Below are 224,676 nucleotides of genomic sequence, written 5' to 3'. Positions count from 1 at the left end.
GCCCCCCGGCTGCTGGACTGCCAGTCCGCCTGACTGAGGTCCAGGTCCGGCTTGCCCCAGCCGGAGGTCGGCTGCGAAGTGATGGTGTCGGTCACGTGCGTGCTCCTCCCGGTACGTCGTCCGGGGCCAGGGTAGCCATCGCGGCGCGTGTCGCACAGACCACGGTGTGTCACACCCGACCGTCCCGTCGCCCGGCCGCGGTGCGCGGTCCCGACCGGCCCGGGTCGGACCGCGGTCCCCTGCCGGTCAGGAGGCGGGGGGCTCGGATCCGACGAGCCACATCGCGAAGAACTGCGCGCCGCCGCCGTACGCGTGTCCCAGTGCCCGCCGGGCTCCGGGCACCTGGTGCTCCCCGGCCCGGCCGCGGACCTGGAGGGCCGCCTCGGCGAAGCGGATCATGCCGGAGGCGCCGATCGGGTTGGTGGACAGGACGCCTCCGGAGGGGTTCACCGGGAGGTCCCCGTCGAGTTCGGTCACCCCCGCCTCGGTGAGCTTCCAGCCCTCGCCCTCCTGTGCGAAGCCCAGGTTCTCCAGCCACATGGGCTCGTACCAGGAGAACGGCACGTACATCTCCACGGCGTCGATCTCGCGCCGCGGGTCGGTGATGCCCGCCTGCCGGTACACGTCGGCCGCGCAGTCCTTGCCGGCCTGCGGCGACACGAAGTCCTTCCCGGCGAAGAGGGTCGGCTCGCTGCGCATCGCGCCGCCGTGCAGCCAGGCGGCCGTCCCCGGGGAACGGGCCGCGCCCGCCCGGTCGGTGAGGACCATGGCGCAGGCCCCGTCCGAGGAGGGGCAGGTCTCGGAGTAGCGGATCGGGTCCCACAGCATGGGCGAGGCCTGGACCTTCTCCAGGGTGATGCCGTGCTCGTGGAGGTGTGCGTACGGGTTCTTCAGCGCGTTGCGGCGGTCCTTGTAGGCGACGAGCGAGCCCACGGTGTCGGGCGCGCCGGTGCGCCGCATGTACGCGCGCACGTGCGGGGCGAAGAAGCCGCCCGCGCCCGCAAGCAGGGGCTGTTGGAAGGGGACGGGCAGCGACAGCCCCCACATGGCGTTGGATTCGGACTGCTTCTCGAAGGCCAGGGTGAGTACGGTGCGGTGGACGCGGGCGGCGACGAGGTTGGCGGCGACCAGCGCCGTGGACCCGCCGACCGAGCCGGCGGTGTGCACGCGCAGCATGGGCTTGCCGGCGGCGCCGAGGGCGTCCGCGAGGTACAGCTCGGGCATCATCACGCCCTCGAAGAAGTCGGGGGCCTTGCCGATGACGACGGCGTCGACGTCCGCCCAGGCCAGTTCGGCGTCGGCGAGGGCGCGGACCGCGGCCTCGCGGACGAGGCCGGCGATCGACACGTCGTGGCGGGCGGCGACGTGCTTCGTCTGGCCGATGCCGACGACGGCCACGGGCTCCTTGCTCATGTGCGGTCCCCTTCCAGGACGGCGACCAGGTTCTGCTGCAGGCAGGGGCCGGACGTGGCGTGGGCGACGGCCCGGTCGGACTCGCCGCGGTGGATCCGGGCGGCGGCCTCGCCGATCCTGATCAGGCCGGCGGCCATGAGCGGGTTGGCGGCGAGGGCCCCGCCGGAGGGGTTGACGGCCACCGCGCCGTCGTCCCCGATGCGCAGGGCCTTGCGCAGCACGACCTCCTGCGAGGAGAACGGGGCGTGCAGTTCGGCGGTGTCCACGGGTCGGTCGAAGAAGCCGGCGTGCCGGGCGGCGGTCCGGGTGGACGGGGAGTCGGTGAGGTCGCGCAGGCCCAGGCCGTGGGCCTCGATGCGGTGGTCGATGCCGGTGATCCAGGCCGGGCGGGCGCACAGCCGCCGTGCGGCGTCCGCGGCGGCCAGCACGACCGCGGCCGCGCCGTCGCCGATGGGCGGGCAGTCGCCCGTACGCAGCGGCCGCACCTGGTAGTCGCCCTGCGGGACGGGGCCGCGGAGCTGGGCGTGCGGGTTGGCCCCGGCGGCGGCACGGCTGCGGGCGCCGATGGCGGCGAGGGCGGGCTCGTCGGTCTCTCCGGCGTCGATCAGGGCCTGGGCCTGGAGGGCGGCCAGGGCCACCGAGTCGGGCCACAGGGGCGCCAGGTAGTACGGGTCGAGCTGCCGGGTCAGGACGTCGCGCACCGGTCCCGGGGAGGACTTGCCGTACGCGTAGACGAGCGCGGTGTCGGCCTCGCCGGTCTGGATCTTGACCCAGGCCTCGTAGAGGGCCCAGGCGCCGTCCATCTCGACGTGGGATTCGGAGATCGGCGGCCAGGCGCCGACGCCGTCGAGGGTCATGGTGAACGAGAAGGCCCGGCCGGCGAGGTAGTCGGAGGAGCCGGAGCAGGTGAAGCCGATCTCCCCCGCCTTCAGTCCGGTCTGCCGGAGGACGTCGTGCAGGACCGGCATGACCATCTCGACTTCGCTCAGCTCGTCCGTGCGGCGCAGGTGGTCGCTCTGCGCGAAGGCGACGACCGCGACATCGCGCGCGTACCGGGTCCCGTCGGTCACAGCAGCTCCTTGTACGCCTCGTAGTCCGCGTCCGGCTCGCCGGTGGGACGGTAGTGGTCGGGGTAGCGGCCGCCTTCGGTCCACACGGGCTCGACGCGCAGGCCCATGCGGACCTGGTCGTAGGGGATGCCGCCGATGCGGCCGTGCAGGGCGAGGTCGGCGCCGTCGAGGGCGATGTGCGCGTAGACGTACGGCACTTCGACGGCGTCGTTCATGGCGTTCCTGGCCTTGATGTTGACGATGCAGAAGGTCGTGACCGTGCCGCGCGGACCGACCTCGACCCGGTCGGTGGTGGCGACCCCGCAGGTGGGGCAGGCGCCGCGGGGCGGGACGTACACCTTGTGGCAGGAGGGGCAGCGTTCGCCGACGGTGCGGTGTTCGGCGAGGGCGCCCAGGTACGCGGTCTGGGCGCGGCCGGGGCTGTAGGTGTAGTCGAGGCGGGCGGGGGCGACGATGCCGGTGACGGGCTCGGGGAAGACCCCGTCGTGCGGGGCGGGGGGCGCGGCCGCGGGCTCGCCGGGGTCGTGGGGTGCGTACGGCTCGAAGCAGGCGATGTCGGTGATGGCGCCGGTGCGTTCGGCGGCCCAGCGGACACGGACCCGCATGCCGGTGCGGACGGCGTCCGGGCCGGGCGCGTCGAGGGCGTGCAGCAGGGCGGTGTCGGCCCCGTCGAGGCGGACCAGCACCCAGGCGAAGGGGGTGCCGAGGGGCTGGTTCGGGCGGGGGTGGCCGTTCCAGGCGAAGGTGGTGACGGTGCCGGTGGGGGCGACCTCGACGAGCTCGCGGAGTTCCTCGGCGGTGACGGGGTCGTACTCGACGGGCGGGACCATCACCCGGCCGTCGGAGGTCTTCACGCCGAGGACGACGCGCTCGCGCAGCCCGGTGAGGAAGGCGCTCTGCACCGGTCCGAGGGACCGGGTGAAGGGGAACTCGACGACGAGGGGCGCGCGCAGCACCTCGGGCGGGGACGCGGCGGTCATGGCGGTTCTCCCAGTTCTCCGGGTCGGGCGGGTGAGGAGGGTGCTGCGGCGGCGCGGGCGGACACGAGCGGCGGGGCGGCGGCGTCGCAGCACTAGGCGCGGCGGTACACCGGGGGGCGTTTCTCTGCGAAGGCCCGGGCGCCCTCCTTGGCGTCGGCCGTGTCGAAGACCGGCCCACCCCGGGCGAGTTCGGCGGCCAGTGCCGCGGTTTCGTCGAGTCCGGCGGTCTCGTAGACCGAGGCCTTGACGGCCTCGACGGCGAGGGGGCCGCAGGCGTTGACCTGTTCGGCGATCTCCAGGGCCTTGTCCAGGGCCGTGCCGGTGGGGACGACGTGGCCGACGAGCCCGATGCGTGCGGCCTCCTCCGCGGAGTACGGCCGGCCGGTCAGGAGCATTTCCAGGGCGTGCGTGCGCGGTATCTGGCGCGGCAGCCGTACGGTCGAGCCGCCGATGGGGAACAGGCCCCGCCTGACCTCGAAGAGCCCGAAGGTGGCGCCGGCGGCCGCGACGCGGATGTCGGTGCCCTGGAGGATCTCGGTGCCGCCGGCCACGCAGTACCCCTCGACGGCGGCGATGACGGGCTTGCGCGGCCGGTGGTGGCGCAGCATCGCCTTCCAGTGCAGGTCGGGGTCGGCCTTCAGGCGGTCGCGGTACCCGTCCCCGGCCATGCCCTTCCCGGCGAGCGCCTTGAGGTCCATCCCGGCGCAGAAGTCGCCTCCGGCCCCGGTCAGCACGATCGAGCGGACGCTGTCATCCGCATCGGCCTCCAGCCAGCCGTCGTGGAGGCCGACCAGCAGGGGCAGCGAGAGCGCGTTCTTCGCTTCGGGCCGGTTCATGGTGAGCACGAGCGTGGCGCCGTGCCGTTCGACGGTGAGGTGTTCGGTGCCGCCCATTGCCGTCCTCCCTCTCAAGACCTAGAACAGGTTGCAGGAGCGTGGTGTGCAGTTCAAGGGTTTTCTGACACCTAGTCAGTTTTGTTGTTCCGCGGCCTTCCCAGTTGGTCCGGGCGGCGCTGTAATGGCCGCCGGGCGGCCCGGCCGGCCGGCCGCCAAGGGAGCTTCGGGGGTGAGGAGGAACGGTGGAGTACAACCTTGCCGACCTGTTCGAATCGGTCGTGGACGTGGTCCCGGACCGCGAGGCCCTGGTGTACGTGGACCACCCGGGGACCGGTGCCGAGCGCCGCCTCACGTACGCGCAGCTGGACGCGGCGGCCAACCGCATCGCCCACCACCTGCGGGACAGCGGGCTGAAGGCCGGCGAGCACGTGGGTCTGCACCTCTACAACGGGGTCGAGTACCTCCAGACCGTGCTGGCCTGCCTGAAGGCCCGGCTGGTGCCGGTGAACGTCAACTACCGGTACGTGGAGGAGGAGCTGGTCCACCTCTACGGCGACGCCGACCTCGCCGCGCTCGTCTTCGAGGGCGAGTTCACGGCGCGGGTGGCGGCCGCCCTGCCCCGTACGCCGAAGCTGCGCCACCTGATCCGGGTCGGGCGGGCCCCCGGGGGGGCGCCCGAGCCGGCCGTCGCCCCGGTGGCGTTCGCGGAGGCGGAGGCGGCCGGCTCACCGGACCGCGGCTTCGGGCCCCGCTCCCCCGACGACCTGTTCATCATCTACACCGGCGGCACGACCGGCATGCCCAAGGGCGTCATGTGGCGGGCGGAGGACCTGTTCTTCGCGGGACTGTTCGGCGGGGAGCCGTCGGGTGAGCCGGTCAAGCGGCCGGAGGAGCTGGCGGAGCGGGCCGCGGCGCGCGGCCCCGGGCTCACCTTCTTCCCCGCCCCGCCGCTGATGCACGGCACCTCGACGCTGACCTCGTTCATCGCCTTCAACTACGGCCAGCGGGTGGTCATCCACCGCAAGTACGTCCCCGAGGAGGTGTTGCGGACGATCGAGAAGGAGAAGGTGTCGAGCGTGTCCCTGGTGGGCGACGCGATGCTGCGGCCGCTCATCGACGCGCTGAAGGGCCCGCTGCGGGGGACCGACCTGTCCTCGCTGTTCAGCGTGTCCTCGTCCGGGGCGATCATGTCGGACTCGGTCCGCGCCGAGTTCCTCCGGCTCGTCCCGAACGTGCTGCTGCTGAACAACTTCGGCTCCTCGGAGTCCGGTTCCAACGGCCGGGCGGCCGACGACGCCGGCCCGGAGCGGGGGTTCCGGCTCGTCGTCAACGACCGTACGCAGGTGGTGGACCCGGCGACGCACGAGCCGGTGCCGCCGGGGGTGCCCGGGCGGCTCGCGCAGCGCGGCCACGTACCGCTCGGCTACTACAACGACCCCGCGAAGACCGCCGAGACCTTCTTCCGCAAGGGCGAGGAGCGGTGGGTGCTGCTCGGGGACATGGCCACCGTGGACGCCGAGGGCATCGTCACCGTGCTGGGGCGCGGCTCGCAGTGCATCAACACGGGCGGCGAGAAGGTGTACCCGGAGGAGGTCGAGCAGGCGCTGAAGGCGCATCCGGACGTGTACGACGCCCTCGTCGCCGGGGTGCCGGACGCGCGGTGGGGCAGTCATGTCGCGGCGGTGGTCCAACTGCGCGAGGGCGCGCCGGAGCCTTCGCTGGACGAGATCCAGGGCCACTGCCGGACCAGGCTGGCGGGCTACAAGATCCCGCGCCAGCTGGTCATCGCGCCGGCCGTGCAGCGGTCGCCGAGCGGCAAGGCGGACTACCGGTGGGCGAAGGCGGTGGCGGTGGAGGCCGACGCGGCGGCCGCCCGCCGGAAACCGCCGACGGCCGGCTGAAGGGGGCCCGGCCCCCGACCAGGACCCTTCCCGTCCCGTGCCGTCGTACGTGGTGGCGGGAGGCGCGGGCGCAGCCCGTCGTGCGATCACTCGTTCGAGTCATTGCTTTCGGCCGCCCCGGTCGGGCAATGTACCGAATGATCGGTCGGCTGTTCGGCTCGCGACGGGGTGAGGGCACATGACGCAGTACGAGGACCTACGGGACGCGGGCGAGCGGCTCGGCCGCGAGGAGCTGGCCGCACTCCAGCTGACCCGGCTGCGGGACACCCTGGCCCGTGCCTACGAGCGGGTTCCCTTCTACCGGCAGGCCTTCGACAAGGTCGGGGTGCATCCGGACGACTGCCGCTCCCTCGCCGATCTGGCCCGCTTCCCGTTCACCACGAAGGCGGACCTGCGCGACCAGTACCCGTTCGGCATGTTCGCCGTGCCCCGCACGGAGGTGCGCCGCCTGCACGCCTCCAGCGGCACCACCGGCCGCCCCACGGTGGTCGGCTACACCGAGCGGGACCTGGACACCTGGGCCGCGGTCGTCGCCCGCTCGATCCGGGCGGCGGGCGGACGCCCGGGCCAGATCGTGCACATCGCCTACGGCTACGGCCTGTTCACCGGAGGCCTGGGCGCGCACTACGGGGCGGAGCGGCTGGGCTGTACGGTCGTGCCCGCCTCCGGCGGCATGACGGAACGCCAGGTGCGGCTGATCCAGGACTTCCGGCCCGAGGTCATCATGGTGACGCCCTCGTACATGCTGACCCTGCTCGACGAGATGGAGCGGCAGGGCGTCGACCCGCGCAGCACCTCCCTGCGGACGGGGATGTTCGGCGCGGAGCCGTGGACCGAGGGGATGCGCCGGGAGATCGAGGATCGGCTCGGCATCGACGCGGTGGACATCTACGGCCTGTCCGAGGTCATCGGCCCCGGCGTGGCGCAGGAGTTCGCCACCCACAAGGACGGCCTGCACGTGTGGGAGGACCACTTCTACCCGGAGGTGGTGGACCCGCTGACCGGCGAGGTACTGCCGGACGGCGAGCCCGGTGAGCTGGTGTTCACCACCCTCACCAAGGAGGCCATGCCGGTGGTGCGCTACCGCACCCGGGACCTGACGCGGCTGCTGCCGGGCACCGCCCGGCCCGCGTTCCGGCGCATGGAGAAGATCACCGGGCGCAGCGACGACATGCTCATCCTGCGCGGGGTGAACCTGTACCCGACCCAGATCGAGGAGATCCTGCTCGGCACGCCCGGCCTGGCCCCGCACTTCCAGCTGCGGCTGACCCGCGAGGGCCGGATGGACGCGCTGACGGTACGGGTGGAGGCGCGCCCGGACACGGACGCCGCCCGGCGGGAGTCCGCGGCCGCCACCGTGGTGCGGGCGGTCAAGGAGGGAATCGGCGTCACCGTCGCGGTCGAGGTCGTCGACCCGGAGACGTTGGAGCGTTCCGTGGGGAAGCTCAAGCGGCTGGTCGACCTGCGCCGCGCCGGGGAGGGCGGGGACACGCGTCCGGGCGGCTGAAAACCCCCGATCGGCCGTACTTCGGGGCGGCCGCCGAGAGCCGTCGGGCCCGTGCGGGTAGTGCATGAGGCGTGACCGCCAAGCTCCGACAGCTCCACGACCGGCTCCAGGCATCCCCGGTCGGGCTCGCCTGGAGCCGGGGACGCGAGATGGAGCTGATGCACCGGGCCATGGGCTTCGCCGCCCTCGGGTTCCTGACCCTGGTGCCGCTGCTGGTCGTGGTGGCGGCCGCCGCGCCCGGCAGCGGCTCGAACTTCGGCCGCTGGCTCGGCCAGGCGCTCGGGGTCGCGGCGTCCTCCCGGGCCCGGATCGAGATGCTGTTCGCGTCGGCCGACCTGGCGCTGGAGCGGACCACCGCCTTCGGCCTCGCGGCCCTGGCGGTGTTCGGCCTGACGTTCGGGTCGGCCGTGCAGACCGGGTACGAGAAGGTGTGGGACCTGCCCACGGCCCGGTGGCACACCATGTGGCGGCACGTCGTCTGGTTGGCCCTGCTGGTGTGCTACCTGGCGCTGCTCGTGGGGGTCCCCGCCCCGTCGGACGACACCCTGGGCACCCTCTCCGTCGGCACCGGGGACGTCGTCGGCACCTGCGTCTTCTTCTGGGGGTCCCAGCGCCTGCTGCTGGGCGGCCGGGTCCGCTGGCGGGCCCTGCTGCCCGGGGCGGTGGCGACCGGCCTGGGCCTGCTCGGCCTGCGGGTCTTCTCCCAGCTGGTGTTCTCACCGCTGATCGCCTCCAACGCCGTGACGTACGGGCCGTTCGGCACGCTGCTGGTCGTCCAGTCCTGGCTCGTCGGCGTCGGCTTCGTCGTCTACGGGGGCGCGCTCGTGGGCCGACTGGTCCACGAACACCTGACCCTGCGCCGACTGCGGCACGACGGCCTGCTCCCCGACTGAACCGCCCCCGTCCGGCTCCCCGCCCGACCGAGCCGCGGGGCGACGCCGCCGTACGGGATGCCGGCGCCTGGCAGCGGGGAGCGGTCCGGGACCACCTCGGCGGACCCCCGTGTCAGCGGTCGGCCGGCCGGCCGAAACGGTCGCGCAGCTCCCGCTTGAGGATCTTGCCGCTGGCGTTGCGCGGCAGGGCGTCGACGAACAGCACCCGCTTCGGGGCCTTGAAGTGGGCCAGCCGCTCCCGCGCGTACGCCAGCAGCTCCGCCTCCGCCAGGTCCCCGCGCGGCACCACCACGGCCGTGACCGCCTCGATCCACCGCTCGTCGGGCAGTCCCACGACCGCCGCCTCGGCCACCGCGGGGTGCGTGTAGAGCACGTCCTCCACCTGCCGGGAGGCGACCAGCACCCCGCCCGAGTTGATGACGTCCTTCACCCGGTCGACGACCGTGAAGTACCCCTGCGCATCGCGCACCGCCAGGTCACCGGAGCGGAACCAGCCGTCCCGGAAGGCCTCCTGCGTGGCCCCGGGGTCGTTCCAGTAGCCCAGGCAGAGCTGCGGCGAGCGGTACACCACCTCGCCCGCGGTGCCGTCGGGCACGTCCGCGCCGTCCTCGTCGACGACCTTCGCCTCGACGTGCCGGACCGGCCGCCCGCAGGACTCCAGCCTCCCGTCGTGCTCCGCGGGCCCGAGCACGGTGGCCAGCGGCCCGATCTCGCTCTGCCCGAAGCAGTTGTAGAAGCCGAGCCGGGGCAGCCGTGCCCGCAGCCGCTCCAGGACCGGCACCGGCATCACGGACGCCCCGTAGTACGCCTTGCGCAGCGCGCCCAGCTCGCGCCGCTCGAACTCGGGGTGGCCGGCGAGGGCGATCCAGACCGTGGGCGGCGCGAAGAAGCTGTCCGCCCGCCCTGCCTCCACCAGCCCGAACAGTTCTTCGGCCACGGGTGCGTCGAGGATCGTGTTCCGTGCGCCGACGGCGAGGTAGGGCAGCAGGAAGACGTGCATCTGCGCCGAGTGGTACAGCGGCAGGGCGTGCGCCGGCAGGTCCTCCGGTTGCAGGTCCAACGCCTCGACGGCGCTCTCGTACGCGTGGGCCAGCGCCCGGTGCGTCATCATCGCGCCCTTGGGCAGGGCGGTGGTGCCGGAGGTGTAGAGCAGCTGGACCACGGCGCCCGGGTCGCCGGCCGCCTCGAACGGCAGTGGTTCGGCGAGATCGTCGAGGAAGGAGCCGGGCGCGTCGCGCAGCGGCCGCACCGGGTACCCGTCGGGGATCCGCGGGGTCAGGTCCGGGTCGGCGAGGACGAGCGCGCCCGCGCAGTCGTCCAGGATGTGCGCGAGGTCGTCGCCGGTGAGGTTCTGGTTGACGGGGACGTGCGTGAGGCCGGCCCGGGCACAGGCGAGGAAGGCGAGCAGGTAGGCGTCGGAGTTGTGGGCGAAGGCCACGACGCGGTCGCCGGCGCCCAGCCCGTACCGCCCGCGCAGGACGGCGGCTCCGGTGGAGACCGCCGCGTCGAGCTCGGCGTACGTCCACGCCCGGTCCCGGTACCGCAGGGCCTCCCGCCCGGGGAACCGCCGCGCGCTGTCCCGCAGGAGACCGTCGACCGTGTTGTCCCGCACTGCCGTCATACCGCGATCCTCGTGCCCCCGCCCACGACGGGTCAACCGCCGGGGACCGAACGGGCCGCCGGAGCCCTCCGGGGGCCTTCGCCCGGATGTCTGCGGGCCGTCCCCCTGCCGTAGCGGCGACGCCCGAACAGCTCCGGCGCGCGAACCGCGTGCTGCACGGCGCTCGGTGGGCGATCAGGTGGGGGGTGCGGGTGTTGCCGCACCGGCTCCCGCGCGTGGCCTCGACGGCCTCGACGGCCTCCAGCCGCGCGGGGAGTTGGCGACCGGGATGCCCGGCCCGGCGCCCGCGGTGCGGTGGGGACGCCGCTCACGGGCTCACGGGCTCACCGCCAGGAAGAGGTAGGCGGCCAGGACGACCAGGTGGACGCCGCCTTGCAGCAGGGTGGCGCGGCCGAGTACGACGGTGAGGGTGCCCACCGAGACCGTGAGGGCGAGCAGCACCATGTGGACCGGCCCGAGACCGAGCACCAGCGGGCCCGACAGCCACAGGGAGGCGAGGGCGATGGCCGGGATGGTGAGGCCGATGCTGGCGAGGGCGGAGCCGTACGCGAGGTTGAGGCTGGTCTGGACGCGGTCGCGGCTCGCGGCGCGGGCGGCGGCAAGCGTCTCGGGCAGCAGGACGAGCAGGGCGATGACGACGCCGACGACGGCCTGCGGCAGCCCGGCCTCCGCCACGCCTGATTCGATGGCCGGCGAGACGGCCTTGGCGTTGCCGACGACGGCGACGAGGGCGACGAGCAGCAGCCCGAGGCTGATCGCTGCGGCGCGGGCGGTCGGCGGCGCGGCGTGGTCGTCGTCGCGGGTGTCCGTGCCGGTGCCGACGGGCAGGAAGTAGTCCCGGTGCCGGATGGTCTGCACGGAGACGAACAGCCCGTAGAGGGCGAGCGATGCGCAGGCGGCGAAGGTGAGCTGGGCCCCGGAGAATTCGGGACCGGGTTTGCTGGTGGTGAACGTCGGCAGGACCAGGCTGAGGGTGGCGAGGGTGGCAACGCTGGCGAGGGCGGCGCCGGAGCCCTCGGCGTTGAAAACGGCGACGCGGTTGCGCAGGGCGCCGACGAGCAGGGACAGGCCGACGATGCCGTTACAGGTGATCATGACTGCGGCGAAGACGGTGTCCCGGGCCAGCGAGGCGGTTTTGGCGCCGCCGTCGACCATCAGGGTGACGATGAGGGCCACTTCGATGACGGTCACGGCCACCGCGAGGACGAGGGAGCCGAACGGCTCGCCCACCCGGTGGGCGACGACCTCGGCGTGGTGCACGGCCGCGAGCACCGCGCCGGCGAGGCACAGCGCGACGATCGCCACCGCGTATCCCGGCAGGTCCCGCCCCCAGCTGAACACGAGCGCGAGGAGCGAGACGAGCGGGACCAGGACGGTCCAGTGGGTGGCGGGGAACCTGCGTGCTCCGGTACTCATGCCTCCAACCTGCCATGTCGCGCGCTTCCGGGGCGAACCGGGTGAACAGCTGGAAACGGGGTGTACGGGGCGACGGGGCGTCACCCGCCGGGGCGGGCCGGGCCGGCCGGGCCCCGTGAGGGGTCCGGCCGGCCCGGCCCGTGCGGGCTACCAGAAGATGACGACGTAGCCGTCTCCGCCCGCGTCTCCGGGGTTACCCGGCGCGCCCGCGGTGGTGCCGCCCAGGCCGCCGTCACCGCCCGCACCGCTGCCGTTCGGGACGGCGACGATGCCGTCCACCGCCGCGCCCCCTTCGATTCCGACGCCGCTCTGCCCGGTCCGGGTCAGACCGCCCGTACGGCAGGTGGCGCTGCCGCCGGCCCCCGGCTGTCCGTCGGCGCCGGCGGTGGCGCCACCGCCCTGACCGCCGCCACCGCCCTCGCCACCGTTCGCCGCGACCACGATGTCACCCTTGGACGAGGCCAGGGTGGTGGCCGAGCCGTCGGTGCCGTTGTCCCCGGCGGTGCCGGCGGGGCCGCCGTCACCGCCGCCACCGCCCTCGCCGAGGACGACCGCGTAGCTCTTCAGGGGCTTCACCGGCACGGTGCACCAGGCGAAGCCGCCACCCCCGCCGCCACCGCCGTCACCGCCGTCAGCGTCGTCGGTGGTGCCGGCGCCGCCACCGCCGCCGCCCCCACCGCCGGCGCCCCAGGCCTGGACGAACACGGAGGTGACACCGGGCGGCGGGACGAAGGTCCCGTTGTTCGTGAACTCCTGCAGGCCGTGCGGGGACTTCTTCGCCTCGGACTTCGGCTCGTCCTTGGGCTTGGGCTTGGGCTTGGGCTTGGGCTTGGGCTTGGGCTTCGACTCCTCGTCACCCGCAGGCCCGGGGCCGTCGTCCTGGCGGGGGTCCTTCCGGGGAAGGTCCTCGCCGTCCGGCGGCGGCTCCAGAAGGTTGGCGCCCGCGGCGGGCAGCCGGCCCGCACGCTCGGCGTCGGCCTGGGCGGGCGACATGACGAGCAGTTGGCCGGTGACGGCGGCCGCGGTGAGGACCGCTGCGGCCAGCGTCCGCCGGCGCCTGCGGCGGGAGGTGGTACTCGCGTTCATGACTTCCTTACCTCCCTCGGCCGCGCAGGCCGGAGGGAGTACGTGAGACGGCGTGCGATCGGCGGACCGAATGGTCCGCCGCCCATCTCATCGACGCCCGCGGGCACCCTGCCACAGGCGCGGCCGTCCGTTAGCCCGGGCGGCCCGCAAGGTTGCGCTGCTGAGCGTACGACCGGGGCATGGCGCCATCGGAAGGCCGCGCCCGGTCACGCTGTCCGCCCGCCTGCCGCCGGCCCCGGTCACACCGCCCGGTCGCGGCCCTCCCAGAACGGGTCGCGCAGGCGCCGCTTGTACAGCTTGCCGTTGGGGTCGCGGGGCATCTCCGCGATGAAGTCGACCGTCCTGGGCCGTTTGTAGCCGGCCAGCAGGCCCGCGCAGTGCGCCAGGATCCCGGCGGCCAGCTCGTCCCCCGGTTCGTGGCCGTCGGCCGGCTCGACGACCGCCTTGACCTCCTCGCCCCAGTCGGCGTGCGGGATGCCGAAGACGGCGGCGTCGGCGACCGCCGGATGGGTGAGCAGCGCGGCCTCGACCTCGGCGGGGTAGATGTTGACCCCGCCCGAGATGATCATGTCGATCTTGCGGTCGCGGAGGAAGAGGTAGCCCTCCTCGTCCAGCAGTCCGAGGTCGCCGACGGTGAAGAAGTCGCCGATGCGGTTCTTCCGCGTCTTGCCCTCGTCCTTGTGGTAGCTGAAGCCGCCCGTGTTCATCTTCATGTAGACGGTGCCGACTTCCCCGGCGGGCAGCCGGTTGCCGTCGTCGTCGAAGACCGCGAGCTCGCTGATCGGCCAGGCCCGGCCGACCGTGCCCGGCTTCTTCAGCCAGTCCTCGGCGGTGGCGAAGGCGCCGCCGCCCTCACTGGCCGCGTAGTACTCCTCCACGCACTGGCCCCACCAGGCGATCATCGCCCGTTTCACGTGCTCGGGGCACGGGGCGGCGCCGTGGATGGCGTGCCGCATGGAGCCGACGTCGTACGCCGACCGGGTCGCCTCCGGGAGGGCGAGCAGCCGGTGGAACTGGGTGGGGACCATGTGGGTGTGGGTGCAGCGGTGGGCTTCGATCAGCCGCAGCATCTCCTGGGGCGCCCACTTGTCCATCAGCACCAGCGGGTGGCCCAGGTGCAGCGAGGCCCCGGCGAACTGCAGGACCGCCGTGTGGTAGAGCGGCGAGCAGACCAGGTGGACGTTGTCGTCGAAGGGGCGGATGCCGAAGATGCCGAGGAAGCCGCCGAGGTGCGTCTCCTCGGGGGTCTTGCCGGGCAGCGGGCGGCGGATGCCGCGGGGGCGGCCGGTGGTGCCGGAGGTGTAGTTCATGACCCAGCCGAGGGTGCGGTCCGCGGGGGGCGTGCCGGGCCGGCCGTCGAGGAGTCCGGCGTACGGGCGGAAGCCGGGGACGGCGCCGACGGCGTAGCGGTGGGTCGCGGGCAGGGCGGCCTCGTCGGCCGCGGCGGTGGCGGCGTCGGCGAAGCGCTCGTGGGCAATGAGCACCTTGGCCCCGGAGTCGGAGACGATCCAGGCGATCTCGGGGCCGACGAGGTGGTGGTTGACGGGGACGAGGTAGAAGCCGGCCTGGGTGGCGGCGAGGTAGGCGGTGAGGAACTCGACGCCGTTGGGGAGGACCACGGCGAACGCGTCTCCCCGTTCGAGTCCGGCGGCGCGCAGGCCGTGGACGAGGCGGTTGGCGTCGGCGTGCAGCCGGCCGGCCGTCCACTCCTCGCCCTGCGGGGTGACCAGGACGACCCTGTGCGGGTCGGCGGCGGCCTGGGCCCAGAACCCGCCCGCGGAGTGCGGCACGTTGCCGTTGCCGTTGCCCCTGCCGTTCGTGCCCGTCACACTGCTCACTCGGGTCACCCCTTTCACGCCGTCCGGCCGGCGATGCGGTTGATGCGGTCGACGGCCTTCTCGAAGCCGCGGGTGAGGTCGTCGAAGACGGCCCGGACGCTGCGCTCGCTGTTCATGCGGCCGACGATCTGGCCGACGGGGGTGCCGAGCAGCGGCTGGACCTCGTACCTCTGGATCCGGGAGAGCGCCTCGGCGACCAGCAGTCCCTGCAGGGGCATGGGCAGGGCGCCGGGGCCGTCCGGGCCGTCCCAGGCGTCGGTCCACTCGGTGCGCAGTTGTCGGGCGGGTTTGCCGGTGAGGGCGCGGGAGCGGACGGTGTCGCCGGAGCCGGCGGCGAGGAGCTTCTCGGTGAGGGCCCGGGAGTGGAGTTCGGCCTCGGTGGTGGTCAGCCAGAGGGAGCCGAGCCAGACGCCCTGCGCGCCGAGGGCGAGCCCGGCGGCGATCTGCTCGCCACTGCCGATGCCGCCGGCGGCGAGGACGGGGAGCGGGGCGACCGCTTCGGCGATCTCGGGGACGAGGACCATGGTGGCGATCTCGCCGGTGTGGCCGCCGGCCTCGTACCCCTGGGCGACGACGATGTCGATGCCGGCTTCGGCGTGCCGGCGGGCGTGCTTGGCGCTGCCGGCGAGGGCGGCGACGAGGACGCCGCGGTCGTGGGCGCGGGCGATGACGTCGGCGGGCGGGGAACCGAGGGCGTTCGCGAGGAGTTTGACGGGGTAGTCGAAGGCCACAGCGAGCTGGGCGCGGGCGACCTGCTCCATCCAGCCGGTGATCCGCCAGCCGGAGGACTCGCCCTCGGGGAGCTCCGGGACGTGGTGCTTGGCGAGGGTGTCGCGGACGAAGTCGCGGTGCCCGGCCGGGATCATCGCCTCGATCTCGGCCTCGCCGATGCCGTCGACGGCCTTCTTGGCGGGCATGACGACGTCGAGGCCGTAGGGCTTGCCGTCCGTGTGCGCCTGCATCCAGTCGAGGTCGCGCCGCAGGTCGTCGGGGGCGGTGTAGCGGACCGCGCCGAGCACGCCGAAGCCGCCGGCGCGGGTGATCGCGGCCGCGACCGCGGGGAAGGGCGTGAAGCCGAAGAGGGCGTGCTCGACTCCCAGTCTCTTGCTCAGCTCCGTCTGCATGGGCGGCAGCATGCCGCAGCCCGGCGGTCGAGGGAAGGGGTTTTCTGATGCAGCGTCAGATTCTTTGGGGGGTGATCCGTGCGGGGCGCGCGCCGTGGGCGGGCAGATACTCCGAGACGCCGATAGGGCGGACAGGAGGCCCACCATGGAGGCACGCACGGGGGACGGCACGGCGCACCGCGCCCAGGACGCGGATGCGCCCCCCGACCACGACACCAAGCCCTCGCACCCCCTCGGGGCGCAGGACGCGGCGGATCCCGCCCGGCCCGGGTACGACGCGCAGGAGCCGAGCCGGAGGCCCGCCGACGGCCTGCCAGCGCGAGCCCCGCACCTCGCCACGGCCGACGCGGCCGACGGGGCCGACGCGGCCGACGGGGCCGACACCAGCGGCAACAGCAACGGCCCGGCAGCCGAACCGGCCGGCACGCCCGACGGCGCCGCACCCTCGCGCCCCGGCAGCAGCGGGAACAGCGGAACCCCCTGCGGCGACGCCGATGGCGCGGACGCCGAGGGGCCGCCCGCCCCGCTCAGCGGCAGGGGCGGAAACCACCCGCGCGACGGACTCCCACCCCGCAGCACCGCGCCCGACGGCAAGGACGGCACACCCGAGACGGTCCACCCGGCAGCCCTCGCAGTCGACGGGCGCGGGAGTGCACTCCGCGACGGGAGCGGGAGGTGCGGCGAGCGCAGCCACGGCGACACCGGTGTGCCGCGCGACACGGACGACGAGGCGCGCAGGCAGCCCGGAGCGGACGGCAACGCCCACCCGCGGCGCAGCAGGAACGGGAACGCCGACAGGCAGCGCGCCGCCAGCGGGAACACCGGCGCGCAGTGCAGCGGCAGCGGGGGCTCAGCTGCGCCCTACCGCGGCTCCGCGCCCGCGGGGCGAACCGGCACCGGCGAGGACCGCGGCGGTTCGGAAGCCGGCGCCGGCGGTCGCGACGGCGGTGACGGCGCAGACCGCGGGACCCACGAGACCCGCGGCAGCGGCAGCAGCGGCGGGCGGCCTCCCGGCGGCGGGCTGACGCGGCGGGGGCTGGGGGGCCGGTTGCTGGCGTTGAGCGGGGTGTTGCTGTTGCAGGGGGTGCTGCCCGGGGCCGCCGGGGCCGCGGGCAACCCGGCCGAGCGGCGGGCGCTCCAGGGACTGCGGCTGCGGTACGGGTCCGCGCGCCAGGCCGGTCTGCTGGAGCGGCACTTGGAGCAGGTGGCGGAGGAGGCCCGGCGGTTCCTCGGCCCCTCCCCCCTGCACCCCTACTACGCCGGGGCCGTGGTCCTCGCGGGCCGCGGCCGGACCATCGCCCTGCACCGTGCGATGGGCGACGCCGTACGGTACGCGGACTACGACGGCCGGACCGACCTCGCCCGGGAGTTCCCGGCGGCGCAGCGCATCGCGATGGCGGAGGACACCGTCTTCGACCTGGCGTCGCTGACCAAGCTGTTCACCTCACTGCTGGCGGTCCAGCAGATCGAACGGAGATGTCTGGAGTTGGAGGCTCCGGTGGACCGGTACCTGCCCGAGTTCACCGGCGGCGGCAAGGAGTTGATCACGGTCCGGCAGCTCCTCACCCACACCTCGGGGCTGCGCTCCTGGGCACCGTTCTACCAGGAGCCCACCCGGGCGGGGCAGTTGCGGCTGCTGTGGTCCGTGCGTCCCCAGGAGCCCCCCGGGACGGTGTACCGCTACTCGGACCTCAACCTCATCACGCTGCAACTGCTCCTGGAACGGATCACCGGTCACACTCTGGATCTCCTGCTCCAGGACGAGATCACCGCTCCGCTCGGGATGCACCGCACGCGCTACAACCCGCCGCTCTCCTGGCGCCGCGTCACGGCCGCCACCGAGGTCCAGCGCCCGCCCTGGTCCGGCCTGGACCGCGGGCTGGTGTGGGGCAGGGTCCACGACGAGAACGCGTACGCCCTCGGCGGCGTCGCCGGCCACGCCGGGATCTTCAGCACGGCCTGGGACCTCGCCGTCCTCGCCCGCACCCTCCTCGACGGCGGGATCTACGCCGGCCGGCGCATCCTGCGCCCCGCCTCCGTCGAACTGCTCTTCACCGACTTCAACACCGCCTTCCCCAACGACGACCACGGTCTCGGCTTCGAGCTCTACCAGCACTGGTACATGGGGGCGATGGCCACCCCGCAGTCCGCCGGCCACACCGGCTTCACCGGCACCTCCCTCGTCCTGGACCCCTCCACCGACTCGTTCCTCATCCTGCTCGGCAACTCCGTGCACCCCGTACGCACCTGGCGGGCGGGCAGTGCCCCGCGGGTCGCGGTCGGCAACCGCTTCGCCCGCGCCGTCCCGGTCCGGACCCGGCACGGCGGCCCGGCCTGGTTCTCCGGCATGGAGCCCGGCGGCTCCGGCACCCTGACGCTGCCCCCGCTCACCCCGGCCACCGCCGAGGCCCGGCTTCGCTGTGCCGTGTGGTGGGACACCGTGCCCGGCGAGGGCGCCTTCCACCTGGAGGCGTCGGCGGACGGCACGGTGTGGCAGCCGCTGCCGTTCCACACGGTCCGCACCACCGGTGGCACCGCAGAGCAGTGGCCGCAAGGCCGCGCCGACGGCTGGTCGGGCCGCATCTGGCACCGTCTCGAGGCCCCCCTCACGGCCTGGGCGGGCCGCCCGGTGCACCTGCGCTTCCGGCACACCGCGACCGGCCGCTACGTCGGGCGCGGGGTGTACGTGGACGTCGTACGGGTCTCGGAGCGGGCCCGGCTGCTGTTCTCGGAGGACCGCCCGACCGACGCCGCCGCCCTCCGCGCGGACGGCTGGACCCGCTCGTCCGACTAGGTCTTCGCCGCCGCGGCCGGTCCTGCTCGCCCCGGCCACCGCCGGCCGCATCGTCATCAGGCTGAACGGTTGACGGCGCCCGGGAACGCCGACGCCGCGCCCTGGCCACCTTGCTCGCGTTCCTGAGCACCCATCGGTCACTGTTCCACCAGGGCCGGCGTGCCGGGAGTCCCCCGGACCGGGGGCGCCGGACGCGGCCTGCTCAGAGCTCCTCGCCCAGCGGCAGGCGACGGATGCCCGGCAGGTACTCGTCGAGTTCTCCCGGGGTGAACCGGGACATCCCGACCACGTGCCAGAACTCGCCGGCGACGTCGCCCTCGTACTTGTACCCGCCGGACGGGGTCAGCGTCGCCCAACCGCCGGCCAGCCCCATCAGGGTCGCCCGCAGCGTCGGCGCTCCCCCGCCCGTGGGCGCCGGCAGGGTCCACAGCCGGACCGTGCCGTCCTCGGCGCCGCTCGCGAGGGTGGTGCCGTCCGGGGAGAAGGCGAGGGACAGGACCCGGCCGGTGTGGCCGACGAGGTCGGCGACGTGTTCGCCCGTCCGGGCGTGCCACAGGCAGACGCTGCGGTCGTCGCCCGAGGCGGCGAGCAGGGGCCGGGACGGGTGGGCGGCCACGGCCCACAGCCGGCCGCCGCGTCCGCGCAGGCGCAGGGCGGCCCGCCCGTCCCTCCAGACGATGACGGTGCCGTCCCAGCTCGCGCTGGCCAGCCAGCCGCCGCTCTCCGGCCCGTACGCGACGCCGTACACGCGGTCCGCGTGCCCCAGGCCGTTGCCCCCGAGCTCCGCCGCGAGCCGGCCGCTGCGGGCGTCCCACACCCGGACGTAGCTGTCGTCGCAGCCGGTGGCCAGGACGTCGGCGTCCGAGCGGAAGGCGATCGAGCGGACCCGGCCCCGGTGGGCGTCCAGCGTGGACACGGGCGAGCCGGTGGGGCGGAACCAGACCCGGACGGAGTCGTCGTCGTTGGCGGTGGCGAGCAGGGTGCCGTCGGCGTTGAAGGCCTCCGCCCACACGTGCTCGGTCTCGGCGTCGAGCTCGCGCATGTACTCGCCGCCCGCCGGGTCCCACAGGTACATGTCGCCGTCGTTGCTGGCCGTGGCGAGGAGGGGTTCGACGGGGCTGAAGGCCGCCGACACCAGGCGGTCGCCGCGCCCGAGGAGCTCCTGCGTGCGCCGCCCGGTGCGGGTCTCCCACAGCCGTACGACGCCGTCGTTGCCGGCGGTCGCCAGCTGTGTGCCGTCCGCGCTGAAGGCGACCCCGCTGATCCGGCGGCCGTGGCCGCGCAGGATGCGCTTGCCCTGGCCGGTGGCGGCGTCCCAGATCTGCGCGCCGCCGTCGTTGCCGACGGTGAGCAGCTGGCTGTCGCCGGGCCGGAAGGCACAGGCCCAGGCGGTGCCCCGGTGCTCGGTCGGCTGCTGGGGGTGGAGGGCGACCGTGTAGCCGTGCGGGCGGGCGGTGACGGTCCACAGCCGGACCGTGCCGTTGCTGTCGCAGGCGGCGAGGAGCCTGCCGCCGTCACCGAACAGCACCTGGTAGACGGCGCCGGTGCTGCGTTCGAGGGTGCCGGCGGGGGTGCCGACGACGGGGTCCCACAGCCGGACCTGGCCGTCGGTGTCCCCGCTGGCGAGGAGGTTCCCCTCGGGGTGGAAGTCGAGGACGTACACGCGGCCGGTGTGCCCGGTGAACTCGTGCAGCAGCCGGCAGTCGGCCGTGCGCCAGACCCTGACCGTCCCGCCCTGCCCGGCCGCGCCGCGGTCGGCGGTGGCGAAGAGGGTGCCGTCGGGGCTGAACCGGGCGCGGTAGACGGCCCCTCGGTGGCCGTCGATCTCGCGGACGCACCGGCCGGTGGCAAGGTCCCAGAGGCGTAGCTGGGCGTTGGCGTCGCCGGTGAGCAGGGTGCCGCCGGGGCCGTACACGGCGGTGTAGACGGGGGCGGTGTGGCCGGGCAGCCGGTGCAGGGGCGCGCCGTCGGCCACGTCCCAGACGGTGACCAGGCCCTCGCTGTCGCCGGTGGCGAGGAGGGTGCCGTCGGGGTCGAGGGAGAGCGGCCACACACCGTCGGGGTGGATCTCCAGGCGGTGCCGGCAGGCTCCGGTCACCGGGTCCCAGAGTCGTACGACGCCGTCGGATCCGCCGGTGGCGATGGTGTTCGTGCGGAACTTCACGGCGTACACCCGGCCCTCGTGGCCCTGGAGGGTGCGCACGGCGCGGCCGTCGTCGCCGCCGCAGACCAGGATGGAGCCGTCCTCGCTGCCGACGGCGAGGAGTTCGCCGTCGGCGCTGTACGCGATGGGTTCGGGGAGGCGGCTGGTGCGGATGCCGAAGCCGTACGGGACGCCGACCGCCGACGGGCGCAGGCCCGCGTCGACGGGCATGCCGGGGGCGATGGCGGCGGTGGCGAGTTCGGGGGCGGCCCGAACGTCGTCGTCCATCGTCACGTCGATGAGCGCGGCCCGGTGCCAGCGGCTGCCGGTCAGCCGGGCGCCGCGCAGGTCGGCCCGGGTCAGCCGGGCCCGGCTGAGGTTGGCTCCGGTCAGGTCGGCCCGGCTCAGGTCGGCCCGGTCGAGGCGGGCGCCGGCCAGCAGGGTGCCGCGCAGCAGCGCGCCGGAGAGGCTGGCGCCGATCAGTCGGGCGTCGGTGAGGTCGGCGTCGGTCAGGTCGACGCCGGAGAAGTCGCGGTGCGAGAGGTCCTCGCCGGCCAGCCGGGCGCCGCGCAGGTCGGCGTTGGCGGGGACCCGGAGGCGGTCGCTGATGCGGACGGCGTTGGCCCGGGCGGCGTCGCTGACCCCGCGTCCGGGGGAGTCGAGGACCTCGCGCACCCAGCGGGCGCAGCGCTCGTGGTCGGCGAGGTCGCAGAAGAACTCGACGGCGAGCTGGCTGAGCGGGCGGGCGTAGAGCAGGGCGTGCTGCCCGCGGTCGAGTTGGCGGGCGGCTTCCCGCGCGACCAGCCACTCGACGACGGATCCGTGGATGAACTGGAAGACTCCGTCGTCGCTGCGCACGAGCAGGCTGCCCGCGCCGACGGCCTGGGCGCGCTCGGCCGCGGTGAGCGGGGACTCGGTGAGTTCGTTGAGGGTGGCGGCCACCGTCTCGGTGAGCTCGTCGAGCCGCAGGGCGCTGCGGCCGGTCTCCCACAGCCGCCAGGCCAGTGCGGTGACCGCGGCCCACAGCTCGTGGAGGGCGAGTCCGGGCGGGGCGCCGGGCCCGCCCTGGCCGCGCTGTTCCTCGTACTGCAGCCAGGCGGTGAAGACGTCCTCGTAGAGGCGGGCCGGGCTGAGTGCGCGGCCGGCTCCGGCGACGGCCCTGAGCTGGTCCTGGCTCAGGCCGGCGACGAAGGACAGCAGCCGGGGGTTGCGGCAGAGCATCAGCAGGTCGGGGATGTTCCGCAGGAGCTGGTAGCGGCGGTCGGCGGAGGCCTCGTCGCCGTAGCTGCGGACCAGGTAGGAGCGGATCTGTGCCGGGGTGAAGCCCTCGACGGACAGGATCCGGCGCTGCGGCAGCAGTCCGACGCGCTCGCCGAGGGCGGTGAGGACCTGGGCGTGCGACTTGAAGTGCTGGGTGCGGCTGCTGACGACGATCTTCGCGCTGTCGACGGCGGCGTCGAGGAGGACCTGGAGGTGGTCGGCGGCGCGGTCGTAGCTGACGCGGTGGACGAGTTCGTCGAAGCCGTCGAAGAGGAGGACGACCCGGCCCTGGGCGAGCATGTAGCGCAGGGCCCGCAGGTCGATGGTGTCGACGTCGTGGCCGGCGAGGTGGGCGGCGACGAGGCCTTCGAGGCTGTGGGCCCGGTCGAGGGTGTTGAGCGGGATGAGCAGCGGGGTCAGGTGCGGGAGCTGTCCGGCGATGCGGCGGGCCAGTTCCCGCAGGGCGAAGGTCTTGCCGTGGCCGAAGTCGCCGAGGAGCAGGACGAAGCGGCCGTGGTCGGATTCGAGGAGTTCGAGCAGTTCCTCGACGAGGCCGTCGCGTTCCTGGCCGTCGGGGCGGTCGGCGTCGCGGTAGCGCTGGGGGAGGTAGAGGGAGGGCGGGTACTGCTCGCTGGCGACGAGCCGGGCGGTCTGGCCGGTGACGTAGCCGCGCAGGTCGAGCAGGCCCTGGAACTCGATGAAGCTGCGCACCCGGACCCGTACGCCGTGGCTGGCGGCCCGCTGCCGCAGGGCGCCGGGCGGTGCCTCGCCGCCGTAGACGAGGACGGCTTCGGAGCCGGGGTCGGTGGCGTGGACCTGAGAGATGAACCGGTCGAGTTCGTCCTCGGCGGGGGTGCCCGGGTGGACGGCTATGCGCTGCTGGCGGACGACGCCGTCGTCGGGCTCCCGCCAGGTGGCCATGATCTGCGCCATGTCGCCCGGTTCGCGGCGCGGCACGTCGCGCAGCCGCACGCCCTCCCTGCGGACCCGGCAGACCTCCTTGACCCGCTCGGCGAGAGAAGCGGCCGGGTCGTCGAGCGGGGCCCTGCCCTGCCGGGGCAGGGCCTGGACTACGGCGGGGAGTTCGGGGACGGGGAAGACCCGGCGGGTCTGCCGCCACTCGGCGGGGAAGCGCTCGCCGGAGCCGGTGATGCGGTCGTCCCAGCGGGTGACCCCGTCGGCGGTGACCTGGAGCAGCTGGAAGCGGGCGGGGGCGGCGGAGCCGAACACCGGCAGGCCGCCGGCGGCGCCGGTGAGCTGGGAGCGGCTGGGGTCGGCGGTGGTGGTGCGGGGGCCGCCGGTCGGACCGTGCAGCAGCAGGTGCAGGCGGGGCGCGGCCAGCCGGGCGAGGGTGTCGGCGTCCCTGAGCCCGCCGGGGCCGCCGGCCGCGTCACCGGGGCGGCGGCCGTCGGTGAGCGGGTGCCGGAGGGCTCCGATGCGGAGCCAGCCCTCCTCCTCGTACGTGCGCATGGCCTCGGCGAACCAGGCGGCCTGGTCGCGGCCGATGAACCCGTACTGCTCCTCCGGGCGGTGGCTGTAGGCGATGGTGGAGTTGAAGCCGGCGACGACCGTGCTCAGTTCGGGGACGGGGAAGAGGGTCCAGGGCTGGTCGCTGTCGAAGACGGTGTCCAGGCCCTGGTAGAGGCCGCGGAAGAGCCGGGTGTAGTGGCGCCACTTGGGCCAGTACGGTGGCTGGGGGGCGACCTCGTCGGCTTCGCAGGTGTGGAAGTAGGCCTGGGAGGCGGCCTGGTTCACGTCCTGCGCGCCGGGCACCACCATCACCCGCTGGGGGGACAGGTCGAGCTGGGAGCGCAGGGCGGTGAGGAAGCTGAGGGCCTGGTCGCACTCGCGGGGGCTGCCGGAGGCGGTGAGGTCCCCGGTGACGACCATCAGGTCGGGGGCGGGGGCTCCGGCGTCCCTGAGCATGATGAGGTCGCCGCGGACCTGCCGGCTGAGCGCGTCGGGCTCGCGGCCGCGCCCGAAGTCGGGTCCGGCCAGGTGCAGGACGGTGACCGCGTCCCGGGCGCTGCCGCCGGCCGGGGAGGCCTGGGGGTAGAGGGGTGCCCGGGCCGGCCGGCGGCGCCCGGGCCAGCCGGGGCCGGCGAGGGCGCTGGGCTGCGGGCGGGCCGGATCGGGCTGCTCGGGGCGGCGGGCGGGGGCCGGTCCGCTGCCCGGGTAGCCGGGCCGGCGACCGGGGCGGGCGTGCCCGTCGACGGCCTGCTCGACCCGGGTGAGCAGCAGGGAGCGGGCGGTGTCGGAGTCGGGCACGCCCACGAGGTCGACGTAGGTGATGGTGGCGAGGAGCCCCTCGATGGGCATTTCGTCCACCCGTACGGTCAGCAGGCGGCGCTCGGGGGACTCGGGCGAGGCGCGCAGGGCGGCCTGCCATTCCATGCGGCCGTAGGTGGAGCGCTCGTAGTGGCGGGACAGGACGGCGATCACCGCGACGGACTCGCTGACCCCGCGGTCCATGAAGTCGATGAAGTTGGTTCCCGGCACGAAGTCCCAGGCCTGGACGACCGTGCGGTAGCCGGCTTCCTCCAGGGTCCAGGCGATCCATGCGGCCCATGGTTCGTCTGCCGGCGAGTAGCTGATGAAGAAGTCGAACTCTCTTGCGGGTGCGCCGAATTGCCCGTCCGTCATCATGGATTCATGGTAGGCCCGGGGGTCCGGGAGCGACCTTGTTCCGGCGAGGAAGGCCGGGTTCCCCGCCGGCGGTCGGGCCGGGCTCGCGCCGGCGAGCCGCCGTCCGGTCCGTCATGTTCGCCCGACCGGATCCAACTCGGTTCACTTTGCCCCGTATACCCTGTTCTGCACTTCGCCGTCTGATGTCCGGGCGCGCGCGTGTGCGACTCTGTTCGCCGTGTCTCTCCTCAGGCGTCTCCACGTACTCGACTGGCTGGCCGGCGGGCTGCTCGTGCTCGGCGTGCTCTGCGTGGCCACGGGCCTCCTCCCCACCGGTCCCGCCGGCAACGTGATCGAGCGCATCGGCCCGCTGCTGGTGTTCCTCGCCACGGTCATCGTCCTCGCCGAACTGACCGGCAAGGCCCAGGTCTTCGACGTGGTCGCCACCTGGGTGGCCCGCGCGGGCCGGGGGAACTACCCCCTCCTGTTCGGTCTGTGCGTGGCCTTCGCCTCCCTCACCACCATCACCCTCAACCTGGACACCACGGCGGTGCTGCTGACCCCGGTGATGCTGGCGCTGGCGACCCGGGTGGGCATCGCGTCCGTACCGCTGGCGATGACCACGGTCTGGCTGGCGAACACGGCGAGCCTGCTGCTCCCGGTGTCGAACCTGACGAACCTGCTCGCCGCGGACCGGGTGGCGCTGGCCCCCTCGGAGATGGCCGCCGCCATGTGGGCGCCGCAGCTGGCCGCCATAACGGTCACGATGGCCTGCCTGTGGGGCTTCTACTGGCGTCTGGGCCGCCGCGGCGAGCTCCGCTACGAGCCGCCGTCGCCGCCGAGCCCGGCGGACCGGGTGCTGTTCCGGGTGTGCGCGGTGGCCTGCGCCGGGTTCCTGCTGGCCATCCTCGCCGACGTGCCGCTGTGGGCGGCGTCACTGTCGGCCGCACTGGTGGTGGTGGCGGCCTTCGCGGTCCGCAGCCGGGAGACGCTCCGGCTGTCCCTGGTGCCCTGGCGGCTCCTCGTCCTGGTGCCCGGGATGTTCCTGGTCGTGGAGACGGCCAGCGCCAACGGGCTGCAGGAGATACTGGCGGCGGCCATCGGCTCCGACAACGGGCCCATGGGAATGCTGAGGTCGGCCGCGGTCGGGGCCGGCTTCTCGAACATACTGAACAACCTGCCGGCGTACATGGCGGGCGAGTCGGCGATCCCCGACGGCAACCACCACCAGCTGCTCGCCCAGCTGATCGGCGTCAACGTGGGCCCGGTCGTCACGCCGTGGGCCTCGCTCGCCACCCTGCTGTGGTTCGAGCGGTGCCGCTGGCACGGCACCCGGATCGACCTCGGCCGCTTCCTGGGCACGGGACTGGTGCTGGCGGTGGCGGGCACGCTGGCGGCGACGGTGGCCCTGGCGGCCACCGCGTAGCCCGCCCCGCCCGGCTCAGCCGGCCGCCCGCTCGACCGCGGCCCCCACCTCCCGCAGCAGGTACGCGAGGGTCCCGCCGCGCCCGGCCACGAAGCTGCGCCCGGTGTCGTCCCCGGCGAAGCCGGGCCGGAACTGCGTCCCGGACAGCGTGCGCAGCTCCGCCCCCGCCTCGGCCGCGAGCAGTGCCCCGGTCGGCAGGTCGACGCCCTCGGCGCGGTAGCCGACGAACGCGTCGATGGTGCCGCGGGCCAGCAGGCTCCAGCCGAGCAGCGGTGCCCACAGCTGCAGGACGCGCCGGCAGCCGAGTTCGAGCGCCCCGCGCAGCGCCGTCGCGGTGGCGTCGCCGCGGGCCACCGCGTACCCCTGGGTCCAGGCCACGACAGGCCCGGGGCGCGGCAGGATGGGGCGGGGGCCGGGCAGTGCCCCGGCCGGCCCGTGCGCCCCGCCCCCCTTGACCGCGTGCCAGGTCTCCCCGGTGACCGGTTCGTGCACGACGCCCATGACCGGGGTGCCGCCGAGGCACAGGCCGATGCCCACCACGAACGCGGGCAGGCCGATCGCGACGTTGTTGCTGCCGTCCAGCGGGTCGACGAGCCAGGTGCGTTCCCCGGCGGCGCCGAGGAGGCCCGCCTCCTCGGACAGGATCCGGTCGGCCGGGAAGTGGTGCCGGATCCGGCCGAGGACGAGTTCCTCGGCGGCGAGGTCGAGGTCCATCAGGACGTCGCCGGAGTCGCCCTTGGTCCGCAGGCGGCGCGCCGTACCGAAACGGCTGCGCAGCAGGCCGCCCGCCTCCTCGGCCGCGGCGACGGCGACCTGCCGCTCGTGGTCGAAGTCAGGCAGCCCGCTGCTCGGCATGGATCCTCCTGAGGACGGCGTGGACGCTGCGCACGGTCAGTTCGGTGTCGCACAGCCGGCGGGTGGTGCGGCGCGGACGGCCGTCGACCGGCCCGAGCGACAGGTCGGCCCGCCCGGGCACGGACATCCCGTGGACCAGGGTGGCGGCGGGTTCCGGACCCTCCAGGGCGGTGGCGTGGAACTCGCCCGCGGTGAGGGTGTAGGTCCCGCCCCGGGCGGTGACGTGGGCGGGGCCGAGTTCGCTGCGGACGAGGAGCGGAGTGGGCCGGATCTCGTCGACTCCGTCGCTGCCGCTGTGCACCTCGAACACGCGGTGGGTGGCGCCCTCCTCGCCGTCGCCCACCTCCCTCACGCGTACGGGCAGGTTGGCCACCCGCCCGTACAGCACGCGGCTGCGCAGTTCCCAGCTGTGGGCGTGCAGCGGGGACGCGCCCGGCTCGGCGCGGTCGCCGGCCTCGAAGAGGTGCACGCAGATGCCGCGGGGGTCCTCTCTCAGCAGGGGGAGGCAGAGGAATCCGAGGGGGTGCCGCACCGCCCGTAACGTCCTTTCCCCGGAGGCGATCTCCTCCAGGGTGGCGAGTGTCCTTTCGAGCTCGTGGTCCATGGGGGCGCGCCGGAGCGCCTCACCTCCTGTAGGGGTCCTCCGCATGCAGGGCCTTCTCGATGATCTTGCCGATGTCGCTGTCGGTGAAGACGCGCGGGAGCGGGAGCCGCAGCTCGTCGAAGAGGGTGCGCACCTCGTCGACGGTGGGCTCCTGGCCGAGGGGGGCGGTGACGCGCAGGTCGAGCGCCGCGGCCTGTTCCCGGCTCTGGTGCAACTCGGTGACGTAGTAGTCGTAGAGCGGTTGTCCGCGTTCCACGAGCAGGTTGACCCGGGACTGGTCGTCCTGGGTGATGACGAGGCAGGTCTCGGACAGGTCGAAGCGCAGGGTGGGCACGGCGGACGAGAGGTGCACGCTGATCTCCAGCGTGGTCAGCTGCCGCTGGTACCAGCAGGCGGCGAGGACGGTCGCGTACGACTCCCGGCGGACCCGGTCGGTGGTCCACGGCTCGTCGCCGCGGCGCTGGCCGCCGAACATCTGCCGGAACCGGGCGTAGGCGGCGCAGGCCCGCTCGTCGGACGGGTTGACGATGTCGATCTTCACGTTGAGCTGGGAGCGCTGCTCCTTGGCCGCGGCCACGCACTGGGGCAGGGTGACGGCCCGGAGGTAGGTCCCGGTGCCGCCCTTGAAGTACCAGAGGTTGGTGTGCTGGCGGGCCTTGCGCAGCGCCTCGCCGACCTCGTTGCCCGACAGCGAGCGCACCATGGCGAGGTCCTCCAGGGCCCGCCTGGTGCCGTTCATCGCCTCCTGGATGGCGGCGGGCCGGCGTACGCGCTCCACGATCGAGCCGGTGGCGAGCAGGCCGAGGACGACCAGGGTGGCTCCGGAGGAGACGTCGTCGCTGACGACGTCTCCGAAGATGTCCAGGAAGCCGACGCCCATGGCGACGCACAGGGCGACCACGACGTCCGCGTTGCGCAGCACCCAGGCCACGAAGCGTTCCAGCCGCCCCACTCGTGCCGCCATGCAGGCTCCCCTCCCCCGTCGCCGTTCTGATGGTAGGAGATGCCGCGGCGGCCCCACCAGAGCACGTCCGCGTCGCACGGGGGCGCACCCGGCGCCCCGGGCGGGTCAGGGGCGGACCAGGCAGAACGGGTGGCCCGCCGGGTCCGCGTACACGCGCCAGTCGTCGGTGCCGGGTCGGGCGTCGAGGAGGGCGGCTCCGGCGGCCAGCACCTGCTCCTGGGCCCGGTCGAGGTCGGGGACCCCGAAGTCCAGGTGGAACTGCTGGGGGTGTGCGGGGTCGGGCCAGCGGGGCGGCCGGTGGTCGGCGACCCGCTGGAAGGCGAGGACGGTCCCGGACGGGGTGTGGAGCGTGGCCCAGTCCTCGTCGACCGACCACCGGTGGTCGGGCCGGTTGACGGTGCCGCCCAGCACGGACCGGTAGAACCCGGCGAGGGCGAGCGGATCGGGGCAGTCCAGCACGACGCACTGAAGTTCGGCGATCATGCCCTGATCGTAGGGTGCCGGGGCGTCAGTCGAGGGCCGCGTCGAGCATCCGGCGTACGACGGCGGCCAGTTCGGCCGGGTCGGGGTCCGGGCGGGTGCGGGCGAGGGCGCCGACGAGCCGGTCGTGGAGGAGTCCGTCGGTCCAGGCGACGAGGAGTTCGGCGGCCTCCCGGGGCTGCCGCGCGCCCAGCTCGCCGAGGATCGCGGCGGCCCTGGCGCGGACGACCCGGCCGGCGCGCTCGAACGCGGGCCGGAGTTCGGGGGTGCGGGCGGCCTCCAGGCTGAGTTCGAAGCGGGCCAGCTGCCGCGCCCGGTCGGTGGTCAGCCAGCGGTGCAGCAGTGCGGCGGTCGCTGCGGCGACCTCGTCCCGGCCGGCCGGCGCGGCGGGGGCCGCGGGGCGGTCCGCCCGCGCGTAGTCGGCCACGTCAAGTTCGGCGAGCCGCTGGTAGCAGGCGCCGATCAGCGCGGTCCGGGTGCGGAAGTAGTACGAGGTGCTGCCCGGCGGCAGCTGCGCGGCGCCGTCGACGGCCCGGTGGGTCAGGCCGCGCAGGCCGGCGGCGGCCACCAGCCCGATCGCGGTGTCGGCGATCAGGGTGCGGCGGTCGGCGGCAGCGGTGCGCGGCCCGGGGCCCGCCGCGGAGCGGCCGGGGGCGGGGTCCGGATCGGGGGTGGACATGGCCTCACTCTACAGCTGTAGAGTGAGGTCGATCCCTCTACGGATGTAGAGGATGAGTGGCGTCCAAGGAGGACGGGACATGTCTCAGCGTCATGCGGTCGTGGCGGGTGCGGGGATCGGCGGGCTCACGGCGGCGCTCGCGCTGCACCGCCGCGGCTGGCGGGTCACCGTGTGCGAGCGGGCCTCCGGGCCGTCCGCCGCCGGGGCGGGGATCGTCCTCGCGCCCAACGCCCTGCGCGCCTTCGACGGCATCGGCTTCGACGCCGGGCGCGCCGCCGGCCGGGCCGTCCCGGCCGCGATGGGAGTGCGCCACCGGGGCGGGCGCTGGCTCAGCCGCGCCGACACCGCCGCACTGGAGGCCCGCTACGGCCGGCCCCCGCTCGCCGTGTACCGGCCGGCCCTCGCCGCCGGGTTGGCCGCCGGACTCCCCGCGGCCGCGATCCGGTACGGGGCCGCCGTCACCGGGGTCGACGGCCCCGACGGCAGCCCGCTCGTCCGCACCACCGCCGGGGAGCTCCGCGCGGACCTCGTCGTCGCCGCCGACGGCATCCACAGCACGCTGCGCCGCCGCTGCTTCCCCGACCACCCCGGGCTGCGGTACAGCGGGGAGACCGCCTGGCGCACCGTACTGCCGACCCGCGAGGTCCCGGCCGAAGCGCGGGAGGCCGGACGGCCGTCCCTACCCGCCACCGCCGAGACCTGGGGCCGCGGCGAGCGCTTCGGCCTCGTCCCGCTCGGCGACGGCGGCCTCTACCTGTACGCCACCGCCGTGGTCCCCGAGGGGTACCGGCCCGCCGACGTCCGGGCCGAACTCGTGCGCCGCTTCGGCACCTGGCACGACCCGATCCCGGCGCTGCTCGCGCGGATCGACCCGGCGGCCGTGCTCCAGCACGACCTGTACGACCTGGCCGCCCCGCTCCCCCGCTTCCACCACGGGCGGATCGCCTGGCTCGGCGACGCCGCGCACGCCATGACGCCCAACCTCGGGCAGGGCGGTTGCCAGGCCGTCGAGGACGCCGTCGTCCTGGCGCACCTCCTCGACGACGCGGCGGACGGGGCGGACGGCGTCGGCATTCCCGACGCCCTCGCCGCCTACAGCGCGGCCCGCTGCGCCCGCACGGACGCGATCCGGGTCCGGGCCCGGCGCGCGGGCCGGATGGTCGCGCAGGCCCACCCCCTCGCCGCGGCCGCCCGCGACCTCGCCGTCCGGGCCGTCCCGGCGCGCGTCCGACTGCGGGCGCTGGACGACCTGTTCGACGGATTCACCCTTCCGGACGTGCCCGTCCCGGCATAAGACCGCACGCCTCCCCGTTGACAGGGGTGTTGATCCATCGCCACCCCTCAGCGAAGGCAGGCAGGACCGCATGACGACGCACATCGACTGGGACAACCCGAAGGACCCCCGGCCGGGCTGGCAGCTCGACCACGTCAGGCAGTACGTCGAGTCGAAGGGGGCCGAGGGCCAGTTCTGGCAGGGCACCCAGACCCTTCTCCTCACCACCGTCGGCCGGGTCTCCGGCGACCCGGTGCGCACCCCGCTCATCTACGGCGAGGCCGACGGCAACTACCTCGTCGTCGCGTCCCGGGGCGGCTCCGACGAGCACCCGCTCTGGTACCGGAACCTGGTCGCGCACCCCGAGGTCCGCATCCAGGTCGGCCCGAAGATCATGCAGGGCAGGGCCCGTACGGCCACGCCCGAGGAACGCGCCGCGTACTGGCCGGTCATGGTCGGGCACTGGCCCGCGTACGACGAATACCAGGCGGGCACCGAGCGCGAGATCCCGATCGTCGTCATCGAACCGGAACCGGCGGACACTCCCGCCGCTCCCACCCGGTAGGAGCCGCGTACCCGCGCGCCCTGTCTCAGCGGCCCAACGCTGCCATCGCGGCGTTGTGGCCGGGGACCCCGCTGACGCCGCCGCCGCGCACGGCGCCGGCCCCGCACAGCAGGACGCCCGGATACGGGGTCCCCACGCCCCACCGGCCCGAGCCGAAGCCGGCACCGGCCGCGTCGTCGTCACCGGTGGCCGCGTCGTCGGCCCGGTGGGGCCAGGAGAGGTCCCGGTGGAAGATGTGTCCGCCGGGCAGGCGCAGTTCGCGTTCCAGGTCGAGCGGGGTCTTCGCCTCGATGCACGGCCGGCCGTCGGCGTCGAAGGCGAGGCAGTCGGTGATCGGCTCGGCGAGGTGCGCGTCGAGCTGGGCGAGGGTGGCGGTCAGCAGCACCTCCCGCGTGCCCTGGTTGTCCTTCTCGAACAGCCGCGCGGGCGTGTGCAGGCCGAACAGCGTCAGCGTCTGGTAGCCCTGCGCGACCAGCTCCGGTCCGAGGATCGTCGGGTCGGTCAGCGAATGGCAGTAGATCTCCGAGGGCGGTACGGAGGGCAGCTCCCCGGCGGCGGCCTCGGCGTGGGCCCGCGCCAGTTCGGCGTACCCCTCGGCGATGTGGAAGGTGCCGCCGAAGGCCTCGCGCGGGTCCACGGAGGTGTCCCGCAGCCGGGGCAGCCGCCGCAGCAGCATGTTCACCTTCAGCTGGGCGCCCTCGGCGGGAGGCGACGGCGGCTCCTGGCCGCAGAGTTCGGCCAGCGCCCGCGGGGAGGCGTTGACCAGGACGGTGCGCGCGGCGACCCGCCCCTCGCCGGTCGCCGTGCGGAAGACCACCTCGGCGGGTTCGGCCCCGGTGCCGTCCGTGTCGATGCGCAGCACCTCGTGCCCGGTCGCGAGGTGCGCCCCGGCAGCCCGTGCCGCGCCGGCCAGCGCACGGGTGAGGGAGCCCATGCCGCCGACGGGGACGTCCCAGTCGCCCGTGCCGCCGCCGATGACGTGGTACAGGAAGCAGCGGTTCTGGGCGAGGAAGGGGTCGTGGGCGTCCGCGAAGGTGCCGATGAGGCCGTCGGTGAGGACCACGCCCCGGACCAGGTCGTCGGCGAAGTACTTCTCGACGGCCTGCCCGAGGGGCTCCTCGAACAGCATCCGCCAGGCCGCGTCGTCGCCGATGCGGGCCCGCAGCTCCGCCCGGGTGGGCAGCGGCTCGGTCAGGGTGGGGAAGACCCTTTCGGCGACCTGCCGGGTCGTCCCGTAGAAGGCCCGCCAGTTGTCGTACTCCCGGTCCGAGCCGGTCAGCCTGGCGAAGGACTCCCGGGTGCGGGCCTCGTCGGCGCCGACGAGCAGCCCGCCGTGGCGGCCGCCGCGCTCGACGGGGGTGTACGAGGACACCGCGCGCCGGCGGAGTGCGAAGTCCAGCCCCAGATCGCGGACGATCTTCGACGGGAGCAGTGAGACGAGGTAGGAGTAGCGCGACAGTCGGGCGTCGACGCCGGCGAAGGGGCGGGTGGAGACCGCGGCCCCGCCGGTGTGGCCGAGCCGCTCCAGGACCAGCACCGAGCGGCCGGCCCTGGCCAGGTACGCGGCGGCCACCAGGCCGTTGTGCCCGCCGCCGACGATCACGTCGTCGTACACGTCCCGGCTGAAACCGCCTCCGCCTCCGCCGTCGTTGCCACTGCCGCCGTCGCCGTGTGCGTCCCGCCCGAAGGTCGTCATGGCTCTTGGTAGCACACCTGGGCGAGCCGCTCCAGACAGTGCGCCTCGTCGGCGTGGGCCGCGACCGTGTCCGGGTGGGTGTCGCCGAGGGAGCGCTCGCGGACGCCGGCGATCTCCCGGTAGAGCGGCAGCGCCTCGTCCCAGCGGCCCAGTCGGCCCAGACCGCCGGCGAGTTCCCGGAGGCTGACGAGGGTGTCGGGGTGTTCGGCGCCGAGCGCCCGCGCCCGGGCCGCGGCCACCTGCCGGGCCTCGTCCACCGCTTCCTCCCAGCGGTCGAGCCGGCCCAGGTTGACGCCGAGGACGTGCCGGGCGCGCAGCGTCTCCGGGTCGACGGCGCCGTACGCCCGGGTGCGGTCGCGGACCAGGCCCCGGAACAGGTCCAGGGCCTGGGCGGCGCGGCCGGTGCGGCCGAGCGCGATGCCGACCTCGTAGCGGGCGGCGAGGGTGTCGGGATGGTCGCGTCCGATCACCCGTTCCCGGGCGGCGGCCACCTGGCGGAAGCCTTCGAGGGCCTCCTCCCAGCGTTCGAGGCGGCCCAGCGCGTACGCCGCCTCGTACCGGGTCAGCAGGGTGTCCGGGTGCTCGGCGCCCAGGACGACCGCCCGGTCGGCGGCGGTCTCGGCGGCGGCGTGGTGGGCCTCGGCGTGCCGGCCCAGCGCCCCGAGGGCGCAGGCCAGGTTGTGGCGGCAGTGCAGGGTGTCGCGGTGGAGCGGCCCCATGCTGCGCTCGCGGCCGACGAGCACCGCGCGGTACACGTCGTACGCCTCCTGGTGGCGGCCGAGCCGGCCCAGTTCGTACGCGGCCTCCTGGCGCGCGGCGAGGGTGTCGGGGTGGTCGGCGCCGAGGAGCCGGGTACGGCCGTGGGCGACGGCCTCGTAGGTGGCGAGCGCCTCCTCGGGGCGGCCGGCCCGGCTGAGGGCGAAGGCGCGGGCGTGGCCGGCGGCGAGCGCGGCGGCGGAGCCGGTGTCGGCGTCGAAGCCGTCGGCGCCGAGCGCGTCGAGGCCCGTGCCGATGCCGATGCCGGCCGTGACCGTACCCGCGGCCGTGGCGGGGCCGGCGACGTCGAAGCCCGTGGCTCGGGGCACCCCGTACGGGGCGGTGAGCCGGGGGTCCTCCGACGCGGCGGGCCGCAGGATCCGGTGCGCGCCGCTCGTGCGCGCCGCCGTCCAGGAGCCGGTGAGCACGGCCCATTCGCCGCTCGCCGGGCGGGCCTCGGTGCCGGCCTTGCGGCCCGCGGTCATGCCCTGCGCCCAGGCGGGCAGCGGCGGGGCCTGGCCGACCGGGGGCAGCCCGGCGCGCAGCCGGTCCTCCACGAGCCGGCGGTGCAGGTCCCGGGCGTCGCCGGGGCGGTCGTCGGGGCACTTGGCCAGCAGCTCCAGCACGACCCGGTCGAAGTACTCGGGCAGCTCCGGGCGGTGCCGGCGCGGCGGCACGGGCACGTTGTCGCGGTGCCCGACCAGCACCGACCAGGAGTCGCCGAGGTCGAAGGGCGGGGCCCCGGTGGCGATCTCGTACAGGACGCAGCCGAGGGAGTACAGGTCGCTGCGGTGGTCGAGCTCGCCGCCGGCGATCTGCTCGGGCGACATGTAGTGCGGGGTGCCCATGGCCATGCCGCCGCCGGTGAGCTTGGCGGTGAAGCCGATGTCGTGTGCGAGGCGGGCGATGCCGAAGTCGCAGATCTTCACCGTGCCGTCGGTGAGCCGCATGATGTTGGCGGGCTTGAGGTCGCGGTGGACGACGCCCTGGGCGTGGGTGTACCCGAGGGCGGCGGCGAGCTGCTCGGCGATGTCGACGACCACGTCGACGGGGAGCGGGCTCGCCTGGTTCTCCTCCATCAGCTGGCTGAGGTTGCGGCCGTCGAGGAGCTCCATGACCAGGTAGAGCGGTCCCCCGGCGGCGCTGTCGTCGCCGAAGTCGTGGATGACGGTGACCCCCCGGTGCTGGAGGGAGGCGGCGACGCGGGCCTCGCGGCGGAAGCGCTCGCGCAGGACCTGGGTGAAGTGGTTGTCCCGTTCGGCACCGAGCGGTTTGAGACATTTGACGGCGACGTGCCGGCCGAGGGACTCGTCCCGGGCGCGCCACACTTCGCCCATGCCGCCGCGCCCGATCAGATCGAGCGACCGGTACCGGCCCTGGATCAGTCTGGACTCCGCCATGTCTTAAAGCCGCCCCCGTTGTCGTGCTACGTCCTACGCCCTCCCCGGCCGGTCAAGTATGGCCGCTGATGTGCGCAGTGTGTACGCAGAGGGACGACTCCCGGGGCCCATGCGCCGCATCGCGTTCAAGATGTGACCTGGAGGCAGCTGCCAGCGCAGACCTGCGGGAATGCTGCGCAGCAGGGTACCGGTGAGGCGCAGGCGCCGGGTGACGGTCCGCGGGGGCGGCGCGGGCCGGCCGTACAGCCGGTGCGCGTGGCCGGGGAGGGTTCCGTAGGCGAGCGCGGCGACCGGACCCCACAGCAGTTTTCGGCCAGGTAGGAGCAGGGCGGGGACGGGCGGGCCGCGCAGGAAGTCGTCCACGGCGCGGGCGTCGGCGCCGACGGCGAGCACCGGCCGCACCCGTTCGAAGTACGCGGCGAGGGCGCGCGTGTCGGCGGGGACGGTGTCGGGGTCGAGGCCGACGAGGCGTGCGCTCACCCGGTTCTCGTCGACGTAGCGGTCGGCCTGGGCGGCCGTCAGGGGCACGCCGGAGCGGCGCAGGACGTGCAGGAAGCTGTCGATCTGCGCACAGTGCACCCACATCAGCAGGTCGGGGTCGTCGACGGGGAACCGCTCGCCGGTGACGGGGTCGGTGGCGGACAGCGCCCGGTGGATCCGGCGGACCCGGGCCCCGGCGGCTTCGGCGGCCTCGGTGGTGCCGTAGGTGACGGTTCCGACGAAGTCGGCGGTGCGCAGCAGTCGCCCCCAGGCGTCGTTGCGGAAGTCCGAATTGGCCATGACGGCGCGGACGGCGCGCGGGTGCAGGGCCTGGAGGTAGAGCGCCCGGACTCCGGCGATCCACATGACCGGATCGCCGTGGCACTGCCAGGTGACGGACTCGGGCCCGTAGAGCCCGGGATCGGCGGCGCCGCTCATCCCCTGCCTCCCTGTCGGCCGGCCCCGCACGGTGTGCGCGGGCGACGGACCCGCCGGTGACGAGCCTGCCACTGCGGGGGTCCCGGGCGCCATGGGGCGTCCCTCCGCCGCAGGGACCGCGGGCTGCGACAATTCACCCATAACGGGGACGGAGCGGGAACCAGCCGGAAGAAGGCGGTGCGAGGACATGTCCGAGGTATCCGAGGGACCCGTCAGGGTGTTCGTCGTCGACGACCACGAGCTGGTGCGGCGCGGGCTGTACGACCTCCTCGACGCCGAGCCGGACATCACCGTCGTGGGCGACGCCGCCACCGCCGCGCAGGCGCTGGCCCGCGGCCCGGCGCTGCGACCCGACGTCGCCGTGCTCGACGTACGGCTTCCGGACGGGGACGGCGTCACGGTCTGCCGGGAGCTGCGCTCGCGCGTGCCGGGCCTCGCCTGCCTGATGCTGACCTCCTTCGACGACGAGGAGGCACTGCTGGACGCGGTCATGGCCGGGGCCGCCGGGTACGTCCTGAAGCAGATCAACGGCTCCGACCTGCTCTCCGCTGTGCGGGCGGTGGCCGGCGGACGGTCCATGCTGGATCCGGCGACCACCGCACGCCTGATGAGCGCGCTGCGCGGCCCGGAGCCGCAGGAGCAGCCCGCCGACCCGCGGCTGGCGGGCCTGTCGGAGCGGGAACGGGCCGTGCTGGACCTGATCGGCGAGGGCCTCACCAACCGGCAGATCGCCAAGCGGCTGTACCTGTCGGAGAAGACGGTGAAGAACCACATCTCCCGCCTGCTGGGCAAGCTGGGTGTCGAGCGCCGCGTCCAGGCGGCCGTGATCGCCGCCGAGGTCCGGGAGCACGAGGCCGGCCCTCCGGCCCACTGACGGGGCCGGGATCGGGGCCGGGCCGGGGCCGGATCGGGGCCGGGCCGGGGCCGGATCGGGGCCGGGGTCGAGGTCAGGGCCGGGCGACGCAGGCTCGCGGCGGCACGGAGGTCAGGGCGGGGTGACGGGGACCTGCCAGTGCAGACGGGTACCGCGCCGCCCGTCGGGGCGCGCGCCGGCGGTCATGTGGCCGCCGAGCCGCTCGGCGCGTTCCGCGAGGTTGCGCAGCCCGCTGCGGCGGCCCTGCCCGGCCGCGTCCGGCAGGCCGACGCCGTCGTCGGTCACCGTGACGGTGAGGACCCCTCCGGCCAGGGCGACCGCGACCTGCGCCGCCGTGGCGCGGGCGTGCCGGGCGACGTTGGCGAGGGCCTCCCCGACCACCGCGAGGACGTCCCGGGCCACGTCCGCCGGCACGTCGGTGTCGATGAGCCCCTCCATGAGCAGCGCCGGGGCGAAGCCGAGGACCCGCGCGGCCTCGTCCACGGCCGTGAGCAGTCCCTGCCGCAGCCTCCGCGGGTCGCCCGGGCCGGCCGGGGGGCCGGACCCCGCGCCCCCGGCGGTGCGGGGCTCGCCCTCCCGCAGGCCGAAGATCGTCGACCGGATGATCTTGATGGTGGTGTCGAGGTCGTCCACGGCCCGCGCCAGCCGCTCGGCGGCCTGCGGGTGGTCGACGAACCGCTGGACGCTCTGCAGGGTCATGCCGGTGGCGAAGAGCCGCTGGATCGCCAGGTCGTGCAGGTCACGGGCGATCCGGTCGTGGTCCTCCAGCAGGCTCAGCTGCTCGGCGTCCCGGCGCCTCCCGGCGAGCTCCAGGGCGAGGGCCGCCTGCCCGGCGAACCCCGGGAGCGCGGCGACCTCGACGGCCGCGAAGCCCGGGCGCCCGCGCGACCGGGCCAGGACGAGGACGCCGCTGCGCTTCTCCTCCGTACCGACGGTGACGGCGACGGCCGGGCCGATGCCCGCCCAGTGCTCCGGCCGCACGGTGATCCGCCCGTCCGTCCCGGCGTCCGCGACGCCGACGAGGCCCTCGCCGGCCAGCGCGGCCGCCGCGAGGGTTCCGCCGGTGCCCGGCAGGACGGTCCCGCGGTGCGCCTCTGCGCCCTCCCCGAGGGCGAGCGAGCCGCGCAGCTCCCCCGCGGGGCCGAGGAGGTAGAACACGCCGAGGTCGGCGCCGGTGATGTCCTTGGCCCGGGCCAGCAGGCCTTCGAGGACCTCGTCCTCGGGGGCTCCGGACAGCAGGCCGCTGGTGATGTCGGTGCCGGCCTCCAGCCAGCGCTCGCGCAGCCGGACCTCCTCGAAGAGGCGGGCGTTCTCGATGGCGATGCCGGCCGCCACGGCGAGCGTGGACAGCACGGCCTCGTCCTCCGCGTCGAACTCGGCCCCGCCGTGCTTCTCGGTGAGGTACAGGTTCCCGAAGACCTCGTCGCGGACCCGGATCGGGACCCCGAGGAACGAGTGCATCGGCGGATGGTGGGGCGGGAAGCCGTACGAGGCGGGGTGCTCGGACAGCTCGGACAGGCGCAGCGGCTGCGGGTGGCGGATGAGCTCGCCGAGGATGCCGTGGCCGGACGGCAGGGCGCCGATGCGGGTCCGCAGTTCGTCGCTGACGCCGACGGGGAGGAACTCGGCGAGCCGCTTGTCGCCGCCGATCACGCCCAGGGCCCCGTACTCCGCGTCGACGAGGACGACGGCGGCTTCGACGATGCCGCGCAGGACCTGCGGCAGGTCCAGCCCCCGGCCCACCGCCATCACGGCCTCCAGGAGCCCGTGCAGCCGGTCCCTGGTCCCCCTGGCCTCGTCGATGCGGGACTGGAGCTCGTCGAGCAGTTCGTCCAGCCTCAGTCCCGGAACCCTGCTCCGGGGGGCGCCGGCCCGGTCGTCCGCCTCGCCCATGGCCCACCTCCAGCCGCCGGCTCCGGCGGGAAGGGCACCGCCTCCTTCACCGTAGCCCGGCCCGGCCCGCGGGCGGCGGCAGCGGCGCCGGAGGGGTCCGTTCGGCCCCTCGATCGTGCCCTCCGCCGCCCCCGCGGTGACGGTCCGCGCGGACGAGCCGGCGGCCCACGCGGCCCGGCTGATGGCCCGCCGCGGGGTGCAGCGGTTGCCCGTCGTGGACGTGGAGGACCGCCTCGTCGGCATCCTCACCCGCCGGGACCTGCTGCGCCTGTTCCTCCGGCCGGATGCCGAGATCCGCGGCCGCGTCGTCAGGGAGGTGCTGGACGAGGCCCTGGGCCTGCCGTCCGCGGCCGTCGACGTCCACGTCGTCCACGGGGTCGTCGCCCTGGAGGGCAGGGTGGAGCGGCAGAGCCAGCTCCGGTTGCTACGGGGCCTGGTCGAACGGCTCGACGGGGTCGTGGCGGTCGTCTCACACGTCACCGCGCACCACGACGACACGGCCGGCCGCCACGCCCTGGCCTGGTGACCCGTACCGGCAGGGAGAGACGCGGGAGGGGAAGGAAAACGAGAGGGGGTGGAGAGAGCCCGCCCGCTTCTCGCGGAACCCGATTGTGTGGTGCGCGGCACGGGGGCCGCTTCTCCGCATCCTCAGTATGTGGGCTCTCTCCGCACTTTCATGGAAGCACTCCGGGGCCCGGCGCGCCAGGGCCGACCGGTCCCCGGAGGGGCCGCTCGGCCCCTCCCGCGGCCGCGGGCGCGCGACGCAGCCTGGCTACAGCGCAGTACCCGACACGACAGGAGCAGTCCCGTGACCGCACCACTGATCGGCTCCGCAGAAGCCGCCCTGTTCGTCGGCGACGCCGTCACCGCGCCCTCGATGCACAACGCCCAGCCCTGGCGGTTCGTCCTCCGCCGGGCCACCGGCACCATCGAGCTGTACGGGGACCCCCGCCGGGCCATGCACCGGGCGGACCCGGACCACCGCGCCCTCCACCTCGGCTGCGCCGCAGCCCTGTTCAACCTGCGCGTCTCCGCAGCCCACCACGGCCGGCCGGCCGTCGTACGGCTGCTGCCGGACGCTTCCGACCCCTGGCTGCTGGCCGAGGCCGCCTTCACCGGGACCGCCGGCGACGACGAGGACCTGGCCGCGCTGTACCCCGCGCTGCGCAGGCGCCGGACGTGCCGCTTCCCGTTCGACGACGAGCCGGTCCCGGACGCGCTGGTGGACGGGCTGCGGGCGGCCGCCCTGCTGGAGGGCTGCCGCCTGGACGTACCGGACCCGTGGCACGTCGACACCCTGCTCGGGCTGGTCCGCGACGCGGAGCAGCGCGAGGAGATCGATCCCGGGGTGCGGGCCGAGACGGCCGCCTGGACCTACGACACCGACGAACCCGCAACCGCGGGCGCGGGCGCGGGCACAGGTACAGGTACGCGTAGGGGCGCCGCCGGCGGACGGCCGCGCCGCGACGGCATCCCGGCCGCCGCCTTCGGCCCGCGCAGCACGGGCGGGACCGCGACCGTACGGGACTTCGGCCGGGCCAGGCCGGTGGCCGGCCGCGGCCGGGCCGCCTTCGAGGAGCGCCCGCAGCTGGTCCTGCTGTCCACGCCGGGGGACGCGCCCGCCGACTGGCTGCGCGCGGGACAGGCCCTGGAACGCGTCCTGTTGCAGGCGACCGCCGACGGCCTGGCCACGTCCATGACCTCCCAGCCGCTGGAATGGCCCGAACTGCGCTGGCCGGCCCGCAACCCGGTCGCCGGTACCGGCCACGTCCAGATGGTCGTCCGGCTGGGCTACGGCCCGCAGGGCCCGGGCACGCCCCGCCGCGCGGTCGCGGAGGTCCTGCACGTCCTGTGACGCAGACACCCCTCGACTCCGCCCCGTGACGGGAGTTCGGCCTTCCGTATCCGTGTGCTCCCGATAGGCTTTTCGCCGGTCGAGTACAAGGAGAGCCGGTTCATGGTGGGGGATTCGTTGTCCCAGATGCCGAAGATGCGTCTGGACGAGCTGCTCGACGAGCTCCAGGCGCGGATCGACGCCGCCCGTGGCACGCGCGACCGCGTGCACAGCCTCCTGGAAGCGGTCGTGTCGGTGGGGCGGGAGTTGGAGCTCTCCCAGGTCCTGCGCCGCATCGTGGAGGCCGGCGCCCTGCTCGTGGACGCCGAGTACGGTGCCCTCGGCGTCATCGGCCCGGACGGCAGGACGCTCTCGCAGTTCCTGACGGTCGGCCTGTCCGACGCGGAGATCGCCCGGATCGGGCCGCTGCCGGCCGGCCACGGCCTGCTCGGCGAGGTGATCCGGCATCCGGAGCCTCTGCGGCTGGCCGATCTCGGCGGGCACCCGTCCTCGCACGGTTTCCCCGCCCACCACCCGCCGATGCGCACCTTCCTGGGGGTGCCGATCCGGGTGCGGGAGGAGGTGTTCGGGAACCTCTACCTCACCGACAAGCGGGGCGGCCAGGAGTTCGACACGGAGGACGAGTCGGTCATCACCACGCTGTCGGTGGCCGCCGGTGTCGCCATCGACAACGCCCGCCTCTACGAGGGCTCCCAGCGCCAGCAGCACTGGCTGCGGGCCAATGCCGAGATCACCGGGAGCCTGCTGTCCGGGAGTTCGCGCACCGAGGTGCTCCAGCTCATCGCGCGCCGGGCGCAGGACATCACCGGTGCGCAGGCCGCGGAGATCGCCACCGCGCTGCCCGGGACCGACGGGCTGCTGGTGGAGGTGGCCACGGGGGCCGGGGCCGAGGCCCGCCAGGGACTGGTCCTGCCCTTGGCGGGGACGATGGTGGGGGCCGCGCACACCGAGGGCGCCCCGGTGTCGAGCCCGCGGACCGCCACCGACCGGAGGTTCGAGGCGGATTCGGCGCAGGCCCGCACCGAGGGTCCGGCGGTGGCGGTGCCCCTGGGGACGGGCGGCGCGCCCGCGCGGGGCGTGCTGTTCCTCGCCCGGGCGGCGGGGGAGCCGGTGTTCAGCGACGGCGAGCTGGAGCCGCTGCTGGCGTTCGCCGGGCAGGCGGCGCTCGGCCTGGAGCTGGCGGACCGGCGGCGGGACGCCGAGCAGATCGCCCTGCTGGAGGAGCGCGACCGCATCGCCCGGGACCTCCATGACCTGGCCATCCAGCGGCTGTTCGCCACCGGAATGACCTTGCAGAGCGCGGCCCGCCTGGTGGAGCACGGCGGGGCGGCGCAGCGGCTCGGCCGGGCCGTGGACGACCTCGACGAAACCATCAAGATCATCCGGTCGACCATCTTCGGGCTGCGCACCAAGGACCGGGACGGTGCGGGCGGTGCGGGCCTGCGCGCCCGTGCGGCGCGGGCCGTCGGCGAGGCCGCGACCGTGCTCGGGCACCCGCCGCGGCTGAGCATGGAGGGCCTGCTGGACACCGACGTACCCCACGACGTGGCCGACCACGTCGTGGCCGTGCTCGGGGAGCTGCTCAGCAACGCGGCCCGGCACGCGCACGCCAGCCGGGTCGGGGTGTCGCTCAGGGCCGGCGGGGGCGAGGTCGTGCTGTCCGTGTCGGACAACGGCGTGGGCATCCCGGAGCAGGGCCGCCGCAGCGGTCTGGCCAACCTGGACGAGCGGGCCCGCAGCGTCGGCGGTGCGTTCCTGATCGAATCGCCGTCCGAGGGCGGCAGCCGGCTCGTGTGGCGGGCCCCGCTGCACCGGGACCCGGCGTCGGCGGGGCTCGCCTGATCAGCCGGACCCGGCGCACGGCGCCGCGCCCGGCTCCACCAGGGCCGCGTACGGCGATCCGGCCGCGCCCGGCGGCGGGGCCGCGGCGTGTTCCAGCCGGAAGCCGGTGACCAGGTCCGGCCGGATGCGTACGACGCGGCAGGGCTCCGGGCCGAGCACCCAGGGCCGCAGCCGGTCCTCGTACGCGGCCGCCTGCGCGGGGTCGGTCACCGGGCGGGCGTAGCCGGTGACCACGACGCTCCAGCCGAGGCGGGTGCGGGCGTCGATGTCGTCGGTCTCGTAGGCGACGACGACGCCCGCGCCGTCGCAGGGCGCCGCCAGCGCGGCGAGCGCACCGCCGTCGTGCACCCGGAGGACGATGTCCTCGCCGTCCAGGAGGTGGTTCACGGGGCGCACCGCGGGGAGCGCGTGCCGGGTGAAGACGACCCGTCCCAGGGGCACCGTCCCGAGCAGGCTCAGGGCCTCGCCGCGGTCCAGGGGCCGCATGCGCCGCGCGCCCTCCCCGCCCACTTCGTGTTCCATCATGCGCACCTGCGGTCCGAAGGAGATCGATCTGCTGCGTACTGTGCTCATACGTGAACCAGCAGCGTCGCCCGGACCGTGGGCGCCGCACCAGGGCCGAACGGTCCACTCCGGGCTCGTCACCAGCCGCAGTACAGCACCCGGTCCGCGCCGACCACCCGCAGCGACTTGGCCAGCAGCGGCGGCACGCCCTGGAGCAGGAGCCGCGCCCCGGTGCGCGCGCACCGCCGGTGCAGGCGCAGGAACATGTCGATGCCCGAGGTGTCGCAGAACGCGAGCCCGGACAGGTCCAGGACCACTTCCCCGCCCCCGTCGGCGACCCGCGCGAGTCTCGGTTCGACGGCCGCGACCGTGTGGACGTCCAGCTCGCCCACGACGGCGACGCCCGCCCCGTACTCGTCCCGTACGACCGTCCTGAGCGCGATCATCGTCCTGCCCATGCGTCCTCTCCCCTCCTGCGTCACCGCGGCCGGCCGCGCCCCTTCGGGGTGGCGGTCCGGTCGCCTCCACCCCATCAGTCGCGCAGGCGGGGGCGTAAGGTCCGCATGCCCCGCACCAAGGGCCGAAGGTCCCGAAGTCCGGGATTCGGGTCGCATTGCGGTCGGTACCGCGCTAACGGAAGGGGCCGATCGGCCCTGTCGGACGACCCACCGCCGGTGCAGGATGCGAGGGCGCGGGTACGCCCGGTACACGCCCGACCGAGGAGCAGCAGATGACCGACAGTGGTGTCACCCACCCGGCGGAGGAGCCGATCAGCGTCTTCCTCCTCGACGACCACGAGGTCGTCCGCCGGGGCGTGCACGACCTGCTGGAGGCGGAGCCTGACATCCGTGTGGTGGGCGAGGCGTCCACGGCGGAGCAGGCACTGGTCCGGGTGCCGGCGCTGCGCCCGCGGGTGGCGGTGCTCGACGTACGGCTCCAGGACGGCGACGGCGTCTCCGTCTGCCGCGAACTGCGCTCCCGGATGCCGGAGCTGGCCTGCCTGATGCTGACGTCGTTCGACGACGAGGAGGCGCTGCTCGACGCCATCATGGCCGGCGCCTCCGGCTACGTCCTCAAGCAGATCAGCGGCACCGACCTGGTGACCGCCGTCCGCACGGTGGCCTCGGGCAAGTCGATGCTCGACCCCGGCGCCACCGCCCGGGTCATGGCCCGGATGCGGGGCGAGGTCCCGCAGGAGGAGCAGGTGCCGGGCCTGCCCGGGTTCACGGACCGGGAGAAGGAGATCCTGGTGCTGGTCAGCGAGGGCCTGACGAACCGTGAGATCGGCAAGCGGCTCTACCTCGCCGAGAAGACGGTCAAGAACATCGTCTCGCGCCTGTTCATCAAGCTCGGCGTCGACCGGCGCGTCCAGGCCGCCGTGATCGCCAGCCACACCCTCGTCCCGTCCAGCCGCCAGCCGGGCCGCCCCGCCTGACGGCGCGGGCCGCGCGGCCCGCGCCGGCGCCCGGAGGCTCAGGACTCCGGGACCACGGCCACGGGACACCGCGCGTGGTGCAGGACCGCATGGGCCGCAGAACCGATCCTGCTACCGAGGGGCCCCTTGCGCGTGCGCCGGCCGACGACCAGCAGCGACGCGGACCCCTCCGCCGCGGACAGCAGGACCTGCCCGGCACTGCCCAGCTCGACGTGCTCGACCACGGGTACCTCGGGGTACTTCGCCCGCCACGGCTCCAGCGCCCGGCGCAGCGCCGCCTGCTCGTACTGCACGAGCCCGCCGTCCTGCTCGGAGATCCACATCGTGCCGGGGCTGTACGCGTATATCGACGGCAGGTCCCAGGCGCGTACCGCCCGTACGGCCGCCCCGCGCACGGCGGCCGCCTCGAACGCGAAGCCCAGTACGTCGTGGCTGTCCTCGGGATAGCCGGACTGGCCGACCACGACCTCGCCCGCCCCACCGTCCGGCCGCTCCTCGCCGCCGTCCGGGCGGTCGCCGTCGGCCGCGCGCACGGACACCACCGGGCAGGCCGCCTCGCCGACGACCTGCTGCCCGTACGAACCCAGCAGGAAGCCGAGCAGCGGGCCGCGGCCCCGGGTGCCCACCGCCAGCAGCTCCGCCCGCTGCGCCTCCCGCAGCAGCGCCGGAACCGGCGCGTCCTGGACGACCTCGGTGACGATGCCCAGCTCCGGGTGGTGCGCGGCCACCTCGTCGGCCGCGGCGTGCAGCAGGGCTTCGGCCCGGCGGGCCTCCTCGTCCCGGTCCCGGGCCATCGGCAGCGGAACGGGCTGCCACAGCCAGGCGTGGACCAGGCGCAGGCCCCGCCCCCGCCGGACCGCCTCGGCCGCCGCCCAGCGCGCGGCGGCCAGGCTCTCCGGGGTTCCGTCCACTCCGACGGCGATGACAGGTGACACGGCTCTGCCCTCCAAGTTGCTCGGCTGCGGTTCGGGATGCGGCACCGGGGGCCGCCCCCGCTCCCACCCTGCCGGGCCGTCCCCCGCCCGCCGAGGGGCCGACCGGCCCTCACCCGGGGCCGGTCGGCTGCGGCGGCCCGTACCCGGCCCCGGCGGCGTCACGCGGGCGCGGGGCCGGGGCTCAGGCGACGGGGGTGGTCGGCCAGGGGGTGAAGGGAACGGCGCCGCCGCTGCGCACGGCCTCGACCGCGCGCTGGTGCACCGCCCGGCTGGCCTCGGAGCTGGGGCAGGCCACGGGGCTGCCGGCCAGGACGTGCCACTCGGACGCGCCCGAGTACTGCACGGCGATGTGCGCCCGCTCCTGCTCCCATGTGGTGTGCACCGTCAGTTCACCGGTGAGGGTGCCGGCTGTGTCGGTGAGCACGCCGCCGGGGCCGGCGTACACCCCGGGAGTGGTCCATTCTGCGGATGCCATGTCAGATCACCTCGGAAACGGGGCTGGACTGGTCTGGTTGCTGGGGACGGGAAGGTGGATGGGGGTGTCGGTAGGGTTCCCCGGGTTCCATGCTGCGGCAGCACGGGGCGGGCGGCACAGGGCCGGGCGGCCCCCGGGCGGGAACCCGCACGGCCCTGCTCCGGCCCGGGCCGCACCGCCCGCGGTGGGTTTCCGCGGGGGCCGCCGCCCGGAAGGATCGGGACCATGAGGGTCTCCGCATCGAAGGTGTCCGCATCACGAGTGTCCGCGGCGAAGGTGTCCGCGTCCATGTCGGCGCCTGCGGTCGCCGTTCCCGCCGGCACCCCGGTCGACGAGGTCGCCCGGCGCATGGACGTCGACGGCGTCGGATGCGTCGTGGTGACGGAGGGCGGCGAGGTGTGCGGCATCGTCATTGACCGGGACCTCGCCGTCCGCGTCGTGGCCGCGGGCGCCGACCCGCGCGCGGCGGTGCGGACGGTGGTGTCCTCCCCCGTGGTCACCGTGGAGGCCGCGGACGACGTCCACACGGCGTACCGGGTCTTCCGGAACACCGGCGTGCGGCGGCTTCCCGTGCTGGACGGGAGGCGGCTGGTGGGCGTGCTGACGGTGGACGACCTGCTGATGGACGTCTTCCAGCGGGTGGCGGACCTGGTCGGGCCGGTCGCCTGGAGCGTCCTCGCGGAGCCCCCGGCACCGCCGGACCCGCCGGACCCGCCGGACGCCCGGACCGCACCGGAGGGCGCGTAGCCGGCCCGTGCGGCCCGGTGGCCCCGGTGCCGTGCCCGGTGCCCTCAGTCGTCGTCCGCGCCCTGTTCCGGGCGGGCGCGTCCGGACCAGTGGGGTTCGACGCGCTCCCACTCCCGCTCCCACTGCCGCAGGCTGCGCGCCTCGATCCGGCGCAGGCGGACGGTGATCAGGGCTCCGGTGCACAGGACGACCGCCGCGAGGGCGCCGGAGGCCGCGGCGATCGCGTCGAGGGTGATGGCGTCCGCGGTGCGCGGCGGAGAGAGGGACACGTCGCCCGCGTCGTCCACCCATATGGTGACCGCCTTGCCGGGCGGCGTGCGGGGCGGGACGGGAACGGGCCCGGTGTGCACACGGGAGTCCGGGTACCGCCAGGTGGCGTGCGCCGATGCCGCGGGCGCGCCGGCGGCCCGGGCCCCCTCGGGCCCCACCGGCTGGGCCACCGTGGTGGCCTTCACCCGGTGCAGGAGGCGGGCCCGGGCCTCGGCGGCGCGTTCGCCGGCGGCCTGCACGGCGAGGCCGGTGACGACGGCGCAGACCACCGCGAGCACACAGGCCAGTGCGAAGACGGCGTGCCAGCGGGTGCGGGCACGGTCGGCTCCCCGCCGCAGCGGGTTGGCCCCCGTACCGGCGCCCCGGCCGGGTGTCCGGCAGGACATCGTGCACCTCCGGGGTCTCCCCCCTCCCCCCACTGTCCTCCGCCGCCGCCGTCCGGGCCACGCAGCGGCGGCGGCACGCCGTGGCGGCCCTGCGCCGCGCGCCCCGGGCGGGCACGGTCGGCGCGCGTCCGGTGACCGAGCGCGAGACCGCGGCCCCGTCATTCCGGCGGCGGGGGCTCACGACTCCGCGCCCGGCTCGCCGCGCCAGGTCCGGTAGGCGGCGACGGCGGTGGGGAGGGTGGCGAAGATGCGGTCCTCGCCGACCGACGCGGTGAGGCCGTAGGCGTCGAGCGGGTCGCGGAGGTCCTGCTTGACCCGGGCGAGGGCGAACACGATGCCGCGGTCGGTGAGTTCGGCACGCAGGGCCTCGACCGCGTCGAGGGCGGTGATGTCGACCTCGACGTTCGCCTCGGTGTTCAGGACGAACCACCGCACGGGGGCGTCCTGGGCCTCGACGGCGGCCAGGGCCCGGCGCCGGAAGTCGTCCGCGTTGGCGAAGAAGAGCGGTGAGTCGTAACGGTAGACGACCAGGCCGGGGATGGTGCGGGCGGTCGGGTAGTCGTCGACGTCGTGCATGCCGGCCAGGCCCGGGACGACGCCCTGGACGGCGTCGTGCGGGCGGGCGACCCGGGTGAGGAGCTCGGCCACGGACAGGGCGACGGCGACGAGGACGCCGTAGAGGATGCCGAGGGCGAGGACCCCGAGCGTGCAGCCGGCGGCCAGGAGGAGCTCGCGACGGCGGAAGGCGGCGAGCCGACGGAACTCGCCCACCTCCACCAGCCGCAGGGCGGCGTAGACGACGATGGCGCCGAGGGCCGCGGACGGGGTGTGGGCGAACAGGGGGCCGAGGAAGAGCAGGACGGCTGCGACGCAGCCGGCGCCGACGAGCGAGTACGCCTGGGTACGGGCGCCGGCCGAGTCCGCGAGGGCGGTACGGCTGGCGCTGCTGCTGACGGGGAAGCCCTGCAGAACGCCGGCGCCGATGTTGGCGACGCCGAGGCCGAGCAGCTCGCGGTCCGCGTCCAGCGGCCGGGGGTCGTCGCGGCGGGCGAAGGCGCGGGCGGTCAGGACGACGTCCGAGTATCCGACGAGGATCACGCCGAGGGCCGGTAGGAACAGGTCGGCGCAGTCCGCCGGGCGGGGCAGGGCGAAGCCGGGCAGGCCGGTCGGGACGGCGCCGATGACGTCGATGCCGTAGCGGTCGTCGAGGCCGAACCCGGCGACCACGGCCGTGGAGAGGGCGAGGACGACGAGGGGGCCGGGCACGGCCCGTCCGAGCCGCGGCAGGGTGAACAGCAGCACGAGGCATCCGGCGGCCAGCACGGCGGTGGCCCCGTTCACGTCGCCGAGGTGGCCCAGGAACGAGAGCAGCTGGGGGAAGAACCCCGACCCGCTGCTGCTGACCCCGGTGAGCTTGGGCAGCTGGTCCACGATCATGATGCAGGCGACCCCGGCCATGTAGCCGACGAGCACCGGCCGGGACAGCAGGTCGGCGAGGAAGCCGAGCCGGACGGCCCAGGCGACCGTGCAGAGCAGGCCGACGACGACGGCGAGGGCCGCCGCGAGCGCGGCGTACCGCGCGGGGTCGCCGGCCGCCAGCGGGGCGACGGCCACGGCGGTCATCAGGGCGGTGGTCGACTCGGGCCCGACGGACAGCAGCCGGGACGACCCGACCAGGGTGTAGAGGGCCATGGCCGGCAGGACGGCCCACAGGCCGGTGACCGGCGGTAGGCCGGCCACCCCGGCGTAGGCCATGACCTGGGGTACGAGATAGGCGGCGACCGTGACCCCGGCGAGGAGGTCGCCGCTCAGCCACGCCCTGCGGTAGCTGCGGAAGGCCGGCGGAAGCACAGCGATCGGTCCGTGCTCCGGCATGGCACCTCCGGGACTCCCTGCGGGCTCGTGTCGCACCATCCTGCCGTGCGGCCGCAGACGCGGGCGTGAAACGCGCGAGGACGGCGGCGAGCGCGTCGCGGCGTCCCTGGCGGCACCTGCGGCACCTCACGGCGGCATCGCACGGCGCGGTCTCACCTCGGCCCGCTCCCCGCGGCACGGCCGCGGAGGACGGAGAGCCGCCGCGCGTACTCCTCGTCGTCGATCTCGCCCCTGGCGTACCGCTGCGCGAGCAGCGTCTCGGCTCCCGCGGCGGGGGCGGTGGGGCCGGCGGGCGGTGCCGGTGCTGCCCCTCGGGACGCGCCCTCCCGCTGGAAGGCGCGGACCAGGAGGACGGCGGCGACGACGATCAAACCCCAGACGACCAGGGCCGTCAGAGACATCGCGAACCAGCCCCAGGCACCCATGCCATGACCGTTCCAGTACATCTCACACCTGCCGGGTCGACGGGTCGGCGGCCGCATTCCGGTCGTCTCCTGCCAGGATCCACGGGAGCCCCGGCACCGGACGTGGGCCGGTCGGGGTCCGGACGGGACCACAGGGCCCGGGCCCGGAGGGGCCGGTCGGCCGATACTGAAGTCGGACGCGACCACAGGATGCCGTCCCGGCGCTGCCCGCCGAGTGCCGTTCCCGGACCGATGGAGCCGGCCATGCCCGCATCCCGCTACACCGTCAGTGACGTCATGACGCACACCGCCGTCGCCATCGGCCGCGAGGCCTCCTACAAGGAGATCGTCGAGCTCATGCACGAGTGGCAGGTCAGCGCGGTCCCCGTCCTGGAGGGCGAGGGCCGGGTGGTCGGTGTCGTCTCGGAGGCGGACCTCCTGCCGAAGGAGGAGTTCCGGCGTTCGGAGCCCGTGCTCCCCGAGCAGCTGGAGGAGGCGTCCAAGGCCGGCGGGGTCCTCGCCGAGGAACTCATGTCGAGCCCCGCCGTCACCGTCCGCCCCGATGCACCGGTCGCCGAGGCCGCCCGGATCATGGCCCACCGGCGCCTCAAGCGCCTGCCCGTGGTCGACGAGTTCGGCATGCTCGAAGGGGTGGTCAGCCGCAGCGACCTCCTGAAGGTCTTCCTGCGGCCCGACGAGGAGCTCGCCGAAGAGATCCGCCAGCAGGTGCTCACCGCGCTGGTTCCCGGCCTGACCTTGGACTTCGCCGTCGAGGAGGGCGTCGTCACGCTGCGCGGACCGCTGCGGGACCGCGCGCTCGTGCCCCTGCTCGCACGGGCGGTACGCGCCGTGGAAGGGGTCGTGGACGTCCGCATGGAGCTGGACGGTGCCGGTGGCGCCGCCGCCTGACCGCACCGCGAAGAGGGCCCCCCGGGCCACGGACGGGACCGTTCGGCCCTCGAACGGCCCGTCCGCCCGGCGGATGGTGGGAGCCACACCACACACCGGAAATCAGCCACGTCCACGACATGGCATGGCGGAGTAGGAGGGCCTCATGAACCGGATCAAGGTGGCGGACCTGATGACCGACGAGGTCGTCTCCGTGGCCCCCGGCACCGCGTTCAAGGACGTCGCGAAGCTGCTCGCCCAGTACGACATCAGCGGGGTCCCCGTCCTGGACGACGAGGACCGGGTGGTCGGCGTCGTCTCCCAGACCGACGTGCTGGCGCAGGCCGCACCGGACCCGCTCGCCTCCCCGCGGGACGGGGATCCGGCCCGGCCGGTCACGGCGGGGGAGCTCATGTCGGCCCCCGCCGTCACCGTCCCCGCCGACGCGACGGCCGCGGACGCCGCACGGCTGATGACGCGCCGCGGCATCGAGCGGCTGCCCGTCGTGGACGTCGAGGACCGGCTCGTGGGCATCGTCACCCGTCGGGACCTGCTCCGCGTGTTCCTGCGCCCCGACGCCGAGATACGCCGGCGTGTCCAGGACGTCCTCAGCGACGCCCTGGGCGGTTCGGCCGGCGGCGTCGACGTCCACGTGGTGGACGGCATCGTCACGCTGGACGGCGTCGTGCCGCGCCGGAGCCAGCTGCCCGTGCTGCGCAGCCTCGTCGAACGCCTCGACGGAGTCGTGGCCGCCGCGTCACGCGTCACGGCCCGCACCGACGACACGGCGATCACGCCCACGGGCGCCTCCCGCCCGGCGATGCCCTGGTGACGCCCTGTCGACGTACGGAGGAGTCGACACCCACGAGGATCCCGCCCGGCGGGAGTGCGTCCGGCGTTTCGGGGACGGCGGTGGCGGTGGCGGTGGTAGGGCCACGGACGAGCACGACCGGGGTGACGGTCGCGACCACGGTCGACAGCGCCACCGAGCCGACGACGGAGCCGAGCAGTCCGCCCGGGCCCCGCGATCCCAGGACCAGCAGCCCCGCATCGGCGGCCTCCGCCGCGAGGGCGGCCGCCGGTCGGGCGGCGGGACACCACGCAGTGACGTCCAGCTGCGGATGCAGCCGCCGCAGTTCCCGTGCCGTTCCGGTCAGCACGTCCACGAGGGGTGCGACCGGGTCCTCGCCTTCGCCTTCGAGGAGGCGGCCCGGCGCGACTGCCCGCTGCGGGTCGTGCACGGCTGGAAGACGCCCGCCGCCCACGCGTACGTCCCCTTCTTCGATCCGGACGAAGAGCGGGACACCGGCCGGAGCGCCGTACGCACGATGGACGATCTGCTCGCGCCCTGGCGGCGCGGGTTCCCCGAAGTGAACGTCACACCGACGGTGTTCAGAGGCCCGGCGGGCGACCGGCTCGTCCGGGCCGGCCGAGGTGCGGCACTGGTCGTGGTGGGGCGTCACCTGAGCCGTTCGCCCCTCGGCGGTCACCTGGGCCCGGTAGCCCACGCGGTCCTGCACCACTGCGCCGCCCCGGTGGCAGTGATCGCCCACGACTCGTGAAGACGCGGCCGGGCACCGCCGCTGACGTCATGGCGGACACCCGACGTCATGACGCACGCCGCGGCTCACTTGACGTCATGACGCACGCCGCGGCTCACTCGACGGGCACCTCCGGACGGACGATGGTCACCGGGCACGCGGCGTGGAGCGCCGCCTGCTGGCTCACCGAACCGAGCAGGGCCCGGCTGAAGCCGCCGCGGCCGCGGCTGCCCACGACCAGCATGTCGGCGCCCTCGGACGCGTCGACCAGGACGTCGGCCGGGTGCCCGTGCACCAGGCGTTCGGTGACCAGGGAGGATCCGTCCTCACCGAGGACGGTGCGGACCTCGTCGACCAGTTGCCGCTCGGCCTCCTCCTTGTCGAACGTCACGTCCACGGCCGGAGCCGACCACGACGCGCTGCCGGGGACCTCCCACGCCGTGACCGCCTCCACCGTGCCACCGACGAGGCCGGCGTACCGCACTGCCCAGCGCAGCGCGGCCTGGGACGAGGACGATCCGTCGATGCCCACCACGATCCGCGGAGTCTCGTTCTGCGTGTTCATGCCGTTCATCCCTTCCGGCGCTCTGCTTCCAGCGTGTGCGAGACGCGTGCGCACCGCCATGCGAGGGGCTCCCCCGGCAGGTAGGCGGAACCAGCGTTCCCGGCCCGCGGCCACCCGCTCGTGCCGGCCGCCGGGCAGCACGAGGGGCACCGGGCCGAGGGGCGACGGGGGGACGCGGATGCCGATCCGGCCCGGCCGGAACCGGATGCGGACGTCACGGTGCCCGAGGTACGAGAGGGACAGCGTGGATCCGGAGACGTCGGGGAACGCCACCGGGTCGACGTGCAGGCCGTCGGCGGCGGGGCGGAGTCCGACGAGTCCGCGTTCGGCGAGGTCGAGGGTGCCGGCCATGGCGCCCAGGTGGATGCCTTCTCCGGTGGTGCCGCCCTGGACGTCGGTGATGTCGCCGAGCAGGGCTTCCCGGTAGAACTGCCAGGCGTCCGGGCCCTGCTGCCGGGCGAGCACCCAGCCGTGGACGACGCTGCTGAGGGTCGATCCGTGGCAGGTCCGCCGCAGGTAGTACGCCACCGTCCGCGCCCACAGCGCGTCGTCGAACGGGTAGCCGAGCCGGCTGAACAGCCCGGAGAGCTCCGCGGGGCGGAAGAGGTAGCCGAGCATGAGGGTGTCGGCCTGTTTGGAGGCCTGGTAGCGGTTGGGGGTGTCGCCAGGGCACGTACATGCGGTGCGAGAGTTCCGCCCAGGCCCCGGGGCCGTCCGTGTCGAGGTCGAGGTGGGCGCGGAGTTCGGCGCGCCGGGCCGCCGGGAGTTCGGCGTACAGGTCGAGGGCGCGGGCGAGCACCCAGGCCGCGGGTGACGTTGGTGTACGCGTTGTCGTCGATGCCGGGGGCGGCGGCGTCCGGGTAGGCGTCGTGGTACTCGTCCGGGCCGACGACCCCGCGGATGCGGTAGCGGCCGAGGGCGGCGTCCCAGGTCGCGGCGCCGACCCAGAAGTGGGCGACGTCCAGGAGGAGTTCGGCGCCGGGTCCGTGCAGCCCCCGGGCGGGAACGCCGGCGTCGAGCTCGGCGGTGTGCGGGGAGAGGGTCTGCAGCACGTGGAAGGCGTGCAGGCGCAGGATCCTGCCGGTCTCGCCGGCCGTCCGCACCTCCCCGTTGCTCCAGACCCGTTCCCAGGACGCCCGGTGGGACGCCAGCAGCGACGCGAAGTCCGGGGCGTGTCCGGCGTGCTCGATGCCGCGCCGTACGGGGTCGGCGGGAGGACGGTCGAGCGAGGCGTACAGGGCGGCGGTCTTCACGACCACGACCGGCCGCCCCCGGCCGATCTCCGGGGCGGACGTCTGCGTCGTGGTGGTGGCCGTGCACGCCCCGGCCACGGCCGCCAGCGGCCGCACGGTGGTGCGCACGGCGAACCCGATCCGCACGTCCGAGGCGGAGGTGGAGCAGGACAGCCAGGCGGTGCCCTCCGCCTCCACCCCGGCCCCGTGCGGCGTCCGGCCAGGGCTCGGTAGCGGTCCACTCCGGTGTTGGTGACGTCGCCGTCGAGCACGGCGACCTCGATCCGGCCGCTCCAGCCGTACGCGCGGAAGACGGTGCGCTGCGCGGCGAGGTGCGGGTCGCCCATGTGGACGAGGCGGGTGTGGGTGACGGCGAGGCGGCGGCCCTCGGCGTCGTGGAAGAGGGTGTGGCGGGTGAGGGTGCCGGCGCGCAGGTCCAGCGAGACGCGGTGGTGGCGCAGGGTCGGGTGGTCCGGGGTGAGCCAGTCGCCGGGCGGTGCGCCGTCGGGCAGGCAGCGGTAGCGCAGGGCGGTCCAGTCCGGCAGCCGGACCATGTCCTCGTTGGAGACGGTCCGTCCGGCGACGGTGGAGGTGAGGCGCTCGTATCAGCCGGCGAGGTAGGTGGCCGGGTAGTGGACGGCGTCGGCGCTGGTCTCGGGGGCCGACCCGCGGGTGGCGAAGCGGCCGTTGCCGAGGGTGCACAGGGATTCGACCAGCCGCTCGGTCCCGGGGTCGTAGCGCTGGTACTCCCAGTGCCAGGAGGTGTTCACGGCCGGCCGTCTCCGAGGAGGGCCGGCAGCCCGCTCAGATCGGGGAGGACGAGGTCGGCGCCGTGCGCGCGCAGGGCGTCCGCCGTGGACGGGTCGCCGTCGCGGCCGATGCCGACGACCAGGCGGAAGCGGCCCCGGCGGCCCGCCTCGACGCCGACGAGCGCGTCCTCCACCACGGCCGTGTACCCGGGGCCGGTTCCCAGCCGGTCGGCCGCCTCCAGGAACAGGGCGGGTGCGGGCTTGCCCGGGAGGGCCAGCGCGGCCGCGTCGGCGCCGTCGACCAGGGCGTCGAAGAAGCCCACGAGGTCTGCGGATGCGAGGAGGGTGCGGGCGTGCCGCGAGGCCGATACGGCCGCGCACGCGACCTGCATCTGCCGCAGCCGCAGGAGGGCGGGCCGGACGTCGTCGAAGACCGTCACGCCTTCGGTCCGCACCGTCTCGGAGAAGATCCGCTCCTTGCGGGCGGCGACCGCGTGCACGGTGCCGCAACCCGGCGGGTCCTCGGGGGTTCCGCCGGGGAGGTGGACGCCGCGGTCCGCGAGGAAGGCCCGTACGCCGTCGAGCCGGGACCGGCCGTCCACCAGGTCCCGGTAGTCGCGTACGGCGTCGAAGGGGCGCGGTCCGCCACCGGCGACGTGGTGCTGCCACGCGGGGAGGCAGCCGTCGAAGGCCTCCTTCCAGGCGGCCGCGTGGCGGACGGCCGTGGCCAGGAGGACCCCGTCGGTGTCGAAGACGACCGCGCGCACGGCGTCCATCAGTCGTGCACGACGCGGCGGCCGGTGAGCCGTACCGGGGTGAGCTTCATCCAGTGCGTGCGGTCGCCGCCGGCCCAGGGTTGGGAGCGGGCCGTGGCACCGAGGTGCTGGAGTTCGTCGGGGTCGGTGACCGCGGCGAGCTCGCCGACGGCCAGGACGCTCCAGCCGCCTGCCGTCACCTCGTCGATGTGGTCGATCTCGAAGGCGGCCTCGGTGCCCGAGGCGCGGGCGGCAACGGCCTCCTCGGAGGTGCGGAAGGCGATGCCGGTGCCCGCGACCAGGTAGTTGACGGGAAGGACGGCCGGGCCGTCGGAGGTGAAGACGGCGATGCGGCCCACGCCGTGCGTGCCCAGCAGGTGTCGGCATTCGGCCTCGTCCAGTTCCACGAGCGTGGTGTCGCGCCGGGCGGAGGACCGGCCGGGGACCCGTTCGGCGCTCGCGCCGGTCAGGTCGTCGACGGTGACGCCGAGGGCATCGGCGACCCGGACGAGGGTGCCGATCGACGGCGAGGCGGCGTGTTCCTCCAGATAGGCGATGTAGTTGGCGTCCGCCCCGCACTGCAGGCCGAGTTCCTCGCGGCTGAGGCCGAGGGCTTCGCGGTGGGCCGCCAGGCGGCGGCCCAGGTCAGTGCGTCCGGTCCTCCCACCGGACGTCGGGTACGGGGTTCGCGGGCTGCTCATCACGGTGATCACTGCTCCTCGGGCGGCACGGCGACGGTGTCGTGCTGCGGTCCGCCGAGCACGACCTTGAGGGCGCCGGTGTCGCCGGCGCGGGAGAAGACGTCGTACGCCTCCCCCATCCGGTCGAGCTCGAAGCGGTGGGTGACCATCGCCGCCCCGGGCAGCCGGCCCGCGGCCGCCATCCGCAGCAACATGGGGGTCGAGTAGGTGTCCACGAGACCGGTGGTGAGGGTGACGTCCTTGATCCACAGGTCTTCCAGGTGGAGGGTCGCGGGCTTGCCGTGGACGCCGATGTTGGCGACCCGGCCGCCGGGGCGGACCATGCGGGTGCACAGTTCGAACGCCTCGGGCAGGCCGACGGCCTCGATGACGACGTCCGCGCCCAGCCCCTCGGTCAGGTCCTCGACCAGCCGCTCCGGCTCCTCCCGTGCGCTCACGGTGGCATCGGCACCGAGCCCGCGGGCGGCCTCCAGCCGGGACGTGGCGAGATCGACGACGATGATCCGGAACGGGCTGTACAGGCCCGCGGTCGCGATGGCCGCCAGGCCGATGGGGCCGGCGCCGACCACGACGACCGTGTCGCCGGGGCGTACGCCGCCGTTGAGGACGCCCACCTCGTACGCGGTCGGGAAGATGTCCGCGAGCAGCACCGCCTCGTGGCTCGGCAGGGCGCTGGGCAGCGGGTGGACGGAGAGGTCCGCGAAGGGGACGCGCACGTACTCGGCCTGGGTGCCGTCGATGAGGTGGCCCAGGACCCAGCCGCCGCCCCCGCGGCACTGGCCGTAGCGGGCCTCGCGGCAGAACCGGCAACGGCCGCACGCCGAGATGCAGGAGATCAGGACGCGGTCGCCGGGGCGGACGGTGCGGACGTCGCCGCCGGTCTCGACGACGGTGCCGACGGCCTCGTGGCCCAGGATCCGGCCGGGGGTCACGTCGGGCACGTCCCCCTTGACGATGTGCAGGTCGGTGCCGCAGATCGTGACGGCGTCCACCTGGACGACCGCGTCGGCGGCGTCCTTCACGGAGGGGTCGGGGACGTCCTGCCAGGAGGTCTGTCCGGGCCCGTGGAACACGAGTGCCTTCATGGCGCGGCCTCCTCTCTGTCTGCTGTGCGGTTGTGGGAGCGCTTTCCACCGCCAGGCTGTGCCCGCGTCCCGTCGCACCGCTTGGGCCGGTCGGCCCCCGGGCGGGTACCGGTCGGGTCCCTGCCGGCGGTCCCCGCCGGTGCGATGGTGGAAGTCGTCGTCCGTCCGGGAAGGAGGGATGCTGCGATGTCCCGCTCGGCCTCGTCCTCCGCGTCCTCCGGCTCCGCGCGCCGCCCGTCCCCGCCGTCCCTTCCCGGCGGTGTGCGGACGGTGACCGGCAGACGCTCCCCGTCGTCGCGAGCGACCACGCCCGGATCCTCGTCGACTGCGGGCTCTTCCAGGGTGCCGCGGACCCGCGCCTGCGCAACCGGGCCGGGCTGCCGTACGCCGGGGCGGGCTCGCCCCCGCACGTAGAGGAGCCGCCATGACCGCCACCCCGTACACCGTCGCCGACGTCATGACCACCCGGGTCGTCGCCGTCACCCCCGCCACCGGCTTCAGGGACGTCGTCGCCGCGATGGAGCGGTGGAAGGTGACCGCCCTCCCCGTCGTCGAGGGCGAGGGCCGCGTCGTCGGAGTGGTCTCGGAGGCGGACCTCCTGCCCAAGGAGGAGTTCCACGAGCACCGCCCCGGCCTGATCGAGCAGATGCGCCGCCTCGGCGACACCGCAAAGGCCGGCTCCACCAGCGCCGAGGACCTCATGACGTCCCCCGCGGTCACGATCCGCCCCGACGCCACCCTCCCGCGCGCCGCCCGCCTGATGGCCGAGCGCCGCGTCAAGCGGCTCCCGGTCGTCGACGCCGACGGCACCCTGAGGGGCATCGTCAGCCGCGCCGACCTCCTCAAGGTGTTCCTGCGCTCCGACGAGGACCTGACCGCCGAGATCCGCCGGGACGTGGTCGAGCGGGTGTTCCCGCTCTCCCACGAAGCCGTCGAGGTGACCGTGTCCCACGGCATCGCCACCCTCGCCGGCCGGGTGCAGGACCCGGCCCTGATCCCCCTGGCGGAGCGCCTCGCCCGCGCCGTCGAGGGCGTCGTCGACGTCCGCTGCCGGCTGGAGGCGCCCTCCGCCCCCTGACGCCACGTCCTCCGGGCACGGCGCACGGTCGGAGCATCTGCGGCACCACGAGTTGGCGCCAGATGGCGCCGCGCCGCACAGGAATGGCGCCACCCGACGCCAAGTGGCGCCATAACGACTTGCCATGGCGCCATTTTGGCGCCATGATGGTCGGCATGGACCTGACCCCCTACGTCGATCACCTCCGCCGGGAACTCGCGGTCGCCGCGGACGCGGGCGGGGACGAGGCGCGCGCCCTGGCCGACCGACTGACCGCACCCCTGGAGTCCGCCGCCCGGCTGACCCTCCTGAACGCACTGTCCGCGGCCTCGGACGAGATCACCCGCGAGCTCGCGCCCGGCTCGGTGGACGTACGGCTGCGGGGGCTCGACCCCGAGTTCGTGGTGACGGCGCCGCCGGCGCCCGAGCTCCCCGACGCCGGTCCGGCCGACATGGCGCCGATGCCGCCAGTGATGACGCCACCGTTGGCACCATCCGCCACCACGGCCGCCGGCGAAGACGCCGCCACGGCCCGCATCAACTTCCGGCTCCCGGCCCACCTCAAGGCCCGCGTCGAGGACGCGGCCGGCCAGGAGGGGCTGTCCGTCAACGCCTGGCTCGTCCGGGCGGTGGCCACCGCCCTGGAGTCGGCCGCGCCCGCACGGCCACCGGCCCCCACCCCGCGCTCCCAGCGCCCCGCCCGGGGCCAGAGCTACCAGGGCTGGGTCCGCTAGCGGCCACGACCGCCCTCGGCCGCCCCACCCGCCCCACCACCACCTGCGCATTCACCCTTCACAGCCAAGAGGACGGCACAGCCATGCCTTCTTACGAAACGCCCGGCCCCATCACCGCGATCCTCGAGTTCGACCTCGGCAACGTGAGGCTCACCGCCGGCAGGCGCACGGACACGGTGGTCGAGGTGCTGCCGAGCAACGGCGCCGACGACAACGACGTCAAGGCGGCGCAGCAGACCAAGGTCACGTACGCCAACGGCACCCTGACGCTCAAGGGCCCCAAGAAGCGCTCCCTGTTCGGCAAGCTGGGCTCCATCGACGTGGCCCTCGGTCTCCCGGCCGGCTCGCACCTTCAGGCGAGGTCCCCCATGGGCGACTTCCTGGGCGAGGGGCCGCTCGGGGAGTGCCGGGTCAGGACCTCGCTCGGCGACATCCGGCTCGACGAGACGGGCGTCGTCGACCTCCGCTCCGACCACGGTGACGTCCGCGTGGACCGCATCGTCGGCGACGCCGAGATCCACGGTTCGGGCCGGATCGACATCGGCGAGATCGTGGGTGCGGCGACCGTCAAGAACGGCGTCGGCGAGACCGCGATCGGCTCGATCACCGGCGACCTGAGGGCGAACACCTCCGTGGGCCGCGTCACGGTAGGCGTCGCGGAGGCCTCGGTCAACGTCAGGACGTCCCAGGGCTCCGTCCACGTGAACGAGGTGGCCCGCGGCACGGTCGACCTGCAGACCTCGCTCGGCGACGTCGAGATCGGCATCCGCGAGTCCAGTGCGGCCTGGCTCGACGTCAGCTCCCGGGTCGGCGTCGTGCGCAACTCCCTGAGCGCCGCCGAAGGCCCCGGCGCCGGTGAGGACACGGTCGAGATCCACGCCCGTACGACCGCCGGCGACATCGTGATCCGCCGAGCCTGACGGCCGCACCGGACGCCGCACCCGGTCACCGCTCCCGATCACCCCGCCCTACCGCGTGGGGCGGCACGCACGACGACCGGGCGTCACCACGGACGCCCGACCGAATCCACATGTGCCATGTCACACCGCATAGGAGTCCTTCATGGCCACCACATCCACCGCCCCGACCACCTCGTCCACGGCGACCGGCGCCGTCGGCGCCGCCGCCGCGCCGGCGATCTCCGCCCGGGGACTGCGCAAGTCCTACGGCGACAAGATCGTCCTGAACGGCCTCGACCTGACCATCTCCGAAGGCACGGTCTTCGCCCTGCTCGGCCCCAACGGCGCCGGCAAGACCACGACCGTCGAGATCCTGTCCACCCTGATCGAACCCGACGGCGGCCAGGCCCGGATCGCCGGCCACGACCTCGCCGAACGGCCCGGCGACGTACGCGGGGCCATCGGGGTCACCGGCCAGTTCGCCGCCGTCGACGGCCTCCTCACCGCCGAGGAGAACCTTCTCCTCATGGCCGACCTGCGGCACCTGCCCCGCCGCGAAGGCCGCCGCCGCGCCGCCGAGCTGCTGGAACGGCTGGAGCTGACGGAGGCCGCGCGGAAGCCGGTGTCCACGCTGTCCGGCGGCATGCGGCGCAAGCTCGACCTGGCGATGACCCTGGTCGGCGACCCGCGGATCATCTTCCTCGACGAGCCGACCACGGGGCTCGACCCCCGCAGCCGCCGCACCCTCTGGGAGATCATCCGCGACCTGGTCGTCAGCGACGGCGTGACCGTCTTCCTCACCACCCAGTACCTGGAGGAAGCCGACCAGCTAGCCGACCGCATCGCCGTCCTCGACCGCGGCAGGATCGTCGCCGAAGGCACCGCGGAGGAACTCAAGCGCCTCATCCCCGGCGGCCACATCCGCCTGCGCTTCGCCGACCCGGCCGAACTCGACAACGCCGCCCGCCACTTCGGGACCGCCGCGCGCGACGCCGAGGAGCTCGTCCTGCGCATCCCCGGCGACGGGAGCATCCCGACCCTGCGCGCCGTGCTCGACGTCCTGGACGACGCGGCGATCCGAGCCGAGTCCCTGACCGTGCACACCCCCGACCTCGACGACGTCTTCCTCGCCCTGACCGGCAGCGGCACCCCGAACACCTCCGTGGAGACGGCACGATGAGCACCCTCGCGCACGCCGCCAGCGACTCGATGACCATGCTGCGGCGCAACCTCAAACACGCCGTGCGCTACCCGGCGATGACCTTCTCCACCGTCCTCATGCCGGTGATGATGCTCCTGCTGTTCAACTACGCGTTCGGAGGCGCCCTCGGCAGCGGCATCGCCGGCGCACCCACCGGCGGCGGGAAGTACATCGACTACGTCGCCCCCGGCATCATCCTGATGGCCGCGACCTCCGGTGCGGTCGCCACCGCCGTCGGCGTATGCGTCGACATGACCGAGGGCATCGTCAACCGGTTCCGCACGATGTCGATCTCCCGCGCCGCGTTCCTGACCGGGCACGTCGCCGGCAGCGTCCTGCAGACCCTGGCCGCCGTCACCCTCGTGACCGGCGTCGCGCTCGCCATCGGATTCCGCCCCGACGCCTCCGCCGCCGAATGGGCCGCCGCGGCCGGCCTCCTCGCCCTGCTCACCCTCGGGCTGACCTGGCTGGCGGCGGGCATCGGGATGGTGGCCAGGACCCCCGAATCGGCGAGCAACACCCCGCTGCCCCTGACCTTCCTCCCCTTCCTCGGCAGCGCCGTCGTACCGACCGACTCGATGCCGACCGGGCTGCGCTGGTTCGCCGAGTACCAGCCCTTCACCCCCGTCATCGAGACCCTGCGCGGCCTGCTCATGGGCACCGCCATCGGCAACAGCGCCTACCTCGCCCTCGCCTGGTGCACCGGCCTCGGCCTCGTCGGCTACCTGTGGTCCCGCCGCACCTTCGGCCGCACCACCCGGCGCTAGACCCCCGTCGCCGCTGACGACCGGCGCGCCCGCGCACCGGTCGTCAGCGGCGGACGCGGGGCATGCCCAGGCCGATCCAGGAGATGATCTCGCGCTGGATCTCGTTGTTGCCGCCGCCGAAGGTGAAGATGACCGCGCTCCGGTAGCCGCGCTCCAGCTCGCCGTGCAGCACCGCGCCCGCCGAGCCGTCCTTGAGGGGGCCGGCCGCGGCGACCACCTCCATCAGCCAGGCGTACGCGTCCCGGCGCGCCTCGGAGCCGTACACCTTGACCGCGGAGGCGTCCTGCGGGGTGAGGGTGCCGTCCTCGACCGCGCCCACCATCTGCCAGTTCAGCAGCTTCATCGCGTCGAGCCGGGTGTGGGTGCGGGCGAGGCGGCCGCGGACCCAGGAGAGGTCGATGACCCGGCGCCCGTCCGCGAGCTTGGTCGCGGCCGCCCAGCGCTGGACGTCGTGCAGGGCCCGGATCGCCATGGTGCCGTGGGCGGCGAGGGTGACCCGCTCGTGGTTGAGCTGGTTGGTGATCAGCCGCCAGCCCTGGTTCTCCTGCCCGACGCGGCGGGTGGCGGGGACGCGGATGTTCTCGTAGTAACTGGCCGTGGTGTCGTGCGAGGCGAGGGTGTTGATGAGGGTGCACGAATAGCCGGGGTCGCCGGTCGGCACGAGGAGCATGGTGATGCCCCTGTGCGCGGGGGCGTCCGGGTCGGTGCGCACGGCCAGCCACACCCAGTCGGCGGTGTCCCCGTTGGTGGTCCAGATCTTCTGGCCGTTGACGACGTACGTCCCGGTCTCCACGTCGCCCTCGCGGACGGCCCGGCACTTGAGCGCGGCGAGGTCGGTGCCGGCGTCGGGCTCGCTGTAGCCGATCGCGAAGTCGATCTCGCCGGAGAGGATCCGGGGCAGGAAGTACGCCTTCTGCTCGTCGGTGCCGAACTGCATGAGGGTCGGCCCGACCGTGTTGAGGGCCATCAGCGGCAGCGGCACGACGGCCTGCGCAGCCTCGTCGAAGAAGATGAACTGGTCCATGGCCGACATCCCGCGCCCGCCGTACTCCACGGGCCAGCCCACCCCCAGCCAGCCGTCCGCCCCGAGCCGGCGGATGGTCTCCCGGTAGAACCGCTTCTGGGCCGCCGGGTCCGCGTACCGGGCATGGACGTCCCGCGGTACCAGCTCGGCGAAGTAGGCGCGCAGCTCACTGCGCAACTGCTGCTGCTCAGGCGTGTATTCGAGGTGCACGGCCCCTCCGGGTGCTCTGCTGGCGGATGGTGCGGCACGGCCGGGCCGGGCGGGCGGCGGGCCGGGCGGCGGTGGGCAGAGTAGAACCTGTTCCAAGAATCCGGTAGGGTCCGTGCGTGGTGGGTCTGCACAGCGCGTCCATGGCCGGGCTCGCCGCCGTGAACGCCTGACAGGCCGGGCCGTCCTGGCGGACAATGGCGGGTCGGTCGGGTCGGACGCGCATCCGGAGGGCTCAGGGGCATGGACAGGGACGTCGAGGCGTGGCGGCGCGAGTTCGCCGGACGGGACCGGCTGCCGGAGCCGCGCCGCACTGACGGGGCGGACCGCGCGGACCGTGCGGACCGTGCGGACCGGTTGCCCGGACGGCGGCCGCAGGAGGACCGGAGCGCCGCCCGGCCCGAACGGCCCGAAGGGCTCACGCAGGTCCACGAGCCGGGGCCGCTGCCCGTCGACCCGGACCTGCCCGACCGGGAGGTCTGCTGGGAGCGGCTGCCGGCCGACGTACGGGGCAGGACCCTGGAGAAGGCGGGCACGGTCCTGCTCTGGTGGGCCCACCTCACCGAGGACGGCGCGCCCTTCGCCGTGGTGCTCGGCGACCGGGGGCTCTGCCGGGTCCGGCCGGCGCCGTCCGAGGGGCCGGCCCGGGAGTTCCGGGGCGAGCGGGTGCGGTTGGAGCCCGGGACACTGCGGAGCCGGTCCTTCGGCGGGGGCCGGGACACGGCCGCGGCTGCCGGTGGTCCCGCGGCTGCCGGCGGTCCCGCCGCACCCGGCCGGCCCGGGGCGCCGGTGGAACGGCTCGCCCTCGACCCCGCGGAGGCCCAGAACGTCCTCGGCCACTTCCCGCTGGACGTCCAGGACTTCCTGCAGCGCCCGTTCCTCTCCGGGGGGCGGACCGTCCGCGCCGACTGGTACTACCTCGAAACCGTCGGACCGCAGGACACGACCCTGTTCCTCGTCATGTGCCTCGCCGACGACCGGCACGTCACGGCCGTCGAGGCCCGGCGGACCCTTGCCCGGGGCGCCACCCCGGACCGGGCCCGCTGGCACGCCATCACCTGCCACCGGGCCCGGCTGGTGCGGCCGCGCTGAGCCGGGCGGGCGGCCGGGCCCCGTCAGGCTCCGGCGGGACCGCGGCTCAGCGCGCCGATCATCACCACGGCCGTCGCCGCCATCGCCGTACGGGCCGCCGTCAGGTACGGGCGCGGGTCCGCCGGGGTGAGGTGGGTCCGGATGGCGTCGGTCATCGCCACGTTCAGCGCCGTACCGATGTTGACCTTCCGGATGCCGCCCGCCACCGCGGCGGCCAGCTCCGCGTCCGGCAGCCCTGACGAGCCGTGCAGCACCAGCGGCACGTCCACGGTCTTCGCCAACCGGGCCAGCAGTGCGTGGTCCAGGGACGCGGTACGGCTGGTCATGGCGTGGGTGCTGCCGATCGCCACCGCGAGGGCGTCCACACCGGAGTCGGCGACGAACCGCCGCGCCTCGTCCGGATCGGTACGGGCACCCGGCGCGTGCGGGTCCGGCGCTGCCTCCCCGTTCTTGCCGCCCACCTCCCCCAGCTCGGCCTCCACCCACAGACCGTTGGCGTGCGCCCAGTCGGTGGCCGAGCGGGTCGCCTCCAGGTTCTCCGCGTACGGCAGCTGCGCCGCGTCGTACATCACCGAGCTGAAACCGGCGTCCACCGCCTGCCGGAGCAGGTCGGGGCTCTTGACGTGGTCCAGGTGCAGTCCGACCGGGACCGCCGCCGCCTCCGCGCAGGCGGCGGCGGCCCGTGAGATCGGCAGGAGCGCGCCGCCGCGGAACTTCACGGCGTTCTCGCTCAGTTGGAGGATGACGGGCACGCCCGCCCGCTCCGCGCCGGCGACGACGGCCTCGGCGTGCTCCAGCGTGATGATGTTGAACGCGGCGACGGCCCGCCCGGCGGCGGCCGCCTCCACGACGAGCTCACCGGCGGCGGCCAGGCTCATCGGACCGCCTCCTCGCCCGCGGTGAGGACCACGGAGCGGGTGAGGTTCCTCGGCCGGTCCGGATCCAGCTCCCGGTGGGCGGCGACGGCCAGGGCCAGCCGGTGGACCCGTACCAGCTCGGCCAGCGGGTCGAGCCGCCCGGCCGGCACCCACTCGCCCCCCACGGCCCGGACCTGCTCGGCGAGCCCGTCGGGGGCCTCCCCCAGACACCAGGTGACGGTGTCGGGGCCGGTGATGCTGATGGGGCCGTGCCGGTACTCCATCGCCGGGTAGGACTCGGCCCAGGAGAGGGACGCCTCGCGCATCTTCAGCGCGGCCTCGTGGGCCAGCCCGATGCTCCAGCCGCGACCCAGGAACGTGAACTGGCGGCGGGCGGGCAGCTGTTCGGGCAGTGGTGCGGCGAGGGCGGTCCGGGCGTCGGCGACCACGGCGGGCGTGTGCCGTCCGACGTGGGCGCGCAGGAGGGTCAGGGCGGTGGTGGCGAACCGGGTCTGCACGACCGACTGCTCGTCCGCGAAGTCAAGGACGACCAGGTCGTCGGCGAGCCCCATCACCGGGGTCGCCGGGTCTCCGACCACCGCGGTCGTCGGCACCCCCGCGTCCCGCAGCCCGGCGAGCAGGTCCAGCACCTCGGTGGTGGTGCCGGACCGGGTCAGGGCGACGACGCGGTCGTAGCGGCGGTGCGACGGGAACTCCGAGGCGGGGAACGCGTCCGTCTCCCCCTCGCCGGCCTCCTCGCGCAGCACGGCGGCCGCCTGCGCCATGTAGTACGAGGTTCCGCACCCGACGATCGCGGTGCGCTCCCCCGGCTGCGGGAGCACGGCCCGCCGGGCCGGGGCCAGTTCGGCGGCCCGCTCCCAGCACTCGGGCTGTGTGTCCGACTCGTACGCGATGTGGCTCTGGCTCATGACGGCTCCCTGGCCTTGCATTGCGGATTTCTGCAAGGTAGCGGTCGTTTTCGCGCAACTTCAAGCATATCGGGGGTGAGCGGGTGGGTTAGTGTCATGGCCGATCGGTGCGGTGCGAGCGGAGGGGGCGTACGCCATGGGGGCCATGACCCGCAAGGAGCGCTGGCAGAGACTGCTGGACCTGCTGGTGGAGCGGGGCGAACTGGAGGTGGAGCCGGCGGCGCAGACCCTCGGCGTCTCCGCGGCGACGATCCGCCGCGACCTCGACCAGTTGGCCGAACAGCAGCTGCTGGTCCGGACCCGCGGAGGGGCGGTGGTGCACGGGGTCTCGTACGAACTCCCGCTGCGGTACCGCACCTCCCGCCGGGCCGCCGAGAAACACCGCATCAGCGAGGCGGTGGCCGCCCTGGTCACGCCGGGCGAGGTCATCGGCCTGACCGGCGGCACCACCACCACGGAGGTGGCCCGGGCCCTGGCGGGCCGGCAGGACCTGGCGTCGGTCACGTCGACGCCGGCACTGACGGTGGTGACCAACGCCCTGAACATCGCGGGGGAGCTCGTCATCAGACCGCAGTTCAAGATCGTCCTGACGGGCGGGGTCGCCCGCGCCCAGTCGTACGAGCTGACCGGCCCGCTGGCCCAGCAGGTGCTGGGCCAGCTCACCGTGGACACCGCGATCGTCGGCGTCGACGCCTTCGACCCGGCCGACGGCGCGGCGACCCGGCACGAGGACGAGGCGGCGATGAACCGCCTCCTGTGCGAACGAGCCCGCCGCGTGGTCATCGCGGCTGACTCCAGCAAACTCGGAGCCCGCGCCTTCGCCCGCATCTGCCCCGCGGAATCGGTCCACACCCTGGTCACGGACACGGGCCTCCCGGACCCGGTGGCGAGGTCCTTCGAGGCGGCGGGGGTGGAGGTCCGGCGGGTGTGAGGGGGGTGGGGGCGGTGGGGCGGTGGGGCGGTGGGGGCGGTGAGGGGGCGGGGGCGGAGGACTGGCGGGTCGGAGGCTTCGAACTGCCGGTCGGGGGTGGGGAAGACGGGATGACGCCCGAACAGGGTCGGAGGAGTGTCCGGGGGTTTCCCGGCCGCCCATCGTCCTTCCGGTGCGGGCCGGCCCGTCAAGGGCGCTCCTCCTTCGTCGTCGCGTCGCTGCGCGATGGCCTCCGGCCACCCTTGACAAACCGACCCGCACCGGAATGCCAAAGAGCTGCCGGGAAGCCCCCGAAGGACGGCCAGGGGGCACGACGTCCAGAAACGGCCCCCGCCAGAGCAGCCGCCCCGGTGCGCTGCCCTGCGGCGTCCCAGGCGCTCGGGACCGTCAGGTCCCGACCCCCGCCGGGCACGCGAGTACCAAAAAAGACGCCCCCAAAGCCCGTACCCGAGCCCCGCGGGAGCGGATGAGCGCCCAACCTTCCGGAGATGTCGACGACAAGCCCATCCAGACCCGACAAACGCCCCGGATCGCTACGCGCTTCTCGCGTCTCGGCGTCTGACCGCCGTCTGGGGCTGGTAGGCGCGGCAGATCGCTACGCGCTCCTCGCGTCTCGGCGTCTGACCGCCGTCCGGGGTTGGTGGGCGCCCGGAAAGTTGGTGGGCGCGACGGACCGGTACGTGCTCCCCTTTTCTCGGCGGCTGGAGACCGTCTCAGGTGATGAGACATGTCAGGTCATTACGTCGTCCAGTTCGACGGAAGACTCACGGGGTGTTGGGACTAGGCGCGCTCGGATAATGCGTTGTCAGGCTGAACTGGCTGGGCGAGCATCCGGTGCATGGACGAGCCTGCTGAGGACCTCGGTTTGACCGCCTTCGGGCTGCGCCGGTGGCGGATGAGCGATGTGGACGCCCTGGAAGGCGCGATGTGTGAGTCTCGTGACCACTTGGCGCAGTGGATGCCGTGGGCAGCCAGCGCGGACCGGGCGCACGTGATCGGCTTTCTCACCCGGAACATAGAGGAGTGGGAGAGCAGGCGAACCTTCGGTTATGCGATCACGTCGGACGACGTGGTCATCGGCGCCTGTAGCCTGATGCGCCGCCATACGAACGGTCTGGACATCGGCTACTGGCTTCATCCTCAGTGGACCGGACGGGGGCTCGCCACCATGGCGACTGCCGCTCTCGTCGCCCAGGGCTTCCGACTGACAGGCATCAGCCACATCGAAATCCATCACGACGCCGCCAACTCCGCCAGCGGAGCCATTGCCCGCCGCTTGGGATTCACCGAAATCGGGCGTGTGCGGCTACCCGAAGGGCCGGTTACCCCGGGCGAAGTGGGCATTGACGTCGTCTGGCGGATCACTGCGGATGAGTGGAAGGCCGCACCCAGCCACTCGCCGTGGTGACCGTACCGACGACCACACGCCCCGTTCCGGCCGTCGACCGCCGTGCAGTAGGCGGCAGTCTGTCTCGTCCGCCGAACCTGGAGAACCGCACTCCGAACGGTCGCCCAACGCCGCGGAAAGGGGGACCAGGTGGCGATCTGTTGCGCCCACCAGCCCCAGACGGCGGTCAGACGCCGAGAAATGAGGAGCGCGTAGCGATCTGGGGCGTTCGGGTCGCACCCGCGGGGCTCGGGCACGGCCCTCGGGAGGGTCTTTTGGCACCCGCCTGTCTGGCGGGGGTCGGGACCTGACCGTCCCGAGCGCCTGGGACGCCGCAGGGCAGCGCACGGGGGCGGCTGCTCTGGCGGGGGCCGTTTCTGGACGTCGTGCCCCCTGGCCGTCCTTCGGGGGCTTCCCGGCAGCTCTTTGGCATTCCGGGGTGGGTCGGCTTGTCAAGGGTGGCCGGAGGCCATCGCGCAGCGACGCGACGACGAAGGAGGAGCGCCCTTGACGGGCCGGCCCGCACCGGAAGGACGATGGGCGGCCGGGAAACCCCCGGATGCTGCTCCGACACCGGGTGCGGGCATCCCGGCGTTTCGCAGTCACCGGCCAGCAGCTCAGCGCCGGCCTGGGCAGGCATCCCGTTCACCACAGCGCCCGCCCAGCCGTCCGGCGGGCGCCGGGCGGGGGGGCGTGTGCGTTTCCCCGGCTCTCCTCCGGTCACAGCGCTAGTGCGGCGGCAGCCGCTCCGCCTCCTGTGACAGGGCTGCCAGGACCGGGGCGATCAGGGGGTGGGTTTCCGCTCCGCGGCGGGTGGCGGCGAAGACGCGGCGGGTTGCCGCGGGGCCGGCGACCGGGCGGACCTGGACCTCCTTGAGGTCCATGCCCCGCAGCGCCGAACGCGGGACCAGGGCCACCCCCACCCCTGCGCCCACCAGCGCCGTCACGGCGCGGAAGTCGTCGGACGAGTGCCGGAACCGGGGCTGGAACCCGGCCAGCTCGCACGCCAGCAGGGTCACGTCGTGGCACGGGTTCCCCGGATACTGTCCCACCCAGTCCGAGCCCGACAGGTCCGCCAGCGCCACCTCGGGCAGGTCGGCCAGGGGGTGACCCGACGGGAGCACCGCGTCGAAGGGTTCGGCGTACAGCGGCAGGACGGACAGGCGGCCGTCGTCGGCGCCCGGGGCGCCCCGGTACTCGACGGCCAGCGCGAGGTCGGCTTCGCCGTCGAGCAGCATCGGCAGGCTCTCGTCGCCCTCCGCGTCCCGCACGCGCAGCCGGATGCCGGGGTGCGAGCGGGCGAGGCCGGCGATGGCGGGGGCGAGCACCTCGGCGATGCCCGTGGCGAAGGCGGCCACGGTGACGTCGCCGGCGGTCCCTCCCGCGTAGGCGGCGAGCTCGGCCTCGGCGCGTTCCAGCTGCGCCACGACCTCGTGGGCGTGCCCGAGCAGGATCTCGCCGGCCGCGGTCAGCCGGACGCCCCGCCCGCTGCGGGTCAGGAGGGCGTGCCCGGTTTCCTGTTCCAGCGCCGCGAGCTGCTGGGAGACGGCGGAGGGGGTGAGGTACAGGGCTGCGGCCGCGGCGGTCACCGTACGGTGGTCCGCCACGGCTCGCAGGATGCGCAGCCGGCGGGGGTCGATCACCCCTCCATGATGTCAGCCCTGGTCAGCGGCGAGTGCCGCCCGGGCGTCGACGAATGCTGCGATGGCGCGCTCCACGTCGGCCGTGGAGTGGGCGGCCGACAGCTGGACGCGGATCCGGGCCTGGCCCATGGGCACGACCGGGTACGAGAAGCCGATCACGTACACGCCGCGTTCGAGGAGCAGCTCGGCCATGCGGCCCGCCTCCGCCGCGTCGCCGATCATCACGGGGGCGATGGCGTGGTCGCCGGGCAGGATCTCGAATCCGGCCTCGGTCATCTTCGTGCGGAAGAGGGCGGTGTTGGCGGCGAGGCGCTCGCGCAGGTCGCCCGCCGACTCCAGCAGGTCGAGGACCTTGAGGGAGGCGGCCGCGATGACCGGGGCGAGGGAGTTCGAGAACAGGTACGGGCGGGAGCGCTGGCGCAGCAGCTCGACGATCTCGGTGCGGGCCGCGACGTAGCCGCCGGACGCGCCGCCGAGGGCCTTGCCGAGGGTGCCGGTGATGATGTCGACGCGGTCCATGACGCCGTGCAGCTCGGGGGTGCCGCGGCCGCCGGGGCCGACGAAGCCCACCGCGTGCGAGTCGTCGACCATGACCATGGCGTCGTAGCGGTCGGCGAGGTCGCAGATCTCGGTGAGGGGGGCGACGTAGCCGTCCATGGAGAAGACGCCGTCGGTGACGATCAGCTTGCGGCGGGCGCCGCCCTCCGTGGCCTCCTTCAGGCGCGCTTCGAGCTCGGCCATGTCGCGGTTGGCGTAGCGGAAGCGGCGGGCCTTGGAGAGGCGGATGCCGTCGATGATCGAGGCGTGGTTGAGGGCGTCGGAGATGACCGCGTCCTCGGCGCCGAGGAGGGTCTCGAAGACGCCGCCGTTGGCGTCGAAGCAGGAGGAGTAGAGGATCGTGTCCTCCTGGCCGAGGAACGCGGACAGGCGCGCCTCCAGCTCCTTGTGGACCTCCTGCGTGCCGCAGATGAAGCGGACGGAGGCCATGCCGTAGCCCCAGCGGTCGAGGGCGTCCTTGGCGGCGGCGATGACCTCGGGGTGGTCGGCGAGGCCGAGGTAGTTGTTGGCGCAGAAGTTGAGTACCTCGCCGGGGGTGCCGCCGGCGGTCACGGCGACGGCCGCGCTCTGCGGGGTGCCGATGACGCGCTCGGGCTTGTGCAGGCCGGCGGAGCGGATCTCGTCGAGGGTGGCGCGAAGGTCGTCGCGGACGGTCTCGAACATGCTGCGGTGCTCTCTTTCTCCTCGTGCGGCGGAGGGAGACGAAGACAGGGGCCGGGCCCCGCGGAGGGGGGAGGGTGGGCGGGGCCCGGCCGGAGGAAGATGGTCTACGAAGGAAGGACGACGGTCTACGGGATCCGGCTCGCCCCGGGCCACGGAGTCGGGCGCGCCCGGATCCGAGCCCACCCGGACACCCGTCCGGCCGGTCAGGCCGTCGGGCCAGGCCCGTCAGGGCACGAGGCCCGTAAGGGCATGCGGCCGGTCAGAGCATGAGGCAGTCAGGACCGTCAGGTCCACACGGCCCGTCAGGCCCGTCAGGCCGTCCAGTCCAGGATGATCTTGCCGCTGCGGGCCGTGGCCGCCTCGTCGAACGCGGCTTCGAAGTCGCGGTGCGAGTAGCGGCCGGTGATGACCGGGCTGAGGTCGAGGCCGCCCTCCAGCAGCACCGTCATGGCGTACCAGGTCTCGAACATCTCGCGGCCGTAGATGCCCTTGATCGTGATCATCGAGGTGACGATCTTCGCCCAGTCGACCGGGAACTCCTGCGCGGGCAGACCGAGCATGGCGATCTTGCCGCCGTGCGTCATGTTGTCGATCATGTCGCGCATCGCCTCGGGGCGGCCCGACATCTCCAGGCCGACGTCGAAGCCCTCGCGCAGCCCCAGCTGCGCCTGCGCGTCGGCGATCGTCGCCTTCGAGACGTCCAGCGCGAGAGTGGCGCCCGCCTTGCGGGCGATCTCGAGGCGCTCCGGGCTGACGTCGGTGATGACGACGCTGCGGGCGCCGGCGTGCCGGGCGACGGCCGCCGCCATGATGCCGATCGGGCCCGCGCCCGTGATCAGCACGTCCTCGCCGACCATCGGGAAGGACAGGGCCGTGTGGACGGCGTTGCCGAACGGGTCGAAGATCGCGGCGACGTCCAGGTCGACGGTGGTGCGGTGCACCCACACGTTCTGCGCGGGCAGGACCACGTACTCGGCGAAGGCGCCGTCGCGCCCGACGCCGAGGCCGACGGTGCTGCGGCACAGGTGGCGGCGGCCGGCCAGGCAGTTGCGGCACTTGCCGCAGACGAGGTGGCCCTCGCCGCTGACGAGCGCGCCGATCTCGATGTCGTGGACGTCGGCGCCGACCGCGGCGACCTCGCCCACGAACTCGTGGCCGAGGACGAGCGGGGTCTTGACGGCGCCCTGCGCCCAGCCGTCCCAGGAGCGGATGTGCAGGTCGGTGCCGCAGATGCCGGTGCGCAGCACCTTGATCAGCACGTCGCCGGCCCCGTACTCCGGCTCCGGTACGTCCATCAGCCACAGACCGGGTTCGGCTTTGTGCTTGACGAGCGCCTTCATGGTGTGGCTCCAGGCATGTGCAGGGGGCACCGCAACCACTGTGACTGGTGCGGCGAGTTGATGGGACCAATCTGCCGACCGGGCGGTGATCGGTCCATCGAGGATTTCTTAAGCGGGTCGACAGCCCAGCTTCACGAGCCCGGCTTCCCGCCTATGCTCCTTCCGTACAGGGCTGTGGCCTGGGCATGGGCCATCGGTCGGGGAAGGGAACGGGGAGGTGCCGAGCGTGCCGAGTCTGCGCAGCAGGGCGCTGTCGGTCGCGCTGATCGCGGCGGGGCGGCGAAGACGGTTCGCGAGCGCGGAGGCGGTGCACGCACGGGTGGCCGAGTCGGCCCGCCGGCCGGCGTCGCACCTGCCGCCGCGGTCGCTGGGTCGGGTCGCGGAGGTGGCGCGCACCTTCGTCGGGGCGTGGCCGGTGTACGACGTGTCGCCGCGCGGGGCGGAGCCGGCCGCCCAGGTGCTGTACGTGCACGGCGGCGGCTACATCCACGAGCTGGTACGGCCGCACTGGGCGATGATCCGGACGCTGGTGACGCAGGCGCAGGCCCGGGTCGTCGTGCCGGCGTACATACTCGCTCCGCGGGGTACCGCGGACCGCACGGTTCCGGTGGCCGCGGACCTGCTCAGCGGCCTGATCGAGGGCGGCGGGGACGGCGGCACGGTGCTCATCGGGGATTCCGCCGGGGCCGGGCTGGCGCTGGCTGCCGCGCAGCGGCTGCGCGACCGTACGGGGGCCCAGCCGTCCCGGATCGTGCTGATCTCTCCCTGGCTGGACCTGACCATGAGCCACCCGGACCAGGCGGCCCTGGAGGCCGACGACCCGGTGCTGGCCCGGCCCGGCCTGCTGGAGGCCGGCCGGCTGTACGCGGGCACCCTGGCGGCGGACGACCCGCGGGTGAGCCCGCTGCACGGCTCCTTCGCCGGGCTCGCGCCGATGACGGTGTTCACGGGCACCCGGGACGTCCTGAGCCCGGACAGCCGTGAACTGCTGCGCAGGGCGCGCGCGGCGGGCGCGGAGGTGGAGTTCCACGAGGAGCCCGGCCTTCCGCACGTGTACCCGCTGCTCCCGGTGCCGGAGGGGCGCGCCGCCCGGGACCGGATCGTGGAGCTGATCAGGGCGGCGTCGACGGAGGAGTGACCTGTCGGCGCCCGGTGTGCGGCGGCCCCGTGGTGCCTCCCGGTGGCGCCTCCCGTGGTGTGACGGGCCTCGACGGGTCTTGACGGGCGCGCGGGCGTGACGGGCCTGCGGGCGGCCGTGGCCACGCGTGGCGGTCATGCCGTGCAGGTCATGAGGGAGCTGATGGGCCAGGCCCGGTATCCGGTCCAGTAGGCCTCGTCGCGGGCGACGTCCGCGGGCGGGGTGCGGTTGGGCTGCCAGGCCACGGTGTGGAACCCGGCCTCGACGGCCGCTTCGGCGAAGTCGGAGTGGGCCCATTCCCGGTACTCGAAGTCGACGGCCGGCTCGGTGAGGAGTTGTGCCTTCAGCAGCGGTGCGTCGCCTTCCGGCAGGCGCCCGACGATCCTGACGCCGTACGGCGACCAGTCGACGTGCGGGTACGCGCCCGCGTTGAGGACGATGGCCAGCAGACGGCCGCCTTCGCGCAGGTTGGCGCGGATGGAGCGGAACATCGCGTGCAGGGCCTGCCGGTCGGATGCGTGGTTGAAGAGGTGCACGGCCGTGGCCAGGTCGAAGGGGCCCATCTGCGGCAGTTCCGCGGCGTCGGCGACGACGTACTCGATGGCGGCGGTGTCGTGCGTGCGGGCCAGGCGGATCATCTCCTCGGAGATGTCGACGCCGACGGTGCGGCGGGCTCCGCCGCGGGCCAGTAGCCGGGTGTTGTGCCCGAATCCGCAGGCCAGGTCGAGGGTGTCGAGCCCGCGGACCCCACCGAGCGCGTCGAGCGCGCCGAGCAGGGTGTGGGTGTCGGCCGCCGAGAACGCCGCCGTGGTCTTGGACTCCACGAAGCGCTCGCCGATGGTGTCGTACTGGAACCGCATGGTCTGCCTTCCGGGGCGGGATGGGACGCGTGCGTATCGTGCCCCGGCGCGCGCCGGGCGGCCGCGCGAACGCCCTCCGCTCCCCCGGACGGGTCGGCGTTCGGGTCAGTGCGTACGGCGTCCGGGCTGCGCGGGACGCTCAGGTGCTCGGCGGCGGCGAACCGGCGGGCGGTGACCGGTCCGCGGAGCAGCGGGTGCCCGGCGCGGGCGACGCCGAGCACGGGCTCGTCGGCGAGGTGCTCCGCACGGCCCCCTGCCCCCTTGCCCCCTGCGGCGCCCCCGGCACTCCCCGGCACTCCCCCGCGGTGCCCCCGGGCTCCCCGGGGCCCGCCGGGATGCCGGTCGGGGCTTCGCCGCCGGCCCTCCACGCCCCCCGCCGCCGGGATGCACCTGCGCGCGTGCCGGGGGCATGCTGACTGTGTGACGGCGAGGACGGACAACGGCCCCGCCCGCGACGCCACGACCCGGGTGCTGGTCCGAGCGGCGGGCGAGGCGGTGCAGGCCGTCGGCGGGTTCGCGGGCGGGGTCTACCTGCGCTCGGGAACCTCGGGGCTGCTGTTGCTGGCCGCGCTGACGGGGCTGCCGGGTTCGCTGTACCGGCCGTGGTGGCGGATGCACGTGAACCGGCCGTTCCCGGTCGCCGAGGCCTACCGCAGCGGCAGGTCCGTCCACCTGCCGAACGCGGAATCGGCCATGCGGCGCTTCCCGCAGCTGATGGCCGGGTTGCCGTTCCCGTTCGGGTCGCTGTACGAGCCGGTGGGCGCGGGTACGGAGCGGTTCGGCGTGCTGTTCGTGCTGCGGCCCGCGACGCCGGACACCGGCGTGGGGACCGGCGAGGGGAAGCGGCTGCAGGCGGTCGCGGACGGACTGGCCGCGGAGCTCGCTGAGCTGGAAGCCGCCGGGGAGCCCGTGTCCTGGAACGGCGATCCGGTGCTGGTGCCGGCGCCGGGGCGGGCCCACGGGGCCCGGGAGGCCCTGGAGCGGCTCACGCAGGCGGTGCTGTCGGTGGACCGCGGAGGCAGGATCCGCCACGTCAACGCGGCCGCCGCCCGGCTCGGCGCGGGCGGGCCGGAGCTGCGCGGGCGGGTGCTGTGGGAGGCGCTGCCGTGGCTGGGGCTGCCCGCGTACGAGGACAACTTCCGTGCGGTGTTCATGTCCGGGAGCCCGGTGCGCTTCGTGGCCCGGCGGGGCCGGCAGGCGTCCGAGGAGTGGGTGTCGGTGGACCTGTACCCGGCGGACGACGGGGTGACGGTGGTGATCGGCACGGCCGAGCAGCCCGCGTCCGCGCCCGGATCCGCCGTACGGCCGGGTACGGGGCCGGTTCCCGCCGCCGACCGGGCCCCCGCGCTGTACCGGCCGGTGGCGCTGGCGATCGCGCTGACGGAGGCGGTGACGGCCCGGCAGGTGTCGGCGGTCGTGACGCAGGAACTGCTGCCGGCCTTCGGCGGCCGGCAGCTGGCGATCTACCTGCTGAGCGAGCGGCACCTGTACCTGGCGTGGGAGACGGGCTTCCCGCAGGGTTTCCTCGACCGGTTCGACGGCGTGGGGCTCGATGTCCGGCTGCCCGGCGTGGAGACCCTGACCACGGGCCGGCCGATGTTCTTCGAGTCGATGGAGCACCTGGCCGCCGCCTATCCGGGGATACCGCTCGACGCGCACGTCGGGGCGCGGGCCTTCCTGCCGCTGATCGCCTCGGGCCGGCCGGTGGGCTCGTGCATCCTCGGCTTCGACGCCCCGCGCGGGTTCAGCCCGCAGGAGCGTACGGTGCTGACGGCGCTGGCGGGCCTCATCGCCCAGGCCCTGGAGCGGGCCCAGCGCTACGACTCCGAGGCGGCGCTGGCCCGGGGGCTGCAGTCGGCTCTGCTCCCGCACCGGCTGCCGGTGCGGGAGAACGTGGTGACGGTGGGCCGCTACCTTCCGGGCACGGTCGGCATGGACGTGGGCGGCGACTGGTACGACGTGATCGAGACGGGTACGGGCCTGCTGGCCCTGGTCATCGGGGACGTACAGGGGCACGGGGTGGCGGCCGCGGCCACCATGGGCCAGCTGCGCAGCGCGGTACGGGCCTTCGCTCTCAGCGGGAACGCCCCGCAGGACGTGATGGCCGGGACCAACCGGCTGCTGATCGACCTGGACCCCGGGCAGTTCGCGAGCTGCTGCTACGTGGCCCTCGACCCGGATACGGGCCGGGCGCTGGCGGTGCGGGCGGGGCATCCGCAGCCGCTGCTGCGCCATGCCGGCGGGTGGACCGAGGTGCTGGACCTGCCGGGCGGGGTGGTGCTGGGGGTCGACCCGGACGAGACGTACCCGGTGACGCAGGTGCGGCTGGAGGAGGGGGCGGTGTTCGCCCTGTACACGGACGGGCTGGTGGAGAAGCCGGGTACGGACTTCGACGTCGGTGTGGAACGGCTGCGGTCGGCGTTGGCGGCTGCCCGGCCGTCCCCGCTGACGGAGACGGCGGACCGGCTGGTGGCCGAGGCGCGGGGCAGCGTCGAGCGGCCGGACGACATCGCCCTGCTGCTGGCGGCGCGGACGGCCGGGAACGGGGCGGTGCCCGCCGGGTGACGGCGGCCGTACCGGGGCTGCGCGGTCCGATGCCGGCTCCCCCGCGGGTCGGCGGGGCCCCGAGAGGTGCCCGTCACCGGGGGCCGGCGGGGTGTCCGCCGTCGAAGCCGAGGGTGAGGGCGGTGTTCACCAGGCCGATGTGGCTGAAGGCCTGGGGGAAGTTGCCGAGTTGGCGGCCGGCGGCGGGGTCGTACTCCTCGGCGAGCAGTCCGACGTCGTTGCGGACGGCCAGCAGCCGCTCGAAAAGCTCTCGGGCCTCCTTCTCGCGGCCGGTCATGTGCAGGGCGTCGGCGAGCCAGAACGAGCAGGCGAGGAAGGTCCCCTCACCGCCGGGCAGCCCGTCCACGGGCGGACCTACCGTGCTGTAGCGGCGGACCAGGCCGCTGCTGCCGAGTTCGGAGCGGACGGCGTCGACCGTGCCGACCACCCGCGGGTCGTCGGGCGGCAGGAAGCCGACGCGGGGGATGAGCAGGGTGGCCGCGTCCAGTTCGCGGGAGCCGTAGTACTGGGTGAAGGTGTTGCGCTCCGGGTCGTAGCCCTTCTCGCAGACGTCGGCGTGGACGGCGTCCCGCATGGCCCGGAAGCGCTCCAGGTCGCCGTGTTGCGAGGGGTCGCCCTCCAGGGTGCGCACGGCCCGGTCGGCGGCGACCCACGCCATCACCTTGGAGTGGACGAAGTGGCGGCGCGGGCCGCGCACCTCCCACAGGCCCTCGTCGGGCCGCCGCCAGTTCTGCTCCAGGAAGTCGAGGAGGGCGAGCTGGATCCGCCAGACGTGCCGCTCGGCGGGCAGTCCGGCCGAACGGGCCAGGTACAGGCTGTCGAGGACCTCCCCGTACACGTCGAGTTGGAGCTGGTCGACGGCCGCGTTGCCGACCCGGACGGGCGCGGAGCCGGCGTAGCCGCCCAGCCAGGGCAGCTCGGCCTCGGGGATCCGCCGCTCTCCGCCGATCCCGTACATGATCTGCAGGTCGGCGGGGTCGCCGGCGATCGCGCGCAGCAGCCACTCGCGCCAGGAGCGGGCCTCGTCGAGGAAACCGGTGGCGACGAGGGAGCCGAGGGTGAGGGTGGAGTCGCGCAGCCAGCAGTAGCGGTAGTCCCAGTTGCGGACGCCGCCGATCTCCTCGGGGAGGGAGGTGGTGGCGGCCGCGGCGATGCCGCCGGTGGGGGCGTAGGTGAGGGCCTTGAGGGTGATCAGGGAGCGGGTCACCGCCTCCTGGTAGGGGCCCGCGTAGCGGCACTGTCCGGCCCACTCCCGCCAGCCGGCGAGGGTCTGCTCCAGGGCCTCGTACGGGTCGACGACCTCGGGGCGGGGGTGGTGCGAGGGGTGCCAGGTGAGGACGAAGGCGACGCGTTCGCCGGGGGCGACGGTGAACTCGGAGCGGGTGCTCTTGGCCTGGCCCCAGGTGCGCACGGGCGGCTCGCTGCGGAACCACGCGGAGTCGGGTCCGGCGACGGCGACGCGTTCGCTGCCGCCCCAGCGGCGGACCCACGGGACGACGTGCCCGTAGTCGAAGCGCAGGCGCAGGGTGCTGTGCATGGTGACGTCGCCGGAGACGCCCTCGACGATGCGCATCAGGTCGGGGGCGGCGTCGCGCTGCGGCATGAAGTCGGTGACCTTGACGGACCCGCCGTCGCCGGTGTCCCAGTGGCTCTCCAGGACGAGGGTGCCGTCGACGTAGGAGCGCCGGGTGCACTGGGCGTCCTCGGCGGCGTCGGCCGGGGCGATGCGCCAGTGGCCGTTCTCCCGGTCGCCGAGGAGGGCGGCGAAGCAGGCGGCCGAGTCGAAGCGCGGCAGGCACAGCCAGTCGACGGACCCGTCGCGGCCGACGAGTCCGCAGGTCATCAGGTCGCCGATGAGGGCGTAGTCCTCGATGCGTTGCGTCATTTGTGCGCTTTTCCCGGGGACGCGCCGGCCCAATCAGCGCGGTGGCGGAGAGCCTCCCGTCTGCCGCTGCGGGGCCGCGGGGCGGGCCGCCGGGTGGTCGTCCCGACGGCCCGTTCGGCGCGGCAGGGTGCGCTAGCTGCGGATGAGGAGCGTCACGACCGCGAGGACGATGCCGAGGGCAACGGCGAGGGCGCCGTGGGCCAGGCGGTGGCCGCGCAGCACGGGCAGCGCGCGGTCGACGGCGTACCGGCCGGGGCCGGTGAGGGCGAGGGCTGCGGCGCCTGCGGTCAGGAGGAGTTCGTACTCGATGCCCTCGGGGGCGAAGAACGAGCCGGTGCCGTGCACCACGATCGCGTTGATCATGGTGCCGACGACGGCGGCGCCGGCGAGCGGGGTGAGCAGGCCGACGGCGAGGCCGAGCCCGCCGAGGGTCTCGGTCAGACCGGCGACGACGGCCATGGCGTCGCCGGCCGGGTAACCGCTGGCGGTGAAGAACTTCCCGGTGCCGCTGATGCCGCCGCCGCCGAACCAGCCGAAGAGCTTCTGGCTGCCGTGCGCGGCCATGGTGAGGCCGAGGACGAGGCGCAGCAGCAGGAGGCCGGCGTCGTGCGCGGGGGTGGAGAGGGCGAGCGGGGCGGCGGCCGGGGATGCGGCCTGCGGCTTCGTCGCGGTGGCGGAGGGGCTGGTCATGGGGGGTCCTTCCGGTCGGGCGGCCCTCGACGGAGAGGGGGTAGTTCAAATTCGAACGTGGAACGTGGCCGACAGTAGACCATTGATTCAAATTGGAACAACCCGTGTAGGCTGGACCCATGGCTGAAACGAGATGGCTGGACGATCGCGAAATGCGCGCCTGGAGGGCCTTTCTGGCCGCGTCGGCCCTGGTGAACCGACATCTCGACCAGCAGCTCAAGGACGACTCCGGGCTCTCGCACCCGCAGTACGAGATCCTCGTGCGGCTCGCCGCGGCGCCGGACCGGGAGCTGCGGATGACGGAACTCGCCAATGGCCTGATCAATTCGAAGAGCGGGCTGACCTACCAGGTCACCCAGATGGAGAAGGCCGGACTGGTCCGGCGCCGCAGCTGCCCCTCGGACGTGCGCGGGGTCTTCGCCGTCCTCACGGATGCGGGGGTCGCCCGCCTGGAGGAGGCCGCCCCCGGGCACGTGGCCGCGGTCCGCGAGGCCCTCATCGACGTCCTCACCCCCGAGCAGCTCGACGCGATCGCCGCGGGCCTGGGCGAGGTCGGCAGCCGACTGCGGGCGCAGGGCTGAGTCCGCCCCCGACGGGACAGGGCCGCGGGGACGGGGTATAGAGGGGTCATGGACGGTTCGGTCTGGCTGACGCTCGCCGCGGTGCTGGCCCTCGGGCTGGCCGCCGCGGCCGCCGTGCTGCTCGTGCGGGTCTTCAGGACGCGGCGCCTGCTGCTCGACGCAGGCATTCCACTGCGGGACAAGGCCCTGTTCTGGCTCGCCGTCGTCTACACCGTCTCACCAGTGGACCTGGTCCCGGACCCGGTGTACCTGGACGACATCGGCATCCTCCTCCTCGCCCTGCGCTCCCTCCAGGCCGCGGCGTCCGCGGTGCGGAGCGGCGGCGGGCAGGCGGGGACGAAGGAGGCCTGAGGGGGGAGCCCGCGGACCGGAGCCGCGGACCGGAGCCGCGGACCGGGGACTGTCCGAGGGGGCTGGCACGATGGGCGCATGCCTCATGACGATCTTGACGTGCTGTTCGCCTCCCCCGCCGCGCTCCTGGAGGCCGGTCCCGGCCGCCTGACGGACCTGCCCGCCACCGGCGGAGGCGTGGGCCGCGAGGTGTTCGCCCAGGCCTCCGCGATACTCGGCGACGCGGCGGTGTCGCGGGCCGAGTTCGCCTCGTGGCTCCACTTCGCGGCGAAGGCGCTGGGCCACGAGGCCTACGCCGAGCAGGTCGCCGCGGCCGAGCCGGGCATGCCCTGGCGGACGGTGTGGGCCTGGTGGCGCCCGCTCGGCGCCTACCGGGCCGCACCGAACCTCTGCGGGGACGCCTGCGTCGAGGTGTGGGACGGGCCCGACGGCCGGGTCCTGCTGAAGGTGTGGTCCCTGTGGACCCCGGAACACTGGCTGGACCCGGCCACCGGGGAGCGGTGCCCGGCACCGGCCGACGGGGAGTTCACCGAGCGGCTGGACGAGGCCGAGGAGGACGACCCGTTCCTCGCCGACCCGGACGACGAGGAGAGCTGCCTGTACCGGCCCGCCGCCTGGGAGGAACCGGTACCCCTGGGCGGCGGCCGCTGCCTGCTGTACGAGGACCGCGGGATCGTCGTCCTCGAACGGAACCCCGCCGCGGCGGCCGACTTCCCCGGTGGCGGAGCCGAGCCCGTCCGCCGGGGCACGGGCGAGCCGTGGTTCGCGGGCCCGACGGCCGGCGCGCTGCCACTGGACGCGGCCCGCCTGGCGGACGTGTTCGGCGCGGACCAGGTCCTGCGCACCCCACTGGACCGGCAGCCCGCGGCCCTCACCCACGGGCCCACCCGGGAGTTGCTCGCCACGGCGGGCCTGCCGACGTGGTGGGCCTGCGGGTCGGCGACGTTCCGCCTCGCCTGGACCGGGGAGCCCGAGCCCGATGCCGGCGGTCTGCTGCTGCTGGGCACCTTCGATATCGGGTACGAGTTCGCCGCGGTGCTCGTCGATCCGCGGACGGGCGCGGTCTCGGCGGTCCGCGAGGACGAGGGGCCGTTCCCGTTGGCCCGGGACACCGAGACGTTCGTACGCCTGCTGGAGGCCGTGTACCGGTTCGCGGGCGCGTTCTGGAGCCCGCACCCGGCGGAGGACGCCCGTACCGACTTCGAGCGCGAGGTGGCGGCCCTCGAACCGGGCGCCCTGGACACCGGCACTGCCGGCGGGGAGGCCTGGGAGCACTTCTTCGCCGGTATCACCGAGCTCAGCGTGTGGGGCTACTGAAGCCGTGTCGGGCTACTGAAGCCGTGTGGGGCTGCTGAAGCGCCGCCCGGCCGGTCTCAGCGCACGCCGCGGGGCCGGTACTGGATGCTGATGCGGGGGCCCACCGCGCGGGTGGACTTGGGCACGGCGTGCTCCATCGTCCGCTGGCAGGAACCGCCCATCACCACGAGGTCGCCGTGCCCGAGCGGCAGCCGCAGGAGCGTGGGCCCGCCGCCGCGCGGGCGGAAGGCCAGGTCGCGGGGGTCGCCGACGGAGACGATCGCGACCATGGTGTCCTCGGTGGCGGAGCGGCCGATGCGGTCGCCGTGCCAGGCGACGCTGTCCCGCCCGTCGCGGTACAGGCACAGTCCGGCGGTGGTGAAGGGTTCGCCGAGTTCGGCGGCGTAGTGCCGGGTCAGGACATCGCGGGCCTCGGTGAGCGCCGGGTCCGGGAGGGGCTCGCCCTCGTCGTAGAAGGCGAGCAGGCGCGGCACGTCCACCTCGCGCTCGTACATCTGCCGGCGCTCGGCCCGCCAGGGCACGCACTCGGCGAGCCGCTCGAACAGGGTGTCGGCGCCGGAGAGCCAGCCGGGCAGGTGGTCGACCCACGCCCCGGCCCCGAGCGCGGTGCGCTTCAGGCCCGCGAGGGAGCCCAGGCGGATCTCGTCCCCCTGGTCGAAGAGGGAGCCCTGGAGTGCGGGGAGGCCCTGGATCCTGCTCATGGGTCCAGCGTACCGCGCCATTCGAACATGCACTCGATTGACGGGAGGCGGGTAGACGGACGACGCAGTCACGCGTCGTGTCCGATCGGTGACGATGCGCGCTCCGGGCGCATAGGCTCGCCTCCGGTCCCGACCGTTCCGCCACTCCCACACCGGAGAGACGCCATGACGATGCTGATCAACAGTCCCGAGACCGTCGTCGCCGACGCCCTGCGCGGTATGGCGGCCGCCCATCCCGAGCTGGACGTCGACGTGGAGCGGCGGATCGTCGTACGGCGCGACGCGCGTGCCGGGGGCCGCGTCGGCCTGGTGTCCGGCGGCGGCTCCGGGCACGAGCCACTGCACGGTGGGTTCGTGGGGCACGGGATGCTGTCGGCGGCCTGCCCCGGGGAGGTGTTCACCTCCCCGGTGCCCGACCAGATGCTGCGGGCGGCCACCGCCGTGGACGCCGGGCAGGGCGTGCTGTTCGTCGTGAAGAACTACACCGGAGACGTGCTCAACTTCGAGATGGCCGCCGAGCTCGCCGGGGAGGACGGCCTGCGCATCGAGCGGGTGCTCGTCCACGACGACGTCGCCGTCACCGGGAACCCGGCGGAACGGCGCGGCACCGGGGCCACCCTGTTCGTCGAGAAGATCGCCGGTGCGGCCGCGGAGGAGGGCGCCCCGCTGGAGCGGGTCGCCTCGATCGCCCGGCGGGTGGCCGAGTCCTCGCGGAGCTTCGGGGTGGCGCTCAGCGCGTGCACGACACCGGCGAAGGGCAGTCCGACGTTCGACCTCCCGGACGGGGAGCTGGAGCTGGGGATCGGCATCCACGGCGAGCCGGGCCGTGAGCGGCGGCCGGTGATGCCGGCGCGGGAGATCGCACGGGTCACGGTGGACGCCGTCCTGGCGGAACTGGCGGAGGTGGGGCCGGCCGACGGGCCGGTGCTCGCGCTCGTCAACGGCATGGGGGCCACCCCGCTGCTGGAGCTGTACGGGTTCCATGCGGAGGTGGCCGGGGTGCTGGCGGAGCGGGGGGTGCCGGTGGCTCGTGCGCTGGTCGGGAACTACGTCACCTCCCTGGATATGGCGGGGTGTTCGGTGACGCTGTGCCGGGCGGACGAGGAACTGCTGCGGCTGTGGGACGCACCCGTGCAGACGCCGGCACTGCGCTGGGGCCGCTGAAGATGGAGTGTCGGGAGTTGAGCGCAGGGAGCGCGGGGAGCTTGGGAAGTGTGGGGGGTAGGGATTTGGGTGTGACGTATGCGGCAAGTAGAGGCGAGGAGAACCGGGTTGCGTGACGCAGACTTCTTCCGGCGCTGGATGGTGGCCACTGCGGAGGTGGTGGAACGGGAGGCGGACCGGCTGACCGAGCTCGACTCCCCCATCGGGGACGCCGACCACGGCGCCAACCTGCTGCGCGGTTTCACCGCCGTACGGGAGGCCCTGGAGGCGGAGCAGCCGGGAACACCCGGGGCCGTGCTCCAACTCGCCGGCCGGACCCTGATCTCCTCGGTCGGCGGGGCGTCCGGCCCGCTGTACGGGACGCTGCTGCGGCGGACCGGCAAGGAACTCGGAGAGGCCGCCGAGGTGTCCGACGACGCCCTGCGCGCGGCGCTGGACGCGGGTGTGGGCGCGGTGGCCCAACTGGGCGGTGCGGAGACGGGCGACAAGACGATGCTGGACGCGCTGGTGCCGGGGGTGGCTGCGCTGAGCACCTCCTACCCGGCGGCCGGGGCCGCGGCCGAGGAGGGGGCACGGGCCACCGTGCCGATGCTGGCCCGCAAGGGCCGGGCCCGGTACGTCGGAGAGCGGAGCATCGGCCACCAGGACCCGGGGGCGACCTCGTCGGCGCTGCTGCTGGGGGCGCTGGCGGAGGTGGCGGGATGACGGCGGGGCTGGTGGGGATCGTGCTGGTGTCGCACAGCGCGCAGGTCGCGGAGTCCGTGGCGGAGCTGGCGGCGGGTCTGGCCGCGGGCGGGCCGGTGGCTCCGATCGCCGCGGCGGGCGGCACCCCGGACGGCGGTCTCGGCACGAGCGCGGAGCGGATCACCGCGGCCGCGCGGGAGGTGGACCGGGGGGCGGGTGTCGCGCTGCTCGCCGACCTGGGCAGCGCGGTGCTGACGGTGAAGGCCCTGCTGGCGGACGAGGAACTGCCACCGGGTGCACGGCTGGTGGACGCGCCGTTCGTGGAGGGTGCGGTGGCGGCGGTGGTCGCCGCGTCGGCGGGCGCGCCGATCGACGCCGTGGCGCTGGCCGCGTCGGAGGCGTACACGTACCGCAAGACCTGACCCCGAACCTCCGCACCGCGGTCGCCGGCCCCGCGCCCCTACGCGCTCGGCCGGACCGCCCCGCCCGGCCCCGCCCACGGGCGGCCCGCACGCCCGTGCACCTGCGGGCCCGGGCCGGTGCGAGCGGACCGTTGCCCGGGCCGGTCCGGGGTCGTGGGCCGGGCGTGGGTTCGGTCAGCGGCCTCGGAGGGACTGGAGTTCGCGGCGGTCACGCTTGGTCGGGCGGCCCGTGCCGCGGTCGCGGATGCCGACGGCGGCGGCCTCGACGGCCGTCGGGGCGGGCGGGCTGTTGTCGACGAAGCACTCGGCGGCCACCGGCGCGCCCACCCGCTTCGTCACCGGCCGCTTGACCACGACGACGCGCTCGCGCCCCGCGTGGAACAGCCGCACCTCGTCACCCGCCTTCACCGACTGGGCCGGCTTCGCACGCTCCCCGTTGACCTTCACGTGCCCCGCCCGGCAGGCGGTCGCCGCGATGGAGCGGGTCTTGGTCAGACGGACCGACCAGATCCAGGCGTCCACCCGTGCGGTTCCCGTTTCGGTTGTTTCAGCTGCCATCCCTCGACTCTAGCGAGCCGTCGCCCTGCAAGCGGGTCATATTTCGGCGGAACCGCCAACCCGCGAGGCATCTGCCATGTAGATCATCCCAAGAGAATTGCAAATGCGCGGCGCGTGCCCCTACCTTGTCGCACATGCAGTCCTACACCATCGGCCAGGCGGCGCGTCTGCTGGGCGTCAGCCCGGACACCGCACGCCGCTGGGCCGACGCCGGCCGGGTCGCGACCCATCGCGACGAGGCCGGGCGACGGCTGATCGACGGCCGTGACCTGGCCGCCTTCTCCGTCGAGGTCGGCCAGGGCGCCCACACCGAGGACGGCGAGCCCTGCACCTCGGCCCGCAACGCCTTCCCGGGCATCGTCACCGCCGTGACCCTCGGCGACGTGTCCGCCCAGGTCGAGATCCAGGCGGGCCCGCACCGCCTGGTCTCCCTGCTCACCCGCGAGGCCGTCGAGGAACTCGGGCTGGCCGTCGGCATGCGGGCCACCGCCCGCGTGAAGTCGACCAGCGTGCACATCGACCGCGGTTGACCGGCGCCCCGGTCCCCCTCGCGCCCGTCCCGTTCCGCCCCGCCTGCCCCGCCCGCCCGCCTGCCCTGCCGCGCCCCCTTTCGTCCCTTGCCGTCGCCCGCTCCGCCGTCACCGGCGCGGGTCGCCACGCCGTGCAGCCGGCCCGTCCGGCTGCCCGACCCGACCGAGGAGCACCAGTCATGTCCCTTCCCGTGAACCGCCGCAGCACCCTGGTCGCGGCCCTCGCCGCAGCCCTGCTCGTCCCCGGCCTGGCCGCCTGCGGCAGCAGCGAGCCGAAGGCCGCCGACGGCGGCTCCGGCGCGAGCGCCACCGCCACCGCCTCGTCCGGTGCCGCGCCGAAGGCCGCGAACCTGACCGTCCTCGCCGCTTCCTCGCTGACCGACGTGTTCAAGACCGCGGGTGCCGCGTACGAGAAGGCCCACCCCGGCACGAAGATCACCTTCTCGTTCGCGGGTTCCCAGGAGCTCGCCGCGCAGGTCAAGCAGGGCTCCCCGGCCGACGCGCTCGTGACCGCCGACACCAAGACCATGGACGGCCTGGAGGGCGAGACCGGCGAGCCGTCGATCATCGCGAAGAACCGCCTGGTCATCGCGACCGGCAAGGGCAACCCGTTCAAGATCGCCGCCCTCAAGGACCTCGCGGACACCAAGGTCAAGGTCGTGCTCGCCGCGCCCGAGGTCCCGGTCGGCCGCTACGGCAAGCAGATCCTCGACGCCCAGAAGGTCGAGGTGAAGCCGGTCTCCCAGGAGCCGAACGTCCGCGCCGTCCTGAGCAAGGTCGAACTCGGCGAGGCCGACGCCGGCCTGGTCTACAAGACCGACTCCGCCAAGTCCGCGGACAAGGTCGAGACCGTGGAGATCCCGGACGAGCAGAACGCGGTCGCCTCGTACCCGGCCGCCACCCTCAAGCAGTCCAAGAACGCCGAGGCCGCGGCCGCGTTCGTCGCCTGGCTGAGCAGCCCGGAGGCGCAGAAGATCCTCCAGGACGCGGGCTTCCAGAAGGCCTGAGCCGGTACCCCCGCCGGGCTCCGCACCCGGCCCGTGCCCCGGTCTCGCGCCGCGCGCACGCCGACTCGGGCTCTCCTTCCCGGGCTCACCGGTCCGGCTCCGCCGCCGTGCCGTTCCGGGCGCCGTCGCGCTCCCGTCCCCGTACGCTTCAGCCAGGAAACCGCATGAGCAGACGCCCCTCCGGAGCCCGCGCCGGCACCCGCACCCGTGCCCGTACCCGCACACGGCCGCCCGTCGCCCTCGCGCTGCCCGCGCTCGTCGCCGTCGCCTTCCTGCTGCTCCCCCTCGTCGGCATCCTCGCCCGCACCGAGTGGAGCGAGCTCGGTGCGCACCTCACCAGCCCCGGCGTCGTCGAGGCGCTACGGCTCTCGCTCGTGGTGTCGTTCTGGGCCCTCGGCCTCTCGCTGCTCCTCGGGGTGCCGCTCGCCTGGCTGCTGGCCCGCATCGAGTTCAAGGGCAAGGCGTTCGTCCGCTCGCTGGTCCTGCTGCCGATGGTGCTCCCACCGACCGTCGGCGGTGTCGCGCTGCTGCTGGGCTTCGGGCGGCGCGGCCTGCTCGGGCCGTGGCTGGAGAGCACCTTCGGGATCACCCTCCCCTTCCACACCTCCGGTGCCGTCCTCGCGGCGACCTTCGTGGCGATGCCGTTCCTCGTCATCAGTCTGGAGGGCGCGCTCGGCGGCCTGAAGCGCAGCTACGAGGACACCGCCGCCTCGCTCGGCGCCTCGCCGGTGCGGGTGTTCTTCACCGTGACCATGCCCATGGTCGGCCCCGGTCTGGTCGCCGGTGCCGCCCTGACCTGGGCGCGGGCCCTCGGTGAGTTCGGCGCGACCATCACCTTCGCCGGGAACCTGCCCGGCACCACGCAGACCCTGCCGCTCCAGGTCTACCTGCTGCTCCAGGACAGCCCGGAGGCCGCGACCTCCGTCTCCCTGTTGCTCGTCGCGATCGCCATGGCCGTACTGATCGCCCTGCGCGGGCGCTGGGCCGGCGCCCCGGCCGCCGCCCACACGGCCGGCGCGGCGGGTCTTGCGGAGCCCGGGGCGGCCGGGGAGGTCCCGTCGGTGTCGCCGTCGGGTGCGGCGCCGGCCGGAGCTGCGCGAGCGCAGGCAGACGCAGACGCAGACGCAGAGGCATACGCAGACGAGGGCGCGGCCGCAGGTGCCGGGGATCCGCACGGCGGGGGGCGCTGGCCCCTGCACGCCGCCGTCACCGGCTTCACCGAGCTCACCCTCGACGCCCCGCCCGGCACCACCATCGCCGTCGTCGGCGAGAACGGCGCAGGCAAGACCACCCTGCTGCGCGCCCTGCTCGGCCTGACCCCGCGCGCCGACGCCGAGCTCCGGCTCGGCGACACCGACGTCACCGCGCTGCCCCCGCACCGACGCCAGGTGGCCTGGGTTCCTCAGGACGGCGCCCTGTTCCCGCACCTCAGCGCCCTGGCCAACACGGCGTACGGGCTGCGGGCGCGCCGGGTGCCGCGGGCCGAGGCGCGCCGCGAGGCCCGGCTGTGGCTGGACCGGCTCGGGGTCGGCCACCTCGCCCACCGCAAGCCCGGCCAGCTCTCCGGCGGCCAGGCCCAGCGGGTCGCCCTGGCCCGGGCGCTCGCCGCCCGGCCGCGGCTGCTGCTGCTCGACGAGCCGCTGGCCTCCCTCGACCAGGCCACCCGCGCCCACGTCCGGCACATGCTGCGCACGCACCTGGCCGGCTTCGGCGGGGTCTGCCTGATCGTCACGCACGATCCGGTCGAGGCGGTGTCGCTGGCCGACCGGGTGCTCGTCCTCGCCGACGGGCGCGCCCTGCAGGACGCGCCGCCCGCCGAGGTGACCCGCCATCCGCGGTCCCCGTGGGTGGCCAGGATGCTGGGCCGCAACGCCTGGGTGGGCGCCGCGTCCCCCGAGGGGCTCGCCCTGCCGTCCGGGGGCCGACTGGTGGTGGCCGAGGCGCTGCCCGAGGGCGCCGAGGCCCTCGCGATCATCGGCCCGGAGGCGGTGTCCGTACACCGGGACAGGCCGAGCGGCAGCCCCCGCAACGTGTGGCCGGGCACCGTACGGGAGATCACCTCGGTCGGCAGCCGGCTGCGCGTGCTGGTGGGCTCCACCGAGGTGCCGGACCTGGTCGCGGAGATCACCCCCGAGGCGGCCGCCGAACTGGGCCTGGCCGACGGCTCCGCGGTGTGGACGAGCGTGAAGGCCACCGAGGTGACGCTGGTCCGGCTGTGACGCCGTCAGACGGTGGGGACCGTCACGCGGTGGGGACCTGTGAGGCGGTGACCTTTGCGGTCAGGGCGTCGAGGTTGTCCATGGCCCGCCCGACGCGCTGCTCCAGGGTGAGCGTCTCCTCGGGCCGGCCGCCCCGCAGCTTCGGCTGCCGCTTGCCGCGCAGGTAGAGGGAACAGGCGAGGTCCGCGCACACGTAGAAGCCGACGCTGTTGCCCTCCCGGCCGCGCTGGCCGGCGAGGGGGGCGACGAGGAGGGACACGCCCGAGGCGGCGTGCCCGGTCAGGCATATCTGGCAGACGCTGGACTTCAGGGCACTGGTGCGGTTCGCGCCCGGGACGCGCAGGCTGATGCCGGTGACGGACCCGTCGGCCGCCCGGCGTACGAGGTGGGCGCGCAGCGGAGCGCCCGGGTCGATCCAGCCGAGGAAGTCGAGATCCTCCCAGGGGAGAGCGTCGAAGTCCGGCGGCAGCTTCAGCCGGGCCGCCTCTCCCTTGGTGCAGTTCACGAAGGACGAACGGATCTGCTTCTCGGTCAGTGGTTCCATGGGGCACCACGCTACGTGGCGGTACGCACCGGGTTCATCCGGTTTTCTCCCGGCGAAGGCGTCGCCCCCCACGAGGACCGGCCGACGGCCGGGACCTCGACCGGGGCCACCCCCTCCGAGCGGCCGACGCCGCGGGCGGGGGCCGGGGCCGGGGCGCCGACGGTGACGAGCGCGGCGCGCTTGCCGCTGCCGCGCCGGAACTCGGCGAGCAGCCGCGCCGCCGGCGCCTCCTCCTTCCGGTCGACGTTCTGCGGCGCAGGGCGCCGTACGACGGCCAGCGCGCCGGTGTCCGGCTCCTCGGCGGCTTCGGTGGTTCGGGGGACGGCCTCGACCGCGAACCGCCAGGGCCGGGCCCTGACCGCGGCCTCGCCGGCCGGCATCGGATCCCGGCCGGCGTTCGACACCCGTGCAGCATCGCCCGCCCCACCCCGCCCTCGGCCCAACCCCCTGGCCCCGCCCCGGAGTCCACGCGTCCGGCCGCCGCCCGTCGGCTGCCCGGCGGCGCGTACGACTGCCTGCGACTCGCGGTTCCGCATGCGGACGGGTCACGGCGTCAACCGGTCGCACGGCTGCGGCATCTGACGCATCCCCGGGCCGGTGGGGTCGCGCATGCGGCCACCGACGACGAGCAGCGAGGCCGTGCCGGGAACGGCCGGGGTGGACGCAGGCCGCTCCCCGGACCTGTGGGGTCTTCGGACGTGCGGCTACGGGGTCGGCGGTGGGGGGTTCGGAACGGTGAACTCGCACCAGACGCACTTGCCGCCGCCCCGGGGTTCGACACCCCATTCCCGGGCCAGGCGTTCCACCAGCAGCAGGCCGCGGCCCGACACCGCCCAGTCGCCCGCTTCCCGCCGGTGCGGGAGGGCGCTGCTGGAGTCCTCCACCTCGACGCGGATGCGGCCCTCCGCGGTCATGCGGAGGCTGACGTGGCCGCCGCCCTCCGTGTGCACGAGTGCGTTGGTCATGAGCTCGTCCGCCGCCAGCTCGATCTCGTCCGTCATCTCCTCCGCGCCCCAGGCCGCCACGGCCGCCCGGATCAGGTGCCGGGCCGTCGCCGGTCCGTCGGGGTCGCCGGGGGCGAGCCTCAGCCGCAGGGGGCCGCCACCGCGCGGGGTGGGGGTGCCGCGGCGACGGAGCAGGAGCAGGGCCATGTCGTCCGGGCCGCCCTGGCCGCTGCCGAGGTTGCACAGGGTGTCGGCGAGTTCCTCCACGTCGACCGGCCCGGCGCAGACCGCTTCCATGAGGGCGCGCATGCCGTCCTCGCGGTCCTTGGTGCCGGGCAGTTCCAACAGGCCGTCCGTGCACAGCACGAGCGTGTCGCCGGGGTGCAGTTCGAGGCTGGTGACGGGGTAGCCGGTACCACCGCCCGCACCACCGGCACCGCTCCCGCCGCCCCCGTCGCCCCGCGGCGGTCCGTTCAGCGGGAGTCCGAGCGGTGCCCCTCCGGCCACCGGGACGTGGTGGCAGGTGCCGTCGCCGCGCCGCACCACCGGGTCGTGGTGGCCGGCGCGTACCAGCTGCAGCATGCCCGTGACCAGGTCCATCTCGGCGTAGGTGCACGCGGCGAGGCGGTCCGTTGCCAGGTCCCGGAGGAAGGCGGAGGCGCGGGCCATGGCAGCGTCGGGGGTGTGGCCCTCGGCGGCGTAGGCGCGCAGGACGATCCGCAGCTGGCCCATGATCACGGCCGCATCGGTGTCGTGCCCCTCGACGTCGCCGATCATGACCCCGACGCGTCCGTCGCCGAGCGGGACCACGTCGTACCAGTCGCCGCCGACCTTGCGTCCGGCCCGGGCGGCCCGGTAGCGGACGGCGATCAGCGTCCCGGGCACGTCCGGGATCCGGCGCGGCAGCATGGCCCGCTGGAGGCCCTCCGCGAGGTCGTGTTCCTGCTCGAAGAGGATGGCGCGCTGGAGGCTCTGCGCGATGCCGCTGCCCAGCGCGACGAGCACGTTGTGCTCCTCATCGGTGAAGTCGCCGTCCCGCTCGTACAGCAGCCCGAGTGCACCGATGGCCCGGCCCTGGGCGATCAGCGGCAGGTAGACCCCGCTGTGCACGGCCAGCGGCTCGATGTACTGCCACAGTTCGGGGTAGCGGCCGCGGAACTCCTCGCGTGACGCGATGAAGACCGGCTGGAGGTTCCGGACGGCCTCGCTCATCGGGAACCGCGCGTCGATGCGGGTGTATTCGAGCTCCGGTACGTGGGTGCCCAACCGCCCCTCGGCGACCAGGTGGATGCGGCCGCCGTCGACGATGCCGAGCATCACGCTGACGGCGCCGAGGTGGCTGAGCGCCTCGGGGTCCTTCAGGACGTCCGTCACGTCGTTGACGGTGCGGGCGTGGGCCAGGATGGCGGTGGTGCGGTCGACGACGCCCGTCATCCGGCGCCGCCCCTCGGCCCGCTCCCCGCCGGCGCCGGGGTCGCCCGGGTCGTGGGCGGCGTCGCGGAGGATGCCGATGATCCGGTACGGGCGGCCGGCCTGGTTGCGCAGGATGTGGCCCTGGATGTGGGCCCACGCCCGGGATCCGTCGCGCCGCCGGATGCGCACGTACGCCCCGTAGTGGCTCCGCCCGTCCTTGAGTGCCTGGGCCACGCGGGCGTCGAGCCGGGCCTCCTCGGGCGGGGCCATGCGTCTGCGCAGCCCGGCAGGGGTGCCGCTGAACTCGTCCGGGCGCAGGTCGAGCACTCCGAGGGCGGTGGAGTCCAGGTGCATCCGCCCGCTGTCGAGATCCCAGTCGAAGGTGCCCATGTGGTTGAGCGCGAGGCTCATGTCCGGTTGTGCGGGCCAGTCGACCTCGGGGCTCGTTCCCCTTTCGGCCATGCAGCCAGGGTCTCACCAAACGACGCCGCGCGCGGGTGCGGCCGGGGCGGGAGTGGACGCGGTGGAGGTGCTCACGCCGGGCCCGGTGCGGCTGGGCACGCGCTGGCGGGAGACCCTGCGGATGTTCGGCAAGCAGGCCGCCGAGGAGACGTACGTGACGGTGTCCGACCCGTCGGAGCGGTACGTCGCCGAGGCCGACGCCCCGGGCGTGCACCACGCGTCGGAGTTCCGGCTCGACGGGCGGTCCCCGGGCCGGACGGTGGTACGGATGACGTCCTCGACGGCTCCGGCGGCGAGCGGGAGGCGCCCGGGCCTCTTCATGCGGCTGCCGAACCGGCTGGGGGCGAGGGCCGTGGCCAAGGCCGTGACGAAGGACCTGGCGGACGTGGCGGCCTGGGTCGAGCAGGATGCGGGCCCGGGCGCGGGCCGGGGCCGAGCCGCGCCGGGCTGGCGAGGGCGGGAGTCAGTAGGGGCCGCCGCCCGCGGCGCGCTGGGCGGGGGCGGCGGCGCGCGGCCCGGCGGTCACGGCGGTCACGGCGGTCACGGGGGCGACGCGGCCGACGAGGGGGCTGCCGGCGGCGAGGGGACGACCGGAGCCGGGGTCGGGGCGACCGGGGGCGGAGTGGGGGCCACCGGCGACGGCGGCGGCAGGGTGACCGCCGGTTCCGGCTTGGACGGGGCGGGGGGCGGTTTGCGCGGGGCGGGCGGGGAGGCGGTGTCCGCGGGGCGGCCGGTGTCCTTGGGAGCGGTGGTCCTGGGGGTGTTGCCCTTCGGGGTGGTGATGCCCTTGGGGGTGCCCGTTTCCTCGGGGGTGCCGGGACCGGTGGGCGCACCCGTACGCGTACCCGTGGGGGCGCCGGTCGGGGTGCCCGGGGGCGCGGGGCTCAGGGAGGCCTCCGGCCTGGCGGGGGGCGTCGGGGGCAGCGGCGGGGGCGGGACGGGCCGGTCCCGGTCCTCGGGTCCCTTCGGGACGCCGGGTCCCCGCTCGTACCAGCGTCCGGTGCGCTGGTCGTAGATGGTGACCTCGTTCATGACCTTGCCGGTCGGCTTGACCACGACCACGTCCTGCGGCCGGTACGCCGCCCAGGGCGTCCCCTCCCGCGTCGAGCCCGCCGCCATCGGCACCGGCTCGCCCAGCGGGTTGCCGCAGGCGCAGCGCACCCGGGGCACGCCGCGGCTGTCCACGAGCACGGCGGTGCCGGCCTGGAGCACGGCCTGGTACGGGGTCGGGCGGCCGTCCCGGTAGCCGTGGTTGGTGACCCGGGTGTCGTTGCGCAGGGTCACCGGGGTGAGCGAGCGCAGGTATGCGGGCACGGTCGACGCCTCGATCTGGAGGGCTTCGGCGAAGGCCCGGTTCCTGTCCGGCTGGGCGGACAGCAGCCGGACCTGCTTCTCGATGTCGCAGCTGGCGACGTTCCGGGATCCGCCGTACAGGGTCGGGGACGATCCGGTGACGGCCCGGGCGGTCATCGGCCCCGTGGGGGTGGACCGGGGCGGAGGCGGTGGCGGTGGCGCGGTCGTGGCCGGCGGCGCCGGTTCGGTGACCGTGGACGCGGTGTACGGGTCCTGGCCCTGGGCCGCGGTGGACTCCAGGAAGAGCTCGCCGCCCGCCTGCGGTGAGCCCTGGGGGCGGGTCAGCACGACGGCGAGCGCGACCACGGCCCCCACCGCCACCGCGGCGGTGACCAGCCTGGGCACGGACCGCCACCACGGCCTGGGGGCTTCGCCGCGGCCCTGCGGCGGCGGGGGCGGCTCACTCCCGCCTCCGCCGGAACCGCCCCACGGGCCCCTGCCGCCGCGCCCGCCACCACCGGTCCCGCCCGCTCCGGTACCGCCGGATCCCGCACCGCCGGCCCCCGTTCCCGACGGGGTGTCGATCACGGTCGGCGGACCCTCCCTGCCCCGCGGCTCCGCGAGCGGGCCGGCGGGAGGTCCTGTGGGGCGCTCTGGCGGCGGTGTGCCGGAAGGCTGTGTGGTCACGGGCGTCCCCTGTCCCAGGCGGAGGGGAGGTGGCCCGGTCTCCCCGGGTCCGCGTTCCACGTTCCGCTTCCTCATCAGGAAATAGCCGGATATCAATCACTCCTGCGGACCATTGTGTGCGGCCTCCCGGTGGTGCCCGCAAGCCGGGGCTGCCTACCGTGGCGCTGTGAGCCGTACGTCCCGGGGTCCCCTGCGGACCTGGCGCGACGCCCTCGTCGCGGTCGTGGCGGGGTTCGCGGCGATGGCCGCGGTGTCCGCAGCAGGCCTGGCGTGTGCCGGTGCCGCGGACCTGCCCGGAGGCGCCTTCCCGCACGTGGTGGCGGCCGTGGTGGTGCTGGCGGCGGGCGGCTCCGTCGAGGTGACCGGCGGGGCCGGCTTCCTGGCCGACGCCGACGCGAGCCTGTCCGTGCTCCCCCTCTCGGTGAGCCTGGCCGGAGCGCTCACGGCCGGCTCGCTCTTCCTGCACCCTCTGCACAACCGGGCGGTGGCCCGGCCGCGCGAGCTCCTCGCCCACGCCGTCCCGCTGGTCCTGTTGTGGCTGCTCGCCCTCACCGGTACGGCGCTCCTGGCCCGGCAGACCTTCGCCGTCTCCACCGGGGACTCCCCGATCGGGGACCTCGCCGAGATCTTCGACTCGGCCCCCACGGTCGGTTTCCGGGCCGCCGTGCCCGCGACCCTCTTCTTCGGGCTGCTGTGGATCCTCGGTCTGCTGCTGGTCGCCCTGCTGGTCTCGCGGCGGGCGCCGCTCCCGGCCGGGCTCGTCCGCTTCCACTCGGCGGTGCGGCCCGCCGCCTTCGCCACCGTGGCGCTGCTGCTCGCGTACGTCGCCCTGGGCGTGGTGGTCGGCCTGGTCGTGGCCGCCACGCGCGGCCACCCCGACCGCACGTCCGCCGTGGTGCTGCTCGGCCTGCCGAACCTCGCCTGGCTCGCGCTCACGCTGGGCTTCGGCGGCGCCTGGGACGGCAGGGTCGAGGGGCCGTTCGGCCTGCCCGTGCCGCAGGTGCTGGACGCCGTGCTGCGCGCCTCCGGGTCGGACGCCTCCGTGGACACCTCCACGGTCGACGTGGCCGCGCTCGCCGAGCACCAGGCCTGGGTGTGGTGGCTGGTGCCGGTCGCCGCGGTGATGCTGCTCGCCACGGGGTTCCTGGCCGCGGTGCGCTCCCCCGCGCACGTCCGGCCCTGGCAGCACGCCCTCCACCTGGGCGCCGCCTTCGGGCTCGCCGTCCTGGCGGTGTGCCTGCTGGTGCCGATGCGGGCCCGGTTCGGGATGTCCCTGCTGGGTCTCGGCGAGGTGTCCGGGCTCGGCGGCACCGTGGACCTGCGGGCCGTGCTGTGGCGTACGGTCGGGCTCGCCCTGCTCTGGGGGGCGCTCGCGGGGTTCCTCGGCGGCCTGCTGGCCCGCCCGGTCCACCGCCGCGGCCTCGTCGAACCGCCGCCAACGGCCGCCACGACCCCCTGACCTCCTCCTCGTCCCCCGCCCGCCGCCTCCCGGCCGGTACGCGTGCGGCAGGCACCGGCCGCGCCCGGCGGCTGCCGGTCCCCTGCCGACCCGGGCGGCGTGCGGCCCGTCACCCCCCGTCGTCCGACGGCGGGATGACCCGCGTCGGATCGAGGTCGGGATCCCGGGGGGTCTTCGCCGCGGCCCCTGCCGGTGCGCCGCCGCCCCCGGCCCCGCCTCCGCCCGGGCCGACGCCCGCACCCGCCTGCCTGCCTGCGCCCGCACCCCCTCCCGCGCCCGCGCCCGCGCCCGGGTCGGCGTCCGGGTCCGCTTCGGCGTCCGGGTCGCCGGTGGCCGCGTACGTGGCCAGGCGGCTTCCGTCGCCGTACATCCAGTGCCCGCTGGACCCGTCGTACAGCCAGACGGACTCCCCGTCGACCACCACTCCGGCCCGCAGGCCCTCGGTCCCGCTGCGGAAGCCCTCGCCGTCCAGCCGCCCCGCGGCCAGTTCCTCGACCGCCCGCCGGTAGCGGTCCAGGACGCCCGCGCTGCGCGCGATCAGCGGACGCGGGTCGTCGGTGCGCACCCGCGGCTGCCCGCCGGTCGGCGGCGGCTGCGGTACGGAGACGAGCAGCCGGGCGTCCACCCAGGCCGACCACCCGTTGGCGCAGAGGACCTCTCCCCACTCGCCGCGTCGGGCGAGCAGTTGTACGGGGAGGAAGGCGTCGAGGGAGGCGGTGGGCCGGGACACGTCGGGCGTCTCCCAGGCGGGCAGTCCGTCCCGGGGCACGACGTGGGTGGGCCGGAAGCCGGCGACGGGGGCGTATTCCTCGGGGAAGGAGCTGCTCATGGCACCACCTGCCGCTACTTCCGCATGATGGCGGGCTCGTGGCGGCGCAGCAGCCGCGCGACCAGGACGCCGAACAGCACGGACAGGGCGACCAGCATGCCGAGGTCCAGCAGCCACACGCCGGCGCGGTGCGCGAAGAGCGGGTCGTCGGTGAGGTCGCCGGGGACGAGCGCGCCGAGGTCGATGGTGCCCGCCATGGCTGCCAGGGCCCAGCGGGAGGGGACCAGCCAGGCGAGCTGGCCGATCACCGGGACGCCGTCCAGCCGGAGCAGCGCGCCGCAGAAGACGACCTGGACGATGGCGAGGAGGACCAGCAGCGGCATGGTGACCTCCTCCTTTCGGACCAGGGCGGAGACGAGCAGGCCGAGCATCATCGCGGTGAAGGACAGCAGGGCGACGGCGAGGGTGATCTCGACGAGCGGTGGCATCAGGACGCCTCGGCCGCCGGGCGCGTTGGTGTCCACCCCGTACAGCCCGACGAGCGTGAGGACCACGGCCTGGGCGACGGTGACGGCGCCGAGCACCAGCACCTTGGACATCAGGTACGCGGATCTGGACAGGCCGACGGCCCGTTCGCGCTGGTAGATCACCCGCTCTTTGACGAGTTCGCGCACCGCGTTGGCGGCGCCGGTGAGGACTCCGCCGACGCAGAGGATCAGCAGGGCGTTGATCGCGGTCTCCCCGGTGAGGGAGCTGCCGGCCAGGGCGCGGGCCATGGCGCCCATCACGAACGGCAGCGCGATCATGATGACGAGGAAGGTGCGGTCGGCGCTGAGTGCTGCGGCGTAGCGGCGCATCAGGATGGACAGCTGGGCGCCCCAGCTCTGGGCCTTGGGCGGGGCGGAGGCGAGATCGGCCGGCGGCTCGGCTGTGTGCAGCGCGTCGGCGCCGGGGCGGTGGGCGGGGTTCTGCACGTAGCGCTGGTGATGGGCGGAGGCGCGGTACTCGCCCGCCCAGTCCCGGCCGCGTTGCGTCTCGAACGCCTCGAAGGCTTCGGGCCACTCGCCGAAGCCGAAGAAGGCGAGGGTTTCGCGCGGGGGGCCGTAGTAGGCGATGCGGCCGCCGGGGGCGAGGACGAGGAGCCGGTCGCAGACGTCCAGGCTGAGGACGCTGTGGGTGACGACGATGACGGTGCGGCCGTCGTCGGCGAGGCCGCGCAGCATGTGCATCACGGAGCGGTCCATGCCCGGGTCGAGGCCGGAGGTGGGCTCGTCGAGGAACAGCAGCGAGGGCTTGGTCAGCAGTTCCAGGGCGACGGAGACGCGTTTGCGCTGGCCGCCGGAGAGGCTGTGGATGGGCTGGTCGGCGCGCTGCTGCAGGCCGAGCTCGCCGATGACCTCGTCGACGCGGGCCTGGCGCTCGGACGGGGCGGTGTCCTGCGGGAAGCGCAGTCCGGCGGCGTAGGCGAGGGCGCGGCGGACGGTGAGCTGGGTGTGCAGGATGTCGTCCTGGGGGACGAGGCCGATGCGGCTGCGCAGTTCGGCGTAGTCGCGGTAGAGGTCGCGGCCGTCGTAGAGGACGGTGCCCCGGTCGGCGGGGCGCAGTCCGGTGAGGGCGCCGAGGAGGGTGGACTTGCCGGCGCCGCTGGGTCCGACGACGGCGAGCAGGCAGCGGGCGCCGACGGGGAAGGAGACCTGGTCGAGGAGGGTCTTGCGGCCGCGGTCGACGGCGACGGTGAGGTCCTGGACGTCGAGGGAGACCTCGCCGGTGTCGACGTACTCCTGGAGGCGGTCGCCGACGAGGCAGAGGGCGGTGTGGCCGATGCCGATGATGTCGCCTTCGGCGAGGGGGGCGGCGGTGATGCGGGCGCCGTTGAGGTAGGTGCCGTTGTGGCTGCCGAGGTCGGCGATCTCGTGGGTGCCGTCGGCGTGGGCGCGCAGTTCGGCGTGCCGGCGGGAGACGATCAGGTCCTGGATGACGAGGTCGTTGTCCTGGTCGCGGCCGATGCGCACGACGGCGCGCGGGGGCAGCGGGTGGATGCTGGCGGGTTCGCGGAAGGTGCTGGTGAGGGACGGTTCGGAGACGGAGTCGGGCCGCCGGGTGGTGTCCGCGGGAGCCGGGGACGGGAACGGGGGGACCATGGGCAGGGGTGCCGTGGGCAGGTCGGCCGGCGCGGGTCGGCCGTGGCCGATGATGCGGACGATGCGGACGCTGGGGCCGTCGTGGGGGTTGCCGAAGCGGAGTTCGCTGCCGGCGCCGATCGTCCGCTCGCGGATGCGGTGGCCGTCCGCCCAGGTGCCGTTGGTGCTGTTCTCGTCCTCGACGGTCCAGTGGTCCCCGTCGGTGCGCAGGACCGCGTGGTGCCAGGAGACCCGGGCGTCCTGGAGCCACACGTCGCAGAGGGGGTCGCGGCCCACGTGGTACGTGCGGCCCGGGCGCATCGTGGTGGAGCCCGAGTCGGTCTCCAGGACGAGCTCGGGCGCGGTCGGCACACCGGGGCGCTGGACCATGAGCCGATTGTGGCACGGCCCGAACCTGGCGGCATAACCGCAGGTCAGCGCGGTGTTATGGGTAATGACAACGGTCCCCGTTGCAGCCTTTGCCCATTGCTTCGCAGTGCGCTTCACTTCACGCGTCGGAACCGAACAGACGGGGGACGCCATGGGCGTGCACGACCACGATCACGATCACGGGCCGGGCGGCCCCGACCACAGCCACGGCCACGGCCACGCAGGGCACAGCCACGGCGTGTCCGCGGACGCCGACCGGCGCTGGCTGGCCATCGCGCTCGGTCTGATCGGTGCCTTCATGGCCGTCGAGGTCGTCGTCGGCATCATCGCGCAGTCGCTGGCCCTGATCTCCGACGCCGCCCACATGCTGACGGACGCCGTCTCGATCGTCCTCGCGCTGATCGCGATGCGGCTCGCCGCCCGCCCGGCGCGCGGCGGCTACACCTTCGGCCTCAAGCGCGCGGAGATACTGTCCGCCCAGGCCAACGGGCTCACGCTGCTGCTGCTCGCGCTGTGGCTGGCGTACGAGGCGGTCCAGCGGCTGATCGACCCGCCGCCGGTGGCGGGCGGGCTGGTCCTGGTCACCGCCCTCGCGGGCATCGTCGTGAACGTGGCGGCGGCTTGGTGCATCTCCCGGGCGAACCGCTCCTCGCTCGCCGTCGAGGGGGCCTACCAGCACATCCTGAACGACCTGTTCGCCTTCATCGGTACCGCCGTCGCCGGTCTGATCGTGCTGACCACCGGCTTCGTACAGGCCGACGCGATCGCCACGCTCGTGGTGGTGGTGCTGATGGTGAAGGCGGGCTACGGGCTGGTCCGCGAGTCCGGTCGGATCTTCCTGGAGGCCGCCCCCGCGCACGTGGACCCGGACGCGGTCGGCGACCGGCTGGTCGCGCACCCCCCGGTGACCGAGGTCCACGACCTGCACATCTGGACGATCACCTCGGGCCAGGCGGCGCTCTCGGCGCACGTGCTGGTCGAGCCGGCCGGCGACTGCCACGCCGTGCGCCGGGACCTGGAGCGGCTGCTGGCGAAGGAGTACGCGATCACCCACACCACCCTGCAGGTGGACCACGCCCACGAGGCCCTGCTCACGGTCGGCCGCGCGGGCGAGGTCGCGGCCGACCCGCACTGCGCGGAGTCCCACGGACCGGTGCACCGGGAGGGCCCGCACGACCACTGACACGCCGGCGTACGGACCCGTGACCGGCCGCCCGGCGGGGCATACATCCGGCCATGACGAACAAACGAAGCGCCGGACTGCTCGTCTTCCGCGAGGCGTCCGGACCCGCGGCCCCCGGGGCGGAGACCGGGGTCGAGGTGCTCCTCGGACACATGGGCGGCCCGTACTGGGCGCGCCGGGACGAGGGCGGCTGGGCGATCCCCAAGGGGGAGTACGGGGAGGACGAGGCCCCGCTGGACGCGGCCCGGCGGGAGTTCACCGAGGAGATCGGGCTGCCGCCGCCGGAGGGCCCGTACCTTCCGCTGGGCGAGGCCCGGATGCCCGGTGGGAAGCAGGTGGTGATCTGGGCCGTGCGGGCGGACCTCGACCCGGCGCTGATGGTGCCGGGGACGTTCACCATGGAGTGGCCGCCGCGCTCGGGCCGGGTGGAGGAGTTCCCCGAGCTGGACCAGGTGGCCTGGTTCGACCCGGAGACGGCCCGCGTGAAACTGATCCCCTCCCAAGTCACTTTCCTGGAGCGGCTGTTCACGTTGCTGCAAGGTTGACTTGACCTTGGCTTGCCAACAAACCCCACCCGAGCGGACATTGCACGTATGACGAACGTCGTGCTGGTGGGAACCCTGGACACCAAGGGTGTCGAGTACGGCTGGCTGCGCGAGGGGCTGCGGCGCGCCGGCATCGAAGTGGTCATGGTGGACACGGGCGTCATGGGCGAGCCGCGCGTGCCCGCCGACGTACCGCGCTGCGAGGTGGCCCGGGCGGCGGGGGCGGACCTGGCGGAGTTACGGGCGGCCGCCGACCGGGGCGCGGCCGTGACGACGATGGCCCTCGGTGCGGAGGCGACCCTGTTGCGCCTGCACGCCGAGGGCCGGCTGCACGCGGTGCTCGCCATCGGCGGCAGCGGTGGCACCTCCATCGCCACGCGGGCGATGCGCGCACTGCCGCTGGGCGTGCCGAAGGTGATGGTGTCGTCCATGGCGTCCGGGGACGTCGCCCCGTACGTCGGATCCTCGGACATCACGATGATGTACAGCGTGGTGGACATCGCGGGGCTCAACAGGATCTCCGAGCCGGTCCTGGCGAACGCCGTGGCGGCCGCCGCCGGCATGGCCCGGGCCCACGAGCGGGCCGGCCTGGAGCTGCGCCGACCGGCCCGGCCCGGCTCCGGCTCGCGCCCGCTGGTCGCGGCGAGCATGGCGGGGGTGACCACGACCGGCGTGGACGCGGCCCGGGAGCGGCTGACCGAACTCGGCTACGAGGTCCTGGTCTTCCACGTCAGCGGCACCGGGGGCCGCACCCTGGAGACCCTCGCCGGGCAGGGCGTCTTCGCGGGCGTCCTCGACCTCACGCTCAGCGAGATCGCGGACGACCTGTGCGGCGGCATCCTGACCGCCGGCCCCGACCGGCTCACCGCGGCCGGCCGGGCCGGGGTCCCCCAGGTGGTCGGCCTCGGGGCGCTGGACATGGTCAAGTTCGGGCCGCTGGACTCACTGCCCGAGCGGGCGCGCTACCGGCGGGTCCGGGTGCACAACCCGTCCATCACCGTGATCCGCACGACCGAGGCGGAGTGCGCGGAGCTCGGCCGCCGGATCGCGGCGAAGCTCCGTACGGCCGTCGGGCCGACCGAGGTCTGCGTCCCGCTCCAGGGCCTGTCCACGCTCGGCGCGCCGGGCGGCCCCTACCACGACCCGGCCGCGGACCGGGCCCTGTTCTCGGCGCTGCGGGAGGGGCTGCGGGGCAGCGCGGCCGCCGTCCGCGACTACGACACCCACATCAACGACCCGGCCTTCGGGCGGGCGGCCGCCGACCGGCTGCACGCCGTCATCAGGGCGGAGCGGGCCGCGGCCTGAGTCCCCGGCCGGATTGGGAACCGGCCGCAGCGGAAACCGTGTCCCCGGGGGTGGCCGATCGCGCCGCCGCCGGGCCCCGGGCCCGGCGGAACGGGCGGACAGGGGGCGGACGATGACGAACGGCTGGACGGTGCCCGGGTACGTGCACGTCCGGGAACTCGGATCCGGCGCCAGCGGACGGGTGGTCCTCGCCGTCCACGGAGCGACCGGCACGCCGGTGGCGGTGAAGTACCTCTCCGACGGGCTGCGCCGGGACCCGGCGTTCGTCGCCGAGTTCCGCGGGGAGGCGCGGCTGCTCGGCGGACTGGACTCACCGTACGTGGTCCGGCTGTACGAGTACGTGGAGGCGCCCGGCGGCGCCGCCATCGTGATGGAGCTCGTCGACGGGATCTCGCTGCGCGCCGTGCTCAAGCAGTCCGGGCGGGCCGATCCCGAGGCCGCCCTCGTCGTACTCAAGGGCTCGCTGCTGGGTCTGGCGGCGGCGCACCGGGCGGGCGTCGTCCACCGCGACTACAAGCCGGAGAACGTGCTGGTCGCGGCGGACGGCCTGTCCAATCTGGTGGACTTCGGGATCGCGGTGCGCCGCGACACCACGCCCGGCGTCGCGGGCACCCCGGCGTACATGGCGCCCGAGCAGTGGCAGGGCCGGCCGGCCACGCCCGCGGCCGACGTGTACGCGGCGACGGCCACCTTCTTCGAGTGCCTGACGGGGCGCAAGCCGTTCCCAGGGCAGAACCTCGCGGAGCTCGCCGTCCAGCACGTGGAGGCGCCCGTACCGGAGGACGAGGCCCCCGAGCCGGTCCGCCCGCTGATCCGGCGGGGCATGGCCAAGGCGCCGGAGCAGCGCCCGGAGAACGCGGAGGCGTTCGTCACGGAGCTGGAGCGGGCGGCGCTGGCCGGGTACGGGCCGGACTGGGAGGAGCGCGGCCAGCGCAAGCTGGTGGCGCTGGCGGCCTTGTTACCCCTGCTGTTCCCGTCGGCGGGCGGCGCGGCCTCCGGGACCACGGCGGTGGCGACGACCTCGCTGGGGCGGGGCTCCGGCTGGGCGCCGGGACGGCGGGGCACCATCGCGGCGGGTGCGGCACTGGTGCTGGGGGTGGTGGCCGGGCTGACGGCGAGCGCCTCGGGTGGAGAGCCGGGCGGTGCCCGTGCGGCCGACTCGTTCGCCACGTCGAGCCCCGCCCCCTCCGGCACCGCGAGCCGGAGCCCCTCGCCCTCCCCGTCCCCGTCGCCCTCCCCGTCCCCTTCCCCGTCTCCCTCAGCGTCGGCCTCGGCCTCGGCGTCGGCGTCGGCGTCGGCGTCGGCGTCGGCGTCCGCAGCCGCATCGCCCTCGCCGACGCGTACCACGCGACCCGGGGCGAGTCCGAGCCGCTCGGTGACGGTGCCGCCGCGGACCACTCCCCCGCAGCAGCCGCCGACCACGCCGCCCACCCCGACCCCCGCGCCGGTCGTGTACGCGGTCGGGGTGGACCTGACGCAGACCGGCGACGAGACCGGGGCGGCGGAGATCACGATCAAGGCCGGCGGTTCGGGCACGGTGAAGGTCACCGTGCAGTGGTTCACCGGCGGCGACGACGACCCGTTCTCCGAGCCCGACGGCACCACGCGGTACGACTACACCGTGGGCGCGGGGACACTGACGGCCATGGCGGCCGCGGCACCCGTGACGCACGACTTCAAGGGCGGCGGCTGTGCCTGGGGCGTCCGGGTCACGACGTCCCCCGCGGCCGGCGGGGGCCCGGCGACCGACAGCCTGCTGCTCAGGAGGTGCAATCCCGCGTGAGCGACGACGAGTACAGCGCAACCGTCCTCGGCAGCCACTGGATCAGCGGGCCGCCGCCACCGCAGGACGCCGCCCCGGACCGGGTCGAGGGCTCGGTGATGCGGTTCGGGCCGGGCGTGACCGCGGCCGTGCCCGCCCCCTTCCCGGTGGTGGTCCCGCCGCGGCGGCGCCGCCGCGAATGGCGCCGCTACACCCTCGCCGGCGCCGTGCTGCTCGCCGTGCTGGCGTACCTGGCCTGGCAGCGGTTCGGGCCGGGACTGGAGGTACGGGGGCTGGCGGTGGGCACCTCCACGGGCGAGAACCCGGGCTGCGGTGCCACCGCCGACGTGGTGGCCGTCGTACGGACCAACGGGCGCCCCGGGACGGTCGCGTACCGCTGGGTCCGCAGCGACGGAACCCACTCGGACCAGCTCACCGAACAGGTGCCGAAGGGCCGCGACGAGGCCCGCCTCCACCTGCTGTGGACCTTCCGCGGCCAGGGCACCTACCCGGCCGCGGCCGAGATCCAGCTCCTCTCCCCCACCCGCCGCACGGCCACGACCCACTTCACCTACCACTGCCCCCGCTGAGGCCGTCCGGGGGCAGGTGGATGACGGCGCGGCCTGCGGTCAGGTCGGCAGCAGCGCCAGCCCCGGCAGGGTCATGAAGACGACGAAGCCCATGGCAGGACCGTAGCCGACCCGCTCGCGCCGCCCGAGGGGTGGGCCTGCGGCGGGGGCCCGGCGGTCAGAAGCGGGCGTGGGCGGTGATGTCGGCCTCGAACTCGCCGGTCATGGCCGGGGTGACGGTGGGCCGGCACTGCGCGACCGCCGCCAGGTAGTCCTCGGTGGTGGCGCCCGGCCGGTCCCCCGCCGCACGGTGCGCGCCGACTGCCTCCAGGTCCCGTTCGAAGGAGACCTGCGCCGCGATGCGCGCCGCGTGCTCGATGTCCGCCGGGGTGAACAGCTCGGTGGCGCCCACCAGGGCGGCCACGTCCACGTCCGCGCGCTCCGCCGTGTACCGGGACCAGATCGCGGCGCGCGCGGCGGCGTCCGGGGTGCCGATCGGGATGAGGTAGTCGAAGCGGCCGGGCCGCAGGAACGCCGGGTCCAGCGAGCGGACGGAGTTGGTGGCGCACACCAGCAGCCGCTCGTCGCCCTCCCGGAATCCGGGTATCAGCTTGAGCAGTTCGTTGGTGACCCCGTGGATGCCGCCGGGGTGCGCGGGCTCGGTGCGCACGGGGGCGATCTCCTCGACCTCGTCGATGAAGACGAGGACCCGCTCCAGCTCGGCGATCCGGGCGAAGGCGTCGCGCAGCGCGGCGGCGAGGTTGCCCTCGTCGGCGAGCCGGGAGGGCAGCAGTTCCACGAAGGGCCAGCCGAGGCGGGAGGCGATGGCCCGGGCGAAGGTGGTCTTGCCGGTGCCGGGCGGGCCGAAGAGTGCGATGGCGCGCGGCGGCCGCACGCCGTGCGCGGCGGCCCGCTCGGGCTCGGCGAGCGGGAGGACGACGCGCCGCTCGATGAGGTCCTTCTCCCGTTCCATGCCGGCGACCCCGGCCCACAGGCCGCTGGGCAGGAAGCGGCCGCCGAGGTCGGCGAGGAGACCGGCGGCGGGCCCGTGGAGCGGTTCGCTCTTCTCGAAGTAGGCGACCGCGGGCTGCCGGGTGTAGCCGGCGTTGAGCAGCCCCTCCCCGAGCAGGTCCTCCTCAGGCAGGACGTATGCGATGCGGCCGACCCGGGCCGCGACGAGCCTGCGCTCCAGCTCGACGAGGAGCGCGCTGGCCAGTCCCCGGCCGCGCCAGCCGGCGGCGATCGCGATCCGCATGACCCAGGCCCGTTCGCCGGTGACGCTGGCGAGCGCGGCCCCGATGGGGACGCCCTGGTGGACGGCGACGACGCAGGGCTGCCGGTCGGTCAGGGCGCCGATGCACTCGGCGAGCGAGAAGACGGACTCCTGGCCGAGTTCTGCCGTGCTGTCGATCAGGTGGACGACCGCGGCGAGATCGCTCTCGCGGTAGTCGTGGATGAGCCAGTGCACCCGGTACCGCCCCTCGTTGCCTTGTCGTTGCTGGGGTGAGGCTAGGTGCGGGCGGGGCGCCGGCTCTCGCTCCGCAGTGCACAACAGCGGGTCGGGAAACCGTCCGTGTCGTCCATAGACTGGTGCTTTCCGCCCGAGGTGCCCAGCGAGGATCCGATCCGTTTCATGACTTCCGACATCACCGCAGGCCGACGGCGGACCCTCGTGTGGCTGGTACCGGTCCTGTGGACCCTGGGCCTCGGCCTGTGGGGGTTGTCCCGGCAGGACAGCGTGTGGCGCGACGAGGCGGCGACGTGGCAGGTGGCGGCCGGGCGCTCGGCGGGCGAGATCTGGGCGATGCTCGGCAACGTCGATGCCGTGCACGGCCTGTACTACCTGCTGATGCACGGCCTCTTCGAGGTGTTCGGGGCGGGCACGACGACGCTTCGGCTGCCCTCGGTGCTGGCGATCGCGGGCGCCGCGGCGTGCACGGCGCTGATCGGCCGGCGGCTGGCCGGGTCCTGGGCGGGGCTGGGCGGCGGTCTGGCGCTGCCGCTGCTGCCGGCGGTGCAGTTCTACCTCCAGGAGGGCCGTCCGTACGCGCTGGTCGCTGCGGGAGTGGGGGTGTCGACGCTGCTGCTCGTGTCCCTCGTGCCGGACGGCGGGAGCGTGGCCGGCGGGGCGGGCGGGACGGCCGGCCCGGGCTCTCCCGGGGGGCCCGGGGGGCGGGTCTGGCCGCGCTGGACCGCGTACGGGCTGACCGTGCTGGTGTGCGCGTTGCTGAACTGGCTGTCGCTGCTGGTCCTGCCCGCGCATGCCGCGACGCTCTGGTGGGCGGGCGCGGGCCGTGGTGTGGTGGGGCGCTGGGCGGCCGCCGCGGCCGGTGCGGTGGCGGGGGCGCTGCCGCTGGTCCTGTTCAGCCGGAGCCAGTCCGACCAGGTCTCGTGGATACCGCCGCTGACCTGGCACATGATGATCGGCCCGGCCATCCTGCTGGCCGTCGGCGGCCTGGGGGCGTGGCTGGACCGGCCGCGGGCGGGCCGGCTGTCGCTGGCGGCGGTGGGTCTGCCGCTGCTGGCGGTGCCGCAGCTGGCGCTGATCGGGATCTCGCTGGCCCAGCCGCTGTTCCTGGACCGGTACGTGCTGTTCAGCATGGTCGGCCTCGCGCTGCTGATCGGAGCCGCGCTGGGCGCCGCCGTACGGGCCGCTGCGCCGCGCTTCCCCCGGGCGGCGCGGCTGCTGGTGCCGGCCGTGGTCGGGATCGCGGTGGTGGCGATGCTGCCGGTGGAGCTGGGCAAGCGGGCCCCGGGGAGCCGCGTCGACGACGTGCTGGCGGTGGCCGGCGAGGTGGCCCGGCTGAAGCGGCCGGGGGACGCGGTGCTGTTCGTTCCGGCGGCCCGCCGGGACACGGCGCTGGTCTCCCCGGGCGCCTTCGCGGGGCTGTCGGACCTGGCCCTGGAGCGGGGCCCGGTCGCTTCGGCGACGCTCAAGGGCGAGGAGGCGGAGCCGGCGCGGATCAGGGCGGATCTGCTCCGCCAGCCCCGGGTGCTGCTGGTCACGGACTCGGCGAAGGTGGCCAAGCCGTCGGGGGCGGCGCGGGACGCGGCGAAGGCCGCGGTGCTGAAGGAGCACTTCAGGGTGGTGGAGGACCGGCAGGTCCGGGGCCGCCGGGTGACGGTGTACGAGCGCCGCTAGCGCCGGGCCGCGGGCCCGGCGACGTCGATCCCGGACCGCGGGCCACCGGGATTCACAGCAGATTCATATGGAATAACGGGCTCCGGTCATAGTTTCGACGGGGAGGCTCGGGACATGATCCAGCGCATGCCCCTCCGACCGGCCCGCCGCTCCGCCGCCCGCCGGACCTCCCGGACGCTTGCGGCGCTGGCCGCGATGGCCGTCCTGCTCAGCCTGAACATGCCGGACGCGGGTGCGGTCCCACCGCTGGGCGTGACGGCGGGGGCGATACCCGACGCGACGGCGGACCGGGTCGGCCCGCTGTTCGCCGGCGGCCTCGGCGGGGGCCACTTCTGCACCGCGGCCGTGGTCCGCAGCGACGGCCGCGACGTGATCGCCACGGCCGCGCACTGCGTGGGCGACCCGCAGAACACGTTCTTCGCACCGGGCTACCGCGACGGCAGGGCCCCGCACGGGCTGTGGCGGCTCACCGGCGCGTTCGTGGCACCGGACTGGACGGACGGCCAGGACCCGGACGCCGACCTGGCCTTCGCCACGGTGGTCCCGGTCGAAGGCGGCCAGGGCCCGTACGTCGAGGACGCGGTGGGCGGGTTCCCCGTTGCCGCCGAACAGCCGGGCGACGCGGCGGTGACGATCGTCGGCTACCCGAGCACCGAGGACGCCCCGCTGCGCTGCGCGAACACCACCGCCCTGTACTCCGGGACCCAGCGCCGCATCGACTGCCCCGACCTCAGCAGCGGCACGAGCGGCAGCCCGTGGCTGGTGGCCGGGGCCGTGGCCGGGGTGCTCGGCGGCCACGAGGGCGGGGGCACCGACCCGGACGTCTCGTACAGCGCGGTGATGGGCGACCGGGCGGTGGAGCTGTACCGCGAGGCGGCCGGCGAGGACTGAGCCACGGGCGGCCGACTCGCGGGCGCCCTGACGCCGGGGCTACTCCGGGATGCCCTCCGGTACCCATGCCGGGGCGCCGGCCCGCCGGTCGGCCGGGATCTGCGCGCGGTGCCCGACCGGGACCTCCTCCGGGAGCTCGGCGGCGGGCGCGAACCAGGTCGGCTCGTCGTCCAGGGCCCGACGGACGCGGTCCAGGCCGAACCGGTCCAGCGGGGGCAGGGCGTCGGGCGCGAACCAGGCCACCTCCAGCGACTCGTCGTCGTTGGCCCGCGCCTCACCGCCGATCGCCCGGCAGCGGAAGGTGATGTCCTGGAACTGGCAGACGTCGCCGTTGGGGTAGGTGATCGGCTGCAGCATCTCGACCATCACCACGCGCTCCGGAACGCACCGCACGGCCGTTTCCTCGTAGACCTCGCGCACGACGGTGTCGGCGGGCTGCTCGCCCGGTTCCGCGATCCCGCCGACCACCGCCCACCTGCCGCTGTCGGAGCGCCGCCCGAGCAACACGTGACCGCGGTCGTCGACGACGACCGCGGTCACGGCGGGCAGCAGGAGCAGCCGGTTCCCGGCATGGGCCCGGATTTCGCGGATGAACTCAGGAGTGGTCATGCCCCGACCATACGAGGCCGACCCCGCCGCACCGCTCAGGCGGCGCTGCGGCGGGCACGGATCCGGAGCGCGAGGACCCAGCCGAAACCGCCGGCGGCCAGCGCGAGCAGCACGTACTCGGGCAGCGGGCCGAGGCGGGTGGCGGGGGTCTCGGTGGAGCGCAGCGGGATCCCGGCGACGAGCGCGTCCGCGGTGAACATCTCGGTCTGCTGCACGACCTTGCCGTCGGGGCGGATGACGGCGCTGACGCCGCTGGTGACGGGCACGAGGACGGTGCGGCTGTGCTCGACGGCGCGGACCCGGTCCATGGCGAGCTGCTGGTAGGTCATCTGGGTCCGGCCGAAGGTGGCGTTGTTGCTCGGTACGGCGATCACCTGGGCGCCCGCGCGGACGGTGGAGCGGACGGCGTCGTCGAAGGCCGCCTCGTAGCAGGTGACCATGCCGACGCCGCTGCCCGCCATGTCGAAGACGCCCGGCTCCTTGCCGGGGCCGAAGTCGCGCTGCACCCGGTCCACGTCGGCGCTGAAGAGCCGGACGAAGGACCGCATCGGGATGCGCTCTCCGAAGGGCTGGATCTTGCGCTTGTCGTAGGTGTCCGTGGGGCCCTTGACCGGGTCCCACTGGATCATCGTGTTGCGCAGCGGCCCGGTCTCCGGGGCCAGTACGGAGCCGATGGCGACGGGCACGCCGACGGCCTTGACCGCTTCGTCGATGACCCGGTACGCGTCGGGCTGGGTGAACGGGTCGATGTCGGAGGAGTTCTCCGGCCAGACCACGAAGTCGGGCCGGGGGACGCGGCCGGCCCGGACGTCCTCGGCGAGCTGCACCGTGCGCTTGACGTGGTTGTCGAGGACGGCCCGGCGCTGGGCGTTGAAGTCGAAGCCGGCGCGCGGCACGTTGCCCTGGACGACGGCGGCGACGGCGGTGCCGTCCTCGGCCGCGTCGGAGACCAGCGGACGGGCGGCCAGCGCCGTACCGACGGGGGCGGCAACGGCGAGGGCGGCCAGGGCGGCGACGCTGCGGCGGGGCTGGTGGCGGGCGGCGCGCACGGCCCCGTACAGCCCGAAACCGCACAGGGCGACGCCGAAGGACAGCAGCGGGGTGCCGCCGAGTGCGGCGAGGGGGAGGAAGAACCCGTCGGCCTGCCCGAAGGCGAGCTTGCCCCACGGGAAGCCGCCGAAGGGGGCGCGGGCGCGCAGCGCCTCGCCGGCGGTCCACACGGCGGCGCCCCACAGCGGCCAGGCGGGGAGCCGGGTGACGAGGGAGACACCGAGGGTGGTGAGGCCGATGAGGAGGGCTTCGAGGGTGGCCAGGGCGAGCCACGGGACCGGGCCGACGCCCTCGCTGGTCCACACGAGCAGCGGCAGCAGGAAGCCCAGCCCGTGCAGGACGCCCAGGCCGAAGCCGGCGCGGGCGCGGCGGCCGTGGAGGCAGCCGGCGAGCACGGCGAGGGCGACGGGGGCCAGCCACCACAGGGGGCGGGGCGGGAAGCTGAGGTAGAGCAACACGCCGGAGGCGGCGGCGAGGGCCGCGCGGACGGCAGCGGCGCTCTTCCCCCGGGGCGCCCGGGCGGACGGGGTCGCGGCGGCTTCGGCTCCGGCGGCGGGTTCCGCTCCGGTGGCGCGGGGCTCTTCGGTGACACTGCTGCTCATCTGGCGGAGTGTACGTGGCCGGTCCGGGAGGGCCCGCACGCGCCGGTCCGGCGGCGGGCCCGCGGGGGCGGTCGGCCGGGGCGGCTCAGCCGGCCAGGGCACGCAGATGGGCGCGGATGACACGGACCGCGTTCTCGGCGTCGTCGACGGTGACCGTGAACAGCTTGCCGTCCCCGAGGTGGAGGGCGAGGCCCTCGCCGCGGCGGACGATGATGGCGGTGCCCTTGTCGGGGCGCCAGCGGTGGCCCCAGCCGCCCCACTGGTGCGGGGTGACGTGGGCCACGTACTCGGCGGAGACCACCTCGGCGAGCGGGACCCTGCGGCGGGGCAGCCCGATGTGGCCGCAGCGCACCTCCAGTGCCTCGGCGTCGACGGTGACGGTGACCTCCACGAAGGCGAGGGTGCCGTAGAGGATCAGGACGCCGACGGCCAGGCAGCCGATCACCGACATCAGCAGGGGCACGATGCCGGAGCTCCAGGGGGAGTCGACGGCGAGCTCGATGCCGAGGGCCAGGGCGGCCGCGCCGGCCGCGGCCAGCACCCACTGCACGCGGTTGGTTGCCCGGCCCGTCCACAGCGGACCTGAAGGGTGACCCGTCATGAGTAGCAGCGTACTCACGTTCCGCATGTGCGCCACCGCCTCGCGCCGGCGGCCGGCCCGAGGGGCCCGATCGCCGGGCCGGCCGCTCTGCCCCGCACCTGTCCGCGCGCGGCGCGGGCAAACCCGGACGGGCGGCGGGCCGGCGGCGTTCCGCGCCGTACGCGCGCGGGGCGGCGGGCAGCCCGGCCCGGCCGCGGGCGGCGACCGCACGGGTGAGGGCCTCGGCATCGAGCAGGGCGGTGCGGGCGCCCTGGCCCAGGTTGGGGGTCATGGCGTGGGCGGCGTCGCCGACCAGGACCGGGGTCATGCCGAAGAACCGGCCCGCGCCCCCGGTCTCGCCGTGGACGCCGGTCTCGACGCCGGCGGTGCCGATCCAGGCGACGGTGCCGAGGGGCGCACGGAGCTGCGGGTGCCGAAGCGGGCGGTGCGGACGGCGCTGCGGATGCCGTCGGCGTTCGATGACGAGGTCGGCGAAGGTGCCTGCCGGGTCGGTCAGCCGCCGTCCGTACGCGATCGGGGTGCCGCCGAGCCGGTCGAGCGCGTCGAGAAGGGCGTCGAGCAGGTGCGGGCGGGAGACGAGCGGCTCGGGGCGGCCCGCTCTGCGTTCGATCCGGTCGAGCGGGAGGGCGGCGAACACGGTCCCGTCGGGCCGGCTGATCCGCGCGTCGCGGTACGGGACCGCGCGCCCGCAGGGCCCCGCCGAGGCCGAGCCGGTCGATGGCGCCTGGGCGGTGGGGGGATACCGAAGGCGGTTCCGTGGCGTTCCGGTGCGGTGCGCCGTTCCAGCACGGTCACGGTCCGGCCGGCGCGGCGGAGCCCGATCGCGGTGGCGAGCCCGCCGACACCGGCTCCGACGACGACGGCGGTGCCGGGGGTCCCCGGATTGGCGGTGGCGGAGCGCTGCGCGGAGCGGTACCGGGCCGTGGCGGCCGCCCCGGCCGGCCCGGGCCCGGGCCCGACCGACCGGGCCCGGGCCGGCGGCCCTGCTCGCGGGGCTGCTGCGCGACGCGGCCGGGGCGGGGCGGCCGCGCGTCCCGGCCTGTCTGGAGTTGCAGACGGAGGCGGCGCGGCGGCCGTGGCTGGCCGCACTGCTGGACCCGATCGGTGCGGCGGACTTCGCGGCGCACCGCCGGCTGCTCGGCGCGGCCGGGCTCCCGGACGGGCCCGCGCAGGCCCGCACCCTCACGCTCGCCCGGCACGGTGCGGTCTGGCACCTGCTGACCGGGGCGCCGGACACGTTGGCCGCGGCCCGGCTCGACGACCTGGACGCCTTCGCGGGGGACGTGCTGGCCGGCGTACGACCCGGCCCATCAGGGGAGGAAAGCTGACGTGACCGACCAGTTCAGCCCGAACGACCGCAACGACCAGATCGACCGAAAGGACCCGGACAGTCGAAACCGCCGAAACAACCGTATAGATGGGGTGGACCGGACGGAGCGGACGGACCGGGCCGTCGGTGCCGTACTCGGCTCGGCCGTGGGCGACGCCCTGGGTGCGCCCTACGAGTTCGGGCCCGCGGGGGAACTGAGCGCGCGCGGCGCGGAGATGCGCGGGGGCGGCGGCTGGGAGCCGGGCGAGGCCACGGACGACACGCAGATGGCCGTACTCGTCGGCGAATCGCTGCTGGAGCACGGCGGCCTCGAACTCCCCGACGTCTTCGACCGGTTCCGGCGCTGGGCGGCAGCCGGGCCGAAGGACATCGGGCTCCAGACCGAGGCCGTGCTGACCGGCGGCGACCCGTGGGACCTGGCCGCGGCGCTGCACTTCCAGGTGAACGCGCGGGCAGCCGGCAACGGTTCCCTGATGCGGGCGTCGACGTCCGCGGTGTACTTCGCCGCCGGGGGGCGGGAGGCGACGATGGCCGTGGCCCGGCGGATCGCGGCGCTCACCCACGGCGACCCGGCGGCCTGGGAGGGCACGGCCGTCCTGCACGAGCTCGTACGGGTCGGACTGGCCGGCGGCGATCCGCTGGACGGCGTTCCCGAGGCGCTCGCGGCGGTGGACCCGGAGCAGCGCGAGCGGTACGCGCGCGTCCTCGCCCCGGACTGGCACCCGGGCCTGGCCACCGAGTTCAACGGTGCGGTGTGGCCCTGCCTGGGCTCGGCGGTGTGGGCGGTGCGGACCACCACCGGCTTCACGCAGGCCGTGCGGGCCGCGGTGGACCTGGGCGGGGACACCGACACGGTCGCGGCGGTCACGGGCACGCTGGCCGGCGTCCGCTACGGCCGGGCGGCGATCCCGGTGGAGTGGACGGCCCCTCTGCACGTACCGCTGCCCGGCTTCGGGGACCGCGTCCTGGACGCGGAGGACCTGTGCACCCTGGCCCTCCGACTGGCGGCGGGGCCGGCTGGGCGGTAGCGCCGAAGGGGGCGCGGCGGCCACACCGGCGGCCGGGCGGTGACGCCGGGGGCGGTCAGCGCCCGACGGCGGCGCCCTGCCCGGCCAGCAGCTGGCCCTCGGCGTAGCCGAGCGCGGCGGCGGGCAGGGCGCCCTCGTCGCCGCTGAGCAGCACGGTCAGCCCTCCGGTGGCGGGCAGGGCGGGCTCCGGGGCGGCGCCGATGCGGCGCAGCGCCTGGAGGGCGACGGCTTCGGCGGAACCGTGGTAGGTCGGCTCGACCCCGCCTGTCCGGGCGGCGAGGGCGGCCCGGATGGGCGCCTCGACGAGCTCGTAGTGGGTGCAGCCGAGGACGACGTCGGTGACGTCGGCCGGGGTCAGTTCGGCGGCGGCCGCGACGGCGTCGGCGATGGCCGCCTCGTCCGCCGCCTCGACGGCGTCGGCCAGCCCCGGGCAGGGGACCTCGGTGACGCGCGCCCCGGAGGCGAAGTCGCGGATGAGCCCGCGCTGGTAGGGGCTGCCGGTGGTGGCGGGGGTGGCCCAGATCGCCACCCGACCCCCGGCGGCCGCGGCGGGCTTGATCGCCGGCACGGTGCCGATCACCGGGATGGCGGGCTCCAGCTCCGCCCGGATCGTGGGCAGGGCGTGGACGGTGGCGGTGTTGCAGGCGATGATCAGCGCCTCCGGGCGGAGCGCGGCGGCGGCACGGGCGACACCGAGCGCACGCCCGGTGAGGTCCTCGGGGGTACGCGGACCCCAGGGCATGCCGACGGGGTCGGAGGACAGGACCAGGTCGACGTCGGGCCGCAGCCGCCGCATCGCGGCGGCAGCCGCGAGGAGGCCGATTCCGGAGTCCATGAGCGCGATCATCACCCGGTCACCTTAATCGACCCGCCCCCTCCGCCACCGCCGACGACCCCCGGCTGTGCCCCGACACACACCCCCGTAGGCCGCCGGCCACCGGGCCCCGGCGGCGTCTTCCGCCACCGCCCGGCGCGGCTCCCCGGCCGGCGGTCCGGGCGGTCCGGGCGGTCCGGGCGGTCCGGGCGGTCCGGGCGGTCCGGGCGGTCCGGGCGGTCCGGGCGGTCCGGGACCGTACCCCGCGGCGGCGGGGCGGGACGCGGCTCGTGCGGGTGCGGGACAGGGGGGCTCCGCGTTCGGCAGACTGCCCGCATGGGCCTTCTCGGCGCCGCGTGCGCCTCCCTCGCCGCCTGGATCTGGCTGACGTTCGCCCAGGGCATGTTCTGGCGGACGGACGTCCGGCTCCCCCCTCGCACCGCCCCCGCCCGGTGGCCCTCCGTCGCCGTCGTGGTCCCGGCCCGGGACGAGGCGGAGGTGCTCCCGTGCAGCCTCCCCTCCCTCCTCGCCCAGGACTATCCCGGCCGGGCCGAGGTCATCCTGGTCGACGACGGCAGTACGGACGGCACGGGCGCGCTGGCGCGCCGCCTGGCCGGCGTGCAGCCCGGGCTGCCGCTCACCGTGGTCTCCCCCGGCGAGCCGGATCCGGGCTGGACCGGGAAGCTGTGGGCGCTGCGCCACGGCATCGCGTTCGCCCGCACCGCGCGTGAGGCCGAACCGGAGTACCTCCTCCTCACGGATGCCGACATCGCGCACGAACCGGACAGCCTGCGCGAGCTGGTCGCGGCCGCGACCTCCGCCGACCTCGACCTGGTCTCGCTGATGGCCAGGCTGCGGGTCGCCGGCTTCTGGGAGCGGCTCGTCGTGCCGGCGTTCGTCTACTTCTTCGCCCAGCTCTATCCCTTCCGCCGGATCAACCGCCCCACCGGCCGGACGGCCGCCGCGGCCGGCGGCTGCGTCCTGCTGCGCACGGAGGCGGCGGTGCGGGCCGGCGTGCCGGACTCGATCCGGCAGGCGGTCATCGACGACGTCTGCCTCGCCCGGGCCGTCCGGGACTCCGGGGGGCGGATCTGGCTGGGGCTCGCAGAGCGGGTGGACAGCGTGCGCCCGTACCCGGCCCTCGGGGACCTGTGGCGGATGGTCGCGCGCAGCGCGTACGCCCAACTGCGGCACCAGCCGCTGCTGCTGGCGGGGACGGTGGCCGGGCTGGTCCTGGTCTACCTCGTCCCCCCGGCCGCCCTCTTCGCCGGGCTCGCCGCGGGGCACGCCGGGACGGCTTGGGCGGGCGGCCTCGCCTGGCTGCTGATGACCGGAACGTACCTTCCGATGCTGCGCTACTACCGGCAGCCGGCGGCACTGGCGCCCCTGCTTCCGCTCACGGCACTCCTGTACCTGCTGATGACCGTCGATTCGGCCGTGCAGCACTACCGGGGTCGGGGGGCGGCCTGGAAGGGCCGGACCTATGCCCGTCCGAGTGATGTCTGAAACGGCGAATTGCCGCCGGAACCGATGTCATCCCAGGTCACCGCATTGTGACGCTGCGTCAGCGGCAAGTCGGTGCAACACCCAACGGTCAAGCACGAGTCGGGACAAGCAGGTACGCAAGTGACGTATCGTGCACGTGAACGTGAAGTGAAAGGTGTGGCGCTGACCTGCGAATATGCAGGTCAGCGCGGCCTTCGTCACACCTCGCTATGGACCCGGTGAAGCCGTGGGCTTAACTTAGGTCCCATGACCTCCCCCCGCTCCACTTATGGCGGCGGTTACTACTCCGCGCCCTCTTTCCCGGACACTCCCATCTACGACTCGCTCGTGGCGGAACGCGGCACTCCGCAGATCGCCCCGATCCGTGTTCCGGCCGCCTACGATTCGCCGAGCTCCGGCTACTCGAGCGGTGGGTACCTGCCGGCCCTCGCCTCCGCGCTGCCCGCGCTCCCGGCCGCCCTGCCCCCGGCACCGATGCCTCCACAGCCGCAGCAGACCGGCGGGTACGGGTATCCGTACCAGGGGCAGGGCGCGCCCTCCCCGATGCCGCTGCAGAACGCGCCCGCGCCGTACATCCCGCAGCAGCAGCCGGTGGCAGCCCGCGCCGGGTACATGCAGCAGGCGCAGCCGCAGCCGCCCCGCCCGGTCGCCGCGGGCGCCGGGTACGAGGCGATGCGTCCGGCGGCGCCGCGTCCGATGCAGGTGGCGGCGCCGGCCGCGGGCCCCTCGTACGACGACCCGTACGGCCGCCAGTACCAGGGGCGCGCCTACTGACGCCCGCGCGTACGCGGCACGCGTGCGGGCCCTCCCCCCGGGAGCGGGGCACGCGTGCCGACGGGCAGCCGCGCGGACGCGGCCGGCCCCGGTCCTGACCGACCCGGATCCGGCCGCCGATACCCGCTGGGGCTGCCGAGGGGCGCCTGGCAGGATGCCCCCATGGCGAACTTGTATGTCCGGTCCTTGCACGTCCACCCCGTCAAGTCGGTGGCGGGGGCAGCTCCCGACGAGGTGGCCGTGGAGCCCTGGGGCCTGTCCGCGGACCGGCGCTGGGCGCTGGTCGACTCCGCGGGCAAGGTCATCACGCAACGCGAACAGCCGCGGCTGGCGTTGGCTTCGGCGCGTCCGCTGGAGGGAGGCGGCGTCGCGGTGGCGGCGCCGGGCATGGCCGGCCTGGTCGTGGAGGTCCCGGAGCCGGGGCCGCTGGAGCCGGTGGCGCTGTTCGGCAAGAAGGTCGAGACGGTGGTCGCGGCGCGCGCCGGGGGCGACTGGTTCAGCACCTACCTCGGGATTCCGGTTCGGCTGGTGCACATGGACGACCCGGCCGTACGGCGTCCGGTGGACCCCGACTACGCACTGCCCGGTGAGACCGTGAGCCTCGCCGACGGCTACCCGGTGCTGCTCACCACGCTGGCGTCGCTGGACGCCCTCAACTCGCTGATCGCGCGGGGGGACCATCCCGAGGAGGGTCCGCTGCCGATGGACCGGTTCCGGCCCAATGTGGTGGTCGCCGGGGCCGAGGCCTGGGCGGAGGACGGGTGGCGGCGCGTCGCGATCGGCGACGCCGTCTTCCGCGGGGCGCGGGAGTGCGGGCGGTGCATCGTGACCACGTCCGACCAGCGGACGGCGGAGCGCGGCAAGGAGCCGTTGAAGACGCTGGCCCGGCACCGGCGGATCGGCAAGTCGCTGGCGTTCGGGCGGCTGCTGGTGCCGGTGCGGACGGGCACCGTGCGCGTCGGCGACGAGGTCCGCGTCCTGGAATGACCCGTGGAACACCCCCGGGACGACACCTGGAATGACACCTTCGGGGGGCTCTGGCGGATCCCAGGAACCAACCGCCGAGGGACGGCCGTTGGATCATCCGGAACGTGCCTGAGTCAGACGGAGGCAAGGGGGTGCCGGACCGTGCGGGCAGCAATGGGTGTGTGGCGCTGGCGGCGCAATCCGCTGTGCCGGCCTACGGATCTCTTCGAGGCGTGGGTGGCGTTCGCCGCGCTGGTGTGCGTCCTGCTGGTGGCACCGGCCGTCGGCTGTGTGACGGGCCTGCGGGTGGACGGTGCGCTGCAGCGGGCCGCGCGCGAACAGCGGCAGGAGCGGTACCTCGTCCCGGCGGTGGTGGTCCGACCGGCCGCGGCCGAACCGCCGGAGGGCGCGGGCGGCGAGCCGGAGCCGCAGCGGCAGGCCCCGCAGCGTACGCGGATCGTGGCGGCGTGGACGGCACCGGACGGCAGCAGCCACCAGGGGACGGTCCCGGCGGCCGAGGAACCGCCGAGGGCCGGCGACCGGTTCCGGATATGGACCGATCTGCGCGGCCGGCTCGTGACCCGGCCGCTCGACCCCGACTCCGCCAGCGCACATGCGGCCGTTCTGGGCCTCGCCGTCGCGGTGGGCGCCGCGGCGCTGGCGGAAACCGCCCGCAGGCTCGTCGTACGCCGGCTCGTGCACCGCAGGTACGTGCGGCTGGACCGGGCCTGGGCGGCGGCGGGACCGGACTGGGGCCGGGCGGGTGCAGGCAGCTGACCTGGCCTCCCGACGGCTTTCCGCGCGCTACGGTGGAGCCCCCGGAGCGGTTGCCGTCAGCCGCTGCGGGCGGATCCGGCGGGTTCAGCCGGTTTCGCCGGTTCTGCCGGTTCGGCAGAGCGAGGACGAGAACGAGGGCGGGGGCACGACAGCACCATGGCACAGGGCACGGTCCAGGTGACGCACGGCGGGTCTTCACGGTGGCGGCGCCGCTCCGGTGAGTATCCGACGCTGGCCGCCGCGCTCGCCGCCGCCGGCGACGGGGACGTGCTGACCCTCGCCCCCGGCACCTACCGGGAGAACCTGCTGCTCCAGCACGCCGTGACGCTGCGCGGGCCCGAGGGCGCGCCGGGGTCCGTGCGGATCGCCCCGGCGGACGGGGTCGCGCTCACCGTGCGGGCCTCGGCCGTGGTCCAGGACCTGCACGTGGAGGGCCAGGACCGGGCGGCTCCCGCCGTGCTCGTCGAGGCCGGCGCCCCGGAGCTGGCGGGGCTGCGGGTGAGCACGCGTTCGGCCGCCGGGATCGAGGTGCGCGGCGGCGCCCGGCCGCTGGTGCGGCGGTGCACGGTGGAGAACCCGACGGGCGTCGGGATCGCCGTACTGGACGGCGGCGGCGGGGTGTTCGAGGAGTGCGAGGTCGTCTCCGCCGGTCAGGCGGGGGTCTGCGTCCGCGGCGGTGGGCATCCGCGCCTGGAGCGGTGCCGGATCCACCACGCCTCGGGCGCGGGCGTCGCCGTCACCGGTGAGGGCTCGGGGCTGGAGGCGCTCGGCTGCGAGGTGTACGAGATCAAGGGGACGGGTGTGCAGATCGCCGCCCGTGCGGCGGCCCGCCTCACCGACTGCACGGTGCACCGCACCACGGCCGACGGGGTCACCCTCGACACGGACGCCGTCCTCGACCTCTCCGGGTGCGACATCCACGACGTTCCGGAGAACGCCGTGGACCTGCGGGCCCGTTCGGTCCTCACCCTCGCCCGCACCACCGTGCGCCGCTTCGGCCGCAACGGGCTGTCCGTGTGGGATCCGGGCACCCGGGTCGAGGCCGAGGCCTGCGAGATCCACGACAGCACGGGCGACTACCCCGCTGTGTGGATCAGCGACGGGGCCAGCGTCTCGCTGAACGGGTGCCGGGTGCACGACGTGCCCGACGCGGTGTTCGTCCTGGACCGGGGGTCGCGGGCGGACGTGGTCGACAGCGACCTGTTCCAGATCCGCAACACGGCCGTGTCGGTGAGCGACGGCGCGACCGCGCAGGTCGAGGACTGCCGGATCCGGGAGGCGGGCACCGGTGCCTGGTTCCGCGACCACGGCAGCGGCGGCAGCCTGACCGACTGCACGATCGACACGGCCCAGACCGGGGTGATCGTCACCAAGGGGGCCGACCCAACGGTCCGGGGCTGCACGGTCACCTCGCCGGCCGAGGCCGGGTTCTACGTGTCGGCAGGCGGCCGCGGAAGCTTCGACTCCTGCCGGGTGACCGGCAGCTCGGGCTTCGGCTTCCACGTCCTCGACGGCTGCCGGGCCACCCTGACCCGCTGCCACACCGAGCACTGCGCGCGCGGCGGCTACGAGTTCGCCGAGGACGGCCCGGTCGCCGAGGGCTGCACCTCGGACGAGCCGGCGCCCCGGCACGCCGACCGGCCGGCCCCCGGCGGCGCGCCCGCCGGGGAGCGCCCTGGCGTCCGTACGCTCACCGGGCAGCGGACTGCGGGGTCCGTGCCGGCCGGCCTGGCCGCACCGGCCACGGCAGCAGCGGCGGCGGTGTCCGGGGCCCCGGCGGCGGAGGGGGCGGCCGACCGCTGCGCGCCGGCGCCGCGCGGCTCCGGCCAGGTACTGGAACGACTTGAGGCGCTGGTCGGGTTGGAGAGCGTCAAGCGCGAAGTGCGCGCGCTCACCGACATGATCGAGGTGGGGCGGCGGCGGCAGCAGGCCGGTCTGAAGGCCGCCTCGGTCCGCCGCCACCTGGTCTTCACCGGTTCCCCCGGAACCGGCAAGACCACGGTGGCCCGGCTCTACGGGGAGATCCTCGCCTCGCTCGGGGTCCTGGAGCGCGGCCACCTGGTCGAGGTGTCGCGCGTGGACCTGGTCGGCGAGCACATCGGGTCGACGGCGATCCGTACGCAGGAGGCGTTCGAACGGGCCCGCGGTGGAGTGCTGTTCATCGACGAGGCGTACGCGCTGGCCCCCGAGGACTCGGGCCGGGACTTCGGGCGCGAGGCGATCGACACGCTGGTGAAGCTGATGGAGGACCACCGCGACGCCGTCGTGGTGATCGTCGCCGGGTACACGGAGGAGATGGACCGCTTCCTGACCGTCAACCCGGGCGTGGCCTCCCGCTTCTCACGGACCATCACCTTCGGGGACTACGGGCCCGGGGAGCTGCTGCGGATCGTGGAGCAGCAGGCTGAGGAGCACGAGTACCGTCTGGGCGAGGGCACCGCCGAGGCGCTGCTGGCGTACTTCACGGAGCTGCCGAAGGGCCCGGCGTTCGGCAACGGCCGTACCGCCCGGCAGACGTTCGAGGCGATGGTCGAGCGGCACGCGGGCCGGGTGGCGCAGCTGGCGGACGCGGGAACGGACGAGCTCACGCTGCTGTTTCCGGAGGATCTTCCGGCGCTGCCGGCTCCCTGCTGACCCTCGGCCCCGGCACACCGGACCCCGACCGCTCGGGCGGGACGGCGGGCCGGTCCGGGGCGGTCGCGTCGTCCGGGGAGGCGGTCTGCCCCGGCACGGCCGGCCGGTCGGGGGCGGGGGCCTTCCGCGGGTCCGGGCGGGGTGGGCCGGCCAGGCGGGTGAGGAGGGCGTCGCGTTCGGCCGCGAAGGCGGGGTCGGACGGGTAGTCGTAGTGGCCCAGGACGGGCGCGGGCAGCGGGTGGCGTGCGCTGCGTCCGTAGGCGAGCGGGTCGGCGAGCGGGCCGCGGTCCACGTCCCCGGCGGGGTCCGCGGCGACCGGGCCGCCGATCGGGTCGGTGGCCCGCCACAGGTTGCGCCAGCAGTCGACCTGTCGGTGCAGGGCCGTGAGGGGGCCGGGCCCGAAGTAGGCGGGGAACCAGCGCCCGTAGAGCCGGCGCAGCGGCGACCCGTACGTGAGGAGGGCGATGCGGCGCCGCGCGTGCGGCGGAAGCTGCCAGACGGCGGCCGCCGCGAGCACGCTGCCCTGGGAGTGCCCGGAGATCACCAGCCGGCCGCCCGTGCGGCCGGTCCAGGCCGTCATCCGCCAGGTCAGGTCGGGCACGGCGCGCTCGGCGTAGCAGGGCGGGGCGAACGGGTGGGCGGCCCGCGGCCAGAAGGTGCCGACGTCCCACAGCACGCCGATGGTGCGGCGGGCGGCCTGGTCCCGGTAGGCGCGGCGGCCCCAGGTCACGAAGAGCAGGAAGCCGAAGCCGATCAGCCAGGAGCCGGCGTCCTGTGCGGCGCGGGCGGCGGCTTCGAGGAGCGGGGAGCCTCCGCGGGCGGCTTCGCCGGGGAGCGCCCCGCTCAGCCATGCCCCGGCCAGGGCGGCCGCCCCGAGCAGCAGGGTGACCCCGGAGACGGCGGCGAGGAACCAGGGCGCGGAGTCGGTGAGCGCGGCGGCGGCCCGGGCTCCGGCGATGCGGCGGCTGCGGTCGGCGTCCGGGGTCTCGCCCGGGTACTCGGCGGCGATCCGGGGGGCGAGGCGGCGCCGGTGGAGGGCGCCGCGCACCGCGAACACGGCGGCGAGCAGTGCCAGGACGAGGAGCAGCGGCGGCAGGACGGCGGCCTGCCAGGACAGCAGCACGGGTGGTACGGGCGGGCCGGCGCCGCCGGCGAGGCGGCCGGCGACCCACTGGGCGACCCCGCCGGACATCACGCCGCCGAGCACGCAGCCGAGCGTGGCGACGGCGGGCCCGCCGAGGCCGCGCAGCACGGTCGCCCCGTCGGGGGCGCGCCGGTACAGGCGGGCTGCGACGGCGGCGAGGGCGAGGACCAGCACGCCCTGGGCGAGCGTCAGCAGCCCGAACGCGAAGTCGCCGGGAAGCCGGCCGGAGGAGGTCCAGCCGGGGCGGGACCAGGAGGCGTGGAGCAGCACGGCGGCGAGCAGGGCGAGAGCGGCACCGGGCAGCACGGTGACGGCGGCCCGGTCGAGGCGGTGGTCGGCCCGGACCTCGGTGCGGCCGCGCCGGCAGACGACCCAGACCACCGCGGCCGCCCCGGCGGCGAGCAGCACCTCCAGGGCCCAGCCGAGGGCTTCGAGGGCGGGGGTGCCGGCGCGGCGGTCGTAGCGGGCGGCGGGCGCGGCGACGGCGGCGGCGACGGTGAGCAGCCCGGCGGCGGTGTGCGCGGCCCTCAGCCGGGCCACGATCCGCCGCCCGAACCAGAATCCGGGCCGGCCGAGGGCGGGCGCGTCGCCGGGCCCTTCCACCGCGGTGGCCGCGGCGGGCGAACCGGCAGCGAGGGCGGCGGACCCGGAACCGGACGCGGGGGCGGAGGCGGAACCGGACGCGGGGGCGGCTGCTCCGGCCGCCTCCTGGGGCGCGGTCTGGGGCGGGGTCTGGGATTCGTAGGCGCTCCACGTCCGGTTCGACAGGAGCCACAGCAGCCCGGTGAGCGCGGCCGGGACGAGAGCGCCGAGGGCGAGCCGCCGCCCGGGTTGGCCCCACCAGCCGCCGGGCTCCGCGAACCGCAGCCAGGAACGCGAGGCGGTGCAGGAGGCCGTGCCCGCGCACTGCCAGGCGAGAAGGTCGAGGGCGACCTCGCAGGCAGCCGCGATCAGCAGCAGGGTGAGGCTGAGTGCGAGGAGCCGGACGAGCAGCCCGTACGCGCGGACCGCCCGCGGCGGCGTCCCGTCGGGAGCGGCCGGCGCGGCAGGCCGGGCCCAGTGGGCGAGGTTGACCACCATGAAGGGCAGCAGGAGCAGCCACAGGGCGCGCGAGCTGTTGCCGGAGGTGAGGCGGGACCAGCAGTAGGCCTCGACGACGGGCCGGCCGGCGTACCGCTCGGGGTGCGACTCGGCATCGGCGTCGGCGGCACGGCGGAACACGGCTGCGGTCGCGTCACCGGTGACCCTGACGGTGCGGGGATCGTCGAGCAGCTCCTCGGGAGCGGCGCCGTGTACTCCGTGGACGCGGAGTTCGAGGGCCGGGGGCCGAAGCGGGGTGAGGAGTTCGAGGGCGAGGGGGTGCGGGGGATGTGGGGGATGCGGGGGCTGGGGGACGTCCGGCACGGCGGCCTCCGCTCGCGGGGCGGGATCAGCGCAGGTCCTGCATCCAGCATCCCGCGCACCGGAGCGCACGCATAGCCCCTGTACGGGCGATACGCGCACGGGCGCACCGAAGCCGTTCGCACGGGCCCACGGGCGTACACAGAAATCTGACGGCTTATCAACTACCCTTCGGTCGCACGCACTCTTCCACGCCCGACCGCACCGCACGCCTCACCGCACCGCACGCCTCACCGCACCGCACGCCTCACCGCACCGCACCACCGCCCGGCACCCCAGGAGGTATCCCATGGCTCGCCGACTCCGCCCGGTGGGGCTGGACTTCACCGAGACCGCCCCGGTACGCCTCGCCTTCGAGACCCTGATCGCCGCGGCACCGCCCGAGGCGGTCTACCGGGCGCTGGCCGAGGACGTCGAGGGCTGGCCGGGCTGGTTCGGGGCGGTCACCCTCGCCCGGCCGACGCACGGCGGCGCCGGCCGGGAGGTCCGGTTGCGGGGCGGGGTCCGCCTCCAGGAGACGATCATGGCGGCGGACGTCGGGCGGCTGCGCTACGCCTACCGGGTCGACGAGACCAACGCCCCCGGCGTCCGGGCCCTGTTGGAGGAGTGGCGGCTCGCCCCCGCCGGACCGGGCCCCGGCACCCGGGTCCGGTGGACGTTCGCCGCGGACGGTCCGGCCGTGTTCCGGCTGCTGCTCGCCGGGGCCCGGCCGGGGCTGGGCCGCTCGTTCCGGGGCGCGGTCCGCGCGCTGGACGCCCGCCTGGCGGCGCGGCGCTGGGCGCCCTGACCACCCCGGGCACCCGTACCGCCCCTACCGCCCCTACGGCCCGGCCGCCCTGACCGCCCTGACCGCCCCGGCGCCCTGCACGCGGGGCCTCAGGCGCCGGGCTCGCGCCAGACGCCCGTCGCCAGCATCGTCTCGATGGTCTCCGTGTACGGGGTGAGGTCCAGGCCCTGCCCGGCGACCCATTCGTCCGAGTAGTACTTGTCCAGGTAGCGGTCGCCCGGGTCGCAGAACAGGGTGACGACGCTGCCCGTGCGCCCCTCGGCCACCATCTCCGCGACGATCTTCAGGGCGCTCCACACGCCCGTTCCGGTGGAACCGCCCGCTTTGCGGCCGATGGCCTGCTCCAGGGCGCGGCAGGCGGCGATGCTCGCCGCGTCCGGCACCTTCATCATCCGGTCGACGGCGCCCGGTACGAAGCTCGGCTCCATCCGCGGCCGCCCGATGCCCTCGATGCGCGAGCCGCAATCGCTGCTCGCGTGCGGGTCGTTGGCGGTCCAGCCGTCGAAGAAGCAGGAGTTCTCCGGGTCCGGGACGCAGACGCTGGTGTCGTGCTGCATGTAGCGCACGTAGCGGGCGATGGTGGCCGAGGTGCCGCCGGTGCCGGCGGTCGCCACGATCCACGTGGGCTCCGGGTACCGCTCCAGGCGCAGCTGCTGGTAGATCGACTCCGCGATGTTGTTGTTGCCCCGCCAGTCCGTGGCCCGCTCCGCGTATGTGAACTGGTCCATGTAGTGGCCGCCGGTGCGGGCCGCGAGGTCCGCCGACTCCTCGTACATCTTCATCGGGTCGTCCACGAAGTGGCATTCGCCGCCGTGGAATTCGATCAGCCGGCACTTCTCCCGGCTGGTCGTGCGCGGCATGACCGCGATGAACGGGACGCCGATCAACTTGGCGAAGTACGCCTCGGAGACGGCCGTCGAGCCGGACGAGGCCTCGATGACGGGGCGGCCGGGGCGGATCCAGCCGTTGCAGAGGGCGTACAGGAACAGCGAGCGCGCGAGGCGGTGCTTGAGGGAGCCCGTCGGGTGCGTGGACTCGTCCTTGAGGTAGAGGTCGATGCCCCATTCCTCGGGCAGCGGGAAGCGCAGCAGGTGGGTGTCGGCGGAGCGGTTCGCGTCTGCCTGCACCTTGCGGACGGCTTCTTTCAGCCAGGCGCGGTACTCCGCGTCGCTGCGGTCGACGTCAATCGTCGTAGCCGTCGTACCGGAGGTACGGGTGGTGCTCATGCGCCTTGCTCCTTCGTGCGTTCCTGGCCCCCTGCTTTCGCAATGTACCCCTCTCACCTGCACAAACAGTCACTTTGGGTATCTATATGGATCGCTTTCGATCGCGTTCGGTTGCATCCGCGGGCACCGTGGGTGACCCTGGTGTGGCATTACCGAGGGTGCAGCACCCGTAACACTCATGTCGGGGAGTCGCAGCCGTGATCAGTCATTCACGCAGGCACTGCGTCGTCGAACTGCAGGCCTTGCCGTCCCGGATCGGCCAGATCCGGAGGATCGTTTCAGCGCAATTGCGCCACTGGCAGCTGGATCCGCTCATAGACCGGGCTGCGCTCGGGGTGACGGAGCTTCTCAGCAACGTCCACCGGCACGCGCAGCCGGACAAGAGGTGCACGGTCGAGATCGAGCTGCGGCTGGGGCGGCTCACGGTCTCGGTGTACGACAGCGATCCGCGCCTCCCGGTCCGCCGGCCGGCGTCCGGGGACGCCCCGCCCGTCCCCGGCCCCAGCCCCACGCCCGGCTCCGGCCTGCTGGACTCCCTGGAGACCTGCGGGCGCGGCCTCGCCCTCGTCGAGGCGGTCAGCGAGGCCTGGGGGGCCCGGCCCCAGGAGGACAGCTCGGGCAAGGTGGTGTGGTTCTCGCTCCGCGCCGCCCCCGCGGCGCCGGCCCGCCCGCGCCCCGTGCGCAGCCGTTCCACCCCGGTACGGGAGCCCGCCCCGGCCCTGTCCCTGGCCGCGGACCCCGACCCCGAGCCGGTGGGCGTGTCGGTGGCCGCCAGCACCGCGATCAGGCCCGGCTGAAGCCCCGCTGCCCGACCCCCTGACCCGGCACCCGACAGCGACGACCGGAGCGAACGGCGGCGACGGGCGGCCACGGCCGGCGAAGGGGGCCTGGCGCTCCACCCCTCACTGACCGGACTGGTGGGCTGGGCCGAACCGGCCTGACCGGCTTCGAGCTCTGGCGATTCCACGACAGCCGGAGAGGAGCAAGTGTCCGGCCCCGCTGCCGCGAACCCCACACGTGATCGCCCGGACTGCTCCTAACCGGCGGCCCCCAACGCACCCAGCGGGTCGTCCAGCACCGGCTGCCAGGCCAGCTCCGCCGCCCCCACCAGGCTGTTGTGGTCCAGCGTGCACGGCAGGATCGGCACTCCCCCGCTGCGCCCCCACAGGCTCCGGTCGGCGACCACGGCCCTGAGGCGCTCCGGGTCGGCGTGGAGCAGCTCGCGGTGCAGCCCGCCCAGGATGATCCGGTCCGGGTTCAGGATGTTCACCAGGCCCGCGAGGCCCAGGCCGAGCCGGTCGATGAGCTCCTCCGCGGCCGCCCGCACCGCGGGCTGCGCGTACTCCTCGCGCAGCAGGTCGCGGGCCTGCTGCAACAGGGACACCTCCGGCCCCGGCGTGCGGCCCGCCGCCGTCAGGAACGCCAGCGGGTCCGCCTCCACGTCCAGGCAGCCGCGGCCGCCGCAGTGGCAGGGCCGCCCCTCCGGGTTGACGGTGAGGTGGCCGACTTCCAGCGCCAGCCCCGAGCTCCCGCTGTGCAGACGGCCGTCCAGGACGAGCGCCCCGCCCACGCCGCGGTGCCCGGTCGCCACGCACAGCAGGTGCTGGGCGCTGCGGCCCGCGCCGTGCCGGTGCTCGGCGAGCGCGGCGAGGTTGACGTCGTTCCCGGCCAGGGCCGGGCCGTCGATGCCGGCCGCCTTCACGCACTGCTCGAAGATGGCCCGTACCGGCGAACCGGCGGGCCAGGCCAGGTGCAGCGGGTTGAGCGCCGTACCGTCCGGCTCGGCGACGGCGGACGGGACCGCGAGTCCGGCGCCGATGCAGCGCCGCCCGGTCTCGGCGAGCAGTGCGGCGCCGGCCTCCACGACCGCGCCCAGCACCTGCGCGGGGTCCTCCGAGACCGTGATCTTGCCGGGGGCGGTGGCCACGATCCGGCCGCCGAGACCGACGAGGGCGGCGCGGAAGCCGTCCGGGTGCACCTGTGCGGCCAGGGCCACGGGGCCGCTCTCGTCGATGGCGAGCCGGTGGGAGGGGCGGCCCTGGGCGCCGCCCGCCCGGCCGGGGCTGGAGTCGACGCGGATCAGCCCGAGCGCCTCCAGCTCGGCGGCGACGGCCCCGGCGGTGGCGCGGGTGACGCCGAGCTCGGCCGTCAGGACCGCGCGGGTCGGGGCCCGGCCCGTGTGGACGAGCTCCAGTGCCGGGCCGAGGGCCCCTCGGCCCCGCTCCAGCTTGGTCTTCGCCGATGCCGCGGATGCCGTGGACGCCGTCGTCACATCTCCCACCCGCCGCGGGGCCCCGTTGCCGTTCATGACAGCGATCCTCGCATGATCCGCAGGCTGCGCGGCGCCCGCGGTCGATCACCGCCCGGTCTCGGCCACGGGCCGACCGGCGCCCGTGCGCCGCCCGTCAGTCCGGGGGCGGCTCCAGCCCGCTGACCCGCATCGTGATGTTCAGTCGCCCGGTCAGCCCCAGCCACGACGGGGAGGTCCCGGGCAGCACCTTCGGCACGCCGTGGTAGGCCTGCCTGGCCGGGCCGCCGAAGACGAACAGGTCCCCGCTGCACAGGCGTACGTCCTGGTAGGGCCGGCCCCGCGACTCCGTGGTGCCGAAACGGAAGACGCAGGTGTCGCCGAGGCTGAGGGAGACGACGGGCGCCGGGGACTTCTCCTCGGCGTCGCGGTGCATGCCCATGCGCGCGTCCCCGCCGTAGAAGTTGATCAACGCGATGTCGTAGGCGGCGTCCGGCGGTAGCCCGCCGTACCCGGCGCCGTACGCGTCGGCCACCGCCTCCCGCCCCAGCTCGGCCAGCCAGACGGGCATCGGCTTGACCGGGGCGCCGTCGCCGTCGACGGCGGTGCGGGCGTACCCGTAGGGATACCAGTGCAGGCCCAGGCACACCTGGCGGGCGGTCATCGTCCCGCCACCCGGCGTGCGGACCGTGCGCAGCCCGGCGGGCGGGCGCGCCCACACCCGGCAGGCGGCGAGCAGCTCGCGCTGGCGCTCCGGGTCGAGCCAGTCGGGCACGTGCACCGCGCCGGGGGCGATCTCGGCCCGCTCGCGCGGGAAGAGTTCCCCGTTCATGGCCCCATTGTCCCGGCTCTGCTGGGACACTGCCCGCATGAAGATCACCGAATACGTCGAGGCCCTGGAGCGGGAAGGCGAGTTGCTCGCCGAGACGGCCGAGCGGGCCGGCCTGGACACCGTCATCCCCACCTGCCCCACCTGGCGCGTCACCGATCTGCTGCGGCACACGGGCGCGGTGCACCGGTGGGCGGCCTCGTTCGTCCAGGACGCGGTCGTGGAGCCGACCCCGATCCCGGACGGGCCCGAGCTGGTCGGCGCCGAGCTGCTGGCCTGGTTCCGGGAGGGGCACACGGCGCTGGTCCGGACGCTGACCGGGGCGCCGGACGACGTGCAGTGCTGGACGTTCCTGCCGACGGCCCCGCCGTCGCCGCTCGCGTTCTGGGCGCGGCGGCAGGCGCACGAGACGACCGTGCACCGCATGGACGCCGAGGCGGCGCTCGGCAGGGCCTTCTCCCCGGTCTCGCCGGAGTTCGCGGAGGACGGCGTGCACGAGCTGCTGACCGGCTTCCACGCGCGGCCGCGCAGCCGGGTGCGGACCGACCGGCCGCGGGTCATGCGGGTCCGGTCCGCCGACACGGGCGCGGTGTGGAGCGTGCACCTGTCGCAGGAACCGCCCCGTGCGGTTCTCGGCGACGTGGGCCCGGCGGACTGCGAGGTCGCGGGAGAAGCGGCCTGGCTGTACGCGGCCCTGTGGAACCGCCTCCCGCTGACCGGCCCCGGTGTGACGGGCGACGACTCGCTGGCCCGCCTCTGGATCGAGACGGCCGGCATCTGACCCGCCGCCCGCGGGGCCGGCCGCTTGCGCGGCGACCCAAAGACCCCCTTGTGACGGTGCGCACCCCACACGACACTGCACGTATGGACCAGCACACGGGGCGGCGTACGCAGGCGGACCGCGACGCGATCACCATCGAGATCGGCTACGCCTTCGTCAGCGCCTGCTTCGCCGCCGCCCTGGTGTTCTGCGCGGTGTACGGGCCAGCTCTGGCCTTCGGCCTCTCCCCCGCCGTGGAGGGCGTCCTGGCGGTGGCGGGCGGGCTGCTGGCCGCGGTGGTGTTCGTACTCCGCGTCATCCACCTGCTGTGGCGGTTCGCCCGCCGCCCGGAGAACGACGGCCGCTGACCCGTCCACGGGCCGCCGCGCTCACGCAGCGGGCAAGCCGATCCCCCGGGCGAGTTGGTCGACCGCATGGCCGAAGAAGGCGTCGCGGTCCTCGACGACCCTGTTGAACTGGCCGAACACCTCGAAGGACACCAGCCCGGCCACCTGCGCCCACGCGGCCACCAGGGCGGCGGTGACCTCCGGCGGCAGCCCCTGCGCGAAGTCCGCGGTCATCCGCACGGCCTCCGGCCGCAGCCCGGCGGGCAGCGGCGGGAGAGCGAGCCCGCGGCCCTCGTACGCGGCGCGCGCAATGCCGATGAAGACGTTGCCGACCCGGGCGGCCGGGCCGACGGTGTCCATGGGAGCGCTGTACCCGGGTACCGGCGAGCCGTAGATCAGGGCGTACTCGTGCGGGTGCTGGAGCGCCCACCCGCGGAACGCCCGGCAGGCGGCCAGCCACCGCGCGCGGGGCGGCTCGCCGGCGTCATCGGCGCCTTCGACCGCCGCGCCCACGCTGTCGTACGCGTCGACGATGAGTGCGGTGAGCAGGTCGTCACGGCTGGGGAAGTAGCGGTAGAGGGCCGAGGAGACCATGCCCAGCTCGCGGGCGACGGCCCGCAGGGACAGCTTGGCGGCGCCCTCGGCCGCGAGCATGCGGCGCGCCTCGTCCTTGATGGCCGCGGTGACTTCGATACGGGCCCGCTCCCGGGCCCCGCGCACGGTAGTCATGGCGGCCAGTCTGCCACACAGCGAGATCGCCGCACCAAATCGAGAGCAGTGCTCTTGCTTCAGTGCGGCGATCCGTGCACACTGCTCCTAAGCGAGAGCACCGCTCTCTCACCAGCTCTACCGGAGGCCGCCATGCCCGCCCCGAACACCCCGTACTACGTCCAGGTGGGCCCCGTCGCCGCCCGCTTCAACTCCCTGATGGGCATGCTCGCCCGCGTCGGCGTCAGCCTGGCGGGCACCGCCGAGCTCTCGGTCCGCGGCCGCACCTCCGGCCGGATGCAGCGCATCCCCGTCAACCCGCACGCGTACGAGGGCGAGCAGTACCTGGTGTCGGCGCGCGGCCACTCCCAGTGGGTCCGCAACATGCGGGTGGCGGGCGGCGGTGAGCTGCGCGTGGGCCGCAGGGTCCGCACGTTCACGGCCACGGAACTCACCGACCCGGCGGAGAAGGCCCGCATCCTGCGCGCCTACCTGAAGCGGTGGGGCTGGGAGGTCAACGCGTTCTTCAACGGCGTCACCGCAGGCTCGCCCGAGGCGACCCTGCGAGCGGCCTCGGCCGACCACCCCGTCTTCCGCCTCACCCTGTCCCCCTGACCCACCGACACCGACGAGCCCGTTCGTTGCAGCAGCGCGAACGAGGCCCGCTCCCGCCACTCGGCGCCGTCATGCCCCATGAGGGGAAGCAGCACCGCACCGCCCTGACCGCCGACGACGGTCAGGGGGAACGACACGTGCCGTGTGCAGCCGACAGCGGCCGCCCGAGGCCCCGCCGCGGCAGCGGGTTCAGCGGGACGGCGGTGTCGGGCGGGAGGTGCGGTTGTCGAGGGCGTGGAGGGCCCTGCGGGCCAGCGGGTACGTGCGGACCAGGTCGGGCAGCGTCGTCGCGCCCCGCGTGATCCGGGCGAACGCGCGCCACGCCGGGCGGAAGCCCGTGATCGCCGCGTGCAGCAGCCCCGGCTTCGCCTCGAAGGCGGTCAGCATCCGCTTGCCGACGGCCATCTCCACGCCCAGCCCGGCCTTGATGGCGAAGGCGTAGTTCAGGGCCTGCCGTCGCGCGTCCACCGCGTCCTGCGCCTCGGCGATCTTCACCGCCCATTCCCCGGCGAGCCGGCCGGACCGCAGCGCGTACGAGATGCCCTCGCGGGTCCACGGCTCGAGGAGCCCGGCCGCGTCGCCCGCCACCAGCACCCGGCCCCGCGACAGCGGCGAGTCCGGCGTACGGCAGCGCGTCAGGTGCCCGGAGGACACGGACGGCTCGAAGCCGGCGAGTCCCAGGCGGGCGATGAAGTCCTCCAGATACCGCTTGGTGGCGGCTCCTTCGCCCTTCGCCGAGATGACCCCGACCGTGAGGGTGTCGCCCTTGGGGAAGACCCAGCCGTAACTGCCGGGCAGCGGCCCCCAGTCGATCAGGACGCGCCCCTTCCAGTCCTCGGCCACCGTCGGCGGGACGGGGATCTCCGCCTCCAGACCGAGGTCGACCTGGTCCGTCTCGACCCCGACGTGCGCGCCGATCCGGCTGGCGCTGCCGTCGGCGCCGACGACCGCCCGGGCCAGGACCGTCTCGCCGTCCGCGAGCACCACGGCGACGGTGCGCCGGTCCGGCACCGCCGCTCCGTGCTGCTCGACGCGGGCGACGGCGGTGCCCGTACGCACCGTCGCGCCCGCCTTCTCCGCCTCCGCCACCAGCCCGGCGTCGAACTCCGGCCGGTTGATCAGCCCGAACAGCATGTGCTTGGACCGGCGGGTGCGGGTCAGTCTGCCGTTCATGGAGAAGGTGACGGCGTGGATCCGGTCCTTCAGCGGCAGCTGGAAGCCGGGCGGCAGCGCGTCGCGCGACGGCCCGATGATGCCGCCGCCGCACGTCTTGTACCGGGGCAGCTCCGCCTTCTCCAGCAACAGGACCCGCCGCCCCGCGCTCGCCGCCGCACGGGCCGCCGAAGCGCCGGCCGGGCCGGCGCCGACCACGACCACGTCCCACACCTCGCCGGTCCCCCCGGCCACCATGTCCCCTGCCCCCTCAGCGGCCTGCCCTGCTGCGTCGCGTACGTCGTCGTCGCTGCTCACGATGTGCTGCTGCTCCTGATCATGGTTTGCTCCGATGCCGGGGAAATCCTACGGGGCGTGTCCGGCCCGCCCTGCTGTGCGAGGATCGGACTGACCTGCGCCGCGCCCGTCCGCCGTACCCGGGGGACGGGATCCGGCACACGCCCACCAGGCGGATGCCGGTAGGCGTACACGTGACACAACGTCGCACCCAGGAGGAGCGTGCCCATGTCCCAGAATCCGATCGCCGAGACCATTGCCTCGCTGATGCCCCGCGCCAAGCAGGAGCTGACCGAGCTGGTGGCCTTCCAGTCGGTGGCGGACTGGGCGCAGTTCCCCCGCAGCGAGAGCGAGGGCGCGGCGAACTGGGTGGCCGACGCCCTGCGCGCCGAGGGCTTCCAGGACGTGGCCCTCCTGGACACCCCCGACGGCACCCAGTCGGTGTACGGCTTCCTGCCCGGCCCCGAGGGCGCGCCCACGGTCCTCCTCTACGCGCACTACGACGTGCAGCCCCCGCTGGACGAGGACGCCTGGATCTCCCCGGCCTTCGAGCTGACCGAGCGGGACGGCCGCTGGTACGGCCGCGGCACCGCGGACTGCAAGGGCGGCTTCATCATGCACCTGCTGGCGCTGCGCGCGCTGAAGGCCAACGGCGGCGTGCCCGTCAGCGTGAAGGTGATCGCCGAGGGCTCGGAGGAGCAGGGCACCGGCGGCCTCCAGCAGTACGCGGAGGCGAACCCGGAGCTGTTGGCCGCCGACACCATCGTGATCGGCGATGCGGGCAACTTCCGCCTGGGTCTACCGACGGTGACGGCGACCCTGCGCGGCATGTGCCTGGTGAAGGTGAAGATCGACACTCTGGGCGGCAACCTGCACTCGGGCGTGTTCGGCGGCGTGGCCCCCGACGCCCTGGCCGCCCTGATCCGCCTGCTGGACTCGCTGCGCGCCGCGGACGGTTCCACGACCGTGGACGGCCTGGCGTCGGACGCGGTGTGGGAGGGTCTGCAGTACCCGGAGGCGGACTTCCGGGCCGACGCGAAGGTCCTCGACGGGGTGGAGCTGATCGGCGAGGGCACCATCGCGGACCGCCTGTGGGCCCGCCCGGCCGTCACGGTGCTCGGCATCGACTGCCCGCCGGTGGTGGGTGCCACCCCGTCGGTGCACGCGAGCGCGGCCGCCGTGATCAGCCTGCGCGTGCCGCCGGGCGTGGACACCGCCGAGGCCATCAAGCTCCTGGAGGCCCACCTGAGGGCGCACACCCCGTGGAAGGCCCGCCTGGAGATCGAGGTGGTGGGCCAGGGCGAGCCCTTCCAGGCGGACACGACCAGCCCGGCCTACGCCTCCATGGCCGCCGCGATGGAGATCGCCTACCCGGGTCAGGAAATGCAGGTCAGCGGCATGGGCGGCTCGATCCCCCTGTGCAACACGCTGACCACGCTCTACCCCCAGGCGGAGATGCTGCTGATCGGCCTGAGCGAGCCGGAGGCCCAGATCCACGCGGTCAACGAGAGCGTCTCCCCCGAGGAGCTGGAGCGCCTCTCCATCGCCGAGGCCCACTTCCTGGTCAACTACGCCGCCTCCAGGCGGGCCTGACCCACCCGGGCGGCCCGGCCCCCCGGCCGGGCCGCCCTGCGCCACGAGCGAACTCCGCTGCGGGTGAAAGCCGTTCCACCCCACCCACGACGGCCGTACGTTCGAAGCATGGATCTTGTCGAGATACTGCCCGAACAACTCCACATGCTCCGCTTCCCGATCGGCCAGGCCTACCTCTGGCGGGACGGCGACGGTTCCCTCACCCTCATCGACGCAGGCCACAGGAGCTCAGCGCCGGAGATCGAGCAGGCGATCCGCTCCCTCGGCCACACCCCGAACCAACTGGACCGGATCGTCCTGACCCACTGCCACCGCGACCACGTCGGCGCGGCGGACGAACTCGCCGGCCGCTGGGGCGCACGCGTACTGGCCCACCGCCTGGAGGCACCGGTCATCCGGGGCGAACAGCCCGTACCGGACCCGGTGCTCCTCGACTGGGAGATCCCGCTGTACGAGCACGGTATGACGGTCCCCGAAGCACCACCGACACGGGTCGACATCGAAGTGCAGGACGGCGACGTCCTCCCGTTCGGTGACGGAGCAGTGGTCGTCCACTCCCCCGGCCACACCCCGGGCAGCATCGGCATCCACCTCCCCCGCCACGGCGTGCTGTTCACGGGCGACTGCGTCGCCGGCGTGGGCCAGGTCATGCTCGGCGTCTTCAACGTGGACCGCGAACAGGCCCGGGCATCCTTCCGCCGCCTGGCGGCCCTGGCCCCGTCGGTGGCCTGCTTCGGCCACGGAGACCCCCTGACCGAGGACACGGCGTCCGTCCTCCGGACCGCCGCGACCTCCTCGCCCGCCCTCCCCTGACCACGCGCCGCCCCGGACGGCAGTCGGCCGCCGACGCACGAGAAGCACGTAGCGGTCCGAGGCGCCCCCGAGGGAACCCCGCCGGGGCCCTGATGGTCCCGCCTGCTCAACGCCCCTGCCGGCCACGACAGGCCCCGCATTTCCGACGGCCCCCCACCCGAACGCCACCCCCGGCCCGTTCCTCCGCGGCTTCGGCACCCCGGACCAACGGGATTCCGCCTACCCCACGGCCCGCCCCGCCTCCAGGTACAGGGCCCGGCCCCGCTCCCGGGCCCGCAGCGCCCCCCGCAGCCGCTCGTACCGCACCGGCGGGAGCAGGTCCGCGGCCTCCGCCTCGGTCACGAACCGCCAGGCCCGCAACTCCGGCCCCGGGAGCCGCAGTCGGGCCACGGCCTCCGCATCCAGCCGGCCCCCGTCGAAGAGCAGCCGCAGGCCCCCGTACGCAGGTCGCACCGGCGGCTCCCAGTCCACGACCAGCAACTCGGGCACACCACCCAACTCAAGGCCGAGTTCCTCGGCGACCTCCCGCACACCCGCCCGCGCCGGCGCCTCTCCCGCCTCGACGACCCCGCCCGGGAACTCCCAACCCGCCTTGTACGTCGGGTCGACCAGCAACACCCGGTCGTCCGCGTCGAACAGCAGCACGCCAGCGGCCACCGTCTCCCGCGTCGGCTCCGGAGTCTGCACGATGTCGCAGATCCCGGCCGCCTCCGTCCGTACGGCCTCGGCGATCCGCTCCGCGGTCTCCCGTACGCTCAGCCCGCTGTTGTCGATGACATGCGCATCGGTCGTGAGCCAGCCCAGCGCCTGCCGATAGACCGGTATGTGGTCGTAACACCATTCCTTCACCCGCAGATCGGCTTCAGGTGTTCCCACCTCCCGCCGGTTCGCGATACGCCCCCGCAGGATCGTTTCCGCAGGCGCCAGCAGCACATGCCGCACCGGGATCCGCCGCGCCGCCAGCCCGCCGAAGATCTCGTCCCGGTACTCCTGGCGCAGCAGCGTCATCGGTACGACGAGCACCCCGCCCGTCTCGGCGAGCAGCGCGGCGGCCGTGTCGACCACCAGGCGCCGCCAACTCGGCAGGTCCTGGTAGTCACTCACCTCCGCGAGCCGTTTGCGCGGCAGCAGCCTGCGCAACGCGTCGCCGACGAGCTCCGGGTCGTACAGGGTGCTGTCCGGCAGGATGCCGGTCAGTTCACGGGCCGTGCTGGTCTTCCCGGCGCCGAATGTGCCGTTGATCCAGACAATCACTTCTATCCCTCTCCCCGCGGCTCGTCCGAAGCCCCCTGTGGCTTGCCCCGATCACCTTGCCACGGAAACCCGCGCACCGACGCAGTGCATATCCTCGGCAGGGCACGCACCCACCGGCACCCACCCAACCGGCACGCACCCACCCGACCAACCGGCACCCACCCAACCGGCACCCACCCACCCCGGAGGACCCACCCCGTGCCCCCACCCCACCGCCACCCGTCCGACTCCCGCTACGGCCACCGGCCGACCATGAAGGACGTGGCGGCCCGCGCCGGGGTGGGCCTGAAGACGGTGTCCCGGGTCGTCAACGGGGAGTCGGGAGTCACCCCGGAGACGGTCAGCCGGGTCCAGGAGGCCATCGAGGCGCTCGGATTCCGCCGCAACGACAGCGCGCGCGTGCTCCGCAAGGGCCGTACGGCCACCGTCGGGCTGGTCCTGGAGGACCTCGCCGACCCGTTCTACGGGCCTCTGAACCGGGCCGTGGAGGAAGTGGCCCGATCGCACGGCGCGCTGCTCATCAACGGTTCCAGCGCCGAGGACCCGGACCGGGAAAGGGAGTTGGCGCTCGCGCTGTGCGCACGCCGCGTGGACGGTCTGATCGTGATCCCGGCCGGCGACGACCACCGCTACCTGGAGCCGGAGATCCGGGCCGGTGTGGCCACGGTGTTCGTGGACCGGCCGCCGGGCCGCATCGAGGCGGACGTCGTGCTCTCGGGCAGCTGTGCCGGCGCCCGCGAGGGCGTGGCGCACCTGATAGCGGCCGGCCACCGCCGGATCGGGTTCATCGGCGACCGGCCGCACATCCACACGGCGGCGGAACGCCTGCGCGGCTACCGGGCGGCGATGGCGCACGCCGGCCTGCCGGTCGCACCGTCCTGGGTCTCGCTGGGCCCGACGACCCCGGAGAGCGTCGCGGCGGCGGCCCGGGCGATGTTGACGGGCCCGGAGCCGGCCACGGCGCTCTTCGCCGGGAACAACCGCGTGACGGTGACGGCGGTCCGGGTCCTGGCCGAACGTCCGGACCCGCACCCGGTGGCACTGGTCGGCTTCGACGACTTCGAACTGGCCGACCTGCTGCGCCCCGGGGTGACGGTGGTCGCGCAGGACGCGGCGGCCCTGGGCCGGGTGGCCACGGACCGCCTGTTCCAACGCCTGGCGGGCGCCGAGCTCCCCCCGACCCGCATAGAGCTGCCGACCCGCCTCATCCCGCGCGGCTCGGGCGAACTCCCGCCGCCCGCCTGACGGTCACCGGATCAGGCCGTGCAGTACGGGCACGGCCGCCCCGGCCGCTCCGAGCCCGGCGAGCACGGCGAGGGCGGCGGGCACGCCGCCGAGATGACTGAGCCCGCCGACGACGAGCCCGATGATCAGGGCGGCCAGGAAGACGACGGCCGCGTGCAGCGTCAGAAGGGGCCGGTCGCTGTCGCCGGCCTGGTTCGGTGAAGTGGTCATGGCTCGATTCCACCCCTGCCCGGGCCGCCGCCGGGCAGCGACGGAACGAAGTGTTCCGAACCGGATCGCAGCCGAACTCCCCCAAACGAGCAGGGTGTTCCGCAGAACACCGGGGGTGTTCCGGGACGTTCCGTAAAGTTCGGGACCGTTCCGCGAACCATGCCCTAGCCTGGTCGGCCACGGGCCGAGGGGGGACACGGGGGCGGTGCAGCAACACGACGCGTTCGAGGCGGGACTCGCCGCCCTCGCAGGCGATCTGACACGGTTACGGATCCAGCGCGGCAGGCCCTCGTACCGGGACCTGGTGGCCCGCGCCGATGCCTCCGGCACCGGGATCAGGCTGTCCGTCGCCACCCAGAGCGACGCCTTCAACGGGAGGCGGCTCGTCCGGGCCGACACCTTCATGGGCCTGGTGCGGATGCTGTACGCGTACGACGAGTACGGCCGCGAAACCGCCGTCCCCCCGCACACCGCGCCGGAACTGGCGGCCTGGCGACTCCGCTGGCAGGAACTGGCGGCACTCCAGCCGCGCTCGGCCCCGGCGGGATCCCCCCGGCCCGCCGAGCCGCCCGAACAGCACGACGAGTACGAGCCCGGCCCGCACGGGCCCGCCAGCCGAACGCCGCAGCCGCACCCGGCACCGACCCGAGAGGAGGCCTCCCCGAACCCGGGCCCTCCAGCACAGCAGGACGCGGCCCCGGACCCAGAACCCATCTTCACCCCCAGCCCGCACTCCAGCCCCGAACCCAACCCGGAATCCGCCCCGGCCCCCACCCCCCGACCCAACACGCCCCCGCCCCCGCCCCCAAGTCCCGGCGGACCCACCCCCTACGCCCTCCGCCACCGGTTCGGCAGGGACTCGGCGCCGGCCTCGGCGGTGGTGTTCTCCCCCGACGGGCGGCTCCTGGCCTCGGGAGGACCTGACGCGGTCGGGCTGTGGGACACCGCCACCGGCCGGGCCACGACCGCCCCGCTCGCCGCGCGGCCCCCGCTCGCTTTCACCCCGGACGGCCTGTTGATCGCCGGCAGCCGGAACCCCCAGTCCCTCCACTGGTTCGACCCCGTCACGGGCGGGGTGTCCCGGCCGCCCCTGACCTCCTACGTCACCGGTGTCACGGAAATCAGCTGCGCCCCCACCGGGTGCATGGCCGCCGCGGTGGAACGCAACGGGACGGTCCACCTGTGCAGCCCCGACGCCGGACGCCGCCCGGTCACCCTCGCCCACGGACGGGCGGAAGACCCCATCCGCTCCGTGGCGTTCGTCCATGACGGCCGTGTCCTGGCCGCCACCCTGCACGGACACGTCAAGGACCTGGTAGCCCGGGAGGACCTGCCCGCCGCGGCGCTCTCCCCCGGGTCCGGCGCGCCCGAGGCGTTCTCCTTCTCCCCCGACGGGCGGCTCCTCGCCCTGGGCTACCGCGACGGCCGGGCCACCTTGTGGGAAACGGCGGGCGGCCACGACGGTGCGTCCCTCGCCGGCCATGCCGACGCCGTCTTCGCGCTGGCCTTCTCGCCCGACGGCCGGCTGCTCGCCACCGGCTCCCGGGATGCGACCGTACGGTTGTGGGACACGGCCACGGGCCGGCCCGTCGGGCCCCCGCTCGCCGGCTCCGCCACCGGTATCGAGGACATCGCCTTCTCCCCGGACGGCCGCCTCCTCGCCACCGCGTCCGACGACGGGGTCCTGCTGTACGAACGCACCACCACCCCCGACACCCCACCCCTGACGGCCGCACCCCCAACGACCGCACCCCCGGCGGCCCCACCCCCAACGGCCGGGGCCCCGCCGACCACACCCCTGGCGGCCGGTGCGCTGGCCGCGGCGTTGCGCGAGCGGCGCGCGGTCCGGCTGCCGCCCGTCCAGGTGAGCGGCCGCGGTCTCGTGCGCGTCGCGTTCTCGCCGGACGGCCGGGTCCTCGCCACGACGTCGGGGGACGGCGCGCTGCGCCTGTGGGACCCGGTCACCCGGGCGCCCCGCGGCGGCCCGCCGGCGGCCGAACCGCCGTCCTCGCCCCGCTGCCTGGCGTTCTCGCCGAACGGCGCCCTCCTGGCGACCGAATCCCCTGACGGGGCAGTCTGCCTACGCGATCCCGGGACCGGTGCGGTCCGGCAGCAGTGGCCCGCCGACCCCGCGGGGGCATCGCGGCAGCTGGCGTTCTCCCCGGACGGCCGCCTGCTGGCTGCGGTGGCCGGGGACGGCTCCGTGTCCCTGCGCCGCGTACCCGGCGGGATGCCCGTCGGCGAGCCGCAGCCGGTGCCGTCCGACCCGGCCGACGCGGTCACCGCGATCGCGTTCTCCCCGGACGGGCGGACGCTGGCCGCGGTCGGCGCCGAGGACGGGACCCGCCTCTGGCGTACGGGCACCCGCCGCCTCCTGGGCGGGCCGTACACGGGGCACCGCGCCGTGGCGTTCGCCCCGGACGGGCGGGTCCTCGCCACGGCCTCCGGGGACACCACCGTGCGGCTGTGGGACCTCGCCGGTGGCTCCCGGCACGCCAGGCTGCTGACGAGCCAGGTCTCGCACCCCGGCGACCTGGCGTTCGCGCCGCACGGCGGGCTCCTCGCCACCGCCGGGCACGACGGCGTCGTCCTGCTGTGGGACCCGGCGACCGGGCAGCGGGTGGACTCCGCGCTGACGGGTCATGACGGACCCGTGAGCTGCCTGGCGTTCTCCCCGGACGGCAGCCTGCTCGCCAGCGCCGGCGCGGACGGCGTCCTGCACCTGTGGGCCATCGGCCCCCTCTGAAGGCGAGCCCGGAACGCCCCCGGCCGGGATCCCCCACCACCGGCCGGACCCGCACCGGACGCCCCGCCACACCCCACAACGCTCAGCGCTCAGCGCTCAGCGCTCAACCCGTAGCCCTCAGCCCGTAGCCGTCAGCGTCGCCGAGCGGCGCGGGATCGCGAAGGCGTCCAGCTCGGCCCGTGTCAGCCCGGTCAGGGCGGCGACCTCCTCGGTGCCGACCGCCCCGCAGTCGAGGCCGCGGACCAGGTAGCCGGCCAGCGCCTTCGCGGTGGCGGGCTCGTCCATCACATCGCCCTCGATCTTCGCGACGTACGCCTTGAGCCGCGCGGCCGCCGCTTCGAGGCCCTCGCGGTAGAAGGCGAAGACGGCGGCGTAGCGGGTCGGGAGGTGGCCCGGGTGCATGTCCCAGCCCTGGTAGTAGGCGCGGGCCAGGGCGCGGCGGGTGAGGCCGTAGTGCAGCCGCCAGGCCTCGTGGACCTGTTCGGTGGTGCCGACCGGCTTGACGTTGGTCGAGCCGTCGGAGACCCGTACGCCGGTGCCGGCGGCGGCGACCTGCATGATCGCCTTGGCGTGGTCAGCGGCCGGGTGGTCGCTGGACTGGTAGGCGGCGGAGACGCCGACGCAGGCGCTGTAGTCGAAGGTGCCGTAGTGCAGGCCCGTGGCCCGGCCCCGGGCGGCCTCGATCATGCGGGCCACGGTGGCGGTGCCGTCGGCGGCGAGGATGGCCTGGCTGGTCTCGATCTGGATCTCGAAGCCGATCCGGCCCGGGCGGAGGCCGCGGGTGGTCTCGAAGGCTTCGAGCAGCGTGACGAAGGCGCTGACCTGCTCGGCGTACGTGACCTTCGGGAGGGTGAGGACGAGGCCCTGGGGGAGCCCTCCGTGCTCCAGCAGCCCGGAGAGGAAGACGTCGGTGGTGCGGATGCCGCGGTCGCGGACGTTGGACTCCATGCACTTCATGCGGATGCCCATGTACGGGGCGTTGGTGCCGTTGGCGAAGGCCTCGGAGACGAGCCGGGCGGCGCGGGCGGCGGCCTCGTCCTCCTCCTCGTCGGAGCGGACTCCGAAGCCGTCCTCGAAGTCGACGCGCAGGTCTTCGACGGGCTCGCGCTGCAGCTTGGCGCGGACGCGTTCGTAGACGGGCCCGGCGAGGTCGGCGCCGATGCCGAGGACTTCGGCGAAGGTTGCGGCGTCGGGGGCGTGCTCGTCGAGGGCGGCGAGGGCCTGGTCGCCCCAGGAGCGGATGGTGTCGGCGGTGAACACGTCGCCGGGTACGTAGACGGTGTGGACGGGCTGGCGGGTGCCGGGGTCGCCCGGGTAGTGGCGGGCGAGCTCCGCGTCCACCGGGGCGAGGGAGGCGCTGATGCCCTCGCTGACCGCTCCTGCGAGGCTCGTCGCCACCTTCTCCTGCTGGCCCATTCCCACACTCTCCTCTTTCCGCTTCACGGAATCACAGATCCGCATAGCAGAATTTAGTCCCGGGGTTCCGCTCCGTCAATGGTCCCGCCACCCGACCGCGGGAACGACCCGGCACCTCGCCCGGCTGCCACCCCCCGCCCCACCCCGCCCCGCCCGGAAACGACTCGGGGCCGTGCGGTGAGAACACCACACGGCCCCGTGACGGAGAGGAGCGCTGATCAGCCCTTGCGCGCCTGGATCTCCTGGGTCAGCTGCGGGACGACCTCGAAGAGGTCGCCCACGACGCCGTAGTCGACGAGCTCGAAGATCGGGGCCTCGGCGTCCTTGTTGATGGCCACGATGGTCTTCGAGGTCTGCATGCCGGCCCGGTGCTGGATCGCACCGGAGATACCGGTGGCGATGTACAGCTGCGGGGAGACCGACTTGCCGGTCTGGCCGACCTGGTTGGTGTGCGGGTACCAGCCGGCGTCGACGGCGGCGCGCGAGGCACCGACGGCCGCACCGAGGGAGTCGGCGAGGGCCTCGACGATGCCGAAGTTCTCGGCACCGTTGACGCCACGGCCGCCGGAGACCACGATCGCGGCCTCGGTCAGCTCCGGGCGGCCGGTCGACTCGCGCGGGGTGCGCGAGGTGACCTTGGTGCCGGTGGCCAGGGCGCCGAAGGTGACGGCGAGCGCCTCGACGGCGCCGGCGGCCGGGGCGGCCTCGACCGGCGCCGAGTTCGGCTTGACGGTGATGACCGGGGTGCCCTTGGACACGCGGGACTTGGTGGTGAAGGACGCGGCGAACGCGGACTGCGTCGCGACCGGACCCTCGTCACCGGCCTCCAGGTCCACGGCGTCGGTGATGATGCCGGAGCCGATGCGGACGGCGAGGCGGGCCGCGATCTCCTTGCCCTCGGCGGAGGACGGGACGAGCACGGCGACCGGGGAGACCGCCGCGTGGGCGGCCTGCAGCGCGTCCACCTTCGGTACGACGAGGTACTCGGCGAACTCGGGGGCGTCGGCGGTGAGGACCTTGACCGCACCGTGCTCGGCGAGCACGGCGGCGGTGTTCTCGGCACCGGCGCCGAGGGCGACGGCGACGGGCTCGCCGATGCGGCGGGCCAGGGTCAGCAGCTCGAGGGTGGGCTTGCGGACGGCGCCGTCCACGTGGTCGACGTAGACGAGGACTTCAGCCATGGGGATGCTCCTGCGAATGCGAAGTAGTCAGGGGGCGGTGTGGGAATTGCTGGCTGAAGCTCTTAGATGAACTTCTGGCCGGCCAGGAACTCGGCCAGCTGCTTGCCGCCCTCGCCCTCGTCCTTGACGATCGTGCCGGCGGTGCGCGCCGGACGCTGCGCCGCGGAGTCCACCGCGGTCCAGGCGCCCTCGAGGCCGACCTCGTCCGCCTCGATGTCGAGGTCGGACAGGTCCCAGGACTCCACCGGCTTCTTCTTGGCGGCCATGATGCCCTTGAAGGACGGGTAGCGGGCCTCGCCCGACTGGTCCGTCACGGAGACGACCGCCGGGAGGGAGGCCTCGAGCTGCTCGCTCGCGGTGTCGCCGTCGCGGCGGCCCGTCACGGTGCCGTCCTCGACGCTGACCTCGGAGAGCAGGGTCACCTGCGGGACGCCCAGGCGCTCGGCCAGCAGCGCCGGGAGGACGCCCATGGTGCCGTCGGTCGACGCCATGCCCGTGATGACCAGGTCGTAGCCGGCCTTCTCGATGGCCTTGGCCAGCACCAGGGAGGTGCCGATCACGTCGGTGCCGTGCAGGTCGTCGTCCTCGACGTGGACGGCCTTGTCGGCGCCCATGGACAGCGCCTTGCGCAGGGCGTCCTTGGCGTCCTCCGGACCCACCGTCAGGACGGTGATCTCGGCGTCGTCGGCGTCCTCGGCGATCTGCAGCGCCTGCTCGACGGCGTACTCGTCGAGCTCCGACAGCAGACCGTCGACGTCGTCGCGGTCCACCGTCAGGTCATCGGCGAAGTGCCGGTCGCCAGTGGCGTCGGGCACGTACTTCACACAGACAACGATCCTCAGGCTCACGCCGGCTCTCCTACCGCATCGTCTTGTTTCTGATACCGCCTTATGCAGGCAGCATAGGCGCCTTGTCGGGCGGATCCCGATCGGGGCGGCCCGCGCTCCGATCAGAATGTTACTCGCCAGTACATCGCGGGTCCTCCTCGGAGGCAAGGCCGCTGAACTGTGATCTGTCCAACGCCACCCCAACCCGCCCCAGCAGGGACGATTCAGTCACGCAGCGCGTTGAAGCGCCCCTGGTGGTACAGCAGCGGACGACCCTCTCCCGCCGGGTCCCCGACCACGGCCTCCGCGATGATCACCCGGTGCTCGCCGGCCGGCACCCGCGCCACCACCCGGCACACCAGCCACGCCAGTACGCCGTCCAGCAGCGGAACCCCGTGCGGGCCCCTCGACCAGCCGGTGCCGGGACCGAAACGATCCGCTCCGCTACGGGCGAACAGGCCCGCGAGTTCCCGCTGGTGCTCGCCGAGTATGTGCACGCCGAGGTGGTCGCAGTCGCGCAGGGCGGGCCAGGTGGACGAGCCGGTGCCGGTGGTGAACGACAGCAGCGGCGGATCGGCGGAGACCGAGTTGAGCGAGGTCGCCGTGAAGCCGACCGGCCGGTCCCCGTCGACCGAGGTGATCACGGCGACGCCCGCGGCGTGCTGCCGGAAGACCGAGCGCAGCAGCTCGGGCGAGCCGGGCCGGGCGGAGGCGAACGGGTCGGCGAAGGGTTCCGCGATCGGGTCCGCCGAACCGAGCCGGCCGACCGGACCGACCGGACCCGCGGGCTCCGCGGCCCCGCGCCGGACGGCGCCCTCGACCGGGCCGGGCTGCACCGGCAGACCGGGCTGCGGGGGCGGGCCGGGCCGCGGGGACGCGGCGATCTGGACCGTCGGGGCGGACTGGGCCGTGTAGGCCGTCATCGGGGGCCTTCCTTCTGCTGCACTGCCGCGGGGCGGCGGGCGCGAGCGCGTGGGTCATCGGGTCGGGGCGGGGTCGTTCAGTGAGCCCGACAGCGCGCACTCGCGTGACGGACGAGGTCCACGTGGACGCGCCCGTACAGGAGGAGTTCGTACCGCATGCCGCCAGCCTGGCGATCTCTGCTGTACACAGTCAAGCGGCGACGGGCAGATGCGAGGCGCGTCACGCTGTGTGCGGGCGCATGTACCGGCGCGCCGGTCACACCGCTGCGCCCAGTGCGGCGATCACGTCCGCCTTGCGCGGCATGCCCGCGGCACGCCGGACGATGCGGCCGACCGCGTCCAGGACGAGCACGGTCGGGGTCTTCTCGATACCGAGGGCCCGGACCAGGTCGAGGTTCCGCTCGGCGTCGATCTCGATGTGGGCGACGCCGTCGACCATTCCGGCCACCTCGGCCAGGATCCGCCGGGTGGCCCGACAGGGCTGGCAGAAGGCGCTGGAGAACTGCACCAGGCTCGCCCGCTCCCCCGGGTCCGCGCCCAGCTGGGCGGCGTCCAGCCGTACGGCGCCCACCCCCTGCCCCGCCGCGTCCGCCCGCACTCCCGCTCCCGCCGCCGTTGCCGTCGCCACTGTCCCCGTCGCTGTCACTCTCACCGCGCCCGCATCTCCGTGTTCGTATCCGTGCCCCTGCACGTCCCACTTCCCGCGTCGGGACGCCCGGAGGTCCGGAGGTCCGCCCGCCGTCACCGGTGGGAACCGCCTCCCTCATCATTGAAGTACGTTCGTACGGCGATCCGAGCACCCGCCGTACGCGCCGCATTCCCCGGATGATCCCCCGCGTGACGAGAATCTCCCCGGGTACGGGCGTCTGGGCTGGCCAGCAGCCCTGGAATACGGCACGATCCCCAGAGGCCGCGTACCTACGCAGCCGTAACTTACGGCCGGGAGAACCTCCCCAGGCAGAAAGCGGGGTCTCCCCCTCATGGCTGAGCTCGTCTACCCCCCGGTGATCGGCGCCGCGCACGCGCTGTTCCGGGCGCTGGACATCCGGATCGACATGAAGGGCACCGAGAACATCCCGCGCAAGGGCGGAGCGGTCCTGGTGTCGAACCACATCGGCTACCTGGACTTCATCTTCGCCGGCCTGACGGCCCGGCCGCAGAAGCGACTGGTGCGGTTCATGGCGAAGGAGTCGGTGTTCCGCCACAAGGTGTCGGGTCCGCTGATGCGCGCCATGAAGCACATCCCGGTGGACCGGGCGCAGGGTGAGACCGCCTACCAGCACGCCCTCGACTCGCTGCGCGCCGGCGAGATCATCGGGGTGTTCCCGGAGGCGACGATCTCCCAGTCGTTCACGCTCAAGAGCTTCAAGTCCGGTGCGGCGCGCATGGCGCAGGAGGCCGGCGTCCCGTTGATCCCCGTGGCCCTGTGGGGCACGCAGCGGCTGTGGACCAAGGGCAGGCCGCGCGACCTGAAGCGCAGCCACGTCCCGGTGACGCTGCGGGTGGGCGAGCCGATCGAGGCGCCGACCGACCAGTACGCCGGGGCGATCACGCGACGGCTGCGGGAGCGGGTGCAGGAGCTGCTGGAGGCCGCGCAGCGCGCCTACCCGGTGTCTCAGAAGGACGCCGAGGGCGCCTGGTGGCAGCCGGCGCACCTGGGCGGCTCGGCGCCGACGGCGGCCCAGGTCAAGGAAGCGGGCTGATCCGGTACCACCGGGTCGGGTGAAATCTCGGGCCCGTGCGGCTCCGTCCCCGCGACGGAACCGCACGGGCTTTCGCATGCCCTCCGGCGTCGGCCGCGACCGCCCGGCGCTACCGTCCGGCGCCGGGGGCCTCCGCCTCCGCGCGCTTGCGGCGGCGGTGGGCGGCGACGCGTTCGCGGGTGGCACAGGTGCCCGCGCAGTAGCGGCGGGCGCTACCGGGGCCGCCAGCGAGGAAGAGCCGGCCGCAGCCGGCGGCGGCGCAGGCGCCCCAGGCGATCCGGCCGTGCGCGGTGAGCAGTTGGGCGAGGGCCAGGGCGCCGGACGCCAGGAACCATTCGCCCCAGCCGGCCGCGTCGCCCCGGTCCACGTGCAGGTGCCAGGGGTGGCCGTCGTGCCGGGTCAGGCGGGGTCGGGTGGCGTACTGCGCGAACAGTGCGTTGAGGGCTTCCGCCGCCCGGTCCTCGTCCGGCTCGGCGAGGACCTCCGCCATCCGCCGGGCGGCGGCGCGCAGGTCGTCGGCGTCCTCCTCCGTGAAGGCGGCGGCCGTGAGGTGGGCGGGCTGCTCCCCGTGCCGGGCGAGAAGCGCGGTGAGGCCGTCCCGCGGGAGGCCGGGGTCGGCGCGGACCGCCTCGGCGAGGTCGAGGAGCCGGCGGGCGGCCGAGAAACCCTGCGCGGAGTCGGTCATGCCCGCGTCCTTTCGCCGTGCATCCGGTTCACGTAACGTCTTGTTCGGCTATGACGTTACAGAACTGGGGGCGGGATGGACGGGTCCGGGAAGCGCGGGTTCGGATCGGGCGTGTCCGGGCCGGGCGTGTTCGGGCGGTACCTGGCGGCGGCGCTGGCCGCGCGCTTCGCCTCCGAGGGCATGGGACTAGCGGTCGTCCTGCTCGCCCTGGAGCGCACCGGGAGCGCCTCGTACGGGGCGTTCGTACTGACGGCATGGCTGGCCCCGCACGTCCTGGCGGCCCCGCTCGCCGGTGTGGCCGCGGGTCGGGCCCGGCGTCCGCGGCTCTTCCACGTCGGCGCGCTGGCCGGGTTCACGGGCGCGGTGGCGGCGCTGGCCGGACTGCTGGGCCGGGCTCCGCTGCCGGCGGTGCTCGCGGTGGCGGTGGTCGGCGGCAGCTGCGGGCCGATGGTGACGGGCGGGATGTCCAGCCTGGTCGCGGGGCTGGTACCGGCGGGGGCTCGGCGGGACCGGGCGTACGGCTGGGACTCGACGACGTACAACGCCGCGGCGGTGCTGGCGCCGGCAGCGGTCGGCCTGGCCGCGGCCGCGGGTTCGGCGGCGCCCGCGATGGCGGTGCTGGCGCTGGCCGGCGCATCCGCGGCGGCACTGGCGGCGACGCTCCCGTTCGGCGGGAGCACCCCGGCGGGCGGTTCCCCGGCGACCGCCTCCCCCGCGGGCGGTTCCCCCTCGGCGGCTCCCCCGGCGCCGTCCGAGCCGAACCGTGCCGGGCTGGGAGGCGGGCTGGCGGCGCTGTGGCGGATCCGGGAGCTGCGGGCGATCACCGCGGCGACGACGCTGGCCTTCGTCGGCCTGGGGTCCCTCACCACGACCTCGGTGCTGCTGGCCGGGCGGCTCGGCAGTCCGGGCGCCGGGGGTGTGCTGATGACGGCGTTCGCGGTGGGTGCGCTGACGGGCTCGTTGACGCTGGGTCGGCTGGCGGGGTCGGAGCCGGGGCGGCTGGCGCGCCGGGCGATGGCGGGCACCGGGGTGGCGCTGGGCGCGGCCGCGTTCTCCCCGTCCCTCGCCGTGGCGGCGGTGCTGTTCGCCGCGGCCGGGGTGTGCGACGGGCCGTTGTTGACGGCCACCCTGCGGGTCCGGGCGGACCGCGCCCCGGAGGCGGTGCGGGCGCAGGTGTTCACGCTGGGGGCGGGGCTCAAGGTGACCGCGGCCTCGGCGGGCGCCGCCCTCGTGGGGCTGGCCGCCGACGTACCGCCGCAGCTGCTGCTGTCCGCGGTGGCCGTACTGGTCCTGGCATCGGCCCTGCTGCACCTGCTGCTGTCGCCGCGCGAGGCCGGGGCGTGCACGGCCGCCGTCACAGGGCCTGCGGCAGGTTCCGCCACAGCTGGGGCCGGTCGGCGGAGTCCCGGAGCGCGGTGAGCACGGCCGGGTGCGGGGCGGCGTACAGCTCGGGGTAGTCGGTCTCGCCGAGTTCCGGGCGGACGGGGAAGGCGAGGCGTTCGGCGCCGAGGGAGAAGCGTGCGTCGATGCCGGGCCCGTTGCCACGGGGGTCCTGGCGGGCCCAGGTGGCGGCGCCGGGCAGCCGGAGGGCGATCAGGCCGTGGACCAGGGGTTCACGGCCGTCGTCCTCGGTGAGCCGCTGGTAGCAGAGGCCGGCCGGGATGCCGCGGGCCCGCAGCAGGGCGACGAGGGCGTGGGACTTGGCGTGGCAGATGCCGTTGCGGGTGGCGAGGACGTCGGAGGCGCGCCAGGAGACGCGGTCGTCACCGGAGTCGGCGGAGTGGGGGATGGTGTCGCGGACGAAGGTGTAGGCCGCCTCGGCGTATGAACATGCGTCACCGTTGGCGGTCCAGAGGGCCTCGGCGGTCTCCTGGACGAGCGGGTGGTCATGGTCGACGACCTCGTCCGCGGCCAAGTACGCGGCTGGGTCTGGGTGGTTCGGGATCAGCTGCACGGCCCGGAGCATAGGGGTGCCCCCGACCGCAGTTCAATGAATTTGCGGTCGGGGGCATACCTATTCGCCTTAGCGGGCCATCTCTTCCTTCAGCGCCTGGAGGAAGCCGTCGACGTCCTCCTCGGCGGTGTCGAAGCCGCACATCCAGCGGACGTGGCCGGCGGCCTCGTCCCAGAAGTAGAAGCGGTAGCGCTGCTGCAGCCGCCGCGACACCTCGTGCGGGAGCTTGGCGAAGACCGCGTTGGCCTGGACCGGGTAGAGGATCTCCACCCCGTCGGTCTCGCGGACGCCGGCTGCCAGCCGCTGGGCCATCGCGTTGGCCTGGCGGGCGTTGCGCAGCCACAGGTCCTTGGCGAGCAGCGCCTCCAGCTGGACGGAGACGAAGCGCATCTTCGACGCGAGCTGCATCGACATCTTGCGGATGTGCTTCATCTGCCGGACCGCGTCCGGGTTGACCACGACCACGGCCTCGCCGAACATCATGCCGTTCTTGGTGCCGCCGTACGAGAGCACGTCGACGCCCACGGCGTTGGTGAACGTGCGCATCGGCACGTCGAGCGAGGCCGCCGCGTTGGCTATGCGGGCGCCGTCCAGGTGGACCTTCATGCCGAGCCCGTGGGCGTGCTCGCAGATCGCCCGGATCTCGTCCGGGGTGTAGACCGTGCCCAGCTCGGTGTTCTGGGTGATCGACACGACCTGCGGCATCGCCCGGTGCTCGTCCTCGAAGCCCCAGGCCTCCTGGTCGATGAGCTCGGGGGTGAGCTTGCCGTCCGGGGTGGGGACGGCCAGCAGCTTGAGGCCGGCCATCCGCTCCGGTGCGCCGCCCTCGTCCACGTTGATGTGGGCGGACTTGGCGCAGATCACGGCGCCCCAGCGGTCGGTCATGGCCTGGAGGGCCGTGACGTTCGCGCCGGTGCCGTTGAAGACCGGGAAGGCCTCCGCGTACGGGCCGAAGTGGCTGCGGATGATCTTCTGCAGGTGCTCGGTGTACTCGTCCTCGCCGTAGGCGACCTGGTGGCCGCCGTTGGCCAGGGCAAGGGCCTCCAGGATCTCCGGGTGGACCCCTGCGTAGTTGTCGCTCGCGAAACCGCGTACCGCCGGATCGTGGTGGCGGCGGGCATCGGTCTTCACGGTTGCGGAGTGAGCCACAGACGCTGTCCGTTCACATCGATGGCGGGCCGCTCCCACACGCCGGCGATGGCCTCGGCCAGCTCCTTGACGTCGGTGAAGCCCGCGAACTTCGCATTGGGGCGCTCCGCGCGCATCGCGTCGTGCACCAGTGCCTTGATCACCAGGATCGCAGCTGCGGCGCCCGGGCCCTCCTCGCCCCCCGCCTTGCGGAAGGAATCGGCCATGGCGAGCGTCCAGGCCTCGGCGGCCGCCTTGCCGGCGTTGTACGCGGCGTTGTTGGCGACGGGCTTGTGCGCGCCGGACTGGCTGACCAGGACATAGCGGCCCCGGTCGCTGCGCAGCAGGGCGTCGTGGAAGGCCATCGACGTGTGCTGGACGGTGCGGATGAGGAGCTTCTCCAGGAAGTCCCAGTCCCCGAGGTCGGTCTCGGTGAAGGAGGTGCTGCCGCGCCAGCCGCCGACGAGGTGGACGAGGCCGTCCACGCGCCCGAACTCCTTCTCGGTGCGCGCGGCCCAGTCCTTGGTCGCGTCGAGGTCGAGCAGGTCCACGGTGTCACCGGTGACGGTGGCGCCGCCGTGGGCGTAGCGGGCCGCGTCCACCGCCTCGGCCAGCCGCGCCGGGTCGGCGTCGGACGCGACGACCACGGCACCGGCCTCGGCGAGGCGGAGCAGCGCGGCGCGGCCGGCGGGGCCGCCGGCGCCGGCCACGGCGACGACGGCTCCCTTCAGGCTGCCGTTGGCGTTCCCGGTGTCGTTTCCGCTGTTCATCTGTGCAGCCTCCAGTGGGCGAGTGCTCACGCGGCGGCCCGCTCGGCCGTGTCGGACTTCGGGGCGGTGATGCCCTTGCAGGAGGCGATCACGGTCTTGAGCTTCTTGGCGAGGGCCTCATAGAACATGCTGAGCGGAAACTCGTCGGGAAGCACGTCGTCCACGAGCTTGCGCGGCGGCTGCGTCAGGTCCAGGGCGTCGGGGCCCTTCGCCCACTTGGAGCCCGGGTGCGGGGCGAGGTAGGTGGAGACCAGCTCGTAGGCCTTGAACCAGTGCACGAGCTTCGGGCGGTCGATGCCGGCCCGGTAGAGGTCCTCGATCTCGGCGCACAGCTGGTTGGTGACCTGCGGGGCGCGCATCCAGTCGATCTTCAGCTTGTTGTCCGTCCAGCGCACGACGTCGTGCTTGTGGAGGTACGCGAAGAGGAGCTGGCCACCGAGGCCGTCGTAGTTGCGGGTGCGGTCGCCGGACACCGGGAAGCGGAACATCCGGTCGAAGAGGACGGCGTACTGCACGTCACGGCCGTGCTCGTTGCCCTCGGACTCCAGCTTCACGGCCTCCTTGAAGGCGGTGAGGTCACAGCGCAGCTCCTCCAGGCCGTACATCCAGAACGGCTGGCGCTGCTTGATCATGAAGGGGTCGAACGGCAGGTCGCCGTGGCTGTGGGTCCGGTCGTGGACCATGTCCCACAGGACGAAGGCCTTCTCGCAGCGCTCCTGGTCCTCGACCATGCGGGCGATGTCCTCGGGCAGCTCGATGCCGAGGATGTCGACGGCGGCCTCGGTCACCTTGCGGTAGCGGGCGGCCTCGCGGTCGCAGAAGATACCGCCCCAGGTGAAGCGCTCGGGGGCCTCGCGGACGGCGATGGTCTCCGGGAAGAGCACCGCGGAGTGGGTGTCGTAGCCCGGGGTGAAGTCCTCGAAGGTGATGCCGAGGAACAGCGGGTTGTCGTAGCGGGTGCGCTCCAGTTCGGCAAGCCACTCCGGCCAGACCATCTTCAGGACGACGGCCTCGAAGTTCCGGTCGAGGTTGCCGTTCTGCGTGTACATGGGGAAGACGACCAGGTGCTGGAGGCCGTCGGCGCGGTGGGCGGCCGGGTGGAAGGCCATCAGCGAGTCGAGGAAGTCCGGCACGCCGAAGCCGTCCGCGACCCACTTGCGCAGGTCGGCGACGAGCGCCTTGTGGTAGTCGGTGGCGTGCGGCAGGAGCGGCGAGAGCTGCTCGACGGCGGCGGCCACGCGCTCGACGGCGGCCTCGACCTGCCCGGCGGAGGGCGCGCCCTCGGCCTCGAAGTCGATCGAGCCGTCCTTGGACTGCCAGGGGCGGATCTCCTCCACGGCGGCCTTGAGCTCGGGCCACGCCGGGTGGTCGACCACCCGCGCATCGGCGGTTATCGCGGCCCCGCCGGTACCCGGCACAAGAGTTTCCGTCATGTCACTTCCTCCACAGGAGAACCTCACGTAATGACAGCGTATGCATGTGAGGGTGTCCCGCTCAAGAGGTAGTCCAGGAAATTATTCGGCTGTACCCCTATCGAAACCGCAATTCTTCCCGCCGTCCACCGCTCGGGCGCGTGCTTCGCCGTCCTGTCAAGGCCCCCGGAGGCACGCCCACGCACGGGTGACGCGGCACGGGCCGCGGGCGGGGGAGCGGGGCCCGGGCCCCTGGCGGGAACCGGCCGCCGGGCGGATCCGGGGCCCTGCACGGGCGGTCCCATCGCGTCCGGGGCGCACTAGCATGCGTCCTCACCGCGCGCGGCCGGGCAGGGACGCCGCGACCGCGCGGGGAGCCGCCGTCGACGGAAGCGAGAGAACCTTGACTTTCCTCACCATCGGTCATCGCGGGGTCATGGGTGTCGAGCCGGAGAACACCCTGCGGTCGTTCCTGCGCGCGGAACGGACCGGGATGGACGCCATCGCACTGGACCTGCGCCTGAGCAAGGACGGTGTGCTGGTCGTCCTGCACGACGCGGAGGTCGACCGGACCACCGACGGCTCGGGCGCCGTCGCCGACCTGACCCTGGACGAGCTGCGCGGCCTGGACGCCGGGCAGGGCGAGCGCGTTCCGGTCCTCGAGGAGGTCCTGGACGCCGTACGGACGCCGTTGCAGGTGGCGGTCCAGGACGGGCCGACGGCCGTGGCACTGGCGGAGCTGGTCGCGGGCCGGGACCTGGCCGCGCGGGTGGAGGTGGCCTCGTTCCACGACGCGGTGCTCGCCGAGGCGGCCCGGCTCGCCCCCGGCGTGCGGACCGTCCTCCAGTCGGACCTGGGCGGGGACGCGGCCGAGGACGTCGTGGACCGGGCGCGGGCCGCGGGGGCGCGGACGCTCGCGCTGAACCTGCGCCGGCTGACCCTGGACACGGTGGTCGCGGCGCACCGGGCGGGGCTGCGGGTGACGGGCTGGACGGTCAACTCGCTGGAGCACCTGCGGCTGGCGCGGGCGCTCGAACTGGACGGGGTGGCCACCGACTTCCCCGAGATCCGCAGCACCGGCCGGTTCACGGCCTGACGGGTCCGGCTGCGGAGGCGGACCGGCGGGTGGACCCTTCCCACCGGCCCTCGCTTACAACCGGCCGTCCCTGACTCCTACAGGCCCTTGACCAGGAGTTCGAAGGCCAGGTCGTCGCGGAGCGGGACGCCGAAGCGCTCGTCGCCGTAGGGGAAGGGACTCAGCTCGCCGGTGCGGCGGTAACCGCGGCGCACGTAGTAGGCGATGAGCTCCTCCCGGACGTTCACCACCGTCATCCGCATCTCCCGGGCGCCCCAGGTATCCCGGGCCCGGCGCTCCGCCTCGGCGAGGACCTCCTTGCCGAGGCCGCCGCCCTGGAGCCCGGGGCGGACGGCGAACATCCCGAAGTACACGTGGTCCCCGCGGTGTTCGAGCTGGCAGCAGGCGACCATCTCGCCCGAACGCTCGACGACGAGCAGGATGCCGTCGGGGGCGTCGATGACGGCCCGCACCCCGTCCGGGTCGGTGCGCTGCCCGTCCAGGAAGTCCGCCTCCGTGGTCCAGCCGGCCCGGCTGGCGTCCCCGCGGTACGCCGACTCGACGAGCGCGACGAGGGCCGGCACGTCCGCTTCGACGGCGGTACGGAATTCCAGTGCGGCGGGCTGGGCGGTGGTCGACATCGGGGCTCCGTTCTGCTGTGCGCTCAGCGGCATATGACATGCCCGGTGCTGCACGGACAGCCTAACGCGGCCCTGCGTGCGGGCCCGTGGGCCGGGGCATCTGTTCACCGTGACGCCGTCGAACCGGGGGGTTCCCGCCGTGCACGGTCCCGCGATGTCCTCCTGGTCCTCTCCCGCCGCCCTTCCCGCCTGGCTGCTCGTCCTGCTGTGCGCGGTGAGCGGTGCGTACTGCCTGGGGCGCGCACGCAGAGGCGGCCGGCGGGCGCGCGGCGCGGCGGCGGGCGAGGCGCTGATGGGCCTCGGCACGGCGGCCATGGCCGCGCCGCCGGGCATCGGGCCGTGGGGGCCGGAGGTGCTGCTGGCGGTCTTCTGCGGGGCCGCGGTGCACGCGCTGTGGCTGCTGCGGGAGGGCCTGCACCACGCCCACCACCTGATCGGTTCGCTGGCGATGGCCTACATGGCGCTGACGATGGCCTCGGGCCACGGGAGGGGGGCGGCGGTCTGGGCGGGCCGTCCGCTCGTCACCGCCGTGCTCCTCGTGTACTTCGCGGGGTACGTCCTGCTGGGCGGGGCGCGGCTGGTGGCGGCGGGCCCGGCGGCTCCTGCGGCGGGCGCCGCGGGCGTGCCGGCGGTGGGCGGGGACGGGGGGGCGGCGGGGTCGGCGGAGCTGGCGCGGGCCTGCCGACTCGCCATGGGAATGGGGATGTTGGCGATGCTGCTCGGGATGTGACCGACCGTCGGAAAGCCCCGGGGAGGGGGCGGCCGGCGCCCCGCAGGGTGCCTGGAAACGTGTCCTGCGTCACCAATGGCGCGAGTGCGTACCCGAGGGTAGTCCGGCGCTCATAGGCTGGCGGACATGATGGTCCCCGCCGTTCTCCTGTTGCTCGGCGCCGTGACCGCGGTGCTCGCCCCCCGGCTGCTGGCCAGGGCCGAATGGCCCGAGCGCGAACCCGTCGTCGCCCTGTGGGTGTGGCAGTGCGTGGTGGGTGCGGTCCTGCTGTGCTTCGCCCTGTCGATGCTGCTCAGTGCGGCCGCCGCCTGGCACGCGGTACGGGGCCGGCTCTTCGCGGCCGCCCCGCACGGGGTGGTCGACGCGTACGCCCTGGGCCCGGCCGGCGGCCCGTGGGCCGCCGGCACCGCACTGCTGCTGGCGGGCGGCGGGCTGTGGAGCGGGCTCCGGCTGGCCCGGGAGGTGCTGCGGGCGCGGGCCGGGCGTCGGGCGCGGGGCGCCGAACTGCTGGTGCGGGCGCCACTGCTGCCCGGGGAGGACCCGGGCGGGGCGCGGCTCGTGGTGCTGGAGGGGCCGCGGCCGGAGGCGTGGTGGCTTCCGGGGGCGGCGCCGCAGCTCGTGGTGACCACGGCTGCACTCGGGCGGCTGAAGGGCAGCCAGCTGGACGCCGTGCTGGCGCACGAGCAGGGGCACGCGGCGGCCCGCCACGACTGGCTGTTGCACTGCTCGCGGGCGCTGGCCGGCGGCTTCCCGCAGGTACCGGTGTTCGCGGCGTTCGAGGCGGAGATCGTCCGGCTGGTCGAACTGGCCGCGGACGACGTCGCCTCGCGCCGCTACGGGCGGCTGACCATCGCCCTCGCGCTGGTCGGGCTCAACGAGGACCGCGGGGTCTTCGGGCCCTCCCCCGCGCCGCAGCCGCACGTACCCGAACGGGTGCGGAGGCTGCTGTCGGCGACGCCGCGGATGTCGCCGGGCCGCCGGCTGCGGCTGACGGCGCTGGCCACGCTGGTGCCGGCGGTCCCGCTGCTGGTGGCCTTCGTCCCCGGACTGAGCGCGCTCACCTGAACGCCGTCCGGAGCGAGGCGGGCGGGGGTGCGACCCGCGGCGCGCCTCCCGTGGGCGGCGGTGCCGCGGACCGGGAGGGTGCAAGGATCTTCCGCATGCGAAGCGGGCGGGTGCGGCGGGTGGGAATCGGCTGCGCGGTGCTCGCGGCCCTGCTGACGGTGCTGGTCGCGATCCGGTGGCAGCCGCTGCTGCGCCTCGACGCGCTGGTCGCGCGGGACCTGCACACGGTCGCCGTGGCCCGTCCGGGGGTGACCGGCGTCGTGCGGGTGCTCAGCGACTGGGTCTGGGACCCCTGGACGATGCGCGCCCTGGCGGCCCTGGCCTGCGTGTGGTTGTGGCTTCGGGCCGACCGGCGGCGCGCCGTGCGGGTGGCCGGGGCCACGGTGGCCGCGGCGGCGGTGTCGCAGGGGATGAAGGAGGCGGTGGGCCGGGACCGGCCGGTGTGGCCGGACCCGGTGGACGCGGCGCATTTCGCGGCCTTCCCTTCCGGACACGCCATGACGGCGGCGGCGGTGTGCGGGATGCTGCTGTGGCTGCTGCAGCCGTCCGCCCCACGGGCGTGGGTGCGCGCGGCCTGGGTGCTGGCCGCCGTCTCGGTGCTCGGGGTCGGCTTCACCCGGGTCTACCTGGGCGTGCACTGGCCTTCGGACGTGCTGGCCGGCTGGCTGATGGGCGCGGCCCTGGCGGCGCTGGCGGTCGGCTGGCCGGGGCGGCGGGAGCGGCCGGAAGACGCCGCTGGGTGAGACGAGGGCGTGCCTGCCCTGCGCGATCCCCCGCGTCGCGCAGAGCAGCCCCTCCCGTGCGCTGAGTATATTGGCTGGAAGCCAGTCAACGCAGGAGTAAGCATGTCCCCGCGCCGCGCATCGGTCAATGAAGAATTGCGCAGACGTTCCCGGGAGCGGCTGCTCCAGGCCACGGTCGATCTGGTGGCCGAGCGGGGCTACGAGGCCACGACCCTCGGCGACATCGCCGACCGCGCCGGCACCGCCCGCGGCCTGGTCTCCTACTACTTCCCGGGCAAGCGGCAACTGCTCCAGTCGGCGGTGCACCGGCTGATGCACCGCACCCTGGAGGCGGCCCTGGAGCGGGAGCCGCGCACCGCCGACGGCCGTGAGCGGCTGGCCCGTGCCATCGACGCGGTGCTGGGGCTGGCGCGGGACGAGCCGCTGCTGATGCGGACGCACATGGCGGGCATCCTGCAGGCCGAGGGGTTCGTGCAGTGCCCGGAGCAGCAGCGGCTGGCCGCCCTGCTGCGGGACACCGTGGCGCGGTACGGGTCGGCGGACGTGGACGCCGACTACCCGTTGCTGCGGGCGCTGCTGATGGGTGCGGTGGTGGCGGTGCTGCTGCCGGGTGCGCCGATGCCGTCGGCGCGGCTGCGGGCCGAGTTGTTCCAGCGCTACGGGCTGGACTGGGAGCTGGGCGTTCCGCCGCAGGCCGACCCGCCGGAGGGCGGGGTCCGGCTCGCTCCGGTGTGAGCCGCTGCCCGCGGGCCGCGCTACGGCGCCGGTGCCGGTGCCGGCGATCCGGACTGGCGGTCGGGGATCCGTTCGGTGAAGAAGAGGGCGAAGACGGTCGTGAAGGCGAGGACGGCGAGCGCGGCCCGCAGACCGTCGAGCCGTGCCTCGGCGTTCGCGTCCGTCGCGGCCTGAGCGGCCTCGGGGCTCGTGCCGGCCTCGTCCAGGGCGGTTTGGAGCTGGGCGTCGGACACGAAGGGCGCTCCGCTCTCGAGCTGGACGACGGCCTGGGCGGCGACCTCGTCCGGGACCGCCGGATTCTCCTCGATGGCGGTCAGGAACGAGGTCGTGAGCGTGGCGATCAGGATCGATCCGGCGACTGCGGTACCGATGGAGGAGCCGAGGTTGGTGACGGCGTTCTGCACGCCGCCGACCTCTGCGGTCCGCTCGTCCGGCACCGCGGAGACCGTGACCGCACCGAGCTGGGAGGCGAGCGCCCCCATGCCGAGCCCGACCAGCAGGAGCGGCACCGTCACCACTGCCGCGTCCGCGTCCGCGTCGAGCGCGATGAGAAGCACCACGGCGCCAGCGAGCAGGGCCAGCAGGCCCAGGCGGACCACGCGCCGCGGGGAGGCCTGCGGGCGTAGCTTGGGGATCAAGGTCGCGGCGGCGAGCAGGGACAGTGAGAGCGGCAGCAGCCGCAGGCCGGTCGCGAGGGCGGACAGGCCGAGGGCGACCGACAGGTAGAGCGGGACGAGGAAGAACACGCCCATCTGCACGAAGTACTGGAAGAAGAACATCGTCAGGCCCCCGGCGAGCTGCCGGTTCCCGAGCAGTCCGGGGTCCAGCAGCGGATCCCGGCGGTGCGCGACGAGGCGGGCTTCCCAGCCGAGGAAGATCCGGATGAGGAACAGGCCGGCCAGCATGAGCCAGACGGTGAGTGAGATGCCGAGCAGGGCGGGGGCGCCGGCCTTCGGGACGAACCAGCCCCATTCGCCGGCCCGCAGGATGCCGTAGACGAAAGCGCCGAGGCCGAGCGCGGACAGCGCTACACCTGCGAGGTCGATGCGGGAACGGGCCTCGGGCGGGGCGTCGGAGAGGCGGCGGGCGAAGTAGAGGATGACGAGTACGAGGACGACCTCGCCGGCGAAGACCCACCGCCAGGAGAAGTACGTGGTCGCCACGCCGCCGATGAGCGGCCCGACGGCGATCGCGACGGCACCGGCGGCGGCCACGATCCCGTAGGCGGCGGGACGGCGCTCAGCGGTGAAGTTGCCCGCGACCAGTGCGACGATCGCGGGGAGGATCAGCGCGGCGCCGACTCCTTCGAGGAAGGACCACCCCAGCAGGAGCACGGTGAGGTTGGGGGCGAGCGAGGTCGTCAGGGATCCGCAGCCGTAGATCACGCACCCCGCCATGAAGGCGCGTTTGCGGCCGAGGAGCACGCCGACCTTGCCGCCGGGAATCATGCACATGGCCATGACCAGGGTGTAGGCGGTGATCGCCCCCTGGATCCCGGTCACGGTGGTGCCCACGTCCTCGGCCACCGACGCGATCGAGACGTTCATGACCGAGCTGTCCAGCGCCATCAGGAACTGTCCCGAGGCGAAGGTCAGCAGCACGACCCCCGACTTCGCCGCACTCCCCGGGACCTCGGTGCTGGATGCCATGGGCGCATCCTGCCCGCAGCCCGCCGGGACGGGCCTTGCGACCCGCCCCGGTGTCAGCCGGTTGGCGTCAGTGGTACGTCAGCGGTACTCGGGCTGTGTCTGGACGTTCAGCCGGTCCAGCCGGACCCACTTGGCGCTCTCGGTGCGCCAGTCGTCGATCCGGAGCACGTCGAGGCCCTTGACGATGTCGTTCGAGTAGATGTGGCCGTTGTAGTAGTACGCCGACCAGGAGCCGCCGATCGGCAGCGAGCCGGGGCCGAGCGGGCCGCGTTCGAAGTAGCCGATCTCCTGGGGCCGCGACGAGTCGGTGAAGTCCCAGACGGAGACGCCGCCCTGGTACCAGGCCTGGACCATGATGTCGCGGCCGAGCGCCGGGACCAGGGAGCCGTTGTGGGCGACGCAGTTCTCGGTGTCGGCCTGGTGGCGCGGGATCTTGAAGTAGCTGCGGAAGACGAGCTTGCGCTGGTCCCCGCGGCCGGTGATGTCGTAGATGCCGTCGGCCCCGCGGTTCGGGCCGGTGGCCTCGTTGCAGGTGGCGCCGCCACCGCCGCCGAGCTCGTCGGTGAACACCACCTTGTCCGCATCCTGGTTGAAGGTGGCCGAGTGCCAGAACGCGAAGTTCACGTTGTCCTGCACCCGGTCGATGACCCGCGGTCGCTCGGGGTCGGCGATGTCGAAGAGGATGCCGTCACCCATGCAGGCGCCCGCGGCCAGCTTCTTCGAGGGCAGCACGGTGATGTCGTGGCAGCCGGTGGTCTTGGAGACTCCGGGGTTGGTGGGCGCGCCCGGGTTGCCGCCGTCCGGGAAGAGGACGGGGAAGGAGACGACGGCCGCCTGGGTCGGGGCCTTGCGCGGGACCTTGATCACGGAGATGCCGTCGTGCGGGGGCCGGCAGTCCGGGAAGGCCTCGTTCGGCGAGTACGAGGCGACGTAGACGTAGACGTCCGGGCCGCTCGGCACGAGCGTGTGGGTGTGCGAACCACAGGCGGTCTCGACGGACTTGACGTACTTCGGGTGCTTCTTGTCCTTGATGTCGAAGATCTTGATGCCCTCCCAGGAGGACTTCTCCGTGGCGGGCTGCGACACGCTGTTGCAGGAGTCGTCGCTGCGGGAGGAGTCGGTGGAGAGGAAGAGCAGGTCGCCGTGGACCGAGACGTCGTTCTGGCCGCCGGGGCAGAGCACCGTGCTGACGGTCTTCGGGGCCCTGGGGTCGGCGATGTCGTAGATGGTGAAGCCGTTGTAGTTGCCGGCGAAGGCGTACCGGCCCTGGAAGGCCAGGTCGGAGTTGACGGTCTCCGGGAACGAACTGGGGACGTTGGTCAGCGGCTTGATGTTGCCGCTGTGGACCACCTGGTCCTGGCCCGGGATCTCTCCGGCGGCCGGTTCGCGGCCGGTGGCGGGGGACGAACTGCGCGGGAAGTCGCCCCCGGGCAGTAACTCGCCCGGGTCGGGGGTGGCCGAAGCGGGCCCGGCGGACAGGAACGCCGCGAGCAGTCCGGCCGCGACGGCGAACACCCCGGGGGCGCGCCGGCCGGCGCGCCGTCTGCGGGGCAGCCCGCTGGTGTGGTTCGAGGTCACTGTGCCCTCCCATGAGGTCCGTTCGATTCCGTTCCGGATGGGATCGGAATGAGGACCCACGCAGTATGTTCCTTACCATGGACATGGCAAAGGGGTTACCCGGTCGAATCATCCGGGCGGTCGCCGCCACCGGAGTCCTGCTCGCCCTCGCCGGCTGCCGGGGCGACCCCGGCGGGGCCCCCGGGGCCGACGGGCCCGCGGTCATCGCGCCCGGCCGGCCGGGCGAGGCGGCCCGCACCCTCTCCCCCGGCGAAGCCGCCCGGAGGCAGCCCGACGACAGCCCCAACGCGGCCGACCGCTCCTACGTCCGGCGCATGGTCGAACACCACCGGCAGGCCCTCGACATGACCGCCCTCGCCCCGACCCGCGCCTCCGCCGACGGGGTCAGACGGCTCGCCGAACGGATCGCGGCCGCCCAGCAGCCCGAGATCGCCGTCATGCGGTCCTGGCTGGCACGGCACCCGGAGCCCGGGGCGGCCCCGACCGGGGGAGGACACGACCACGGCCAGGACCAGGACCAGGGCCGGGCTCAGACCGAGGGCCACGACCACGACCACGGCGCGATGCCCGGCATGGCCACCGAGCAGCAGATGCAGGACCTGGCCGGCGCCCGCGGCGCCGACTTCGACCGGCTCTTCCTCACCCTGATGACCGCCCACCACGAAGGCGCCCTGAAGATGGCCGGCGAGGTCCTCGCCGGCGGCAACAACCTGGCCGTGGAGGAGATGGCCAACGAGGTCGTGGCCACCCAGAGCGCCGAGATCCACCGAATGCGCGCGATGGGCTGACGCCCGCCCCGCCCGGTGCCATGCTGGAGTCCCCGCGGGAGGAGTTCCGCCGTGCTTCGTGTCGCCGTCGTCGGTTCGGGCCCGAGCGGGGTCTACGTCGCCCAGACCCTGGTCCAGCAGCGCGAGGTGCCCGGCGTGCGCGTCGACGTACTGGACCGGCTCCCGGCCCCGTACGGGCTCGTGCGGTACGGGGTGGCCCCCGACCACGAGAAGATCAAATCGCTGCAGGGCAACCTGCGCACGGTGCTGGAGGACGAGCGGATCCGCTTCCTCGGCAACGTCGAGGTCGGCGGGGCGCAGCTGCCCACCGAGCGGATGCTGGAGCTCTACCACGCGGTGGTGTACTGCGTGGGCGCCGCGCGCGACCGGCTGCTCGGCATCCCCGGCGAGGAACTGGCCGGGGTGCGGTCCGCGACCGCCTTCGTGGCCTGGTACAGCGGGCACCCGGACGCCGCGGGCGAGGACTTCGACCTGGCCGGTGTCCGCTCGGCGGTGGTCGTCGGGGCGGGCAACGTGGCCGTGGACGTGACGCGGATGCTGGCCCGCGGCGAACCGGAGCTCGCGCCCACCGACATGCCGCAGCCGGCGCTCGGCGTGCTCGCGGACAGCGGGGTGCGCTCGGTGACGATGGTGGCCCGGCGCGGCCCCTCACAGGGCAAGTTCACCACCAAGGAGCTGCGGGAGCTGGGCACGCTGCCCGGGGTGGGCGTCCGGGTCGACGCGGCCGAGCTGGCGATCGACCCCGCCTACGCGGGCGGCCCGGCGGCGGCCGCCGCCCTGCCCGCGGTGGCCCGGCGCAACCTGGAGGTGCTGCGCGGCTGGGCCGGGCAGGATCCCGCTCCGGCGGACGACGCGGGGCGGCGGATCGCGCTGCGGTTCCACCTGCGCCCCGTCGAGGTGCTCGGCGGCGTCGACGGGCGGGTCACCGCGATGCGGTTCGAGCGGACCGCCCCGGACGGCCGCGGCGGGGTCACCGGAACCGGCGCGTACGAGGACGTCGAGGCCCAGCTGGTGCTGCGCTCGGTCGGCTACCAGGGGGTTCCGCTGGCCGGCCTGCCGTTCGACCCGGCCACCGCCACCGTTCCGCACGCGGCGGGCCGGGTGGTGCGCGCCGGGCGGGCCTCGATCGGGGAGTACGTGGCCGGCTGGATCAAGCGCGGCCCGACCGGCGTCATCGGCACCAACCGGCCCTGCGCGAAGGAGACGGCCTCCTCCCTGCTCCAGGACGCGGGCGCGCTGGCCCGGCGGAACCTGCCGGACGACCCGCTGGAGGCACTGCGGGCGGCCGGGCTGCGCCCGGTGGAGTGGCCGGGCTGGCTGGCGATCGAGGCGGCCGAGGCCGAACTGGGCCGTTCACTGGGCCGCCACTCGGTGAAGATCCCGGACTGGGCCGGCCTCCTGGGCGCGGCCGCCGTGACCGGCCCGACCGGCTGACCTGCCGGAACCGCGCGCCGGGGCCGCCGCCCGGGCCGGGCGGCGGCCCCGGGGCGGGCGGCGGCCCCGGGGCGGGCGGCGGCCCCGGGGCGGCGGTTACGAGACCTCGCGGACCAGGGTGTCGAGTTCCTCGCGGAGGGCCTCTGCGAGGGCGGCCAGGTCCGGTACGGCCGCCGCGTCGGCGACCAGGCCGTAGTGGACCGTGTCCTTGTACGTGGACACGGCGACGGCGAGGGCGTGTCCGCGGGCCAGTGGGGCCAGCGGGTAGACCTCCCGGACCCGGCTGCCGCCGAGGGTGAAGGTGAAGCCGGGCAGCGGGACGCTGGTGACCAGGATGTCGAAGAGCAGCCGGGCCGCCTGGGCGACCAGCGGACCGCCCAGCCGATGGCCGAGCGGGTGCACGTGGTCGGCGAGCAGGGCGACGGCCCCGGCGCCCCGCGTGGGCCCGGCCTCCTTGTTGCGGTTCATGCCGGTCCGGACCCGCTCCAGTCGGCGCATCGGATCCGGCTCTTCGATCGGGAGCCGCAGCAGGTAGCCGGAGAGCCGGTTGCCGTACCGCGGGTCGGCGCCGGGCCTGCGGCGGGATACCGGTATCAGGGCGCGCGGGCCGGGCCCCTCGGGGAGGGTGTCGCCGCGGTCGGTGAGCCAGCGCCGCAGGCCCCCCGCGACCAGGGTGATCAGGACGTCGTTGACGGTGCCGCCGGCGACCTTGCGGATGCGGTTGACGTCGTCCAGGGCGAGGGCGAGGCCGGCGACGGCTCGGGTTCCGGTCCCGCCGGCGCCCGCGGTCAGCGCGGCGGGGACGGCGAGGGGCAGGCCGGAGCGGGCCATGGCCGCACCGATCTCCAGGGCCTGCCCGACACCCTGGATCCGGGTGGCCAGGAGGCCGGGGAGGTCGCGCAGGGCGGGGACGGGGGCAGGGGGTTCGGGCCGCGGGCGCGCGAGTCCCCGTACGGTCGGGCCCTCGTCGAAGAGGGTGGCCGCGAGGGCGAGGGCCGCGAGCCCGTCGGCGAGGGCGTGGTGGAACTTGAACAGGACGGCGAAGGAGCACGGATCGGGTCCGGCCAGGACGTGCGCCTCCCACGGCGGCCGGTCCCGGTCGAGGGGCCGGGCCATCAGCGGGCCCGCCGCGGCCCGCGGGTCCGGGGTGCGGACGAGGAAGACGTGCCGGGCCGGATCGAAGTCCGCGTCGGGCGCCCAGGCGGCGGCGCCGACGGGCAGCAGCACGTCGTGGATCCGGCGACGCAGGCCGGGCACGGTCGTGCAGCGGGCGGTGAGGAGTGCGGCGGCGCGGGCCGCGGGGTCGGGGTCCTGGGTGGCGGCTTCGAAGACCGCGAGGGCGCCGAGATGCATGGGGTGGTCGGCGGACTCGATCCGCCAGAAGGCGAGGTCGAGAGGGGAAAGGTGCTCTGTGACCACGTAGTGCCTCTCGCGAGCAGTGGCTGAGGCTGGAAGTCAACCCCTTTCGCCCTCCTACGATCAAGTAGCCACACTTTTCACGCCCCTGCCGGTCGATGCCGATCAGCCGGACAGGGCTGCGGTGCGGCCGCCGGGCCGTGGTCGACGGGCGGGTGCAGACTGGCCGGAAGACGATCGGCGCGACGACCGGGACGGCGGTCGGAGCAGTCGTCGGAGATGCCGGAGGTGTCGGAGGTGTCGGAGGTGTCGGAGGTGCCAGAGGTCCTGCTCCTCGCGGGGACGCGCAAGGGGCTCTTCATCGGCCGCCGGGAGGCGGGCGGCCCGTGGCGGTTCGACGGGCCGCACTTCAACGCCCAGGCGGTGTACGCGGTCGCGATCGACCGGCGCGGGCCGGCGCCGCGGCTGCTCGCCGCCGGGGACAGCTCCCACTGGGGGCCGTCGGTGTTCACCTCGGACGACCTGGGAGCGAGCTGGCAGGAACCGCCCGCGCCCGCAGTGCGGTTCCCGCAGGACACCGGCGTCTCGCTGGAGCGGGTCTGGCAGTTGCACCCGGCCGGCCCCGAGGCGCCGGACGTGGTGTACGCGGGCACCGAGCCGGCGGCCCTGTTCCGCTCGACGGACCGCGGCAGGAGCTTCGAGCTGGTCCGCGCACTGTGGGAGCACCCGACCCGCGGGAACTGGGTTCCGGGCGGCGGGGGCGAGGGGCTGCACACGGTCCTGACCGACCCGGCGGACCCGGCCGCGGTGACGGTGGCCGTGTCCACCGCGGGCGTGTTCCGCACCCGGGACGGCGGCGCCAGCTGGATCCCGGCCAACCGCGGCGTCTCGGCGGTGTTCCTCCCGGACCCGCATCCGGAATTCGGCCAGTGCGTCCACAAGGTCGTCCAGGACGCCGGCGACCGGAACCGGCTGTACCTGCAGAACCACTGGGGCGTGTACCGCAGCGACGACGCGGGCGGGCAGTGGACGGACATCGGTGGCGGCCTGCCGTCCGACTTCGGCTTCGCCGTGGCCGCGCACCCGCACCGCCCCGGCACCGCCTACGTCTTCCCGCTCAACGCCGACTCCGACCGGGTGCCCGCAGAGCACCGGTGCCGGGTCTTCCGCACCAGGGACGCGGGCGCCACCTGGGAGCCGCTCACCCGCGGGCTCCCGGACGGGGACCACTACGGCACGGTGCTGCGCGACGCCCTGTGCACGGACGACGCCGACCCGGCGGGCGTCTATTTCGGCAACCGCAACGGCGAGTTGTACGCCAGCGACGACGACGGTGAGAGCTGGCAGCTGCTCGCGGCACACCTGCCGGACGTGCTGTGCGTACGGGCGGCGGTGCTCGACGGCCGGGACACCGCGGGCGGTTGAGGCGGGGCGGGACGTGCTCCCGGGGCGGCGGTGCGGGGCGGCCGATTCGGCCAGTAGAGTGACTCGCTGTGGCAGCACGACCGTTGAACGAGATCGTCGAGCCGGGCTGGGCCCGCGCTCTGGAGCCGGTGGCGGCGCAGATCGCCGCGATGGGCGACTTCCTGCGCGCCGAGATCGCGGCGGGCAGGACCTACCTCCCGTCCGGGGCGAACGTCCTGCGGGCGTTCCAGCAGCCCTTCGACGAGGTGAAGGTGCTCATCGTCGGACAGGACCCGTACCCCACCCCGGGGCACGCGATGGGCCTGTCCTTCTCGGTGGCGCCCGAGGTGCGCCCGCTGCCGCCGAGCCTGGAGAACATCTTCCGCGAGCTCCACACCGACCTCGGCCTGCCGCGCCCGGCCAACGGCGACCTGACCCCGTGGGCCCGCCAGGGCGTGCTGCTGCTGAACCGGTCGCTCACCACGGCCCCGCGCAAGACCAACGGCCACCAGGGCAAGGGCTGGGAAGCGGTCACCGAGCAGGCGATCCGGGCGCTTGCGGCGCGCGACAAGCCGCTGGTGTCGATCCTGTGGGGCCGACCCGCGCGCAACGTGCGGCCGCTGCTCGGCCAGTTGCCGGCCGTGGAGTCGGTCCACCCCTCCCCCATGTCCGCCGACAACGGGTTCTTCGGCTCCCGGCCGTTCAGCCGGGCCAACGACCTCCTGGTCCGGCAGGGGGCGCAGCCGGTGGACTGGCGGCTTCCTGCCGGCTGATGTAAGCCGGTCGCTGGCGGCCGGTTGATGTTCAGTTGAACCTTATACGACATTCATCGGATAAATACGGACAGATGCCGCCCGGATGGACCCTGACCGAACACCTGGTTCCGATAAGCCAGTAGCATGCGGCGCCATGAGCTCCCCCACTGGGCCCGCAAATGGCCTGCCCGTACGAATGCCGCGACCCCGCCAGACCGGACGCCACCGCCGGCCCGAGCCCGCGGTGGCCCCCGAGGGAGCGCCCGCGCTGGTGCTCGCCGTGCCCGGCGCCCCCTCGGCCGCGTCGCGCGGTCTCGCGGAAGAGATCATCAGCATCGGCCGCTCCGAGCTCCCCGGCCTGGAGGCCCGTATCGGCTTCCTGGAGGGTGAGGGCGACGAGGGCGCCGAGTTCCCGTCGCTGTCGACCGTGCTGACCGCGGTCGCGGGCGAGCGGGTCGCCCGCGCCGAGTTCGCCCGCGCCGCCGGGCACGAGGTGCCCGAGCCGACCGGCCCGGACGCCGTGGTCGTCCCGCTGCTCGCCGGCCCGGACGCCGACCTGCTGCGCCGGATCCGCCAGGCCGTGATGGACTCCTCGGCCGCCGTCGAGCTGGCCGAGGTGCTCGGCCCGCACCCGCTGCTCGCCGAGGGCCTGCACGTGCGCCTGTCGGAGGCCGGCCTGGCCCGCGCCGACCGCGCCCGCCTGTTCACCGTGACCACCGCCGCCGACGGCATCATCGTGGCCACCACCGGCGGCGAGGAGGCCGTCCAGGTCGCAGGGGTGACCGGCATGCTGCTGGCCGCCCGCCTCGCGGTGCCGGTCAAGGCCGCCGCGCTGGACCAGGAGGGCTCGGTCGCCGCGGTCGCCGAGCAGCTGCGCAGCGAGGGCTCGACGCAGCTCGCGCTGGCGCCGTACCTGATCGGCCCGGAGGCCGCCGAGGGGCTGCTGGACACGGCGGCCAAGGAGGCCGACTGCGCGGCTGCCGAGGTGCTGGGCGCGTACGGCGCGCTGGGCAAGCTCGTCGTGACGCAGTACGCCGCGGCCGTCGGGATCAGCCAGGGAGCTTCCGCCGCCCGCTGACCCGGCTCCCCCCGTTCCACACCAGGGCCCGCTCCCCGTTCTCCGGGGGCGGGCCCTCGCGGTCTTTCGGGGCCACGGTCCGAGGGCGTTCCGTCGGCCGGCGTCCGGTCAGGCGAAGACCACGCAGGCGGCCGCCGGGACGGGCAGGGAGCCGGCCCGGCGGGGTTGCCCGGTCCGCGGGTCCACGTCGAACCAGGTGACGTCGCCGGAGTGCTCGTTGGCCGCGTACAGCCGGCGCCCCGAGGGGTCGACGGCCAGGTCGCGCGGCCAGCTGCCGCCACAGGGCACGCTTCCGGCGGGCCGGGGCCCCTCGGCTCCCTCGGCGAGCGAGAGGGTGGCGATGGTGTCGGCGCCACGGACCGCGACCCAGAGGACGGACCCGTCGGGCGAGGCCACCACCGCCGAGGGGTAGGCCCGTACGCCCTCGGGAAGGCCCTGCGGGGCGAGCGGGACCTCGGCGACCGGTTCCAGCCGCCCGGCCTGCGGATCCCAGCGGCAGACGGTCAGCTGCGGCTCCAGCTCGTGCAGCACGTAGACCGTCCGGCCGGCGGGGTGGAAGGCGAGGTGGCGCGGCCCCGATCCGGACCGCAGGACGGTCTCCGCGTGCAGCCGGAGCGCCCCCGTGGCCGCGTCCGGTGCGCAGACCCGGACCGAGTCGGTGCCGAGGTCGACGCTCAGCACCCAGCGGCCGCCCGGGTCGGGCAGGACCTGGTGGGCGTGCGGCCGCTCCTGCCGGCTCGCGTCGGGTCCGCCGCCCCGGTGGGCGAGGACCAGGGCGGGTCCGGAGGGGCTGCCGTCGGCGGCGATCGGGAGGCTGCTGACGCTGCCGGAGGTGTAGTTGGCGGTGAGCAGCCGGCGTCCGGCGATGCTGAGGTGGGTGGGCCCGGAGCCGTCGACCGGCACGGCGGGGCCGAGGGCGGTGAGGCCGCCGTCGGTGGGCCGGAAGGCGGCGACCGCCCCGCGCTCGGTCTCGCTGACGGCGTAGAGCACGCCGGTGCCGTGGTCGAAGGCGAGGTAGGAGGGGTCGGCGAGCTCGTCGGTGGCAGAGAGCAGGGTCAGCGCCCCGGTGCGGGGGTCGACGGCCGCGGTGGTGATGCCGCGGCCGCCTCCCGAGGTGAACGAGCCGACGTGGACGCGCAGCCCGCGGCCGCCGGACCGTTCCGCTCCGCGCCCGCCGTCCAGGCCCTGGGTGCCCTGCGTGCCGTCCGTGCCGTTCACGGGGTGCCCCTCTCCGTCGTTCCGGATGCCGCCGGAGCGACGGTAACAGAAGGTCTAGACCAAATCCCGGCCCCGGGCGCGTTCCACCGCGCCGACGTGGTGCACGTACGTCGTCGCGCTCGGCCGGTCCTCGTACGTGCGGTGGAAGACCGGGGTAGCGGCGCCCGAGATCGGCGGCACGATCCAGGACCAGTCCGCCCCCACCTCACGGCCCTTGCGCTCCTCCCGCTGCATGTGGGTGAGGAACCGCCGGGACTCGCTGTGGTGGTCGGCGATGGTGACCCCCGCCCGGTCGAAGGAGTGCAGCACGGCCCGGTTGAGCTCGACGAGGGCGCGGTCCTTCCACAGCGAGCGGTCGCTGGAGGTGTCGAGGCCCAGGCGGCGGCCGACCGCGGGGAGCAGGTTGTACCGGTCGGTGTCCGCGAGGTTGCGGGCACCGATCTCGGTGCCCATGTACCAGCCGTTGAACGGCGCGGCCGGGTAGTGGATCCCGCCGATCTCCAGGCACATGTTGGAAATGGCCGGAACTGCGTGCCAGCGCAGCCCCCAGGCCGCCCAGCCGGGGTCGTCCGGATGCTCGATCGGCACCTCCATCACGGCGTCGGCCGGGGTGTCGAACCAGCGGGGCTTGTCGTCGACCCCCTGGACGACCAGCGGCAGCAGGTCGAAGGGGGTGCCGGCGCCGCCGTCCCAACCGAGCGCGCGCAGGGCGCCGGTGAGCGGGGCGTTGCGGGCGTCGCCGACGGTGATCGACGGGTGGTCGCCGTAGCCGGCGTACCGGACCAGCTGCTCGCTCCAGATCAGCGGGCCGGGGCGCTCCGGGGTGTCCGGGGCGAAGACGGTGATGGTGGGTCTGACCCGGCCGCCGTTGGTGGCCTCGCGCAGGTGCTGGAAGCATTCTGCGGCGATGGCGTCGGCGTCGGTCAGGCCGCGGCGGTCACGGACGCGCAGGGAGTTCCAGTACAGCCGGCCTATGCAGCGGTTGCTGTTGCGCCAGGCGACCCGGGCCCCGTGGGCCAGCTCCTGCGCGGTGTGCCGGTAGGTGCCGGTGTCCGCGAGCTCGGCCCGTACCTCGGCGAGCCGCCGGCGGGCGTCACCGGCCTGCGGATTCTCCCGATGGAAGAGCAGGACGAACTCCTCTGCCGCTTGCCACACCTGGTCGGTGGTCGAGCGTTCCCGAAGTATTTCCATCCCGGGCCGTTACCCCCTGTCCGGACAGATCCACCCTGTACGTGCCGCATGAATGTGCGGTGAAGAATCACCCGTTGTACATGCCGCAGGTCAACCAGGTGACGGTGCACGTGGCCGGAACACTCCACCGGGTGATCCTCGGACGAAGGCCCTGCGGGGGCGACAGCATGCGGCGTACGATCCCCGGCGTCCGGGCGGCCGACTGGCCGGGCGGCCGGTCAGGCCGAGATGACGAGCGGTGCCCGCGGATCGGTGCGCAGCGGGGCGTGGAGGGCCACCAGGGCGTGCTCCAGGCCGTGCAGGTGGACGAGGGCGGGCTCCGCGGCGGCGGGCCGCGGGTCGGCCGGCGGGTTGGGTCCGGCCGTGCCCTCGGCCGCGGTCAGGGCCTCCACCGCCGCCTCCACCCGCCAGCAGGCGGCGGCCAGCCGGGCGTCGTGCGAGGCCTGCGGGTCGGCGGCGACGGCCACCAGCCCGCGCACCTCGCGGGCGCAGTCGTCGAGCAGCGCGAGGACCTGTCGGGCGCGGGCCTTGCGGGCGCGCAGCGGGCTCAGCGGGTGGACGAGCGGGGCGAGGGCCGCACGGGCGCGGCCCAGGAGCAGCTCCAGTTCGGCGGCGTGCGGGGCGGGGTCGGCCCCGGGGTCGCCGGCGAGCCGGTCGAGGGCGGCCGCGGTGGCGGCGCGCACGCAGTACAGGGCCCGCTGGATCCAGGCGTCGTTGGCGGCGTGGGTGGTCACCGGGAGGATCAGGGCCACGGCGAGGGCGGCGCCGAGCGCGCCGACGGCGGTCTCCTGGAAGCGCAGGAGCAGCAGCCCGGGGTGCAGGACCCCGAGGAGGCCGTACAGCAGGCCCGCCATGACGGTGACGAAGAACATCATCCAGGAGTAGGAGGGGGCGGCCGTGTAGAAGATGCCGAAGACGCAGACGGCGACGAGCGCGGCGGTGGGCGCGGGGGCGCCGTGCAGCGGTACGGCGATCAGCAGTCCGGCGGCGATGCCGAGGACGGTGCCCAGGACCCGGCGGAAGCCGCGGACGAGGGTCTCACCGCGGGAGGCGGTGTTGACGAAGATCCACCAGGCGGTGCCGACGGCCCAGTACCAGCGGTCTTCGGAGAGCGCCTGGCCGACGGCGAGGGCGAAGGCGCAGGCGGCGGTGGCCTGGAAGGCCTGCCGGGTGGTCGGCCGGGCCAGGCCGGTGCCGGGCAGGGCGGGCGGCGCGGGCGGGGGCGGGGTGCGCCGCTCGATGGGCCACAGCACGAACCGCACCGCGGCGGCGGACAGCAGGGCCAGCCCGACGGCGGCGTACAGCTCGGGCAGTTGGGCGGGGACGGCGTGCAGGAACTGCGTGACGAAGAACATCATGAAGCCGAAGATCCCGAGGGCGTGCCCGCGGGGTCCGAAACGGCGGGCGTAGACCCCGACGAAGACGACGGCGAGGAAGGCGGCGTCGCGGAGGTGGGGCATGCCGTGCAGGGTGGTGGCCAGGGCGAGGACGGGGAACCCTGCGACGGGCAGCAGCGCGGTCGTCAGGCGCTGCGCGCCCACCCCTGCGTCGAGCACGGTGAAGAGCGCGAGCAGCGCGGCCAGGCCCCCGGTGATGGACGCGGTGAGGGAGAGGCCGCACAGTTCGGCCACCGCCACGGCGAGGCTTACGCCGATCACGGCCCGCAGCGAGTTCCGCAGTCTCAGGAGCCCCGGGTCCGGAGCCACGAACATCCTCTTCACGGCGGTGTGCCGCCCCCTCACGGTGGTGCGCGCCGGGCCCGGCGTCCGCCCGGGGGTGGTGGGCGGGTGCGCGCGCACGGCGAAGGCGCCGCGCTCCGGACCGGCCTCGTTGCCGCCCGGCGCTGCGCGGCGCCGCAAGTACATGGATACGACACAGATAACCACCTCTCGGCCCGACGGCTCAAATGAGCCCCGCCGCACTGGGCCATTGGCCCAGTGGAAGCGGCGTTTCGTCAGCCGTGCGGGGGCCATTGGGGGGGTGTCCGCCGTCCGGGCCTCTCGCGGGCCTGGGAACGAGGCGACGCCTCGACCGCATCGCAGCGCGTCGCGGACCTCGTCGGGCTGGAGGTGCTCTGGCGCACGCCCGGCCCGGCACCCGGCACGACCCGGACCGTGTGCTCCTGCGTTCGGTCCGGACCCTCGTCGCCTTCCTGGAAGCGCACCGGGCGGAGTCCGCGGCGCGGACCACGGCGGAGGCGGCGGACGATGCCGTCGAGCACGCGCGCGTGACGGGGACGGGGTGCGGTCGGCGGTCCGGGCGCACCCCGGGCACATCGCGAACGACGCGTACGGCGGTCGCCAGCCACCTGGGCGAGCGAGCGGTACGGCGACGCCCACCACGCCCTCGGCCTGCTGTCAGGCAAGGGCTCTTCCGGGCGCGGCGCGGCATGACCGCTCCTCCAGGACTACGACGGGATCGCGTTCGTGTGCCGCTCGACGTGTTCGCGCCCGCTGCCGCGGTGATCGGTGACCGCGCTGCTCAGGGGCGGGTGTTCCAGCCGGAGATCACCGGCAGCCCGTGCTCGGTGGACAGCTCGCTGACGGTGCCCGTGCGCAGCAGGAAGAGCCGGCCGTCCTGTGGGGGCAGCCCCAGGTAGCGGGCGGTCAGGACGCGCAGGAGGTGGCCGTGCGCGACGAGGACGGCGTCGCCGCCACCCGCGGCGAGGACGGGGGCCACCCGGGCGAGGACGCGGTCCGCGCGGGCGCCGACGCGGGCCGCGTCCTCGCCGGGGTGCTCGGGGTCGCCGGGCGGGACGCCGTCCCGCCACAGGGACCAGTCCGGCCGGGTGCGCCGGATCTCCTCGGTGGTGACGCCCTCGTAGTCGCCGTAGTCCCATTCGCACAGGTCGGGGTCGGTGGCGTCGGCGGTCAGCCCGGCGAGGCGGGCGGTGGCGACGGCCCGGCGCAGCGGGCTGGTCAGCACCAGCGCCGGCTGCCGGTCGAGGAAGTACGGGGCCAGGGAGACGGCCTGGTCGGCGCCGTCGGCGGTCAGCGGGACGTCGGTGCGCCCGGTGTGCCGGCCCGTGGCGCTCCACTCGGTCTCGCCGTGCCTCACCAGAAGCAGGTCACTCACCCTCCGGACGATAGCCGGTCGGGCCGTAGCCGGCCGCTCCGGCGCGTGCCCCGGCATTTCGATGCGGAATCGCTGCGAGTGGCCGGGCGGGTGGCGGCTCGCGAGGCTCGGTGCATGGACGCAGTAGAGCGGGAGGAGTGGCTCGCCGCCGGGTTCGCGGCGGGCGACGAGCGCTGTGTGGAGGCGGTGTACCGGCGCTGGCGGCCCCTGGTCCACGCCCTCGCCCACCGGTGCCTGGGCGACGAGCGGGAGGCCGAGGACGTCACTCAGCAGGTGTTCCTCGCGGCCTGGCGGGGCCGGGGCCGCTACCGACCGGGCTCGGGCGGCTTCGGGGCCTGGCTGACCGGCATCACCCGGCACAAGGTCGCCGACGCCCTCGACGCCCGGACCCGGCGGGCCCGTGCGGCGACCGCCGCGGCCCGGGCGGCCCCCGGGGCGGCCGACCGGCCGGGGAGCGCGCCCCTCGGGGAGGCGGAGCGGGCGGTGGACCGGCTCCTCGTCCTCGGGGAACTGGCTCGGCTGCCTTCGGCTCAGCAGCAGGTGCTGCGCCTGGCTTTCTACGGGGACCTCACCCAGACCCAGATCGCGGACCGCACGGGGCTGCCCCTCGGCACCGTCAAGAGCCACATGCGCCGGGCCCTGGACCGGTTGCGGCGGACCCTCCCGGAGGCGGTGCCGGCGGGGCGATGAGCTCGAGCGCCGAGCGCAGCCCGAGCAGCCGCCCGGCGTGCGGCACGGCCGGGCCGGCGTCCCAGCCGGGCCCGGCGAGGAGCAGCGCCGAGTGGGTGCGGGCGCCCCGCAGGCCCCATTCGATGCCGGCCACCGAGCGGGCCAGGGCCCGGTCGGCGGTGGTGCGGGACTGGGCCCACAGCACGACGGCCCGCGGGCCGGTGCGCCGCACGGCGTCGTGCAGGGCTTCGGCGGGCACGGCCGCACCGAACATCCGGGTGGGCACGCCCCGTTCACCGAGGGCCGCGGTCAGGGCCTCGATGGGGAGGGTGTGCTGTTCACCGGGGACGCAGGCCAGCAGGACGGGCGGGGTGCGCGGCGGGGCGGGCCGTGGGCGGATCCGGTGCAGGGCCCCGGAGATGTGCCAGGACAGCAGGTGCTCGACCTCCACGTAGCGCTCACCGGCCGTGGCCCACTTGCGGCCGACGGCGTGCAGGGCCGGTGCCATGACCTCCTCCCAGGCGGTGACCAGGCCGTGCTCGGCCAGGGCCGCCTCCAGTCGGTCGGCCACCGCCGGCGCGTCCAGGCGTACGGCGGCCCGGGACAGGCCCCGGCACTCGGGGCGGACCGTGCCCAGGGGCAGCACCCCGCCGGGGCCGCCGCCCGGGGCGGGGGGCGGGGTCCCGGGCGGCGGGGCTGCGGGCGGGCTGGCGGCCGACGCGGTCCGCACGGGCCGGCCGGGGGCGCCGGCGCGGGCGGTGCGGGCGGCCTCCGCCGGGGGGACCCCCTGCGCGGTGAGCCGGCACATCAGTTCCAGCCGGGCGATGTCCTGCGGGGTCCAGCGGCGGTGCCGGCCGTCCTCGCGGTGGGCCGGGCCGATGGCATACCGGCGCTCCCAGGAGCGGACGGTGGTCGGGGACACGCCGAGGCGGCGGGCCACCGCGCCGGTGCTCAGGGCGGCCGACGGGTCCTGCGGCGGTACGGCCGCGTGCAGGGACGGTGCTGCCGCTCCCGAGGGCGGGGGCGCCGCGTTCGGTGGCGGTGCCGCCGCGTTCGGTGGTGGGGGCGCGCTGTCCACGCCGCTCACGATACGGCCGCGGGGCGGCGCCCGGAGACAGGAGCGCTGCGAAGGCGGCGGACGCGGCGGTGGCGGTGGCGGTGGGGAGGGACGCTCATTCGACTCCCCGTCCCCGGCGGAACCGGTCGAGGCCGTCGGCGAGTTCGACCACGGGGTCGGGGTAGTCGTACCGGGCCCGCTCCAGGCCGGGGAGCCGCCAGGGCTCGTGCAGCCGCGGGGCGTCGAGTCCGGCGAGCTCCGGCACCCAGCGGTGCACGTAGTGGCCCTCGGGGTCGAAGCGGAGGCCTTGGCGGACCGGGTTGAGGACCCGGTTGGGCCGGGTGTCGGTGCCCGTGCCGGCCACCCACTGCCAGTTGAGCTGGTTGTTGGCGAGGTCGCCGTCCACGAGGAGGCCCAGGAAGTGCCGGGCGCCGACCCGCCAGTCCACGTACAGGGTCTTGGTGAGGAAACTCGCGGTGAGCAGCCGGCCGCGGTTGTGCATCCAGCCCTCGTGGCGCAGCTGGCGCATGGCGGCGTCGACCACCGGATAGCCGGTGCGGCCCTCCTTCCACGCCTCGGTCTCCTCCTCGGCGGCCGTCCCGGTGCGCCACTGGTCCCCGCGGCCGCGGTAGTCCCGGGCGGCGGCCTCGGGGCGGGCGGCGAGCACCTGGTGGTGGAAGTCGCGCCAGCACAGCTGCCGGACGAAGGCCTCGCCGCCGGGGCCGCCCGCGGCGCGGGCGCGCTGGACGGCCTCGGTGGCCGAGAGCGTACCGAAGTGCAGGTGCGGGGAGAGGCGGGAGGTGGCGTCGCCGGCCAAATCGTCGTGGAGGTCCTCGTAACGGGCGAGTCCCCCGTGCAGCCAGCGGCTCAGCAGCGTGCGGGCCTCGCGCTCGCCGCCGCGCGCGAGCCCGGGGGAGACCCCGGCGACGGCCTGCCGCCGGGGCAGTGGATCGGAGCCGATCCCGTCGGGCACGGGCACCGACCGCGGGGCGGTGAGGACCCGGCGCAGCGGGACGTCGGCCCAGCGGCGGAAGTACGGGGTGAACACGGCGAAGTGGTCGGATCCGGCGGGGACCAGGGAGCCCGGGGCGGCGGCCGTGACCACCGCCTCGTGGGCGTAGAGACGGCGGCCCTCCGCTTCCAGGGCGGTGCGCAGCCGCTCCTCGCGGGCGCGGGCGTAGGCGCTGACGCCGGCCGCCATGTGGACCTCGTCGGCGTCCTGCTCGCGGACGAGGGCGCACACCTCGTCGACGGTGTCGCCGGAGCGCAGCACGAGGCGCCCGCCGCGCTCGCGCAGGGCCGCGTCGAGGTCGGCGAGGCAGTCGGCGAGGAAGGCGAGCCGGTTGGGGGCGGCGAAGCCGGCGGCGTCGACGGCGGGGTCCCGGACGAAGAGCGGCACCACGCGGTCGCAGGACGACAGGGCCGCGCGCAGCGGCGGATGGTCGTGCAGGCGCAGGTCGGAGGTGTACAGGACCACCGCGACGTTCATGTGTGCTCGCTCCGCCATGTGTGCTCGCTCCGCGTCAGGGCCGCCCGTGTTCCGGGGGGCGGCTGTCGTCCGGTACTTCTGCCGGTACGGGTGCGGCGGATGCGGTCGCCGCCTCGCCGTCCAGGCGCTGTGCGGCCCGGGCGATGTTGCGGGCCATGCCGCCGAAGACCACGGCGTGGAACGGGGACACGCTCCACCAGTAGAGGTGCCCGAGCAGTCCGTGCGGGTGGAACAGGGCCCGCTGCCGGTAGCGTGCGCAGCCGGCCGCGCCGTCCGCCTCCGCGTACATCTCCAGCCATGCCAGTCCTGGCAGCCGCATCTCGGCGCGCAGCCGCAGCAGCCGGCCCGGCTCGATCTCCTCCACCCGCCAGAAGTCCAGGGAGTCGCCCACCCGCAGCCGGGCGGCGTCCCGCCGGCCGCGGCGGATGCCGACGCCCCCGACGAGCCGGTCCAACCAGCCCCGTACCGCCCAGGCCAGCGGGAAGGAGTACCAGCCGTTCTCACCGCCGATGCCCTCGACCACCCGCCACAGGGCGGCGGGCGAGGCCTCGACGGCGAGTTCCCGCCGGTCGGTGTAGAGGCTGCCGCCCGCCCAGTCGGGGTCGGTGGGCAGCGGGTCGCTCGGGGCGCCGGGCACGCCGGCGGAGGACCAGCGGGTGGTGACCCGGGCCTCCCGTACCCGCTGCAGGGCGAGCTCCAGGGCCCGGTCGAGGCCGATCGGGGTGCCCGGCGGATCGGGGACCCACCGGGCGATGTCGTGCTCGGCACAGACCACCTCGTGGCGCAGCGACTCGGCGAGCGGCCGGGCCAGGGCCCGCGGCACCGGCGTGATCAGACCGATCCAGTGGCTGGACAGGCCGGGGGTCAGCATCGGCACCCGCAGGATGAACCGCGGGGGGAGCTGGGCCACGGCGGCGTAGCGGTGCATCATCGTCTCGTACGTGACCACGTCGGGGCCGCCGATGTCGAAGGCGCGGCTGACCCCGGCCGGCATGGTGGCGCTGCCGACGAGGTAGCGCAGGACGTCGCGGACGGCGATGGGCTGGACGCGGGTGCCGACCCAGCTGGGGGTGACCATGACGGGCAGTCGTTCGGTGAGGTAGCGCAGCATCTCGAAGGACGCGGAGCCGGAGCCGATGATCACGGCGGCGCGCAGGACGGTCGTCGGCACGCCGGAGGCGAGCAGGATCCCGCCGACCTCGGCACGGGAGCGCAGGTGCGCGGAGAGCGCGTGTGCGGGGATGCCGGCCGGGGTGAGGCCGCCCAGGTAGACGATGCGGCGGACGCCCGCGGCGCGGGCCCGTTCGGCGAAGGTGCGGGCGGTGGCGCGGTCGCGTTCCTCGAATCCGGTTCCGCCGCCGAGGGCGTGGACGAGGTAGTAGGCGACGTCGATGCCGTCCAGGGCCGCCGCGACGGAGTCCTCGTCGCCGGCGTCGCCCCGGACGATCTCGGTGCGGCCCGCCCAGGGGTGGTCGCGCAGCTTCTCCGGGGACCGGGCCAGGCAGCGGACCCGGTGGCCGGCGTCGAGGAGCTCGGGCACCAGCCGGCCGCCGATGTAGCCGGTGGCCCCGGTGACCAGGCAGTTCAGACCGCTCATGGGCTTCCCTTTCGCTTCTCCGCGCCCCTCGGCTCCTGCCCCGTACGGGATTCGGGCAAGCCCCGGTGTCCGGATGCACCGGTGCAGGAACGCACGGATGCCGGACGTTCGCGGAGGAAGCGGTCGGCGCCGGCCGGCACTGTGCCATTGGTACAGTCGCGGCATGGCGGTGGACGAGCTCGACACCCGGATTCTGCGCCTGTTGATCGAACAGCCGCGTACCAGCGTCCGCGAGTACGCCCGGATCCTCGGGGTCGCCCGCGGCACCCTCCAGGCCCGGCTCGACCGGCTGGAGCGCACCGGTGTGATCACCGGGACCGGGCCGGTGCTCTCCCCCGCCGCGCTCGGCCATCCGGTACTGGCCTTCGTGCACGTCGAGGTGACCCAGGGACACCTCGACGAGGTCGGCGAGGCGCTGGCGGAGGTTCCCGAGATCATCGAGGCGTTCTCGATAACCGGCGGCGGTGACCTGCTGACCCGGGTCGCGGCTCGTGACAACGCCCACCTGGAGGACGTGATCCAGCGGCTGATCCGGCTCCCGGGGGTGGTCCGGACCCGTACCGAGGTGGCGCTGCGGGAGCGGGTGGCGCACCGCCTGCTGCCGCTGGTCGAGGCCGTGGGGCGGGCGGCCCGCACGCCCTGAGCGCCTCGGCCTCCCGTCCGGCGGCCCGTTCGGCGCGACCCGTCCGACGTGAACCGTGCGCCGCGGACCGTGGCGACGCACGGGCCGCGGCGCACGGGCCGCGGCGCACGGGGCCTGGCGGGGCGGGCGGGGCACTGCGACCATGCGGGGCGTGACCGCCACCCTCCTGCCCCCGGGCACCGAGCGCGGACCGCGCCGGTGGCCCTTCATCGGGAACCTGCCGGCCTTCGCCCGGGATCCCCTGGCCTTCTTCGAGTCCCTGCGCGACGGGTACGGCGACTGGGTGCCGTGGGCCCTCGGCCCGCAGCGCAACGTCCTGGTCTCCCGGCCCGAGCACGCCGGCGAGCTGCTCGGCTCCGTGGAGAAGACGTTCCGGCCGACGGAGCTGGGCTGGGCGTTCCGCCAGTTGCTCGGGAACGGTGTCGTCGTCGCCACCGGTGCGGACTGGCGGCGCAAGAGGGCGCTGGTGCAACCGGCCGTGCGCCCGCGGCAGGTGCGCTCGTACGCCGCCACGATGGTGGAGTGCACCGACGCGCTGGTCCGCGACTGGGCCGAGGGCGGGCGCATCGACGTGCACCGGGAGATGGCCGGGCTCACCCAGCGGATAGCGGTGCGCACCCTGTTCGGGAGCGACACGGCCGGCCGGGAGGCGCCGATCAGCGCGGCCATGGCCACGGCCCAGCGCGAGCTGGGCGCCGAGTTCCGCGGTCTGACGCTGTTCCTGCCGCCCTGGGTCCGGACCCCGGGTCGGCGCCGGATGCGCCGGGCCGTGGACGTCCTGGACCGGGAGATCGCGCATGTGATCCGGGAGCACGAAGCGGCCTCGGCCCGTGGGGCGGAGCGGGACGACCTGCTGAGCCGGCTGCTGGCCGCCCGCGACGAACACGGCGGCCCGCTGTCGCGCAAGGAGCTGCGGGACGAGTCGATCACGCTGTACATCGGCGGGCACGAGACCACGTCTACCACCCTGACCTGGGCGTGGCAGCTGCTGTCGGCGGCCCCCGCGGCGCGGGACCGGCTGGCGGAGGAGCTGGACCGGGTGCTCGGCGGGCGGCTGCCCGCGTACGAGGACTACGAGCGGCTGGCCTGGACCCGGCAGGTGGTCAAGGAGGCCCTGCGGATGTACCCGCCGGTCTGGCTGATCTCGGCGGTCGCCGGGGACGCGGCGTCGATCGGCGGACGGAGCGTGCCCGCGGGGACCGCGGTGTGGACCAGCCCGTGGTCGATGCACCGCGACCCGCGCTGGTTCCCGGACCCGGGCGCCTTCCGTCCCGAGCGGTGGGACGCGGACGCCGGGCCGCTGGCGGTGGAGCAGGCCTGGATCCCCTTCGGCGGCGGGCCGCGGGCCTGCCTGGGCGCCCGGTTCGCGCTGGTGGAGGCCGTGCTCGTGCTCGCGGTGCTGGCACAGCGCTTCCACCTGGACTCCGGCCCGGAGCCGGTCGCGGTGTTCCCGGGGCTGACGCTCCAGCCGGCCGGGCCGGTTCCGGCAACACTGCGGCGGCCCTGACGGGTGCCGGGCGGCTGCGGCGGGCGGGGAAGATCCCGGCGCCCGCCCGAGTTGGTAGAACCGTGAACGAACTGACGCGGGAGACGACGGGCCCCGGATCCGCCGCGGGCGGGGGCGCCGGCACCGAGGTCGACGTGGTGGTCGTGGGCGCCGGGCAGGCGGGCCTGTCCGGCGCCTACCACCTGGCACGGGCGGGCATCGACCACGTGGTCCTCGACCACGCGCCCCGCCCGGGCGGCGCCTGGCAGTTCCGCTGGCCCTCCCTGACGTACGGCAAGGTGCACGGCATGCACGCGCTGCCCGGGATGGAGCTCGTGGACGCCGACCCGCTGCGGCCGTCGTCGGCGGTGATCGGCGAGTACTTCACCGCGTACGAGCGGCGGTTCCGCCTGGACGTGCGCCGTCCCGTGCACGTGACCGCGGTCCGGGAGGGGGCCGGCGGCCGACTGCGGGTGGAGTCCTCGGCGGGCGTCTGGTCGGCCCGGGCGCTGATCAATGCCACCGGCACCTGGGACCGGCCGTTCTGGCCGCGCTACCCCGGCCAGGAGTCCTTCCGGGGGCGCCAGCTGCACACGGCGGACTACCCGGGGCCGCAGGCGTTCGCCGGGGCCCGGGTGATCGTGGTGGGCGGCGGCACCTCGGCGGTGCAGCACCTGCTGGAGATCGCGCAGGTCGCGGCCGCGACGACCTGGGTGACCCGGCGGCCCCCGGTGTTCCGCGACGGGAGCTTCGGGGAGGCGGAGGGCCGGGCGGCCGTGGCCCTGGTCGACGAGCGGGTGCGGCAGGGACTGCCGCCGCAGAGCGTGGTGAGCGTGACCGGACTGCCGCTGAACGAGGCCGTGCGGGACGGGATCGCCTCGGGCGTGCTGGACCGCAGGCCCATGTTCGAGCGGATCACGCCGACGGGGGTGGCCTGGGCGGACGGTCGACAGGTGGAGGCCGACGTGATCCTGTGGGCGACGGGGTTCCGGGCGGCCGTCGACCACCTGGCCCCACTGCGGCTGCGGGAACCGGGCGGCGGGATCCGCCTCGACGGCACCCGCGCGGTCCGCGACGAACGGGTGTACCTGGTCGGGTACGGCCCGTCGGCGTCGACGGTCGGCGCCAACCGGGCGGGCGGCGCGGCGGTCCGCGAGATCCGCCGCCTCCTGGACCGCGAGGCCCAGGACGGTGCCGCGGAGTCCCGGGAGGCGCTCGCGCCGGCCGGAGCCTGACGGGCCGACGGGCCGGCGGGTCCGGTCGCGCGAGGGGGGCCTACCGGGGCGCGCCTGCGGCTGCTGCGGCTGCGCGGGCGCGGTTGAAGTCCGCGACGTGCCTCTTGTGTTCCCCGTACGTCGCCGAGAATCGGGTGTCCCCCGGCTTGACGGTGACGAAGTACAGCCAGTCGCCCGGCGTCGGCGCCACCGCCGCCGCCATCGCCTCCAGCCCCGGGCTGTCGATCGGCGTCGGCGGCAGTCCCTGGCGGCGGTAGGTGTTGAAGGGGTGGTCGATGCGCGTGTCGCTGAGCCGGGTGTCGACCGTGCGGCGGTTCAGCGCGTAGTTGATGGTGGAGTCCATCTGCAACGGCATCGACCGCGCCAGCCGGTTGTGCACGACACGGGCGACCTTGCCCATGTCGGTGCGGGTGTCGGCCTCGGCCTCGATGATGCTGGCGAGGGTGACCGTCTGGTACGGGGTCAACCCGTGCGCCTTGGCGCCGTCGACGACGGCACGCGTGCCGAGCTTCTCGTTGGCCGTCCGCACCATGCGGGCGAGCAGCTCGGCGGCCGTCGTCCGGGAGGTCACCGGGTACGAGGCCGGGAAAAGGAAGCCCTCCGGGTTGCCCTTCGCCTCGGCGGGCAGGGCCAGTTCGGCCGTGGCGGCGGCCGCCTCCGCGGAGCCGGCAGGGAGTTCCAGCGCGCGGTCGATGGCCGCGTAGACCTGGGGGGCGCGCCAGCCTTCGGGGATGAGGAGCGGCCGCGACTTCTCGGGGGCCTGCGCCTCCTCGTCCCGCAGCAGCGGTCCGAGGGTGACGGCCGTCCCGATCACGAGCAGTATGCCGAGGAAGAGCGCCAGACGACCCCGGCGGGTGAGCCGGTAATGACGCCGTGGCGGCCGGAACTCATGACGCATGCGGGCACGCTACCCCGCGAACCGTCACATTCCCGGCATCACGCCCCTGCACCCGTCATACGATCACACGTTCCGGTTCCGGTGTGGGCGGGTGGGCATGGGCGGCCTCGCGATCGCGCTGGATCAGGGCGGCGTACCGGCCGCCGACCGCCAGCAGCTCCTCGTGCGTGCCGCGTTCGGCTATGCGGCCCTTGTCGAGGACGACGATCTGGTCGGCGTCGCGGACGGTGGAGAGCCGGTGCGCGATGGTGATCGTGGTGCGCCCCGCGGAGAGCTTGTCGATGGCCCGCTGCACGGCGTGCTCCGTACGGGTGTCGAGGGCACTGGTGGCCTCGTCGAGGATCAGCACCGGCGGGTCGCGCAGGATGGTGCGGGCGATGGCCAGGCGCTGCTTCTCGCCGCCGGAGAAGCGGTAGCCGCGCTCGCCCACCAGGGTGTCGTACCCGTCGGGCAGGGATGCGATGTGGTCGTGGATCTGGGCGGCGCGGGCCGCTTCGGTGATCTCCTCGTCGGTGGCGTCGGGTTTGGCGAAGCGCAGGTTGTCCGCGACCGAGGCGTGGAAGAGGTAGGTCTCCTGGGAGACCACGCCGATGGACCGGGCCAGCGAGTCGAAGTCGAGGTCGCGTACGTCCACCCCGTCCAGGGCGACCCGTCCGCCCGTGACGTCGTACAGCCGGGGCACGAGGTAGCTCAGGGTGCTCTTGCCGGAGCCGGTCGGGCCGACCACGGCGAGGGAGCCGCCGGCCGGGACGGTGATGTCGATCCCCGTCAGCGTGGGCCCGTTCTCGGTGTCGTACGCGAAGTGCACGTCCTCCAGGCGGACCTCACCCTTGGCCCGCTCCAGGCGTACGGGGTCCTCGCGCTCGGTGATGTCCACGGGCAGGTCGAGGTACTCGAAGATGCGCGCGAACAGGGCGAGGGAGGTCTGGATCTGCACGCCGGTCGACAACAGGCTCACGGCGGGCCGGAACAGGCCCTGCTGAAGGGTGACGAAGGCGACGAGCGTCCCCACGGAGAGGGAGGGGGCACCGGTCTGCAGGGCCATGCCGGCGGCCCAGTAGATGAGCGCCGGCATGGCCGCCATGACGATGCCGATCGTGGACATCCGCCAGCGCCCGGCCATGCTGGAGCGCACTTCGAGGGCGACGAGCTTCTCGGACTCGTCGGAGAACGAGCGGGTGAGCGAGTCGGCGCGGCCCATGGTCCGGCCGAGGAGGATGCCGCTCACCGACAGCGACTCCGTCACCGTCGCGGCCATGGCCGCCATCTGCTTCTGCCGCTGGAAGGTGATCCTCTTGCGCTCGCGGCCGACCCGTCGGCTGATCCACACGAAGAGGGGCAGCAGGAGCAGCGAGACGAGGGTGAGCCGCCAGTCGAGCGCGAGCATGGCCACGATGGTGGCGACCACCGCCGTGAGGTTGGAGACCAGCGAGGTCGCCGTCGAGGTCACGGTCGCCTGCATGCCGCCGATGTCGTTGGCTATCCGGGACTGCACCTCGCCGGTGCGGGTGCGGGTGAAGAAGGCCAGCGGCATCCGCTGGAGCTGGGCGTAGACGGCCGTGCGCAGGTCGTGCATGACGCGCTGGCCGACCGTGGTGGATATCAGCGTCTGCAGGACGCCGAAGACGCTGGTGACGACCGCGGTGAGGATCATGCCGAGGGCCAGCAGGCTGAGCAGCCCGGTACGGCCCTCGGGGATGGCGACGTCCAGGATCTCCCTGAGCAGGAACGGCGAGGCGACGCCTACCAGCGAGGACGCGCAGACGAGGAGACCCACGACGGCCAGCCGGCCGCGGTAGGGCCGGAAGAGGCCCACGATCCGGCGCAGTTCGCGCGGCCGCTCCCCCGGGCCGGGGCGGCGGGGGTCGAGGGATTCCTTCGATGGCGTCCAGTTCGGTTCTTCGGAGCGCATGGGCCTCCTTATGACGGGACTCGGACTCCCGGCGGGTAAGGAGAGCATAGGTCATTGTTACCTATGCTCACAATGAGTCCGGTCCTGCTACTGTTCCCAGTATGAGCACCGCTTCCGAGACCGACAGCACAGACGGCGTGCTCGCCGAGCAGCTGCTGCGGCTGACCCGCCGGCTCCACAGGATCCAGAAGCGCCATCTGGAGCCGCTGGGCATCACTCCCGCCCAGAGCAGGCTGCTGCGCACGGTCTCGTACTCCGATGGTGAACAGCCTCCCCGAATGGCGGATCTCGCGGCCCGCCTGGAGGTCGTGCCCCGCGCCGTCACGACCCTCGTCGACGGGCTGGAAGCGGCAGGGTGCGTGCGCCGCGCCCCCGACCCGGCGAACCGGCGGGTCATACGGATCGAGCTGACCGACACGGGACGCGCCACGCTGCGCCGGCTGCGAAGCGCGCGAACCGACGCCGCAGAGGAGATCCTGGCTCCGTTGACCGCCGAGCAGCGGGACCTGCTCGGCGGCCTGCTGGCCGCCCTCACGGACGCCCCGGAGGGGCGCCGCTGCTGACGGGCCGAGGAGCGAGGGGTCGCGCATGCCGCTGCTGGAACCGAAGCCCGGGGCCCTGCGCCCGCACGGCATCGGCGGCCCCTCCCCCGACCGCCTGCCCGAGTGGCGGGCCGGCGGCACGCCCGAGCCGTTGCGCGGCGACCTGACGGAACTGCTGGGCGCCGAGAAGGTGCTGTGGAAGGCCTCCGACCTGGTCCGCTACGCGTCCGACGCCTCGCCCTACCGGTTCGTTCCGCAGGTGGTGGTGGTCGCGGAGGACCTCGACGACGTCTCCGCGGTCCTGTCGTACGCCCACGGGCACGACCGCGAGGTCGTCTTCCGGGCCGCCGGGACCTCGCTCAACGGCCAGGCCCAGGGCGAGGACATCCTCGTCGACGTTCGCCGCCACTGGTCCGGCATCGAGGTCCTGGACGGCGGGCACCGGGCCCGGATCCTGCCGGGCACCACCGTGGCCCGGGCCAATGCCGCCCTCGCCCGGCACGGCCGCGTCCTCGGCCCCGACCCGGCCAGCGCGCTCGCCTGCACCCTCGGCGGGGTCGTCGCCAACAACTCCTCCGGCATGACCGCGGGGACCAGCAGGAACGCGTACCGGACGCTGTCCTCGCTGACCTTCGTGCTGCCCGGTGGCACCGTCGTGGACACCGCCGACCCGCTGGCCGACGAGGAGCTGGCCCGCGCCGAGCCCGCCCTCTGCCGCGGCCTCATGGAGATCAAACGGGAGATCGAGGCCGACCCGGAGCTCGTCGCCCGGATCCGGGCCAAGTACGCGATCAAGAACACCACCGGCTACCGCCTCGACGCCTACCTGGACGGCACCACCCCCGTGGAGGTCCTGCGCGGGCTGATGGTCGGCTCCGAGGGCACGCTCGGCTTCCTCGCCGAGCTCGTCTTCGACACCCTCCCCCTGGACCGGCACGCCTGCGGTGCGCTGCTGTTCTTCCCCTCGCTGCCCGCCGCGGCCGCCGCCGTACCGCTGTTCAACGAGGCGGGCGCCCGCGCCGTCGAGGTGATGGACGGCAACACCCTGCGCGCCTCCGTCAGCGTCGCCGGGGTCCCCGCCGACTGGTCCCGCCTGCCGAAGGACACCACCGCCCTGCTGGTGGAGTTCCGTGCCCCCGACGAGGCGGGCCTTGCCGAGTACGAGCGCCGCGCCGCCGCGGTGCTGGCCCGGCTGGAGCTGGTCGCGCCGGTGCCCTCCGTCGCCAATGCCTTCACCCGGGACGCCGCGACCCTCCACGGCCACTGGACGGCGCGCAAGGCCTTCGTCACCGCCGTCGGTGGGGCCCGCGCACCCGGCACCACCCTGATCACCGAGGACTTCGCCGTGCCGCCGGCGCGGCTGGCCGAGGCCTGCGGGGCGCTGCTGGCGCTCCAGGCCGAGCACGGCTTCGACGCGGCCGTCGCGGGCCACGCCGCCCACGGCAACCTGCACTTCCTGCTCGCCTTCGACGCCGCGCGGGAGGCCGACGTGGCGCGCTACACCACCTTCATGGAGGCGTTCTGCCGGCTCACGGTGGAACGGTTCGACGGCTCGCTGAAGGCCGAGCACTCCACGGGCCGCAACATGGCCCCCTTCCTGGAACTGGAATGGGGGCCGAAGGCCACGGAACTGATGTGGCGCACCAAGCGGGTCGTCGACCCCGACGGGCTGCTCGCCCCGCGGATCCTCCTCGACCGCGACCCGCAGGCCCACCTGCGCGGGCTGAAGACGATCCCCCGGGTCGAGGCGGTGGCCGACCCGTGCATCGAGTGCGGGTTCTGCGAGCCGACCTGCCCCAGCAAGGACCTGACGACCACGCCCCGGCAGCGCATCGTGCTGCGCCGGGAGATGGTGCGGCAGCAGCCGGGCTCCCGGGTGCTGGACGAGTTGCTCGGCTCCTACGCGTACGACGCCGTGGACACCTGCGCGGGCGATTCCACCTGCATGCTCGCCTGCCCGGTCGGCATCGACACCGGTGCGCTGATGAAGGAGTTCCGCCACCGCCGGCACGGCCGGCGCGAGGAACGGGCCGCCGAGTTCGCCGCCCGGCACTTCGCCGCCGTGGAGGGCGCGGCCCGGCTGGCCGTGGCCGCCGCCGGCACGGTGTCCGGCATCGGCGGGGACCGGCTCCTGGAGGCGGTCACGGGGGCCGCACGCAGGGCCGTGCGCCCCGACCTGGTGCCGCAGTGGCTGCCGCGGCTCCCCGGCGCCGCCGCCCGCAGGCTGCCCACGACCCCGCGGGTCGGCGCGGCGGCCGTCTACTTCCCGGCCTGCATCAACCGGATCTTCGGCGGGCCGGAGGGCGAGCCCGGGCCCAGCCTGCCCGAGGCCGTGGTGACCGTGTCCGAGCGGGCCGGGAAGCCGCTGTGGATCCCGCCCGACGTGGCCGGCACCTGCTGCGCGACGATCTGGCACTCCAAGGGGTACGACGCGGGGAACCGGGTGATGGCCGACCGGATCGTGGAGGCGGCCTGGAGCTGGACGGCCGGCGGGCGTCTGCCGCTCGTGGTGGACGCCTCGTCCTGCGCGCTGGGCATCGCGCGCGAGGTGGTCCCGTACCTGACCGACGAGAACCGCGCGCTGCACGCGGACCTGACGGTCGTCGACTCCGTCGTCTGGGCGGCGCGGGAGCTGCTGCCCCGCCTGGCGGTCCGGCGCACCGCCGGCTCGGCGGTCCTCCACCCCACCTGCTCGATGCGGCACCTGGGCACGGAAGGGGCACTGCGGGAGGTGGCCGGGGCCTGTGCGCGGGAGGTGGTGGTGCCGGACGACGCGGGCTGCTGCGCCTTCGCGGGCGACCGGGGGATGCTGCACCCGGAGCTGGCGGCCTCGGCCACGCGGCGGGAGGCGGCGGAGGTGGCCGGGCGCGGGTTCGACGCGTACCTGTCGGCGAACCGGATGTGCGAGGTGGGGATGGAGCGGGCCACCGGCCGCCCCTACCGCTCGGTCCTGGTCGAGCTGGAGCGCGCCACGCGCCCCTGACCCGTGCGCGCCGGCGGTGCGACGGCGCACCACACCCCGCTGCGTGATGCCGTGGCCAACGCAAAATCGATTGCCCGGGGCCGTCCCGAAGGGGAACCTTGCACGGTCCGGACATCTCGACCAGTCATGGGGCGTCATGCAGATCAGCGACCTTCCGCATCCGGACCCCGGGGTACCCGACGCCCGTTCCGGCCCCCGCTTCCTGCTCTGGCTCGGACGCGGACAACTCGGCGGCCAGGCCAGGAGCCTGTGCTGGGGCCTGCTGCACTTCTGCGGGATCGCCGGGCTCCCGTACGCGGTCGGCGCGGGCGTCGAAGCGGTCGTCGACCGCGACGGCACCCGGCTGCTGCTGGTCGGCGGGCTGCTGGGGCTGATCGGGGTCGCCGTCTCGGTCGGTGACACCATGCTCCACCGCACCGCCGTCACCAACTGGATCACCGCCTCGGCGCGCGTGCAGCAGCTCCTGGCCCGCAAGACCGCCGAACTCGGCTCCGCTCTGACCCGCCGGGTCGCGGCGGGCGAGGTCGTGGCGGTCTCCACGGGCGACGTGGAGAAGATCGGCTGGTTCGTGGAGGCGGTCTCCCGCTTCCTCGCCGCCGCCTTCGCCGTCGCCGCCATCTGCGTCGGCCTGCTCTTCTACGCGCCGTCGATCGGGATCGTCGTCGCCGTCGGCGTCCCCGTGCTCGCCCTGTCCGTCCTGCCGCTGCTGCCGCGCGCCACCCGGCGGGCCGACGTCCAGCGGGAGAAGGCCGGCCGGGCGACCGAGCTGGCATCCGACACGGTGGCGGGCCTGCGGGTGCTGCGCGGCATCGGCGGCGAGGAACTGTTCCTGGGCCGCTACCGGGAGGCCTCGCAGCAGGTCCGCGAGGCGGCCGTGCGCAGCGCCCGGATGTGGGCGCTGATCTCTGCGATCCAGGTGCTGCTGCCGGGCGTGCTGCTGATCACGGTCGTCTGGTACGGCTCGGTGCTCGTCCTCGACGGTCGGCTGACGGTGGGTGAACTCGTCGCGTCCTTCAGCGCGGTGGCCACGATGCTCTACCCGCTGCGGCACTTCGAGGAGATCGCGATGGCGTACTCCTTCTCGCGCCCGTCCGCCCAGCGGGCCGCCCGGGTGCTGTCGCTGACGCGTACGGAAGCCCCCGTGCGACCCGAGTCCGCTGCCCGGCCCGGGGCGCCGGAGCCGGGCGGGGACCTGTACGACCCGGTGACCGGGCTGCTGGCCCCGGCGGGCCGGCTCACGGCGGTGGTGTGCGGGGACCCCGACCTGGCGGGCCGGCTCGCCGAACGCCTCGGCGGCCACCCCGCGGACGACGACGGGGGCGGCGGCGAGGGCGCCTCCGGGGCCGCCGACTCGGCCTCGGTGCTGCTGGGCGGGGTCCCGTTGGACGAGCTGCCGCTGGACACCGCGCGCGCCCTGGTCCTCGTCCAGGACAAGGATCCGGTGCTGCTGTCCGGGACGCTGCGCGAGCTGTTCGCCGTACCGTCGTCCGGGCAGGTCGAACCGGCCGCCGCGCTGGCCGCCGCCCAGTGCGCCGACGTCCTCGACGCGCTGCTGCAGTCCGCGCCGGACGGGGTCGCGGACCCGATGGACGCCCGGATCACCGAGCGCGGCCGGTCCCTGTCCGGCGGCCAGCGCCAGCGCCTGGCACTGGCGCGGTCCCTGGCCACCGACCCGGAGGTACTGGTGCTGGACGAGCCGACCTCGGCGGTCGACTCGCACACCGAGGCGCGCATCGCGGACGGCATCAGTGCGCTGCGGGCCGGCCGGACCACCGTGGTCCTGGCCTCCTCGCCGCTGCTGTTGGACCGCGCCGACCACGTGGTGCTGGTCCACGAGGGGGCGGTCGCCGCGTCCGGAACGCACCGCGAACTGCTCCACGGCGAGCCGCGCTACCGGGCGGTCGTCACCCGGGAGACCGACGCGGAGCAGCGGCTCGCCCGTATGGAACTGGAACGGCTGGCAGAGGAACTCACGGAGATCGAGGAAACCGCATGATCGGCGTGGCGCCGCCGGAATACGACCCGGCGGCCCCCGAAGCGGCCGCCACCCTGCCCGTGGGCAGCCCGGCGACCGTACGAGGTTACGTGCGCGGCCTGCTGCGGCGGCACCGTCGGGCCTTCGCGGTCCTGGTCACGGTCAACGCGGTCGCGGTGACGGCGTCCATGGTCGGCCCGTACCTGCTGGGCCGGGTGGTGGACCAGCTCGCGGCCGGGGCGCGCGAGCTCCACCTGGAGCGGATGGCCGTGGTGTTCGCGCTGGCGCTCGTCGTCCAGACGCTGTTCGTCCGGCTGGTCCGGCTGCGCGGGGCGATGCTCGGCGAGCGGATGCTGGCCGACCTGCGCGAGGACTTCCTGGTGCGGTCGGTGGGCCTCCCGCCGGGGGTGCTGGAACGGGCCGGCACCGGCGACCTGCTGTCGCGCATCACCACCGACATCGACCGGCTGGCCAACGCGATGCGCGAGGCCGTGCCGCAACTGGCCATCGGCGTCGTGTGGGTGGGGCTGCTCTTCGGGGCGCTCGTCGTGACCGCGCCGCCGCTGGCGCTCGCCGCGCTGGTGGCGCTGCCGGTGCTGGTGATCGGCTGCCGCTGGTACTTCCGGCGCGCCCCTTCGGCGTACCGCTCGGAGGCGGCCGGCTACGCGGCGGTCGCGGCCGCGCTCACCGAGACGGTGGACGCGGGCCGCACCGTGGAGGCGCACCGCCTCGGCCCGGCCCGGATCGGGCTGTCGGAGCGCCGGATCAAGGAGTGGACGGCGTGGGAGCGCTACACCCTGTTCCTGCGCACGGTCCTGTTCCCCGTCATCAACGTCACCTTCCTGACGATCCTCGGCTCGGTGCTGCTGATCGGCGGCTTCTGCGTGCTCAGGGGCTGGCTGACGGTGGGACAGCTGACCACGGGGGCGCTGCTCGCCCAGATGATGGTCGACCCGATCGGGCTGATCCTGCGCTGGTACGACGAGCTCCAGGTCGCGCAGGTGTCGCTGGCCCGCCTGGTCGGCGTACGGGAGATCGAGCCGGACGCGGGCGACGCGGACGTCGCCCCACAGGGCCGCGACGTGCGCGCCGACGAGGTCCGCTTCGGCTACCGGGAGGGCGTGGACGTCCTGCACCGGGTGTCGATGTCCGTGCCACCGGGCACCCGTATGGCGCTCGTCGGCCCGTCCGGCGCGGGCAAGTCCACACTGGGCCGGCTGCTGGCGGGCATCTACGCGCCGCGCGCGGGCGAGGTGACCCTCGGCGGGGCCCAGCTGTCGCGGATGCCGGCGGAGCGGGTGCGCGAGCAGGTGGCCCTGGTCAACCAGGAGCACCACGTGTTCGTGGGTTCGCTGCGGGACAACCTGCGGCTCGCGCGGTCGGGCGCGCAGGACGCCGAGCTGTGGGCCGCGCTGGGGGCGGTGGACGCCGACGGCTGGGCCCGGGCCCTGGAGTCCGGCCTGGACACCGAGGTCGGGTCCGGCGGCACGGCGCTGACCCCGGCGCAGGCGCAGCAGGTCGCGCTGGCCCGGCTGGTGCTGGCGGATCCGCACACGCTGGTGCTGGACGAGGCCACGTCGCTGCTGGACCCGCGTGCCGCGCGGCATCTGGAGCGCTCCCTGGCGCGCGTGCTGGACGGGCGCACGGTCATCGCGATCGCGCACCGGCTGCACACGGCGCACGACGCCGACGTGATCGCGGTGGTCGAGGAGGGCCGGATCAGCGAGCTGGGCTCGCACGACGAGCTGGTGGCCGCCGACGGGGCGTACGCGGCCCTGTGGCGGTCCTGGCACGGCTGAGCCGGGCGCCGGCGGCGGCGCCGGCCGAAATGCGTTTCGGCGGTGGTGGCGTGGGCGCTTACGGTGGCGCGGTGACCCAGGTGATCGTGTTGAACGGCGGTTCCAGCTCCGGCAAGTCCGGGATCGTGCGGTGTCTTCAGGCGCTGCTGCCGGATCCGTGGCTCGCCGCCGCGGTCGACGCGCTGATCGAGGCGATGCCGGCGTCGCTGCAGGCGTCGGCGTCGGGGTTCGATGTGGCCGCGGACGGCGCGGTGAGCATCGGGGCGGAGTTCCGGACGCTCGAAGCGGCGTGGCGGGAGGGTGTCGCGGCAATGGCGCGGGCGGGCGCCCGGGTCGTCGTCGACGACGTCTTCCTCGCCGGGGCGGAGTCCCAGGAGCGCTGGCGGCGGGCCCTGGTCGGGCTGGACGTGCTGTGGGTCGGTGTCCGGTGCGCGGGCTGGGCCGCCGCCGGGCGCGAGGTCGCCCGGGGTGACCGGACCCCGGGGATGGCCGCGTCCCAGGCGGACCTGGTCCACCGGGGCGTGCTCTACGACCTGGAGGTGGACACCACGCACACCGAGGCCCTGGAGTGCGCGCGGACCATCGCCGCCCGGGTCGGGTGACCGGCGTACGGCCACGGCCCTAGAGGAAGCCGAGGGCCGAGGCTCCGCCGACGCCGCCGAGCAGCATGAACGCGGGCATGAGGACCTTGAGCTCCACCCAGCTGCCCGCCCGGAACCGCATCCCCTTCGGCGGGCCGACGGGGTACCAGCGCTTCCCGGCGATCGGCAGCGGCCACAGGATCGGGCAGCCGGAGACGGTCAGGGCGTCGCCGATGTCGTGGACGAGGGCGCCGAGCAGGATGGGAAGGCCCAGCCAGAGGTACTCCTGGCCGGGGCCGAAGAGCCAGTCGGCGCCGTTGCCGGGCTGGTCGAGGACGCCGGCCAGGATCCAGGCACTGGTGGCGCCGAGCAGCCAGACGAGGACGTCGCTGGACATCCGGGCCGCCCGCCACAGCAGCCCCTCGACGGCCAGCACGAGGTGGACGAAGAGCAGCGCCAGCACGCCCCAGCGGTCGGTGGTGACCGCCAGCGCGGACGAGCCGGCGCCGATGAGGACGGCCCACAGCCAGGTGTGCGTCAGGGTGCGGTGGCCGCCGGAGCGGCGGGCGTCCTTCGGGGCGCGGGTGGCCTTGTAGACGGCGTAGGAGAGCTTGTCGACCACCTCGCACAGGCCCCGGGACAGCGGGCCGAAGGCGCGGGAGATCGTCGCCGACTTGTGGTCGAGGTCGGGCGCGAGGGCGGCGCCCGCACAGATCAGGGAGCCGACGACGAGGACCGGCCAGGGCATCGGGTGCCCGGCGGCAGCCGCCGCCGCGCCCACCCCCAGCCAGGCTGCCGCCCCGGACAGTGAATGCGCCGGACCCATCATGCTCGTCTTCCCGCCCCGGTGTGTGCTGGTCGGGCCCTGTCGACGGTGTCGTCCGGCCCCGGTCAACGGCACAGCGTACCCGTGGTGATCTTCATTCCGTCGGCCGGTTCCCTCCTCCGGGCGGAAGCCAGGCAAGATGGGGGGTGTGACCCTCATTGATCAGCTCCCGCCGAACGCCGACCCCGACACGCTCTTCGAGGCCTTCTCCTCGTGGGCGGAGGACCAGGGCATCACCCTGTACCCGGCCCAGGAGGAGGCGCTGATCGAGGTCGTCTCCGGGGCGAACGTGATCCTGTCCACTCCGACGGGGTCCGGCAAGAGCCTGGTCGCGGCCGGGGCGCACTTCACCGCGCTGGCCCAGGACAAGGTCACCTTCTACACCGCCCCGATCAAGGCGCTGGTGTCGGAGAAGTTCTTCGACCTGTGCAAGCTGTTCGGCACCGAGAACGTCGGCATGCTGACGGGCGACGCTTCGGTGAACGCCGACGCCCCGGTCATCTGCTGCACCGCCGAGGTGCTGGCCTCCATCGCCCTGCGCGACGGCAAGTACGCCGACATCGGCCAGGTCGTGATGGACGAGTTCCACTTCTATGCCGAGCAGGACCGCGGCTGGGCCTGGCAGATTCCGCTGCTGGAGCTCCCGCAGGCCCAGTTCGTCCTGATGTCGGCGACGCTCGGCGACGTGTCGAAGTTCGAGGCGGACCTCACCCGGCGCACCGGCCGCCCGACGTCGGTGGTGCGGTCCGCGACCCGGCCCGTCCCGCTGTCGTACGAGTACGTCACGACGCCGATCACCGACACGATCACGGAGCTGCTGGAGACCCGGCAGTCGCCCGTGTACATCGTGCACTTCACGCAGGCCCAGGCGGTCGAGCGGGCGCAGTCGCTGATGAGCATCAACATGTGCTCCCGCGAGGAGAAGGACAAGATCGCCGAGCTGATCGGCAACTTCCGCTTCACCACGAAGTTCGGGCAGAACCTCTCGCGTTACGTCCGGCACGGCATCGGCGTGCACCACGCCGGCATGCTGCCCAAGTACCGCCGCCTGGTGGAGAAGCTGGCGCAGGCCGGCCTGCTGAAGGTCATCTGCGGCACCGACACCCTCGGGGTGGGCGTCAACGTCCCGATCCGCACCGTGTTGTTCACCGCGCTCACGAAGTACGACGGCAACCGGGTCCGGACGCTGCGCGCCCGCGAGTTCCACCAGATCGCCGGCCGGGCCGGCCGGGCCGGCTTCGACACGGCGGGCTTCGTCGTCGCCCAGGCGCCCGAACACGTCATCGAGAACGAGCGGGCCCTCGCCAAGGCGGGCGACGACCCGAAGAAGCGCCGCAAGGTGGTCCGCAAGAAGGCCCCGGAGGGCTTCGTCGCCTGGTCGGACACCACGTTCGAGAAGCTCATCGCCGCCGAGCCGGAGCCGCTCACCTCCCGGTTCAAGGTCACCAACATCATGCTGCTGTCGGTCATCGCCCGGCCGGGCGATGCCTTCCAGGCGATGCGCAGCCTCCTGGAGGACAACCACGAGCCGCGCAAGGCCCAGCTGAAGCACATCCGGCGGGCGATCGCCATCTACCGTTCGCTGCTGGACGGCGGGGTGGTCGAGCAGCTCGACACCCCGGACGCGGAGGGCCGCACCATCCGGCTCACCGTCGACCTCCAGCAGGACTTCGCGCTGAACCAGCCGCTGTCGACCTTCGCGCTGGCGGCGTTCGACCTGCTGGACCCGGACTCCCCCTCCTACGCGCTGGACATGGTCTCCGTCGTCGAGTCGACGCTGGACGACCCGCGGCAGATCCTGGCCGCCCAGCAGAACAAGGAGCGGGGCACCGCGGTGGCCGCGATGAAGGCCGACGGCGTCGAGTACGAGGAGCGGATGGAGCGGCTCCAGGACGTCACGTATCCCAAGCCCCTCGAAGAGCTCCTGCACCACGCCTACAACGTGTACCGCAAGAGCCACCCGTGGGTCGGCGACCACCCGGTCTCCCCGAAGTCGATCATCCGTGACATGTACGAACGCGCGATGACCTTCACGGAGTTCACGGCGTTCTACGAGCTGGCCCGAACCGAGGGCATCGTCCTGCGCTACCTGGCGAGCGCGTACAAGGCGCTGGACCACACCATCCCCGACGACCTCAAGTCCGAGGACCTCCAGGACCTGATCGCCTGGCTGGGCGAGCTGGTCCGTCAGGTCGACTCCAGCCTGCTCGACGAGTGGGAGCAGCTGGCAAACCCGGAGGTGGAGACGGCGGAGGAGGCCCAGGACAAGGCCGACCAGGTCAAGCCGGTCACCTCGAACGCGCGCGCCTTCCGCGTCCTGGTCCGCAACGCCATGTTCCGCCGGGTGGAGCTGGCGGCGCTGGACCGCGTCGACGAGTTGGGCGAGCTGGACGGCGATGCGGGCTGGGGCGCCGACGCCTGGGGCGAGGCCATGGACGCGTACTGGGACGAGTACGACGACCTGGGCACCGGCCCCGACGCGCGCGGCCCGAAGCTGCTGCAGATCGAGGAGGACCCGGCGCACGGTCTGTGGCGCGTCCGCCAGACCTTCGCGGACCCGAACGGGGACCATGGCTGGGGCATCAGTGCCGAGGTCGACCTGGCCGCCTCCGACGAGGAGGGCCGGGCCGTGATCCGGCTGACCTCGGTCGGCGAACTCGGCGCGCTCTGACTCCCCCGGACCCCGTCCGGGCGGACCGCCTCCCCCGGACCCGGTCCGGGGGGACACCGGCCCGTACGCGGCCGGTCCCGCCGGTGACGACAGTGGAGAACCTCTGATGACGAACCCCGCCGAGAGACTGGTCGACCTGCTGGACCTGGAGCAGATCGAGGTGAACATCTTCCGCGGTGCCAGCCCCCAGGAGTCCCTCCAGCGGGTCTTCGGCGGGCAGGTCGCCGGCCAGGCCCTGGTGGCCGCCGGCCGGACCCTGGAGAGCGACCGGCCGGTCCACTCGCTGCACGCGTACTTCCTGCGCCCCGGCATCCCCGGGGTGCCGATCGTGTACCAGGTGGAGCGGGTGCGCGACGGGCGGTCCTTCACCACGCGCCGCGTCACCGCGGTCCAGCAAGGCAAGACGATCTTCAATCTGACCGCCTCCTTCCACCATCCGGAGGAGGGCAGCATCGAGCACCAGCTGCCTCCCCGCCTCGATTTCCCCCACCCGGACACGCTCCCGAAGGTCGCGGACGAGATCCGCGAGCACCTGGGCGCGCTGCCCGAGGCGCTGGAGCGGATGGCCCGCCGCCAGCCCTTCGACATCCGGTACGTGGACCGGCTCCGCTGGACCCCCAAGGAACTGCAGGACGCCGATCCGCGCAGCGCGGTGTGGATGCGGGCGGTCGGCCCCCTGGGCGACGACCCGCTCGTGCACACCTGCGCCCTCACCTACGCCAGTGACATGACCCTCCTCGATGCCGTGCGCATCCCCGTGGAGCCCCTGTGGGGCATGCGCGGTTTCGACATGGCCTCGCTGGACCACGCCATGTGGTTCCACCGGCCGTTCCGGGCCGACGAGTGGTTCCTGTACGACCAGGAGTCGCCCATCGCCCACGGCGGCCGCGGCCTGGCCCGCGGTCGGATCTACGACCTGGAGGGCAGGCTGCTGGTCTCCGTGGTCCAGGAGGGCCTCTTCCGCCCGTACCCGTCCCCCCAGGCCCGGCCGTCCGCGCCGGCCGAACCGACCCCGAAGAGCTGAGCACCCCGATGTCCGACCCGGCCCTCCCCTGCCCCTGCGGGCTGCCCGCCTCCTACTCGGAGTGCTGCGGCCGCTTCCACTCCGGCGCCCGGCAGGCGCCCACCGCGGAGCTTCTCATGCGCTCCCGGTTCAGTGCCTTCGCGGTGGGCGACACGGCCTACCTGATGCGTTCCTGGCATCCGAGCACCCGCCCCGGCCGTCTCGACCTGGACCCCGAGCAGCGCTGGGTGCGGCTGGAGATCCTCGGCGTCGAACGCGGCGGCATGTTCGAGACAGAGGGTTCGGTGGAGTTCCGGGCGCACTACCGCGAGGGGCGCCACACCGGCTCCCTGCACGAGAACAGCGCCTTCACCCGGGAGGACGGGGCCTGGGTCTACGTCGGCCCCCTCTCCCCCGTCGACTTCAGCTGACCGCGCGCCCCGGCCAGGGCGAAGTCCAGGCCGGCGCGGTACCAGTGGATCTCGTCGGGCGGCTCCGCCCGCAGCAGCCGCTGCGCCACGGCCGCGGCGGCCGGGATCTGCGGGTGGCCGTACGGCGGGGGCGGGGCGAGGGCGGCGAGCACGATCCGCTCCGCCGGGTCGGGGACGGCCTGCCGCACCTCCGTCTCCGGAAGGACGGAGGCCAGTACGGCCGCCCGCTCCCAGGGGTCGGCGGTGCGCCCGAGCAGGAGCCCCACGTGCCGGTCGCGCCAGGCACGCGGCCGCAGGTCCGCTCCGCCGGCGATCAGCTGCCGGTCCTCCTCGGGTGCGCCGCCGCTCAGCAGCTCGGGGTCCCGGGCGGCGAACTCGCGTAGTTCCGCGGCCAGGTACAGCCACACCACGGCCCGGTAGCGGTTGATCCGGTAGCCGACGGGCGCGATGCGCCCGCAGCGGGCGAGACGGATGAACCGGTTCGGCCCGATGCCCATCAGTCTGCCTGCGGCACCGGACCCGGCGACGGTCTCCACCCGTGCCCGCAGGGCGTCCGGGAACCCCTCAACCGCCCTGACCCGGTCCAGCTCGGCCCGAGCGTAGCGGGCGGCCCCTCCGGGCGCCGGCCTCCCCGCCCGTACGATGCCCAGCTGGACCGCACGGGCGAACTCGCTGCGACTGAGCCCCAGTTCCCCCGCGGCCCGGGCACCACCCACCGCGTCGCCCGACTCTGCAGCAGATCCGGCGACACCCCCGGCCCGTTCCTCGGCCCCGACCCCGGCCCCGCACCCGGCCCCGACCTGTGCCACGAGCTTCATGACGATCCCCCTCACGCATCAGCACGATTACTCTGCGTGAAGACCGTAACGCGACGCGACGAAAGCCGGCCAGGCCTGTGGATAACTCTCCGGCCGCCGTCACCTCACCCCCCGGTGATCCGCCGCTCCGCCACGCCCAAGTGCTCCCCCACCCGGTTGACCAGCAGCGTCATCTCGTACGCCACCTGTCCGATGTCCGCCTCTGCCCCGCTGAGCACGCACAACGAACTGCCCGAGCCCGCCGCCATCACGAACAGCGCACCGTCGTCGTACTCGACCATCGTCTGCCGCACCTCACCGGCCCGGAAGTGTCGGCCCGACCCCTTCGCCAGGCTCTGCAACCCCGCCGCCACCGCCGCCAGATGCTCCGCGTCCTCCCGAGCCAGCCCCGCGCTCGCGCCCGTGACCAGCCCGTCGTTGGAGAGCACCACCGCGTGCCGGACCTGCTGGACCCTGCGCGACAGGTCGTCCAGCAGCCAGTCGAGCTGCTTGTCCAGTGCCATTTCGAGCCCCTCCCCGTTGCGCCGCCGCCGCGGCCGCGCCGCACCCCGCTTGGTAAGTTCCGCAAGCCTTCCCCACCAGGGGCTTTCCGGCAAGGAGGAAGCGCCCCTGGCGTGGAAGATGACTCAAGAGTCGCCAAGCCCGCTCACACCGGCCCGGCCTACGCCCCGACCGACTCCAACAGCCGCGCCGTGTGCACCCTGCCCGCGTACTCGACGAGCCTGATCAGCACTTCCTTCCCCGAATCCCGGTCCCGCGCGTCACACAGCACCACCGGGGTCCCGGCCTCCAGGTCCAGCGCCCGCGCCACCTCGTGCGTCCCGTAACGCCGCGCGTCCGCGAAACAGTTGACGGCCACGACGAACGGGATGCGCCGGTGCTCGAAGTAGTCCACCGCCGGGAAGCAGTCCTCCAGCCGCCGCGTGTCGGCGAGCACCACCGCGCCCAGAGCGCCCTGCGACAGCTCGTCCCACACGAACCAGAACCGGTCCTGCCCCGGCGTACCGAACAGGTACAGGGAGAGCCCGGAGCGGATGGTGATCCGCCCGAAGTCCATGGCGACGGTCGTGGTCGTCTTCTGCGCCACCCCGCCCGTGTCGTCGACCCGTTCGCCCGCCTCGCTGAGCCGTTCCTCCGTCCGCAGCGGACGGATCTCGCTGACCGCCCCGACGAGTGTGGTCTTACCGGCCCCGAAGCCGCCGGAGACGAGTATCTTCAGCGCGAGCGCCGCCAGATCGCCGCCGTCCTCCGGCCCCGGGGCCGGGTCGTGTCCACCGCCGGGTCCGCCCGGCAGGTCGTCGTGTCGTCCCATCACAGCGCTCGCAATCCCTCGATGACTTCCCGCAGAATCCGCTCGTCCGGCAACGCGGCGGGCGGCACCGGCCGACTGACGCGGACGTGCCCGGCCTCCAGCAGGTCCCCGAGCAGCACCCGGACCACGCCCACGGGCAGGTCCGCCTCCGCCGCGAGCTCCGCCAGCGACTGGGTCTCGGAGCGGCAGAGTCCCAGCAGGGCCCGGTGTTCGGGGCCGAGCAGGGACGCCCCGGCCGGCTCCGGCCCGTCGGCGTCCGCCACGACCAGCGCGATCAGGTCGAGGGGGACACCGTGCGGCCCCGGCCGCGTCCGCCCGCCCGTCACGGCGTACGGACGGACGAGCGGACCCGCGTCGGCGTCGTACCACTGGCCCTCCATGTGCCGGACCGCCGCCCTCAGCCCGCAGCCGGCGGCTGGGCCGCGAACCGGGGCGGGGCGTACAGGTGCTCCCCGACACGCTTGACCAGCCGGGCCATCTCGTAGGCGATCAGCCCGATGTCGGCGCCGGCCGCGCTGAGCACGGTCAGGCAGGACCCGTCCCCGGCCGCCGCGACGAAGAGGAACCCGTCGTCCAGCTCCACCATCGTCTGGCGTACGCCCCCGACCTGGAATTGCCGGCCGGCCCCCTTGGCGAGACTGTGGAAACCGGAAGCCACGGCGGCCAGGTGTTCCGCGTCCTCCCGGCTGAGCGCGCCGGAAGCGCCCACCGCCAGCCCGTCACTGGACAGGACCACGGCGTGCCGCACCTCCCGGACGCGGACCACCAGCTCGTCCAGCAGCCAGTCCAGCTCGCCGGCCCTGCGGGTCCCGCCGGTACCGAACCTCCGGTGCTCGATCATCACGCTTCTCCTTCGCTGCCTGAGTGGGCGGAGTTCTCCTGGGCGCCGCGGACCCAGCCGGCCCGGTACGCCGCCATCCGCTCCCGGGCCCGCTCCGGGCTGCGCTCCCCCGCCGGCGGCTGCGCCGCCGCGTCGGCCGCCGGGGACTCGGGGGCGGCGGCCTCGCGCAGCTGCGGGACGAGGCTGGCCTGGCGTACGCGGCGCGGCAGTTCGGCCGCCGAGGAATCGGCGGCACCGGCTCCGGTCGGCCGCGGCGCGGGGAGCGGGGCCGGGACGGGGATCGGGGGCGGTGGTACGGCCGCGGGGGCGGGCGCCGGCTCACGTGCCGGCTCACGTGCCGGCTCAGGTGCTGGCGCGGGACCGGGTGCGGGACCGGGTGCGGGACCGGGTCCGGGCTCCGGCTCGGGTGCGGGCTCCGGAACGGTTTGCGGACTCGGCTCGGATTGCGGAGCCGCCTCGGGTTCCGATGGGGACGGGGTCTTCGGCCGGGGTGCGGTATCCGGCGCCGCCGCCGGGGCGGGGGCCGCCGGGGAAGGGGCCGGGGCTGCCGGCGCCGTCACCCGGGCCGGCGTACGGCGGGTACCCGAGCCGGCGCGCGGCCGCAGCGCGGACACCGGGGCCGACTGCGGCTCCTCGTGTACGGGGCTGCGGTCGGCGTCCGGGACACCGCCCGCGTCCTCGCGTACGGGTGCCGCGGCGGGCGGCTTCCGGTCCGCCTCCCCCGCCGGGTCGACCGCCCCGGCCCGGCCCGCGCCCGTACCGGTCGGGTCCGGGCCGGAGCCTGGCCCGATCGTGTCGTGGAGCAGGGACTTCGGCAGGAGCACCACCGCGAGGGTGCCCCCGTACGGCGAGCGGTTCAGGTGCACCTTCACGCCGTGCCGGGCCGAGAGGCGGCTGACCACGAAGAGCCCGAGCCGGTCGCTGTCGAAGAGGTCCAGGGCCTCGGACTCCCCGATGCGCCGGTTGGCCTCCTCCAGGCTGTCGCGGCCCATGCCGAGTCCGCGGTCCTCGACCTCGAGGACGTATCCGGTGCCGACGGGCTCCCCGCTGACCCTGACCCTGGTGTGGGGAGGGGAGAACTGGGTGGCGTTCTCGATGAGTTCGGCGAGCAGGTGCGTGAGGTCGGCGACCGCGGCGCCGACGACGGCGGCCTCCGCCATCCGGCCCACCTCGACGCGAGGATAGTCCTCGATCTCGGAGACGGCGGCCCGGACCACGTTCGTCAGGGGGACCGGTGTCCGCCACGCCCGCCCGGGGGCGGCACCCGACAGGATGATCAGGCTTTCCGCGTGCCGACGCATGCGGGTCGTGAGGTGGTCGAGGCGGAAGAGGTCACCGAGCTCGCCGGGGTCGTCCGCGCGCCGCTCCATCGAGTCGAGCAGGGTGAGCTGCTTGTGCACCAGGACCTGACTGCGGCGGGCCAGGTTGACGAAGACCCCGCTGATCCCGCCGACGAGTTCGGCGCGTTCGACGGCGGCGGCCAGCGCGGCCCGGTGGACGGTGGCCAGTGCCTCGCCGACCTGGGTGATCTCGTCCTCGGCGGCGGGGCCGGGCGGGGCCTCGACCTCGACGTCGACGCTCTCGCCGGCCCGGAGCCGCTGCATGGCGTGCGGGAGCTTGCGACGGGCGATCTCCAGGGCGGTGTCGCGCAGCGAGACGAGCTCCACGACGAGCCCGCGGCCGATGCGGACCGAGATGACGAGCGAGGCGGCGACGGCGGCGAGGCCGAACAGGACGGCGGCGCCGGCCGGTCCGAGGATGCCCTCGGTGAGGGGGTCGCCGCGGTCGGCGGCGACGTGGGCGGCGGTCTCGATCTCCCGCATCGAGCTGCTGACGCTCGTGTACGCGGCCTCCCAACCGGCGGCGGCACGCGGGTCCTTGGCGGTTCCGGCGGTCAGCACGCGGTCCTCGGCGCCGGTGAGGTCGGCGTAGGCCGAGCTCTTGGCGACCGCCTGCCAGGCGTCCCGCTGGGCGGTGGGCAGGTCGTCGGCGGAGCTCGCGGTGAGCGCGCGGCGGGTCTCGATCGCGCCGGTGAGGCGCCGGAGCGAGTCGGTGCTGCGCTGACCGGGCAGGGAGATCAACGCGTCCTCGCGGGCCAGGAGTTCCCCGGCGCGGGCGAATTCGAGCAGGACGCGGGCCCCGGGGCCGAGTTCGGTCTGCTCGCTGCCGGAGAGGGAACCGGTGACGGCGAAGGCTTCGTCGACCACGCGCGTGTACGTCTCATATGCCGCGTCGGGGGTGGTGCGGCGGTCGCCGATGTCCTTGCGGGCGGAGCCGAGGCCCTCGGCGGCGGCGACGAAGGCGCCGAGGCGGACGACCAGGTCGGTGCGGTGGTCGCCGGACTCGGCTACGGTGTGCCGATCGCCCAGCCGGAGCCGGCGGACGGCTTCGTCGGTGCGCCGCTGCTGCTTGTCCAGCTCGGCGGTGCGGGCGGGGGCGGGGTCCGCGAGGTAGCGGACGGCGGCGCGGCGCTCGGCCTGGAGCTCGGCGACCGCGGCCGTTACGGGGGTGCGTATCTGCGCGTCGATCCGCTGGGTGCGGCTGGTCCGGGCGATGTCCTGGGCGGTGCCGACGGTGGCGAAGCCCCACAGGGCGAGCAGCGAGACCACGGGGACCATGAGCAGCGAGACGATCTTCGCGCGGATGGTCGCGGGCCGCAGCCGCAGCCGCGGTCGCGCCCTTCGACCGGGGTCCGGGCGGGCGGCCCCGGTGGCCGTATCCGACCCGGCACCCGTGCCCGCGTCCGCGCGGGGAGGGTCGACGGGTCGCCGTCCGGTCCCGGGTTCCGGCTCCGGTTCGTCTGCGGGCGGTCCCGCGTGGGCCCGGCGGCCGCGGGCCGGGGGTGCGGGCGGCCGCTGCGCCGCTGGTTCCGGTCGTCTGTGGGGTGTGCGCATGGGCTCCTCGTCGGGGGTGCGGGCGTGCTGGCGTGCGGCGGGGGGGTGAGGAGGAGGGGGGTCAGCGGGCGGTCGCGGCGGTCACGCCCGGCCCGGAGGCGGCGGCCCGGGCGCCGGCGGTCGGCGACAGCGCGACGAACGCCGAGGTGAGGAAGAGGTAGGAGCCGAGCCCGACGGCGAGCGGGAAGACGAACTGCAGGGCGGTGGCACCCGGGAGGGCCTGGTCGGAGGGGGTGACGCGGACGGCGACGGCCAGCATCCCGGTGTAGTGCATGCTGCTGACGGCGGCGCCCATGACGAGCGAGGCGCCGGCCACGGCGGTCGGCGCTTCGATGTTGAGCGCGGCCCACAGCGCTGCGGTGGCCGCGACGACGGCGACCGCCACCGACAGTCCGACGGTGAGCGGCTCGTACGAGATCCTGCCGTGCAGCCGCAGGGCGGCCATGCCCAGGTAGTGCATGCTGGCGACGCCCAGCCCGGTGGTCAGGCCCCCGAGGAGCAGGGAGCGGCTGCTCCTCCTGCCGTAGCCGACCGCGAAGATGCCGCACCCGACGACCGCGACGGCCACGACCAGGCTGAGGACGGTGAGCGGAACGTCGTAGTGGATGTCGGTCCCGGTGACGTGGAAGCCGAGCATCGCGACGAAGTGCATGGTCCAGATGCCGGTGCCGATGGCCGAGGCGGCGGTCAGGAGCCAGTTGCGGCGGGAGGAGCCGGTCGCGGTGAGCGCGCGGACGGTGCAGCGCAGCCCCAGGGCGGCACCGACAGATGCCATCACATATGACAGTACGGGCGTCAGCCAGCCGTACGCCGCATGGTCGAGGTGTCCCATGGCTCCCGGACGCTAGTCCGGGTGAGGGCACGAACAAGGGACGCATTTCGAAAGCCACTGGAACTGCTGGAATATGACAGAGCTACGTTCGTCTCCGATCAGGGCTCGTGCCTCCTTGCCCGCAGTCGGCACGGGCGGGGCCATGGGGGACCATGTGCCCATGACGGAAGACCGCTCGACGCCTACGGACGTCACACACGTGCAGGAGTTCTTCGGGACGCGCGCGGCAGGCTGGGATGCGAAGTTCCCGGACGACGAGCCCGCCTTCGCCCGGGCCGTGGCCGACTTGGGGCTGCGGCCCGGCGACCGCGTCCTCGACGCCGGCTGCGGGACCGGGCGGGCGCTGACGCCGCTGCGGGCGGCCGTCGGACCGTCCGGCACCGTACTCGGCGCGGACATCACCCCGCAGATGCTGGCCGCCGCACGGCGGGCCGGGCGGGACGCCGACGGTACCCTGCTGCTCTCGGACGTGGCCCGGCTGCCCCTGCGCGACGGGGCGCTCGACGCGGTGTTCGCCTCCGGGCTGGTCGCACACCTCCCGGACCCGGGGGCGAACCTGCGCGAGCTGGCCCGCGTCGTCCGGCCCGGGGGCGGGCTCGCACTCTTTCACCCGATCGGGCGGGCGGCCCTGGCGGCCCGCCAAGGCCGCAGGTTGACACCGGGCGACCTGCGGGCCGAGCACAACCTCGGCCCGCTGCTGGCCGGTTCGGGCTGGAAGCTGCTCTCGTACACCGACGAGGCGGCGCGCTTCCTGGCCCTCGCAGTGCGGGGCGGCTGATCAGGCCGGGGGCTGGGCCTCGGCCCCGGCCGGCCGGCGCGGGTGCGGAACGGGGCATCCGCCCAGGCCGGGCACGGGGAAGGTGCCGAGCTCGCCCACGTCGTAGCCGCTGCGGTAGCCCTTGATCTCCGGGTTCTGGCGCGCGTAGTGCGGGGCCTTGCGCGGCGGCAGCAGCCGGACGGCACGGCCGCGCAGCCGCAGGGCGCCGCGGACGAGCCGCTGGACCTGCGGGCGGGGGCGCCCGTACCGGAAGGCGTCGAGCAGCGGCTGGTCCAGCAGGGCGAGGCTCGCCCCGCGCAGCAAGGGGGCCAGTGGACCCGGGTACCAGGAGGCCATCAGGTCCAGGGTGGAGTCGGCGACCTTGCGGCCGCCCTCGTCCCATCCGAAATGGGCCTTTTCGTAGGCGTTCAGGGTCTCCTCGAACTCTTCGTAGGAGCCCGGGACGTCCTTGATGCCCAGGTGCCGGCCGAGGGTGGCGTAGTAGTTCGCGCAGGCGCGGCGCTCGTGGTGGGTCATCGGGCGCCAGCCGTAGTCGTCCATCCAGCGCACCGGAATCACCACGAACGTGCACAGGACGTAGCGCATGTCCTCGTTCGAGATGGCGTAGCTGCGGTGCATCTGGTTGATCCGGCGGATCGCGGTGCGCGCGGTGTCGCTCTCGAAGCCGTGCTCGACGACCGCGTCGAGGAGCAGCGCCGTGTCGTCGTAGCGCTTCTGCGGGCGGTCGGTGAACTCGGCGGTCTCGGCCAGGAGCCGGCCGATGCTGGGGACGGCGTAGGTCCGGAAGAGGGCGAGCTCCAGGGCGCGCGTGAAGTCCCAGGGGAACTCGTACGTGGCGGTGAGCCGGTAGATGGTGAGGAAATCCTTGTCCGGGTCCAGACCGAGGATCTCCCTCAGCCGGTCGTAACGCTGCACCGGGGTGTCCCTTTCTGTGGCGGGTGGTCAACTCTACGTGCAGGTAGCGGGCTTGGAAATCGCCGCTCGCGGGCTCTCGACGCGGGGGTTACCGGCTGGTTAGGGTGCGCCGACGAGCGAGCGACCGGGAGGCCAGGTGTCCGATGAGGAGGAGGGCGGTTCGCTCTACGTGCTGACCGCCGTGCTGCTGACCCCCGCCCAGTTCCCGAGCGTGCTGGGTGACGACTTCCCCGAGGCCTGTGCACTGCTGGGCGTACCCCCGGCCCCGGACGGCTACGGGCTGGTGCTCGGGCAGGACGAGGAGGGCGCGCGCTGGACGGTCGTCGTGGACGACGTCTCGCTCGTCGCCTCCGCGATCGCCTCCTGGGACTGCGGCATGGAGTACGACCTGTCCCCCGACGAGCGGACGATCGTGGTCTCGCTGGCGGGCTGGCCGCTCGACCTGTCGGTGGCCGCCTCCGGGATACCGGAACCGCACGACCCGGAGCAGGGCGCGGACGGCACCGGGCGGGTGCCGCTGGCCCCTCCGTCGGCCGACGCATGGGGGCCGGTGCAGCGGCGGATGGGCGCGGACCAGATCGCCCGGGAGTGGGCCGACTGGCAGGGCCGGGCCGCGGCCGACGGCGGTGCGGCGGCTGCCGCCCACCCCGGGCTCGCGCGGGCGCTCCGGGAGGCTCTGGAGTACACGCGGACGGCGCCGCCGCCCGGACGGGTGCGGTCCTCCTTCGCCGGCGAGGGCGCGCGGACGCTCCGGGTGGACGGGCCCGGCTGGTCCCTGGTGGCCCGCACCGACGGCGCGGCCTTCGTCCTGCTCGACGACGAGCCGAGCGAGGTCCTTCCGGTGCCGCCGGGCGGGGAACGGGAGCCCGCGGAAATCCCGGAGCTGCCGGAGCTGCTGGCCGCGCTGGACCGCATCGCCGTACGCCCGGCCTGACACTCAGCCGACACTGGCACCGGCCCCAGCGCCGGCACGGGCACCGGCGCCGGCCGCCCGGCAGCCTGACCGACCGACGGAGAACGAGCGAGAACGAGGAGAACGGCGTGGTGGTGGAGTCCGAGCCGGTGGGCGTGGTCGTGGGCGGCCGTGCAGAGGTGGCCGACGACGACTGGGGGCGGGAGAGGGCGGCGATCCGCCTGCACGCCGGCCGGTTCGGCCCGGAGGCGCTGTACGGACTGGATTCCTTCTCGCACGTCGAGGTCGTGTACCACTTCGACCGGGTCCCGCCCGAGAAGGTCGAGACCGGCGCCCGGCGGCCCCGCGGCAACCCCGACTGGCCGCTGGTCGGCGTTTTCGCCCAGCGCGGCAAGAACCGGCCGAACCGGCTGGGCGTCTCCCGGTGCCGTCTGGTGTGCGTGGACGGCCTGGACGTGCACGTGGAGGGCCTCGACGCGGTGGACGGAACGCCCGTCCTGGACCTGAAGCCGTACATGGCCGAGTTCGGGCCGCGCGGCGGCGTCACCCAGCCCGAGTGGGCCACCGAGCTGATGCGGGACTACTACTGAGCTGGCCGGACCCGCTCGGGAGGCGGGCCGAACGGGCCGAACGGTCCGCACGGGCCGAACGGGCCGAACGGTCCGGGCGGGAAGCTCCCCGAGGCACTCAGCGGCCGAGCTGCTTCCTGGATATGCCCCGCAGGCGGCGGCGCTGGGAGGGGTCCAGCAGCAGATAGGCCGCCGCCGGGACACCGATCAGAACCAGCAGCCCGGCCCAGAAGCCCACCAGGCTCCACACCACGATGGCTGCCACGACTCCGGCAACTGCGACACCCGCACGCTTGGACATCAGGGCACCTCCACCCGTCGTCGCTTCACTACCCCGTCACCCGCCTCAACGCGCCACGGCGGCGACGCGTTCCCGCCGGTGTCCGCCCGGAGCGGCGTTTCGGCGGTGGAAGTGGCCGGGCGCGGTCTTGCCGCGGACGCGCCCCGCGGCGACGATGGGGCGCTTCCCGGGGCCGCGGAAGCCCCGGAACCCGCGGGAGGGTGACATGGACGAGCCGCCGCCGGCACTGCCTGCCGGAGCCGACCCAGCTGAGCACCTCCGGGTACTGCGCAGGGCGCACACCGCGTTCACCCGGCACGGGCGCGTCGAGGGCCCGGTCCGCACGGTGATCGCGAGGTCCTGGTTGCGCTGCGCCCGGGCCCGCGTCAGCCCGGACTGCGCGCCCGAAGTGGAACTGCCGGAGGCGGAGCTGCGGCCGTACCGGGCGCAGCACTCGCTGGCCCGGGTGTTGCCGCTCTTCCGGGATCTGGTCGGGGCCTTCGCGGCGCACGGGTCGCACCTGCTGGCGGTGTGCGACGCCCGCGGCAGCCTGCTGTGGGTGGAGGGCGAACGGGCCACCCTGCGCCGCGCGGAGCGCCTCGGCTTCGTCCCGGGCGCCCGGTGGTCCGAGACGGCGATGGGCACCAACGCACCCGGGACGGCGGTCGCGCTCGGCCGGCCGGTCCAGGTCCTCGGGGCCGAGCACTTCAGCCGGCGGGTCCACGCCTGGACCTGCGCCGCGGCCCCGGTGCGCGACCCCCGTACCGGCCGGGTCCTGGGCGCGGTGGACATCACCGGCGGCGACGGGCTGGCCCACCCCCACTCCCTCGCCTTCGTGCGGGCGGTGGCCCGCGCGGCCGAGTCCCAGCTGGCCCTGCTGGACCCCGCGCCCGCGGTCTGCACCGACACCCTCGGGGCCCTCGGCCGGGACGAGGCCCTGCTGACCGGCGCCGACGGGACACGGACCCGGCTGGGACGGCGGCACAGCGAGATCATGGCCCTGCTCGCGCACCACCCTGACGGGCTGACCGGCGAGGAGCTGGCGGTCGAGCTCTACGAGGACGAATCCGTGTCACCCGTGACGTTACGCGCCGAGATGGTCCGGTTGCGCGGCCTGCTGGGATCCCGGGCCCCGCTCTCCCGCCCCTACCGCACGGCCGCTCCGCTCCGGGCCGACTTCACCACCGTCACCCGCCACCTCGCCGCCGGAGCCGTCTCGGCGGCCCTCCAGCACTACGCCGGCCCCCTCCTCCCCGCCTCCACCGCGCCCGGCATCGTCCGGCTGCGCCGCCGCATCGAGGAGCAGGCGCGGGCCGCGGTGATCGCCCGCGCGGACGTGGGGCTGCTGACCGACTGGGTGTGCACGCCGTGGGGCGCCGACGACCCGGAGGTGTGGCGGGCGCTCGCCGCGGCCCTGCCGCCCGGGGACCGTCCGGTGGCGCTGGCCCGCGTACGGTCCCTGGACGGCGAACTCGGCGCCGTACGGCCGCGGCCGCCGCACCGCCGTGCAACGTATCCGCAACCTGCGCGCTCCTAGTCTCCTGCCGAGCGCCGGCCGACGGCGGCCCGCGCCCGGCGAGGGAGGACACCATGGCCCGTTACGCTGCGCCCGGCACCGAGGGCGCGCTGATGTCGTACGCGTCCCGGTACGACCACTTCATCGGCGGCGAGTACGTCGAACCCGTCCGCGGCCAGTACTTCGCCAACCCCTCCCCCGTCAACGGCGAGACCTTCACCGAGGTGGCGCGCGGAACGGCCGAGGACGTGGAGCGCGCCCTCGACGCGGCGCACGCGGCCGCCCCCGCGTGGGGACGCACCTCGGCGGCCGAGCGGGCCGCCGTCCTGCTGCGCGTGGCGGACCGGACGGAGGAGCACCTGGAGGCCCTGGCGGTCGCGGAGACCTGGGAGAACGGCAAGCCGATCCGCGAGACCCTCGCCGCCGACCTGCCCCTCGCCATCGACCAGTTCCGCTACTTCGCGGGCGCCCTGCGCGCCCAGGAGGGCGCGCTCAGCCAGCTCGACGAGGACACCGTCGCCTACCACTTCCACGAGCCCCTCGGCGTGGTCGGGCAGATCATCCCGTGGAACTTCCCGCTCCTGATGGCGGTGTGGAAGCTGGCCCCGGCCCTCGCGGCGGGCAACACGGTGGTGCTGAAGCCGGCCGAGCAGACGCCGGCCTCGGTGCACTACTGGTTGGGCCTGGTGGCCGACCTGCTGCCGCCGGGCGTGGTGAACATCGTCAACGGTTTCGGCGAGGAGGCGGGCAAGCCGCTGGCGTCCAGCCCGCGGGTCGCGAAGATCGCGTTCACCGGGGAGACGACCACGGGTCGGCTGATCATGCAGTACGCGGCGGAGCACCTCAAGCCGGTCACCCTCGAACTCGGCGGCAAGAGCCCCAACATCTTCTTCGACGACATCTGGACGGTCGACGACGACCTGCGCGACAAGGCCCTGGAGGGGTTCGCCATGTTCGCCCTCAACCAGGGCGAGGTGTGCACGAGCCCGTCACGGGCGCTGATCGAGCGCGGCCGGTACGGGGACTTCCTCGACGCGGCGGTCGCCCGCACCGAGCTGATCGTGCCGGGGCACCCGCTGGACACGGACACGATGATCGGAGCGCAGGCCTCGGAGGAGCAGCTGCGCAAGATCCTGTCGTACGTGGAGATCGGCCAGCGGGAGGGCGCGAAGGTCCTGACCGGCGGCGAGCGCATCGACCACGGCGGCGACCTCGCCGGCGGATACTACGTCCAGCCGACGATCTTCGAGGGTGACAACCGGATGCGGATCTTCCAGGAGGAGATCTTCGGCCCGGTGGTGTCCGTGACCTCGTTCCAGGACTTCGAGGACGCCATCCGCATCGCGAACGACACCGCGTACGGCCTGGGCGCGGGGGTGTGGACCCGCGACGTCAACACCGCGTACCGCGCGGGCCGCGCGATCCAGGCGGGCCGGGTCTGGACGAACTGCTACCACGCCTACCCGGCCCACGCGGCCTTCGGCGGCTACAAGCAGTCCGGCATAGGCCGCGAAACCCACAAGATGATGCTGGAGCACTACCAGCAGACGAAGAACATGCTGGTCAGCTACTCGCCGAAGAAGCTCGGGTTCTTCTAGGGTCACGAAAAGAGGCGCCTGACCTGGGCTCTTGCCCGGCAGGCGCCTCACGCTCGCCCCACATGAGGAGGGGGTGCGCTGACGCTGGGACTCCCAGTTCATCCCACCGGTGTCCCGCTCCTGATCAGCTCTTCCGGACCGGTCACGGACCAAGTCGCCGGCCCCGGCGGTGCGTTGCCTGCTCCCGGACGCCGGCTCGGGGGCGAGGTTCCGTCCTCGCCTGGTTCAGCCGGAACAGCGGCCCCGCCGGCGCGGCGTACAGCACCCTGGAGAGCTACGGTCTCCGAACCGGCCGGGGCGTGCGTCCCTGCCCGACCGCCTCGCCGGAGGCGGAACAGGTTCAGCGGATGGCCGTCGCCGTCTCCCGGACGGGGCCCCGCGGTCCGTCGTCGTTGCCGCCGCGGGGAGCCGCGTCGGTCGCGCCGCTTCTCATCCGCCTCCCGTGACCCTCGACCGGACCTTGCCGCGGGCATCGGCGGCGTCATCGGCGAGCAGGGCCAGCTGGGCGAGTTCGCGGCACTCCGCGAGGGTGTGGGCGGCCAGTGCCGCCCGTACCTCGGGGAGCGAGGCGGGCGCGGCCGACAGGCTGGTGATGCCGAGGCCGACCAGCACCAGGGCGAGCGTCGGGTCGGCGGCCGCCTCACCGCACACGCCGATCGGACGGCCGTGTTCGGCTGCGGACCGAGCGGCGGAGGCGACCAGCGTGAGCAGGGCCGGCTGCCACGGGTCGAGGAGCTCGGCGAGGGAGCCGAGCGTGCGGTCGGCCGCGAAGGTGTACTGGGCCAGGTCGTTGGTACCGATGCTGAAGAAGTCGCAGACCTCCGCCAGCCGGTCGGTCCGCAGGGCGGCCGCCGGGACCTCGATCATGGCGCCGGCCAGCGGCAGGCCGTGCGCGCGGACCCGGGCGGCGAACTCGGCCGCCTCAGACGGGACCGACACCATCGGGGCCATCACCCAGACCTGGGCGGCGCCGTCCTCGGCGGCCTCGGCGATCGCGGCGAGCTGGGTCTCCAACAGCTGGGGGTCACGGGCGGCCGTCCGCAGGCCGCGGACGCCGAGGGCCGGGTTCTCCTCATCGGCGGCCGTGGCGAAGAGCAGCGGTTTGTCCGCCCCCGCGTCGAGTGTGCGGACGACGACCCGGCGGCCGGCGAAGGCCGCGAAGACCTGCCGGTAGGCGGCGGCCTGTTCGGCGAGGCCGGGTGCCTCGGCGCGGTCCAGGAAGAGGAACTCGGTGCGGAACAGGCCCACGCCCTCGGCGTCGGCCGCAGCCGCGCCGGCCAGCTCGTGCGGCGCCCCGAGGTTGACGAGGAGTGCGACCGGATGGCCGTCCGCCGTCCGGCCCGGCCCCTGGACCCGGGCCGTCAGCTCGCGGCGACGGCGCTCCCGTTCGGCGGCCCGCCCGAGGGACTCCGGGCTAGGGTCGGGCTCGACCAGGCCGTCCGCGCCGTGCACCAGGACCTGCCGGCCGTCGTCGAGTTCCATGGCACCGGCGCAGCCGACCACGGCGGGGACGCCGAGTGCCTTGGCGAGGATGGCCGTGTGACTGGTCGGCCCGCCGCGGACGGTGACCAGGGCCAGCACGCGGGCGGGGTCGAGCAGCGCCGTGTCGGCGGGCGCCAGGTCCTCGGCGACCAGGACGTACGGGTGTCCCGGGTCGGGCAGACCGGGCACGGGCAGGCCCAGCAGGTGCGCCACCGCACGGTCGCGCAGGTCGTCCAGGTCGGCGACGCGTTCCGCGAAATGACCGCCGGCGGCGACCAGCGCGGTGCGGAATCCGTCGAAGGCGGTGGCGAGCGCGTGGGCGCCGTCGGTGCCCCGTTCGGCCAGGGCGGCCGCCGCGTCGGCCAGGACCGGATCGGCGGCCATCATGGCCTGCGCGGCGAGCACGTCGGAACCGGGGCCGCGCACGCGGGCGGCTCGCTCGTCCAGCTCGGTGACGACCGCACCGAGGGCGGCGCGGACCGCCGCCGCCTCGGCGGCCGGGTCGGCGACAGGCCTCGGTGCGGGCAGCGCGGGTACGGACGCCATCCGGGCGACCGGGCCCGCCGCGCTGCCCGTGCCGACGCCGATCCCGCGGATCGGATCGCTCATGCCGCTGCGTCGAGGTCGGAGGCGAGCAGGTCGGCGAGCGCCTTCAGCGAGTCCTGGGCCTGGTCGCCGGTCGCGGTGAGCTCCAGGGCCTCGCCGCAGCCGGCGGCGAGGGCGAGGACGGAGAGCAGGCTGCGGGCGTCGACCGGGACCTGCCCCGGGCGGCCGACGGTGACCTTGGCCGGCTGGCGGGCGGCGGCCTGGACGAACAGCGAGGCCGGGCGGGCGTGCAGGCCGCTCCGGGAGCCGACGGTGACCTGGATCGAGTGCATGGGAGGTCCTTGGAGGAGGTGAGTGGAGGAGAGACGGGCGCCGACCCGGGTGGGATCCGGGTCGGCCGGGGAGTGGGCCACGGTGATCGGAACCGGGTCTCCGCAGTACGGGGGCGGTGGCGGAGGGCCGGGCGGGCCGTGGTTTCAAGCCCGTGAACGTGTTGTTTCGATTGGTTCTACGTCCGATCGTCGAGCGATGTCAACACATTCGGACAAACTCAAAGATGAGCACGAAGCCCGCACGACCCCTTGCCTTTTCGGTCGGAGCGCGTATGGTCGGCCTGAAGCAAGCGTGAACAGACATGAAACGGACCCAATCCCACATGTACGCACCCGAGCGGCAGCAAGAGATCCTCCGCCTCGCGCAGAAGCAGGGCAGGGTGGACGTGCCGACACTCGCCGAGGACTTCGGCGTCACGCAGGAGACCATCCGGCGTGACCTGAGCGCCCTCGACCGGGCCGGTCTGCTGCACCGGGTGCACGGCGGCGCGCTGCCCGCCGGCGCGCTGCACCTGGAGCCCGGTCTGGCCGAACGGGACTCCACGGCCGCGACCGAGAAGGAACGCATCGCCAAGGCGGCCCTCGACCTGCTGCCCGCGGAGGGCAGCGTGATCCTTGACGCCGGGACGACCGTCTCCCGGCTGGCCGGCCTGCTGCCCGCCGACTGCAGCCTCACCGTCGTCACCAACGCGCTCCCGGTCGCCGCCCGACTGGCCGACCACCCCGGGCTCACCCTCCACCTGGTGGGCGGCCGACTGCGCCACCGCACCCAGGCCGCCGTCGACGCGTGGGCGCTGCGCGACCTGGCGGATGTCCACGCGGACGTCGCGGTGATCGCCACCAACGGCTTCTCCCCGGAGGGCGGCCTCTCGACGCCGGACCTCGCCGAGGCAGCCGTGAAGCGGGCCATGCTCACCGGTGCCCGGCGGGTCGTCCTGGTGGCCGACTCCTCCAAGTACGGTGCCCGCCACTTCGCCCGCTTCGGCTCGCTGGACCAGGTGGACGTGCTGGTCACGGACACCGGGCTGACGGACGAGCAGGCCGCCGGGATCGAGAACCACGGACCGGAAGTCATCCGCGCATGATCGTCACCATCACCCCGAACCCCAGCCTCGATCGCACCTACGAACTGGGAACCCTCGCCCCGGGCGAGGTCAACCGGGCCTCGCACGACCGGCTCGATCCGGGCGGCAAGGGCGTCAACGTCTCCCGCGCGCTCACGGCCGCCGGCCACCGCACCAGCGCGGTCCTTCCACTGGGCGGCCTCTCCGGGCAACTGCTCGCCGACCTGTTGCGCCGCCAGGGCATCGACGTCGCGGCGGTAGCGATCTCGGGCGACACCCGGATCAACGTCTCGATCGCCGAGGACGGCGGCAGCCTCACGAAGATCAACGCCGTGGGCCCCGAACTCAGCGCCGCCGAGTCGGCCGCACTGCTCGCGCTCGTCCGCGACGCCCAGAAGACCGGGCAGGGCACCGGGAGCGACGTGCAGTGGCTCGCCTGCTGCGGCAGCCTGCCGCGCGGTCTCGCACCCGAGTGGTACGCGGACGTGGTCGCCCAGGTGCACTCGGGTGGTGCCCGGATCGCCCTCGACACCTCCGGTCCCGCGCTGCTGGCCGCGCTCTCGGCCCGCCCCGACGTGGTCAAGCCCAACCGGGAGGAACTCGCGGAGGCCGTGGGCCGCCCGGTCCGCACCGTCGGCGACGCCGTGGACGCGGCCGGGGAGCTGCGCGAGCGCGGCGCCCAGCAGGTCCTCGCCAGCCTCGGTGCGGACGGGATGCTGCTCGTCGCCGAGGAAAGCTGGTACGGCAGCGCACCGGTCGCCGCCGTCCGCAGCGACGTGGGAGCGGGCGACGCCTCGCTCGCGGGCTTCCTCGGCGCCGGCGGCACCGGCCCCGAGGCCCTCGTGGCGGCCTTGGCGCACGGCGCCGCCGCCGTACAACTGCCGGGGAGCCTCATGCCGACCCCGGCCCATCTGGACCCGGCCGCGGTGGTCGTGACGGCGGACCTCCCGCTCGACCGACCGCTCCGCGGTTGAGAACGACCTCCTGGGGACGGCGTCGCCCCCAGGAGGCGGCACGCCCGACCGTGTGGGACGGAAGGGCACCGATTCCCGGGGGCAAGGGACACTGTCAGGAACCAGTCGAAGGATCGACACGATGACCGACACGATGAACGAGACCAGCGGGCTGATCACACCCGCACTCGTCGATCTCTACCTCGCCCCCGAGGACAAGAACGAAGCCCTCCGCGTCCTCGCCCAGCGGCTGGTCGCCGAGGGCCGGGTCACCGACCTCGACGGCTTCCTCGCCGACGTCGCCGCCCGGGAGGCCCAGGCCCCGACCGGAATGGGTGACGGGATCGGCATTCCGCACTGCCGATCGCCCCACGTCACGCAGCCGAGCCTGGCCTTCGGCCGCAGTGCCCGGGGTGTGGACTTCGACGCCCCGGACGGACGGCCCGCCGACCTGATCTTCATGATCGCCGCTCCGGCCGGTGCGGACGACACCCATCTGCAGATCCTCGCCGCGCTGGCCCGCCGCCTCATGGACCCCGCCTTCACCGGCGCCCTGCGCGACGCCGAGAGCCCGAGCGCGGTCGCGGCGCGGATCAACGGCGAGGAGGCGCCGGCTGCCGTTCCGGAAACGGCCGAGGCTTCAGAGGCGGTCGGGGCCCTGAAAACGGCCGCCTCCGACGGCAGGCTGCGGCTCGTCGCGGTGACCTCCTGCCCGACGGGCATCGCCCACACGTACATGGCCGCCAAGGCCCTGGAACTGGCCGCCGCCCGGGCGGGCGCGCGGATCCAGGTCGAGACCCAGGGGTCGGCCGGGACGACGCCGCTCGACCCCGAGGTCATCGCGGCAGCCGATGCGGTGATCTTCGCCCATGACGTGGAGATACGGGACCGGGCCCGCTTTGCCGGCAAGCCGACCGTGGACGTGGGCGTCAAGGCCGGGGTCAACCGTGCCGACGACCTGATCGCGCAGGCCTCCGGACTGGTCACCGAAGCCGGCGGCGGCGCGCGTACCGCCACCACCCCCGTCGCCGCGCCGAGCGCACCTGCGGGCGAGCACTGGGGGCAGCGGCTGCGCACGTACCTGATGACGGGCGTCAGCTACATGATCCCGTTCGTCGCGGCCGGCGGACTGCTGATCGCGCTCGCCTTCGCGATGGGCGGCTACCAGATCGCCTCCGCGCCGTCCGTACTGGGCCACTTCGACTGGACCTCCTCGCACAGTTGGGCGGCGATGCTGTTCCAGACCGGCAAGACCTCCTTCGGCTTCCTGGTCCCCGTCCTCTCCGGGTACGTCGCCTGGGCGATCGCGGACCGGGCGGCACTGGCCGCCGGCATCGCCGGCGGTGCCGTCTCGGTGGCGGTCGGCGCGGGCTTCCTCGGCGGCATCGTGTCCGGCCTGGCCGCGGGCTTCCTGGTGCTGTGGATGATCCGCTGGAACGTGCCCCGGGCGATCAAGGGCATCATGCCGGTCGTGGTGATTCCGCTGCTGTCCGTGGCGGCGGTCGGCTTCCTGATGTTCGTGGTGGTCGGCTCGCCGATCGCCTCGGCGATGAACGGCCTGACCGACTGGCTGAACGGTCTCTCCGGCTCCAACGCGATCCTGCTCGGCGTGCTGCTCGGCGCGATGATGGCCTTCGACATGGGAGGTCCGCTCAACAAGGTCGCCTACACCTTCGCGGCCGGGGTGCTCACCACCGCGGGTACCACCCCGGACGCCGGCAGCCTCAAGGTGATGGCTGCCGTGATGGCCGCCGGCATGACCCCGCCGCTGGGCATGGCCCTGGCGACCGTCGTCCGGCGCAGGCTGTTCACCCCCGAGGAGCAGGAGAACGGGAAGGCGGCCTGGGTGCTCGGCGCCTCGTTCATCACCGAGGGCGCGATCCCGTTCGCGGCGGCCGACCCGCTGCGGGTCATCCCGGCGGGCATCGCCGGCAGCATGACCGCCGGTGGCCTGGCGATGGCCTTCGGCTCCACCCTGCGTGCCCCGCACGGCGGGATCTGGGTGCTCCCCCTGATCGGCAGCCCGTTCCTCTACCTGGTTGCGGTCGTGGCGGGCACGGTGGTCACCACGGCGGTGGTGGTGCTGCTCAAGGCGCCGCGGAAGTCCGCCGCCCCGGCGCCCTCCGCCTCCGCCTCCCACGCCGGGAAGCAGCCGGCCGCCGTCTGACCCGACGGGCCGTGGGATGCCTCCGGCGTGACCCGGCCGCCCGGTGGGAACGGGCGGCCGGGTCAGGAACCTGCCCGGCGCTTGTTGGTGGACGGAGCGGACACGCGGGCCGCCGAAGCAGCTGCGGACGCTATACGGAGTTCGATCGGACTCCGCCCACGCGGCCTTCGGCGGCTACAAGCAGTCCGGCATAGGCCGCGAAACCCACAAGATGATGCTGGAGCACTACCAGCAGACGAAGAACGTTTATTGCAGCTATTCCCCGAAAGCTGTTGGGTTCTTCTAGAGGGCCAAATCGAGCTCCTGGAAGGATGAAGACCTGTCACGACGCCGGTCGGATCGGGGCCGACGTCGAGCGCTGCCACGAGTTGCGCAAGTACCGCAACTTCCTACATCCGCGCGCCGAGATCCGGGAGGCTCACGCCCCGGACCGCGACACCCCTGGACACGTGTTGGCCCGTGAGCAAACGCGGTCCTGAACAACCTCGCCGACTCCAGCCCAAGGCAATCTGATCATCCGAACCGCACCGTCCCACGCGCAGCTCGTCAGAGGAGTCTGAGCACGGGGCGGCCGTCCGGCACCCCCAGCAGTTCCAGTGCGCGGTCACGACCTCGTCCGGCGCGGGCCCACGACCCTTCCGATTTCTCGGCTTTGTGGGGCCCGCGAGCCACTGGTCCATGCGGCCTCGATCCGGTGTGGGCGCCCGGGCCGCCAACCGCTTGCGCCGTCCAATCCCGATCGCACCCAATCCCTGCCACTACAACGGGATGTCGAGCTCAGCTCTTGCCGACAGAGACTGTCCCTTCGCCTTCGGGGCGATGCGCGCGGGCACCGAGGGCCGTGACGGCGGCGATGACCGCCAGCGCGGCGAGCAGTGCGAAAAGTGCGGGGTATCCGCCGAGGGGTCCGGCCAGGAGGGCCCCGGCAAAGGGGGCAAGGGCGGCTGCAGCGTGGGCGGGTGCGCCGAGGAGACCGGAGAGCCGACCGTAGTGGGTGGTACCCCAGCGGTCGGTGACCGCGGTGGCCTGGAGCAGGGTGACGTTCCCTCGGATCACCCCGGCAAGGACGGACACGGCGACGAGCAGGGCGTAGGGGCCTGCCACGGTGGCGAGGGCTGCGGTGGTCAGGGCGCCGAGCGCGATCAGCGTGACGGTGCGGGCGGTGACACCCAGCCGCCGGGCGAGGCCCGCGTACAGGGTCCGGCCAAGGGTCTGGCCAGCGCCGCCGAGGCCGAGGGCCCATGCGGCCTGGGTGGTCGTGTAGCCGCGTTCGATCAAGAGGGGGACGAGGCCGATGACGACCGCGTACATCGCGAACGCGGACAGGGTGAAGGCGGCGGCCAGCATCCAGAACGGCCGGCTGCGCACCACCTGCTCGTGCCCGCCGCTGACGTGCGGCGGACTCGGAGGAGCCGGCGGCCAGGGGGCCCTCAGGGCGAGGGCATGGGCCGGGACGGTCAGGACGGCGAGGATCCCGGCGAGGACCGTGTAGGTGGCGCGCCAGGACATGTGGTCGGCGAGGATCGCGGTCAGGGGGGCGAAGACGGTGGAGGCGAGGCCGCCTGCGAGGGTGACGATGGTGAGGGCGCGGACGTGGTCGGGGGCCCACCAGCGGGTGAGGGCGGCGAAGGCGGGCTGGTAGAAGATGGCCGCCATGGCCGCTCCGGCGAGCAGCCATCCGGCGTAGAAGACGGTCAGGTCGGGGGCCGCGGCGATGACCAGCAGGCTCAGGGCGCCGAGGAGGGAGCCTGCGGTCATGACCAGGCGGGGGCCGCGGTGGTCCAGGACGCGGCCGACGTAGATCCCGGCGATGGCGGAGACGACGAGTGCCGCGGAGAACGCCGCCGTGGTCGCGCCCGCACTCCACCCGGTGTCAGCGGTGATGGCGGGATTGAGGACGGGGAAGGCGTAGTAGACGATGCCCCAGCTGGTGATCTGGGTGAGGCAGAAGGCGGGCAGGACGGCGCGTGGCCGCGACCGGACCCCCGTCCCGGTCGCGGCCACGCCGCTTTGAAGGTCGCTCACCTCAGCAGCCGCCGACGGAAGCGGGAGCGGCGCCGATGGTGAGGGTGGCCGGGGCCGCGCAGCAGCCGCCACCGGTCTCCTCCGCGGCTGCTTCCGGCTGGTCGAAGAGGCCCGCGCCGCCGCACACCCCCGTCTCGGGGAGGGTGAGTTCGACGCGCTCGGCCGCCTCCTGGTCGCCGGCGAGGTGGGCGGCGACGGAACGCACCTGCTCGTAGCCGGTCATCGCCAGGAAGGTCGGGGCGCGGCCGTAGGACTTCATGCCGACGAGGTAGACGCCCTTCTCCGGGTGGGAGAGCTCGTTCACACCGTGCGGGTAGACCGTGCCGCAGGAGTGCTGGTTCGGGTCGATCAGCGGCGCCAGCTCGACCGGCGCCTGCAGGCGCTCGTCGAGGCCGAGGCGGAGCTCGTCCAGGAAGGTGAGGTCGGGGCGGAAGCCGGTCAGGACGATGACCTCGTCCACCGGGTCCAGGCGGCGGCCGTCCTCACCGACGAGGACTAGGCGGCCGTCACCGTCACGCTCGAAGCTGTCGGTACGGAAGCCGGTGACCGCGTCCGCGTACCCGCCGTCGACCGCTGCCTTCGCCGCCAGGCCCAGGGCACCGCGGGCGGGCAGCTGGTCGGCTTCGCCGCCGCCGAAGGTGGAGCCGGAGATGCCGCGGCGCAGGATCCAGGTGGCGTGGGTGCCCTGGCCGTCCTCGGACTTGGCCAGGTCGGCGAGGTAGGCGAGGGCGGTGAAGGCGGAGGCGCCGGAACCGATGACCGCGGTGCGCTTGCCCGCGTACCGGGCGCGGACGGCGGGGTCCTTCAGGTCTGGGACCCGGTAGGTGATGCGGTCCGCGGAGGCCTTCTCGCCGAGGGCCGCCAGGCCGCTGCCGCCTGCGGGGCTGGGGGTGGACCAGGTGCCCGAGGCGTCGATGACCGCACGAGCGAAGACCCGCTGCTCGCGGCCGTCGGCGTTCTCGTAGTGGACGACGAAGGGCCGGGCCTCGCGGTCGGCGTCGACGATGCGGTCGCGGCCGGTTCGGGAGACGCCGGTGACGCGCGCTCCGTAGCGGACCTGCCCGCCGAGCACGTCGGCGAGCGGCTGGAGGTAGAGGGCGGCCCAGTCGCCGCCGGAGGGGTAGGTGTCCTCGGCGGGCTTGACCCAGCCGGTCGGGGCGAGGAGCTTCTCGGCGGCCGGGTCGACCACCTCGCCCCAGCGCGAGAACAGCCGCACGTGGGCCCACTCGCGGACCGCGGATCCGGCGGTCGTCCCGGCTTCCAGGACGAGGGGGTCCAGGCCGCGGTCGACGAGGTGGGCGGCGGCCGCGAGGCCGGCGGGACCGGCTCCGATGACGACGACGGGCAGCTCGGTGGTGTTCTCGCTCATGACAGGTCTCCGGGTCTTCGTGCAGGCAGGCGGGGTGGGCGGGGACTTCAGGTGGTCAGCAGCAGCCGGCGCCGGTAGCGACGGCCTCGCGCTTGGCTTGCGGGTCGCAGCAGGCTCCGGCGGCTTCCGCGCCCTCGCTGGTGCCACAACACGGTGAGGACTCGGCGGGAGCCGTCTCCGCAGTGGGCGCGGCCGGGGCGGGGCCGCAGCAGGAAGCCGCCGTCCCGGGGTGGTTCGGGCTGGGGTTGACCGACTCGTTCATGACGACTCCTGGTGTTTCGAAGTTTGTCTATGGCTTGCGTGATCAGCATGGCACCTGTATCGACAGACGTCAACATAGACATTCATCTATTTACCGGGAGTAGCCATGGAGCGCGCAGAAGTCGTCGTCATCGGAGGCGGGCAAGCGGGGCTGGCCACCGCGCAGGCGCTGGTCCAGACGGTTTCGGCCGCCCCCACCACCCTGACCTGCCGGGCCTGGCAACCTTCGGTGGGCAGGTCCTGCACGCGGCCGACTACCGCAGCCCGGCCGCGTTCGCCGGGCAGCGGGTCGTGGTGGTCGGGGCGGGAACCTCCGGGGTGCAGATAGCCGCCGAGCTTGCGCGCGAAAGCCGGACCACGTTGGCCACGCGGGCGCCGGTGAGGTTCGCCCGCCAGCGCCTGCTGGGGAGGGATCTGCACTTCTGGCTGACCCGTACAGGTCTCGACACCGCACCGCTCGGGCGCCTGCTGCGGACCCCGCCTGGCCAGCCGGTCCTGGACGACGGCCGCTACCGCGCCGCCCTGGCGGCCGGCAGCCCCGACCGGCGCCCGATGTTCCTGCGCCTGGACGGAGACAAGGTCGCATGGACGGACGGCATCACCGAGAGGTTGGATGCGCTGATCCTGGCCACCGGCTACCGCCCGGACCTGCCCTACCTGGCCGGGCTCGGCGGCGCCCTCGACGCCTCCGGCCGGCCCGGCACCGGAACGGCACTTCCCCCGCACCCCCGGGCCTGGCCTTCGTCGGCCTGGAGTGGCAGCGCAGCCTGTCCTCGAACTCCCTGCGAGGCGTCGGCCGTGACGCCGAGCGGGCGGCCCGCCGCCCGGCCGCCCACCTGGCCCGTGCGTGAGGCCCCTGACACTCTGGTTCGACATGTGTCAACATAGACGTATGTCGAATGCGAAGGTACTGCCGCTCCTGGAGTCCGAGGCCGTCGCGCCCTGCTGCCCGCCGCTGAACGAACGCCCCATGTCGGCGGACGAGGCCGAGGCCGCGGCGAAGATGTTCAAGGCCCTGGGTGACCCCGTGCGGCTGCGCCTGTTCTCTGCCGTGGCCTCCCACGAGGGCGGCGAAGCATGCGTGTGCGACATCTCCGACGTCGGCGTCTCCCAGCCCACCGTCTCCCACCACCTCAAGAAGCTGAAAGAAGCCGGTCTGCTGTCCTCCGAGCGGCGCGGTACATGGGTGTACTACCGGGTCGAGCCCTCCGTGCTGGCCGCGATGGGCGCGCTGCTGTCCGGCGCGGCGAAGGCCGCGTGAGCGGCGTGCGGATCGAGGCTCTTCTCCCAGAGCACGCCGAGCAGGTGCTCGGCATCTACCAGGCGGGGATCGATGAAGGCAACGCGACCTTCGAGACCCAGGCCCCCGAGTGGGCCTCGTTCGACAAGGCCAAGCTGCCCGGTCATCGCTTCGTCGCCCTCGATGACGATGACGATGGCGGCCGGGTGCTGGGCTGGGTCGCGGCGAGCGCGGTCTCCGACCGGTGCGCGTACGCGGGCGTGGTCGAACACTCCGTGTACGTCCACCCCGACGCCCGCGGCCGCGGTGTCGCCCGCGCCCTCCTGGACGCGCTGATCGCCTCCACGGAGGCGGCGGGGATCTGGACGATCCAGTCCGGGATCTTCCCCGAGAACAGCGCCAGCCTCGCCCTGCATGCGCGGGCCGGGTTCCGGATCATCGGCACCCGCGAACGGATCGGCCGCCACCACGAAGCCTGGCGGGACGTGGTCCTGCTGGAGCGCCGCAGCCCCGTCCTGACGTAGACGGCTCACGTCGGGACGGCTGGGTCAGGTAGCGCCGAGGGCCACGCACGCCGGGCAGGGTGGAGGAGCTGCGGCTCGGCGGTCTCGACAGGCGGTCGGATGCGCTCCGCCACCCTCTACAAGGTCCTGGCCGCCCTCATGGTGCTCATGGCGGCCGCTCTGGTCCTCACGCACACCACCACGCTGGGCACGCTCGACCTGCCGCTGGGGGCACAGGTTCCCGCCGGTATGGCGGCGGGCTTCGGCCTCTCCCCGGTGGCGTCCCTGCCGACCATGCTCGTCGCCTTCGCCCGCTACAGCCGCGACGGCAGCTACGCCGTCCTCGGCACCAACCTCCGGTTCACCATGGTCATGGCCGCGCTGGCCGTGATCCTGCTCGTCTCCGCGTACGAGCTGGCCCGGCCACTGACGTCACCGGGCCTTCGGTTCTTCCTGCCCGCTGAAGCCGGGTGGGGTCAGGTCAGGTCAGGTCAGGTCAGGTCAACAGGTCGCGGATCTCCCGGGCTGCGTCGCAGTGAACATCGGCTTCCCGGTCAGGAGTCCGGCGTCACGGGCAGCTCGTACGGGCGGGACGGCGACGATGTCGCCGAGGGAGGCAACGCCGCCGCTGTCGGCGCGGCCTTCGTCGAGGGCACGGCTGCGTGCGGTGGCGTGGTCGAAGAGGGCCCGGCCGTCGATGCAGTCGGCGAGGTAGTCGACGACATGCTGCGCGTCGGGTAGGTCTGTCCCGGCTGGACCGGCATGAGCCGCCCGGGCGGAGAGGAGTACTCCGCCGGGGAGAACAGTCGGAGGGAGTCCCAGGTGTGCTGCCATGCCCCGCCGGGCGCGGCCTGGGCGTCGGGGATGACGTGCTCGATGCGCAGGCGGCGCAGGTGGTAGCCGGCGGCGAGCCCTGCTTGGCCGCCGCCGATCACCACCACGTCCGTGCTGCGCGTCATGCCGCGGGCTGCTCCGTGTCGTTCTTGCCGCGCATGAAGATGACCGCCACCAGTGCCAGGCCCACGATCACGCCGACCAGCTGCATGCCGACGAACCCGGCCACCGAGCCGGGGGCGATACCCGCGAACGTGTCGGTGAAGGCACGGCCGATCGTCACGGCCGGGTTCGCGAAGGATGTGGACGAGGTGAACCAGTACGCCGCGCCGATGTACGAGGCGACAGCGACGGGGGCGAAGCGCAGTCGGTCGGTGCGGGCCAGCCCGAAGATCAACAGGATCAGACCGGCCGTGGCGACGACCTCGCCGAGAAGCAGGTTGCCGGCGGAGCGGTCGTGCTGCGACCACTTCACCAGCGGCTCCCCGAACATCGCGTCCGCCAGGATCGCGCCCGCGATCGCGCCGGCGATCTGGGAGGGCACGTAGACGGCGAGTTCGCGGGCGTTGACTCCGCCGCCGCCGCGGCGGGCGGTCCACCACTCGGCCAGGGTGACGGCCGGATTGAAGTGGGCGCCGGAGACCGGACCGAGGAGGGCGATCAGGACGCCGAGGCCGAAGACGGTGGCGGTGGAGTTGGCCAGCAGCTGGAGGGCTACGTCGTCGGTGAGCTCGGTGGCCTGGATGCCGGAGCCGACCACGATCGCGACCAGGGCGGCGCTGCCGACCAGCTCGGCGGCCGCGCGGGCGATCAGCGGGGTACGGGGCGGAGTCGCGCCGGGCGCGGGCTGCGGCGCCGTGTCAGCGGCTATGGCGCCGCTCGCGGCGGGCTCGGTGGCGGTCAAGGCGGGTTCTCCTCGGGCAGGTGAGGCAAGGCGCGGAAGGCTACGGGCAGGACCGCTTGAGGTTCGCTTCGGCGGTGGCTCGCGCGGTCTGGGCGAGGTCACCGAACTGACCGGCGAGGGCTTCGATGACTTCCGGGCGCAGGCGGTAGTAGATGTACCTCCCGCATGGCTCCGTCTCCACAACCCCGGCCTCCCGCAGCACCTTCAGGTGGTTGGAGAGGTTCGTCTGCCTGGCGCCCGTCTCCTCCACCAGGTGGGTGGTGCAGAGCGTCTCGCGGGCGAGGAGGGTCACGATCTGGAGCCTGAGCGGGTCGGCCAGAACCCGGATCAGATCAGTGTCGACTGACGTCATCATGGACTGATACTGTCACATCAGTTGCGGCTGATACCAGCCCGAGCTGACCCTATTGGCTCCTTTGAACGGGAACGCCATGTCCACGTCCTCATCACCCTCCCTGCCGGACCAACGCCTGGCGGCGGGGGCGGCCCGTCCCGCCAGACGATACGCCGGCCACTTCGCGCCGGAGACCGCGCTGGGCCTGCTCCCCGACTCGTACAGCCGACTCGCCGAGCACGCCCGGGTCCGCACCCATCTCGTCGTCCTCGCGGAGCGGCTGACCGCCGAACGTCTGGACGGGCGCGGACCTGGCCGACGCCTACCCCAAGCCGGTCACCGAGGAAGTCGTCCAGGCCGCCGACATCGTGATCACGATGGGATGCGGTGACGCCTGCCCCGTCTGCCCGGCCGCCGCTACCTCGACTGGTCGGTCGCCGACCCCG

196 protein-coding genes and 7 pseudogenes (1 of these 203 running past the window's edge) are annotated in these 224,676 nt (G+C 74.5%); 97 read left to right on the top strand and 106 right to left on the bottom strand.

Annotated features, from left to right (window positions below; genetic code table 11):
• From ACSHWO_RS30360 to ACSHWO_RS30340, 5 genes are all read right to left on the bottom strand, one after another.
• Positions 1-95, bottom strand: the beginning of a protein-coding gene (locus ACSHWO_RS30360) for a DUF397 domain-containing protein (protein ID WP_361090289.1). Its footprint begins 145 nt before the window's first position; 95 of the gene's 240 nt are visible here — the first part of the coding sequence; it begins with the start codon at positions 93-95; its stop codon lies beyond the left edge, outside the window.
• A 151-nt stretch (positions 96-246) separates the two neighbouring features.
• A complete protein-coding gene (locus tag ACSHWO_RS30355; RefSeq protein ID WP_438316874.1) occupies positions 247-1,413 on the bottom strand; it encodes a thiolase domain-containing protein in 1,167 nt (388 codons plus the stop codon).
• Complete coding sequence (locus tag ACSHWO_RS30350) at positions 1,410-2,483, bottom strand: thiolase domain-containing protein (RefSeq protein WP_361090283.1); 1,074 nt, start codon at positions 2,481-2,483, stop codon at positions 1,410-1,412. Before ACSHWO_RS30350 ends, ACSHWO_RS30355 begins: the two co-directional genes overlap by 4 nt.
• Complete coding sequence (locus tag ACSHWO_RS30345) at positions 2,480-3,463, bottom strand: Zn-ribbon domain-containing OB-fold protein (protein WP_438316870.1); 984 nt, start codon at positions 3,461-3,463, stop codon at positions 2,480-2,482. The genes ACSHWO_RS30350 and ACSHWO_RS30345 overlap by 4 nt, the downstream gene beginning before the upstream one ends.
• Positions 3,464-3,555: 92 nt before the next feature.
• Complete coding sequence (locus ACSHWO_RS30340) at positions 3,556-4,356, bottom strand: crotonase/enoyl-CoA hydratase family protein (protein WP_385834341.1); 801 nt, start codon at positions 4,354-4,356, stop codon at positions 3,556-3,558.
• A 185-nt stretch (positions 4,357-4,541) separates the two neighbouring features.
• On the opposite strand from ACSHWO_RS30340, the gene ACSHWO_RS30335 reads away from it, so the two are divergent.
• From ACSHWO_RS30335 to ACSHWO_RS30325, 3 genes are all read left to right on the top strand, one after another.
• On the top strand, positions 4,542-6,200 hold the full coding sequence (locus tag ACSHWO_RS30335; protein WP_438316867.1) for an acyl-CoA synthetase: 1,659 nt from the start codon (positions 4,542-4,544) through the stop codon (positions 6,198-6,200).
• A gap of 178 nt (positions 6,201-6,378) precedes the next feature.
• A complete protein-coding gene (gene paaK / locus ACSHWO_RS30330) occupies positions 6,379-7,707 on the top strand; it encodes a phenylacetate--CoA ligase PaaK (RefSeq protein ID WP_438316865.1) in 1,329 nt (442 codons plus the stop codon).
• A gap of 71 nt (positions 7,708-7,778) precedes the next feature.
• Entirely contained in the window at positions 7,779-8,600 is an 822-nt protein-coding gene (locus tag ACSHWO_RS30325; RefSeq protein ID WP_438316862.1) for a YhjD/YihY/BrkB family envelope integrity protein, read from the top strand.
• A 112-nt stretch (positions 8,601-8,712) separates the two neighbouring features.
• Here the strand turns inward: ACSHWO_RS30325 and ACSHWO_RS30320 are convergent, their stop codons facing one another.
• The 5 genes from ACSHWO_RS30320 to ACSHWO_RS30300 form a co-directional block, all read right to left on the bottom strand.
• Complete coding sequence (locus ACSHWO_RS30320; RefSeq protein ID WP_438316859.1) at positions 8,713-10,221, bottom strand: fatty acyl-CoA synthetase; 1,509 nt, start codon at positions 10,219-10,221, stop codon at positions 8,713-8,715.
• Between the two features lie 315 nt (positions 10,222-10,536).
• Entirely contained in the window at positions 10,537-11,637 is a 1,101-nt protein-coding gene (locus tag ACSHWO_RS30315; protein ID WP_438316856.1) for a calcium:proton antiporter, read from the bottom strand.
• A 147-nt stretch (positions 11,638-11,784) separates the two neighbouring features.
• The gene (locus ACSHWO_RS30310; RefSeq protein WP_438316853.1) at positions 11,785-12,723 is read right to left on the bottom strand and encodes a hypothetical protein; all 939 of its coding nucleotides are present in this window, start codon (positions 12,721-12,723) and stop codon (positions 11,785-11,787) included.
• Between the two features lie 239 nt (positions 12,724-12,962).
• On the bottom strand, positions 12,963-14,552 hold the full coding sequence (locus tag ACSHWO_RS30305; RefSeq protein ID WP_438319314.1) for an acyl-CoA synthetase: 1,590 nt from the start codon (positions 14,550-14,552) through the stop codon (positions 12,963-12,965).
• Positions 14,553-14,575: 23 nt separating this feature from the next.
• Positions 14,576-15,685 (bottom strand): nitronate monooxygenase, encoded by a 1,110-nt coding sequence (locus ACSHWO_RS30300; RefSeq protein WP_385834397.1) that lies wholly within the window; start codon positions 15,683-15,685, stop codon positions 14,576-14,578.
• Between the two features lie 1,021 nt (positions 15,686-16,706).
• Between ACSHWO_RS30300 and ACSHWO_RS30295 the strand changes: the two genes are divergently transcribed.
• Positions 16,707-18,479 carry a serine hydrolase gene (locus tag ACSHWO_RS30295; protein WP_438319313.1) on the top strand — a complete coding sequence of 591 codons (1,773 nt, stop codon included), beginning with the start codon at positions 16,707-16,709 and terminating at the stop codon, positions 18,477-18,479.
• A 202-nt stretch (positions 18,480-18,681) separates the two neighbouring features.
• Here ACSHWO_RS30295 and ACSHWO_RS30290 read toward each other — a convergent pair whose 3' ends face one another.
• Positions 18,682-24,528, bottom strand: coding sequence for a TIR domain-containing protein (locus tag ACSHWO_RS30290; RefSeq protein WP_438316850.1), 5,847 nt, complete (start codon positions 24,526-24,528; stop codon positions 18,682-18,684).
• Positions 24,529-24,745: 217 nt separating this feature from the next.
• Here ACSHWO_RS30290 and ACSHWO_RS30285 point away from each other — a divergent pair, with 217 nt between their 5' ends.
• Positions 24,746-25,933: an SLC13 family permease gene (locus tag ACSHWO_RS30285; protein ID WP_438316848.1), complete on the top strand. Its 1,188-nt coding sequence runs from the start codon at positions 24,746-24,748 to the stop codon at positions 25,931-25,933.
• Positions 25,934-25,948: 15 nt separating this feature from the next.
• Here ACSHWO_RS30285 and ACSHWO_RS30280 read toward each other — a convergent pair whose 3' ends face one another.
• The 5 genes from ACSHWO_RS30280 to ACSHWO_RS30260 form a co-directional block, all read right to left on the bottom strand.
• The gene (locus ACSHWO_RS30280) at positions 25,949-26,788 is read right to left on the bottom strand and encodes an inositol monophosphatase family protein (RefSeq protein ID WP_361090247.1); all 840 of its coding nucleotides are present in this window, start codon (positions 26,786-26,788) and stop codon (positions 25,949-25,951) included.
• A complete protein-coding gene (locus ACSHWO_RS30275; RefSeq protein WP_385834422.1) occupies positions 26,766-27,392 on the bottom strand; it encodes a hypothetical protein in 627 nt (208 codons plus the stop codon). Before ACSHWO_RS30275 ends, ACSHWO_RS30280 begins: the two co-directional genes overlap by 23 nt.
• Positions 27,393-27,411: 19 nt before the next feature.
• Positions 27,412-28,356, bottom strand: coding sequence for a hypothetical protein (locus tag ACSHWO_RS30270; protein WP_385834429.1), 945 nt, complete (start codon positions 28,354-28,356; stop codon positions 27,412-27,414).
• 105 nt (positions 28,357-28,461) lie between these two features.
• Positions 28,462-28,839, bottom strand: a complete 378-nt coding sequence (locus tag ACSHWO_RS30265) for a VOC family protein (RefSeq protein ID WP_438316843.1) — start codon at positions 28,837-28,839, stop codon at positions 28,462-28,464.
• Between the two features lie 25 nt (positions 28,840-28,864).
• Complete coding sequence (locus ACSHWO_RS30260; protein ID WP_361090235.1) at positions 28,865-29,515, bottom strand: TetR/AcrR family transcriptional regulator; 651 nt, start codon at positions 29,513-29,515, stop codon at positions 28,865-28,867.
• A 79-nt stretch (positions 29,516-29,594) separates the two neighbouring features.
• On the opposite strand from ACSHWO_RS30260, the gene ACSHWO_RS30255 reads away from it, so the two are divergent.
• Together ACSHWO_RS30255 and ACSHWO_RS30250 are read left to right on the top strand one after the other, a co-directional pair.
• Positions 29,595-30,809: an FAD-dependent monooxygenase gene (locus ACSHWO_RS30255; protein WP_438316839.1), complete on the top strand. Its 1,215-nt coding sequence runs from the start codon at positions 29,595-29,597 to the stop codon at positions 30,807-30,809.
• Between the two features lie 70 nt (positions 30,810-30,879).
• Positions 30,880-31,353 carry a nitroreductase family deazaflavin-dependent oxidoreductase gene (locus tag ACSHWO_RS30250; RefSeq protein ID WP_385834461.1) on the top strand — a complete coding sequence of 158 codons (474 nt, stop codon included), beginning with the start codon at positions 30,880-30,882 and terminating at the stop codon, positions 31,351-31,353.
• Positions 31,354-31,378: 25 nt separating this feature from the next.
• Here ACSHWO_RS30250 and ACSHWO_RS30245 read toward each other — a convergent pair whose 3' ends face one another.
• The 3 genes from ACSHWO_RS30245 to ACSHWO_RS30235 form a co-directional block, all read right to left on the bottom strand.
• Positions 31,379-32,968: a phytoene desaturase family protein gene (locus ACSHWO_RS30245; RefSeq protein ID WP_438319312.1), complete on the bottom strand. Its 1,590-nt coding sequence runs from the start codon at positions 32,966-32,968 to the stop codon at positions 31,379-31,381.
• Positions 32,969-33,045: 77 nt separating this feature from the next.
• Positions 33,046-35,205, bottom strand: a complete 2,160-nt coding sequence (locus tag ACSHWO_RS30240; protein ID WP_361090226.1) for a serine/threonine-protein kinase — start codon at positions 35,203-35,205, stop codon at positions 33,046-33,048.
• A 33-nt stretch (positions 35,206-35,238) separates the two neighbouring features.
• The gene (locus ACSHWO_RS30235; protein ID WP_385834477.1) at positions 35,239-36,123 is read right to left on the bottom strand and encodes an oxygenase MpaB family protein; all 885 of its coding nucleotides are present in this window, start codon (positions 36,121-36,123) and stop codon (positions 35,239-35,241) included.
• 187 nt (positions 36,124-36,310) lie between these two features.
• Between ACSHWO_RS30235 and ACSHWO_RS30230 the strand changes: the two genes are divergently transcribed.
• Positions 36,311-36,997: a response regulator gene (locus ACSHWO_RS30230; RefSeq protein ID WP_385834489.1), complete on the top strand. Its 687-nt coding sequence runs from the start codon at positions 36,311-36,313 to the stop codon at positions 36,995-36,997.
• A 111-nt stretch (positions 36,998-37,108) separates the two neighbouring features.
• Here the strand turns inward: ACSHWO_RS30230 and ACSHWO_RS30225 are convergent, their stop codons facing one another.
• On the bottom strand, positions 37,109-38,890 hold the full coding sequence (locus tag ACSHWO_RS30225; RefSeq protein WP_438316834.1) for a sensor histidine kinase: 1,782 nt from the start codon (positions 38,888-38,890) through the stop codon (positions 37,109-37,111).
• Between the two features lie 115 nt (positions 38,891-39,005).
• Between ACSHWO_RS30225 and ACSHWO_RS30220 the strand changes: the two genes are divergently transcribed.
• The 3 genes from ACSHWO_RS30220 (at position 39,006) to ACSHWO_RS30210 (ending at position 42,587) form a co-directional block, all read left to right on the top strand.
• Positions 39,006-39,416: a CBS domain-containing protein gene (locus tag ACSHWO_RS30220; RefSeq protein ID WP_438316831.1), complete on the top strand. Its 411-nt coding sequence runs from the start codon at positions 39,006-39,008 to the stop codon at positions 39,414-39,416.
• Positions 39,417-39,698: 282 nt separating this feature from the next.
• A complete protein-coding gene (locus ACSHWO_RS30215) occupies positions 39,699-40,745 on the top strand; it encodes a nitroreductase family protein (RefSeq protein WP_438316827.1) in 1,047 nt (348 codons plus the stop codon).
• A 126-nt stretch (positions 40,746-40,871) separates the two neighbouring features.
• Positions 40,872-42,587 carry a GAF domain-containing protein gene (locus ACSHWO_RS30210; protein WP_438316824.1) on the top strand — a complete coding sequence of 572 codons (1,716 nt, stop codon included), beginning with the start codon at positions 40,872-40,874 and terminating at the stop codon, positions 42,585-42,587.
• On the opposite strand, the gene ACSHWO_RS30205 is transcribed toward ACSHWO_RS30210, so the two are convergent.
• Positions 42,588-43,112: a pyridoxamine 5'-phosphate oxidase family protein gene (locus ACSHWO_RS30205; RefSeq protein ID WP_385835020.1), complete on the bottom strand. Its 525-nt coding sequence runs from the start codon at positions 43,110-43,112 to the stop codon at positions 42,588-42,590. It lies immediately after the preceding gene.
• Between the two features lie 116 nt (positions 43,113-43,228).
• Positions 43,229-43,549, bottom strand: coding sequence for an STAS domain-containing protein (locus tag ACSHWO_RS30200; protein ID WP_361090206.1), 321 nt, complete (start codon positions 43,547-43,549; stop codon positions 43,229-43,231).
• 272 nt (positions 43,550-43,821) lie between these two features.
• Between ACSHWO_RS30200 and ACSHWO_RS30195 the strand changes: the two genes are divergently transcribed.
• Positions 43,822-44,526 (top strand): response regulator transcription factor, encoded by a 705-nt coding sequence (locus tag ACSHWO_RS30195; RefSeq protein ID WP_361090203.1) that lies wholly within the window; start codon positions 43,822-43,824, stop codon positions 44,524-44,526.
• A 38-nt stretch (positions 44,527-44,564) separates the two neighbouring features.
• Here ACSHWO_RS30195 and ACSHWO_RS30190 read toward each other — a convergent pair whose 3' ends face one another.
• Both ACSHWO_RS30190 and ACSHWO_RS30185 read right to left on the bottom strand, forming a co-directional pair.
• Complete coding sequence (locus ACSHWO_RS30190; RefSeq protein ID WP_438316821.1) at positions 44,565-45,461, bottom strand: universal stress protein; 897 nt, start codon at positions 45,459-45,461, stop codon at positions 44,565-44,567.
• A gap of 181 nt (positions 45,462-45,642) precedes the next feature.
• Positions 45,643-45,936: a hypothetical protein gene (locus tag ACSHWO_RS30185; RefSeq protein ID WP_438316818.1), complete on the bottom strand. Its 294-nt coding sequence runs from the start codon at positions 45,934-45,936 to the stop codon at positions 45,643-45,645.
• A gap of 225 nt (positions 45,937-46,161) precedes the next feature.
• Here ACSHWO_RS30185 and ACSHWO_RS30180 point away from each other — a divergent pair, with 225 nt between their 5' ends.
• The gene (locus ACSHWO_RS30180; protein WP_438316816.1) at positions 46,162-46,683 is read left to right on the top strand and encodes a CBS domain-containing protein; all 522 of its coding nucleotides are present in this window, start codon (positions 46,162-46,164) and stop codon (positions 46,681-46,683) included.
• Between the two features lie 44 nt (positions 46,684-46,727).
• On the opposite strand, the gene ACSHWO_RS30175 is transcribed toward ACSHWO_RS30180, so the two are convergent.
• The 3 genes from ACSHWO_RS30175 to ACSHWO_RS30165 form a co-directional block, all read right to left on the bottom strand.
• The gene (locus ACSHWO_RS30175; RefSeq protein ID WP_438316813.1) at positions 46,728-47,339 is read right to left on the bottom strand and encodes an Rv1733c family protein; all 612 of its coding nucleotides are present in this window, start codon (positions 47,337-47,339) and stop codon (positions 46,728-46,730) included.
• Positions 47,340-47,516: 177 nt separating this feature from the next.
• Positions 47,517-49,214: a SulP family inorganic anion transporter gene (locus ACSHWO_RS30170; protein ID WP_438316809.1), complete on the bottom strand. Its 1,698-nt coding sequence runs from the start codon at positions 49,212-49,214 to the stop codon at positions 47,517-47,519.
• A gap of 152 nt (positions 49,215-49,366) precedes the next feature.
• A complete protein-coding gene (locus ACSHWO_RS30165; protein WP_438316806.1) occupies positions 49,367-49,639 on the bottom strand; it encodes an SHOCT domain-containing protein in 273 nt (90 codons plus the stop codon).
• A 243-nt stretch (positions 49,640-49,882) separates the two neighbouring features.
• Here ACSHWO_RS30165 and ACSHWO_RS30160 point away from each other — a divergent pair, with 243 nt between their 5' ends.
• Both ACSHWO_RS30160 and ACSHWO_RS30155 read left to right on the top strand, forming a co-directional pair.
• Positions 49,883-50,527, top strand: coding sequence for a CBS domain-containing protein (locus tag ACSHWO_RS30160; protein ID WP_438316803.1), 645 nt, complete (start codon positions 49,883-49,885; stop codon positions 50,525-50,527).
• Between the two features lie 145 nt (positions 50,528-50,672).
• Complete coding sequence (locus ACSHWO_RS30155; protein WP_438316800.1) at positions 50,673-51,338, top strand: CBS domain-containing protein; 666 nt, start codon at positions 50,673-50,675, stop codon at positions 51,336-51,338.
• Here the strand turns inward: ACSHWO_RS30155 and ACSHWO_RS30150 are convergent.
• Positions 51,298-51,747, bottom strand: a complete 450-nt coding sequence (locus ACSHWO_RS30150) for a universal stress protein (protein WP_438316797.1) — start codon at positions 51,745-51,747, stop codon at positions 51,298-51,300. The genes ACSHWO_RS30155 and ACSHWO_RS30150 overlap by 41 nt on opposite strands.
• Here ACSHWO_RS30150 and ACSHWO_RS30145 point away from each other — a divergent pair.
• Positions 51,628-52,068 carry a universal stress protein gene (locus ACSHWO_RS30145; protein WP_438316794.1) on the top strand — a complete coding sequence of 147 codons (441 nt, stop codon included), beginning with the start codon at positions 51,628-51,630 and terminating at the stop codon, positions 52,066-52,068. The two genes, ACSHWO_RS30150 and ACSHWO_RS30145, sit on opposite strands and share 120 nt — an antisense overlap.
• Before the next feature lie 94 nt (positions 52,069-52,162).
• Here ACSHWO_RS30145 and ACSHWO_RS30140 read toward each other — a convergent pair whose 3' ends face one another.
• From ACSHWO_RS30140 to ACSHWO_RS30115, 6 genes and pseudogenes are all read right to left on the bottom strand, one after another.
• Positions 52,163-52,885 (bottom strand): universal stress protein, encoded by a 723-nt coding sequence (locus tag ACSHWO_RS30140; RefSeq protein WP_438319311.1) that lies wholly within the window; start codon positions 52,883-52,885, stop codon positions 52,163-52,165.
• A pseudogene (locus tag ACSHWO_RS30135) lies at positions 52,862-53,760 on the bottom strand (hypothetical protein); the annotation flags it as partial. The gene ACSHWO_RS30140 and the pseudogene ACSHWO_RS30135, both read right to left, overlap by 24 nt.
• Before the next feature lie 101 nt (positions 53,761-53,861).
• Positions 53,862-54,614, bottom strand: a pseudogene (locus ACSHWO_RS30130) (hypothetical protein).
• A complete protein-coding gene (locus ACSHWO_RS30125) occupies positions 54,611-55,369 on the bottom strand; it encodes an HAD family hydrolase (protein ID WP_438316791.1) in 759 nt (252 codons plus the stop codon). Before ACSHWO_RS30125 ends, ACSHWO_RS30130 begins: the two are co-directional and overlap by 4 nt.
• Complete coding sequence (locus ACSHWO_RS30120) at positions 55,369-56,049, bottom strand: helix-turn-helix domain-containing protein (protein ID WP_438316788.1); 681 nt, start codon at positions 56,047-56,049, stop codon at positions 55,369-55,371. Before ACSHWO_RS30120 ends, ACSHWO_RS30125 begins: the two co-directional genes overlap by 1 nt.
• Positions 56,050-56,057: 8 nt before the next feature.
• Positions 56,058-57,134 (bottom strand): zinc-dependent alcohol dehydrogenase family protein, encoded by a 1,077-nt coding sequence (locus tag ACSHWO_RS30115; RefSeq protein WP_385834658.1) that lies wholly within the window; start codon positions 57,132-57,134, stop codon positions 56,058-56,060.
• Positions 57,135-57,558: 424 nt separating this feature from the next.
• Between ACSHWO_RS30115 and ACSHWO_RS30110 the strand changes: the two genes are divergently transcribed.
• From ACSHWO_RS30110 to ACSHWO_RS30090, 5 genes are all read left to right on the top strand, one after another.
• Positions 57,559-58,212 (top strand): CBS domain-containing protein, encoded by a 654-nt coding sequence (locus ACSHWO_RS30110; protein ID WP_438316783.1) that lies wholly within the window; start codon positions 57,559-57,561, stop codon positions 58,210-58,212.
• Between the two features lie 155 nt (positions 58,213-58,367).
• Entirely contained in the window at positions 58,368-58,925 is a 558-nt protein-coding gene (locus tag ACSHWO_RS30105; protein WP_438316780.1) for a hypothetical protein, read from the top strand.
• 83 nt (positions 58,926-59,008) lie between these two features.
• Positions 59,009-59,845 (top strand): DUF4097 family beta strand repeat-containing protein, encoded by an 837-nt coding sequence (locus ACSHWO_RS30100; RefSeq protein ID WP_361090157.1) that lies wholly within the window; start codon positions 59,009-59,011, stop codon positions 59,843-59,845.
• 142 nt (positions 59,846-59,987) lie between these two features.
• Positions 59,988-61,004 carry an ATP-binding cassette domain-containing protein gene (locus ACSHWO_RS30095; protein WP_438316776.1) on the top strand — a complete coding sequence of 339 codons (1,017 nt, stop codon included), beginning with the start codon at positions 59,988-59,990 and terminating at the stop codon, positions 61,002-61,004.
• Positions 61,001-61,792 (top strand): ABC transporter permease, encoded by a 792-nt coding sequence (locus tag ACSHWO_RS30090; protein WP_438316773.1) that lies wholly within the window; start codon positions 61,001-61,003, stop codon positions 61,790-61,792. Before ACSHWO_RS30095 ends, ACSHWO_RS30090 begins: the two co-directional genes overlap by 4 nt.
• 43 nt (positions 61,793-61,835) lie before the next feature.
• On the opposite strand, the gene ACSHWO_RS30085 is transcribed toward ACSHWO_RS30090, so the two are convergent.
• A complete protein-coding gene (locus tag ACSHWO_RS30085; RefSeq protein ID WP_438316769.1) occupies positions 61,836-63,026 on the bottom strand; it encodes an acyl-CoA dehydrogenase family protein in 1,191 nt (396 codons plus the stop codon).
• Positions 63,027-63,266: 240 nt separating this feature from the next.
• On the opposite strand from ACSHWO_RS30085, the gene ACSHWO_RS30080 reads away from it, so the two are divergent.
• On the top strand, positions 63,267-64,115 hold the full coding sequence (locus tag ACSHWO_RS30080) for a hypothetical protein (protein WP_438316766.1): 849 nt from the start codon (positions 63,267-63,269) through the stop codon (positions 64,113-64,115).
• A 23-nt stretch (positions 64,116-64,138) separates the two neighbouring features.
• Here ACSHWO_RS30080 and ACSHWO_RS30075 read toward each other — a convergent pair whose 3' ends face one another.
• Both ACSHWO_RS30075 and ACSHWO_RS30070 read right to left on the bottom strand, forming a co-directional pair.
• Complete coding sequence (locus tag ACSHWO_RS30075; RefSeq protein ID WP_438316763.1) at positions 64,139-64,993, bottom strand: class II fructose-bisphosphate aldolase; 855 nt, start codon at positions 64,991-64,993, stop codon at positions 64,139-64,141.
• Positions 64,990-65,901, bottom strand: a complete 912-nt coding sequence (locus tag ACSHWO_RS30070) for an SIS domain-containing protein (RefSeq protein WP_438316760.1) — start codon at positions 65,899-65,901, stop codon at positions 64,990-64,992. Before ACSHWO_RS30070 ends, ACSHWO_RS30075 begins: the two co-directional genes overlap by 4 nt.
• Positions 65,902-66,046: 145 nt before the next feature.
• Between ACSHWO_RS30070 and ACSHWO_RS30065 the strand changes: the two genes are divergently transcribed.
• Both ACSHWO_RS30065 and ACSHWO_RS30060 read left to right on the top strand, forming a co-directional pair.
• Positions 66,047-66,832 carry a DeoR/GlpR family DNA-binding transcription regulator gene (locus ACSHWO_RS30065; RefSeq protein ID WP_438319310.1) on the top strand — a complete coding sequence of 262 codons (786 nt, stop codon included), beginning with the start codon at positions 66,047-66,049 and terminating at the stop codon, positions 66,830-66,832.
• An 838-nt stretch (positions 66,833-67,670) separates the two neighbouring features.
• Complete coding sequence (locus tag ACSHWO_RS30060; protein ID WP_438316757.1) at positions 67,671-68,240, top strand: GNAT family N-acetyltransferase; 570 nt, start codon at positions 67,671-67,673, stop codon at positions 68,238-68,240.
• 707 nt (positions 68,241-68,947) lie between these two features.
• Here the strand turns inward: ACSHWO_RS30060 and ACSHWO_RS30055 are convergent.
• The 3 genes from ACSHWO_RS30055 to tdh form a co-directional block, all read right to left on the bottom strand.
• Complete coding sequence (locus ACSHWO_RS30055; RefSeq protein WP_438316754.1) at positions 68,948-69,862, bottom strand: LysR substrate-binding domain-containing protein; 915 nt, start codon at positions 69,860-69,862, stop codon at positions 68,948-68,950.
• A 12-nt stretch (positions 69,863-69,874) separates the two neighbouring features.
• A complete protein-coding gene (locus ACSHWO_RS30050; RefSeq protein WP_385834765.1) occupies positions 69,875-71,083 on the bottom strand; it encodes a glycine C-acetyltransferase in 1,209 nt (402 codons plus the stop codon).
• 311 nt (positions 71,084-71,394) lie between these two features.
• A complete protein-coding gene (gene tdh / locus ACSHWO_RS30045; RefSeq protein ID WP_361090481.1) occupies positions 71,395-72,423 on the bottom strand; it encodes an L-threonine 3-dehydrogenase in 1,029 nt (342 codons plus the stop codon).
• Positions 72,424-72,649: 226 nt separating this feature from the next.
• Here tdh and ACSHWO_RS30040 point away from each other — a divergent pair, with 226 nt between their 5' ends.
• Positions 72,650-73,561, top strand: a complete 912-nt coding sequence (locus ACSHWO_RS30040) for an alpha/beta hydrolase fold domain-containing protein (RefSeq protein ID WP_361090127.1) — start codon at positions 72,650-72,652, stop codon at positions 73,559-73,561.
• Between the two features lie 134 nt (positions 73,562-73,695).
• On the opposite strand, the gene ACSHWO_RS30035 is transcribed toward ACSHWO_RS30040, so the two are convergent.
• The gene (locus tag ACSHWO_RS30035) at positions 73,696-74,421 is read right to left on the bottom strand and encodes a class I SAM-dependent methyltransferase (protein ID WP_438316750.1); all 726 of its coding nucleotides are present in this window, start codon (positions 74,419-74,421) and stop codon (positions 73,696-73,698) included.
• A 384-nt stretch (positions 74,422-74,805) separates the two neighbouring features.
• On the opposite strand from ACSHWO_RS30035, the gene ACSHWO_RS30030 reads away from it, so the two are divergent.
• Positions 74,806-76,986, top strand: a complete 2,181-nt coding sequence (locus ACSHWO_RS30030) for a SpoIIE family protein phosphatase (RefSeq protein ID WP_438316747.1) — start codon at positions 74,806-74,808, stop codon at positions 76,984-76,986.
• Positions 76,987-77,059: 73 nt separating this feature from the next.
• Here the strand turns inward: ACSHWO_RS30030 and ACSHWO_RS30025 are convergent, their stop codons facing one another.
• On the bottom strand, positions 77,060-78,871 hold the full coding sequence (locus tag ACSHWO_RS30025) for a glycoside hydrolase family 15 protein (protein ID WP_438316744.1): 1,812 nt from the start codon (positions 78,869-78,871) through the stop codon (positions 77,060-77,062).
• Positions 78,872-79,003: 132 nt separating this feature from the next.
• On the bottom strand, positions 79,004-79,561 hold the full coding sequence (locus tag ACSHWO_RS30020) for a DoxX family protein (RefSeq protein WP_438316741.1): 558 nt from the start codon (positions 79,559-79,561) through the stop codon (positions 79,004-79,006).
• A gap of 119 nt (positions 79,562-79,680) precedes the next feature.
• On the opposite strand from ACSHWO_RS30020, the gene ACSHWO_RS30015 reads away from it, so the two are divergent.
• The 3 genes from ACSHWO_RS30015 (at position 79,681) to ACSHWO_RS30005 (ending at position 81,810) form a co-directional block, all read left to right on the top strand.
• On the top strand, positions 79,681-80,142 hold the full coding sequence (locus tag ACSHWO_RS30015) for a MarR family winged helix-turn-helix transcriptional regulator (RefSeq protein ID WP_361090111.1): 462 nt from the start codon (positions 79,681-79,683) through the stop codon (positions 80,140-80,142).
• A 48-nt stretch (positions 80,143-80,190) separates the two neighbouring features.
• Positions 80,191-80,493: a YkvA family protein gene (locus tag ACSHWO_RS30010; RefSeq protein WP_361090108.1), complete on the top strand. Its 303-nt coding sequence runs from the start codon at positions 80,191-80,193 to the stop codon at positions 80,491-80,493.
• Positions 80,494-80,571: 78 nt separating this feature from the next.
• Positions 80,572-81,810, top strand: a complete 1,239-nt coding sequence (locus ACSHWO_RS30005; RefSeq protein WP_438316737.1) for an SUKH-4 family immunity protein — start codon at positions 80,572-80,574, stop codon at positions 81,808-81,810.
• Positions 81,811-81,866: 56 nt separating this feature from the next.
• Here ACSHWO_RS30005 and ACSHWO_RS30000 read toward each other — a convergent pair whose 3' ends face one another.
• Entirely contained in the window at positions 81,867-82,511 is a 645-nt protein-coding gene (locus tag ACSHWO_RS30000; RefSeq protein WP_438316734.1) for an alpha-ketoglutarate-dependent dioxygenase AlkB, read from the bottom strand.
• A 165-nt stretch (positions 82,512-82,676) separates the two neighbouring features.
• Here ACSHWO_RS30000 and dhaK point away from each other — a divergent pair, with 165 nt between their 5' ends.
• The 3 genes from dhaK to ACSHWO_RS29985 all read left to right on the top strand — a co-directional run bounded on the left by dhaK (position 82,677) and on the right by ACSHWO_RS29985 (position 84,781).
• Positions 82,677-83,675: a dihydroxyacetone kinase subunit DhaK gene (gene dhaK / locus ACSHWO_RS29995; RefSeq protein ID WP_438316731.1), complete on the top strand. Its 999-nt coding sequence runs from the start codon at positions 82,677-82,679 to the stop codon at positions 83,673-83,675.
• Positions 83,676-83,783: 108 nt separating this feature from the next.
• Positions 83,784-84,380, top strand: coding sequence for a dihydroxyacetone kinase subunit DhaL (gene dhaL, locus ACSHWO_RS29990; RefSeq protein ID WP_438316728.1), 597 nt, complete (start codon positions 83,784-83,786; stop codon positions 84,378-84,380).
• Complete coding sequence (locus tag ACSHWO_RS29985) at positions 84,377-84,781, top strand: PTS-dependent dihydroxyacetone kinase phosphotransferase subunit DhaM (protein WP_361090093.1); 405 nt, start codon at positions 84,377-84,379, stop codon at positions 84,779-84,781. The genes dhaL and ACSHWO_RS29985 overlap by 4 nt, the downstream gene beginning before the upstream one ends.
• A 174-nt stretch (positions 84,782-84,955) precedes the next feature.
• Here ACSHWO_RS29985 and ACSHWO_RS29980 read toward each other — a convergent pair whose 3' ends face one another.
• A complete protein-coding gene (locus ACSHWO_RS29980) occupies positions 84,956-85,339 on the bottom strand; it encodes an RNA-binding S4 domain-containing protein (protein ID WP_385834860.1) in 384 nt (127 codons plus the stop codon).
• Positions 85,340-85,473: 134 nt separating this feature from the next.
• On the opposite strand from ACSHWO_RS29980, the gene ACSHWO_RS29975 reads away from it, so the two are divergent.
• The 3 genes from ACSHWO_RS29975 (at position 85,474) to ACSHWO_RS29965 (ending at position 89,095) form a co-directional block, all read left to right on the top strand.
• Positions 85,474-85,869, top strand: a complete 396-nt coding sequence (locus tag ACSHWO_RS29975) for a TOBE domain-containing protein (RefSeq protein WP_438316724.1) — start codon at positions 85,474-85,476, stop codon at positions 85,867-85,869.
• A 179-nt stretch (positions 85,870-86,048) separates the two neighbouring features.
• Positions 86,049-86,876, top strand: a complete 828-nt coding sequence (gene modA, locus ACSHWO_RS29970) for a molybdate ABC transporter substrate-binding protein (RefSeq protein WP_438316721.1) — start codon at positions 86,049-86,051, stop codon at positions 86,874-86,876.
• Positions 86,877-87,040: 164 nt separating this feature from the next.
• Positions 87,041-89,095, top strand: coding sequence for an ABC transporter permease (locus ACSHWO_RS29965; RefSeq protein ID WP_438316718.1), 2,055 nt, complete (start codon positions 87,041-87,043; stop codon positions 89,093-89,095).
• 22 nt (positions 89,096-89,117) lie between these two features.
• On the opposite strand, the gene ACSHWO_RS29960 is transcribed toward ACSHWO_RS29965, so the two are convergent.
• The 5 genes from ACSHWO_RS29960 to ACSHWO_RS29940 form a co-directional block, all read right to left on the bottom strand.
• Positions 89,118-89,639: an FBP domain-containing protein gene (locus tag ACSHWO_RS29960; RefSeq protein WP_361090078.1), complete on the bottom strand. Its 522-nt coding sequence runs from the start codon at positions 89,637-89,639 to the stop codon at positions 89,118-89,120.
• An 11-nt stretch (positions 89,640-89,650) separates the two neighbouring features.
• Positions 89,651-90,043, bottom strand: a complete 393-nt coding sequence (locus ACSHWO_RS29955; RefSeq protein WP_438316715.1) for a hypothetical protein — start codon at positions 90,041-90,043, stop codon at positions 89,651-89,653.
• Between the two features lie 300 nt (positions 90,044-90,343).
• Positions 90,344-92,458 carry a SpoIIE family protein phosphatase gene (locus ACSHWO_RS29950; RefSeq protein ID WP_438316712.1) on the bottom strand — a complete coding sequence of 705 codons (2,115 nt, stop codon included), beginning with the start codon at positions 92,456-92,458 and terminating at the stop codon, positions 90,344-90,346.
• A gap of 12 nt (positions 92,459-92,470) precedes the next feature.
• Positions 92,471-92,779 (bottom strand): hypothetical protein, encoded by a 309-nt coding sequence (locus ACSHWO_RS29945; protein WP_438316709.1) that lies wholly within the window; start codon positions 92,777-92,779, stop codon positions 92,471-92,473.
• A 219-nt stretch (positions 92,780-92,998) separates the two neighbouring features.
• Positions 92,999-94,156 carry a DUF6777 domain-containing protein gene (locus ACSHWO_RS29940; RefSeq protein ID WP_438316706.1) on the bottom strand — a complete coding sequence of 386 codons (1,158 nt, stop codon included), beginning with the start codon at positions 94,154-94,156 and terminating at the stop codon, positions 92,999-93,001.
• 448 nt (positions 94,157-94,604) lie between these two features.
• Here ACSHWO_RS29940 and ACSHWO_RS29935 point away from each other — a divergent pair, with 448 nt between their 5' ends.
• Entirely contained in the window at positions 94,605-95,897 is a 1,293-nt protein-coding gene (locus ACSHWO_RS29935) for a streptophobe family protein (RefSeq protein WP_385834924.1), read from the top strand.
• Positions 95,898-96,006: 109 nt separating this feature from the next.
• On the opposite strand, the gene ACSHWO_RS29930 is transcribed toward ACSHWO_RS29935, so the two are convergent.
• Together ACSHWO_RS29930 and ACSHWO_RS29925 are read right to left on the bottom strand one after the other, a co-directional pair.
• Positions 96,007-96,726, bottom strand: a complete 720-nt coding sequence (locus tag ACSHWO_RS29930) for a hypothetical protein (protein WP_438316703.1) — start codon at positions 96,724-96,726, stop codon at positions 96,007-96,009.
• 14 nt (positions 96,727-96,740) lie between these two features.
• Entirely contained in the window at positions 96,741-99,176 is a 2,436-nt protein-coding gene (locus ACSHWO_RS29925; protein ID WP_438316700.1) for an FHA domain-containing protein, read from the bottom strand.
• Between the two features lie 151 nt (positions 99,177-99,327).
• Here ACSHWO_RS29925 and ACSHWO_RS29920 point away from each other — a divergent pair, with 151 nt between their 5' ends.
• The 5 genes from ACSHWO_RS29920 (at position 99,328) to ACSHWO_RS29900 (ending at position 104,561) form a co-directional block, all read left to right on the top strand.
• Entirely contained in the window at positions 99,328-100,359 is a 1,032-nt protein-coding gene (locus ACSHWO_RS29920) for a cation diffusion facilitator family transporter (RefSeq protein ID WP_438316697.1), read from the top strand.
• A gap of 53 nt (positions 100,360-100,412) precedes the next feature.
• Positions 100,413-100,904, top strand: a complete 492-nt coding sequence (locus ACSHWO_RS29915) for an NUDIX domain-containing protein (RefSeq protein WP_438316694.1) — start codon at positions 100,413-100,415, stop codon at positions 100,902-100,904.
• 48 nt (positions 100,905-100,952) lie between these two features.
• Positions 100,953-102,209 carry a Tm-1-like ATP-binding domain-containing protein gene (locus ACSHWO_RS29910; protein ID WP_361090051.1) on the top strand — a complete coding sequence of 419 codons (1,257 nt, stop codon included), beginning with the start codon at positions 100,953-100,955 and terminating at the stop codon, positions 102,207-102,209.
• A gap of 112 nt (positions 102,210-102,321) precedes the next feature.
• The gene (locus ACSHWO_RS29905) at positions 102,322-103,992 is read left to right on the top strand and encodes a protein kinase domain-containing protein (protein ID WP_438316690.1); all 1,671 of its coding nucleotides are present in this window, start codon (positions 102,322-102,324) and stop codon (positions 103,990-103,992) included.
• The gene (locus ACSHWO_RS29900; protein ID WP_438316686.1) at positions 103,989-104,561 is read left to right on the top strand and encodes a hypothetical protein; all 573 of its coding nucleotides are present in this window, start codon (positions 103,989-103,991) and stop codon (positions 104,559-104,561) included. The genes ACSHWO_RS29905 and ACSHWO_RS29900 overlap by 4 nt, the downstream gene beginning before the upstream one ends.
• 157 nt (positions 104,562-104,718) lie before the next feature.
• Here the strand turns inward: ACSHWO_RS29900 and ACSHWO_RS29895 are convergent, their stop codons facing one another.
• Positions 104,719-106,008: an ATP-binding protein gene (locus tag ACSHWO_RS29895; RefSeq protein WP_361090042.1), complete on the bottom strand. Its 1,290-nt coding sequence runs from the start codon at positions 106,006-106,008 to the stop codon at positions 104,719-104,721.
• Positions 106,009-106,173: 165 nt separating this feature from the next.
• Between ACSHWO_RS29895 and ACSHWO_RS29890 the strand changes: the two genes are divergently transcribed.
• Both ACSHWO_RS29890 and ACSHWO_RS29885 read left to right on the top strand, forming a co-directional pair.
• Positions 106,174-107,682: a glycosyltransferase family 39 protein gene (locus tag ACSHWO_RS29890; protein ID WP_438316683.1), complete on the top strand. Its 1,509-nt coding sequence runs from the start codon at positions 106,174-106,176 to the stop codon at positions 107,680-107,682.
• Between the two features lie 126 nt (positions 107,683-107,808).
• A complete protein-coding gene (locus ACSHWO_RS29885; protein WP_438316680.1) occupies positions 107,809-108,573 on the top strand; it encodes a trypsin-like serine peptidase in 765 nt (254 codons plus the stop codon).
• Positions 108,574-108,717: 144 nt separating this feature from the next.
• Here the strand turns inward: ACSHWO_RS29885 and ACSHWO_RS29880 are convergent.
• From ACSHWO_RS29880 to ACSHWO_RS29865, 4 genes and pseudogenes are all read right to left on the bottom strand, one after another.
• Positions 108,718-109,182, bottom strand: a pseudogene (locus tag ACSHWO_RS29880) (NUDIX hydrolase); the annotation flags it as partial.
• Between the two features lie 35 nt (positions 109,183-109,217).
• On the bottom strand, positions 109,218-110,834 hold the full coding sequence (gene lnt / locus ACSHWO_RS29875; protein WP_438316677.1) for an apolipoprotein N-acyltransferase: 1,617 nt from the start codon (positions 110,832-110,834) through the stop codon (positions 109,218-109,220).
• 85 nt (positions 110,835-110,919) lie between these two features.
• Positions 110,920-111,435, bottom strand: coding sequence for a hypothetical protein (locus ACSHWO_RS29870; RefSeq protein WP_385812161.1), 516 nt, complete (start codon positions 111,433-111,435; stop codon positions 110,920-110,922).
• A gap of 127 nt (positions 111,436-111,562) precedes the next feature.
• A pseudogene (locus tag ACSHWO_RS29865) lies at positions 111,563-112,257 on the bottom strand (FAD-dependent oxidoreductase); the annotation flags it as partial.
• On the opposite strand from ACSHWO_RS29865, the gene ACSHWO_RS29860 reads away from it, so the two are divergent.
• On the top strand, positions 112,167-112,763 hold the full coding sequence (locus ACSHWO_RS29860; protein ID WP_438316674.1) for a hypothetical protein: 597 nt from the start codon (positions 112,167-112,169) through the stop codon (positions 112,761-112,763). The pseudogene ACSHWO_RS29865 and the gene ACSHWO_RS29860 overlap by 91 nt on opposite strands.
• A 94-nt stretch (positions 112,764-112,857) precedes the next feature.
• Positions 112,858-113,793: an ADP-ribosylglycohydrolase family protein gene (locus tag ACSHWO_RS29855; RefSeq protein ID WP_438319309.1), complete on the top strand. Its 936-nt coding sequence runs from the start codon at positions 112,858-112,860 to the stop codon at positions 113,791-113,793.
• 55 nt (positions 113,794-113,848) lie between these two features.
• Here the strand turns inward: ACSHWO_RS29855 and ACSHWO_RS29850 are convergent, their stop codons facing one another.
• On the bottom strand, positions 113,849-114,643 hold the full coding sequence (locus ACSHWO_RS29850; protein WP_361090027.1) for a glutamate racemase: 795 nt from the start codon (positions 114,641-114,643) through the stop codon (positions 113,849-113,851).
• Positions 114,644-114,943: 300 nt separating this feature from the next.
• Here ACSHWO_RS29850 and ACSHWO_RS29845 point away from each other — a divergent pair, with 300 nt between their 5' ends.
• From ACSHWO_RS29845 to ACSHWO_RS29825, 5 genes are all read left to right on the top strand, one after another.
• Positions 114,944-116,113, top strand: coding sequence for a glycosyltransferase (locus ACSHWO_RS29845; protein WP_361090024.1), 1,170 nt, complete (start codon positions 114,944-114,946; stop codon positions 116,111-116,113).
• 246 nt (positions 116,114-116,359) lie between these two features.
• Positions 116,360-116,887, top strand: coding sequence for a DUF6643 family protein (locus ACSHWO_RS29840; RefSeq protein WP_361090020.1), 528 nt, complete (start codon positions 116,360-116,362; stop codon positions 116,885-116,887).
• 162 nt (positions 116,888-117,049) lie between these two features.
• Positions 117,050-117,874 carry an MOSC domain-containing protein gene (locus ACSHWO_RS29835; RefSeq protein ID WP_438316670.1) on the top strand — a complete coding sequence of 275 codons (825 nt, stop codon included), beginning with the start codon at positions 117,050-117,052 and terminating at the stop codon, positions 117,872-117,874.
• A gap of 141 nt (positions 117,875-118,015) precedes the next feature.
• Positions 118,016-118,630: an Rv1733c family protein gene (locus ACSHWO_RS29830; protein ID WP_438316666.1), complete on the top strand. Its 615-nt coding sequence runs from the start codon at positions 118,016-118,018 to the stop codon at positions 118,628-118,630.
• A gap of 156 nt (positions 118,631-118,786) precedes the next feature.
• The gene (locus ACSHWO_RS29825) at positions 118,787-121,264 is read left to right on the top strand and encodes a right-handed parallel beta-helix repeat-containing protein (RefSeq protein ID WP_438316663.1); all 2,478 of its coding nucleotides are present in this window, start codon (positions 118,787-118,789) and stop codon (positions 121,262-121,264) included.
• Here the strand turns inward: ACSHWO_RS29825 and ACSHWO_RS29820 are convergent.
• Positions 121,215-123,812, bottom strand: coding sequence for a hypothetical protein (locus ACSHWO_RS29820; RefSeq protein ID WP_438316660.1), 2,598 nt, complete (start codon positions 123,810-123,812; stop codon positions 121,215-121,217). The two genes, ACSHWO_RS29825 and ACSHWO_RS29820, sit on opposite strands and share 50 nt — an antisense overlap.
• 286 nt (positions 123,813-124,098) lie before the next feature.
• Between ACSHWO_RS29820 and ACSHWO_RS29815 the strand changes: the two genes are divergently transcribed.
• Positions 124,099-124,596 (top strand): SRPBCC family protein, encoded by a 498-nt coding sequence (locus ACSHWO_RS29815; RefSeq protein WP_438316657.1) that lies wholly within the window; start codon positions 124,099-124,101, stop codon positions 124,594-124,596.
• An 89-nt stretch (positions 124,597-124,685) separates the two neighbouring features.
• On the opposite strand, the gene ACSHWO_RS29810 is transcribed toward ACSHWO_RS29815, so the two are convergent.
• Entirely contained in the window at positions 124,686-125,822 is a 1,137-nt protein-coding gene (locus ACSHWO_RS29810; RefSeq protein WP_361090005.1) for a PLP-dependent cysteine synthase family protein, read from the bottom strand.
• Positions 125,823-126,019: 197 nt separating this feature from the next.
• On the opposite strand from ACSHWO_RS29810, the gene ACSHWO_RS29805 reads away from it, so the two are divergent.
• Complete coding sequence (locus ACSHWO_RS29805) at positions 126,020-126,619, top strand: ATP-binding protein (protein ID WP_385812911.1); 600 nt, start codon at positions 126,020-126,022, stop codon at positions 126,617-126,619.
• A gap of 239 nt (positions 126,620-126,858) precedes the next feature.
• Here the strand turns inward: ACSHWO_RS29805 and ACSHWO_RS29800 are convergent, their stop codons facing one another.
• Together ACSHWO_RS29800 and ACSHWO_RS29795 are read right to left on the bottom strand one after the other, a co-directional pair.
• The gene (locus tag ACSHWO_RS29800) at positions 126,859-128,130 is read right to left on the bottom strand and encodes an ROK family protein (RefSeq protein ID WP_438316652.1); all 1,272 of its coding nucleotides are present in this window, start codon (positions 128,128-128,130) and stop codon (positions 126,859-126,861) included.
• Positions 128,131-128,227: 97 nt separating this feature from the next.
• A complete protein-coding gene (locus tag ACSHWO_RS29795) occupies positions 128,228-128,902 on the bottom strand; it encodes an alpha-ketoglutarate-dependent dioxygenase AlkB family protein (RefSeq protein ID WP_438316649.1) in 675 nt (224 codons plus the stop codon).
• Positions 128,903-128,939: 37 nt separating this feature from the next.
• Here ACSHWO_RS29795 and ACSHWO_RS29790 point away from each other — a divergent pair, with 37 nt between their 5' ends.
• Complete coding sequence (locus ACSHWO_RS29790; RefSeq protein ID WP_438316646.1) at positions 128,940-129,680, top strand: maleylpyruvate isomerase family mycothiol-dependent enzyme; 741 nt, start codon at positions 128,940-128,942, stop codon at positions 129,678-129,680.
• An 83-nt stretch (positions 129,681-129,763) separates the two neighbouring features.
• Entirely contained in the window at positions 129,764-130,027 is a 264-nt protein-coding gene (locus tag ACSHWO_RS29785; RefSeq protein WP_438316643.1) for a DUF6332 family protein, read from the top strand.
• A gap of 21 nt (positions 130,028-130,048) precedes the next feature.
• Here ACSHWO_RS29785 and ACSHWO_RS29780 read toward each other — a convergent pair whose 3' ends face one another.
• On the bottom strand, positions 130,049-130,735 hold the full coding sequence (locus tag ACSHWO_RS29780; RefSeq protein WP_385813441.1) for a TetR/AcrR family transcriptional regulator: 687 nt from the start codon (positions 130,733-130,735) through the stop codon (positions 130,049-130,051).
• A gap of 132 nt (positions 130,736-130,867) precedes the next feature.
• Here ACSHWO_RS29780 and ACSHWO_RS29775 point away from each other — a divergent pair, with 132 nt between their 5' ends.
• Entirely contained in the window at positions 130,868-131,329 is a 462-nt protein-coding gene (locus ACSHWO_RS29775; RefSeq protein ID WP_438316640.1) for a nitroreductase/quinone reductase family protein, read from the top strand.
• A gap of 189 nt (positions 131,330-131,518) precedes the next feature.
• On the opposite strand, the gene ACSHWO_RS29770 is transcribed toward ACSHWO_RS29775, so the two are convergent.
• Positions 131,519-132,739 (bottom strand): geranylgeranyl reductase family protein, encoded by a 1,221-nt coding sequence (locus ACSHWO_RS29770; RefSeq protein ID WP_438319308.1) that lies wholly within the window; start codon positions 132,737-132,739, stop codon positions 131,519-131,521.
• A gap of 267 nt (positions 132,740-133,006) precedes the next feature.
• Between ACSHWO_RS29770 and ACSHWO_RS29765 the strand changes: the two genes are divergently transcribed.
• Positions 133,007-134,371 carry a dipeptidase gene (locus ACSHWO_RS29765; RefSeq protein WP_438316637.1) on the top strand — a complete coding sequence of 455 codons (1,365 nt, stop codon included), beginning with the start codon at positions 133,007-133,009 and terminating at the stop codon, positions 134,369-134,371.
• Positions 134,372-134,479: 108 nt separating this feature from the next.
• Entirely contained in the window at positions 134,480-135,184 is a 705-nt protein-coding gene (locus tag ACSHWO_RS29760) for an MBL fold metallo-hydrolase (protein WP_438316634.1), read from the top strand.
• A 219-nt stretch (positions 135,185-135,403) separates the two neighbouring features.
• On the opposite strand, the gene ACSHWO_RS29755 is transcribed toward ACSHWO_RS29760, so the two are convergent.
• Entirely contained in the window at positions 135,404-136,438 is a 1,035-nt protein-coding gene (locus tag ACSHWO_RS29755; protein ID WP_438316631.1) for an NUDIX domain-containing protein, read from the bottom strand.
• Between the two features lie 252 nt (positions 136,439-136,690).
• On the opposite strand from ACSHWO_RS29755, the gene ACSHWO_RS29750 reads away from it, so the two are divergent.
• Positions 136,691-137,683 (top strand): LacI family DNA-binding transcriptional regulator, encoded by a 993-nt coding sequence (locus tag ACSHWO_RS29750; protein ID WP_438319307.1) that lies wholly within the window; start codon positions 136,691-136,693, stop codon positions 137,681-137,683.
• A gap of 3 nt (positions 137,684-137,686) precedes the next feature.
• On the opposite strand, the gene ACSHWO_RS29745 is transcribed toward ACSHWO_RS29750, so the two are convergent.
• Positions 137,687-137,893 carry a hypothetical protein gene (locus tag ACSHWO_RS29745; RefSeq protein WP_361089972.1) on the bottom strand — a complete coding sequence of 69 codons (207 nt, stop codon included), beginning with the start codon at positions 137,891-137,893 and terminating at the stop codon, positions 137,687-137,689.
• A 205-nt stretch (positions 137,894-138,098) separates the two neighbouring features.
• Here ACSHWO_RS29745 and ACSHWO_RS29740 point away from each other — a divergent pair, with 205 nt between their 5' ends.
• Positions 138,099-140,639: an outer membrane protein assembly factor BamB family protein gene (locus tag ACSHWO_RS29740; protein WP_438316627.1), complete on the top strand. Its 2,541-nt coding sequence runs from the start codon at positions 138,099-138,101 to the stop codon at positions 140,637-140,639.
• Between the two features lie 117 nt (positions 140,640-140,756).
• On the opposite strand, the gene ACSHWO_RS29735 is transcribed toward ACSHWO_RS29740, so the two are convergent.
• From ACSHWO_RS29735 to ACSHWO_RS29715, 5 genes are all read right to left on the bottom strand, one after another.
• Complete coding sequence (locus tag ACSHWO_RS29735) at positions 140,757-142,055, bottom strand: DUF6986 family protein (RefSeq protein WP_438316624.1); 1,299 nt, start codon at positions 142,053-142,055, stop codon at positions 140,757-140,759.
• A gap of 218 nt (positions 142,056-142,273) precedes the next feature.
• Positions 142,274-143,236, bottom strand: coding sequence for an electron transfer flavoprotein subunit alpha/FixB family protein (locus ACSHWO_RS29730; RefSeq protein ID WP_438316621.1), 963 nt, complete (start codon positions 143,234-143,236; stop codon positions 142,274-142,276).
• 62 nt (positions 143,237-143,298) lie between these two features.
• The gene (locus ACSHWO_RS29725) at positions 143,299-144,084 is read right to left on the bottom strand and encodes an electron transfer flavoprotein subunit beta/FixA family protein (protein ID WP_385814075.1); all 786 of its coding nucleotides are present in this window, start codon (positions 144,082-144,084) and stop codon (positions 143,299-143,301) included.
• A 203-nt stretch (positions 144,085-144,287) separates the two neighbouring features.
• Positions 144,288-144,803, bottom strand: coding sequence for a flavin reductase family protein (locus ACSHWO_RS29720; protein ID WP_361090465.1), 516 nt, complete (start codon positions 144,801-144,803; stop codon positions 144,288-144,290).
• A 439-nt stretch (positions 144,804-145,242) separates the two neighbouring features.
• Positions 145,243-145,584, bottom strand: a complete 342-nt coding sequence (locus tag ACSHWO_RS29715) for a thioredoxin family protein (RefSeq protein WP_361089956.1) — start codon at positions 145,582-145,584, stop codon at positions 145,243-145,245.
• Positions 145,585-145,966: 382 nt separating this feature from the next.
• Between ACSHWO_RS29715 and ACSHWO_RS29710 the strand changes: the two genes are divergently transcribed.
• Entirely contained in the window at positions 145,967-146,689 is a 723-nt protein-coding gene (locus ACSHWO_RS29710) for a lysophospholipid acyltransferase family protein (RefSeq protein WP_361089953.1), read from the top strand.
• A gap of 109 nt (positions 146,690-146,798) precedes the next feature.
• Here the strand turns inward: ACSHWO_RS29710 and ACSHWO_RS29705 are convergent, their stop codons facing one another.
• Entirely contained in the window at positions 146,799-147,374 is a 576-nt protein-coding gene (locus ACSHWO_RS29705; protein WP_438316617.1) for a CGNR zinc finger domain-containing protein, read from the bottom strand.
• A gap of 111 nt (positions 147,375-147,485) precedes the next feature.
• Here ACSHWO_RS29705 and ACSHWO_RS29700 point away from each other — a divergent pair, with 111 nt between their 5' ends.
• A complete protein-coding gene (locus tag ACSHWO_RS29700; protein ID WP_438316614.1) occupies positions 147,486-148,793 on the top strand; it encodes an MFS transporter in 1,308 nt (435 codons plus the stop codon).
• Here ACSHWO_RS29700 and ACSHWO_RS29695 read toward each other — a convergent pair.
• The 4 genes from ACSHWO_RS29695 to ACSHWO_RS29680 form a co-directional block, all read right to left on the bottom strand.
• The gene (locus ACSHWO_RS29695) at positions 148,729-149,328 is read right to left on the bottom strand and encodes a transglutaminase-like domain-containing protein (RefSeq protein WP_438316611.1); all 600 of its coding nucleotides are present in this window, start codon (positions 149,326-149,328) and stop codon (positions 148,729-148,731) included. The genes ACSHWO_RS29700 and ACSHWO_RS29695 overlap by 65 nt on opposite strands.
• Before the next feature lie 69 nt (positions 149,329-149,397).
• Positions 149,398-150,459, bottom strand: coding sequence for a threonine aldolase family protein (locus ACSHWO_RS29690; protein ID WP_361089941.1), 1,062 nt, complete (start codon positions 150,457-150,459; stop codon positions 149,398-149,400).
• Positions 150,456-151,226, bottom strand: coding sequence for an SDR family NAD(P)-dependent oxidoreductase (locus ACSHWO_RS29685; RefSeq protein ID WP_361089938.1), 771 nt, complete (start codon positions 151,224-151,226; stop codon positions 150,456-150,458). Before ACSHWO_RS29685 ends, ACSHWO_RS29690 begins: the two co-directional genes overlap by 4 nt.
• 26 nt (positions 151,227-151,252) lie before the next feature.
• Positions 151,253-152,659, bottom strand: coding sequence for a DUF6421 family protein (locus tag ACSHWO_RS29680; RefSeq protein WP_385814360.1), 1,407 nt, complete (start codon positions 152,657-152,659; stop codon positions 151,253-151,255).
• A 382-nt stretch (positions 152,660-153,041) separates the two neighbouring features.
• On the opposite strand from ACSHWO_RS29680, the gene ACSHWO_RS29675 reads away from it, so the two are divergent.
• Entirely contained in the window at positions 153,042-153,734 is a 693-nt protein-coding gene (locus ACSHWO_RS29675) for a glycerophosphodiester phosphodiesterase (RefSeq protein ID WP_438316606.1), read from the top strand.
• A gap of 77 nt (positions 153,735-153,811) precedes the next feature.
• Here the strand turns inward: ACSHWO_RS29675 and ACSHWO_RS29670 are convergent, their stop codons facing one another.
• Entirely contained in the window at positions 153,812-154,354 is a 543-nt protein-coding gene (locus tag ACSHWO_RS29670) for a GNAT family N-acetyltransferase (RefSeq protein WP_438316603.1), read from the bottom strand.
• Positions 154,355-154,508: 154 nt separating this feature from the next.
• On the opposite strand from ACSHWO_RS29670, the gene ACSHWO_RS29665 reads away from it, so the two are divergent.
• The 4 genes from ACSHWO_RS29665 (at position 154,509) to ACSHWO_RS29650 (ending at position 157,627) form a co-directional block, all read left to right on the top strand.
• On the top strand, positions 154,509-155,084 hold the full coding sequence (locus tag ACSHWO_RS29665; protein WP_438316600.1) for a DUF5134 domain-containing protein: 576 nt from the start codon (positions 154,509-154,511) through the stop codon (positions 155,082-155,084).
• A gap of 126 nt (positions 155,085-155,210) precedes the next feature.
• The gene (locus ACSHWO_RS29660) at positions 155,211-156,149 is read left to right on the top strand and encodes a M56 family metallopeptidase (RefSeq protein ID WP_438316597.1); all 939 of its coding nucleotides are present in this window, start codon (positions 155,211-155,213) and stop codon (positions 156,147-156,149) included.
• Between the two features lie 95 nt (positions 156,150-156,244).
• Positions 156,245-156,892 carry a phosphatase PAP2 family protein gene (locus ACSHWO_RS29655; protein ID WP_438316594.1) on the top strand — a complete coding sequence of 216 codons (648 nt, stop codon included), beginning with the start codon at positions 156,245-156,247 and terminating at the stop codon, positions 156,890-156,892.
• A gap of 102 nt (positions 156,893-156,994) precedes the next feature.
• Positions 156,995-157,627, top strand: coding sequence for a TetR/AcrR family transcriptional regulator (locus ACSHWO_RS29650; RefSeq protein WP_438316591.1), 633 nt, complete (start codon positions 156,995-156,997; stop codon positions 157,625-157,627).
• Positions 157,628-157,647: 20 nt separating this feature from the next.
• On the opposite strand, the gene ACSHWO_RS29645 is transcribed toward ACSHWO_RS29650, so the two are convergent.
• Together ACSHWO_RS29645 and ACSHWO_RS29640 are read right to left on the bottom strand one after the other, a co-directional pair.
• Positions 157,648-159,276, bottom strand: coding sequence for an MFS transporter (locus tag ACSHWO_RS29645; RefSeq protein ID WP_438316588.1), 1,629 nt, complete (start codon positions 159,274-159,276; stop codon positions 157,648-157,650).
• A 78-nt stretch (positions 159,277-159,354) separates the two neighbouring features.
• Entirely contained in the window at positions 159,355-160,854 is a 1,500-nt protein-coding gene (locus ACSHWO_RS29640) for an LVIVD repeat-containing protein (protein ID WP_438316586.1), read from the bottom strand.
• Positions 160,855-160,931: 77 nt separating this feature from the next.
• On the opposite strand from ACSHWO_RS29640, the gene ACSHWO_RS29635 reads away from it, so the two are divergent.
• Entirely contained in the window at positions 160,932-161,642 is a 711-nt protein-coding gene (locus ACSHWO_RS29635; protein WP_438316583.1) for a DUF305 domain-containing protein, read from the top strand.
• Between the two features lie 51 nt (positions 161,643-161,693).
• Positions 161,694-163,076 carry an FAD-dependent oxidoreductase gene (locus tag ACSHWO_RS29630; protein WP_438316580.1) on the top strand — a complete coding sequence of 461 codons (1,383 nt, stop codon included), beginning with the start codon at positions 161,694-161,696 and terminating at the stop codon, positions 163,074-163,076.
• 96 nt (positions 163,077-163,172) lie between these two features.
• Here the strand turns inward: ACSHWO_RS29630 and ACSHWO_RS29625 are convergent, their stop codons facing one another.
• Positions 163,173-164,495, bottom strand: coding sequence for a wax ester/triacylglycerol synthase family O-acyltransferase (locus tag ACSHWO_RS29625; protein WP_385814999.1), 1,323 nt, complete (start codon positions 164,493-164,495; stop codon positions 163,173-163,175).
• 252 nt (positions 164,496-164,747) lie between these two features.
• Between ACSHWO_RS29625 and ACSHWO_RS29620 the strand changes: the two genes are divergently transcribed.
• The 3 genes from ACSHWO_RS29620 to ACSHWO_RS29610 all read left to right on the top strand — a co-directional run bounded on the left by ACSHWO_RS29620 (position 164,748) and on the right by ACSHWO_RS29610 (position 167,669).
• Positions 164,748-165,857, top strand: coding sequence for a WD40/YVTN/BNR-like repeat-containing protein (locus ACSHWO_RS29620; protein ID WP_438319306.1), 1,110 nt, complete (start codon positions 164,748-164,750; stop codon positions 165,855-165,857).
• Between the two features lie 68 nt (positions 165,858-165,925).
• A complete protein-coding gene (locus tag ACSHWO_RS29615; protein ID WP_361089901.1) occupies positions 165,926-166,609 on the top strand; it encodes a uracil-DNA glycosylase in 684 nt (227 codons plus the stop codon).
• Positions 166,610-166,745: 136 nt separating this feature from the next.
• A complete protein-coding gene (locus tag ACSHWO_RS29610; RefSeq protein WP_361089898.1) occupies positions 166,746-167,669 on the top strand; it encodes a sirohydrochlorin chelatase in 924 nt (307 codons plus the stop codon).
• Between the two features lie 108 nt (positions 167,670-167,777).
• Here ACSHWO_RS29610 and ACSHWO_RS29605 read toward each other — a convergent pair whose 3' ends face one another.
• From ACSHWO_RS29605 to ACSHWO_RS29590, 4 genes are all read right to left on the bottom strand, one after another.
• Positions 167,778-168,851 (bottom strand): lactonase family protein, encoded by a 1,074-nt coding sequence (locus tag ACSHWO_RS29605; protein WP_438319305.1) that lies wholly within the window; start codon positions 168,849-168,851, stop codon positions 167,778-167,780.
• Positions 168,852-168,941: 90 nt separating this feature from the next.
• Entirely contained in the window at positions 168,942-170,078 is a 1,137-nt protein-coding gene (locus ACSHWO_RS29600; RefSeq protein ID WP_438316575.1) for a nitric oxide synthase oxygenase, read from the bottom strand.
• Positions 170,079-170,296: 218 nt separating this feature from the next.
• Complete coding sequence (locus tag ACSHWO_RS29595) at positions 170,297-171,790, bottom strand: FUSC family protein (protein WP_385818147.1); 1,494 nt, start codon at positions 171,788-171,790, stop codon at positions 170,297-170,299.
• Between the two features lie 769 nt (positions 171,791-172,559).
• Positions 172,560-173,153, bottom strand: a complete 594-nt coding sequence (locus tag ACSHWO_RS29590) for a histidine phosphatase family protein (protein WP_438316572.1) — start codon at positions 173,151-173,153, stop codon at positions 172,560-172,562.
• Between the two features lie 114 nt (positions 173,154-173,267).
• Between ACSHWO_RS29590 and ACSHWO_RS29585 the strand changes: the two genes are divergently transcribed.
• On the top strand, positions 173,268-173,843 hold the full coding sequence (locus ACSHWO_RS29585) for an RNA polymerase sigma factor (protein ID WP_438316569.1): 576 nt from the start codon (positions 173,268-173,270) through the stop codon (positions 173,841-173,843).
• On the opposite strand, the gene ACSHWO_RS29580 is transcribed toward ACSHWO_RS29585, so the two are convergent.
• From ACSHWO_RS29580 to ACSHWO_RS29570, 3 genes are all read right to left on the bottom strand, one after another.
• The gene (locus ACSHWO_RS29580) at positions 173,770-174,816 is read right to left on the bottom strand and encodes a MerR family transcriptional regulator (protein WP_438319304.1); all 1,047 of its coding nucleotides are present in this window, start codon (positions 174,814-174,816) and stop codon (positions 173,770-173,772) included. The genes ACSHWO_RS29585 and ACSHWO_RS29580 overlap by 74 nt on opposite strands.
• Positions 174,817-174,994: 178 nt before the next feature.
• Positions 174,995-176,368, bottom strand: coding sequence for a cryptochrome/photolyase family protein (locus ACSHWO_RS29575; RefSeq protein ID WP_438319303.1), 1,374 nt, complete (start codon positions 176,366-176,368; stop codon positions 174,995-174,997).
• Between the two features lie 34 nt (positions 176,369-176,402).
• On the bottom strand, positions 176,403-177,965 hold the full coding sequence (locus tag ACSHWO_RS29570) for an SDR family oxidoreductase (RefSeq protein ID WP_438316566.1): 1,563 nt from the start codon (positions 177,963-177,965) through the stop codon (positions 176,403-176,405).
• A 163-nt stretch (positions 177,966-178,128) separates the two neighbouring features.
• Between ACSHWO_RS29570 and ACSHWO_RS29565 the strand changes: the two genes are divergently transcribed.
• From ACSHWO_RS29565 to ACSHWO_RS29555, 3 genes are all read left to right on the top strand, one after another.
• The gene (locus ACSHWO_RS29565) at positions 178,129-178,608 is read left to right on the top strand and encodes an Lrp/AsnC family transcriptional regulator (RefSeq protein ID WP_361089874.1); all 480 of its coding nucleotides are present in this window, start codon (positions 178,129-178,131) and stop codon (positions 178,606-178,608) included.
• A 142-nt stretch (positions 178,609-178,750) separates the two neighbouring features.
• Positions 178,751-180,115: a cytochrome P450 gene (locus ACSHWO_RS29560; RefSeq protein WP_438316562.1), complete on the top strand. Its 1,365-nt coding sequence runs from the start codon at positions 178,751-178,753 to the stop codon at positions 180,113-180,115.
• 71 nt (positions 180,116-180,186) lie between these two features.
• Positions 180,187-181,329, top strand: coding sequence for an FAD-dependent oxidoreductase (locus ACSHWO_RS29555; RefSeq protein ID WP_438319302.1), 1,143 nt, complete (start codon positions 180,187-180,189; stop codon positions 181,327-181,329).
• 40 nt (positions 181,330-181,369) lie between these two features.
• Here the strand turns inward: ACSHWO_RS29555 and mltG are convergent, their stop codons facing one another.
• A complete protein-coding gene (mltG, locus tag ACSHWO_RS29550) occupies positions 181,370-182,227 on the bottom strand; it encodes an endolytic transglycosylase MltG (protein WP_385815400.1) in 858 nt (285 codons plus the stop codon).
• Between the two features lie 55 nt (positions 182,228-182,282).
• Entirely contained in the window at positions 182,283-184,139 is a 1,857-nt protein-coding gene (locus tag ACSHWO_RS29545) for an ABC transporter ATP-binding protein (RefSeq protein ID WP_438316559.1), read from the bottom strand.
• A gap of 101 nt (positions 184,140-184,240) precedes the next feature.
• Here ACSHWO_RS29545 and ACSHWO_RS29540 point away from each other — a divergent pair, with 101 nt between their 5' ends.
• The 5 genes from ACSHWO_RS29540 (at position 184,241) to cpt (ending at position 192,040) form a co-directional block, all read left to right on the top strand.
• Positions 184,241-184,702 carry a MarR family winged helix-turn-helix transcriptional regulator gene (locus ACSHWO_RS29540; RefSeq protein ID WP_361089863.1) on the top strand — a complete coding sequence of 154 codons (462 nt, stop codon included), beginning with the start codon at positions 184,241-184,243 and terminating at the stop codon, positions 184,700-184,702.
• Between the two features lie 25 nt (positions 184,703-184,727).
• Positions 184,728-187,664: an FAD-binding and (Fe-S)-binding domain-containing protein gene (locus ACSHWO_RS29535; protein ID WP_438316556.1), complete on the top strand. Its 2,937-nt coding sequence runs from the start codon at positions 184,728-184,730 to the stop codon at positions 187,662-187,664.
• Between the two features lie 136 nt (positions 187,665-187,800).
• Positions 187,801-189,660: an ABC transporter transmembrane domain-containing protein gene (locus tag ACSHWO_RS29530; protein ID WP_438316553.1), complete on the top strand. Its 1,860-nt coding sequence runs from the start codon at positions 187,801-187,803 to the stop codon at positions 189,658-189,660.
• On the top strand, positions 189,657-191,438 hold the full coding sequence (locus ACSHWO_RS29525) for an ABC transporter ATP-binding protein (protein WP_361089855.1): 1,782 nt from the start codon (positions 189,657-189,659) through the stop codon (positions 191,436-191,438). Before ACSHWO_RS29530 ends, ACSHWO_RS29525 begins: the two co-directional genes overlap by 4 nt.
• An 80-nt stretch (positions 191,439-191,518) precedes the next feature.
• Complete coding sequence (gene cpt, locus ACSHWO_RS29520; RefSeq protein WP_438319301.1) at positions 191,519-192,040, top strand: chloramphenicol phosphotransferase CPT; 522 nt, start codon at positions 191,519-191,521, stop codon at positions 192,038-192,040.
• Positions 192,041-192,059: 19 nt separating this feature from the next.
• On the opposite strand, the gene ACSHWO_RS29515 is transcribed toward cpt, so the two are convergent.
• Positions 192,060-192,848, bottom strand: a complete 789-nt coding sequence (locus ACSHWO_RS29515; protein ID WP_385815788.1) for a metal-dependent hydrolase — start codon at positions 192,846-192,848, stop codon at positions 192,060-192,062.
• Between the two features lie 145 nt (positions 192,849-192,993).
• Here ACSHWO_RS29515 and ACSHWO_RS29510 point away from each other — a divergent pair, with 145 nt between their 5' ends.
• The 3 genes from ACSHWO_RS29510 to ACSHWO_RS29500 all read left to right on the top strand — a co-directional run bounded on the left by ACSHWO_RS29510 (position 192,994) and on the right by ACSHWO_RS29500 (position 196,950).
• The gene (locus ACSHWO_RS29510) at positions 192,994-195,516 is read left to right on the top strand and encodes a DEAD/DEAH box helicase (RefSeq protein WP_438316548.1); all 2,523 of its coding nucleotides are present in this window, start codon (positions 192,994-192,996) and stop codon (positions 195,514-195,516) included.
• A gap of 106 nt (positions 195,517-195,622) precedes the next feature.
• Positions 195,623-196,540: an acyl-CoA thioesterase gene (locus ACSHWO_RS29505; protein WP_385815842.1), complete on the top strand. Its 918-nt coding sequence runs from the start codon at positions 195,623-195,625 to the stop codon at positions 196,538-196,540.
• 8 nt (positions 196,541-196,548) lie between these two features.
• Complete coding sequence (locus tag ACSHWO_RS29500) at positions 196,549-196,950, top strand: YchJ family protein (RefSeq protein ID WP_361089843.1); 402 nt, start codon at positions 196,549-196,551, stop codon at positions 196,948-196,950.
• On the opposite strand, the gene ACSHWO_RS29495 is transcribed toward ACSHWO_RS29500, so the two are convergent.
• From ACSHWO_RS29495 to ACSHWO_RS29465, 7 genes are all read right to left on the bottom strand, one after another.
• Positions 196,914-197,768 carry a DUF6397 family protein gene (locus ACSHWO_RS29495; protein WP_438316544.1) on the bottom strand — a complete coding sequence of 285 codons (855 nt, stop codon included), beginning with the start codon at positions 197,766-197,768 and terminating at the stop codon, positions 196,914-196,916. The two genes, ACSHWO_RS29500 and ACSHWO_RS29495, sit on opposite strands and share 37 nt — an antisense overlap.
• A 104-nt stretch (positions 197,769-197,872) precedes the next feature.
• Positions 197,873-198,271 carry a roadblock/LC7 domain-containing protein gene (locus ACSHWO_RS29490; RefSeq protein WP_179177397.1) on the bottom strand — a complete coding sequence of 133 codons (399 nt, stop codon included), beginning with the start codon at positions 198,269-198,271 and terminating at the stop codon, positions 197,873-197,875.
• Positions 198,272-198,429: 158 nt separating this feature from the next.
• Positions 198,430-199,080: a GTP-binding protein gene (locus ACSHWO_RS29485; RefSeq protein ID WP_361089836.1), complete on the bottom strand. Its 651-nt coding sequence runs from the start codon at positions 199,078-199,080 to the stop codon at positions 198,430-198,432.
• A complete protein-coding gene (locus tag ACSHWO_RS29480) occupies positions 199,080-199,460 on the bottom strand; it encodes a DUF742 domain-containing protein (RefSeq protein WP_438316540.1) in 381 nt (126 codons plus the stop codon). Before ACSHWO_RS29480 ends, ACSHWO_RS29485 begins: the two co-directional genes overlap by 1 nt.
• A gap of 17 nt (positions 199,461-199,477) precedes the next feature.
• Complete coding sequence (locus ACSHWO_RS29475) at positions 199,478-199,921, bottom strand: roadblock/LC7 domain-containing protein (protein ID WP_438316536.1); 444 nt, start codon at positions 199,919-199,921, stop codon at positions 199,478-199,480.
• Complete coding sequence (locus ACSHWO_RS29470; protein WP_438316532.1) at positions 199,921-202,539, bottom strand: sensor histidine kinase; 2,619 nt, start codon at positions 202,537-202,539, stop codon at positions 199,921-199,923. The genes ACSHWO_RS29475 and ACSHWO_RS29470 overlap by 1 nt, the downstream gene beginning before the upstream one ends.
• A 337-nt stretch (positions 202,540-202,876) precedes the next feature.
• Positions 202,877-203,647 (bottom strand): MHYT domain-containing protein, encoded by a 771-nt coding sequence (locus ACSHWO_RS29465; RefSeq protein WP_438316529.1) that lies wholly within the window; start codon positions 203,645-203,647, stop codon positions 202,877-202,879.
• 160 nt (positions 203,648-203,807) lie between these two features.
• Here ACSHWO_RS29465 and ACSHWO_RS29460 point away from each other — a divergent pair, with 160 nt between their 5' ends.
• Complete coding sequence (locus ACSHWO_RS29460; RefSeq protein ID WP_361089826.1) at positions 203,808-204,425, top strand: class I SAM-dependent methyltransferase; 618 nt, start codon at positions 203,808-203,810, stop codon at positions 204,423-204,425.
• On the opposite strand, the gene ACSHWO_RS29455 is transcribed toward ACSHWO_RS29460, so the two are convergent.
• Positions 204,426-205,340, bottom strand: a complete 915-nt coding sequence (locus tag ACSHWO_RS29455) for an oxygenase MpaB family protein (protein ID WP_438316526.1) — start codon at positions 205,338-205,340, stop codon at positions 204,426-204,428.
• Between the two features lie 136 nt (positions 205,341-205,476).
• Here ACSHWO_RS29455 and ACSHWO_RS29450 point away from each other — a divergent pair, with 136 nt between their 5' ends.
• Positions 205,477-206,274: a hypothetical protein gene (locus ACSHWO_RS29450; RefSeq protein ID WP_438316523.1), complete on the top strand. Its 798-nt coding sequence runs from the start codon at positions 205,477-205,479 to the stop codon at positions 206,272-206,274.
• Positions 206,275-206,387: 113 nt separating this feature from the next.
• Positions 206,388-206,843: an SAM-dependent methyltransferase gene (locus ACSHWO_RS29445; protein ID WP_438319300.1), complete on the top strand. Its 456-nt coding sequence runs from the start codon at positions 206,388-206,390 to the stop codon at positions 206,841-206,843.
• Positions 206,844-206,940: 97 nt separating this feature from the next.
• Here the strand turns inward: ACSHWO_RS29445 and ACSHWO_RS29440 are convergent, their stop codons facing one another.
• On the bottom strand, positions 206,941-207,123 hold the full coding sequence (locus ACSHWO_RS29440; protein WP_361089820.1) for a hypothetical protein: 183 nt from the start codon (positions 207,121-207,123) through the stop codon (positions 206,941-206,943).
• Between the two features lie 205 nt (positions 207,124-207,328).
• Here ACSHWO_RS29440 and ACSHWO_RS29435 point away from each other — a divergent pair, with 205 nt between their 5' ends.
• Together ACSHWO_RS29435 and exaC are read left to right on the top strand one after the other, a co-directional pair.
• Complete coding sequence (locus ACSHWO_RS29435) at positions 207,329-208,639, top strand: GAF domain-containing protein (RefSeq protein ID WP_438316520.1); 1,311 nt, start codon at positions 207,329-207,331, stop codon at positions 208,637-208,639.
• Positions 208,640-208,692: 53 nt separating this feature from the next.
• A complete protein-coding gene (exaC, locus tag ACSHWO_RS29430; RefSeq protein ID WP_438316517.1) occupies positions 208,693-210,216 on the top strand; it encodes an acetaldehyde dehydrogenase ExaC in 1,524 nt (507 codons plus the stop codon).
• A gap of 429 nt (positions 210,217-210,645) precedes the next feature.
• Here the strand turns inward: exaC and ACSHWO_RS29425 are convergent, their stop codons facing one another.
• Positions 210,646-212,307, bottom strand: a complete 1,662-nt coding sequence (locus ACSHWO_RS29425; protein WP_438316514.1) for a phosphoenolpyruvate--protein phosphotransferase — start codon at positions 212,305-212,307, stop codon at positions 210,646-210,648.
• Positions 212,304-212,576: an HPr family phosphocarrier protein gene (locus tag ACSHWO_RS29420; RefSeq protein WP_179174339.1), complete on the bottom strand. Its 273-nt coding sequence runs from the start codon at positions 212,574-212,576 to the stop codon at positions 212,304-212,306. The genes ACSHWO_RS29425 and ACSHWO_RS29420 overlap by 4 nt, the downstream gene beginning before the upstream one ends.
• A gap of 323 nt (positions 212,577-212,899) precedes the next feature.
• On the opposite strand from ACSHWO_RS29420, the gene ACSHWO_RS29415 reads away from it, so the two are divergent.
• From ACSHWO_RS29415 to ACSHWO_RS29400, 4 genes and pseudogenes are all read left to right on the top strand, one after another.
• Complete coding sequence (locus tag ACSHWO_RS29415) at positions 212,900-213,661, top strand: DeoR/GlpR family DNA-binding transcription regulator (RefSeq protein WP_385818471.1); 762 nt, start codon at positions 212,900-212,902, stop codon at positions 213,659-213,661.
• Positions 213,658-214,614 (top strand): 1-phosphofructokinase, encoded by a 957-nt coding sequence (pfkB, locus tag ACSHWO_RS29410; protein ID WP_438316511.1) that lies wholly within the window; start codon positions 213,658-213,660, stop codon positions 214,612-214,614. The genes ACSHWO_RS29415 and pfkB overlap by 4 nt, the downstream gene beginning before the upstream one ends.
• Positions 214,615-214,735: 121 nt before the next feature.
• Positions 214,736-216,760 carry a PTS fructose transporter subunit IIABC gene (locus ACSHWO_RS29405; RefSeq protein ID WP_438316508.1) on the top strand — a complete coding sequence of 675 codons (2,025 nt, stop codon included), beginning with the start codon at positions 214,736-214,738 and terminating at the stop codon, positions 216,758-216,760.
• Between the two features lie 154 nt (positions 216,761-216,914).
• Positions 216,915-217,046: pseudogene (locus ACSHWO_RS29400) on the top strand (aldehyde dehydrogenase family protein); the annotation flags it as partial.
• 491 nt (positions 217,047-217,537) lie between these two features.
• Here the strand turns inward: ACSHWO_RS29400 and ACSHWO_RS29395 are convergent.
• Entirely contained in the window at positions 217,538-218,785 is a 1,248-nt protein-coding gene (locus ACSHWO_RS29395) for an MFS transporter (protein ID WP_438316505.1), read from the bottom strand.
• A 1-nt stretch (position 218,786) separates the two neighbouring features.
• Complete coding sequence (locus ACSHWO_RS29390; protein ID WP_438316502.1) at positions 218,787-220,154, bottom strand: NAD(P)-binding domain-containing protein; 1,368 nt, start codon at positions 220,152-220,154, stop codon at positions 218,787-218,789.
• 291 nt (positions 220,155-220,445) lie between these two features.
• On the opposite strand from ACSHWO_RS29390, the pseudogene ACSHWO_RS29385 reads away from it, so the two are divergent.
• The 4 genes and pseudogenes from ACSHWO_RS29385 to ACSHWO_RS29370 all read left to right on the top strand — a co-directional run.
• Positions 220,446-220,718 (top strand): annotated as a pseudogene (locus ACSHWO_RS29385) (hypothetical protein); the annotation flags it as partial.
• A gap of 75 nt (positions 220,719-220,793) precedes the next feature.
• Positions 220,794-221,303: a hypothetical protein gene (locus tag ACSHWO_RS29380; RefSeq protein ID WP_438319350.1), complete on the top strand. Its 510-nt coding sequence runs from the start codon at positions 220,794-220,796 to the stop codon at positions 221,301-221,303.
• Positions 221,304-221,307: 4 nt separating this feature from the next.
• Entirely contained in the window at positions 221,308-221,676 is a 369-nt protein-coding gene (locus tag ACSHWO_RS29375) for an ArsR/SmtB family transcription factor (protein ID WP_361098094.1), read from the top strand.
• The gene (locus tag ACSHWO_RS29370; RefSeq protein WP_438316498.1) at positions 221,673-222,179 is read left to right on the top strand and encodes an N-acetyltransferase family protein; all 507 of its coding nucleotides are present in this window, start codon (positions 221,673-221,675) and stop codon (positions 222,177-222,179) included. Before ACSHWO_RS29375 ends, ACSHWO_RS29370 begins: the two co-directional genes overlap by 4 nt.
• Positions 222,180-222,695: 516 nt before the next feature.
• Here ACSHWO_RS29370 and ACSHWO_RS29365 read toward each other — a convergent pair.
• From ACSHWO_RS29365 to ACSHWO_RS29355, 3 genes and pseudogenes are all read right to left on the bottom strand, one after another.
• Positions 222,696-223,117, bottom strand: a pseudogene (locus ACSHWO_RS29365) (NAD(P)-binding protein); the annotation flags it as partial.
• A complete protein-coding gene (locus tag ACSHWO_RS29360) occupies positions 223,114-223,896 on the bottom strand; it encodes an aquaporin (RefSeq protein WP_438316495.1) in 783 nt (260 codons plus the stop codon). The gene ACSHWO_RS29360 and the pseudogene ACSHWO_RS29365, both read right to left, overlap by 4 nt.
• A gap of 40 nt (positions 223,897-223,936) precedes the next feature.
• On the bottom strand, positions 223,937-224,251 hold the full coding sequence (locus ACSHWO_RS29355; protein ID WP_438316492.1) for an ArsR/SmtB family transcription factor: 315 nt from the start codon (positions 224,249-224,251) through the stop codon (positions 223,937-223,939).
• A gap of 76 nt (positions 224,252-224,327) precedes the next feature.
• On the opposite strand from ACSHWO_RS29355, the gene ACSHWO_RS29350 reads away from it, so the two are divergent.
• A complete protein-coding gene (locus ACSHWO_RS29350; RefSeq protein ID WP_438316489.1) occupies positions 224,328-224,621 on the top strand; it encodes a three-helix bundle dimerization domain-containing protein in 294 nt (97 codons plus the stop codon).
• Positions 224,622-224,676 lie beyond the last annotated feature (55 nt).

The sequence above is a fragment of the Streptomyces pallidus (ex Mingjun et al. 2026) genome, from assembly GCF_051550185.1.
Lineage (GTDB): Bacteria > Actinomycetota > Actinomycetes > Streptomycetales > Streptomycetaceae > Streptomyces.
The sequence above is the reverse complement of the archived record's forward strand: the minus strand, read 5'-3'. Positions and strand labels throughout refer to the sequence as shown.

Excerpts from the sequence above, each read along its gene's own strand:
- pfkB (WP_438316511.1), top strand. The coding sequence starts at position 213,658 with ATGATCGTCACCATCACCCCGAACCCCAGCCTCGATCGCACCTACGAA.
- ACSHWO_RS30115 (WP_385834658.1), bottom strand. The coding sequence starts at position 57,134 with ATGAAGGCACTCGTGTTCCACGGGCCCGGACAGACCTCCTGGCAGGAC.
- ACSHWO_RS30345 (WP_438316870.1), bottom strand. The coding sequence starts at position 3,463 with ATGACCGCCGCGTCCCCGCCCGAGGTGCTGCGCGCGCCCCTCGTCGTC.
- ACSHWO_RS29710 (WP_361089953.1), top strand. The coding sequence starts at position 145,967 with ATGGCTGAGCTCGTCTACCCCCCGGTGATCGGCGCCGCGCACGCGCTG.
- ACSHWO_RS30315 (WP_438316856.1), bottom strand. The coding sequence starts at position 11,637 with ATGAGTACCGGAGCACGCAGGTTCCCCGCCACCCACTGGACCGTCCTG.
- ACSHWO_RS29490 (WP_179177397.1), bottom strand. The coding sequence starts at position 198,271 with ATGGCACTGGACAAGCAGCTCGACTGGCTGCTGGACGACCTGTCGCGC.
- lnt (WP_438316677.1), bottom strand. The coding sequence starts at position 110,834 with ATGAGCAGCAGTGTCACCGAAGAGCCCCGCGCCACCGGAGCGGAACCC.
- ACSHWO_RS29705 (WP_438316617.1), bottom strand. The coding sequence starts at position 147,374 with ATGACCGACTCCGCGCAGGGTTTCTCGGCCGCCCGCCGGCTCCTCGAC.
- ACSHWO_RS29460 (WP_361089826.1), top strand. The coding sequence starts at position 203,808 with ATGACGGAAGACCGCTCGACGCCTACGGACGTCACACACGTGCAGGAG.
- ACSHWO_RS30195 (WP_361090203.1), top strand. The coding sequence starts at position 43,822 with ATGACCGACAGTGGTGTCACCCACCCGGCGGAGGAGCCGATCAGCGTC.
- ACSHWO_RS29730 (WP_438316621.1), bottom strand. The coding sequence starts at position 143,236 with ATGGCTGAAGTCCTCGTCTACGTCGACCACGTGGACGGCGCCGTCCGC.
- ACSHWO_RS29910 (WP_361090051.1), top strand. The coding sequence starts at position 100,953 with ATGACGAACGTCGTGCTGGTGGGAACCCTGGACACCAAGGGTGTCGAG.
- ACSHWO_RS29665 (WP_438316600.1), top strand. The coding sequence starts at position 154,509 with ATGTCCTCCTGGTCCTCTCCCGCCGCCCTTCCCGCCTGGCTGCTCGTC.
- ACSHWO_RS30090 (WP_438316773.1), top strand. The coding sequence starts at position 61,001 with ATGAGCACCCTCGCGCACGCCGCCAGCGACTCGATGACCATGCTGCGG.
- ACSHWO_RS30355 (WP_438316874.1), bottom strand. The coding sequence starts at position 1,413 with ATGAGCAAGGAGCCCGTGGCCGTCGTCGGCATCGGCCAGACGAAGCAC.
- ACSHWO_RS29770 (WP_438319308.1), bottom strand. The coding sequence starts at position 132,739 with ATGGTGGCCGGGGGGACCGGCGAGGTGTGGGACGTGGTCGTGGTCGGC.
- ACSHWO_RS30010 (WP_361090108.1), top strand. The coding sequence starts at position 80,191 with ATGGACGGTTCGGTCTGGCTGACGCTCGCCGCGGTGCTGGCCCTCGGG.
- ACSHWO_RS30110 (WP_438316783.1), top strand. The coding sequence starts at position 57,559 with ATGACCGCCACCCCGTACACCGTCGCCGACGTCATGACCACCCGGGTC.
- ACSHWO_RS29635 (WP_438316583.1), top strand. The coding sequence starts at position 160,932 with ATGGACATGGCAAAGGGGTTACCCGGTCGAATCATCCGGGCGGTCGCC.
- ACSHWO_RS30255 (WP_438316839.1), top strand. The coding sequence starts at position 29,595 with ATGTCTCAGCGTCATGCGGTCGTGGCGGGTGCGGGGATCGGCGGGCTC.
- ACSHWO_RS29980 (WP_385834860.1), bottom strand. The coding sequence starts at position 85,339 with ATGGCAGCTGAAACAACCGAAACGGGAACCGCACGGGTGGACGCCTGG.
- ACSHWO_RS30275 (WP_385834422.1), bottom strand. The coding sequence starts at position 27,392 with ATGGACCACGAGCTCGAAAGGACACTCGCCACCCTGGAGGAGATCGCC.
- ACSHWO_RS29800 (WP_438316652.1), bottom strand. The coding sequence starts at position 128,130 with ATGAACGGCAACGGGGCCCCGCGGCGGGTGGGAGATGTGACGACGGCG.
- ACSHWO_RS30155 (WP_438316800.1), top strand. The coding sequence starts at position 50,673 with ATGAACCGGATCAAGGTGGCGGACCTGATGACCGACGAGGTCGTCTCC.
- ACSHWO_RS29440 (WP_361089820.1), bottom strand. The coding sequence starts at position 207,123 with ATGTCCAAGCGTGCGGGTGTCGCAGTTGCCGGAGTCGTGGCAGCCATC.
- ACSHWO_RS29600 (WP_438316575.1), bottom strand. The coding sequence starts at position 170,078 with ATGGAAATACTTCGGGAACGCTCGACCACCGACCAGGTGTGGCAAGCG.
- ACSHWO_RS29810 (WP_361090005.1), bottom strand. The coding sequence starts at position 125,822 with ATGAGCACCACCCGTACCTCCGGTACGACGGCTACGACGATTGACGTC.
- ACSHWO_RS30205 (WP_385835020.1), bottom strand. The coding sequence starts at position 43,112 with ATGATGGAACACGAAGTGGGCGGGGAGGGCGCGCGGCGCATGCGGCCC.
- ACSHWO_RS29420 (WP_179174339.1), bottom strand. The coding sequence starts at position 212,576 with ATGCACTCGATCCAGGTCACCGTCGGCTCCCGGAGCGGCCTGCACGCC.
- ACSHWO_RS29375 (WP_361098094.1), top strand. The coding sequence starts at position 221,308 with ATGTCGAATGCGAAGGTACTGCCGCTCCTGGAGTCCGAGGCCGTCGCG.
- ACSHWO_RS29815 (WP_438316657.1), top strand. The coding sequence starts at position 124,099 with ATGGCTCGCCGACTCCGCCCGGTGGGGCTGGACTTCACCGAGACCGCC.
- ACSHWO_RS29515 (WP_385815788.1), bottom strand. The coding sequence starts at position 192,848 with ATGATGGGTCCGGCGCATTCACTGTCCGGGGCGGCAGCCTGGCTGGGG.
- ACSHWO_RS29795 (WP_438316649.1), bottom strand. The coding sequence starts at position 128,902 with ATGAACGGGGAACTCTTCCCGCGCGAGCGGGCCGAGATCGCCCCCGGC.
- ACSHWO_RS29890 (WP_438316683.1), top strand. The coding sequence starts at position 106,174 with ATGACTTCCGACATCACCGCAGGCCGACGGCGGACCCTCGTGTGGCTG.
- ACSHWO_RS30235 (WP_385834477.1), bottom strand. The coding sequence starts at position 36,123 with ATGAGCGGCGCCGCCGATCCCGGGCTCTACGGGCCCGAGTCCGTCACC.
- ACSHWO_RS29790 (WP_438316646.1), top strand. The coding sequence starts at position 128,940 with ATGAAGATCACCGAATACGTCGAGGCCCTGGAGCGGGAAGGCGAGTTG.
- ACSHWO_RS30050 (WP_385834765.1), bottom strand. The coding sequence starts at position 71,083 with ATGTTCGAGACCGTCCGCGACGACCTTCGCGCCACCCTCGACGAGATC.
- ACSHWO_RS29765 (WP_438316637.1), top strand. The coding sequence starts at position 133,007 with ATGTCCCAGAATCCGATCGCCGAGACCATTGCCTCGCTGATGCCCCGC.
- ACSHWO_RS29355 (WP_438316492.1), bottom strand. The coding sequence starts at position 224,251 with ATGATGACGTCAGTCGACACTGATCTGATCCGGGTTCTGGCCGACCCG.
- ACSHWO_RS30030 (WP_438316747.1), top strand. The coding sequence starts at position 74,806 with ATGCACCTGCGCGCGTGCCGGGGGCATGCTGACTGTGTGACGGCGAGG.
- ACSHWO_RS30160 (WP_438316803.1), top strand. The coding sequence starts at position 49,883 with ATGCCCGCATCCCGCTACACCGTCAGTGACGTCATGACGCACACCGCC.
- ACSHWO_RS30105 (WP_438316780.1), top strand. The coding sequence starts at position 58,368 with ATGGACCTGACCCCCTACGTCGATCACCTCCGCCGGGAACTCGCGGTC.
- ACSHWO_RS29975 (WP_438316724.1), top strand. The coding sequence starts at position 85,474 with ATGCAGTCCTACACCATCGGCCAGGCGGCGCGTCTGCTGGGCGTCAGC.
- ACSHWO_RS30080 (WP_438316766.1), top strand. The coding sequence starts at position 63,267 with ATGGACAGGGACGTCGAGGCGTGGCGGCGCGAGTTCGCCGGACGGGAC.
- ACSHWO_RS29845 (WP_361090024.1), top strand. The coding sequence starts at position 114,944 with ATGGGCCTTCTCGGCGCCGCGTGCGCCTCCCTCGCCGCCTGGATCTGG.
- ACSHWO_RS30320 (WP_438316859.1), bottom strand. The coding sequence starts at position 10,221 with ATGACGGCAGTGCGGGACAACACGGTCGACGGTCTCCTGCGGGACAGC.
- ACSHWO_RS29655 (WP_438316594.1), top strand. The coding sequence starts at position 156,245 with ATGCGAAGCGGGCGGGTGCGGCGGGTGGGAATCGGCTGCGCGGTGCTC.
- ACSHWO_RS29505 (WP_385815842.1), top strand. The coding sequence starts at position 195,623 with ATGACGAACCCCGCCGAGAGACTGGTCGACCTGCTGGACCTGGAGCAG.
- ACSHWO_RS29610 (WP_361089898.1), top strand. The coding sequence starts at position 166,746 with ATGAGCTCCCCCACTGGGCCCGCAAATGGCCTGCCCGTACGAATGCCG.
- ACSHWO_RS30260 (WP_361090235.1), bottom strand. The coding sequence starts at position 29,515 with ATGTCCACCCCCGATCCGGACCCCGCCCCCGGCCGCTCCGCGGCGGGC.
- exaC (WP_438316517.1), top strand. The coding sequence starts at position 208,693 with ATGGCCCGTTACGCTGCGCCCGGCACCGAGGGCGCGCTGATGTCGTAC.
- ACSHWO_RS30020 (WP_438316741.1), bottom strand. The coding sequence starts at position 79,561 with ATGACCAGCCCCTCCGCCACCGCGACGAAGCCGCAGGCCGCATCCCCG.
- ACSHWO_RS29785 (WP_438316643.1), top strand. The coding sequence starts at position 129,764 with ATGGACCAGCACACGGGGCGGCGTACGCAGGCGGACCGCGACGCGATC.
- ACSHWO_RS29425 (WP_438316514.1), bottom strand. The coding sequence starts at position 212,307 with ATGAGCGATCCGATCCGCGGGATCGGCGTCGGCACGGGCAGCGCGGCG.
- ACSHWO_RS30100 (WP_361090157.1), top strand. The coding sequence starts at position 59,009 with ATGCCTTCTTACGAAACGCCCGGCCCCATCACCGCGATCCTCGAGTTC.
- ACSHWO_RS29585 (WP_438316569.1), top strand. The coding sequence starts at position 173,268 with ATGGACGCAGTAGAGCGGGAGGAGTGGCTCGCCGCCGGGTTCGCGGCG.
- ACSHWO_RS29930 (WP_438316703.1), bottom strand. The coding sequence starts at position 96,726 with ATGAGCAGCTCCTTCCCCGAGGAATACGCCCCCGTCGCCGGCTTCCGG.
- ACSHWO_RS30165 (WP_438316806.1), bottom strand. The coding sequence starts at position 49,639 with ATGGGTGCCTGGGGCTGGTTCGCGATGTCTCTGACGGCCCTGGTCGTC.
- ACSHWO_RS30225 (WP_438316834.1), bottom strand. The coding sequence starts at position 38,890 with ATGGGCGAGGCGGACGACCGGGCCGGCGCCCCCCGGAGCAGGGTTCCG.
- ACSHWO_RS29545 (WP_438316559.1), bottom strand. The coding sequence starts at position 184,139 with ATGCGCTCCGAAGAACCGAACTGGACGCCATCGAAGGAATCCCTCGAC.
- ACSHWO_RS30095 (WP_438316776.1), top strand. The coding sequence starts at position 59,988 with ATGGCCACCACATCCACCGCCCCGACCACCTCGTCCACGGCGACCGGC.
- ACSHWO_RS29595 (WP_385818147.1), bottom strand. The coding sequence starts at position 171,790 with ATGTTCGTGGCTCCGGACCCGGGGCTCCTGAGACTGCGGAACTCGCTG.
- ACSHWO_RS29885 (WP_438316680.1), top strand. The coding sequence starts at position 107,809 with ATGCCCCTCCGACCGGCCCGCCGCTCCGCCGCCCGCCGGACCTCCCGG.
- modA (WP_438316721.1), top strand. The coding sequence starts at position 86,049 with ATGTCCCTTCCCGTGAACCGCCGCAGCACCCTGGTCGCGGCCCTCGCC.
- ACSHWO_RS30270 (WP_385834429.1), bottom strand. The coding sequence starts at position 28,356 with ATGGCGGCACGAGTGGGGCGGCTGGAACGCTTCGTGGCCTGGGTGCTG.
- ACSHWO_RS29570 (WP_438316566.1), bottom strand. The coding sequence starts at position 177,965 with ATGAGCGGTCTGAACTGCCTGGTCACCGGGGCCACCGGCTACATCGGC.
- ACSHWO_RS29925 (WP_438316700.1), bottom strand. The coding sequence starts at position 99,176 with ATGGTCCAGCGCCCCGGTGTGCCGACCGCGCCCGAGCTCGTCCTGGAG.
- ACSHWO_RS30290 (WP_438316850.1), bottom strand. The coding sequence starts at position 24,528 with ATGATGACGGACGGGCAATTCGGCGCACCCGCAAGAGAGTTCGACTTC.
- ACSHWO_RS30340 (WP_385834341.1), bottom strand. The coding sequence starts at position 4,356 with ATGGGCGGCACCGAACACCTCACCGTCGAACGGCACGGCGCCACGCTC.
- ACSHWO_RS30265 (WP_438316843.1), bottom strand. The coding sequence starts at position 28,839 with ATGATCGCCGAACTTCAGTGCGTCGTGCTGGACTGCCCCGATCCGCTC.
- ACSHWO_RS29750 (WP_438319307.1), top strand. The coding sequence starts at position 136,691 with ATGAAGGACGTGGCGGCCCGCGCCGGGGTGGGCCTGAAGACGGTGTCC.
- ACSHWO_RS29390 (WP_438316502.1), bottom strand. The coding sequence starts at position 220,154 with ATGAGCGAGAACACCACCGAGCTGCCCGTCGTCGTCATCGGAGCCGGT.
- ACSHWO_RS29870 (WP_385812161.1), bottom strand. The coding sequence starts at position 111,435 with ATGACGGGTCACCCTTCAGGTCCGCTGTGGACGGGCCGGGCAACCAAC.
- ACSHWO_RS29405 (WP_438316508.1), top strand. The coding sequence starts at position 214,736 with ATGACCGACACGATGAACGAGACCAGCGGGCTGATCACACCCGCACTC.
- ACSHWO_RS30070 (WP_438316760.1), bottom strand. The coding sequence starts at position 65,901 with ATGAGCCAGAGCCACATCGCGTACGAGTCGGACACACAGCCCGAGTGC.
- ACSHWO_RS29670 (WP_438316603.1), bottom strand. The coding sequence starts at position 154,354 with ATGTCGACCACCGCCCAGCCCGCCGCACTGGAATTCCGTACCGCCGTC.
- ACSHWO_RS29745 (WP_361089972.1), bottom strand. The coding sequence starts at position 137,893 with ATGACCACTTCACCGAACCAGGCCGGCGACAGCGACCGGCCCCTTCTG.
- ACSHWO_RS30035 (WP_438316750.1), bottom strand. The coding sequence starts at position 74,421 with ATGCGGTTCCAGTACGACACCATCGGCGAGCGCTTCGTGGAGTCCAAG.
- ACSHWO_RS29835 (WP_438316670.1), top strand. The coding sequence starts at position 117,050 with ATGGCGAACTTGTATGTCCGGTCCTTGCACGTCCACCCCGTCAAGTCG.
- ACSHWO_RS29535 (WP_438316556.1), top strand. The coding sequence starts at position 184,728 with ATGCCGCTGCTGGAACCGAAGCCCGGGGCCCTGCGCCCGCACGGCATC.
- ACSHWO_RS29840 (WP_361090020.1), top strand. The coding sequence starts at position 116,360 with ATGACCTCCCCCCGCTCCACTTATGGCGGCGGTTACTACTCCGCGCCC.
- ACSHWO_RS30280 (WP_361090247.1), bottom strand. The coding sequence starts at position 26,788 with ATGCCGAGCAGCGGGCTGCCTGACTTCGACCACGAGCGGCAGGTCGCC.
- ACSHWO_RS29565 (WP_361089874.1), top strand. The coding sequence starts at position 178,129 with ATGGCGGTGGACGAGCTCGACACCCGGATTCTGCGCCTGTTGATCGAA.
- ACSHWO_RS29525 (WP_361089855.1), top strand. The coding sequence starts at position 189,657 with ATGATCGGCGTGGCGCCGCCGGAATACGACCCGGCGGCCCCCGAAGCG.
- ACSHWO_RS30180 (WP_438316816.1), top strand. The coding sequence starts at position 46,162 with ATGAGGGTCTCCGCATCGAAGGTGTCCGCATCACGAGTGTCCGCGGCG.
- ACSHWO_RS30170 (WP_438316809.1), bottom strand. The coding sequence starts at position 49,214 with ATGCCGGAGCACGGACCGATCGCTGTGCTTCCGCCGGCCTTCCGCAGC.
- ACSHWO_RS30015 (WP_361090111.1), top strand. The coding sequence starts at position 79,681 with ATGGCTGAAACGAGATGGCTGGACGATCGCGAAATGCGCGCCTGGAGG.
- ACSHWO_RS29500 (WP_361089843.1), top strand. The coding sequence starts at position 196,549 with ATGTCCGACCCGGCCCTCCCCTGCCCCTGCGGGCTGCCCGCCTCCTAC.
- ACSHWO_RS29480 (WP_438316540.1), bottom strand. The coding sequence starts at position 199,460 with ATGGAGGGCCAGTGGTACGACGCCGACGCGGGTCCGCTCGTCCGTCCG.
- ACSHWO_RS30025 (WP_438316744.1), bottom strand. The coding sequence starts at position 78,871 with ATGACGCAACGCATCGAGGACTACGCCCTCATCGGCGACCTGATGACC.
- ACSHWO_RS29560 (WP_438316562.1), top strand. The coding sequence starts at position 178,751 with ATGCGGGGCGTGACCGCCACCCTCCTGCCCCCGGGCACCGAGCGCGGA.
- mltG (WP_385815400.1), bottom strand. The coding sequence starts at position 182,227 with ATGCGTCATGAGTTCCGGCCGCCACGGCGTCATTACCGGCTCACCCGC.
- ACSHWO_RS29945 (WP_438316709.1), bottom strand. The coding sequence starts at position 92,779 with ATGAAGAGGCCCGGGCGCCTCCCGCTCGCCGCCGGAGCCGTCGAGGAC.
- ACSHWO_RS30120 (WP_438316788.1), bottom strand. The coding sequence starts at position 56,049 with ATGAGCAGCCCGCGAACCCCGTACCCGACGTCCGGTGGGAGGACCGGA.
- ACSHWO_RS30000 (WP_438316734.1), bottom strand. The coding sequence starts at position 82,511 with ATGAGCAGGATCCAGGGCCTCCCCGCACTCCAGGGCTCCCTCTTCGAC.
- ACSHWO_RS29780 (WP_385813441.1), bottom strand. The coding sequence starts at position 130,735 with ATGACTACCGTGCGCGGGGCCCGGGAGCGGGCCCGTATCGAAGTCACC.
- ACSHWO_RS30240 (WP_361090226.1), bottom strand. The coding sequence starts at position 35,205 with ATGGCGGAGTCCAGACTGATCCAGGGCCGGTACCGGTCGCTCGATCTG.
- ACSHWO_RS29485 (WP_361089836.1), bottom strand. The coding sequence starts at position 199,080 with ATGGGACGACACGACGACCTGCCGGGCGGACCCGGCGGTGGACACGAC.
- ACSHWO_RS29530 (WP_438316553.1), top strand. The coding sequence starts at position 187,801 with ATGCAGATCAGCGACCTTCCGCATCCGGACCCCGGGGTACCCGACGCC.
- ACSHWO_RS30185 (WP_438316818.1), bottom strand. The coding sequence starts at position 45,936 with ATGGCATCCGCAGAATGGACCACTCCCGGGGTGTACGCCGGCCCCGGC.
- ACSHWO_RS29775 (WP_438316640.1), top strand. The coding sequence starts at position 130,868 with ATGCCCGCCCCGAACACCCCGTACTACGTCCAGGTGGGCCCCGTCGCC.
- ACSHWO_RS29540 (WP_361089863.1), top strand. The coding sequence starts at position 184,241 with ATGAGCACCGCTTCCGAGACCGACAGCACAGACGGCGTGCTCGCCGAG.
- ACSHWO_RS29470 (WP_438316532.1), bottom strand. The coding sequence starts at position 202,539 with ATGGTCCCCGTGGTCTCGCTGCTCGCCCTGTGGGGCTTCGCCACCGTC.
- ACSHWO_RS29825 (WP_438316663.1), top strand. The coding sequence starts at position 118,787 with ATGGCACAGGGCACGGTCCAGGTGACGCACGGCGGGTCTTCACGGTGG.
- ACSHWO_RS29905 (WP_438316690.1), top strand. The coding sequence starts at position 102,322 with ATGACGAACGGCTGGACGGTGCCCGGGTACGTGCACGTCCGGGAACTC.
- ACSHWO_RS29920 (WP_438316697.1), top strand. The coding sequence starts at position 99,328 with ATGGGCGTGCACGACCACGATCACGATCACGGGCCGGGCGGCCCCGAC.
- ACSHWO_RS29415 (WP_385818471.1), top strand. The coding sequence starts at position 212,900 with ATGTACGCACCCGAGCGGCAGCAAGAGATCCTCCGCCTCGCGCAGAAG.
- ACSHWO_RS29960 (WP_361090078.1), bottom strand. The coding sequence starts at position 89,639 with ATGGAACCACTGACCGAGAAGCAGATCCGTTCGTCCTTCGTGAACTGC.
- ACSHWO_RS29435 (WP_438316520.1), top strand. The coding sequence starts at position 207,329 with ATGGACGAGCCGCCGCCGGCACTGCCTGCCGGAGCCGACCCAGCTGAG.
- ACSHWO_RS29465 (WP_438316529.1), bottom strand. The coding sequence starts at position 203,647 with ATGGGACACCTCGACCATGCGGCGTACGGCTGGCTGACGCCCGTACTG.
- ACSHWO_RS29575 (WP_438319303.1), bottom strand. The coding sequence starts at position 176,368 with ATGAACGTCGCGGTGGTCCTGTACACCTCCGACCTGCGCCTGCACGAC.
- dhaK (WP_438316731.1), top strand. The coding sequence starts at position 82,677 with ATGACGATGCTGATCAACAGTCCCGAGACCGTCGTCGCCGACGCCCTG.
- ACSHWO_RS30230 (WP_385834489.1), top strand. The coding sequence starts at position 36,311 with ATGTCCGAGGTATCCGAGGGACCCGTCAGGGTGTTCGTCGTCGACGAC.
- ACSHWO_RS30145 (WP_438316794.1), top strand. The coding sequence starts at position 51,628 with ATGCAGCCGCCGCAGTTCCCGTGCCGTTCCGGTCAGCACGTCCACGAG.
- ACSHWO_RS30005 (WP_438316737.1), top strand. The coding sequence starts at position 80,572 with ATGCCTCATGACGATCTTGACGTGCTGTTCGCCTCCCCCGCCGCGCTC.
- ACSHWO_RS29915 (WP_438316694.1), top strand. The coding sequence starts at position 100,413 with ATGACGAACAAACGAAGCGCCGGACTGCTCGTCTTCCGCGAGGCGTCC.
- ACSHWO_RS30075 (WP_438316763.1), bottom strand. The coding sequence starts at position 64,993 with ATGAGCCTGGCCGCCGCCGGTGAGCTCGTCGTGGAGGCGGCCGCCGCC.
- ACSHWO_RS29650 (WP_438316591.1), top strand. The coding sequence starts at position 156,995 with ATGTCCCCGCGCCGCGCATCGGTCAATGAAGAATTGCGCAGACGTTCC.
- ACSHWO_RS30310 (WP_438316853.1), bottom strand. The coding sequence starts at position 12,723 with ATGAACGCGAGTACCACCTCCCGCCGCAGGCGCCGGCGGACGCTGGCC.
- ACSHWO_RS29950 (WP_438316712.1), bottom strand. The coding sequence starts at position 92,458 with ATGGCCGAAAGGGGAACGAGCCCCGAGGTCGACTGGCCCGCACAACCG.
- ACSHWO_RS29680 (WP_385814360.1), bottom strand. The coding sequence starts at position 152,659 with ATGACGGAAACTCTTGTGCCGGGTACCGGCGGGGCCGCGATAACCGCC.
- ACSHWO_RS30300 (WP_385834397.1), bottom strand. The coding sequence starts at position 15,685 with ATGCAGACGGAGCTGAGCAAGAGACTGGGAGTCGAGCACGCCCTCTTC.
- ACSHWO_RS29350 (WP_438316489.1), top strand. The coding sequence starts at position 224,328 with ATGTCCACGTCCTCATCACCCTCCCTGCCGGACCAACGCCTGGCGGCG.
- ACSHWO_RS30210 (WP_438316824.1), top strand. The coding sequence starts at position 40,872 with ATGCCGAAGATGCGTCTGGACGAGCTGCTCGACGAGCTCCAGGCGCGG.
- ACSHWO_RS29495 (WP_438316544.1), bottom strand. The coding sequence starts at position 197,768 with ATGAAGCTCGTGGCACAGGTCGGGGCCGGGTGCGGGGCCGGGGTCGGG.
- ACSHWO_RS29475 (WP_438316536.1), bottom strand. The coding sequence starts at position 199,921 with ATGATCGAGCACCGGAGGTTCGGTACCGGCGGGACCCGCAGGGCCGGC.
- ACSHWO_RS30200 (WP_361090206.1), bottom strand. The coding sequence starts at position 43,549 with ATGGGCAGGACGATGATCGCGCTCAGGACGGTCGTACGGGACGAGTAC.
- ACSHWO_RS30250 (WP_385834461.1), top strand. The coding sequence starts at position 30,880 with ATGACGACGCACATCGACTGGGACAACCCGAAGGACCCCCGGCCGGGC.
- tdh (WP_361090481.1), bottom strand. The coding sequence starts at position 72,423 with ATGAAGGCGCTCGTCAAGCACAAAGCCGAACCCGGTCTGTGGCTGATG.
- ACSHWO_RS30060 (WP_438316757.1), top strand. The coding sequence starts at position 67,671 with ATGGACGAGCCTGCTGAGGACCTCGGTTTGACCGCCTTCGGGCTGCGC.
- ACSHWO_RS29685 (WP_361089938.1), bottom strand. The coding sequence starts at position 151,226 with ATGAACAGCGGAAACGACACCGGGAACGCCAACGGCAGCCTGAAGGGA.
- paaK (WP_438316865.1), top strand. The coding sequence starts at position 6,379 with ATGACGCAGTACGAGGACCTACGGGACGCGGGCGAGCGGCTCGGCCGC.
- ACSHWO_RS29660 (WP_438316597.1), top strand. The coding sequence starts at position 155,211 with ATGATGGTCCCCGCCGTTCTCCTGTTGCTCGGCGCCGTGACCGCGGTG.
- ACSHWO_RS29985 (WP_361090093.1), top strand. The coding sequence starts at position 84,377 with ATGACGGCGGGGCTGGTGGGGATCGTGCTGGTGTCGCACAGCGCGCAG.
- ACSHWO_RS30125 (WP_438316791.1), bottom strand. The coding sequence starts at position 55,369 with ATGGACGCCGTGCGCGCGGTCGTCTTCGACACCGACGGGGTCCTCCTG.
- ACSHWO_RS29760 (WP_438316634.1), top strand. The coding sequence starts at position 134,480 with ATGGATCTTGTCGAGATACTGCCCGAACAACTCCACATGCTCCGCTTC.
- ACSHWO_RS30065 (WP_438319310.1), top strand. The coding sequence starts at position 66,047 with ATGACCCGCAAGGAGCGCTGGCAGAGACTGCTGGACCTGCTGGTGGAG.
- ACSHWO_RS30175 (WP_438316813.1), bottom strand. The coding sequence starts at position 47,339 with ATGTCCTGCCGGACACCCGGCCGGGGCGCCGGTACGGGGGCCAACCCG.
- ACSHWO_RS29645 (WP_438316588.1), bottom strand. The coding sequence starts at position 159,276 with ATGGCATCCAGCACCGAGGTCCCGGGGAGTGCGGCGAAGTCGGGGGTC.
- ACSHWO_RS29735 (WP_438316624.1), bottom strand. The coding sequence starts at position 142,055 with ATGGGCCAGCAGGAGAAGGTGGCGACGAGCCTCGCAGGAGCGGTCAGC.
- ACSHWO_RS29965 (WP_438316718.1), top strand. The coding sequence starts at position 87,041 with ATGAGCAGACGCCCCTCCGGAGCCCGCGCCGGCACCCGCACCCGTGCC.